We start from the raw sequence: 230686 nt of genomic DNA on the forward strand, positions 1-230686 counted from the left end.
TGTGCCGGGCGTGTCGGACGAGCGTGGGGCGAAAGGACCGGAGCGTACGTGAGTGAGAATCAGAACCTCCTCGCGGAGCAGCGCCGCGCTCTGATCGTGGACGAGGTACGGCGCCGGGGCGGGGTCCGGGTCAACGAACTGACCCGCAAGCTCGGTGTGTCGGACATGACGGTGCGCCGTGATCTGGACGCGCTGGCGCGCCAGGGTGTGCTGGAGAAGGTGCACGGCGGCGCGGTGCCGGTGGTCGAGGCGAGCACGCACGAGCCGGGGTTCGAGGCCAAGTCGGGTCTTGAGCCGACCGCCAAGGAGGAGATAGCGCGGGCCGCGGCGCGGCTGGTCGCGCCGGGTGCGGCGGTGGCGCTGTCCGGCGGTACGACCACCTATGCGCTCGCCCGGCATCTGCTGGAGGTGCCGGACCTGACGGTGGTGACGAACTCGGTGCGGGTCGCGGACGTGTTCCACGCCGCCCAGCGGGTCTCGGGCCAGCGGCAGGGCGCGGCCACGGTGGTGCTGACCGGCGGGGTGCGTACGCCCTCGGACTCGCTGGTGGGTCCGGTGGCCGACCGGGCGATCTCCGCGCTCCACTTCGACCTGCTGTTCCTCGGTGTGCACGGCATATCGGCGGAGGCGGGTCTGTCCACGCCGAATCTGGCGGAAGCTGAGACCAACCGGCGCCTGGTGCGTTCGGCGCGGCGTGTGGTGGTGGTCGCGGACCACACCAAGTGGGGCACGGTGGGCCTGAGTTCGTTCGCCGCGCTGGACGAGGTGGACACGCTTGTCACCGACGCGGGGCTGCCCGCCGACGCCCGCGCGGAGGTCTCCGAGCGGCTGCGGCGCCTGGTGGTGGCGGGCGAGCCGGACCGGGACGAGGACGAGCCGGACGACACCGAGGACGCCTGAGGACGCCTCGCGTCACCCGCCCTGAGCGCCCGCGGAAACGGCGCCCCCGCTCAGCGACGACGCCCCGCTCAGTCCGGCCAGACCCCCGTCGCCAGCAGCGTCTCGATCGCCGCCGTGTACGGCGCGATGTCCAGTCCCTGCTCCGCCAGCCAACTGTCCGAGTAGTACTTGTCCAGGTAGCGGTCGCCGGGGTCGCAGAGCAGGGTGACGACGCTGCCGGTGCGCCCCGCCGCGACCATCTCGGAGACGATCTTCAGCGCGCTCCACAGTCCGGTCCCGGTCGAGCCGCCCGCCTTGCGTCCGATGGCCCGCTCCAGGGCGCGTACGGCGGCCACGCTCGCCGCGTCCGGCACCTTCATCATCCGGTCGATGGCGCCGGGCACGAAGCTGGGCTCCATGCGTGGTCGTCCGATGCCCTCGATGCGTGAGCCGCAGTCGCAGGTGACGTGGGCGTCGCCGGTGGTCCAGCCCTCGAAGAAGCAGGAGTTCTCCGGGTCGGCGACGCAGACGCGGGTGTCGTACTGCATGTAGTGGACGTAGCGGGCGAGGGTCGCGGAGGTGCCGCCGGTTCCGGCGGTGGCGACGATCCAGGCGGGCACCGGGAAGCGTTCCAGGGCCAGTTGACGGAAGGTGGACTCGGCGATGTTGTTGTTGCCGCGCCAGTCGGTGGCGCGCTCGGCATAGGTGAACTGGTCCATGAAGTGGCCGCCGGTCTCGGCCGCGAGGCGCGCCGACTCCTCGTACATGGTGCGCGGGTCGTCCACGAAGTGGCAGCGCCCGCCGTGGAATTCGATGAGCCGGCACTTCTCCGCGCTGGTGGTGCGCGGCATGACGGCGATGAAGGGCACGCCGATCAGGCTCGCGAAGTACGCCTCGGAGACGGCGGTCGAGCCGCTGGACGCCTCGATGACCGGGCGGTCCGGGCGGATCCAGCCGTTGCACAGCCCGTAGAGGAAGAGGGAGCGGGCGAGGCGGTGCTTGAGGCTGCCCGTCGGGTGGGTCGACTCGTCCTTGAGGTACAGGTCGATGCCCCAGCGCTCGGGCAGCGGGAAGCGCAGCAGATGCGTGTCGGCCGAGCGGTTGGCGTCCGCCTGGACCTTGCGGACGGCTTCTTTCAGCCAGTCGCGGTAGGTCGCGTCGCTGCGGTCGACGTCGAGGGTGGCCCCGGCCCGGGCCGGTGGGGTGGTGCTCACGGCGAGGCTCCTTACGCGGTCGCGCCGACGGCGCCCCGCGCGGTCGGCACCCCGATCATAGGCACCTCCCGTCACGCTTCTCACCTGCATCAACGCATCTTTCAGCCACCCAAAGGAAGCCTGGGGCACACCTGTACGGGGGGCGTGGGGGCGCATTGGCGTGAGTACTCCCGGCGCTCGCAGCGCACTTCCTCCACACCCTGGTGCTCCGGTGCTCGCGGGGGCAGACTGCGAACGGCACGCGTCGGCGCGCGACCCGCGGTGGCACACGACACGCGGTGCGGGCACGCGGCGCACGGCACGTACGACACGTACGACACGCGGACGATCGGACGACACGCGCAGGAGGGGACGGCGAGGATGGCGGAGCCCGAGTTCACGGCGAGAGGCGTGCGCATCGGCAAGGGGCTGCGCTCGCTCACCCGGGCCGGAAAGGTCCGGATCAGCGACGGCAGGGTGGAACTGCTCAACAGCTACGACAGCGAGATCGACAGCGCGCCGGTCCAGGCGGTCCGCGCCTCCAAGCCGTGGTTCGCGCCGGACGATCGCGCGCGGGCGGAGCTGAACGGGCAGCGCTACGAACTGACGCTCGGCGACCAGGACCCGGCGCCGGGCGAGTCGGGTCCCCCCGCGGCCCGGCGCTTCATCGACGCGGTGCGCCGGGCGGCCCGACACGGCGACTGACCTGCGTGCCGCCGCGGCGAGTTGCGGGAGGGCGGGCACTGCGTCACGCTGATCTCACGTCACTCTGGGTTTACCTGAGGTAACGCTGAGGTCCAGCCGCCGGCCGCACAGTCGGGCCGCCTCCTGGACGCGGGCGCCCTCCTGGATTTCCGTTGTTCTCCGTGTTCTTCCGGTTCCTTCCGGACCTCACATCGGGGAGTCGCAGCCGTGATCAGTCACCCCAACAGGCACTGCACGGTGGAGCTCCAAGCCCTGCCGTCGCGGATCGGACAGGTCCGCAGAATCGTCTCTGCGCAGTTGCGCTACTGGCATCTGGACCCTCTCATCGACCGCGCCGCGCTCGGCGTGACCGAACTCCTGAGCAACGTCCACCGACATGCGCGGCCCGACAAGTCGTGCACCGTCGAACTGGAGCTGCTCCCCGACCGTCTCACCGTGTCCGTACGGGACCGCGATCCGCGGCTTCCCGTGGTGGCCGACGCGACCGAGACACTCGAACTCGCCCCGCTGGCCACCTGCGGTCGGGGGCTGGCGATGGTCGCGGCCGTCAGCGAGAGCTGGGGAGCGCGCCCGGACGGCGAGAGCGGCAAGGTCGTGTGGTTCACGCTGGCCGCCACCGTGGTGGAACCCGCCCGCCCTGCCCGCGACCCGCTCCGCACGACGAAGCGGCGACCCGCGTCCCGCGCCACCGAACCGCGCCCGGCGCCGGTGGGTCCGGTCACGCCGGTCACCCCCGTCACTCCGGTCACCCCGAACCCGGTCCCGGCGCCCCTCCCGGTCACGCCGGTGACTCCGGCACCCGTGCCGGCAAGCCCCGCGCCGGAGCCCGCCCTGGCGGCAGCGTCCGCCGGTCCCTTGGCGGAGCCTGCCCTGGCAGCCGCGCCCGCCGGTCCTCCCCCGGAACCCGCCCTGGCGTCCGCGCCGACCGTAGCCCAGGTCGCGACGGCAACCGCTCCCGCCCGGTCGGCCGTTCCCGGCTGACCGGGCGGTGACCTTCCCGGTACGGCGGCGGGGCGGCGGGTGTCGATGACCCACCGCCCCGCCGCACGGGCATGTCGCGCGGGCACGTCGCGCGGGCACGTCGCGCGGGCTGCGGCAACTCCGCCTCCGCCCGCGACTCTCAGCCCTTGCCCATGGACCCGAACCGCTCGTCCAGCACGGACAGCCGACGCCAGTACTCGTCCTCGTCGATCTCGCCGGAGGCGAAGCGGCGCCCGAGCACCGCGACCGGCGAATCGCCCAGCGGGCGCCCAGACTCCAGCGGACGCCAGGGGGCACCCCGCCCACGCCAGGCCGTACGGCGCAGCACGGTGACGGCTCCCACCACCACGGCCGCCCAGATCAGCGGGAAGAACAGGATCCAGGGGCCGGGTCCGCCGCCGCCCCAGTTCGCCAGGGTCTCCATCTCGGGTTCATCTCCTCGGTCGAGCACATGCATCGGGTGATGCTCCGAGACTCCCTCCGCACGGGGGTCCGGGTCGTCGTGCGGCGGGCGGCAGTGCGCGTACGACACGGGGAGTACGGCTCCTGAAACCGGGACCGGTCTCGCCTTCTGTACCTATCGGTATGTACAGTGACCGTATGAGCACCTCCGAGCGTCTGATCGAGTCCACCCGCGAGCTGCTGTGGGAGCGCGGCTACGTCGGCACGAGCCCCAAGGCGATCCTGGAGCGGTCGGGCGCCGGGCAGGGCAGCATGTACCACCACTTCCGGGGCAAGCAGGATCTCGCCCTGGCCGCGATCCGCCGGTCCGCCGACGAACTGGGCGCCACGGCCGAGCGGATCTTCGACGGTCCGGGGACGCCGTACGAGCGGATCGAGGCGTATCTGGTGCGCGAGCGCGACGTGTTGCGCGGCTGCCCGGTCGGACGGCTGACCATGGACCCCGAGGTGATCGCCAGCGACGAGCTGCGCGCCCCGGTGGACGAGGTGATCGCACGGATTCGCGGGCGGATCGCGCAACTGGTCGAAGAGGGCAAGCGGCAGGGGCGGTTCGCGCCCTCCCTGAACGGCGAGGAGGTCGGCGCCGCCGTGGTCGCGACCGTGCAGGGCGGCTACGTCCTGGCGCGAGCCTCCGGTTCCCCCGAGGCGTTCGACGCGGGTGTGCGGGGGCTGCTGTCGCTGCTCGCGCCGCCAACTGCCGCCGCCCGCGACTGACGTGCCGCCGACTCATCGAGAGGAACCGCCCCATGCACGCCCTCCAGTACGAGGTCACCCTCCCCGCCGACTACGACATGGCGGTGATCCGGGACCGCGTCGACCGGCTCGGGCATCTGCTGGACGACTGGGACGGCCTCGGCGTCAAGGCATACCTGGTGCGTGAGCGCGGCCGGTACGGCTCGCCGGTCAACCAGTACGCGCCCTTCTACCTCTGGGACACCTTCGACGGCATGAACCGCTTCCTGTGGGGCGGCGGCTTCCAGGGGCTCGCGAACGACTTCGGGCGGCCGTCAGTACAGCAGTGGACGGGTCTCGCCTACGAGTGCGGCACCGCCTCCCCCGCGTCCGCCGCGTTCGCGGTGCGGCACCGGCAACCGGTGCCGGAGGGCGTGGAGTTGGGCGCGTTCATGGAGGAGGCGGTGACGGAGGCGCTGCGGCTCGCGGGCGAGGACGGTGCCGTACTGGCGGCGGCAGCCGTGGACGCCCGCCACTGGGAGTTGGTGCGCTTCTCGGTGTGGGACCACGAATCCCCCAATGCGGAAGGGGACTTGTTCCAGGTACGGCATCTGTCCGCGCCCGGGCTCGACCGGCTCCCGCGCGGCAGGCAGTGGTAGCCGCGCAGGTGACGGCTTGTCAGCCGAGCGTGCCCAGGGGGTCGTCCAGCACCGGCTGCCAGGCGAGTTCGGCCGCGCCGACCAGGCTGTCGTGGTCCAGGGTGCACGGCAGGATGGGCACGCCGCCGCTCTGACCGCCCCACAGGCTGCGCTCGGCGACCACCGCGCAGAGCCGGTCGGGGTCGGCCTCCAGGAGGGTGCGGTGCAGTCCGCCGAGGATGATGCGGTCCGGGTTGAGGATGTTGACCAGTCCGGCGAGTCCCAGACCCAGGCGGTCGATCAGGGTCTCGGCGGCGCGGCGTACGGCCGGTTCGTCGTACCGGGTGCGCAGCAGGTCGGTCGCCTGCTGGAGCAGGGACACCTCGGGACCGGGGTCGAGACCCGCCTCGACCAGCAGGGCCAGCGGGTCGGCCTCGACGTCGAGACAGCCCCGGCTGCCGCAGTGGCAGGGGCGTCCCTCGGGGTTGACGGTGAGGTGGCCGACCTCCAGGGCGAGGCCCGAACTGCCGGTGTGCAGACGGCCGTCGAGGACCAGCGCGCCGCCGACGCCCCGGTGTCCGGTGGCCACGCAGAGCAGATCGCGGGCGCCGCGTCCGGCGCCGTGCCGGTGCTCGGCGAGGGCGGCGAGGTTGACGTCGTTGCCCGCGAACGCCGGGCCGGTGATCCCGGCGGCGCGCACGCACTCCACGAAGATCCGGCGCACCGGTTCGCCCACGGGCCAGGCCAGGTGCAGCGGGTTGAGGGCGAGACCGTCGGGTTCGGCGACGGCGGAGGGCACGGCGAGTCCGGCGCCCACGCAGCGGCGGCCGGTCGCGCGCAGCAGTTCGGCGCCCGCCTCGACGACGGTGCCGAGCACCTTGGCGGGGTCGGCGTCGACGGTCTCGCAGCCGGGCGTGGTCGCCACGATCCGGCCGCCGAGTCCGACCAGCGCGGCCCGGAAGCCGTCGGCGTGGATCTGCGCCGCGAGCGCGACCGGTCCGTCCTCGGCGACCTCAAGGCGGTGCGAGGGGCGCCCCTGGGAACCCGACGCAGCGGCGGGCCGCGCGTCCACCCGGATGAGACCGAGCGCCTCCAGCTCGGCGGCGACGGCGCCCGCCGTGGCGCGGGTGACGCCCAGCTCGGCGGTGAGGACGGCGCGGGTCGGCGCCCGGCCCGTGTGCACCAGTTCCAGCGCGGGGCCGAGGGCGCTGCGCCCGCGGTCGAGGCGCGCTCTCGTGGTGGTCTCTTCCCCCGCCTTCCGGGGGTCCGCCATGCCGGTCATGAGGGCGAGTCTCCCATGATCCGGGCCGCTCGTGGCGGGGTGTGCTCACCCGGCGGAGGACGGCAGTCCACTCACCCGCAGCGTGATGTTCAACCGCCCGGTGAGCCCCAGCGCGGGCGGCGCGGTACCGGGTCGTACGCGCGGCACGCCGTGGTACGCGAGCCGGGCGGGCCCGCCGAAGACGAACAGGTCCCCGCTGCGCAGCTCCACGTCGGTCCAGGGCTTGTTGCGGGTCTCGGTGTTGCCGAAGCGGAACACGCAGGTGTCCCCGAGGCTCAGCGACACCACCGGGGCGTCCGCGCGCTCGTCGGCGTCCCGGTGCATGCCCATGCGGGCGTCCGCGTCGTAGAAGTTGATCAGCGCGATGTCGTACGGCTCGCCGGGCAGCGCGTCCGGACCGAGGGCGCCCGCGACCGCGCGCCGGGCCAGGTCGTCCAGCCAGTCCGGGAAGGGCTTCACCGGGGAGCCGTCGCCGTCGACCGCCGTGGGGGCGTAGCCGTAGGGGTACCAGTGGCGGCCGAGGCAGACCTGGCGGGCGGTCATCGTGCCGCCGCCGGGGGTGTGGACCGTGCGCAGCCCGGCTGGTGGGCGGGCCCACTCGCGGCAGGCGGCGAGGAGCGTGCGCTGCGCGTCCGGGTCCAGCCAGTCCGGGACGTGCACGGCGCCCGGGGCGACCGCGTCCCGCTCGCGGGGGAACAGTTCCGCGTCCATGCGTCCCATCCTGCCCGACGCCTCCCTGCGTCCCCTCCTCCCCGGCAGCCGGGTCGACCCGGTCTGAGCTGGGGCTCGGCTAGCCTGGTGGGCGATGAACGACCGTATGACGACTCCGTGGGGCGAGCTGGACCTGACCCGCTTCCCCGACGACCCCCGCGACCGGCTGCGTGCCTGGGACGCCTCCGACGCCTATCTGCTGCGGCATCTGGCCGAGGAGGGGGTGGACCTGTCGGGCGAGGTCGTCGTGCTCGGCGACCGCTGGGGCGCGCTGGCGACGGCGCTCGCCCCGCACCGCCCCGCGCAGATCACCGACTCCTACCTGGGTCAGGAGGCGACCCGCGCGAACCTGGCGCGGGCGGGTGTCGAGCCCGGCGCGGTACGGCTGCTGACCACGCAGGACCCGGTGCCGGAGCGGGTGGACGTCCTGCTCGTGCGGGTGCCGAAGAGCCTGGCGCTTCTGGAGGACCAGCTCCACCGGCTCGCCCCGGCGGTGCACGCGGGGACGGTGATCGTCGGCACCGGCATGGTGAAGGACATCCACACCTCCACGCTCCAGCTCTTCGAGCGCGTCCTCGGACCGACCCGCACGTCGCTGGCCCGGCAGAAGGCGCGGCTGATCTTCTGCACCCCCGACCCGTCGCTGGTAAGGTCCGCGAACCCGTGGCCGTACGAGTACGCGCTGGAGGACGGCGTCGGCGCGGCGTCGGGGCGCCCTGTCGTCAACCACGCGGGCGTGTTCTGCGCCGACCGGCTGGACATCGGGACCCGGTTCTTCCTGGGGCATCTGCCCGCTCCGCGCGGTCGCCGCGTCGTGGACCTGGGCTGCGGCAACGGCGTGGTGGGTACGGCGATGGCGCTGGCCGACCCGGACGCCGAGGTGCTGTTCGTGGACGAGTCGTTCCAGGCGGTCGCCTCGGCGGAGGCGACGTACAAGGCCAACGGGGTGCCGGGGCACGCCGAGTTCCGGGTCGGGGACGGGCTGGCCGGGGTGGCGCCGGGCAGTGTGGACCTCGTGCTGAACAACCCGCCGTTCCACTCCCACCAGGCGACGACGGACGCGACGGCGTGGCGGATGTTCACCGGCGCCGAGCGCGCGCTGCGGGCGGGCGGTGAGCTGTGGGTGGTCGGCAACCGGCATCTGGGCTATCACGTGAAGCTGAAGCGGCTGTTCGGGAACTGCGAACTGGTCGCGAGCGACCCGAAGTTCGTCGTCCTGAAGGCCGTCAAGAAGGGCTAGCGGGCGTCCTGCCGAGGACGCCGATGATCCGGGCGACCTCGGCGGCCATCGCCTCCCGGCCCGCGCCGAGGTAGCCCCGGGAGTCGACGGCTTCGGGGCGTTCGGTGAGGTGGCGGCGGACGGCGCCGGTCAGGGCGGCGTTGAGCGCGGTGCCGACGTTGACCTTGCCGATGCCGCCCGCGACCGCGCGGGCCAGCGCGTCGTCCGGTACGCCGGAGGAGCCGTGCAGGACGAGCGGGACGGACAGCGTGGCGGAGAGGCGGCGCAGCAGCGTCTGGTCGAGGGTGGCGGTGCGGGTGGTCATGGCGTGCACGCTGCCGATGGCGACGGCGAGGGCGTCCACCCCGGTGTCCGCGACGAACTCGTACGCCTGGTCGGGATCGGTGCGGGCGCCCGGCGCGTGCGCGTCCAGCGGCGGTCTCCCGCCCTTGCCGCCGATCTGCCCCAACTCCGCCTCGATCCAGAGCCCTTGGCCGTGAGCCCAAGTGGCCGTGGCGCGGGTGGCGGCGAGGTTGTCGGCGTAGGGCAGCCCGGAGGCGTCGTACATCACCGAGCTGAACCCCGCCTCCGGCGCCTGGCGCAGCAGGTCGTCGCTCTGTATGTGGTCGAGGTGCAACGCGACGGGTACGGCGGCGTGTTCGGCGGCGGCGCGCGCCGCGCGGGCCAGCGGCAGGAGTCCTCCGGCGCGGAACTTGACGGTGTTCTCGCTGACTTGGAGGACCACGGGTGCCCGTGCGGTCTCGGCACCGGTGACGACGGCCTCGATGTGTTCCAGGGTGACGATGTTGAAGGCGGCGACGGCGGAGCCGGAGCGGGCCGCCCGGGTCACCAGGTCGCCGGTGGTGGCGAGGGGCACGGTGTCTCCCTTCCGGTGCCGGTCAGGGGGTGAGGATCACCGAGCGGGTGAGGTGTCGCGGCTGGTCGGCGTCGAGGTCCCGGACGGCGGCGACGGCGAGGGCGAGCCGCTGGGCGCGGGCCAGTTCGGCGAGCGGGTCGAGGGTGCCCTCGATCCAGCGGGCGCCGGTGGCTCTGACCTGCGCGGCGAGACCCTCGGGAGCCGGGCCGAACATCCAGGTGGCGGTGCCCGAGGTGCTGACGCTGATCGGGCCGTGCCGGTACTCCATCGCCGAGTACGCCTCGGTCCAGGACAGCGACGCCTCGCGCATCTTGAGCGCTGCCTCCTGGGCGAGTCCGATGGTCCAGCCCCGGCCGAGGAAGGTGAACTCCGCGCAGTGGGCGAGCCGTTCGGGCAAGGGGGCGGCGAGCGCGGTGCGCGCGTCCGTGACGACGGCGGGAGTGTGCAGACCGAGGTGGGCGCGCAGCAGGGTGAGCGCGGTGGTGGCGAACCGGGTCTGCACGACGGAGCGTTCGTCGGCGTAGTCGAGGACGATCAGCTCGTCGGCGGTCTCCTTGACGGGGGTGGCGGGGTCGGCGGTGAGCGCGGTGGTCGGTGTGTCCAACTCCGCGAGCAGGTCCAGCACTTCGGTGGTGGTGCCGGAGCGGGTGAGGGCGAGGACGCGGTCGTAGGAGCGTCCGCGCGGGAACTCCGAGGCGGGGAAGGCGTCCGTCTCTCCGTGTCCGGCTGCCTCGCGCAGGGCCGCCGCGGACTGGGCCATGAAGTACGAGGTGCCGCAGCCGGTGATCGCGACGCGCTCCCCCGGCGCGGGCAACGCGTCGGCGTAACGGGCCACTTCGGCGGCGGCGCGGGTCCAGCACTCGGGCTGGCTGTTCAGCTCGTGCTCGGCATGGCTCATGCCACGTCCTCCCCGTTGCTGATCGCTCCCGACGGTACAGCGGGCGTTCGCGCGTCTACAAGGAGCGTGCGCGGTACGGCGGGTACGCGGCGGTCACCCGAGCCAGCCAGGGCGCACGAGCCCGGACTCGTAGGCGAGGACGACGAGTTGAGCCCGGTCCCGGGCGCCGAGCTTCACCATGGCGCGGCTGACATGGGTCTTGGCGGTCAGGGGGCTGACGACCAGGCGGCGGGCGATCTCCTCGTTGGACAGACCGATGCCGACCAGCGCCATCACCTCGCGCTCCCGGTCGGTGAGCCGGGCGAGGGCGTCGGCGGCGGCCGGTTCCTTGGAGCGGGCCGCGAACTCCGCGATCAGCCTGCGGGTGACCCCGGGTGACAGCAGGGCGTCGCCGTCGACCACGGCCCGTACCGCGCGCACGAGTTCGTCCGGCTCGGTGTCCTTGACGAGGAAGCCGGAGGCGCCGGAGCGGATCGCCTCGAAGACGTACTCGTCGAGTTCGAAGGTGGTCAGCATGATCACCTTCACCTCGGCGAGGGCGGGGTCCTCGGTGATGTGGCGGGTCGCGGCGAGACCGTCCAGTACCGGCATCCGGATGTCCATGAGGACGACGTCGGGGCGCAGGGCGCGCACCTGGCGCAGCGCCTGCGCGCCGTCGGCCGCCTCCCCGGCGATCTCGATGTCGGGCTGTGCGCCGAGCAGCGCCCCGAACCCGGCCCGGACCAGCGACTGGTCGTCCGCGAGCAGCACCCGGATCACCGCGCCTCCCTGGTCCGCGCGGGCAGGACGGCGAGCACGCGGAAGCCGCCGTCGCCGCGCGGTCCCGCCTCGATGGTGCCGCCGAGCGCGGCGGCGCGTTCGCGCATCCCGGCGAGCCCGTTGCCGGTTCCGCCCGCGTCGGCGCCGGTGGCGGGTCCGTCGTCGTCCACGGTGAGGCGCAGCTCGTCCGCGCCCTGCTCGAAACGCACGCGCGCGTGCCGGGAGCCCGAGTGGCGTACGACGTTGGTGAGGGCTTCCTGGAGGATGCGGAAGGCGGCCAGGTCGGCGCCGGGCGGCAGGCTCGGGGGCTCGCCCGTGACCTCGACGGTGAGTCCGGCGGCGGCCGCCTGCTCGACCAGTTCGGGCAACCGGTCGAGACCGGGGGCGGGCGCGCGCGGGGCGGCGCCGGGGGCGCGCAGGGTGTCGAGGACCTGGCGCACCTCGCCGAGTGCCTCCTTGCTGGCGACGCGGATGGTGGTGAGCGCGGTGCGGGCCTGCTCGGGGTCCTTGTCGAGGAGCGCGAGTCCCATGCTGGCCTGGACGTTGATGACGGAGATGCTGTGCGCGAGCACGTCGTGCAGTTCGCGGGCGATCCGCAGCCGTTCCTCGTCCGCGCGGCGCTGGGCGGCGCGGGCGCGGTCCGCGCGTTCGCGCGCCCACTGTTCGCGCCGTACCCGGGCCAGTTCGGCGACGGCGACCACGGCGGCGACCCAGGTGGCGGCGACGATCTCCTGTCCGGCGCTCGCGCCGGAGTCCCCGGTCGGCGGGAGGTAGCGGTAGAGCCAGAGCGCGATCAGCAGATGCCCCGCCCAGAGCAGTCCGAGCGCGACCCAGGCGGCGCGCCGGTGCCCGGCGACGACCGCGCTGAAGCAGCCGACCGCGACGGTCAGGAACACGGGACCGTAGGGGTAGCCCGCCGCAAGGTAGGCGAGGGTGACGACGGACGTGGCGAAGGCGACGGCCACCGGATGGCGCCGCCGCCACAGCAGAGCGACCGAGGCGGCGACCAGCAGCACGCGCCCGGCGAGGTCCGGCGCTTCGCGGTGCGGCTGGGCGTGCGCGGCGAAGGACGACCCCGCGAGCACGACGGCGGTGATGAGCGCGGTGGAGAGCCAGGGCCACCGGGCGGCACGGTCACGGGACTCCGGGTCGCCGTCGGTCCGGTGCCACCAGGGCGGTCCGTACCGCCACCACCCGGGTCCGTGCTGCTCTTCCATGCCTGCCACGCTAGACGCCGCCGGGGTGCGGGGGCGTCGGCCGAGCGTGGTGATCACGTGTACTCCCCGGGGAGTACGGCGGACCGACGCGGCGAGTACGGGAGACCGGACCGAGGGACCTCACGCCCCCTTCAGCCCCACGCTCTCCCCCAGCCGCCCCGCCGCGTACCGGAAGAACTCCGCGCGGTCGGTCACCATCCTGTTGAACTGCCCGAACACCTCGAACCCGACCAGTCCGAACAGCTCGGACCAGGCGGCCACCAGCGCGGGCGCCGCCTCGGGGGGCAGGGACGGGGAGATGTCGGCGGCGAGGCGTTCGGCCTCGGGGCGCAGCTCGGCGGGGAGCGGCGGGAGCGCGGAGCCGGTGCCGTCCCGCCGGGCGTCGCCGACGATGCCGACGAGGAGCAGTCCGACGCGGGCGGCGGAGGGGACGGTGGTCGGGGGCGCGGCGTAACCGGGCACGGGCGAGCCGTAGATGAGCGCGTACTCGTGAGGGTGGTCGAGTGCCCAGGCGCGTACCGCCTCGCAGACGGTGGTCCAGCGGCGCAGCGGGGCCGTGCCGTCCGGGAGGGCAGCGTGGGCGGTCTCGGCGGTCTCACCGAGGGAGTCGTAGGCGTCGATGATGAGCGCGGTGAGCAGGTCGTCACGGCTCGGGAAGTAGCGGTAGAGCGCGGACGAGACCATGCCCAGTTCGCGTGCCACCGCCCGCAGGGAGAGCTTGGCGGCGCCGTCTGCCGCGAGCTGTCTGCGGGCGGCGTCCTTGATCGCCGCGGTGACCTCGGTCCTGGCTCGCGCGCGGGCGCCCTGTGTGGTGCTCATGCGACGAGTCTGCCATGGAACGAGAGCGGCGCCCACAAAAGAGAGCACCGCTCTTGCGCGAGAGCACTGATCTCGGCACACTGGAGGAAAGCGAGAGCACCGCTCTCCCACAGCATGGGGGTCGTCATGTCGTCTTCGTCGCCGTACTACGTCCAGGGCAGCCCGATGGCCGTCCGCTTCAACAACGTCATCGGCTGGCTCGCCCGGCACGGGCTCAGCTTCGCGGGCAGCGCCGAGCTGTCGGTGCGGGGTCGCAAGAGCGGCGTGATGCAGCGCGTCCCGGTCAATCCGCACACCTACGAGGGCGGGCAGTACCTGGTCTCCGCGCGCGGTCACTCCCAGTGGGTGCGCAACATGCGGGCGGCGGGCGGCGGGGAGCTGCGGGTCGGCCGCAAGCTGCGCACCTTCACGGCGGTGGAGCTGCCGGACGCCGAGAAGGTCGCGGTCATCCGGACCTATCTGGAGCGCTGGGGCTGGCAGGTGGACGCGTTCTTCGCGGGCGTGACCGCCAAGTCCTCCGACGCGGAGATCCTGGCGGCCGCCCCCGACCACCCGGTGTTCCGGATCACCGTCGCGGACTGACGGCGATCCCGGCGGCCGTCACGCGTCGACGGCCGTCACGAGTCCGCCGCCGTCACTCACCGGTGTTCGTCACGCACCCGCAGCCGTCACGAGTCGACGAGGTCCTCGTCCTCGTCCGTCATGGCCGCCGCCTGCCCCCGGTCGAGCAGGGCGATGGTGCGCTGGGCGAGCGGGCGGGACCTGACCATCTCGCCGAGCGAGGACGCGCCGCTCGTGATGTCCCGGAACGCCTTCCAGGCGGGGCGGAAGCCGGTCAGGGCGGCGTGGAAGAGCCCGGGGCGGCGTTCGAACGCGGCCAGCAGCCGCTTGCCGACGCTCATCTCCACCCCGAGTCCCGCCTTGACGGCGAACGCGTAGTTCAGGGCCTGGCGGCGGGTGTCCACGGCGTCGTGCGCCTCGGCGATCCGCACCGCCCACTCCCCCGCGAGGCGGCCCGAGCGCAGCGCGAAGGAGATGCCCTCACGGGTCCAGGGTTCGAGCAGCCCCGCCGCGTCGCCGCAGACCAGCACCCGTCCCCGGGAGAGCGGGGAGTCCTCGGCGCGGCAGCGGGTCAAGTGCCCGGAGGAGACGCTGGGTTCGAATCCGGCGAGACCGAGCCGGGCGATGAAGTCCTCCAAGTACCGCTTGGTGGCGGCGCCTTCGCCGCGCCGGGAGATCACGCCGACGGTCAGGGTGTCGCCCTTGGGGAAGACCCAGCCGTAACTGCCGGGCAGCGGACCCCAGTCGATGAGCACCCGGCCCTTCCAGTCCTCGGCGACGGTGTCCGGCACCGGGATCTCCGCCTCGAGACCGAGGTCGACCTGGTCCATCTTGACGCCGACGTGCGCCCCTATCCGGCTGGCGCTGCCGTCGGCGCCGACGACCGCGCGGGCCAGCACCGTCTCGCCGCCCTGGAGCACCACGGCGACCGTGCGCCGGTCCGGGACCGCCGAGCCGTGCTGCTCGACGCGCTGCACGGTGGCGCCGGTGCGCAGTTCGGCGCCGGCCTTCTGCGCGTGCTCGACCAACTGCTGGTCGAACTCGGGCCGGTTGATGAGCCCGAAGAGCATCTGCTTCGAGCGCCGGGTGCGGGTGAAGCGGCCGTTGTGCGCGAACGTGACCGCGTGCACCCGGTCCTTGAAAGGCAGTTCGAAGCCGGGCGGCAGCGCGTCGCGGGAGGGGCCGATGATGCCGCCGCCGCAGGTCTTGTAGCGGGGCAGTTCGGCCTTCTCCAGCAGCAGGACCCGCCGTCCCGCGACCGCCGCCGCGTAGGCGGCCGAGGCCCCCGCGGGTCCCGCGCCCACCACGACGACGTCCCAGACCCGCTGCACGCCGTCCGCCGAAGAGTTCTCGCCGCTCACGATGGTCTACCGCTCCGATCCAGCCGATGCCGCTCTCCCGGGCTCCCGGCCGCACCGGAGCGGGGAAACCCATGTCATCCGGCATCCTACGGCGATCACCGCCGGAGCCCACTGTGGGAGGATCGGGGGTATCCCAGCAGTTCAACGTCGCGAAAACAGCGTCGCACCCACGAGGAGCGTGCCCCATGCCGTCGAATTCGGTCGCCGAGACCGTCGTCTCGCTCATGCCCCGCGCCAAGGCGGAGCTGACCGAGCTGGTCGCCTTCAAGTCGGTGGCGGACTTCGAGCAGTTCCCCAAGAGCGAGAGCGAGGGTGCCGCGAACTGGATCGCGGACGCGCTGCGCGCCGAGGGCTTCACCGACGTGGCGCTCCTCGACACCCCGGACGGCACCCAGTCGGTCTACGGCTACCTGCCCGGACCCGAGGGCGCGAAGACCGTCCTGCTCTACGCCCACTACGACGTGCAGCCGCCGCTGGACGAGGCCGCGTGGACGACTCCGCCGTTCGAGCTGACCGAGCGGAACGGCCGCTGGTACGGGCGCGGCAGCGCCGACTGCAAGGGCGGCCTGATCATGCACCTGCTGGCGCTGCGCGCCCTCAAGGCGGACGGCGGCGTCCCGGTCGGCGTCAAGGTGATCGTGGAGGGCTCGGAGGAGCAGGGCACCGGCGGTCTGGAGCGCTACGCCGAGCAGCACCCCGAGCTGCTGACGGCCGACGCGATCGTGATCGGCGACGCGGGCAACTTCCGCGTCGGTCTGCCGACCGTGACCAGCACCCTGCGCGGTATGACGCTGGTGCGCGTCCAGGTCGACACCCTCGCCGGGAACCTGCACTCGGGCCAGTTCGGCGGCGCCGCCCCGGACGCGCTCGCCGCGCTGATCCGGGTCCTGGACTCGCTGCGCGCCGAGGACGGCTCGACCACGGTGGACGGCCTCGCGGCCGCCGAGCACTGGGACGGTCTGGAGTACACCGAGGAGCAGTTCCGCTCGGACGCCAAGGTGCTGGACGGCGTCGGTCTGATCGGCGACGGTTCGGTGGCGGACCGCATCTGGGCCCGTCCCGCCGTCACGGTGCTCGGCATCGACTGCCCGCCGGTCGTCGGCGCGACCCCGTCGGTGCAGTCGAGCGCCCGCGCGCTGATCAGCCTCCGGGTGCCGCCGGGCGCGGACGCCACCGAGGCGTCCAAGCTGCTCCAGGCGCACCTGGAGACGCACGTGCCGTGGGGCGCCCGGGTCAGCACCGAGCAGATCGGCAGCGGCCAGCCCTTCCGCGCCGACACCACCAGCCCCGCCTACCAGGCGATGGCCACCGCCATGGCCGCCGCCTACCCGGGCGAGACCATGCAGTACGCGGGCCAGGGCGGCTCCATCCCGCTCTGCAACACCCTCGCCGCCCTCTACCCCGAGGCGGAGATCCTGCTGATCGGCCTCAGCGAGCCCGAGGCCCAGATCCACGCGGTCGACGAGAGCGTGTCCCCGGAGGAGCTGGAGCGCCTCTCGATCGCCGAGGCCCTGTTCCTCCAGGAGTACGCGGCGAACTGACCCGCCTTCCGTGACGGCCCCCGGCAGGAAACACCGCCGGGGGCCGTTCCGCTACGCCTCGTACACCCGCCCGAGCAGCCGCAGGAGCTGACGGCTCTCCTCGGCGCCGAGCGGTGCCAGGAGTTCGGCGTTTGCTTGCTCGGTCAGCTCCGCGCAGCGCTCCAGGGTCTTCAGCCCCGCCGGGGTCACCCGCACCGCGTTCTTGCGCCGGTCCCCGGGGTCGGGTTCGCGCACCGCGAGTCCGGCGTCCTCCAGGTGGTTGAGCACCAGGACCACGTCCTTGGCGTCGAAGCCGAGGCGCCGGACCAACTCCGCCTGGGCGAGCGGCCCGTACTCGGCGACCGCCGCGAGCACCGCGTGCTGCGGCAGCTTCAGCCCCTCCTCCGCGATCGCGTCCCCCACCAGCTTCCGCCCACGCGCCGCGACCCGGCCCAGCAGCCAGCTCGGCATGGACTGGATGTGCGCGAGAGGGCGCGGAGCCTCACTGCGAGTCATGGCGGCAGCGTAGCCGCAATTCATTGGACTTCCCAACGATGTGCGCTCTAGCCTCCATTCCGTTGGAATGCCCAACGACTTGCTCCCGTGGAGGTGTCCATGCGCCGCGTCCGGTACGAGGTCAACGGCGGCCCGGAGGTCCTGTTCACCGAGGAGGCGCCCGCTCCCGCACCCGGTCCCGGTGAGCTGCTGGTCCGCTCCGAGGCGATCGGGGTCACCCTGCCCGCCGTCCGCAAGGTCCGCGAGGGTACGGAGCCCGGACCGCTGGGCGGAGAGGTGGCGGGGCATGTCGTCGCCGTCGGGGAGGGTGTCACCGGCTTCGCGGCGGGCGACCGGGTCACCGGCCTGTGCTTCTCCCACGCGTACGCCGAACTCGCCCTGCTGCACGAGCGGATGGCGTCCCACGTCCCCCCGGAGGCGACCTCGGCCGAGGCGGTGGCACTCGTCCGCAGCGGTCTTGTGGCACGCGGCGCCTACGAGGCGTCCCGCCCCCGCGCGGGCGAGACGGTCCTCGTCACGGCGGCGGCCGGCACGACCGGCGGACTCGCCCTCCAGTACGCGCGGGCGGGCGGCGCCTCCCGCGTGGTCGCGGCGGTGAGCAGTCGCGAAAAAGCCGACTTCGTACGGTCGTTGGGCGCCGACGAGGTGGTCCTCTACCCGGACGAGAGCTGGGGCGAGCCGGTGGACGTGGTGCTCGACGGAGTGGGCGGGGACGTCCTCCACTCCGCCGTACGCGCCCTGGCTCCCAACGGTCGTCTGATCGCCTACAGTTCGGGCGGCGGCACGGTCGACGCCCATCAACTGCTCTTCAGAAGCGCCTCGGTGACGGGTTTCCAGATGGCCGCCGTCGCCCGCGCCCAGCCCGAGCTGTACACCCGTTGGCTCACCGAAGTCTGGGACCACTACCGCCAAAGGGCCTTGCGCCCCAGCGTGTTCGCGCGCCTCCCGCTCGCTGACGCCTCGGAGGCGCACCGGATCATCGAGTCCCGCCGCAACCTCGGCAAGGTGGTCCTGGTGCCGTAGACCGGGTCAGCCGACCGGTGTCCCCGCCTCCAGGTAGATCGCCGCTCCCCGCTCACGCGCCCGCAGGGCCCAGCGGAGGCGTTCGTAGCGGACCGGGGGGAGCATACCGGCGGCGTCGTGTTCGGAGGCGAAGCGCCAGGCGCGCAGTTCGGGTCCGGGGAGGTGGACGCGGGCGGCTTCGGCGGGGTCGAGGCGGCCGCCGTCGAAGAGGAGGCGCAGACCGCCGTAGCCGGGCGGGTCGGGGCGTTCCCAGTCGACGACGAGCAGCCGGGGCACCTCGCGCAGCCGTATGCCGGTCTCCTCGGCGACCTCGCGCATCCCGGCGCGGGCAGGTGCCTCGCCGGGTTCGACGACGCCGCCGGGGAACTCCCAGCCGGGCTTGTAGGTGGGGTCGACGAGGAGCACCTGGTCGTGTTCGTCGAAGAGGAGCACCCCGGCCGCCAGGGTCTCGGCGGTGGGCTCCGGGGTCTGCACGATGTCGCAGGGGCGGGCCGCGCCGCTGCCGATGGCCTCGGTGACGCACAGGGCGGCTTCGCGCGGTGTGAGGGCGCCGGTGTCGATCGGGTGGGCGTCGACGGCGAGCCAGGAGGCGAACGCGGCGTGGAAGGGCTCGATGTGGTCGTAGGACCACTGGCGCACCCGCATCTCGCCGTCGGGGAGGTCCGGCGGTACCTCCCGGGCGGCTATGCGCTCGCGCAGGATCGTTTCGGCCGGGGCGAGCACCAGGTGGCGCACGGCGATGCGGCGGGCGGCGAGACCGCCGAAGATCTCGTCGCGGTACTCCTGGCGCAGCAGGGTCATCGGCACGACGAGCGTGCCGCCCAGCTCGGCGAGCATCGCCGCCGCCGTGTCGACGACCAGGCGGCGCCAGATCGGCAGGTCCTGGAAGTCACCGACCTCGGCCAGGTGCTTGGCGGGCAGCAGCCGGGACAGCTCCGCGCCGATGATCTCGGGGTCGAAGAGCGTGCTGTTCGGGATCAGTTCGATCAGTTCCCGTGCGGTGGTGGTCTTGCCCGCACCGAACGCGCCGTTGATCCAGACGACGGTCACGGTTCCCCCTCTTCTGTTGGCCCCCTGGGGCTTGCCCGTTCCACCCTGCCACGGAAACCACCTCCAGTTGAGGGCGCACAGCGTGGCGCCGGCACCCCCGCGACAGGGGTACCGGCGCCGTACTCGTCGGTGTCAGGCCGTACCGAGCGTGCCCTCGTCCAGGTCCAGGCTCTCCTGGCTGACGAGGTGATCGACCGTGCCCAGGGTGTCGGTGACCCTGAGGTCCTTCAGCGCGCCGTCCTCGGTCGCGTGGGACGGGGTGATGGCGGCCACGACGAATCCGGTGGCGAGGCTGGCGATGGCGAGCATGCTGCGCTTCTTCATGCCCTGATCAACTGCCACGGCGCCCGGAGGTCACGCGGCCCGCAGGCGGGAATGCGTGCCACCGGCCGAAGACGCCCGAAAGGCGTGCGGCGACTCCCCGTCCTGTCGGTGGGTAAGCCGCCGCACGCCTTTCGGCGCGGAATGCGCCGCGCGTCAGTCCTGCGCGGCGTCCTTCAGCTTCTCCTTGGCCTGGCGGGCGTCGCCCACGACCTGCTCGGCGCGGCCCTCGGCGGTCAGCTTCTCGTTGCCCACCGTGCGGCCCGCGGCCTCCTTGACCTTGCCGCCGGCCTGCTCGGTCGCCGCCTTGGCCTTCTCGCTGGCGCTCATGCCGCTCACCTTTCGCCGTGCCGTTGTTTCCTGATGGGAGGCGAATGGCCGCGACTGCACGACGCAAACCCCTTGAGCGGAAATCGATGTGCCCTGGGTCCCCGCCGTCTCGCGGAGCTGACGACGGCGCAAATCAACGACGACTTCCCGGAAGTCCGGTGATCTAACTCTGTTTTCGTGCGCATGTGTGACGGGGTTGGGGACATTAGGCGGTCAGGAGGTTGATAAACATGGTTCCCCTGATTCTGGTTCTGCTTCTGGCCCTTATTCTTTTCGGTGCGGGTTTCGCGCTGAAGGCCCTCTGGTGGATCGCGGTCGTCGTTCTCGTCCTGTGGCTGCTCGGCTTCATCGTCCGTCCTGCCGGCAGTGGCGGCCGCAAGGGTCGCTGGTACCGCTGGTAGAGCGCCGCGGGCGCGATTCCCCACCGCCCTACGTGAAGTGGCCCCGCCGAGATCGGCCGGGCCACTTCACGTCTCGGTGCTCGTCGGTGGTGCGGTGAGGTGGTCGAGAACGTTGGTGAGCTGCAGCATGCGGTCGAGGTGGGGCGGCCGGTTGTCCAGGTGCAGGGTGGCGCCGAGGGCGCTGGTGCGGCGGTGGATCATCAGCAGGGCCGTCAGTCCGGAGGAGTCGATGTGCGCCAGCTCGCGGAAATCGAGTCGTACGTCCCGTGGGGCGGGACGGGTGGCCCTCAGCTCCTGGCTGACCTCGTCGAGGAGGTCGTCGCTGGTGTCGTGATCGAGTTCACCGCCGATCAGCACGAAGAGCGTGCCGGGCTCGTGGCGGAAGGACAGAGTGAATTCACTGGGCGTCAGGTGTGTCATGCGTGTATGCCGGGGCCGGGGACGGGACAGGTGAGGTGGTCGTTCAGGGCGTTCGCGCCGTGCTCGAGCAGTTTCACGGTGCGCGGGAAGTCACGGAGCCGCTCGGCCAGGGCGTCCAGGGCGGCCGACAGCGAAGGGGCGGGCACGCCCCGGACGGTGAGGATCCCGGCGGTCCAGGTGACGAACGTCGTGAACAGCGCGGGGTCGTCGACGTAGAGGGCGGTGGCCAGGAAGTCGACGACATGGGCGATGTCCTCGGCGGTGCGTTCGTGCTGGGCGCCGCTGTAGGCGCGCAGGGCGGGAAAGCGGTGCTCCAGGTCGGCCAGTGCCTGCCGGACGAGCTGCGGCCGGGACCGGGCGACCAGGGTGTACTCCTGGTCGGCCAGATGCGGCAGGTCGTCCACGGCGTGCCGGATCGCCGAGGCGTCCGGGCGCGGTATGCCGCGCTCCAGGGCGGCGGCCGCGGCACGCGCGTCGGGCGCCCACCGGTCCGCCTTCAGAGCGGTGGCGTAGCGACCGTCGGGACCGAAGGCAGGACCACCGGCCAGGACGGGGACGCCGATGGACTGGCAGGCGGTGATGGCGGCGTGCGCCGTCGGCAGGTGGGTGGGGATCGACGCGGACAGCAGGACCGCGTCGGCGTTGGTGAGGTGCAGATGGGAGATCAGATGCGGGGTGGGGGTCTGGGCGCCGAGGTAGTCCACCCGCCAGCCGCGCAGGGCGAGGACCTCGGCGACCAGGCGGGCGGGCAGCGCGTGCCATTCGCCGTCCACACAGCTCACCGTCACCCGGCCGCGATCGGCGGTCCGCCGGTCGGCGCCGGGGCGGTGGGCGAGGGTGGCGATGACCCGCTCGTTGATGGCGGTGGCGGCGTGCTCCTGGGCCACGCTGATCCGGTCGGCCGCCCATTCGCGCCCGACTCTCTCCTGCACGGGTGCGATGACCTGAAGCAGCAGGGTCTCCTCGTCCACTCCCCCGGCCAGGGCGTCGTGGACGGTCGCGGCGGCCCGGCGCTCGTCGCCGTCGGCGACCGCCTGCCACAACTGCTCCACCGTGGCATCGATTCCGGCGGTCTCGCTCACCGGGTGGTCCCCTCGACCGGTCCGCCGTCCGCCTGCCTGTCGTCCGCCCTGCCGTCGTCCGCCTGCCCGTCGACGACGCTCGGCGCGCCGGTGCGCGGGGCGGTGACGGCCATGACGGCCATGTCGTCGTGGCGGCCGCTGCCGAGCCACTGGGAGACCAGCATCTGTACCCGCTCGACCACCGCCTCCGCCGGAAGACCGGCGCACTCGGCGAGCGCCCGCTTCAGCCGGTCCTCGCCGAAGAGGTCGTCCCCCAGCGGACCGCCGCGAGCCTCGGTGATGCCGTCGGTGTACAGCAGGCAGGTCTCGCCGGGTGCGAGGTCCGTCTCGACGGTGCGCGCGGTCACCGTGGGCAGCGCGCCGACCAGGGTGCCCCGGGTTTCCGCCTCCTCCACGCTGCCGTCGGCGCGGACGATGAGCGGTGGCATGTGTCCGGCGCTGGTCAGCCGCAGTCGTACCCGGCCGTCGCGGCGTCGTACGGACGCCAGTGTGAGGGTGGCGAAGCGGGCGTGGTGAGAGGTGAGCAGCGCGCTGTTGAGCAGGTTGAGGATGTGCTCGTGGTCGTCGGCGAGGGGCAGCAGGGCGTGCAGCGTGTTGCGTATCTTGCCGGTCAGGACCGCCGCGTTCAGACCCTTGCCCGCCACGTCGCCGAGGACGACGAGCGTCTCCTCGTCGGGTCCGGCGCCGGGGTGGACGTCGTAGAAGTCGCCGCCGACGCGCTCGTGGTCGGCGGAGCTGCGGTAGCCGCCTGCGTACTCCACGCCGTGCACCGTGCGCAGCGCCGGTGGCAGGAGGTCCTGCATGAGGGTGGCGGTGATCGTGGCCTGCTCGGTGTAGAGGCGGGCGGCGGACAGGGCCGCCCCGGCGCGTGCGGCGAACAGGCGGGCGAAGATCTCCTCGCCCTCGGTGAACGCCTGCTCGGTGCTGGAGCGCAGCAGGATGAGCGCGCCGGCCGGGACGCCGTGTCCGGGCAGCGGTGTGACGATCACGGAGCCGACCGGTCCGGCGAAACCGTCCGGGACGGCCCAGTCGGGGATGTCGGCGGGGTTGATCCAGCGGGCGGGCACCGGCGGGAAGCCCTGCAGCGCCTCCCGCAGTCCGGGCACACCGGCGAGGTCGACCTGCCGGGTGGTCTGCACGACGGGACCACCCCGGCAGGCGTAGGTGAGGGAGAAGCGCCGGCCCCGGGGCGGCGCGATCAGGACGGCGGCTTCGGCGAGATGTTCCGCGGCCATGGCGGCGGCCACCTCCATGCACCGCGGCACGTTGAGCGTGGACAGCAGGGTGCTGGACGTCTCCGAGAGCACCGCGGAGCGCCGTCGGGCGTCGCTGAGCGCCCTCTCGGCCAGGCGGCGGTCGGTGTCGTCGACCAGCCACCACACCACGTCACCCTCGATGACCGTGGGGTGCGCCTCGAAGAACCGGTCGCCGATGGCTCCGTACGGGACCTTCGTGCCCGTACCCGGGGAGTGTGCGGCGAGGACGCGCCGATGGGCGTCCGCGAGCCAGGCGGGAACCTGCTCGGAGAGCCGGGCGCCGCTCACCGCGTCCGGCAGTACCTGCCGGGCGGCATCGTTCAGGCGCCCCAGCCGTCCGTGCCGGTCGGTGACCAGCACGGGATAGGGGGCATCAGTCCACGCGGGCCCGATGTCCAGGCCCGCCTCGGACGGAAGGGCGGAAAAGCTGTGGGACGCAGTCACAAATACAGGCACGCACGGTGCGCACCACACCACCTTCCTGTCAGTCGGAAACAGTTCTCCTCGCGCAACCGTCCCGCACCGGGCACAGCCTTTGCAACCAGCGCAGCACATACACACGCAACCGCCACAAAAGGTCCCGGGCGCGCACGCCGGGACCGCCCGCGGCGATCGAACCGGGGGCACCGCGGTGAAGAGGATCACCGACCGGACCGGTGCCGCCGACCGTCCCGTGGACGCCTCCCCGGCGAGGTCCCGGCATCCGCACCGCGTCCACCGCACTCCCGGTGGAGCGCACAAGGACCTCAACAGGGCACTATGACTCCCATGATGGACAGCGGTCACAAGCTCGACGACTCCGAAGCCGCGGCTTCGCCCGCGGTGTCCTACTCGCGCCCGGAGGAGGGCCTGTGGATCATTGGCCTGCGCGGGGACGTCGAACTCCACCTGATGAAGGAGGTCGAGGCAGCCACCGGCGTCGCCCTGCGCCAGAGCCGTGGACCCGTGCTGTTCGACCTGCGGGAACTCGGCTTCTGCGACTCGTCGTTGCTCAACCACCTGCTGCGGACCACCCGGCAGCGCCAGGTGGCCCTGTTCGGCGCCGACCGGAACGTACGGCGCCTCCTCGAAGTGACAGGAGCGGAGACCGTGTTGCCGCTGTATCCCGACCTCGACGCGGCGCGCACCGCCCTGTCCCTGCCGCCCTCACCGGACCGCCCATGAGCACCCTCGACCCGTCCCGTCACGTGCCCGAGCCCCGTGGTGACAGCGGAAAGCCGGTCCGGCCGAGCGCCGTGTTCTCCGCGGACTCCGGCACCGCCTCACCCGGCGACGCCCGCCGCCTTGCCGTCGCCTACCTGGAGGATCACTGTCCGGGCGCCGACATTCCGGCCGTCCAGGTCGTGCTCAGCGAGCTGGTCACCAATGCCGCCCGGCACACCCCGGAGGGCACCTGGACCGTCACCCTGCGCCACGCCGACGGAATGCTCACCCTCCAGGTCGAGGACTCCAGCCCGCACCTTCCGCGCGCCCGGCAGGGCGACACCCTCGACGGGCACGGCGGTCTCGGTCTCGGACTGGTGGACAGTCTCAGCGACTTGGTCACCACGATGCGCACTCCGAGGGGCAAGGCGGTCATCGCGCACTGGAAGGTGGAGCGGGACGCGTCCGCCGGGCAGGGCGAAAATCCCGCGTAGCCCGGGACGGCTGCTCGGCGCCGCCTCCGCCACGTGGTGAGCGGTACGGAGTGCGCCGCGCGCGCCCGTCACACCGCTCGACCGCGCCGAAACCCACACAACCGAACGGCTGATACCCGTTCGTCGCGAGGCTTCCAACACAGTCCCACACGTCCTACCGTAATCGCGCACCGCTGACACGAACATGCCGTCACCCGCGCACGCGAGTCGGAGGACCGTGGACGATGCGTCACCCCCACACGTACAGATCCCGCAGAGCCGGTGTCACCGCGGTCGGCGCGCTCGCCGCCGCGCTGCTGGTGAGCGCGGCCGCCCTCACCGTGCCCGCCGCGGCAACTCCCGTACGGAGTACGGCCGTCGCCTCGGACGACGGTCTCGCCCTCACCCCGCCCATGGGCTTCAACAACTGGAACTCCACCCATTGCCGGGCCGAGTTCAACGAGACCATGGTCGAGGGGATAGCGGACCTCTTCGTCGACAAGGGTCTGAAGGACGCCGGTTACCAGTACGTCAATCTGGACGACTGCTGGGCGCTGCCGAACCGGGACGCGAACGGGCAGTTGGTGCCCGACCCGGCCCGATTCCCCCACGGGATCAAGGCTGTTGCCGACTATGTGCACGCCAAGGGGCTCAAGCTCGGCATCTACACCAGCGCGGGCACCAGGACCTGCGACACCACGGGCTTCCCCGGCGCGCTCGGTCACGAGGCGAGTGACGCACGGCAGTTCGCGGAGTGGGGCGTCGACTACCTCAAGTACGACAACTGCAACAACCAGGGCGTGGACGCGCGCCAGCGTTACCGCACGATGCGTGACGCCCTGAAAGCCACCGGGCGCCCCATCGTCTTCAGCATCTGCGAGTGGGGCGAGAACAAGCCCTGGGAGTGGGCCGCCGACGTGGGCCAACTCTGGCGCACCACCGGGGACATCAGCGACAACTGGGGCTCGATGCTGTCGATCCTCAAGCAGAACCTGCCCCTCGCGCCCTACGCCGGTCCGGGCCACTGGAACGACCCCGACATGCTGGAGGTCGGCAACGGCGGCATGACGGACACCGAGTACCGCTCCCACTTCTCCCTCTGGTCGATCATGGCCGCGCCGCTGCTCATCGGCACCGATCTACGCAAGGCGTCCGCCGAGACCCTCGACGTCCTCGGCAACAAGGAGGTCATCGCGGTCGACCAGGACCCGCTGGGCCGCCAGGGCACGGTCGTCTCGTCGGAGGGTGGCCGCTGGGTCGTCGCCAAGGAAATGGCGGACGGCAGCCGGACGGTGGCTCTCTTCAACGAGTCCGCGACCGCCCAGCACATCGCCACCAGCGCCTCGGCCGTGGGTCTGCCGAAGGCCGCCGGTTACACCCAGCGGGACCTCTGGCGGCACCGCAGCCTCAACACGGCGGGCACCATCGCCGCGACCGTCCCGGCCCACGGCACCGTCCTGCTGCGCGTGTCGGCCGACGGACACTGGGCGACGAACCCCCCGGCCACCGAACTCGGCGTGACAGAACAGCCGTTGGTCGAGGCGGGCACCCCGGCGACCCTGACCACCACGCTCACCGACCTGGGCCGTACGACAGCCCACCGGGCGTCCGTGTCCCTGACCGGACCCGAGGGCTGGGACGTACGCGCCCTCTCCCCCACCCGGACCGCGGCACTCGCCCCGGGTAAGTCCCTGCACACCCGTTGGCGCGTCACGGCACCGGAGGGCACCCCCACCGGCTCCTACGCCCTTTCCCTGCAAGCGAGTTACCGCTCGGCAGCCGGAACGCGGGTCACCGACGTCCTCCCGCTGACCGCCGCCGTGGTGGTACGCCCGCCCTCCGGCACCTCCTACCTCAGCGACCTGCCCTGGATGTCGGCCACCGGCGGCTGGGGTCCCGTGGAGCGCGACACCAGCAACGGCGAGAGCGCGGCGGGCGACGGCAACCCCCTCACCATCGGCTCGGTGACCTACCCCAAGGGACTCGGCACCCACGCCCCCAGCGAGATCGCCTACTACACCGGTGGGCGGTGCACGAACTTCACCGCCGAAGTGGGCGTCGACGACGAGAAGGGCACCAAGGGCACGGTCGCCTTCGAGATCTGGGCCGACGACACGAAAACCGCCTCGACCGGCACCCTGACCAACACGGACCCCGCCCACCCCCTGACCGCCGACATCTCCGGCGCCCGGGTGATACGCCTCGTCGTCACGGACGGCGGCGACGGCATCGACTCGGACCACGCGGACTGGGCGGGGGCGCGGGTGAGCTGCTGAAGTCGCGGTAGCCGCGGCTGTCTCTGCGCCCAGGACCTCGGCTCGTCCTGGGCGCAAAGGGGGGAGACACCCGGAGGTTCTGGGCGCGAGGATTCGGTCATGAACAGCAACGCGCCGGATGACTGGTCCCCGGCGGACCATCCGTACTCGATCGCGCTCTCGGAAGCGAACTGGTGGCGTGCCACGGTCGCGTTGACCGTCGACCGCATGCACAGCGACGACGTCCAGGTCGGCTGGTTCAGCTCCCGGCAGATCGACGCGCGCACACTGGTCGTCGCCCTGCGCCAGCTCCTCGCCGCGGTGAAGCTCGAACGGACCGCCCTCACAGACCTCGGCATGGATCCCGCGGTGATCAGCGCGCTCGATGACGCCGAACAGGCATTCCTTGTCGCCCTGCCGAACATCAAGCACGTCCGCGACGGTCTCACCCACTTCGAGGACTGGGCCCGCGGCCAGGGCGGCGGCCCGCAGGCAGCCGCCCGCAAGACCGCCGACCCACGCGCCGTAGCCCGCCGCTTCTGGAGCTTCGGCTACGACCCGGTCACCGACACCGTCACCATGGGACCGTTCACCATCCCCGTCAGCGCGGCACTCCCCGCCGCCAGCGCACTGTGCGAGGCGATCTACGCCGCGACGCGCGCGGTCGACCAGCGCAGCACGGCGCAACTCCGGGACCAAGCCGTCCAGGCGCTGACCGAGGCGGCGATTCCCTGTACTCCCCCACACGACGCGGTCCGTGTCTCTCAGGGCCGAGACACGCGGATCTGGCTCTCCCTCGAACTCACCCGCGTTCCGGACGGACAGCGCGGCGAACTGGCGGAGCGTGTCACCAAAGCGCTGGACGGCGTTGGACTGCGGCTCACATCGCCGGTGTTCCCGCAGGCAGACGACACGGCCGACCGCCTGATCGCCGGGGAGGCGCTGACGGTGGAGAGGAACAGCCCGCCGACCACGTAGGTGAGAAGCGGGACCGGATGCGGGCCTGACGAGGCGGAGAAGAACCTGGAGGTTCCGGGGCGCGTTGCCGCTTCACGTCTTCGCGCGATGGGAAGAGGACTGCCTCCCCCTCAGCACCTAGACCCCGACGCCCCCTCAGACCCCCGCAGCCGCCGCCCCCGGCCTCCGCGCGAGCGCCGCCGCAGCCGCCCCCACCAGCCCCGCGTCCGTGCCCATCTGCGCGGGCGCGACCGTCAGGCGCTGGACGAACGACAGCGTCGCGTAGTGGGCGAGGGCCTTGCGGAGGGGGGCGAAGAGGACGTCGCCCGCCTTGCCGACGCCGCCGCCGATCACCGCGATGTCGATCTCGACGAGGGTCGCGGTGGCGGCGATTCCGGCGGCGAGGGCCTGGGCGGCGCGTTCGAAGGCGGCGACGGCGACCGGGTCGCCCGCGCGGGCGGCGGCGGCCACGGCGACGGCGGAGGTGTCACCGTCGGGACCGGGCAGCCAGCCCTGTTCCAGGGCGCGGCGGGCGATGTTCGGGCCGCTGGACAGTCCCTCGACGCAGCCGCGCGAACCGCAGGGACACAGCTCGCCGTCCAGGTCGACGCTGATGTGGCCGATGTGACCGGCGTTGCCGGTGGGTCCGGGGTGCAGCCGTCCGCCCAGGACCAGGCCGCCGCCGACGCCCGTGGAGACCACCATGCACAGCGCGTTGTCGTGGCCGCGCGCCGCGCCCTGCCAGTGCTCGGCGGCCGTGATGGCGACACCGTCCCCGATCAGCTCCACCGGCAGATCGCCCCCGGTCGCCGCGCGCACCCGCTCCACGAGCGGATAGCCGCGCCAGCCCGGCACGTTGACGGGGCTGACGGTGCCCGCGGAGGCGTCCACCGGTCCGGCGCTGCCGATGCCGAGGGCCTCGGCGCGGGACCACAGCGGCGAGGCGGACAGCTCGGCGAGCACCTCCTCGACCGCGCGCATAACCGTTTCACCGTCCTCGCGGGCAGGCGTGGCGCGCTGCGTCCGCGTGTGGATCCGGCCGTCGCCGTCCACCAGCGCGCCCGCGATCTTGGTGCCGCCGATGTCCAGCGCAGCCACGAGGTCGGTGTGCATCAGTGTCAGGTCTCCCCGTCGAGCCGTGAGATGGAGCGAAGCCGGAAAACGCCCCCGACCGGTCATGACGGACCTGGACCGGGGACGGCGGTGGACAGTCTCTCGCGCACCTGACAACGTTGTCCAGGCTCTATGCTCGACGCCACACGCTCGTACCGGCCCCGACCGGGGCACCGGCCAGTGAAGACCACGGACGACAGGACAGGACTCCGCATCGTGCCCGAGACCACCCGCCGAGCGGACCCCGCCGGCGCCACCGGCCGTTACGGCAACCGGCCCACCATGAAGGACGTGGCCGCGCGGGCCGGGGTGGGGCTCAAGACGGTCTCCCGCGTGGTCAACGGCGAGCCCGGGGTCACCCCCGACACCGAACGGCGCGTCCAGGAAGCCATCGACGCCCTGGGCTTCCGGCGCAACGACAGCGCACGCGTGCTCCGCAAGGGCCGTACGGCCAGCATCGGACTGGTCCTGGAGGACCTCGCGGACCCGTTCTACGGTCCGCTCAGCCGCGCGGTCGAGGAGGTGGCCCGCGCCCACGGCGCCCTGCTGATCAACGGTTCCAGCGCCGAGGACCCGGAGCGGGAGCGGGAGTTGGCGCTCGCGCTGTGCGCACGTCGGGTGGACGGTCTGGTGGTGATCCCGGCCGGGGACGACCACCGCTATCTGGAGCCGGAGATCAGGGCGGGCGTCGCGACGGTGTTCGTGGACCGCCCGGCCGCGCGCATCGAGGCGGACGTGGTGCTCTCCGACAACTTCGGCGGCGCCCGCGACGGCGTGGCCCATCTGATCGCGCACGGGCACCGCCGGATCGGCTTCATCGGCGACATGCCGAACATCCACACGGCGGCGGAGCGGCTGCGCGGCTACCGGGCCGCCATGGAGGACGCCGGAATAGCCGTCGAGGACGACTGGATGTCGCTCGGCGCGACCAACCCGGAGCGGGTGCGCCGGGCGGCCGAGGGGATGCTGACCGGGACCTCACCGGTGACCGCCATATTCACGGGCAACAACCGGGTGACGGTCACCGTGATCCGGGTGCTGGCCGAGCACACGCGCCCGGTCGCCCTGGTCGGGTTCGACGACTTCGAGCTGGCCGATCTGCTCCAGCCGGGGGTGACGGTCGTCGCTCAGGACGCGGCGGCGCTCGGTCGTACCGCCGCCGAGCGGCTGTTCCGGCGGCTGGACGGCGCGCTGGCGGCGGCGGAGCGGATCGAGCTGCCGACCCGGCTGATCGAGCGCGGCTCGGGCGAACTGCCCCCGGCGGACTGAGGCTTCGGCGCCCGCTCAGGCGGGGCGGCCACCGGGAGCCGCGTAGGACTCCAGGTCGCCCCGGCTCAGCCCGGTCAGGGCGGCGACCTCGGCGGTGTCGAGGGCGCCGCAGTCAAGGCCGCGCAGGAGGTAGCCGCTGAGAGCCCGGGCGGTGGCGGGCTCGTCCATGACGTCGCCGCCCGCGCGGACTGCGTAGCGGGCGAGCCGGTCGGCGGCGCGCTCGAACCCCTCGCGGTAGAAGGCGAAGACGGCCGCGTAGCGGGTCGGCAGATGGCCGGGGTGCATGTCCCAGCCCTGGTAGTAGGCGCGGGCGAGGGAGCGGCGGACGAGACCGTGGTGCAGCCGCCAGGCCGCGTGGACCTGCTCGGCGGGACCGACCGGCAGCACGTTGGTGGAGCCGTCGGACAGGCGGACGCCGGTGCCCGCTGCGGCGACCTGCATGACCGCCTTGGCGTGGTCGGCGGCGGGATGGTCGGGCGCCTGGTGGGCGGCGGAGACGCCGAGGGCGGCGCTGTAGTCGAAGGTGCCGTAGTGGAGTCCGGTGACGCGGTCCTCGCCCGCCTGGATCATGCGGGCGACGGTCGCGGTGCCGTCGGCGGCGAGGACGGCCTGGCTGGTCTCGATCTGGATCTCGAAGCCGAGGCGTCCGCGCTCCAGTCCGTGGGTCTCCTCGAAGGCGTCCAGCAGCCGCGCGAAGGCGGTCACTTGCTCGGCGTACGTCACCTTCGGCAGCGTCAGCACCAGCCCCTCGGGCAGCCCGCCCGCCGCGAGCAGCCCGGTGAGGAAGACGTCCAGGGTGCGGATGCCCCGCTCGCGCACCCCGGCTTCCAGGCACTTGACGCGGATGCCGGTGTACGGCGGCGCCGTGCCCTTCTCGTACGCCTCCGCGACGAGCCGGGCGGCGCGGGCGGCGGCCTGGTCCTCCTCCTCGGAGGGGCGGATGCCGTAGCCGTCCTCGAAGTCGACCCGGAGGTCTTCCACCGGCTCGCGCTCCAGCTTGGCGCGGACGCGGGAGTACACCGGGTCGGCGAGTTCGGCGGACAGCCCGAGGACGGCCGCGAAGGACTCGGCGTCGGGGGCGTGCCGGTCGAGGGCGGCGAGGGCGTGGTCGCCCCAGGCGCGGGGGGTGTCGGCGGCGTAGGCATCGGCGGGGACGTAGACGGTGTGGACGGGCTGCCGGGTGCCGGGGTCGCCCGGGTAGCGGCGGGCCAGGTCGGCGTCGACGGGGGCGAGGAGGGCGCCGACGCGTTCCGCGATCGAGTCCGCGAGGCTGGTCCTGATCTTCTCCTGCCCGTCCATCCACACCCTCCCTCTCGCACGGCGCGGAACCGGACGGGTCCGCGCGCCGAAGCTATCCGGGGTGATTCTCGCTGGTCAACACCCTCCGGTCCGGGTCAACACCTTCCGGGCGGGGCGGGAAACGCGGAACCCCCGCGACCGGATGCCGGTCGCGGGGGTCCTGTGCGCACGGGAGCACGCGGGCGTGCTCTGCCTGGATCAGCCCTTGCGGGTCTTGATCTCGTCCGTGAGCTGCGGGACGACCTCGAAGAGGTCGCCGACGACGCCGTAGTCGACCAGGTCGAAGATCGGAGCCTCGGGGTCCTTGTTGACCGCGACGATCGTCTTCGAGGTCTGCATACCGGCGCGGTGCTGGATGGCGCCGGAGATGCCGTTGGCGATGTAGAGCTGCGGCGAGACCGACTTGCCGGTCTGACCGACCTGGTTGGTGTGCGGGTACCAGCCCGCGTCCACCGCGGCACGCGAGGCGCCGACGGCCGCGCCGAGGGAGTCGGCCAGCGCCTCGATGATCGCGAAGTTCTCCGCGCCGTTGACGCCACGGCCGCCGGAGACGACGATCGCGGCCTCGGTCAGGTCCGGACGACCGGTCGACTCGCGCGGGGTGCGACCGGTGACCTTGGTGCCGGTGGCCTGGTCGGAGAAGGTGACCGACAGGGACTCGACCGCACCGGCGGCCGGGGCGGCCTCGACGGCGGCCGAGTTCGGCTTGACCGTGATGACCGGGGTGCCCTTGACGACTCGGGACTTGGTGGTGAAGGACGCGGCGAACACCGACTGGGTGGCCACCGGGCCCTCGTCGCCCGCCTCGATGTCGACGGCGTCGGTGATGACGCCGGAGCCGGTGCGCAGCGCCAGGCGGGCGGCGATCTCCTTGCCCTCGGCGGAGGACGGCACCAGCACGGCGGCCGGGGACACGGCCTCGACGGCGGCCTGGAGGGCGTCGACCTTCGGGACGACGAGGTAGTCGGCGTACTCGGACGCGTCGTGGGTGAGGACGCGGGTCGCGCCGTGCTCGGCCAGCGTGGCGGCGGTGTCGGCGGCGCCGTTGCCCAGCGCGACGGCGACGGGCTCGCCGATGCGGCGGGCCAGCGTCAGCAGCTCCAGGGTGGGCTTGCGGACGGCACCGTCCACGTGGTCGACGTAGACGAGGACTTCAGCCATGGGATTGCTCTCCTGCGTAACGAAGTTGAGGGGCGGTCTGGGCGCGGAGCCTTAGATGAACTTCTGGCCCGCGAGGAACTCGGCGAGCTGCTTGCCGCCCTCGCCCTCGTCCTTGACGATCGTGCCCGCGGTGCGCGCCGGGCGCTCGGCCACGGCCTCGACCTTGGTGTACGCGCCGTCCAGACCGACCTCCTCCGCCTCGATGTCGAGGTCGGACAGGTCCCAGGACTCCACCGGCTTCTTCTTGGCGGCCATGATGCCCTTGAAAGACGGGTAACGCGCCTCGCCCGACTGGTCGGTCACCGACGCGACCGCCGGGAGGGACGCCTCGAGCTGCTCCGAGGCGGTGTCGCCGTCGCGGCGGCCCTTGACGGTGCCGTCCTCGACGGAGACCTCGGACAGCAGCGTCACCTGCGGCACGCCGAGGCGCTCCGCGACCAGGGCGGGTACGACACCCATGGTGCCGTCGGTGGAGGCCATGCCGGAGATCACCAGGTCGTAACCGGCCTTCTCGATCGCCTTGGCCAGCACCAGGGAGGTGCCCAGCGCGTCGGTGCCGTGCAGGTCGTCGTCCTCGATGTGGATCGCCTTGTCGGCGCCCATCGAGAGAGCCTTGCGCAGCGCGTCCTTGGCGTCCTCGGGGCCGACGGTCAGGACGGTGACCTCGGCGTCGTCCGCGTCGTCCGCGATCTGGAGGGCCTGCTCGACCGCGTACTCGTCCAGCTCGGAGAGCAGACCGTCCACGTCGTCACGATCGACGGTCAGGTCATCGGCGAAGTGCCGGTCGCCAGTGGCGTCGGGCACGTACTTCACAGTGACAACGATCCTCAAGCTCACGCCGGCTCTCCTACTGCATCGTCATTTCCGGGCTGCCTCTTGAAGGCAGCATAGGCGCCTCAAGCGGCCGGTCCCGGTCGGGGCGTCGGTGCGCTCCCGGCCGAAATATTACTCGCCAGTACATCCAGTTCGTGCCCGCTGAGCAAGCGCTTTGAACTGTGACCTTCGCAACGCAGCGTAACCGGAACTCGACGGCGACGCAGAAGCGGGCCGCCCCTCCCCGCAGCGGGCCCGGCGCCGGTCAGTCCCGCAGCGCGTTGAAGCGGCCCTGGTGGTAGAGCAGCGGGCGCCCGGCGCCCGAGGGGTCGCCGAGCACGACCTCGGCGAGCACGATCCGGTGGTCCCCGGCCGGGACGCGGCCGACGATCCGGCAGACCAGCCAGGCGAGCACGTCGTCCAGGACGGGCACGCCCTCCGGTCCCTCGCGCCAGGCGGTGGCCGGGCCGAAGCGGTCGGCTCCGCTGCGGGCGAACGTGGCGGCGAGACCGTCCTGGTGCTCGGCGAGCAGATGGACGCCGACGTACTCGGCGCGCGAGACGGCGGGCCAGCTCGACGCGCCGGTGCCTATGCCGAAGGAGACGAGCGGAGGTTCGGCGGAGACGGAGGTGACGGAGGTCGCGGTGAAGCCGACCGGACCGTGGTCGGCGCGGGCGGTGATGACCGCGACACCGGCGGCGTGGCGGCGGAAGGTGGCGCGCAGCAGTTCGGGCGAGGCGGTCTGGTGGGTGCCGAGATCGGGCGTGGCCGTCATGGAGTTGTCCTTCTGCTGAGGAGGGCGAGCGGAGCGGATTCCGTGGCTGCTCAACAGCCCGGACAGCGCGCGCTCGCGGTGCGGGCCAGGTCGACGTGGGCCCGCCCGACGAGAAGGAGTTCGGTCGGCATACGGCCAGGCTGACGATGGTTGGTGCGCACAGTCAAGTACGGTCCGCGATCCGGAAGGGGCCCGGCCGGGCGGTTCCCGCCGCTCACAGGGCTTCCCCGAGCGCGGCGATCACATCGGCTCTGCGCGGCTGTCCGGCGGCGCGGCGCACCACGCGTCCCGCCGCGTCGAGGACCAGGACGGTGGGAGTGCGGACGATGCCGAGGGCGCGGACGAGGCTCAGATGGGCCTCGGCGTCGATGTCGACGTGGGTCACGCCGGGCACCATCGCGGCGACCTCACCGAGGGTGCGGCGGGTGGCCCGGCAGGGGGCGCAGAAGGCGCTGGAGAACTGAACGAGGGTGGCCCGCTCGCCCAGTTCGCCGCTCAGGTCGGCCGGCTCCAGCCGCTGTTCCTCGCCCTGCCCGCGCACGCGTGTCCTCCGCTCCGCCGCTCGCGCGGCACTTGTCCGGCCCGTCTGCCGGTCGGCTCGTTCGGTCCGGTTGCTCAGCCCGGTCATTTTGTCCGGTCGTCCTCAACACCAGCGCGTGAGAGCCCCGCGGGATTCCCGCGACCGCCGGGAGCGCACTCCTGGGGCGGGTGAAACGCCTGCGCCGCTCTCCCCGATGGGCTGTTACAGGGACGTGACGAGGATCTCGCCGCCACGGGGCACCAGGACTGGCTACCCGTCCGTTCTTGGGGCACCATCTGGAGACGCCGTAAACCTACGGCTGCGTAACTTCCCGCCGGGAGCCCCTTTCCCGAGCAGAGCAGAAAGGGTTGACCCCGCCCATGGCAGAACTGGTCTACCGTCCCGTCGTCGGTCTCGCGAAGACGATGTTCAAGGTGTGGGACCTCAAGATCGACTGCAAGGGTGCGGAGAACATCCCGCGCACCGGTGGCGCCGTCCTGGTGAGCAATCACATCAGCTACCTGGACTTCATCTTCAACGGTCTGGCGGCGCTCCCGCAGAAGCGGCTGGTGCGGTTCATGGCCAAGGAGTCGGTCTTCCGGCACAAGGTGTCGGGTCCGCTGATGCGCGGCATGAAGCACATCCCAGTGGACCGGGCCTCGGGCGAGGCAGCGTACGCGCACGCGCTGGACTCGCTGCGCTCCGGCGAGGTCATCGGGGTGTTCCCGGAGGCGACCATCTCGGAGTCCTTCACGCTGAAGAGCTTCAAGTCGGGTGCGGCGCGGCTGGCGCAGGAGGCGGGCGTCCCGCTGGTCCCGATGGCGCTGTGGGGCACCCAGCGGCTGTGGACCAAGGGCCACCCGCGCAACTTCAAGCGCAGCCACACCCCCATCACCGTCCGCGTCGGCGAGGCGCTGGAGGCGCCCCGCGACCAGTACGCGGGCGCCATCACCCGTCGTCTGCGCGAGCGCGTCCAGGACCTCCTGGACGCCGCCCAGCGCGCCTACCCCGCCCGCCCCAAGTCCGCGGAGGACTCCTGGTGGCTCCCGGCCCACCTCGGCGGCACGGCCCCGACGGCGGAGCAGTTGCGAGCGGTTCAGGCCCTCTGACGCGCGGCGCCCCAGCACGCACAAGGATGCGACCGCCCGAAGATCCGTGGATCTTCGGGCGGTCGCATCCTTGTGCGCGGAAAACTAGCGGGCCATCTCCTCCTTGAGCGCCGCCACGAACAGGTCGACGTCGTCCTCCGTGGTGTCGAAGGAGCACATCCAGCGGACGTCGCCCGCCGCCTCGTCCCAGAAGTAGAAGCGGAAGCGCTTCTGGAGGCGTTCGCTCACGTCGTGGGGCAGGCGGGCGAAGACGCCGTTGGCCTGGACGGGGTGGAGGATCTCCACGCCGTCGACCGCGCGGGCGCCCTCCGCCAGGCGCTGGGCCATCTCGTTGGCGTGGCGGGCGTTGCGGAGCCAGAGGTCCTTGGCGTAGAGCGCCTCCAACTGCACCGAGACGAAGCGCATCTTGGAGGCGAGCTGCATGGACAGCTTGCGCAGGTGCTTCATGTGGGAGACGGCGTCCTGGTTGATCACCACGACCGCCTCGCCGAGGAGCGCGCCGTTCTTCGTCCCGCCGAGGGAGAGGATGTCGACGCCGACCGCATTGGTGAAGGTCCGCATGGGGACGTTCAGGGAGGCGGCGGCGTTGGCGATGCGGGAGCCGTCCAGGTGCACCTTCATGCCGTGCGCGTGGGCGTGCTCGCAGATCGCGCGGATCTCGCCGGGCGTGTAGAGGGTGCCCAGCTCGGTGGACTGGGTGATCGAGACGACCTGCGGCTTGGCCCGGTGCTCGTCGTCGAAGCCCCACGCCTGCCGGTCGATCAGCTCGGGCGTGAGCTTGCCGTCCGGCGTGGGCACGGTGAGCAGCTTGAGCCCGCCCATGCGCTCGGGGGCGCCGCCCTCGTCCACGTTGATGTGCGCGCTCTCGGCGCAGATCACCGCGCCCCAGCGGTCGGTGACCGCCTGGAGCGCGACGACGTTCGCGCCCGTGCCGTTGAAGACCGGGAACGCCTCCGCGGTCGCCCCGAAGTGGCCGCGGATGATCCGCTGGAGGTTCTCCGTGTACTCGTCCTCGCCGTACGCCACCTGGTGGCCGCCGTTGGCCAGGGCCACGGCGGCCAGCACCTCGGGGTGCGCACCGGCGTAGTTGTCGCTGGCGAAGCCCCGGACCTTCGGGTCGTGATGACGACGCGCGTCGGTCCTGGGAGGGTTCACGGCTTCTCGGTCAGCCACAGACGGGTTCCGTTCACTTCGGCGGCGGGCTCGCTCCAGACGCCGGCGACGGCGTCGGCCAGGTCCTTGACGTCCGTGAAGCCCGCGAACTTCGCGTTGGGTCGCTCGGCGCGCATCGCGTCGTGCACCAACGCCTTCACCACCAGGATCGCAGCGGCGGCGCGCGGCCCCTCCTCGCCCCCCGCCTTGCGGAAGCCGTCGGCCATGGCGAGCGTCCACGCCTCGGCGGCTGCCTTGGCGGCGGAGTACGCCGCGTTGCCCGCCGTCGGCTTGGACGCGCCCGCGGCGCTGATCAGCAGGTAGCGGCCGTTGCCGCTCTGCTGGAGGGCGTCGTAGAAGGCCAGGGAGGTGTTCTGGACGGTGCGGATCAGCAGCTTCTCCAGCAGGTCCCAGTCGGCCAGGTCGGTGTCGTCGAACTTGGCGCCGCCGCGCCAGCCGCCGACCAGGTGGACCAGGCCGTCGATCCGGCCGTGCTCCTTCTCGATGCCCGCCGCCCAGGCGCGGGTGGAGTCGAGGTCGAGCAGGTCGACCGTCTCACCGGTGACCGTGGCGCCGCCGTTGGCGTAGCGCGCCGCGTCCACGGCTTCCGCCAGACGGGCGGGGTCATTGTCCGCGCCGACGACGGTCGCCCCCGCCTCGGCCAGCCGGACCAGGGCGGCGCGCCCCGCCGGTCCGCCCGCTCCGGCGACCGCGACCACCGCACCCCGAAGAACCCCGTTGCCCATCGTCTTCCTCTCCCGCTCCGCAGTCTCGTGCGCGTCGCTCTCGCGTACGCCGTTCTCGTGGACGCCGTTCTCGTGGGCGCCGTCGCTCACGCGGCAGTCCGCTCGGCACCGTCCGCCGTGATGCCCTTCGTCGAGGCAATCACGTTCTTCAGCTTCTTGGACAGCGCCTCATAGAACATGCTCAGCGGAAACTCGTCCGGGAGCACGTCGTCCACGAGCTTGCGCGGCGGCAGGCTGAGGTCGAGGGCGTCGGGACCCTTGGCCCACTTGGAGCCGGGGTGCGGGGCGAGGTAGGTCGCGACCAGCTCGTACCCGGCGAACCAGTGGACCAGCTTGGGCCGGTCGATGCCGTCGCGGTAGAGCCGCTCGATGTCGGCGCACAGCCGGTTGGTGACCTCGGGGGCGCGCTCCCAGTCGATGGAGAGCTTGTTGTCGGTCCAGCGGACCACGTCGTGCTTGTGCAGGTAGGCGAAGAGGAGCTGACCGCCGAGCCCGTCGTAGTTGCGGACGCGGTCGCCGGTGACCGGGAAGCGGAACATGCGGTCGAAGAGGACCGTGTACTGCACGTCACGCGCCTGCGGGACGCCGTCCGACTCCAGCTTCACCGCCTCCTTGAAGGCGGTGAGGTCGCAGCGCAGCTCCTCCAGGCCGTACATCCAGAACGGCTGGCGCTGCTTGATCATGAACGGGTCGAAGGGCAGGTCACCGTGGCTGTGGGTGCGGTCGTGGACGATGTCCCAGAGCACGAACGCCTCTTCGCAGCGCTTCTGGTCGTGGACCATCTCCGCGATGTCCTCAGGCAGCTCCAGACCCAGGAGGTCGACGGCGGCGTCGGTGACCTTGCGGAAGCGCGCGGCTTCGCGGTCGCAGAAGATGCCACCCCAGGAGAAACGTTCCGGCGCCTCGCGGACGGCGATGGTCTCCGGGAAGAGGACGGCGGAGTTGGTGTCGTAGCCCGAGGTGAAGTCCTCGAAGGTGATGCCGCAGAACAGCGGGTTGTCGTACCGCGTGCGCTCCAGCTCGGCCAGCCAGTCCGGCCAGACCATGCGCAGGACGACCGCCTCCAGATTGCGGTCCGGGTTGCCGTTCTGCGTGTACATCGGGAAGACGACCAGATGCTGGAGACCGTGCTCGCGGCGCGCGGCGGGGTGGAAGGCCAGCAGCGAGTCGAGGAAGTCCGGCACCTCGAAGCCGCCCTCGGCCCAGCGGCGCAGGTCCTTCACGAGGGCCTCGTGGTAGGCGGCGTCGTGCGGGAGCAGCGGGGCCAGCTCCTCGACCGCCTCGGTCACCCGGCGCACGGCGGCCTCGGCGTCGGCCCGCGTGGGCGCGCCCTCGGCATCGAAGTCGATCGATCCGTCCTTGGACTGCCATGGCCGGATCCGCTCCACGGCATCCTTGAGCGTCGGCCAGGCCGGGTGGTCGATCACCCTGGTCAGCGAAGGAAGCCGCTCCTCCGCACCCGCCTGCACAAGAATTTCCGTCATGTTCCATCCTCCACGGGAGAACCTCGCGTATGGACACCGTATGCATACCCGGTTTCACCGAACAAGAGGGGTCTCGGGAAATTATTCTGCGCAGCCGCCGTTCGGCCGCTGTTTTTCCTGCCGCAAACCGTGACGGCGCTCACTTCCATCAGGCGGATACGGCTGGCCGGCGGCTGCGGGTTTCAGCCAGCCCTCCTGCGGGCAGCGGCACACGGTCCGTGACGGGGCGGACGCACATGAAGAGCCATCCCGGGGCGGGGCCATTAGGCTGCGGAACGTGCCGCGCGGTCGACGACGTCCGTCGGGTCCGCGGATCGGGCCGCCGTCGACGGAAGCGAGTTGAACCTTGAACTTCCTTACCATCGGACACCGCGGGGTCATGGGCGTCGAGCCCGAGAACACCCTCCGTTCCTTCGTCGCGGCGCAGCAGGCCGGCCTCGACGTCATCGAACTCGACCTGCACCTCAGCAAGGACGGCGCGCTGGTCGTCATGCACGACGCCGAGGTGGACCGCACCACCGACGGCAGCGGGGCGATCTCCGAGAAGACCCTCGCGGAGCTGCGCGCCCTCGACGCGGGGCTCGGTGAGCGGGTGCCGGTCTTCGAAGAAGTCCTGGACGCGGTGAGCGCGCCCCTTCAGGCGGAGATCAAGGACGTGGCGGCGGCCAAGGCGCTCGCCGAGGTCATGCACCGCCGGGACCTGGTCTCGCGCGTGGAGGTGCTGTCCTTCCACGACGAGGCGCTGGCGGAGATCTCCCGCCTTGTGCCGGGGGTGCGCACCGCGCTCGTCGCGAGCCGGTACGGCACCGATGTGGTGGACCGGGCCGTGGCGGTGGGCGCCACGACCCTCTGTCTCAACATCCGGCGGCTGACCCAGGAGGTCGTGGAGAAGGCGCGCGCGGCGGACCTGCGCATCTTCGCCTGGGTGGTCAACACCCAGGACGACCTGCGGCTGGTGCGCGCGCTCCAGCTCGACGGGGCGACGACGGACTGTCCGGAGATCAAGCGCACCGGTCGCTTCACGGCCTGAGCCGCTCGGGACGCCCGCCGGGTCAGACCAGCGGCTTGACCAGCAGCTCGAAGCGCAGGTCGTCCCGGCGCGGTATGCCGAAGCGCTCGTCGCCGTACGGGAAGGGCGACGTCTTTCCCGTACGGCGGTAGCCGCGCCGCTCGTACCAGGCGATCAGGTCGTCGCGGACGGAGATCACCGTCATGTGCATCTCGGTGACGCCCCAGGTCTCGCGGACCTGCCGCTCCGCCTCCGCCATGACGACCTTGCCCAGACCCTCGCCCTGGAGGGCGGGGCTGACCGCGAACATGCCGAAGTAGGCGTATTCACCGCGGTGTTCGAGCTGGCAGCAGGCGACGGCGCGGCCGTCGCGCTCCACGACGAGCAGCCTGCTGTCCGGCGACTTGACGATCTCCCGCACGCCCTCGGGGTCGGTCCGCTGCCCGTCCAGGATGTCCGCCTCGGTGGTCCAGCCGACCCGGCTCGCCTCGCCCCGGTACGCCGACTCGACCAGCGCGACGAGGGTGTCCACGTCGGCGTCGGTGGCGTCACGGAAGGTCAGTCCGGTGGGGTGGTTCATGGAATGTTCTCCGACTTCTCGGGCGCGGCTCGGCCAGGGTCGAGGGTAACCGGGAGATTAGGCTTCGCCCGCATGGTGCATGTACTCGGCAGTCGTCTGCTCGTCCGCCCGACCGACCCGGACCGTTCCCGCGCTTTCTACGGCGACCAGTTGGGTCTCGCCGTCTACCGCGAGTTCGGTACGGGTCCCGAGCGCGGGACCGTCTACTTCCTGGGCGGCGGTTTCCTGGAGGTCTCGGGGCGCTCCGAGCAGCCGCCGTCGCCGGAGACGCGGCTGTGGCTCCAGGTCGCGGACGTACGGGCCGCGCACGAGGAGCTGCGGGCGAAGGGCGTCGAGATCGTGCGGGCGCCGCAGCGGGAGCCGTGGGGGCTGGACGAGATGTGGATCGCGGACCCGGACGGCATGCCGATCGTGCTGGTGGAGGTTCCGGCGGAGCATCCGCTGCGGTACCGGCCGGGGATCTGACGCCCATGGCCCGGCGGGCTCAGGCGCGCAGAGCGCCGAGGTGTCCCTCCAGTCCGTTCAGGAGCACGGCGAGCAGGTCGGACAGCTCCTCCTGGCCCTCGGGGACGAGGGCGGACAACACCGTCTTCTCGTAGGCGAGTTGCTCGGGGAGGATGCCGTCCACGAGGTCGCGGCCCGCGTCCGTGAGGCGGAGGTGGGCCACCCGGCGGTCGCGGGTGTCGGTGCGCCGTTCGACCAGTCCGGTCTCGGTGAGCCGCTTGAGGCGCTTGGTCACGGCTGCACCGGAGGAGAAGGTCTCCCGGGCCAGCTCGCCGGGGGTGAGTTCGTGCCCGGTACGGCGGAGCGCGCCCAGCAGGTCGAACTCGGCGCGGCTGAGTCCGGCGCGGCGCAGCGGGGCGTCCTCCGCCTGCTGGAGGAGGGCGGAGCAGCGGTTGATCCGGCCGATGACCTCCATGGGACCGGTGTCGAGCCCGGGGTGCACGGCACGCCACTGGCCGACGACCGAGGCGACGGTGTCGGTGCGGGGCGCGGCAGGGGCGCCGGTGCCGGTGCCGCTCGCGCCAGCGGTGCCGTCGGCTGCCGGTCCGGGGGCGTCCGTCCGTTCGTCCCCGGTGTCCGGTCGCCCGTTCCTCGGCGTCATGGCCGTACTGCCTCCGTCGTCCCGCTGTCGTGCGTCCGCGCCTGTGCGGCCCGTCCGTGCCGCGTCGTCTCGGTGAGCGTACGGTGTCCCGCCTGCTCGGCGCGCAGGACCCGCTCCTCGGGCAGCGGGCGCTGCCACCACTCCCCCAGCGCGGTGTCGGCCGTGACGCGCAGGTCGATCAGGGCAGCGGCGAGGGCGCGGCGCGCGGGGTCCAGGGCGGTCGGCCGGGGCTGGGCGAGCAGCCGGTCGGCGTGGGCGCGAGCCTCCTCGACGGCGGTGAGGGCGTGCTCCACGTGGCGTCCGGCGCGGCGGTTGGTGACGAGGACGGCGGCGGCGAAGCCGGTCAGGGCGCCGACCAGGGTGTCCAGGACGCGCTGGGTCATGAGCGCGCCGGGGTCCTGGAGGCGGGTGAACTCGGTGATGAGCAGCGCCATGGGCGTCACGCAGACGGTACCGAGCCAGTAGTTGCGGGCGATCAGCGCCTCGGCGCCGAAGTTGCAGGCGGCGCAGCACAGCACGAGCACCATCGGGTGGAGGTGGGTCAGCGGGGCGAGGGCGGCGAAGACGAGGACGCCGAGCAGGTTGCCGAGGACCCGCTGGAGGGCGCGGCTCCAGGTGCGGGTGACGTTGGCCTGGTAGAGCGCGGCGGCGGTGACCAGGGCCCAGTAGGGGCGGCCGACACCGAGCGCGAGGGCCGCGTATCCGGCGAGCGCGCAGCCGAGGGCGGTGCGGACGGCGAGCGGGGCGAGGTGGGTCAGGGGGATGCGGCGGGGGCGGGGGTACGGCGGTTCCGCCGCCGCGTCGAGGGCGCCGGGTACGGGGCCGTTGCCGCGCAGTGCGCCGGCGTGGGCGCGGAGTACGGCGGGGTCGGCGGCGGTGGTCGCGAGGGCGGTCTCGGCCTCGGTCAGCAGGGCGGCGAGCGCCCGCCGGGTGGGGTCGGGGCGGACGCCGGGGGCGTGCAGGACCGACCGGGCGGTGTGCAGGGCGGCGTACGCGGCCGTGCGGGCGGGTCCCGCGCCGCCGTCGCCCGCGAGCTGGGCGGCGACCGCGCGCAGGGCCGCGGCGACGGCGCGGCGTTCGGGACCGTGCGGGCGCAGGAGGACGGGTGCCATGCCGACCAGCCACGCCCAGGCGCCCGCGCCGAGCGCGAGGGCGACGTGACCGGGGACCTGGCCGGGGGTCTGCGGGACGAAGAGCGCGGCGGACATGACGAAGGCGACGACCACGTTCCCCGGCGGTCCGATCCGGGTCGCCTCGCAGACGGTCTTCTGCACGGCGGCCAGCAGGGCGCCGACGGTCACCAGGACCACGGGGTCGGAGGTGAGCGACGCGGTGAGGAGGGCTGCGGCCAGACCGCCGGTCATGCCGAGGACCACCAGGGCGAGGACGCGGGCCCGGGCGGCGTACGGGCGGTCGTGGGCGTAGAGCGCGCACAGCGCCCCCGCCATCGTGTAGAGGGCGAGGTCGAGGCGGCCGAGGGCCAGCAGGACGAGGTTGGGCGGGAGGGTCGAGGCCACCACGCTGAGCGCGGGTTTGAACCAGATCGCGGAGGGCCGTCCGAGACGGAGCGTCTGAGCGAGCGGGAGCGGGCGGAGGGACAGGCTGCTCATACCAATGAACTTAGCATGTGTTTTACCCGTAAAACATTGAGCCCTCGGGTGTGCGTACTCCGGCGTCCTGGGCGCGCGTGCTCCGGTGAGTGCTCCCCGTGTACTCCCTTGCGCTCGCGTGCGCTCCGCGTGTCGTGGGCATCGCATCCCTCGACCGACGTCGAACGGGGGTGGTGGGCGTGCACGGTCCGGCTTCACCGGCCTGGCTGCTGGTCGCGCTGTGCGCGGCGACCGGGGCCTACTGCCTGCTGCGGATGCGCAGCGGCGTCGAGGAGCAGCGCCGCGCGGCGGGCGGCGAGGCGCTGATGGGCTTCGGGATGGCCGCGATGGCGGTCCCGGCGGCGGTGTTCGCCCCGCCGCGCTGGGTGTGGCCGGTGTACGCGGCCGTGTTCGGCGCGGCGGCGCTGCGCGCGCTGTGGGCGGCGCGGCAGGACGCCCATCATCTGCACCATCTGATGGGCACGGCGGCAATGGTCTACATGTCCGTAGTGATGGCGCTCGCCCCGGCCGGGCACCACCACATGCCGGGCGGCTCGGGCGTGGCCCCGGTGACCGGCGCGCTGCTGCTGTACTTCACCGGCTACGTCCTGCTGACCGGTGCCCGGCTGGTACCGGCGACCGCGAGCGCGGGACCGGGTACGGCGCGCTGGGGCGACCGTCCCGAACTGGCGCGTGCCTGCCGTCTGTCGATGGGGATAGGCACGGTCGCGATGCTGCTGACGATGTGAGGTCCCGGTACCTCAACATCCGCCCCGGTCAACGGCGTTGTCTGCGTCACTTCGGTGGACCGCGTGGCTCCGCGTGTCCCGTCCCGCCCATAGGGTGCTGCCCATGATGGTCCCCGTGGCGCTGCTGCTGCTCGGCATCCTGACCTCCGTGGCCGCTCCCCGGCTGCTCGGGCGGGCGGACTGGCCGGACCGGGAGCCGGTGGTGGCGCTGTGGGCGTGGCAGTGCGTGGTGGCGGCCGTACTGCTGTGCTGCGCGCTGTCGATGACGCTCAGCGCGGCGGCGGCGTGGCAGGCGGTACGCGGGCGGGTGTTCGCCCCGGCGCCGCACGCGGTCGTCGAGGCGTACGCCCTCGGCACGGGTGGGGCGTGGGCGTCCGGTACGGCGGTGGCGCTCGCGTGCGGCGGGCTGTGGAGCGCGGCGATGCTGGTCCGCGAGGTGGTGCGGGTCCGGCGGGGTCGTGAGCGGCACCGGACCGAACTCCTGCTCCGCGCACCACTGTTGCCCGGTGAGCGACCGTCGGAGGGGCGCCTGGTGGTGCTGGAGGGCGAGCGCCCCGACGCCTGGTGGCTGTCCGGCGCTACGCCCCGGCTCGTCGTCACCACGGCAGCGCTGCGCCGCCTGAAGGGGCGTCAGCTCGACGCCCTGCTCGCTCATGAGCAGGGTCACGCGCGCGCCCGGCACGACTGGCTGCTGCACTGTTCGGCAGCGCTGGCGGACGGTTTCCCGCGCGTGCCGGTGTTCGCGGCGTTCCGCGACGAGATGCACCGGCTGGTCGAGTTGGCCGCCGACGACACCGCCTCCCGGCGCTTCGGGCGGGTGACGACGGCGCTCGCCCTGGTCGAACTCAATCAGCACCGGGGCGTGTTCGGACCGTGCCCCACCCCCGAGTCGCATGTGCCGCAGCGGGTGGACCGGCTGCTGACCGCCCCGGAGCGGCTTCCGGCGCCGCGGCGGCTGCGGCTGACGGCGGCGGCCGCGCTGATCCCGGTGATCCCGGTGCTGGTGACGCTCGTCCCGGCGCTGCGGGCGCTGGGGTAGGGGCTGTTCGCCGCCGACGCGCCGAGTCCGGTGGGATGCCCGCTTACCGCCGTATGTACGAGGATCGCCACATGCGTCACCAGCCCGCCCCCACCTCCTCCGTCCGTCACCCTTTCCCCGCCGCCGCCCGGACGGCCGCTCTCGTGGTGGCCGTCCTCGCCGCCTGCTGTGCCGTCCTGATGTCGCTGGTGGCGGTCGAATGGGGGCCACTTGCCGAGGCGGACGGTGCGGTGTCCCGGACCACGCACCGCTGGGCGGTCCACGATCGCGCGGTCACCTCCGGGATACGGGTCGTGTCGGACTGGGTGCTCGACCCGCTGACCATGCGTCTGCTGTGCGCGGTCGTCGCGCTGTGGCTGCTGTGGCGCAGGGCTGCCTGGCGGACGGCGCTGTGGCTGATGGTGACCTGCGGGGTGGCGGTGGTGGTGCAGCAGTCGGTGAAGGCGACCGTCGGCAGACCGCGTCCGGTGTGGCCGGACCCGGTGGACTCCGCGCGCTTCGCGGCTTTTCCCTCCGGTCACGCGATGACGGCCACCGTGGTCTGCGGGCTGCTGTTGTGGCTGCTCCATCGCGGGGGCGTGCGCGGGGCGTTGTGGTGGTCGGCGGTCGCGGTGGGGCTCGTCGCGGTGGTGGGGGTGGGCGTGACCCGGGTGTGGCTCGGGGTGCACTGGCCCTCGGACGTGCTGGGCGGCTGGCTGTTCGGGGCGCTGGTGGTGGCGGTCGCGGTCGTGGTGTACAAGTGGCCGGCGTCCGGCGTACGGGGGCGCCGGCCCGGGTAGATTCGCGCGCATGAACGCCGTCCTGTTCGACTTCTCCGGCACCCTGTTCCGCGTCGAGTCGGCCGAGTCGTGGCTGCGGGCCGGGCTCGCGGCGACCGGCGCCCGGCTCGACGAGACCGAACTTGCCGCCACGGCACAGCGGTTGGAGGAGGTCGGGGCGCTCCCGGGCGGCGCGGAGCCACTGCGTGTGCCGGACGGACTGGCGGAGCTGTGGGCGAACCGCGACCAGAGCGCGGAGTCCCACCGGGCCGCCTACACCGGCCTCTCCCGGCTCGTCCCGCTGCCCGACCCGGGGCTGCACGACGTGCTCTACGACCGGCACATGACACCGGCGGCGTGGACGCCGTACCCGGACGCGGCGGACGTGCTGTGCGAGCTGCGCAAGCGGGGGACGGCGATCGGGGTGGTCAGCAACATCGGCTGGGACCCGCGCCCGGTGTTCCGCGCGCACGGGCTCGACGCGTACGTGGACACCTATGTGCTGTCGTACGAGCACGGGATCAAGAAGCCGGACCCGCGGCTGTTCGCCCTGGCCTGCGCGCGGCTGGGCGTCGACCCGCGCGGGGCGCTGATGGTCGGGGACAGCCGACCGGCGGACGGCGGGGCGGCGGCGCTCGGGTGCCGGGTGCACTTCGTGGACCATCTGCCGGTGGACCGGCGTCCGGACGCGCTGCTGCCGGTGCTGGAGCTGAGTGGCTGAGAGCACCGGAGGCGGGGTCGCGGACGGATACCGCGAAACGGCTCACCGGTGTGCCGACCGCCTGAGACGATCCCCCGCGTCGCCCCAGACGGACGGCACCCCTGAACAGGCCCCGCGCGGAGCGGTGCCTGGTCCGACGAGTATAGTTGGCCGCCAGCCAGTCAACGCAGGAGTTCGACGATGTCCCCGCGCAGCGCCTCGGTCAACGAAGAGCTGCGCCGCCGTTCCCGGGAGCGTCTGCTGCAGGCGGCGGTGGAGCTGGTCGGGGAACGCGGCTACGACGCGACCACCCTCGGAGACATCGCGGACCGCGCCGGTTCGGCGCGCGGACTGGTGTCGTACTACTTCCCCGGAAAGCGCCAGCTCGTCCAGTCCGCCGTGCACCGGCTGATGCACCGCACGCTGGAGGAGGCGCTGGAGCGGGAGCCGCGCACCGAGGACGGGCGCGAGCGACTGGCCCGCGCGGTCGACGCGATCCTCGGTCTGGCCCGGGACCGGCCCGTGCTCATGCGCCAGCACATGGCGGGGCTGCTCCAGGCCGAGGGCTTCGTGCAGTGCCCGGAACAGCGGCGCCTGTCGGAGCTGCTCGGCGACACGGTCGCCCGGTACGGCTCGGCGGACGTCCCCGTCGACTACCCCATGCTGCGGGCGCTGCTGATGGGCGCGGTGTACGCGGCGCTCGTGCCCGGGGTGCCGATGCCGGTGCCGGTGCTGCGCGCGGAGCTGTTCGAGCGGTACGGGCTCGACTGGGAGCTGGGGGTGCCGCCGGAGAGCGCGGCGGGCGAGACGGAGCAGGATCTGTCACGGTTCTTCGCGACCGGGGAGCGACCGGAGCCGCCGGAGGCGTGAGCCGGGACCGCCGGACGCGTGAGCCGGAGCCGCCGGACGCGTGAAACGCGTGGGCGGACACCGCCCCGCCGGCCCGCCAGCCCCTGCCGCCACGGTCGGCCGGTGCCATGCTGGAGCCGTCAGGGCACTCTCCCGATGCCCTCGGGGTGAGGAGGCCGCTGTGCTGCGTGTCGCCGTCGTCGGCTCCGGACCGAGCGGGTGCTACACCGCGCAGAACCTGGTCCAGCAGCACCCGGACGTGCGGGTGGACGTGCTGGACCGGCTACCCGCGCCGTTCGGGCTGGTCAGGTACGGCGTCGCCCCGGACCACGAGAAGATCAAGTCGCTCCAGGACAGTCTGCGGACCGTGCTGGAACACGACCGGGTGCGCTTCCTCGGCGGGGTCGAGGTCGGCGGTCCGCAGGGCGTCGCGCCGGAGCGGCTGCGGGAGATGTACCACGCGGTCGTGTACTGCGTGGGCGCCGCCACCGGACGCCGTCTGGGCATCCCGGGCGAGGATCTGCCGGGAAGCTGGGCGGCGACGGACTTCGTGTCCTGGTACAGCGCCCACCCGGACGCGGCGACCCTCGGGGCGCTGGACGACGTGCGCTCGGCGGTGGTGATCGGCGCGGGCAACGTGGCGCTGGACGTGACCCGGATGCTGGTGCGGGGCGCGCCGGAGCTGCACGGCACGGACATGCCGCAGGCGCCCCTGGACGCGCTGGCCGCGAGCGGCATCCGCGAGGTGCACATGGCGGCGCGGCGCGGACCCACCCAGGCGCGGTTCACCACGAAGGAGCTGCGCGAGCTGGGGCAGGTGCCCGGTACGCAAGTCCACGTGGATCCGGCCGAGTTGGCACTCGACCCGGCGTTCGCGGAGCTGTCCGCGCTGCCCTCCGCGCAGCGGCGCAACGCGGAGGTGCTGCGCGACTGGGCGGCTCTCCCGGGGCCGGGGGCGGAGCGGGACATCTGGATGCGGTTCTTCCTGCGACCCGTCGAACTCCTGGAGGAGCACGGCCGGGTGGGCGGTGTGCGCTTCGAGCGGACGGCGCCGGACGGGCGGGGCGGTGTCGTCGGGACGGGTCAATTCGAGGATGTGCCCGCGCAGTTGGTGCTGCGCTCGGTGGGGTATCGCGGAGTGCCGCCCGGGGGGCTGCCGTTCGACCCGGTGAGCGGGACCGTGCCGCATCTGGAGGGGCGGGTGCTGCGGGACGGGGTGCCGTCGCCCGGTGAGTACGTCGCCGGGTGGATCAAGCGCGGTCCGACCGGGGTGATCGGCAGCAACCGGTCCTGCGCCAAGGAGACGGTGACCTCGCTGCTCGCCGACGCGCCCGTGCTCGCCGCCCGTGAGGTGGCGGACGAACCGCTCGCGGCGCTGCGGGAGTCGGGGATCGAGCCGGTGCCCTGGCCGGGCTGGCTGGCCATCGAGCGGGCCGAGGCGGAGCTGGGGGCGCGCCTCGGGCGGAAGGTGGTCAAACTGGCGGACTGGGACGAGCTGTTGGCTGCCGCGCGGTCCCTGCAGGCGACGGACGCGGGGTAGTCGGCATCCCTGCGGCTCCGGCGGGGCAGGACACACGGCGGCAACACCGCGGACATCAACAATCTGTTCAAGGCGCTTAGCGTCGCCTGCAGTTCGGATGCCGCTCCCCCACCGCCGCTCTGGAGTACCCATGGCAGAGACCGCAGTTGTCCATCCCGTCGACGAGATACCCCCGGTGCGCGCTCTCGCGGCCTTCGGTCTTCAGCATGTGCTCGCGATGTACGCGGGCGCGGTGGCGGTGCCGTTGATCGTGGGCGGCGCGATGCGGCTGTCCGCCGCCGACCTGGCGTATCTGATCACCGCCGATCTGCTGGTGTGCGGGGTGGCGACGCTGATCCAGTGCGTCGGCTTCTGGCGGTTCGGCGTACGGCTGCCGATCATGCAGGGGTGCACGTTCGCGGCGGTCTCGCCGATGGTGCTGATCGGGACGACGGGCGGCGGACTGCCCGCGATCTACGGCGCGGTGATCGTCGCGGGGCTTGCGATCATGCTGCTCGCGCCGGTGTTCGGCAGGCTGCTGCGCTTCTTCCCGCCGCTGGTCACCGGCACGGTGATCCTGATCATCGGGGTCTCGCTGCTGCCGGTCGCGGGCAACTGGGCGGCGGGCGGAGCGGGCGCGAAGGACTTCGGGGCGCCCAGGAATCTGGCGCTCGCGGCGTTCGTGCTGGTGGTGGTGGTCGGGGTGCAGCGGTTCGCCCCGGCGTTCCTCTCCCGGATCGCCGTGCTGACCGGCATCGTGGTGGGACTCGCGGTGGCCGTGCCGTTCGGCTTCACGGACTTCGGCGGGGTCGGGGACGCGGACTGGGTGGGGATCAGCACCCCGTTCCACTTCGGGGCGCCCGAGTTCCGGGTGTCCGCGATCGTCTCCATGCTGGTGGTGGCGCTGGTGACGATGACGGAGACCACGGGCGACCTGATCGCGGTGGGCGAGTTGACGGGTCGTCGGGTCCAGTCGCGCTCGCTGGCCGACGGGCTGCGCGCGGACGGTCTGTCGACCGTGCTCGGCGGGGTGTTCAACACGTTCCCGTACACGGCGTACGCGCAGAACGTCGGTCTGGTCGGGATGACCCGGGTGCGCAGCCGCTGGGTGGTCGCCGCGGCCGGGGCGCTCCTCGTGCTGCTCGGTCTGCTGCCCAAGCTGGGCGCGCTGGTGGCGGCGGTCCCGGCGCCGGTGCTCGGCGGGGCGGGGCTCGTGATGTTCGGGACGGTCGCGGCGAGCGGGCTGCGGACGCTGGCCCGGGTCGGCTTCGAGGACAACCACAATCTGACGGTCGTCGCGGTCTCGGTGGCGGTCGGGATGCTGCCGGTGGGGGTGCCGGGCGTGTACGCGAAGTTCCCGGACTGGTTCCAGACGGTGATGAACAGCGGGATCAGCGCGGGCTGTCTGACCGCGATCGCGCTCAACCTGCTGTTCAACCACCTGCGGTCGCGGCGGAACGGGAGCGGCGAACCCGCCGCACCGGCCGAAGGCTCCGAGGCGCCGGTGCGCGAGGCCACGGCATAGCGGCAGGGCGGGCGGGGCGGCGGGGCTCAGACCGCTGCCTCCTCCTTCGGCAGCAGCCGTACGACCGCCGCCTCCAGGCGCGGCAGGGTCCGCTGGCCCGCCACCGCGAGGAGGATCGCCAGCGCCACGCCGGTCCAGGCGACGGGTCCGAGCGGGGTGCAGCCGACGAGGTTGCTGACGCCGGGGGTCTGGATGACGGCGACGAGGACGGCGGCCGAGCCGAGGGCGGTGAACCGGACGAGGGTGCTGTCGCGGCGGTCGAGGAGGGTCTGCACCAACTGGGTGCCGACCACGCCGCACAGCGCCATGGTGCTGGAGCGGCGGGCGGTGCCGGGGGTGAGGCGGCCGAACAGCCAGGCGGCGGTCGCGCCGAGCGCGGTGGTGAGCGCGCGGTAGCGGATCTGCCGGATCAGGGGCGCGCCGAGGACGCCGCCCGCCGCGTCCTCCGGGGTGGTGGCCCACTCGTCCGCCGCCGCGTCGTCGGCGGTCTTCGGGGTGACGGCGACCGCCATCGCCGGGAACAGGTCGGTGAACAGGTTGACCAGCAGCATCTGGCGGGTGGACAGCGGGGCGGTGCCGGAGACCAGGGTGCCGAGGATGCCGAAGCCGACCTCGCCCGCGTTGCCGCCGATGAGGATGGCGATGGCGTCGGCGACGCTGTGCCACAGCGAGCGTCCCTCGCCGATGGCGTCGATCAGGACGGTCAGGTCGTCGTCGGTGAGCACGATGTCGGCGGCGTTGCGGGCGGCGGCCGAGCCCCGGGCGCTGATGCCGACGCCGATGTCGGCGGCGCGGATCGCGGCGGCGTCGTTGGCGCCGTCCCCGACCATGCCGACCACCCGGCCGGCGTCCCGCAGCGCCTCCACGACCTGGAGTTTCTGCTCGGGCGCCACCCGGGCGACCACTCCGGCGTCGCGGAGCATCCGGGCGCGGGTCCTGCGGTCGGCGGCGGCCAGTTCGTCCCCGGTGACGACCTCGGTGCCCTCGGGCCAGCCCAGGTCGCGCGCGATGGCGCGGGCGGTCTGCGGGTGGTCGCCGGTGAGCATGACCGGGCGTACGCCCTCCTCGTAGAGTCCGCGCACCAAGGCCCGGGAGGTCTCGCGGGGTACGTCGGAGAGGGCGAGGAGACCGTTGAACTCCAGGGCGTGCAGCGGGTCTTCGAGGACCTCGGTCTCGTCCTCGCCGTCGGCGAGGGGGCGGGCGGCCACCGCGAGGACGCGCAGTCCGTCCCCGGCCAGCTCGTGCGCGGTGGCGAAGGCGGGGTCGGGGGTGCCCTCGCAGGCGGGCAGGACGGTCTCGGGGGCGCCCTTGACCACGAGGAGCCGGGGTCCGTCGCCCTCGCGGCCGACGGCGGCGGCGTAGCCCCGGGCTGCCTCGAAGGACAGCCCGCCGAGCTGGGTCCACCCGTGGTCGGGTCCGGCGGCGTCGAGGACCGCCTCGTCGGTGGCGTGGACGGGGCGCCCGGAGCCGCCGTTCACGCGGGGGCAGGCGCGGGCGGCGCGCAGCAGGGTGCGCGCGGGACCGGGGTCGTCCACGGCGCCGACCGTGCCTTCGGCGTCGGAGACCCGGACCAGACGGAGCCGGTTCTCGGTGAGGGTGCCGGTCTTGTCGAAGCAGAAGGTGTCGACGCGGCCGAGCGCCTCCAGGGTGCGCGGCGTGCGCACGAGGACGCCGTCGCGACTGAGCCGCCGGGCGGCGGCGAGCTGGGCGACGGTGGCGACGAGCGGCAGCCCCTCGGGCACGGCGGCCACGGCGACGGCCACGCCTCCGCTGACCGCCTCGCGCACCGGGGTGCCGCGCAGCAGCGCGAGTCCGGTGACGGCGGCGCCGCCCGCGAGCGTCAACGGCAGTGCCTTGCGGGTGAGTTCCTGCAGGCGCCCCTGCACTCCGGCGGCCGGGGGCGTGCGTCCGGCGAGGTGGACGGCGCGGGCTGCCTCGGTGCGCTCCCCGGTGTCGACCACGACGGCGTGCGCGGTGCCCGCCACCACGGTCGTGCCCTCGAAGACCATGCAGCGCCGTTCGGCGACGGGGGCGTGCGGGGTGGGGTCGGGGTCCTTCTGCACGGGCAGGGACTCGCCGGTGAGGGCGGACTCGTCCACCTCCAGGCCGTCCTCCCACAGCAGCCGGGCGTCGGCGGGCACCACGTCGTCGCCCTTCAGCTCGATCACGTCGCCGGGGCGCAGCTTGCCCGCGTCGACGGTGACGGTGCCGCCTGCCGGTGCCTCCTCCGGCGGGGGTGCCACGCGGGCCTTGCGCTGCTGTTCCGCCTGGAGTCCGGACAGGGCCCGTTCGGCGCGCAGCCGCTGGACTCCGCCGACGAGCGCGTTCAGGTCGAGGGCGCCGACGACGAGGAGGGCGTCCACGACCGAGCCGAGGATGGCGGAGGCGGCGGAGCCGACGGCGAGGACCGGGGTGAGCGGGTCGTCCAGTTCGCCGCGTACCGCCTGGCCGAGCTGCCAGCTCCAGCGGGCGGGGACGAGGGCGGGGTGCCGTACCGCGTGCCGGACGGTGCCGCGGACCGCGGCGAAGGCGCGCTCCAGGGCGGTGGGCGGCGCGTCGGCGGTGCGGTCTAGGCGCTCCATGGCCTCGTCGGGGCCGAGTTCGTGCCAGCGGACCCGGGCGCGGGGGCGCGGGGTGCGGGCGGAGGCGACGCCGAGGGCGGCCCAGATTCCGGCGAACAGCGCGGTGAGCGCCCCGGTGTCGACCGGCGCGTGCCGCAGTCCGGGCAGCAGCGAGCGGCGCCTGCCGCCGTCGTGACCGTCCCCGATGGCCACGAGGAGTCCGGAGAGCGCGGCGCCGGAGCGGGCGAGGACCTGTCCGCGTCTGCTGACGTCGCGGGCGGCGGGGATCGCGGTCAGCAGCCGCCACACGTCGGGCAGTCCGTGCGGGGCGAGGATGTCGGCGTCCCAGACCACGGCGCCGCCGTGGTCGGTGAGCACCACCGCGATGTCGCTGCCGCGCAGTCCGGCCAGCACCTCGCGCTCCTCGGCGGTGCGCGGGCGGGCGACGGTGATGACGATGTCCTCCCGGCCGTGGGCCGCTTCGACGTCGTCCTGCGCGCCCGCGTCGGCGCGCAGCGCGTACACCACGTCGTCCAGCGGGCGCCGGGCGTCCACGACCTGGTCGGCGAGTCCGGCGAAGTCCTCCAGGGCGGGGTCGTCGACCAGGACGACGCGGAGTCCGGCGCGGCGGGCGGCGTCGAGGACCGCCTCCGTCCACGGGTCGGCGAGTCCCTCGCCGGTGCGCAGCGCGCTCGGGTGGAGGACGAGGGTGCCCGCGGTCTCTAGCTGTCTGAGCCGCTCGGGGTCGCGGACGAGCACGCCGTCGCGGGCGAGGGAGGTGCCGAACACGGCGTGGAAGGCGGCGGGCGCGTAGCGGGCTGCCTTGGGCGAACCGGCGAGCACGGCCTCGGCGGCGGAGGAGGTGTCGTGCTTGACCAGGAAGGCGGCCACCGCGCCGAGCAGGCTGCCGACCGAGGCGTGGGCGGCGTACGCCTGCGTCGGGGACTCGCGCAGGGACGGGCGCGGGGTGTCGTCGGTGGTGACGCTGACCCGGTCGGGGGCGCAGAGCTGGTCGTGGACCGTGTCGAAGGCGGCGGCGCGGGCCACGGTCTCGGCGAGCTGGCAGCCGCGCAGGGTGCCGTCGAGCACCAGCGAGGTGGGGGTCTGCCCGGCGGCGTGGACGGTGGCGTTCGCGGTGGCCAGCAGGAGGTCCATGCGGGTGGCGCCGATGCGGGCGCGCAGCAGGGCGCGGAAGCGGGGGTTCTCGCGCAGCAGGGTGACCAGGGCGGTGAGCGCGCGGGGCGTGGGGGGCGTGCGCAGCAGGAACGTGGTGACGGCGACGGAGATGCCGAGGAGGTCGATGCCGAGGGTGGTCGCGGCGGCGCGCACTCCGGCGGGGTCGGCGGGGTGGGTGTTCTCCTCGGGGTCGCCGCCCGCCACGAGCAGTCCCTCGCGCTCGGCGAGGTCGGCCGTGTGGTCCACGACCCGGTCGAGCATGTCGTCCTCGGTGACGGTGACGACGAGCCGCGCCAGCCCCTCGTCCCAGTAGGCGAAGACCACGTCTGGCCGCTCCGCCAGGGCGACGGCGATCCGGCGGGCCAGGTGCGCGGTGCCGCCCTCGTGGCGTACGCGCTCCGGGTGGGCGGCGCGCAGCGGGAGGTGGACGCGGGCGCCCGAGCGCCAGTGGGCGGGGGCGCCGGGCAGCGCGGAGCGCACGACCCGGGTCACCCGGGCGGTCGTGTCGGCGGCCCGCACGCCCGCGCGGGCGGTGCCGACCGCCGCGCCCGCCGCCATTCCGACGGCGGGCGCGGCGGCTCCGGCGAGAAGTCCGGGTACGGCGGGCAGCCGTCGGACGGCGGTGAGCGGCGACGTCAGCAGCTTGAGCACCATTGCGGCGCCGTCAGAGGCTGGTGCGTTCGGGGCGGGCGGTGGGCCCGAGGGGACCGGTGGTGCCCTTGGCGTGGGCGCCGGTACGGGCTGGATTCGCCGGGTTCGCCTTGACGGGGCCGGGGGGTTCCTGGTGGTGCGGCTCCGGTTCGGTGCCGGATGCCTCGGTGCCGGAGCGGAGGGCGGCGGTGCCGAGGTCGTGGGGGGCGTCCGGGTCCACGTCGGCGGCGGCGTCTGCCTTCCCCGCCGTCTCCTCCGTCAGGGGGGCGCCGTTCGCGGGGTGCGCCGGGCGGGGCTGGGTCAGCCAGGCGACGGCAGCGCCGGTGAGCGCGACCGGCCACTCCACGACTCCGGTGACCCCCAGCACGCCCGCCCCGGTGTACACGAGCACCCGACGTCCGCGCGGGGAGACCGCACCGACCTTGTCCAGCGTCTCCTGTGCCGCCTTGCCGACCATGGCGGCACCGGGCACTTTGCTCAGGACGGAGGCGGCGCCGCGCAGGGGCGCGGTGAGGACCGACGAGGACTTCCGCTCAGCCATGACTCTCCTCGGGTGCGTTCGCCTGCCGTGCCCCACGAGCACGCACACGCTGTCCACCCCCTCATCCCAGGGAACGCCAGGGCATGGCTCGCCGCCACTCGGCGGGGGCGGGCGGGCTACCCGGCGACCGCCCCCCTCTCCCGGCGGAACCGCTCGGCGGCAGCGCCCGCTCAGCCCGCCCCCGGCAGCCCCACCGATCCCGCAAGCTCCCGCTGGTACTCCGCGTAGCCGCCCCGCAGCCGCTCCCCCGGCCAGTCCGGGGGCAGCAGTGCGGGCGGGAGCACCGGGTCGGTCAGCAGATGGCGGACGACCGCCGCGTACGCGGCAAGGCGGGTGGCCGGGGTCCCGGCTTCCGCCGCCCGGGTCAGCAGGGTGTCGGCGGTCCTCGCCCAGGCGGGCAGCGGCCACAGGCGGGCGACCAGGCGCGACGCGGGTTCGTCGGGGCGCCCCTGGTACGTCAGGGCGACGCGGTGCAGTTCCGTCGGCAGGGACCGCTCCAGGTTGTCCGGGCGGAGCCAGACGCCCTCGCGGAGTTCGGCCAGGCGGAGTTCCCCGAGGCGGGAGCGGAGGTCGGCGCGGGCGGCGGGGTCGCGGCCGGTGGCCGTGATGACCAGCATCTCCCAGTCGCCGTCCCAGGTCCGGGTCAGCGGGTGCAGCGCCTCGTCCTGGCGCCGCTGGCGGGCGAGGAGGCGGTCGCTGAGGCCGTACACCGCGTCCGTGCGGCGCAGATCGCCCGCCGCGACCATCCGGCTCAGCGCGGCGCGCAGGGTGGAACCGCCCACGCCGAACGGTTCGACCAGCCGGAGGAGGTCCTTCACGGGCAGTCGGGGCGGGTGCGCGCCGAGGAGCACGCTCAGGACGACCGACCGCGCGGACAGGGGGCGCGGTGCGGGGGCGGTCCCGTCCGGCGGATCTTTCAGGGGCATGGGCACGTACTGTACGGGCGGATCACTGTTGCACTATTGCTGCGACCGTACGAAGAGTGCAACATGACGGTATGGACCCGATGCCCGCACAGCCGCCGCTCCCGTCGTCCGCCACCCACGACGTCACCAACCAGCCCCCGCCGCTCGCCCCCTACGACGCCTCCGACGACCGTGCCCTCCTGGAGGGACTGCGCCGCGAGGGCGCGCAGTGGGCCGAGGGGGACATCCGGCGCCTCGGCGTGCGCGCGGGCGGCGCTCAGGCGCAGGAGTGGGGCGAGCTGGCCAACCGGCACGAGCCGGAGCTGCGCACCCACGACCGCTACGGCAACCGCGTGGACGAGGTGGACTTCCACCCGAGCTGGCACCGGTTGATGGGCGCCGCCGTCGAGGAGGGCCTGGCCGGTGCCCCGTGGGCGGACGAGCGGGTCGGCGCGCACGTGGCGCGGACGGCGGGCGGTCTGGTCTGGGGGCACACGGAGGCGGGCCACGGCTGCCCCACGTCGATGACGTACGCCGCCGTACCCGCCCTGCGCGCCGAGCCGGACCTCGCCAAGGTCTACGAGCCGCTGCTGACCAGCCGGGTGTACGAGCCCGGGCTGCGCGTGCCCACCGAGAAGGGCGGGCTGCTCGCCGGGATGGGCATGACCGAGAAGCAGGGCGGCTCGGACGTGCGCACCAACACCACCGTGGCCACGCCGACCGGCGAACCCGGGGTGTACACCCTGCGCGGGCACAAGTGGTTCACCTCGGCGCCGATGTGCGACGTCTTCCTGGTGCTGGCGCAGGCGCCGGGCGGGCTGTCCTGCTTCCTGGTGCCCCGCGTGCTGCCGGACGGCACCCGCAACACCTTCCGCATCCAGCGTCTGAAGGACAAGCTCGGCAACCGCTCCAACGCGTCCTCCGAGCCGGAGTTCGACCGTACGGTGGCGTGGCTGGTGGGTCCGGAGGGGCGCGGGGTGAAGACCATCATCGAGATGGTCAACTGCACCCGGCTCGACTGTGTGATGTCCTCGGCGACGCTCATGCGCAAGACGCTCGTCGAGGCGGGTCATCACGCCCGGTACCGCAGTGCGTTCGGCGCCCGGCTGCTCGACCAGCCGCTGATGCGGAACGTCCTGGCGGACCTGGCGCTCGAGTCGGAGGCGGCGACGACGCTCACCCTGCGGCTCGCCGGGGCGGCGGACCGGGCGGTGCGCGGGGACGCCGGGGAGCGCGCCTTCCGCCGGATCGCCACGGCCGTCGGCAAGTACTGGGTGACCAAGCGGGGTCCGGCGTTCACCGCCGAGGCGCTGGAGTGCCTGGGCGGCAACGGGTACGTGGAGGACTCCGGGATGCCCCGGCACTACCGGGAGGCGCCGCTGCTGTCGATCTGGGAGGGCTCGGGGAACGTCAACGCGCTCGACGTGCTGCGGGCGCTGGTCCGTGAGCCGGAGAGCGCCGAGGCGCTGTTCGCCGAACTCGCCCTGGCCCGGGGCGCGGACGCCCGCCTGGACGCGACGGTGACCGACCTCAAGCGGCAGCTCGCCGAAGCCGACCAGGTCACCGCGCGCCGTCTGGTCGAGCGCATGGCCCTCGCCCTCCAGGCAGCCCTGCTGGTCCGCCACGCCCCGCCCGCCGTCGCGGACGCCTTCTGCGCGAGCCGTCTGGCCGGGGACTGGGGGCACGCCTTCGGCACGCTCCCTGCGGGGACGGACCTGGACACGATCCTGGAGCGGGCGCTGCCGGAACGGGGCTGAGGTGGGGCGAGCCCTCCAGGGAGCCGGGGCGGAACTGGCCCTCTACGGCTCTACGACGTCACCCCGTCGTATGCCCCCACCGCGGTCCGAGTCTGGCCCACTCCGCGTCCCAGTGGGCCAGGCGCCGACGCTCCAGTGAGGTGCGGACGACGCGTCCGCAGATGAAGGGGACCGCGCCCGCCGCCGTACCCACGAGGGTGCCGAGGAGACCGGCGCGGAAGGTGGCTTCGGCGGCGGTGGCCGGGCGGGTGACGAGGTGACCCCGCGGGTCGGTCCAGACGCGGACCGGCGTACCGGCCGGGCTGCCGGGCGCGACCCGGACCTGGCCGGTGTGGGCGGAGCCGTCCGCGACGGTCCAGCGGACCTGGGTCCACACCCGCTCCCCGTCGGACTTCGGCTTCTGCCCGGCGGACTCGCCGGGGACGCGGGAGACGACGCGGGCGACGGCCTGATGCCAGGTGGCGCGGTCGCGGGCGAGCCCGCTGTCCACCGACCGGGCCGCCGCGAGTCCGGCCAGCACCCCGGCGAGCACCGTCAGCGCCCAGGCGCCGAGCACCACCCACGCCTCCACCACGTCGACCCGGCGCCTGAGCGGGTTGCGCCGCCAGCGCCAGAACCACACCTGCGGACCACGGAACGCCATCAAGGGCATCCTCCTCACCGAGCGCGCCGACCGGCCGTACCGTCCTCCCATACGGGCGGCTCCGTCCTGTTGCTCAGGACAGTCCGCCTTCCCGACGGTCGCACGACGGACACCTCGCGCGCAGCCACATCCGGCAGACCGCCCGGAGGACCCCGGTCCCCGGTCGGACCAACCCCCGCCGACCTGCGCGGACTTGGACGGGCGGAGAGCCAGGTCACCGACCGACTGGCCGAGATGCGACCCTCATCTCCCCGCGCGCCGGTCGATCAGCTCCAGCAGCCGGAATGGCCGCCGACCGCCTGATCCGGTGGGTCACCGGGTGCGGGGCGGCGGGGACCGTCGAAGTCCCCGGCGCCCCGGGCACCGCTACGGCAGGCGCCAGTCCACCGGCTCCGCGCCCTGCTGGACGAGCAGTTCGTTGGCCCGGCTGAAGGGGCGCGAGCCGAAGAAGCCGCGGTCGGCCGACATGGGCGAGGGGTGCGCGGACTCGACGGCCGGGTAGGCGCCGAGCAGGGGACGGGCGTTGCGGGCGTCGCGACCCCACAGGATGGAGACCAGCGGCTTGCCGCGCGCGGCGAGGGCGCGGATCGCCTGCTCGGTGACCTCTTCCCAGCCCTGGCCGCGGTGGGCGCCGGGCTTGCGCGGGGCGGTGGTCAGCGCCCTGTTCAGCAGGAGGACGCCCTGGCGGGTCCAGGGGGTCAGATCGCCGTTGGACGGGCGGGGCAGGCCCAGGTCCGAGTGCATCTCCCGGTATATGTTCTCCAGGCTGCCCGGCAGTTGCCGTACCTCCGGCGCGACCGCGAAGCTCAGTCCGATCGCCATGCCCGGGGTGGGGTAGGGGTCCTGGCCCACGATCAGGACCCGTACGTCATCGAAGGGCTGCTGGAAGGCGCGCAGGACGTTCGCCCCGGACGGCAGATAGGTCCGCCCCGCCGCCACTTCGGCACGCAGGAAGTCACCCATGGCCGTGATACGGCCCTCCACCGGCTCCAGGGCCTTCGCCCAGCCGGTCTCCACAAGTTCACTCAACGGTCGTCGTGCCACGTCAAGTCACTCTAGTGGCCCCCACCGACAATCCCCTCCGGCGAGTGGAAAGCGCGGAACAGCCGGGACGCCCGACGCGCGCACCGCTACTCTTCCTCCCCGTGAGCCGTGCGCCCGAGCGAGCCGACCGAGTGGAGCGGGGAGCGGTGTCCGCCTTCCTCGCCGTGGACTCCGGCGGCTCTGGGGTCCGGGTGGCGGTGGGCGTCCCCGGTACGGATCGTACGGCCGAGGCGTCGACCCGGGAGCCGGTGCGGACCTCGGAGCACGGCATCGACCCCGCTCACCTCATGACCCAAGTCGCGCCCCTGGCCCGTACGTTGGCGACCGAGGTCGGGGCGGACCGGATCGCCTGGGCCGTCGTCGGCGCCGCCGGGTTCGCGAGTCTCGGGGACGCCCTGCGCGCCGAACTGCCGGGGGCGCTGGCCCGGGAGCTGGGGGTGGGGACCGTGGCTCTCGCCGCCGACGCGGTGACCGCGTACGTGGGCGCCCTCGGTCCGCGTCCCGGTGCGGTGCTCGCCGCGGGCACCGGGCTGATCGCCGTCGGCACGGATCTGACCGACTGGCGGCGGGCGGACGGCTGGGGGCATCTCCTGGGCGACTGCGGCGGCGGCGCCTGGATCGGCCGGGCGGGGCTCGATGCCGCGCTGCGCGCGTACGACGGGCGGGACGGGGGCTCGGCGGCGCTGCTGGAGTGCGCGACCGAGCGGTTCGGGGCGATGGCCGAGCTGCCCGCCCGGATCTATCCGCGCTCCGACCGCGCCGCCGTGCTCGCCTCCTTCGCGCCCGCCGTGGGCGAGTGCGCGGCCCACGACCCCATCGCGGCGGGGATCCTGCGGACGGCGGCCCGGCATCTCGCCGAGTCGGCCGCCGCCGTGTGCCCGGCGGAGGGGGAGCCCGAAGTGGCGCTCACGGGCGGTCTTTTCAGACTCGGCGCACCTCTACTGGCGCCGCTGCGCGAGGAGTTGGCGAAGCGGCTGCCGCACGCCACGTCCGTACCGGCTGAGGGCGATCCGCTGCGCGGTGCCGTGCGGCTCGCGGCGGATCTGGCAGCGGGGCGGTGCGATGTCCCGATTGCGCCGACCATGCTCCATGTGGTCACCATAAGTGCGGATTGAGTCCGCCGAAGCACCAACTGTCCGGTGCTGGACGGGAAGAGCCGTCCCACCTGCGCAACTCATCAGACAAAACCGGACGGATACCGCTCACCTGCACCCTCCCCGAACAGGGGAGCAGAGGAAACCAGTAACATGCGGCGCCATGAGCTCCCCCACTGGACCCGAGTCCGGCCTGCCAGTTCGAATGCCGCGACCCCGCCAGCCCGGACGTCACCGTCGTCCGGAACCGCTGGTGGCTCCCGAGGACGCGCCCGCGTTCGTCCTCGCCGTGCCCGGCGCGCCCAGCGCCGCCACGCGCAGCCTCGCCGAGGAGGTCGTGAGCATCGCCCGCTCCGAGCTGCCCGGTCTGGATGCCCGGATCGGCTACCTGGACGGGGACGACGCGGACTTCCCGACCCTCAAGTCCGTGCTGGCGCGGACCGCCGAGGAGCGCACCGCCCGCTACGAGCAGGCCGTCGCCGCCGGCAGTGACGTGAAGAAGCCCGAGGGTCCCGTCGCCGCGGTCGTCCCGCTGCTGGCCGGTCCCGACGGCGCCCTGCTGCGCCAGATCCGCCAGGCGATGATGGACAGCCGGGTCGCCGTGGAGCTGACCGACGTGCTCGGCCCGCACCCGCTGCTCGCCGAGGCCCTGCACGTGCGGCTCTCCGAGACGGGTCTGGCCCGCGCGGACCGCGCCCGGCTGTTCACCGTGACCACCACGGCCGACGGCATCATCCTGGCCACCGTGGGCGGCGAGGAGGCTGTGCAGGCGGCCGGTATCACCGGCATGCTGCTCGCCGCGCGCCTGGCCGTGCCGGTGATCGCGGCGGCGCTGGACCAGGAGGGCTCGATCGCCTCCGTCGCCGAGCAGCTCCGCGGGTCCGGCTCGCAGCAGCTCGCGCTCGCGCCGTACCTGATCGGTCCGGAGATCGACCCCTCGCTGCTGACCGCCGCCGCCGAGGAGGTCGACTGCGCCACCTCGGAGCCGCTGGGCGCCTACCCGACGATCGGCAAGCTCGCGCTCGCCAAGTACACGACGGCGCTGGGCATCGCCCCGCAGCAGTCGCAGGGAGCGCCGGTCCGCTGACGCGGCACGACACCCGTACGACACGAGGGCCCGCCCCGGGAGACCGGAGCGGGCCCTTTCGCGTGCCTGAGCGGGGCTGGGCGGGGCTGGGCGGGACGGCGCGGGCTGTTCAGCCGAAGATCACACAGGAGGCGGCGGGGACCGCCAGGGAGCCGTCGTAGCGCGGCAGACCGGTCGTGGCGTCCACGGTGAACCAGGTCACGTCGCCGGAGCGTTCGTGGGCGGTGTAGAGGCGGCCGTCGTGCCCGGTCAGGGCGCGCGGCCAGTGGCCGCCGCTGGGGACCGTGCCGAGCAGCCGGAGCCCTTCGCCCTCGACGCGGAAGGCGGACAGGACGTCCTCGCCGCGGGTCGCGGTCCACACGAAGCGGCCGTCGGGCGCGACCACGATGCCGGAGGGGTAGGCGTCCCCGCCGGGGGCGCCGGGCAGGACGGGGACCTCGGTCAGCGGCCGCAGGGCGCCCGTGGCGGCGTCCCAGCGGCAGACGGTGACGGTGGGGGTGAGTTCGTTGACGACGTAGGCGTGCCCGCCGTCGGGATGGAAGACCAGGTGGCGCGGGCCCGAGCCCGGGCGCAGGGCGATCTCGCGGTGCGGCACGGGGACGCCCGCGTCGAGCGTGCACACCCGCACCGAGTCGGTGCCGAGGTCCACGCTGACGATCCAGCGCCCCTCGGGGTCGGAGCGCACCTGCTGGGGGTGCGGACCGCGCTGGCGGCGGTCGTGCGGGCCCGAGCCGGTGTGCTGGAGCTGTCCGGAGGGCGCGGGCGCGAGGGTGCCGTCGGGGCGCAGCGGGACGGCGGTGACCGAGCCGCTGCCGTAGTTGGCGGTGAGCAGGTGCCCGGCGTGCAGACCGAGGTGGGTGGGACCGCTGCCGCCGACCGGCACGGGCGGTCCCGCGGGCTCCAGCTTGTCCCCGCGCACGCGGTAGGCGGCGACCGCGCCCTCGGCCGTCTCGCTGACCGCGTAGAGCATGTCCCCGGCGGGTGAGAGCGCGAGGTACGACGGGTCGGGAACGGCGCCGAGACCGCCGGTGCGGATCAGGGCGCCGTCGTGGGGGCGGACCTCGGCGGTGACCAGACCGGGACCGCCGGCCGCCGTGTACGAGCCGATGAACGCCCGGTGGGGCGCCCGTGCGCGTGCGCCGCTTTCTGCCACGTCTGTCCCCTCTCGGTCGAGACTGTGCCGACGCTAGCAGCAGGTCACCACCGGTCTGGACCAAATGGCGGAGGGGTGCGCGCCGGAACGGTGGGGCGCACTCGCGCACGGACCGGCGGGGGCGTGCGCCGGCAGGGCGCGGGAGTGCGCGTCAGGCGCCGACCAGCCGCGAGGGCGCGGGGGCGTGCAGCGGTTCGGCCAGTTCGGCGAGGGCGCGCTCCAGTCCGTGGAGGTGGGCGAGGGCCGGTTCGGCGGGGGTCTCGGACGGGCGCAGGATGTGCCCGGCGCCGCCCTCGGTGAGCGCCTCGACCGCGGCTTCCACGCGCCAGCAGGCGGCGGCGAGCCGGGCGTCGTGGGAGGCGACGGGGTCGGCGGCGACGGCGACCAGACCGCGCACCTCGCGGGCGCAGTCGTCGAGGAGCGTGAGGACGCGGCGGGCGCGGTGCTTGCGCCACAGCAGCGGGTTGAGCGGGTGGGTCAGCGGAGCCACGGAGAGCCGGACCCGGCCCAGCAACTGCTCCAGCTCGGCCACGCGCGGGGCGGGGTCGGCGTCGGACCCGGCGAGGCGGGCGGCGGCCTCGGCGGTGCAGGCTCGCACACAGCGCAGGGCGCGCTGGATCGAGGCGTCGGTGGTGAGGTGGGTGGTGACCGGCAGCACGAACAGCACGGCGAGCGCGGCGCCGACGACACCGACGGCGGTCTCGGTCACGCGCAGCGCGAGCAGTCCGGGACCGAGGACGCCGAAGAGGCCGTAGAGGAGTTCGGCGAGGAGGGTCACCCAGAGCATCATCCAGGTGTAGGAGACGGCGGCCGTGTAGAAGATCCCGAAGACGGCGACCGCGACGAGCACCGCGCTGGCGACCGGGTCGCCGTGCACGGGCATCGCGACGAGCACGCCGAGGGCGACGCCGAGCACGGTGCCCAGGACGCGCCGGAAGCCGCGTACGAGGGTCTCGCCGCGCGAGGCGGTGTTGACGAAGACCCACCAGGTGGCGCCGACGGCCCAGTACCAGCGCTGTCCGGACACGAGCTGCCCGACGACCAGCGCGAACCCTGCCCCGGCGGCCGCCTGGACCGCCTGGCGGGTGGTCACTCGGGCCAGACCGGTGCCGCCGGGCGGCGCGGGTACGGCGGCGGGGGGCATCCGGCGCTCGTAGCACCACAGACCGAAGCGCACGGTCGCGGCGGCGAGCAGGGAGAGCAGCAGGGCGGCGTACAGCTCGGGCAGCCGGGCGGGGGTGACCCGCAGGAACTGGCCGACGAAGAACATCATGAAGCCGAACACGCCGAGGCTGTGTCCGCGCGCCCCCCAGCGGCGGGCGTACACCCCGGCCCCGACGACGGCGATGAACGCGAAGTCCCGGCCGACGGGGTGGGCGTGCAGCCCGGCGGCCAGCGCGAGCACCGGGATGCCGACGACAGGCAGCAGGGCGGTGCTGACGGCCTGGGCGCGCACGGTGGCGTCGGCGACGGTGAAGAGCGCGAGCAGCGCGGCGAGCCCGCCCGCGACCATCCCCACGAGGGAGTGCCCGGCGAGGCCACACACGACGACCGCGAGCCCGATCCCGAGGACCGCACGCGCGGCGAAGCGCACGCGTATGCGTCCCGGGTCCGGCGCCACGAACACCTTCTTCAGCACTGCTGTCCGCCCCCTTGTGGTCGTCCGCACGAAAAAGGCGCCGCGGTGATCCGCAGCGCCATCGACCTGACTATATGAGCATCACAGGACCACTTGGCTCAACTGGCGTCCGATTCACTGGACCAATGGACCAGCCAAGCACGAGGACGTGAAGTCGGCGGCAGACCAACGGTCCAGGTCGCGCGGGGTACGGCTCAGGTGTCACGCTGGGCCATTGGTACAGTCGCCGGTGACCGGCGCGCCACCCGCGCGGTACGAGGAGGCGGAGCGTCATGGCCGTGGACGAACTCGACACGCGCATCCTGCGGTTGCTCCTTGAGCAGCCGCGCACCAGTGTGCGGGAGTACGCCCGCGTCCTCGGTGTCGCCCGGGGCACGCTCCAGGCGCGCCTGGACCGCATGGAGCGGGACGGCGTGATCACCGGCACGGGACCCTCGCTCTCCCCCGCCGCGCTCGGGCATCCGGTGCTGGCGTTCGTGCACATCGAGGTCACGCAGGGCCATCTGGACGACGTCGGCGAGGCGCTGGCGTCCGTGCCGGAGATCGTGGAGGCGTTCTCGACCACGGGCGGCGGGGATCTGCTGGCCCGGGTGGTGGGGCGGGACAACGCCCATCTGGAGGACGTGATCCAGAAGCTGATCAGCGTGCCGGGCGTGGTGCGCACCCGTACCGAGGTGGTGCTGCGCGAGCGGGTGCCGTACCGGCTGCTGCCGCTCGTGGAGTCGGTGGGGCGGGCGGCGGCGCGCTCCTGACGCTGCCGCACGGGCCCGAGACACCGGTCGTACGGCGCCGGGTGGCGCGGATCTCCGCGCGCGCTCGACGCACGCCCTGCATAGCGTGATCGTATGACTACAGTCCAGACCCGCCCGGTCACCGGCGACCGACGGCGGTGGCAGGCGCTCGCGGTCTGTCTGACGGCGGGCTTCATGACGATGCTCGACAGCTCGATCGTGAACGTGGCGCTGCCCTCGATGGAACGCGGTCTGGGCGCCGACGCGGCCGACGTGTCCTGGGTGGTGTCCGGCTTCGCGCTCACCTTCGGGCTGACGCTGGTCCCGGCGGGCCGGCTCGGGGACGTGCGCGGGCGGCGGGTCGCCTTCCTGTTCGGGCTCGCGCTGTTCACGCTGTCCTCGGTCGCGTGCGCGCTGGCTCCCGGCGCGGGCTGGCTGGTGCTGTACCGGCTGGTGCAGGGCGCGGCCTCGGGTGTCATCGCCTCGCAGACGACGGGGCTGATCCAGCAGATGTTCCAGGGCGCGGAGCGGGCGCGGGCGTTCGGACTGCTGGGCAGCGTGGTGGGTGTGTCCACGGCGGTCGGACCGCCCGCGGGCGGTCTGCTGATCCATGTGTTCGGCGAGGCGGACGGCTGGCGCTGGATCTTCTACATCAACGTGCCGATCGGGGTCGCCGCCTTCTGCGCGGCGCTGCGTCTGCTGCCCCGCGCGCCCGTGAACCCTGGCCGTCCACGCGAGGGCGTCGACCTGCCGGGGGTGGCGCTGCTCGGCGCCGGTGTGCTCGCGCTGATGCTGCCGCTGGTGCAGGAGCAGCAGTGGACGGGGCGCGAGAAGTGGGCGCTGCTGCCGGTGGCGGGGCTGCTCCTTGCCGCGTTCTGGGTCTGGGAGCGGCACCAGGGGCGGCGCGGGCGCGCCCCGCTGGTCGACCTGAACCTCTTCGCCCTGCGGTCCTTCACGCTCGGCGTGCTGCTGAACGTGGTGTACTTCGCGGGCTTCACCACCGTGTTCTTCGTCTACACCCTGTTCCTGCAGAACGGTCTGGGCTACAGCGCGCTCGCGGCCGGGATGGCGTCGCTGCCGTTCGCGGTCGGTTCGGCGGTGGGCGCGGCGCGGGGCGGACGGCTGGTGGTCCGGTACGGGCGCGCGCTGGTGGTCGTCGGGCTGAGCGCGGTGGCGTTCGGGCTGCTCGTGGTCATCGTGACCGTCCAGGCGGTGCCGGGGCGCGACGTGGCCTGGACGGCGGCGCTTCCCCTGCTGATCGCGGGTCTCGGCTCCGGCATCACCATCTCCCCCAACACCGCGCTCACCCTGACCCGGGTGCCGGTCCAGCGGGCGGGTGCGGCGGGGGGCGTCCTGGTCACCGCCCAGCGCGTCGGTTCGGCGGCGGGCATCGCGGTCGTGGGCGCGGTGTACTTCGCCCACCTCGCCAACGACGGCAGCCCCACGACAGCCCTCCAGCTCGGGCTCCTGACGGCGGTGGGCATCATCCTGCTCGCCCTCGCCCTGGCGGTCGCGGACCTGCGCGAACGCCGGATCCACCCGGAACCGACGACACCCGCCGAGGGACCGGCGGCACCGGAGCCGACGAGCGCGGGCCGCTGACCCCGCGAAAGACCGCTCAGGGACCCGTCAGAGAACCCTCAGGACCTGCGGCGGGGCTTGCCCGATCCCTTGCCTGACGTTCCGGTCCGACCGCGGGCGCCCCGACCCGATGACTTGGCTCCGCCCGACGACCTGGCTCCGCCCGACTTCGCGCCACCGGAGGACTTCCCGCTCTTCTGACGGCTCGGCTCCGGGCGCTTGCGCTCCTGCTTCGGCTCGCTCTCCGTGGCGCGACCCCGGGTGCTGTTGACCGTGCGCCCGCGCACGATGCCGATGAAGTCCTCCACCTGGTCGGTCGTGGCGTCCTCGGGCCAGGAGAGGGCGATGCTGGACCGGGGACCGTCGGTCAGGGTGCGGTAGGTGAGGTCCTTGCGGTGGTACAGGCGGGCCAGGGACTGCGGGACGACCAGGAGACCGACGTTCGCCGCGACCAGCTCGATGGCGTCCTCGGTGGTGGCCGGGCGCTCGAAGGCGGGTTCGCCGGGGGGCGCGTCCCAGTCGAAGACGTCGTCCAGGGGATGGAAGAGGACTTCCTCGGCGAGGTCGGCGAGGGTCACCTCCTCGGCCGCCGTGAACAGGTGGTCCTTGGGGACGACGACCACGGTGGTCTCGGTGTAGAGCGGGATCGCGCTGAAGTACGTACGGTCCACCGGCAGCCGTACGAACGCGGCGTCCGCGTCACCCGCGCGCAGCAGCCCGTCGGTCTCGGCCGCGGGGACCTGGAGCAGGGTGAGCGGGATGTCCGGCAGCCGCTCGTTCCAGATCCGCGCCCATTTGGCGGGCGTCACTCCGGGAACGTACGCGAGCCGGAACGACGGTGTTTCCTCCGAGCCTGTCACCAGGCCAAGGCTACCGGCCCCGGTCGGCCCACCCGCACGCGGCCGATACCCTTGACCTCATGAGTTCGCAGCAGAGCACCCAGACGATGAAGCCCGCCACCGCGGCGAAGAAGCTGGGTGTGTACCTCCCCGCCACCCCCGCCGAGTTCCAGGAGGGTGTCGTTTCGCGCGCCGAGCTGAACGAGCTCCAGGCCAACCCGCCCGAGTGGCTGCGCGAGCTGCGCCAGAACGGCCCCCACCCGCGTCCCGTCGTCGCGGCCAAGCTCGGCGTGTCCATCGCCGGTCTGGCGCGCGGCGGTGTCACCGAGGCGCTCACCACCGCGCAGATCGAGGCGCTCAAGCAGGAGCGCCCCGAGTGGCTGGAAAAGGAGCGCGCCACCCAGGTCGAGGTCCGCAAGGAAGCCGTGCGGATCAAGAACCTGAAGCAGGAGAAGGCGGACCGCGAGGACTGACCCCGCCCGCCCCGCACCCGCCCCCTGGCCTCGCCGGGGGGCGTTGTCAGTGGTGCCGCCTACAGTTCCCCTCACTTGATCGTTTGCGGGCGGGGAGGCACGTATGGGGTGGGTGTCGGCCGGTGACTACGAGGTCACCCTCGACGGCGGAAAAGTGGTGTGCCGCAACGCGGCGGGACGGCGGCTGAAGTCGGTGCCGCCGAAGATCGCCGACGATCCGGCGGTCGTGGGGCTCGCGCAGCTCACCGAGTGGCTGGAGCGGCACGAGCGGGAGTGCGTGGACGGCGTGGAGCGGTGGATGGTCCGCTCGCTGCCGGTGCCGCTCGCCGTGCTCACCCGCGTCTGGCCCGACCCCGCCTGGCGGGCGGTGCTGCGCGACCTCGTGGTGACCGGTGACGACGGCCGGATCGCCGGTTTCCTGCGCGACGCCGACGCCGAGCGGGGTCTCGGACTGGTCGACCTGGACGGCGACACCGTGCGCATGTCCCCCGAGCTGGTCCGCGTTCCGCACCCGGTGCTCCTGGAGGACCTGGCGGACCTGCGCGAGTTCGCCGTCGAACTCGGGGTGGAGCAGCGCGCCCAGCAGCTCTTCCGCGAGGTGTGGCACCGCCCGGCCGATCTGGCCGAGGACGCCACGCAGGTCGAGGAGTACGCGGGCGGCGCCTTCAAGGAGCTGCGCTTCCTGCACGGCCGGGCCGCCCAGTTGGGCTACCGGGTGCGCGGCGGCCAGGCGGTCCGCCCCGTCCTGGAGGACGGCCGCGGCGTCGAGGCCCGTGTCTGGATCGGCGACTACGACGGCTACGAGGCGACCGAGACCGGCCCGCTGATGTGGACCGACCCGGCAGGGCGGGTGCTGAGGCTCGGTCAGGTGGGTCCGGTCGCCTGGTCGGAGGGGATGCGCATGGCCGCCGCGCTGCACGCGGGGCGCGACGTGGAGAACGAGGAGCGGGCGGCATGACGACGTACGACGAGACCACCCTGACCGCTCTCCTGGAGGCGGGCGCGGTCCTGCCGACCGGCAGCACCGCGCGCGAGGACGCCGACACGCTCACCGTCCGCACGTACACCCACCCGGTGCTGGAGGACCGGCAGGTCGTCCGGCTGGTGCCCGGCACCCTCGGGGAGGCCGAGGACCTGGCGCTCGAGTTCCTCGGTCTGACCCGGGAGCCGGAGGCGCCGGAGGTCGGCCAGGTGCGCCGCGAGACGCTGGGCTTCCCCGCCTGGGCGCTGGTGCACGACCCGGCGAACGGTCATCACGCGCTCGCCCTGGTCAAGGACGTGGAACGGCTCGCCCGGCAGGCCAAGTCCCGCCCCGGAGCCGCCAAGCAGGGCTTCGAGGAGCTGGGCACCCGGCTCGGGCGGGCGGTGCCGCACTTCCTGCCGACGTTCTACGAGCAGGCGGCGCGGGTCTTCCTCCAGCACGAGAACACGACGTACGCCTCCGCGTTCTTCGGCCGGGCCCGCGAGGCCGAGCGGGTGCACGCGCTCGCGGTCGACGAGGAGCGGCAGCGGGCGGTGTTCCTGGAGTTCGCCTTCGCCGGGGCGCTGACCGTCAAGGCGCTCAAGGAGCATGTGAAGGACCTGGGCAGGCGGCTCGACCCGGTCGCCGCGTGGGCGCAGTTCCGGCAGTTGACGGTGGAGCGCTGCGCCGCCGGAATGCCGCCGTACGCCTCGCTGCCGCAGGACGCGCGCGGGCTGATCAGGGCGGCGGGGCTCGACCGGGACACCGAGGAGCGCGCGCTCGTCGCCGACCTGCTCACCTCGCCCGCCGCCGTCCGGGCGCCCGCGTCCTTCTGGACGGCCTACCGTCCGGTCCTCGGCGCCCTGGCCGAGGAGCGGCCCGGGGTGCGGACGCGGCTCCTTGAGATCATGCCCGCCGGGCTCGGGGGCGGGGTCGAGGACGACGAGTCCTGGCTGGCGCTGCTGGCCGGGACCGGCGCCGACCGGCTGCTGACGGACGAGGCGGCGGCCCGGGAGCACGGTGTGGACACGGCCGACTGGCTGACCCGCTGGGCGCTGCACCGCAAGCACGGCGGCGCGTTCGCCCGCCGCTCCCCGGCCACGCTCGCGCTGGCCGCGCGGATGGCGCCGCTGCTGCGCTCCGCCGGACGTCCGGTGGACCTGTTCACCGGGAACTGGGGGGCGAGCGCGCACCTCGATCTGCTGGACCTGTGCGTCGCCGAGGGCGTACCGCTGTCGGTCCCGGCGTCCGGGGCGCGGAATCAGGTGTCGGTGACCACCTGGCTGTCGGACACCGGGGAGGGCCGCCGGGACCTGGTGGCCGTCGCGTCCGACCCGCGTCTGCGGCCGCTGCTGCGCGCGGCGGTGGAGCAGGCTGGAAGCCGGCACGGCAGCAATGACGAGCAGTTGACGGCTCTCGCCGCCCACCCGGTGCTCTCCGAGCTGCTGCGGGAATGGCTCGACGAGGTGTCCGGGGAGTTCACCCGCGCGACCGGGCTGCCCGCCGCGAGCGCGACGCTCGACCGGCTGCGCCCCTTCCGGACCGTCGCCCGCGGGGCGGGTCCCGAGGCGGTCGCCCGGGTCGCCGGGCACCCGGTCGCTCCCCTGCTCGGCCGCACGCTGCGCGCCGGTGTGCTGGACGAACTGGGCTGGCCCGCCCTCGAAGAGGCGCTGGAGCGGCTCGACGACCAGACCCTGGACCCGAAGACCCACCACCCGGTCACCGTCCACGAGGCATGGCCCGCGCTCATCGTCTCGCGGGGGCACAAGGCGCTCGTCGTCGGCCCGGAGGAGATCCTCCTCGACCACGACCTGCGGCTGCCCCAGGAGCTGGACCGCCATCAGCGCCCCCGGTTCCGTTACGTGGACGGGGAGTTGCTGGTCGTCTGGCGGCAGGACGGCAAGCAGCGCGCCTACTGGTCGAGCCGTCCCGCCGAGGTGTTCGCGCTCGGCGGCGAGCAGGTCCCGACCTGGTGGTACGGGCAGGACGACCTCGCCGCCTCGATCCCGCTGCCCGGCGGTGGCCGCGCCTCCGGGGGTCGCGCCCTGCACGCCGGGGACACGGACCTCCCGCCGAGCCGTCCCGTCCTGGGCGACGGCACCGGCTACTGGCGCGAGGGCAGACAGGGCACGCGCACGGTGTGGCTGGAGTACGACCCGGTGACGGGCGAGCACGGCCGCGCCTCGCTGCCCGCGCCGCTGCGCGCCGGTGTCCGCGAGGGCGCCGAGCTGACGACCGGGATGTGCGAGCTGCTGCCGCTGCGCCCCGGTCTTGAGCACAGCCCGTTCGGCACCGACGGCACGGTCCTGGGGCGCTGGGTGCGCACCGAGGGGGACGGCGGGGAGCGGTACCGCACCGCCGGGACGCCGGACGGCCGTACGGTGTCGATGCCGAAGACGGACGCCATCCCCTTGGGCGCCCTGCGGCTGCCGGGCGCCGAGCCCGTCGTCGCGCGGATGTTCCAGACCGTCGCGCTGTTCGCGGGCGACGACCCCGCCGGGACCGGGCGACTGGGGTACGTGACGCTGAACGGTCCGGGCGGGGAGTTCGCCGCGGGCACCCCGCTGGTGCCCCCGCTGCCGTTCTGGCACGCCCTGCGGGTGCGCGACGAGCAAGGCTCTGCCGTGCTGCGCGCCGTCACCGACGAGCAGGCAGCCGAGCTGATGCGGGCCATGGCGGAGGCGCTGGCCGAGCGTCAGGAGGCGCTGAAGCGCGCCGGGGACGACGCCCGGGCCAAGGAAGCCGTGCCGAGCGCCGCCCGGCTGGCCGTGCGGGTGGTGTGCGCGGGGCTGCCGGACCTCACCGATGCCCGGCTGATCGTCGGCGTGGCCTCGCTGGTCCGCTCGGCGCTGCGCCTGGCCGAGTCCGCGACCGCGTTCGCCGCGCCGCCCAAGGAGCGCCCCGCCCTGCCGCGCAAGCACACCGAGGGCATGTTCTTCGACTACAGCCCCGAGCACGGCGAGGACAGCACGCTGCGCACGGCGCTGGCCGGGATCGTGAGCGTGTACGGCTACTGGCACGGCGAGCAGCGCACCGCGCTGCGCCAGATCCGGGCCGTGAACCACGTGCTGTCCGGCCACCCCGCCGACGGCAAACCGCTGCCCGACCGGGAGCGCACCGCCGTCCTGACCGACGGCTGGCGGAGCGAGCCGCACACCGTCCCCGGGATCGGTCTGATGTGGCCGTCCGCGCTGGGCGCGCTGCGCGCCCTCGCCTTCCGGGCCGCCTCCGCGACCCTGACCGGCGCCGAACGCGAGGCGCTGCTCCTGCTGTTCGAGGCGGTCGGCGAGGGACCGCTCGCGTCGGGGTCCGGGGTGCTCCGCGAGGTCACGCTGACCGAGCCCTCCGACGGGCGGTTGCGGACCGGTCAGGTGCTGCGGCACGGCGAACGCACGGTCGTGATCCTCGGCACCCGGCGCATCGACCGGATGCGGGACCGCGTCGAGTGGCTGGCGCTGGACCACGATCCGTCGGGCGCGTTCGGCCCGGTCGCCCATTTCGTCCTGAGCGACGAGGTCCGGTACGACCCGGGGATCTCCGGCGCGGACCTGGCCGCCGTCACCCGGCTGATCCGCGCCAAGGGCGCCGCCCCCTGGCAGTCCGGGGCGCCGGAGGCGCTGACGGACGCGACCGGCGGCGGACTCGGTCCGGTCCAGGCGACGGTGCTGCTCGCCGCGCTGCCGCCGGACCCCGCCGCCGAGGCGCTGGCCCTCATCGGGCTGAAGGTCCGTCAGTGCGAGTACGGCGTGGCCCGGCTCGCCGCGCTCGCCGCCGGGACGCGGACCGAGCTGCTCGGCGCGCTGCTGCCCGCCGATCCCGAGGCGCTGTGGACCTCGGGTCCGGACACCGGCGCGGCCGGACGCGTCTGGGCGGAGCGGCTCGGCTCGGTGCTCAGGCTGCCGGAGGAGACCGACGCCGAACTGGCCGGGATGAGCGCCGAGTACGCCGAGGACGTCCTCAACCCCTCCCGTACGCCCTGGCTGTCCCGGACGACGCGGCAGCACCTGCGCGAGGACGGCGAACTGGTCCCGGAGGACCCGGCGGCGCTGCCCGGCGGGCGCTCCCTGTCCGGGGCGGTCACCGCACTCGCGGCGCTGGCGTACGTCCTGCCCTACGGCCACCCGCTGCGCGCCGCCCTGCCCGAGGGACTGGCCGCCGTGCGCCGCCGGATGGCCGACCCGGAGCTGCTGCTCGACCCGGGCGTGGCGTGGACGGAGAAGGGCACGCCCACGTCGGTCGAGATCCGCAAGGCGTACGGGCTGCCCGAAACCGGCGGCGCCGACGCACAGGGGCTGACCCACGTGGGCGAGACCCTGGTGCTGCGCCCCTGGTACCACGGCGAGGCGGTCCTGCTCCGCACGGCGGCGCTGAGCGGTCCCGACGACCCGGTGTTCGGACTCCTGGAGGGGCTGGTCGGTCCGGAACGCGGCGACCAGGTGAGCGCGTTGGGCACCGCCCTCGGCGCGGAGCTGGAGCGCGCGGTGGCGGCCGGTGCCGAGGAGCCGCGGGGTTACGCGCAGGACCCGTCGGTCAGCGTGCCCGAGCTGGTCGCGGAGGTCGCCGCCGCGCACGGTCTCGGCGAGGACGCGGCGGTGCTCTACCTCCAGTTGCTGGCGCTGCCCGACCCGACGGACCGCAACCGGGCGCGCTGGACCGACTGGAAGCCCGCCCGGGCGAAGAAGGCGCGGGCCGAACTCACCGCGAGCGGTCTGGTCGTCGAGGCCAAGCGGCCGCGCGCCGGGCGCACCCTCTTCCTGCCGTGCGGCTGGCGGGACCTGAAGTCGCCCGCGCTGCCGGTGGAGACCTGGAAGGAGGGGCTGTACCCGGTGCCGGTGCGCCGTCGTGCCGTACCCCTGCTGCCGGTGCCCGAGCTGTTCGCCCGCGCCTGGGAGCGCGTCCGCGCGGGCGAAGGACCGGCGTACGAGGAGCTGACGACCCGGGCGAACCGGAGGGGACGGCGCAGGTGACCGCCTCCGCCACGACGTTCACGACGTTCACGACGTACACGACGTTCATGGGGAGGGCGGCGCGGACGACCGCCCGCTCTCCCCGCACCACCACGAAGGACTCCCGCTCATGACCACCGACCTCGCCCCCGGCGCGGCACGCCGGGACCCGGCACGCCAGATCGTCCCGCCGGAGGACCGGTACGCGACCGAACTCGCCTTCCTCGCCGCGTACGACACCGGACCGCGCCCGCCCGCGTGGCGGCTGACGCCCCGCGCCGTCGTCACCTTCGTGATGGGCAGCGAAGGGCGCGCCCTCGCACTGCCCGCCGACGCGGTGGTCCCCGCCGGTGTGCCCCAACGCCTGGAGATCACCGGCAAGTTCGTGGGGGAACGCGCGCTGGTGGAGCGGTGTGTCGTCACGCTCGCCGGGGAGCGCGGTCTGCTGCTCGTCGGCGAGCCGGGCACCGCCAAGTCGATGCTCTCCGAGCTGCTGTCCGCCGCCGTGTGCGGCACCAGCGGGCTGACGGTGCAGGGCACGGCGGGCACGACCGAGGACCAGCTCAAGTACGGCTGGAACTACGCCCTGTTGCTCGCCCAGGGACCCAGCAGGCAGGCGCTGGTGCCCTCGCCGGTGCTTACCGCGATGACGCGCGGGGCGATCGCGCGCGTCGAGGAGGTCACCCGCTGTCTGCCGGAGGTGCAGGACGCGCTGGTGTCGCTGCTGTCCGAGCGGCGGATGGCGGTCCCCGAACTGGCGGGCGGCGAGGACGCGTTGGCGCACGCGGCACCCGGTTTCAACCTCATCGCCACCGCCAACCTGCGGGACAAGGGCGTCTCGGAGATGTCCGCCGCGCTCAAGCGCCGGTTCAACTTCGAGACGGTGGGCCCGATCTCGGACCTGGACGCCGAGACCGCGCTGGTGCGCGGGCAGGCGAGGGCGGCGGTCGAGCGCTCGGGCGCCGCCTTCCAGGTGGACGACGCGGTACTGGAGGCGCTGGTCACCGCGTTCCGGGACCTGCGTGAGGGACGGTCGGCGGAGGGCTGGGAGGTGGAGCGGCCCTCCACCGTGATGAGCACGGCGGAGGCGGTGTCGGTCGCGGGCGCGCTGGGGCTCGCCGCCGCCTACTTCCCCGGGGACCGTGACGTGCTCGGGCTGCTGCCGGGTCACCTGCTCGGCGTCGTACGCAAGGACGACCCGGCGGACGCGGCCCGGCTGCGCGGCTACTGGGACGGTCCGGTACGGCGCCGCGCCGAGCAGGGCTCCGCCACCTGGCGCACCCTGTGGGACCTGCGCACGGTACTGGAGGGCTGAACACCGTGTCCCACGCATCCCCCGAGGCGGCGGTGGCCGCCCTGACCGACCCGGCGGCGCCGTATCTCATCGGGGTACGGCACCACGCGCCTTCCCTGGCGGCGGCCGTACCGGCGCTGCTCGACGCGGCGAAGCCGGACGTGCTGCTCGTGGAGCTGCCCGCCGAACTGGAGGAGTGGCTGCCGTGGCTCGCGCACGAGGAGACGCGGGCGCCGGTCGCGCTGGCGGCGGCGCCGGTGGGCGCGGGCGTGGGCGCGGGACTTGCGGGCGGAGGCATCGGGCCCGCCTTCTATCCGTTCGCCGACTTCTCGCCGGAGCTGGCGGCGGTGCGGTGGGCGGCCCGGCACGGGGTGCCGGTCCTCACCTGCGATCTGCCGCTGACCGACCGGGGTGGGGCGCGCGAGGAGCCGGTACGACGGACCACGTCCGGTCCCGGTATCACCGCCGCCCTCCGCTCCCGGCTGACCGGGCGCCCGGACGACGACCTCTGGGACCGGCTGGTCGAGACCGCAGCGCCCGGTTCGCCGCCGGAGGCGCTGCGGCGGGCGGCGCTGCTGACGGGGTGGGCGCTGCGCGAGGAGGCGGCGGCTTCGGGCGGGGTGCCGGAGCTGGATCTGCGCCGGGAGAGCTGGATGCGGTCCCGGCTCGCCGCCGCCACGGCCGACGGGCAGCGGGCCGCCGTGGTCGTGGGCGCCTTCCACGCCCCGGCGCTGCTCGCCGCGGCCGAGGACACTGACGTACAGCCGCCCTCGGGGACGACCTGGACCACCTCCCTCATCCCCTACACCTACGCCCTGCTGGACGAGCGCTCCGGTTACCCCGCCGGTATCCGTGACCCGGAGTGGCAGCACCTGGTGCTCGACGCGGCCGGCGATCCCTCGGCCCTGACGGACGCGCTGACCGGCGCCGCCGTGCGGATCTGCGCCGAGCTGCGAACGCTCGGGCACCCGTCGGGACCCGCCGACGCACGGGAGATCACCCGCCTCGCCGGTGATCTCGCCCGGCTGCGGGGGCTGCCCGCGGCGGGTCGGGGTGAACTGGTCGAGGCGGTGCAGACGGTGCTCGCGCAGGGCGAGCCGTACGGGCGTGGCCGGGCCGTGGCGCGGGCGATGGAGCGGGTGCTCGTCGGTACCCGGGCGGGGCGCCCGGCGCCGGACGCGCCCCGCAGCGGTCTCGCCCCCGCTGTGGAGGCGGAGTTGGCGGAGCTCGGTCTCCCCGGTCCCGCCGACCCGGGCGCCACCCGCGACCTGCGCCTGGACCCGCTCCGATCGGCGCGGGACGCCCGCCGTGAGGTGCTGCTGCGCCGTCTGACGGTGTGCGGGGTGCCGTACGCCGAGCCCAAGGAGGTCGGCGCGGCCGGTGGCGGCGAGGCACTCACCTCCCGCTGGGAGCTGCGCTGGACGCCCGCCACCGCGGCCATGCTCAACGCGGCCGGGGTCCGGGGCGTGACCTCGGCCCAGGCAGCCGAGGGACTGCTGCGCGAGCGGCTGCGCGCGGAGCGGGACGAGGGCGGTCCCACGGCGGCCCAGTCGCTGCGGGGACTGGAGGAGGCGGCGCGCTGCGGGCTGCCGGGGCTCGTCGAGGAGCGCGTGGAGGACATCGCGTCCGCGCTGCCCGACTCCGGCACGCTGCCCGAACTCCTCGCGGGACTGGCCCTGTTGGACCGCCTGCGAGCCGGTCACATCGCCGGGGCGGGCACGCCGGACGAGGGCACGGCGATGCGCCTGACCGCCGTCGCCGAGCTGCTGACCACGGCGGCGGTACGGCAGGTCGACGGTCTCACCGGTTCCGACGACCCTGCCGACGCCCGCGCCCTGCTCGAACTCGCCCACCGCGCCGACGTGTTCGGGGGTATCCGGCTCACGGACGCGCTCGCCCGGCTGGCCCGCGAGGGCTCTCCGCTGATGCGCGGGGCGGCAGGAGCCGTACGGGTGTTGCTCGGACACGAGGAGCCGCGGGCACTCGGCGACCGGGTGGCGTCCTGGGTGGACGGCGCGACCGACACCGCGAGCCGTACGGCGCTGACCGACCGGCTGACCGGGCTGCTCACGGCCGCCGGACCCCTGCTGGAGTCCGCGACTCCCGCGCTGGAGCCGCTCCTGAACCGGGTGTCGGCCCTCTCCGACGAGGACTTCCTCTCCCGCCTGCCTGCCCTGCGCGGCGGCTTCGACACGCTGAGCCCGGCGGCGCGCGAGCGGCTGCTGTCGACGGTGGAGGAGCGGCTGGGAGCGCACCACCTCGCGGACACGGGCGCGGTGGACCCGGTGGCGCTGGCGCGGTGGACGCGGGCGGACCTGGCCGCGCGGGAGGCGCTGGCGGCGGTGGGGTTGCTGCCGGAGGTGGAGCGGGTGGTTCCGGGGACTGATGTGGACGCCCCCTGTCCGTCCGGCGAGTCGATCCCCGGCTTCGCCGGGCACATCGCCCCGGCCGACCGGTGGCGACTGGTGCTGGGTCGCCGTCGCGACCAACTTCCGTCCTCCGCTCGCCGGTTGGCGACCGCACTGGACGAGCTGTACGGCATGGGACGCGGTGAGGGCAGCCGGGGTGATCTCACCGGGCGCGGCTCCGGTGGCGGTCGGGAGGCGCCGTATCCCGGGGTGCGGGAGTGGTCGCAGGAGCTGGCGGCACTGTTCGGACCGGGTGTCCGCGAGGAGGTGCTGGCGGCGGCAGCGGCGACGGGTCGGACGGACGTCTACGCGGAACTCGACGCGGAGAGCGTCCGCCCCTCGGTGGACCTGCTCCGCTCGGTGCTGCGGCACGCGGGCGGGCTGCCCGAGGCGCGGCTGGCGACGCTGCGGCCGTTGGTACGGCGTCTGGTGGAGGCGCTGACGCGGGAGTTGGCGACCCGGTTGCGCCCCGCGCTGCACGGCACCGCGCTTCCCCGGCCGAGCAGGCGTCCTGGTGGCGGTCTCGATCTGCCCCGGACGCTGCGGGCCAACCTGGCCACGGCGCGCCGGGCGCCCGACGGCACGGTGACGGTGATCCCCGAGCGTCCGGTGTTCCGCACCCGTGCCCGCAAGGCGGCAGACTGGCGGCTGATCCTGGTCACGGACGTGTCGGGTTCCATGGAGGCGTCCACGATCTGGGCGGCGCTCACCGCCTCCGTGCTGGCCGGGGTGCCCACCCTGTCCACGCACTTCCTGGCCTTCTCCACCGAGGTGATCGACCTGACCGAGCGGGTCGAGGACCCGCTCTCGCTGCTCCTTGAGGTGAGCGTCGGCGGCGGTACGCACATCGCGGCGGGGCTGCGGCACGCGCGCGAACTGGTCACCGTCCCCTCACGGACACTGGTCGTGCTGATCAGCGACTTCGAGGAGGGCTACCCGGTCGGCGGTCTGCTGAGCGAGGTCCGCGCGCTGATCGGCGCGGGCTGCCATGTCCTGGGCTGCGCGAGCCTGGACGACGCGGGGCGCCCGCGCTACTCGACCGGCGTGGCAGGTCAGTTGGTCACGGCAGGAATGCCGGTGGCCGCGCTCAGTCCCCTCGAACTCGCCCGCTGGATAGGGGAGAAGATCGCATGAGCACCCAACTGCCGCCCGTCGCACCGGAGGTGACCGCCGCGCTGGTCGAGGCGCTCTCTCCCCGGCTGCGCAAGCGCCTGGACGCGGGCATCGCCAAGCTGGCGGGGCGCCCGGTGGACCGCGAGGGCGACACCGTACGCATCGCCGTCGACGACACCACGTACGTCGAACTCCACGCGCCCGACGGGGCGGTGACGACTCCGGACGCCGTTCGCTGCGGGTGCCTGCTGGCGCCGGACTGTCTGCACCGGGCGGCGGCAGCGTCGTCGGCGCCGGTGGCGGAACTGCCGGTCGCGGCCGAGCCGTTGACCGACGCCCCGGCGCAACCGCAGGACTCCGAGGCACCCGACGCCGAGCAGCCCACCCCCGATCAACTCGCCGCCGCACGCGCCGTATGGTCCGCGGCTGCCGCCGTGCTCGACGCGGGCGTCGACGGCTGCGGAGCCGTCCTCCAGGCGGAGTTGCTGCGCGCCGCGCACACCGCGCGCCTGGCCGGTCTGCACCGTGTCGCCGCCGCGTCGTCCTCGGTGGTCACCGCGCTGCGCGCGGCGCGGTCGGCCGATCCGGCGTACCGGCTCGCGGACCTCGTCGCGGCACTGGGCGATGTCCTCGCGGTGTCCCATCGTCTCCCGTCCGCCGAGGGTCCCGAGCTGGCCGCCCTGCGCGGCACCGCCCGCCAGCCGTACCGTCCGGACGGCTCGCTGCGGCTGTACGGGCTGTGCACCGAGCCGGTGCTCACGGCGAACGGGTACGCGGGCGCGGTGACCTGGACGACCGACGCGCACGGCAGGCTCTACCAGGTGCCGGACGTGGCACCCGGCGGCGCGTCCCGCGCGGTGGGCGCCGCCGACCGTGCGGTACGGCTGGGCGACACGGCGCTCACCCACCGCGAGCTGTCCCGGGCGGGGCTCGCCGTCTCCGGCGCGACGGTCTCCCCGACGGGCCGTCTGGGCGCGGGCGCCAAGGTGCGCGCGGTACGCGCCCCCGGCGTCGACTGGCGCGCGGACCCGCTGGACCGGCTCTGGCGCGTCCCTCTGGTGGACCAGCTCGCCCGCGCCCTGACGCCCGACTCCCCCGGGCTGCTCTTCCTGGAGGTGACCTTCACCGGCACGGTCCGCGAGTCGGCGGGCGACTGCCTGCTGGCCACCTCCGACGGCATCACCCTCCGCCTGACTTCGGCCCACGACGACCCCGCCCTCCCCCACCGCGACAACCTCCGCCTCCTGGCCGCCGCCACGGACACGCCCCTGCGCGTGATCGCCCGGCTGACCCCGGCAGCGCACCCCCGGGCCACCCTGCTGGCGACAGAACACCCGACCATCGCGGGCACGCATGTGGACGTGGGTCTGGACCGCCTGCAGAAGGCGGACCTCCCGTCCCACACCCCTGCCCCGCGCCCGGCTCCCCCCGCCGACGAACCCCCGGTCCATCTCCTCGTCCGACGCGTCCACCAGACCGCGGCGGGCGGCCGTCGTGCCCTGACCCACCCCGGCTCCGGCGCTGTCACCGACCCGCGTCATCTCGCCACCCACGGTCTCCCGACGGCAGCGGCTCTCCTGACGGAGCTGCACTCCTCGGCGACGACCCGCTCCCGCGACGCGTTCGGGCGCCTGCTGCCGACCGATCCGACGCGTTTCACCGAGGCGTGGCTGAAGGCGCGGGAGTACACGGTGGCGCTGGAGAGGGCGTTGTGTGTGGCGGGCTGGACCGCGTGAGGGGCGATAAACCGCTCGACAACCCCGGAGTCACCCGGAAAAGTACCTCGCCGTGACGAGCAGCGAACTGTGGAGCCGTGCCACCGCCGAGCGGTACGACGCGGAGGACGCCGAGATGTTCTCCGCCGCCGTACTCGGTCCGACCGTCGACTTCCTGGCCGGACTGGCGGGTGCGGGACCGGCGTTGGAGTTCGCCATCGGGACCGGTCGTGTCGGCGTGCCGCTGCGGGAACGCGGTGTGCCCGTGACCGGCGTCGAGTTCTCCGCGCACATGGCGGCCGTGCTGCGCCGGAAGGTGGACGAGGAGACCCTGCCGGTGGTCCTCGGGGACATGGCGACCACGGTCGTGCCGGGCGAGTTCACCCTGGTCTACCTCGTCTACAACACGATCTCGAACCTGCTCACCCAGGACGAGCAGGTGGAGTGCTTCCGCAACGCCGCGCGCCATCTGGCGCCCGGCGGTCGCTTCGTCGTCGAGCTGAACGTGCCCCCGCTGCGGTTCCTGCCGTCCGGTGCGACCGCCGTGCCGTTCGACGTGTCGGACCACCATCTCGGCTTCGACACGTTCGACCTGGTCGAGCAGATCCTCGTCTCGCACCATCTGACCCGCGACGGCGAGGACGGCCGCTACCGCCGCGACGCCTCCCGGCACCGCTACGCCTGGCCGGCCGAGCTGGACCTGATGGCGCGGCTGGCCGGGCTCGAACGGGAGCGGCGCGTGGCGGACTGGGACGGGACGCCGTTCACCGCTGACTCCTCGAAGCACGTGTCCGTCTGGCGCAAACCGGTCTGACCCGGCGGTCGTCGCTCAGAGCGGCAGCACGGGCCGGGTGGAGAAGTCCTCCCACATGTCCGCGCCGTCCTCGCCGTGGACGAAGTCGGCCATGGAGGGATTGCGGTTGGCGGTGGCGAGCGGCAGCCAGCCCAGGAACATCCCGTATCCGCCGCACACCGACTCGCCCCCGTCCCCGCCGTGCACGGCACCGGGGTCCTGGCTCAGCTCGGCGGAGTACGTGTCGTAGGCGATGCGCAGACCGAAGGCGTTGCGTTCGAGGTGCGGGCCGGTGCTGTCGTCGTACGGGACGCGGTCGAGCGGGCATGCGTCGCCCCACCGGAACAGCGTGCCCGCCCCGGCCCCGCACGCGTGCTCCCACTCGTCGGCGCTGGGCATCCGCAGCCCGCGCGCGGCGAGCGCGTCCGGCAGGTCGGCGGGCGGCTCGGTCAGCGCCTCGGCTTCGACGGCCATCAGGACGGTCGGCACGGTGACGGTCCGCCGGGGGCTGAGCACCCGCGCCAGGTGGGCGCGCAGATCGGGACCGTACGCGAGCCCCTGCGCCAGGCTCTCGGCGTGGTCGGCCTCCTGCTCCGCCGTGGGGTGCCAGGCGACCAGGTCGAAGCCGACCGCGACCCGGCCCCCGGGTATCAGTGCGAACTCCTGCCCGTCCCGCTCGACGAGCACCCGATGCCACGGTCCGCCGAGATGCTCCCCGACTCCGACCTCGCTCACCGATCCCCCGACCCGCCGGGCCGTCTCCTCGGCCAACCGCCGCGCCGTGGACGCGTCGAGGGACCGCCACCCGGCGAAATCAAGATCATCGAGAGTCATGAGGTGGAGTCTCCCACGCGGGTCCTACGCCGCCTTCTTCCCCACCAGCCGGTCGAGATGAGCCAGCACCCCCGCGTTGAACCTGTGCACCGCTTCGTCGATGCTGCGGATGAAGCCCGCCTCCGTGTTGCCCCGCTGGCCGCCCATGCTCTTGAACAGCGAGAGCCGGAAGCCGGTGATCTTCACCCCGCTCCTGGGCAGCATGTCGCCCGGTTCGGGGCGCAGGCGTTCCAGGGTGCCGCGCGGACCGCCGGTCTCGCCCTCGACCAGGGTCTCGATGTGCAGGTCGGCGGGTGCCTCGGCCAGTTCGCGGACGATGCGCTTGGCCCAGGAGAGCGGGTAGCCCTGTTCGGGCGCCGGGATGTCGATGGAGGTACGGATCTTCGTGGTGCGCAGGTCGGCGGTCACCCCGAGCACGCCCGCGACGCCCTCGATACGCAGCTCCGCCCGCAACCTGCCGTCCTGGCAGAGCTGGTCGGCCATGCGGGAGCGCCGGGCCACCGCGTCGGCATCGCGCCGGGCGCGCTGGACGGGGAGCACCTTCAGCCCGAGTTCTCCGCCGAGCCCGAGCGACACCTGGCGCACCAGCCGCTCCCAGCTCTCGACGGTCTCCAGCGCCCGGGGGTCGCCCTGGCAGAGCGTCTCGTCCTGGATGCCGCTGCGCACGGGCACCCAGGCGGGTCCCATGTTCTGGAAGCCGTGGCAGCCGGAGTTCTCGTGCAGGAGGTAGTGCAGCAACTCCTCAAGCAGCCAGGCGTGCGCCGGGTTCACCACGCCCTCGTGCCGGATCAGCATCTGCGCCTGGTGCGCGACCTCCGCCCAGGACAGATGCCACAGGCTCACCTTGTTCTTGCGCCGCCGGTCGATCTTCACCTCGACCAGCGGACTGCCCTCGAGGGCCACGTCGTTGGAGAGCGTGATCACCGCCTCGTACCCGCGCCGCGCCGCGATGTCGGCGTACGCCTGGACCTGCTCGGTCTTGAGCGGGTTGCCGTTCGTCTTGGTCTCCACGAGCGCGGTCCACAGCTTGCCCGCGCGCTCCACCCGGATGACGCCGTCCGGGCGCCGGGGCGTGTCGCCGTGCGGCAGCGACACCTCGGTGAAGGTCTCCATGCGCCCGGCGGGAGCACCGAACCCGGCGGTGAGCCTGCGCCCGAACTCCGGCACCTGCGCCATCACCGCGAGGAGCACGGAAGTGGCCCGCATCTCCCGGTCCCGGTCGCTCTTCAGCGCGGAGACGGGAAAGAGCCGGGCGCCGCGCCACGCGTCGTTCTCCGCGAGGGACTTCTTCAGTGCCTTGGGGAGGGTGACCTTCTTCTTGGCGGTCCGGGGGCGGGTCCTCCTCGGGGCGGGTACGGCGTCGGGGGTGCGCGGGGACGGGACGGCGCCCGTGGCGGACTCGACGGGCGGGGCGGGCTCGTCCGCCGGTCTCGGCTCGGGGACCCGCTCGACCACCGACTCGGCGCCCACCGGCTCCTCGAACGCCTCAAGCCCGGCGCTCCCCGCGTCGTCCACCGTCTCGGCGTCGTCCTCGATGTCGACACCGTGGTCGGAGGCGAGCGCGGCGAACCCTGCCTCGTAGCCCTGTCCCACCGCGCGGAACTTCCACTCCTCCCCGCGCCGGTACAGCTCGCCGAAGATCAGGGCGCTGACGCCGCCCGCGTCCCCGACCTCGTACGTCAGCAGGGGCTCGCCCGAGGCGTCGCTCAACGTCAGCCGCAGGTCCTCGAGTTCGTCGAACCGCGCCGACCCGTACCGGCTGGCCGCGACGAGGATCGTGGCGACGTCGCCCGGGAGCGCCTTGAGGTCGAAGCCGATCCGGTCCTCGCTCCCCTCCCCCACCGGGGTCTTGCCGAGCAACTGCACGCTGCCGTCCGGCGCGCAGGGGTTGTTGTAGAAGTAGAAGTCGGTGTCGCCGCGCACCTTGCCGTTCTCGTCAAGCAGCAGCACGGAGACGTCCGCGTCGCCCTCACCGGTCGGGCTCACCCACCCCAGGCTGACCACCACCGACTCGACGTCCCCGTCGCTCAGGCCGCCCAGCACGACGTTGGCGCCCTTGGTCATCTCGTACACACGGCCTCCCCGACCGATCACCAGGCAGAAGGAACCCCCCGCCCTCACCGCAAACCCCGTGTGGAGATTCGGTGCACCTGATGTGAATGGGATGACTCTATCGATCAATCCGGAAAGTCACCCCAAGGAGGCGCGAACCCGTACGAGCGGGCCCGGCTCGGAGGTCAGGCTCGTTTTCCCTCGCCCTGCGTCGCCTGGAGATCGGCGAGGAGTTCGGCCTGGCCCGCGAGGACGCCGGAGAGGATGGTCCGTGCCACGCGGAGCAGCTCCGCCACGTGGGGGCTGGTCAGGGAGTAGTAGACGTTCGAGCCCTCTTTGCGCGTCCTGACCAGGTTGGCGCGGCGCAGTACGGCCAACTGCTGGGAGAGGCTGGCGGGCTCGATGCCGACCTCGGGCAGCATCTCGGCGACCGCGTGCTCACGCTCGCTGAGCAGCTCCAGGACCCGGATGCGAGCGGGGTGGCCCAGGGTCTTGAAGAACTCCGCCTTCAACTGGTACAGCGGCGTACTCACCGGGTCGTCTCCCCTTCCGCACGACGCCACGCCTCGGCGCCTCGCCCCCGGCCCTTCCTCATCACCATGCGACCCATCCTCGCGCGCGGCATCCGCCCCGGCCGAATCCACGTCGACGACGGGAGCCGCCGGTTCCGGCGGCGATGACCTCGTGAATTGCCGAGATTAGCAAGTCCTCGAACCGCCGGATCGACCCCGTTCCCCACGGCTCCACCGGCGGCACCGCCCCTCACAGCGGGAGCGTGATCCAGATGCTTTTGCCGCCGCCGTCGTCGTCGGCGCGGACCGCCGCGCTGCCGCCCAGGCCGAGCGTCAGCTCCATGACCGTGGCCAGACCGCCCGTGCCGCCGTCCACGCCCGGTCCGTCGAGCCGGGGCCGGTGGGGGTGGCGGTCGTGGACGGCGAAGGCGACGCGGTCGGAGGCCGCCGCGTAGACCACGGTGACCTGCGGGGACAGTACGGCGGCGTGCCGCACGCTGTTGGTCACCAGCTCGCTCACGATCAACAGGGCCGGGTCCACAGCAGGGTGGCGCAGTCCGATGCCCCACTCCGTCAGCGCCTGCTCGGCGGTCTGACGGGCGAGGCGTACGGCGGAGGGTTCCGCGGGGAGCGTGAGGACGTGCCGGTGGGGCAGGGCGTTCAGCTCGGTGAACATCACGCCTCCACCGGGTGCGTCACCGTCGAGGTGCCCGCCGGACGGTCCGGCAGCACTCCGGCGCGCTCCAGATACTCCCGCGCGCCCCGGATCGCCTCCGGCGTCGTGGCGTACTCGCGACCCTCGTGCCGCAGCAGCTCCAGCGCGCCCACGGATGCGAGCACCCGGCGCTGACCTGGCCGTACCCCGGAAGCCAGGACGCGGATGCCGCGCCGCTCCAGCTTCTCCACCGCGTCCTTGAGGACGAGCACGCCAGTGGCGTCCATGGTCGACACCCGCGACATGCGCAGGATGACGACACGTACGTCCGCGACCTCGGTCAGCTCCAGCAGGAAGCGGTGGGCGGCGGCGAAGAACAGCGGACCGTCGATGCGGTACGCCACGATGTGCTCGGCGAGCAGGGCGTGTTCCTCGGCGGTGTGGTCGGCGCGGTCGAGCGGCACCTGTTCGAAGCGAGCCTGCTTGGCGACCGCGCGCAGGGCGAGCGCCCCGGCGACGACGAGTCCGATGACGACCGCGTAGACGAGGTCGAGGGCGACGGTCGCGACGGCGGTCAGGACGAGGACCAGGGCGTCGGAGCGGGTGGACCTGAGCATGGCCCGCAGCGCGCCGACCTCGACCATGCGGACCGCCGTGGCCAGCAGGACTCCGGCGAGCGCCGCCAGCGGGATCTTCGAGACCAGCGGCGCGGCGGCGAAGACGATCACCGCGAGGACGACGGCGTGCGTCAGGGCGGCGAGCCGGGAGCCCGCGCCGGTACGGACGTTGACCGCCGTACGCGCGATGGCGCCGGTCGCCGGGACACCGCCGAACAGCGGGGCGGCGATGTTGGCCAGCCCCTGCCCGAACAGCTCGCGGTCCGGGTCGTGCCGCTGCCCGACCGTCATCCCGTCGGCGACCGAGGCGGACAGCAGCGACTCCAGCGCGGCCAGGGCGGCGACCGCCACGGCGGGCCCGAGCAGACTGCCGAGCGAGCCGAGGTCGAGGAAGGACAGCGAGGGAAGGGGCAGCCCGGCCGGCAGGTCACCGATCGGCTTCGCCCCGTGGAACCCGCCGACCCGCGCCACGATCGTCGCCGCGATCACGGCGACGATCGAGAACGGTACGGTCGGCCGCCACCGGGCGCCCACGAGCATCACGGCGGCTACGGCGACGGCGAAACCGGCCGCCGTCCAGTTCGGCTCCTTCGCGAACTCCTCGACCGCCCGCCAGGTCACGACCAGCACCCGGTCGCCCTCGGGCTTGGCCACGCCCAGGGCGTTCGGGATCTGCTGCAGCCCGATGACACAGGCGATGCCGAGGGTGAAGCCCTCGACGACGGGCGCGGGGATGTACCGCATGTACTTACCCGCCCGCAGCACCGCAAGCCCGACGAGCAGGACGCCCGCCATGAGACCGACGGTGAGCACCCCGGTGGGACCGTACCGGCCGACGATCGGCACGAGGACCACGGTCATCGCGCCGGTCGGCCCGGACACCTGGAGGCTGGACCCCCCGAAGACCGCCGCCACCGCACCGGCGACCACGGCGGTCGCCAGCCCCGCCTCCGCGCCGAGCCCGGAGGAGACCCCGAAGCCCAGCGCTAGCGGCAGCGCGACGATGGCCACGGTGAGCCCGGCGAGCAGGTCGCGACGCGGGTCGCGACGCAGCTCCGCGAGATCGCCCCGGCCGGGCAGGAGCGCGGCGACGGATGCCCACACGCGGCGGAAACCGACCTGGTACGGCGGTACGGACACGGACCCCTCGGCTTCCTGCCTGCGGACACAACGAGCACAGCATCAACGAGCACAGCATCTAAGCAATTGCGAAATTCTGCAATTCCTCAAGTGGCGAGGGCCATGACGCCCCCGCCACCAGGGGGGTACCGGTCTCCGCCCTCAGGGGGTGCCGGTCTTGGGCTTCAGCCCTTCTTGACCACGCTCGACTTGAGCTGCATCGCGCCGAACCCGTCGACCTTGCAGTCGATGTCGTGCCCGTCGACCCCGTCGACCAGCCGGATGTTGCGCACCTTGGTCCCGGCCTTGATCCCGGACGGGCTGCCCTTGACCTTGAGCGCCTTCACGACCACGACACTGTCGCCGTCCCGCAGCACATTGCCGACGGCGTCCTTGACGACACGCTGCCCTTCTTCGGCACCCGCTTCGCCGGGCGCCCATTCATGGGCGCACTCCGGACACACCACCAGGGCGTTCATCTCGTAGGTGTACTCGCAGGAGCACTTCGGACAGGGAGGAGGATTCTCGAGCATCCGACCAGCCTATCCGCCCCCTGCGGGCGCTGACCTCGGCGTCTGCGGGGTCAGCGCGTCTTCGGCGTCAGCCCGTCTTCGGTGGCCTCTGCGCGTCGAAGGCGAAGAGCGTGTTCTTCGCCGCCGCCACGACCAGCGCCCGCCCCGCGACGGTCACGCGCGGGCTCGCCCCCTGCTCCCCCGTGAAGCCGTCGGCCCGCGGACCGGTCGACCACAGGACCGTACCGTCGCGCGGCGACAGGGCGACCACCCGGCCGGTCGCCGAGCTGAAGTACAGGGCACCGGTTCCCGCCACGGGTCCCGAGGCGCCCTCCACCTCCGTCTGCCGCGACCACTTCTCGCGCCCTGTCGCGGGGTCGAGCGCCCTGACACGACCGGTCTGCCCGCTCACGTAGAGGGTGCCGTCCACCATGCCGGGCGTCCCCCGGTACGTCCTGGCCAGCCGGGAGTACGTGACCTTCCGCGTGGTCGGGTCGACCCGCACCACGCCGTCGTACCCCACCGACGGCGCCGCCTCCTCGACCGGCTCGCGAAGGAGGACGAGCTTGCCGTCGGCGACGCCCATCGGCACGGCGGGACCGTCGACCGCGACGGGCGCGCCCAGGGTCCCCGAGGTCCGGTCGAGCGGGTACAGGACGGGGTGAAGCACCTCCGGGGCGTCCGCCTCCGCGTCCGTCGCGCACATCGCGAACAGCCGCGCTCCCGCCGGGACGGGGGCGCACTGCGTGCCCGCGGGGAACGGCGTCGTCCAGCGGACCTCGCCACTGTGCGCGTCCCGGGCCTCGAAGCGGGAGTTGGAACCGTCGACCGACACGACGGCGGAGCCCGTCACGAGGGCGTCCCGGGTCCGACCCGTGACGGCCTGCGACTGGGCGCCCGACGGCGCGGACCACAGCTCCCTGCCGCTGCGCGCGTCCAGGGCCACGACCTCTTCGGGCGGGGACTGCGGGTCGTCCTGTGCGGCGACGCGGTATCCGAGCACGGTGTCGTCGGTGGCGCCGACCATGTACATCCCATGGGCGGGGACGCCCGGGCTCTTCACCGTCCACACCCGCGAGCCGTCCCCGGCCCTGACCCGGGTCGCGACGACACCGCCGCCCCCGCAGTAGAGCGCGTCACCGCGCGCGACGCACCGCAGCTCGTCGGGGAGGTCCTGGCCACCCCGTACGGTCGTACGCCACGGCTTGAAGCCGTTCGGAAGCGGGACTCCGGACGCCGTGACACTGGCGCCCTTGTCGCCGCCGCCGTCGCCGCCCCCGAGGCGACCCCCGCTCAGCGCGGCGACTCCCCCGCCGATCGCCGCCACGGCGATGGCGGCCGCGAGCACGGGGCGCCATCGGCCGCGCGGGCGGCGACCGACGGGGGTGCGGGCGTCTGCCGCGCTTCCCGCGCTTTCCGCGTCGGGAGCGGGCAGGGCGGTGGGCGCCGGGGTGACCGGCGGCGGAGTCGCCGGGGACGGGGTGACCGGAGCCGGATCGGTCTGCGCCGGAGTGACCGGAGCCGGAGTGTCCGGCGTCGCGGAGTGGTGCTGGGTGATCATGTCCCGGGTACGGCCCGCGCCGACCGCGTTCGCCTCCGCCCCGCCCAGGTCGACCGGCAGGTCCCGCAGCAGCACGAGGAGTTCGTCCGCCGAGGGGCGCCCGCCCGGCTCCTTGTCCAGGCACGGCTCGACGACCGCCCGCAGAGCGGCGGGCACCGCGTCGAGCGACGGCTCGTCGTGCACCACCTGGTACGCCGTGATGTACGGGCTGTCCGCGTCGAAGGGTCCACGCCCCGTCGCCGCGTACACCAGCAGCGTGCCCATGGAGAAGACGTCGGAGCGCGGACCCACGGCACGCGGCGCCTGCAACTGCTCCGGCGACATGAAGGGCGGCGTACCGATGACGCGCCCGGTCATCGTCAGCGTCTCCTGGTCCACGGCGCGCGAGATGCCGAAGTCGATGACGCGCGGACCCTCGGGCGAGAGCACGACGTTCGAGGGCTTCAGGTCACGGTGGACGACCCCCACCCGGTGGATGTCGCGCAGCGCCTCCGCCATCCCGATGGCGAGCCTGCGCAGTTCCGCCCCGCTCAACGGACCCTCGGTGGCGCAGTGCTCGGCGAGCGTGCGCCCCTCGATGTAGGTCGTCGCCATCCACGGCTGATCGGCCTCGGGGGCGGCGTCGACCACGGCGGCGGTGAACGCCCCGCTCACCCGCCGCGCCGCCGCCACCTCCTGGCGGAAACGGGTACGGAACTCGTCGTCCTCCGCGAACTGCCGGTGGATCAGCTTGATCGCGACAGGCCGCCCCGAACTCGTACGACCCAGGAAGACCGTCCCCATGCCGCCCGAGCCGAGCCGCGCCTCCAGTGGATAACCACCGATCTCGGCTGGATCACCCTCGCGCAGCGACACCGTCCCCGACCTCCCGCTTCCCCGCACCTGAGCCACCGCGGGCCCGCGTACCCGCCGTGCACAAACTAGTCGCAGGGGGGTACGGCACGGCGACGCGGGTGACGATCAAAGAGCCGTCCGCGGTCCCGCCGAAGCGGGTCTCCGTCGGAGGAACGAGCAACTCCTCGCCCCGGAAGGCGAGTTCATGCCGAGGCACGCACCACGTCCCTGGGCGGGCGAACCGGTGTCACGCCCCCGGCTCCGGCGACCCCCCGGAACGGACTCACCGGAGCCCGGGAGGGCGCCCCTCTCCCCGACGGCGGACAATGAGATCCCGGGGAGCCTTTGTAAGTTGAGGCCGGAGCAGAATCAGGGCAACGGCGGTGGATCACGCCGGACAGAACCTCAGGAGGGGAAAGCGTGACCGAGACCAGCGACACCCGAGCCGCCGCCGGTGAAGCGGAAGAGGCGCCACGGAGCGGACTGCGGCGCGTGATGCGCTACCTCCCCCTGGTCGCCCCCGTCCTGCTGTGGGCGGTGCCCTGCTGGGTCCTCCTGTACGGCGGCCAGCACTGGCCGCTGCCCGTGACACTGACCGGCACCGCGCTGTTCGTCCTCGGTCTGACCGGTATGCCGCTCGCGATGGCGCGCGGCCACGGGCGGCGCCAGCAGGACCGGGCGGCGATCGTCGGGGACACGCTGCTGGGCGGCATCTGGATCCTGTTCACCTGGTCCGTCCTGCTCGGCGTCCTGCTGCGGCTCGCCCTGACCGTGGCAGGCGTCGGTGACGGCGAGGACCGGGCGCGCATCGTCACCTGGGCCGTGCTCGGCGTGGCCGCCGTGCTGCTGGTCTGGGGTTACACCGAGGCGCGCCGCGTGCCCCGCGTGCGCCGGCTCGACGTGCACCTCCCGCGACTGGGCGCCGGTCTTGACGGCACCCGGGTCGCCCTGATCACCGACACCCACTACGGTCCGCTCGACCGCGCCCGCTGGTCGGAACGGGTCTGCGAGACGGTGAACACGCTGGATGCCGACCTGGTCTGCCACACCGGCGACATCGCGGACGGCACGGCTCAGCGCCGTCGCGCCCAGGCCGCCCCGCTCGGCACCGTGCGGGCGACCCGGGCCCGCGTCTACGTCACCGGCAACCACGAGTACTACAGCGAGGCGCAGGGCTGGGTCGACCTGATGGACGAGCTGGGCTGGGAGCCGCTGCGCAACCGTCATCTGCTGCTCGAACGCGGCGGCGACACCCTCGTGGTCGCGGGTGTGGACGACGTCACCGCCGAGTCCTCCGGTCTGCCGGGCCACCGCGCGAACCTCGCCGACGCCCTGGACGGCGCCGACCCCGGTCTCCCCGTCCTCCTCCTCGCCCATCAGCCCAAGTTCATCGACCGCGCCGCCGCCCACGGCATCGACCTCCAGCTCTCCGGCCACACCCACGGCGGCCAGATCTGGCCCTTCCACCACCTGGTCCGCCTCGACCAGCCCGCCCTCGCCGGTCTCACCCGCCACGGCGCCCGCACCCTCCTCTACACCAGCCGGGGCACCGGCTTCTGGGGTCCGCCGTTCCGCGTCTTCGCCCCCAGCGAGATCACCCTGCTCGTCCTCCGCTCCGGGCAACCCGCCGCGTCCTAGAGGTGGGCGCACCGTCCAGCAGCAAGCCGAAGGAGTACCGGTCATGACCGCGTCCCCCACCGCTCCGCACGTCAGGACCACCCCCGAGGGCATCCGGTGGGAACCCTCCGAGCGCTGGGTGCGCGGCCGTACCGGCGACATCACGGTCGTCGACAGCAGGCACCCCGTGCTCGTGTGGGAGCCGGGAACGCCGGTGCCGCTGTACGCCTTCCCGCGCGAGGAGGTCCGGGAGGATCTGCTCCGCCCGGCGAAGAACCCGCCCCTGGGCGCGCACAGCGGATCGCGGGTCTTCTACGACCTCGAAGCCGAAGGGCGTCTGCTGGAGAACGCCGCCTGGACCTTCCCGTCCGAGGATCTGGCCGGGCACATCGCCTTCGAGTGGTTCGCGCGGGTGGGCCGGGGTCTGGACCACTGGTACGAAGAGGAAGAGGAGATCTTCGTCCACCCCCGCGACCCGCACAAACGGGTGGACGCCCTCCCGAGCAGCCGCCACGTCCAGGTCGCGATCGACGGCACGGTCGTCGCCGACACCCGTCGCCCGGTGCTGCTCTTCGAGACCGGTCTGCCGACGCGGTACTACATCCCGCGCGAGGACGTACGCCTGGACCTGTTCGAGCGCACCGACCACAGCACCGGGTGCCCGTACAAGGGCACCGCCGCGTACTGGTCCTGGCGGGGTGAGGGCGACGTACCGCCGAATGTCGTCTGGAGCTACCGCCGCCCGCTGCCCGCCGTCGGCGCCGTCCAGGACCTCCTCGCCTTCTACAACGAGGCGGTCGACATCACCGTGGACGGCGAACGCCTGGAGCGCCCCGTCACGCCGTTCACCAGGCGGTCGCCGGACGCGGATTCCTGACCCGCCACGACTTTGCGAACGCTTTACAACCCACCCCGCCGCTGTCTCGTCTCTCCGCTCGACCATCACGAAGCCCGCCCGGCCACACGCCGGGCGGGCCGACGAAAGAGAGCGATTCATGCGCCGAACAGTCCTCAGCGCCACGGCGGCCGCCTGCGTCGCCGTGCTGGCGAGCACGGTGCCCGCGTTCGCCCACGGAGGGACCCCGACCGCCCGTCCCTCCGCCCCGTCCACCGCCGTTCCGTCGGCGCGGCCGAGCGCCCCGGGCGGCGCGGAGCCGAGCGCGGTCCCCACCCGGGTGCCGAGCGCGGTCCCCAGCCGTAAGCCGGGCGGCGAGGCCACGCCGGTCCCGTCCGTCGCGCCCGGCAAGGGACGCGGCCAGGTCGCCGTCGTGCCCAGCGGCGCTCCCGACACCGGGGAGACCACCGGCTCCGGCGACTCCGCCCCCACCGCGCTGATCGGCGGCAGCGCCGCGGGCGCCCTCGCGGTGGGCGGCGCGGCGGTCTTCCTCGTGCGCCGCCGACGGGCGACCGGGGCATGATCCGTCTCTCCAGGCGCGCGCTCGTCGCAGCCGCGCTGGTCCCCCTGCTCGCGAGCTGCGCCGGTCACGACGGCACCGGAGTCTCCGCCGGTAGCCCCGTGGACACGCCCGCGAGCGCCCCGTCCACCGCGGGCTCGGCGAACTCCCCTTCCGAGCCCGGCCGTTCGGCACCCGCGCGGCTGCGGATTCCCGGGATCGGCGTCGACACCCCGGTCATGCGGCTCGGGCTGGACCGGGACGGCGGGGTGCAGGTGCCTCCGATCACGGCGCACGACCAGGCGGGCTGGTACGAGAACTCCCCGACGCCCGGCCGGACCGGACCGTCGGTGATCCTCGGCCATGTCACGGTCGGTGCCTACGGCGACGGCGTCTTCCGCCGTCTCGACCGGCTGCGCCGGGGCGACGGGATCACGGTGCGCCTGGAGAACGGCACGTCGGTCCGGTTCACGGTCACCTCCGTACGGACCGTCGCCAAGGCCGACTTCCCGACGAAGTCGGTCTACGGCGACGTCGACCGGCCGGAGTTGCGGCTCATCACGTGCGGCGGACCCCGTACCGGCGACGGCTATCGCGACAACGTGATCGTCTTCGCCGCGTCGGACACCGCGCGCCACTGACCGGCCGTCACCCGCACGGTCCCGGGCCGACGGAACGTACGCCGTCGGCCCGGGGTCCTACCCGTGGGTGCCCCGGGCCCGCCCGGCCCGGAAGGGTGCCCGATCCCCCCCATGGAGAACGTTGAAACGGTCCCGAGAGAAGGCGGCGGCAGAGCTGTTCGCCGCCCTCTACCCGCGTCTGGCCGGCTGGTGCCGCCGTCTGGTCGACGACGACGAGACGGCCCACGAGGTCGCCTCGGAGGCGTTCACCCGCCTCTGGGCCCGCTGGACGTCCGTGTCGGAGCCCCGGGGCTTCCTCTACGTCACGGCCGCCAACCTCGTCCGGGACCACTGGCGGCACCTGGAGCGCGAGCGCAGGGCCATGCGCCGCGCCACCGTGGAGGCGTCCGTCCTGCCGCCCACCGAGCAGACCGACCCCTCGGTCCGCCTGCTCGTCCAGGCGCTCCCCGAACGGCTGCGCATACCGACCCTGCTGCACTACTACGCTGACCTGCCGATACGCGAGGTGGCCGTGCTGACGGGGCGCAAGGAAGGGACCGTCAAGGCCGACCTGCACGCGGCCCGCGAACTGCTCCGCGCCCATCTGAGGAGAAGCCTTGACCACATACAGTGACGACGGTCCCGACTTCGAACCGGACGACCCCCTCGCCGTCATCCTGCGCCCGCCCTCCGCGCACCTCGCGCCTCCCCCGGGCCGCTACGAGGAGATCCGCCGGGGCGCGACCCGCCGCCGCGTCCTGCGCGCCGCCGCGGGCGCGGGCGCGACCTGCGCGCTCGCCGCCCTCCTCGCCGTACCCCTCCTCCGCGCGACCCACGAGCCCCCCACGACCCCGACGGTCCCCCTGGCACCCCCGCCCGCGACCAGCCCCCCGACGGTGCCGACCCCAGCCGCATCGGTCCCCCCGACCACTCCCACCCGCCGTACGTCCGCCCCCACCTCCCCGTCCGCCGTCCCGTCGGGCCGCGACTTCTCGGCCCCGGCGGCCCCCGTGGTCCCCACGGCACGCTCACGCGCCGCCGCGCCCTCGACGGACCCCGCACGGTCCGAGGCGGCGGTGCGGGCTTCACCGTCACGCGGGAGCGGCTGAAGTCCCGTACGGCCGCGACGTCTTCGGCGGGTGCGCGATGTCGCTCACCTGCCGCACGTGCGGCAGGCTCCGCTCGGTCGGGGCTGTCTGACGCGGGGGGGGGCACCTCGCTCAGGTCCGCCCGGCACGGGGCGCCGCGCTCACGCTCGGACCTGGACGCCGAGGGTGCCCATCAGGTCCCGGACGCGGTTCTCGATCTCGTCGCGGATGGGACGTACCGCCTCGACTCCCTGCCCGGCAGGGTCGGGGAGTTGCCAGTCGAGGTAGCGCTTGCCGGGGAAGACGGGACAGGTGTCGCCGCAGCCCATGGTGATCACGACGTCCGAAGCCTGTACCGCCTCGACGGTGAGGATCTTCGGGACCTGGGCGGAGAGGTCGACACCGACCTCCTTCATCGCTTCCACGACCGCCGGGTTGACCAAGTCGGCAGGAGCGGAACCGGCCGAGCGGACCTCGACGCGACCCTCGGCGAGGTGAGTGAGGAAGGCGGCGGCCATCTGAGAGCGACCGGCGTTGTGGACGCAGACGAACAGCACGGACGGACGTGGGGCAGCGGGAGCGCTCATCGACGGGGGCTTTCTGGGGAGACGGGACGGTCAGGTGGCGGGGCGGTCAGGTGGCCGCGGGTTCCGGTTCGCCGTGCGGAACGACGAGTTCTGGGGCGGCGGGAGCCGGACGGCCGTAGATCACCACGACGGCAGCCAACCCGAGCCCGGCACCCAGCAGTTGGGCGGCGATGAACGGGGGGACGGAGGCGGGGGCGATCCCGGCGAAGGTGTCGGTGAAGGCGCGGCCGATGGTCACCGCGGGGTTCGCGAACGAGGTGGAGGAGGTGAACCAGTAGGCGGCTCCGATGTACGAGGCGACCGCGGCCGGGGCGAGCGCGGCGCGGCCGATCCGGTCGAGGCCGAGGACGAGCAGGATCAGCCCGGCCGTGGCGACCGACTCGGCGAGCCACAGATGCCCGGCGTAGCGGTCGCGGGTGGAGAAGGTGACCGGAGGCTCGGCGAACATGGCGTTGGCCAGCACCGAGCCGCCGATCGCGCCGACGATCTGGGCGGGCACGTAGGCGGCGACTTCCCGCAGGGTGAGCCGGGCGCTCACCCAAGTGGCCAGGGTGACAACCGGGTTGAAGTGCGCACCGGAGACCGGCCCGAACAGCAGAATGAGCACGCCGAGTCCGAAGACGGTGGCGAGGGAGTTGGCCAGCAGTTGCACGCCCACGTCGTGCGACAGTTCGGCGGCCTGGATGCCGGACCCGACCACCACCGCCACCAGCAGCCCGGTCCCGACCAGTTCGGCGGCGGTGCGCCGGGCGAGCGAAGCCGTCATGCGTCGGTTCCGGCGGTCCGCATGGTGGTCAGGAACGCGGCGAGCGGGTCGAGGGCGCCGGGGAGTACCCAGTAGTACACCCAGGTGCCGCGCCGCTCGCAGTCGATGAGCCCGGCCTGCCGCAGCAGCTTGAGGTGGTGGGAGATGGTCGGCTGGGACAGGTCGAAGGCCGGGGTCAGGTCGCACACGCAGACCTCGCCGCCCGCTCGCGAGGCGATCATCGAGACGAGCCGCAGCCGGACCGGGTCGCCCAGCGCCTTGAACGCCTTCGCCAGATCCACAGCCTGCCCCTCGCCCAAAGGGGTGGTCGGCGACTGGGGGCAGCAGGCAGCCTCGCCGTCGTCCTGACCGAGCACCACGAGCTCTTGTTTCGACATACTTCTATATTGACATCTCTCGATACAGCTCACAAGCTTGCATCGAAAGACATCAATGCAAGCCGATGGGAGCGTAGCCATGTCCCGTGCTCAGCTCGCCCTGCGCGTCAGCGACCTCGAAGCGTCGATCGCCTTCTACTCCAAGCTCTTCGGCACCCAACCGGCCAAGCGCCGCGACGACTACGCCAACTTCGCCCTCACCGAACCCCCGCTCAAGCTCGTCCTGATCAAGGGCGAGCCTGGACAGGACACCCGCCTGGACCACCTCGGTGTCGAAGTGGAGTCCACCGACCAGGTCACCGCCGCCACCACCCGGCTGAAGGACGCCGGACTGGCCACCTTCGAGGAGAGCGACACCTCCTGCTGCTACGCCCTCCAGGACAAGGTCTGGGTCCACGGACCCGGCCGGGAACCCTGGGAGGTCTACGTCGTCAAAGCCGACGCCGACCACCTCGGCAAGAGCGCCAACGGCACGGCGCCGCAGACCTGTTGCGCCTCCGCGCCGTAACCCCCCGGCAGCTCAGCGCGCCGGGTTCCTCGTCGGCTGGTCCGCGAGGGCGATCGGGACGTAGCCGACGGAGCGTCCGTCCTCGTCGAGCAGGTGGCCGACCAACTTGACCGGACCGAAGACCAGTTGGCGCGACAGCAGGCGGATTCCGGGGAAGCGTGCCGCGAGTTCCTGTTCGAAGCGGCGTTGCTCGGAGGGGTGATGGGTCACCACGTAGGCGACCAGGTTGGCGTTCCCCAGCGTCACCGCGCACATCCGGATCTGCGAGAGTTCGGCCAACGTCGGTACCACCTTGGGGAGTTCCGCGGCAGGGACGTCGAGCCAGAGCATGGTGCCCAGTGCGTGACCGTTGAGCTGGGGAGAGACGTCGCAGCGCAGGACGAGCCGACCGTCCGCGCACAGGCGGGACAGGCGGCGGCGCAGGCTGCTGACCGGCAGGCCGGTGCGGGCGGCGAGTTCGGCGAGCGGCATCCGGCCGTCGGCGCCGAGGACCTGGGCGATGGCGAGGTCGGTGTCCCAGTCCGCCGGTGGCACGGCGGACGGGTCCGCGCCCTTGCGGTCACCGACCGTCGCGGCGAGGGCGCGCCGCTGCTGGGGGTCGAGCGCGCCGTCGCGCCAGCGGCTGCCCTCCCGCAGGGTCCGCTCGACCAGCGAGGTCCGGGTGGACCGGACGCCCGGCACGGTGGCGATGTGCCGCAGCACGCACCGGGCCAGCTCCGTAGGACCGAGCGCGGCCACGGTGAGCACCAGATCCGTACCGCCGGAGACGACCTCGACGGAGGCGACCCAGGGCTGGGCGGCCAGGCGGGAGGCGGCGTCCATGACCTGCCCGGCCAGGCAGTCGACCTCGACCAGCGCGGTGAGCCCGTGTCCCAGTCGGTCCACCGACAGATAGCAGGTCACCCAGGCGTCCCCGGACGACGTCAGCCGCGCCCAGCGCCGTGACAGCGTGGCGGCGTCGACGCCCAGCGGTCCCGCCAGCTTCGACCAGGGCGCGCGCGGGGCGACGCGTACGGCGTCGACAAGCGCCAGGTCCAGCTCGTCGATCATGGCAGATCCATGCACAGGGGAGGCCGCTGAGGCCGATTCATGCAGTCCGGTGTCACGGCGCACGAGGTTAGCCATTCTGTCGGCCACCTGTCACGCACTCTTCAGCCGCCGAGCCCCGCCCGGACGTTCACCCAGGAGCCGCCCATGCCCCGGTCCGCCTCACGTGTCGTGGCTCTGCTGGTCCTGCTCGAGTTCGGCAGCGGGATGCTGCAGGGCGGCTTTCCGGTACTGCTGCCCGGTCTGGCCGACGGGCTGCACCTGGGGGCGGGCGACCAGTCGCTCGCCACCGGGGTCGAGTTCCTGGTCTCGGGCATGGTCGTACCGGTGACCTCTCGGCTCGGCGATCTCGTCGGCCACCGCCGCTGGCTGTGGATCACCCTCCTGGTCACGTTCGTCGGCTACGCGCTCACCGCGACCGCCGGATCGCTCGGGATGCTGCTGGCCGGGCGGGCGCTCGCGGGCTTCCTGCCCTGCTGGCTGCCGCTGCAGTTCGCGCTGGTCCGCGACCTCGTCGGTCCCGAGCGGGGCGGGCGCGCGGTGGGACAGTTGGTCGGCTCGCTGACCGTCGGCAGCATCGTCGGGGCAGTACTGGTAGGGGAGTTGGGATCGGAATCCAGCGGACTGCGGCCGCTGCTCTGGGGGTTGGCGGCGGTCCCGCTGCTCGGACTGCTGCTGGTCGGGCTGGGGGTGCCGGAGTCGACCGTCCGCGCCTCGGGCCGGATGGACTGGCGGGGCGCGGTACTGCTCTCGCTCGGACTCAGCCTGCTGTTCGGCTGCTTCAGCGGAGCGGGCGGTCTCGGCGTCGTCGGCGCGGTCGCGCTGCTGCTGGCCGGGGCGGGACTGTTCACGCTGTTCGTCCGGCACGAACGGCGCACCGACACACCGCTGTTGGACCTGCGGGTACTGACCGGACGGGCGACGGCGCCGGTGTTCGGCCTGAGCTTCCTGCTCGGCTGCGTGCTGTACGGCGCACAGGCGCCCACCCGGAGCTTCCAGGCGGCGGACCCGGCGGTGGCGGGGTACGGGCTGCGGGCCGACAGCGATCTGCTCGGCCTGCTCACCGTGCCCTCCGTGCTCGGCGCGCTGATCGGCGCGCTGATCGCGGACCGGCTGGGGCGCCGGTTCGGCGCACGGCAGGTCCTGGTGGGCGGCTTCGCGCTCTCGGCCGCCGGTTACGTGGCGATGGCGGCGTGGCACGGTACGGCGGCGAGTTTCGTCCCGACCGGTCTGGTGATCGGGTTCGGCGGCGGGCTCGGGCTGAGTCTGCTTCCGGCGCTGCTGATGCGGCGGCTTCCGGCGGAGCAGACGGGTGTCGGCACCGGCGTCTACAACACGCTCAAGACGCTCGCGGGCGCGGCGACCGGCGCGGTCGGCACGGCGTTGCTGAACGCGGCGGTGCTCCAGTCCGGGGTGCCGCAGGAGGGCGCGTACGTCGGGGTATGGCTGGGGTGCGCGACGCTCGGCGCGCTGGGAGCGCCGGTGGCGCTGGCGTTGTGGGGCAGCGGCGAGGTCGGCGGGGTGCCCGTCGCCGTCGAGTCCGCGTGACCGATCGTTCTCGACGATCTGATGGTCCGCACGGACCTGACCGCCCGCACGGACCTGATCGTTCCCAAGGATCTGCACGTATCCGAGTCGTTCTCAAGGACCTGAAGGAGATGCTGTGACCAGCCTGACCGATGCCGCGGCCGCGATCCGTTCCGACCTGGTGGCGCTGCGCCGCGCGCTGCACCAGGAACCGGAGATCGGGCTCGATCTGCCGCTGACCCGGGCCAAGGTCCTGGAGGCGCTGGACGGGCTGCCGCTGGAGATCACCCTGGGCCGCAAGCTCAGCTCGGTCGTCGCCGTGCTGCGCGGCGGACACCCGGGACCCGCCGTACTGCTGCGCGCCGACATGGACGCCCTTCCGGTCCAGGAGACCTCGGGCGTGCCGTACGCCTCGCGGATTCCGGGGGCGATGCACGCCTGCGGGCACGATCTGCACACCGCCGCGCTGGTCGGCGCGGCGCGGCTGCTCGCGGAGCGGCGGGACGAGCTGGCGGGGGACGTGGTGTTCATGTTCCAGCCCGGCGAGGAGGGCTGCGGCGGTGCGCAGTTGATGATCGACGAGGGTGTGCTCGACGCGTCGGGTGAACGGGTCGCCGCCGCGTACGCGCTGCACGTCGGCGCGGCGCTGCTGCCGCACGGCTGGGTGGCGACCCGCCCCGGCCCGGTGATGGCGGCGGCGGACGTGCTGGCCGTGACCATGCGCGGACGGGGCGGCCACGGCTCGATGCCCCACACCGCGCTGGACCCGGTGCCCGCGGCGTGCGAGGCGGTCACCGCACTGCAGACGATGGTGACCCGGCGCTTCGACGCGTTCGACCCGGTGGTGGTCACGGTCGGGAGCTTCCACGCGGGGGCGACGGACAACGTCATCCCGGACCAGGCCGAATTCGCCGCCACCGTACGGTCGTTCTCGCGGGAGTCCCGCGAGCGGGTACGGGAGGAGTCCCTGCGTCTCGTCCGCGGCATCGCGGCGGCACACGGTCTGGAGGTGGACGCCGAGTTCCGCGAGGGCTACCCGGTGACGGTGAACGACCCGGCGGAGACGGCGTTCGCGGTGTCGGTGGCCCGGCAACTGGTCGGCGACGAACGCTGCGTGGAGCTGCCGCACGCGATCACGGGGTCCGAGGACTTCGGCATGCTCGGCGAGCACGTCCCGTCCGCGTACCTGATGCTCGGCGCCTGCCCGCCCGACCTGGACCCCTTCACAGCGGCGTACAACCACTCCCCGGTCGCCACCTTCGACGACTCGATCCTGGACGTGGCCGCGGCACTGCTGGCGAGCCTGGCGACGGGGCGCTCGGACATGCGGTGACCGCCTGGGCCGCTGGGGGCGCGGCAAGGGACGTACGACGCTGACGCTGCTGGCCGCCGCGTTCATACGACAACCGCCCGCCCCGCCTCACCCCAGGAAGCTCAAACGGACCTGGCGGTTCGGGTTGTCGACATTCGGGTCCGCCAGACAAGCTGTGGCTTCCAACTTCGGGACTCCTTGTCTGGCACGGGGAGACGAGCCGACGTCTCTGAGTCTTCGGACCTTACGACGGCCCGTCCAACGCATGAACAAGGTAGGACCGCACAGCCTCACAACGAGATCACCGAGTGGCCCTCGATACACCACTCCAGCGGACGTGATCTCCTCAGCTCGCGTCCCCCCATACCGCTTGCAGATCCTCACAACGAACGACGATCGACGCGTCGGTGAGCGTGATCTCATGGAGGCAACCGCCGTCCTCGTCGGGGAGGATCTCGTCGAGGAGCACGGTGTCGACGCTCATCCAGTCGATGGAGTGCTCATAGTCGATGGCGAAGTGCTTCACGCCCGAGTAACTGATACGAAGGCCGGAGTCGTGCTTGAACTTGTTGGGCTCGAAGTCCAGAACAAGGCCGCCGCTCTTGTCGGCGGCAAGGTGGACCCCCGCCAGCTCCAGGTCCTTCACACAGCGGGTGGCGCCCGCGATGTCGTAGTGGCCGGGGTCGGTGGCAAATGACCGGGCGCCCGGGGGCAGGTCGTCGCGCAGACGCGGCAGTTCGGCCAGATAGGCCCTTGGATCCACGTGGAATCCCCCATCGTCCCAGACGGCCGTGACGTACTTCATGCGCAACCTTCCGCAGCGAGAGGCGGTCGCCTCCACTTGTCTCCAGAGATGTCCTCGGTCCCCTTGGGAGCGATACGGCCGACTTTTCGCAGCTCGTAGATCATCCGTCCCTTGATGGCATTCTCCACGGCGGGCGGGACCTCGACTTCCGAGGCTTTGATGCCGTGCTTATTGAACCAGCCGTGGCTGTTGAACAGCCCGACCTCACGCATGGACTTGTCGTAGACGTGGATTTCCACGTCCATCCCCTTGTTGCCAACGGGGAAGACGTCGCGCCGGCCTGTGTACCCCTGCCCGAACTCCAGCGGGTTCTTCGGGCCCGTCGGCCCCTTCCCTGCGAGACCGAGGTGGTCACTCCAGCCCAGTGGGTTCAAAACGTAGGTGTGGTGATCGGGTGCTGGGACGAGACCCAATGGATCCGCGCTGATGTACCGCGCCGTCTCTGGATCGTAGTACCGGTGCAGGTTGTAATGCAGGCCCGATTCGGGATCGGCGTACTGGCCCGGAAAACGCAGGGGACAGTCCATCGGCGACAGAGCCTCGTCCGGGGCCGGGAACCGAGCGCCCCACAGACTGGTACGGCGCTGCCATACCAGATCTCCAGATGCGGCAACCAGTTCTGTGGGCGTGCCCACTGCGTCGGTGACGATGGCGTACAACCGCCCGCGATCAGAATCCGACTCCTCGGCCAACTGCGCCAGGAACGACGGATTGGCGGATGACACCGTCGGCCTGTGGCTCGTCTGAGCGATCGGGCGAGGACTGTCCGGCGCGTAGTCCCAGGTGGTGATCGAGCCGTCCGGCGTGACCCGCTCGGCCAAGGACAGGTCGTCCCAGACGAAATGCGTACGGTCGACCACGGAGCCGTCGTCCGCCACCCGGTGCTTGGAAACGCGTCGTCCGAGCGGATCGTACGCGTACTGCCAATGGCTGCCGTCTTCGACGACCACGTCCGTAAGACGTCCCTCGGCGTTCCACGCATACCTCCAGACACGGGTCTGACCGTTCAGGAGCTTGCGGGTCCTGCGGACCAGGCGGCCTTCAGCATCGTGCTCGTACGAGGTGCGGCCGGCTGTGCGGATGAGCGTGCCGTCGAACCGCCGCTCACCGGCTGCGTCATGATCCGGCGCCGTGGCGTGCACGAGATTGCCGGCCACATCGTAGGCGTAGGTCTCACTCCAGCCGTGGGCGCGGACGCCGCTGACACGCCCCATGCCGTCCAGGTCGAAGCGGCGGGTGCCCGACGTCAGCTCGCGAATCTCGGTCACATAGCCGTCAGCCCGATGAGCGTACGTCCGGTGCTGCAGGACTCTGTCCCGGGTGGCTGTCAGGCTCTGAGCGGTCAGCAGCCCGCTCCCGCTCCAGCTCTGCGAAAGCTTCACCTCCGTACCGAGACTCCGCCCGGTCTCGCGACCGACAGCGTCGTACGCGAACTCAAGTATGCCCGCGAACGACCGCATGGTGAGAGGGCGCCCTGCAGGATCGAAGCTCCATTCCGAAGCCAGCCCGGAAGGTGTCACCCGCCGGGTACATTGACCGGCGGCGTCGTGGACATAGGTGGTCGTGCGACCGTTCACCGTCTCCGAAAGAACCCTGCCGAGCGCGTCCCGCTCGTAGACAAGCTCGGCGTCCCCGTTGGCCGCACGGCTCAACCCGCCGTCGGGGCCATAGGCGAACGTTGTCACATCGCCCGCATCCGAGCACTGCTCCACAACCCGCCCCAGGGGGTCTCTCGTGAAGCGCAGAGTCTCCCCGGCACCGTTGGTACGGGCGGACAGCCGTCCGTCGGCGCGGTACGCGTAAATGAGGGTACGGCCGTTGAAGTCCGTCTCCCCGGTCAACCGGCCCGCTTCGTCGTAGGTGTATGACCAGGACACACCCTGGGGGTTCGTGACAGTCGTCAGACGCAGCTCGGTGTCGTAGACGAACTCGTACCGCGCTCCGTCCGGGTCGGTGCGCGTGGCCGGCACATTGAAGTGACTCAGTGTGTGGTGCGTTGTGTTCCCGGCAGGGTCCGTGTAGGTGAGGAGGTTGCCCTGGGCGTCCCAGATCCAGGACTCCTTTGTGCCATCGGACAGTTGGCGCCATGACGGCCTGCCCTCCGTGGTCCAGCCCAGGCAGGCGGTGTGGCCGAGGGGGTCGGTCACCTCGACGACGCGGCCGAAGGCGTCGCGACGGATCATCGTAGTGTGGCCCAGTTCGTCCGTCAGGGCGGTCGGCAGGCCCGCAGTGTCGTACGCCACCATGCGGGTGTGGCCGAGGGCGTTCGTGATCGCAGTAGGGCGGCCCGCTTCGTCAAGTGTGTACCGGGTTTCGGCGCTGGTCGGGTCCACGGTGCTGAGCAGGTTGCCCCGCTCGTCGTACGTGTACCGCCAGACCCTTCGGCCCGGCTCGACCACTTCGGTCGGCAGACCGAGCGCGTTGTACTCAGCCCGGGCCACCGCCCCGTCGGGCAGCGTGAGCTCATTGGGGTTGCCGGCATCGTCATAGGCGTACCGGACGGTGTGGCCCATGGCGTCGGTGATCGTCAGCGGCTTCGCGCCGTATTCATCCCACTCCGTGCGCGTGATATTGCCCAGCGGGTCCGTCTCCTCCACCACCAGACCCTCGTCGTTGTACCGGTGAACCGAGGTCTGGCCCTGGGAGTCGGTGTATGTCGTTGTGCGGGTGGTGACGTCGTAGGTCAGCGACCCGGAGAGGATGCCGTCGACGCCTTCGGTGCGGACAACCCGGCCGCGGTCGTCGTAGACGTAGGAGAACCAGGTGCCGTTGCGGTCGGTCCAGCGGGTGACGCGGCCCTTCGCGTCGTAGGTGAAGCGCAGGGGGTTGCCGCTGGAGTTGATGACCTCGGTGAGGTTGCCGACGGTGTCGTAGCCGTAGCGCATGACGACGGTGCCCTCGCCTGGCCTGATGTCCGGGCGGTAGCGGGAGGGCGCCTCGTCCAGCAGGCGCAGGGCGGTGATGCGAGGGCCCTGGGTGTCGACCGCGACGTAGTAGCCGCCGGAGTGGCGGATCCCGAAGGGGGTGCCCTTGTCGTCGCGTTCGATGTCGATGCGGTTGCCGTTGCGGTCGGTCCAGGAGTCGAGGGCCAGATGGAAGACGCCGAAGGTGGGTGACGGGACGGGGGCGGCGAACGTGCGGACCACGCCCGTGGCCGGATCGGTGACCGTCATCGCACCGTCCGGCCTGCCGTCCCACTCCAGTGGCCAGCGGGCACCCTTGGCCGGCATCGCAGGCACGCCGGGTTCCGGCACCGGGTAGACCAACCGCATGCCGTCCGCGGCCGCGAAGACGACGCCGTCGCCGTCGATCTGGAGGCACTCGTCCAGGGTGGACGTCCAGGTCGGGCCGAAGCAGACACCGCCCTGGTACGAGGAGAGGTGGGCGCGCGTGAACTGGAGCGGCAGACTTCCCGGCAACATCAGGTCCGTCTGTGTCATCAGCATCGCGCCGGTCGCCACGTCGATCGGCTCGCCCACGCACGGGGTGCGCTCGGCGTTGCGGGCCGCCGGGCCGATCTCGACCAGGTCGGGGCGGAGCGACGGCGGGCGCAGCAGCAGTGGGGTGGTGTCGGTGAGGCCGCCTTCCATGCTGGCCTTCAGCAGCCCGCCACCGGCTCCGAGTGCGCCACCGAGGATCATGCCGTCCTTGGCGGCCTGGTTGACCTCGTCAAGGCTGAGGCCGTGCTGCAGACCGGTCGCCATCTTCAGCGGCTGAGCCACGGCGAGGTCGACGGTGACCGACTCGACCCCGCCGAAGGCGGCGGCTATGAGGGCGCCCCCGGTGATCTCGGCCACGGTGGCGGAGACCGCGACGCCCATCGTGGCGCCGAACTCGATCACCGCGTCCGCTGCCGCGACAGCCGCTCCGGAGGCAAGGCCCGCGGTGAAGAAGGCCAGCGTCACTCCGCCCGCGATGACGGCCGCGTCGATGCCGATCTGCGTCCAGAGCTTGTTGATCGCGTCGTCGATGGCATCGGCGAACTTGTCCAGCGCCTTGGCCATCTCCCGCGAGGACTTCGCCAGATCGCTGAGCCAGCCACCGTCCTTGCCCTGCGCGTAGCGCCCCCAGAACTTACTGAACGCCTCGATCGATTCACCGGTGTTGTGGTGGATGATCGAGGACGCGCTGCGGTGCACGGGCGCTCGGACGTCGTCCACGGCTTCAGCGAAGGTCCGCCAGGCCTTCGCCGCGTCCCGCAGTTTGCCGGGGTCGGCCTCCGGCCACCACAGGCCAAGGTCAAGAAGTATGTGGCGGGCCTTGTCCTCAACCTCGACGACGTGTTCCGCAAGCGAGCACCCGACCCGGACTGGCACGAAGTCCTGCTCCTGATCGTGGCACAGACCGGCGAACACGTCGCCGGACAGGCCGTAGACACCATCCTCGACCTCGAGAACAGCAAGGCGACGACCGCAGCGGCGCCACCAGCCATCCTCGCCCTGCGCGCACTGTCCGAGGTCCGCAGAATCGGCCGACTCAACGAGCAGAGCATCCGAACAGCCAAAGCCCTCACACGCCAACTGGAACAGAAGCCGCTCTGAAGGCCGTCGCCCGGGCCGCACCCGCGCAGAACGTGCGTATGACGGTTCTCAGGCACCTCGCAGCGCACTGGGCGGAGTTCGGCTCCGTGCGGGCTTTCGTCAATAGCCGAGCCGCCGAGGACCCCGATCCGCACGTCCGCTCAGATGTTCTGCGCCAGGTTGTCATGACATGGCCGGATGACCCCGGACTGCCGGACTTGCTGCGCCACCAAGCACTCCAGGACACCGAGCCGTGGGTCCGTCAGGCAGCTTTCTCTCTCCTGCCCGTCTGTGTCGACGCTCAGGAGGTCCAGAACTTCGCCGTATCCGCCCTGATCGATGAATCTCGGGACGAGGGCGTGCGTCAAAGCGCGGCAGAGAGCCTCGCGACCAAGCCCTCCGGGGTCGGCAACGAGGAGTTGTGCGAGCTCCTTACTCGCCTTGCCGCCAGCGAATCCTCCAGCAAGGTCCGAGGCGCGGTGCAGGAGGCTCTCGCGGTCCGCTTCGGAGACAGACCCACCGTGCGGAAGTACCTCCTCGACCTCGTCACAACGGACCCGGACGTAACGGTCCGCGGCATGGTCCTGAACAGCTTGGCAAAGCAGTGTGGCGCAGCCCCCGAGGTGCGCACGGTAGTTCTGGCTCACGCCAGCGACAGCGAAAGCCCCCTGCGCCTTGAAGCCATCCGTGCCTTCATCAGCACCCGCTGGAAAGATGGCCCAGAAGAGCGTGCACTGATCCTCCGCTGGGCAACAGAAGGCTCCCGTACAGACGTGCGAGCCGCCGTACTGAGAGCACTGAGCAACCGCCGACCCAACGACAGCGACATCCAAACGTTCTTGGTCGGCAGGCTGTCCTCTGAGCCCAAGGCTGCTCTCCGCCAAGAGCTGCTGAGCCGCCTCGTGATGCTCAACCCCGACGACCGCTCGACGCTCGACGCAGTCCAGCGCAGCGCGGTCGACGATCCGGACGAGAAGTGCCGAACAACTGCTCTGGTCAGCCTATGCGTGGCCTGGATCGGCCGCGATAGTGAACGGCGCGATCAAACGCGGTCCTTCGTAGCGGCACGCGCCGCAGACGACCCGCACCCCAAAGTGCGGGAATCCGCGCAGGACTTCCTGGACCAGTTCTGGCCCTCCCCGTCGGCCGTCCTCACACCTGAAGATGCCCTACGCCGCCGCGCCTTGGAGGACGCAACGGACAGTTGCTTCGAGCACCTGCAGGAGCAGCTTCACCAGTCGCCGCACGAGGTAGTACGGGTCACAGCGGCTCAGCTAATGGCCACATGCTGGGCACCGGAGCCCCGCACCGTGCCCGCCCTCACCGAGCAAGCCGAAGCAGAGGAAAACCCCGGCATCCGCGCAGAAATCGAAGCAGCGGTAACCACCGCAACGGTCTACGCACCCGTCCACGACCTGCTGTTCTGAAAGGGGTCACTGGGCCGGCGGCCCGCAGCGGAGGGAAGGTTCACGGCCTTGGGCAGCCAGCCGCTGCCAAAAAGCACGGTGAGGTCGGCCACCGCGCGTGCGGCCACCTCGTGACCTGCGAGAGAGAGTCGCCCGCCTCACCCCAGGAAACTCAACCGCACCTGGCGGTCGGGATTGTCCTTGTTGGTGTCCACCAGGCACACCGACTGCCACGTCCCGAGCGCCAGGAGGCCGTCGATCACCGGGAGGGTCGCGTGGGGCGGGACGATCGCGGGGAGGACGTGGTCGCGGCCGTGGCCGGGGCTGCCGTGGCGGTGCTGCCAGCGGTCGTCGGCGGGGAGCAGGGTGTGCAGGGTGGCGAGGAGGTCGTCGTCGCTCCCGGCTCCGGTTTCGAGGACGGCGATTCCGCAGGTCGCGTGCGGGACGAAGACGTTGAGGAGTCCGTCGCGGCCGTGCGCCGCCTCACGCAGGAAGTCCTCGCACTCGCCGGTGAGGTCGACGACCCGCTCGTGGGAACCGGTGGCGATGTTGAGCACGCGCGTGGTGAAGGCATCTGACATGCCCCCATCCTCACCCGGACACGGGACTTCACGCGCCTCGACGCGACGTATTCCGCCGAGGGCGCCACGTGCCCGCTCTCCGATACGTACGGTCCATCAGGCGAGACACCGTTGACCCGCGACCGGCCATCTGGCTACTTTCACCGGCATGTTGCGTTCAGCCCTGCTCACCACGCGCGGTCACATCGACCTGCTGCGGGTGGCCTCCGCCGCGTGTCGTCGCGGCCGCTGACGCCCTTCCCGCTCGTTCCCCCACCGCCCTCGCCCAGGGCGGCATCCCCGTGGCACCCGTACGCCGTCCGCGCGTATCCCTCGTGACCACGTCCCCGGCGTCGCCGTACGGTCCGCTGATCCCTGATCCCTGATCCCTGATCCGGACCGGCTCAGCACCGCGTCCCGCGCCCCACCTCACCCCCGTGGAGCAGCCATGAGCATCAGCCATGCCCCACCCAGCACCCACGATCCGGACACATCCGGCATATCCTCTCCCCCCGCGCCCGCCGCCCTCCAACGCCTCGTCCCCGACTCCTCCCGCCGCGCCCGCGTCCCGCGCTGGCTGCGCCGCATCACCGGACCCCTTCTGCTGCTCCTCCTGTGGCAACTCCTCAGCGCCACCGGGGTACTGACCCCCGACGTACTCGCCTCGCCGGGACGCATCGCACGGGTCGGCGCCGACCTCCTCGGGGACGGTTCGCTGCCCTCCGCCGTGGCCACCTCGCTGGGCCGGGTCGCGGCGGGGCTGGCGGTCGGCACCGTGACCGGCATCGGACTCGCCCTGGTCTCGGGGCTGTTCCGGATCGGCGAGGACCTGGTGGACGCGCCGGTGCAGATGCTGCGGACGGTGCCGTTCGTCGGTCTCATCCCGCTGTTCATCATCTGGTTCGGCATCGGCGAGACCCCGAAGATCGCCATCATCACGCTCGGGGTGACCTTCCCGCTCTACCTCAACGTCTACGCCGGGATACGCGGCGTCGACTCCCAGCTCATCGAGGCGGGCGAGTCGCTGGGGCTGTCCCGCTGGGGACTGGTACGGCACGTGGTCCTGCCGGGCGCGCTGCCCGGCGCCCTCACCGGGCTGCGCTACGCGCTCGGCGTCGCCTGGCTCGCCCTGGTCTTCGCCGAACAGGTCAACGCCGACTCCGGCATCGGCTTCCTCATGGTCCAGGCGCGGGACTTCCTGCGGACCGACGTGATCGTGGTCTGCCTCATCGTCTACGCGTTCCTCGGTCTGCTCACCGACTTCATCGTCCGCTCCCTCGAAAGGCTGCTGCTGCAATGGCGACCGACGTTCACGGGCCGGTGAGCCCCGCGAAGACCGGGCTCCCCCAGGTCGTACGCGTCGAGGGGCTGACCCGCTCCTTCGACGGCCGCGCCGTCATCGACGACCTCACGCTGGACATCGCGCCCGGCGAGTTCGTCGCGCTGCTCGGCCGCAGCGGCTGCGGCAAGTCGACACTGCTGCGCGTCCTGGCGGGCCTCGACCGGGAAATCGAGGGGACCGTCCTCGTGCCGCGCCGCCGGGCCGTCGCCTTCCAGGCGCCCCGGCTCATGCCGTGGAAGAAGGTGTGGCGCAACGTCGTCCTCGGTCTGCCGGGCAGGCCCGAACGCGCCCTCGCGGAACGCGTGTTGGAGGAGGTGGGGCTCGGGCACCGCGCCGACGCGTGGCCGAAGACGCTCTCCGGCGGCGAGGCACAACGCGCCTCCCTCGCCCGCGCCCTGGTCCGCGAGCCCGACCTCCTGCTCCTCGACGAACCCTTCGGCGCGCTCGACGCGCTCACCCGGATCAAGGCCCAGCGCCTGGTCGGCGAAGTGTGGCGGCGCCGGGGGTGCGCGGTACTGCTCGTCACTCACGACGTCGAGGAGGCGGTTCTGCTCGCGGACCGGGTGCTGGTGATGGACGGCGGGCGCATCGCCCACGAGCAGCGGGTCGCGCTCGACCGGCCGCGCGACATCACCGACCCCCGGTTCGCGGAGATCCGCGCCGGTCTGCTGGAACGGCTCGGCGTCGACACGGCGGCGGAAGCCGCCTGACTTCCGCTGTCCCGAGCGAGCTAGCCGGAGCTGAGCTGCACTCCCCTGCACGCCCTTGCGACGCCCTTGCGCTGCCTCGACCTGTGCCCGAGCTGCCTCGGCGTGAAGACGCGCCCCGGGCACAGCCTGCCCCTCCCCATCCCCACACCCCCGTATCCGCCTCCGTACACGAACGGAACCGCCATGCGACGACGCCTGCTCCCCGCCGCGCTGCTCCTCCCCCTCTCCCTCCTGGTCACCTCCTGCGGTGGCGACGCGACCGCGGGGACCGGGACCGACACCGACGGTTCGGGGTCCGTCACCCTCGCCGTCGGTGACCAGAAGGGCGGCTCCGAGGCCGTTCTGCGGGCCGCCGGAGAGCTGAAGAACCTGAAGTACCGCATCAAGTGGTCGACCTTCACCTCCGGTCCACCACTGCTGGAGGCCGTCAACGCCCGGGCCGTCGACATCGGCGGCGTCGGCAACACCCCGCCCGTCTTCGCTGCCGGTGCCGGTTCGAAGATCGCGGTGGTGGCCGCTCAGCACGGAACCTCGCTCGGCGACGCCATCCTCGTGCCGAAGGGGTCGAAGCTCACCTCCCCGAAGCAGCTCAAGGGCCGTTCGGTGGCCGTCGCACAGGGCTCGTCCGCCCACTACCAACTGGTCGCCTCCCTCAAGGCGGCCGGGCTGACCTTCAAGGACGTCAAGGTCAAGTACCTCCAGCCCGCCGACGCGCTCGCCGCGTTCAACTCCGGCAAGGTCGACGCCTGGGCGGTCTGGGACCCGTACACCTCCCAGGTGCTCCAGGCCAAGCAGGGCCGCGTGCTCACCACCGGCGAGGGCGTCACCAACGGGCTGGCCTTCCAGGTGGCCGCGCCCGGCGCGCTGCGCGATCCGAAGAAAGCCGCCGCGATCAAGGACTACCTGGCCCGGCTGCGGCGCGCACAGGTCTGGGTCCACGACCACCAGCAGGAGTGGGCCAAGGTGTGGGCGAAGGACACCGGACTGCCCTACGAGGTGGCGCTCGCCTCCGTACGGCGCACCAACTCCACCCGCGTCTCGGTCGCCGTCGACAAACCCCTCGTCGCCTCCGAGCAGCAGATCGCCGACACCTTCACCGCGCTGGGGCTCATCCCGAAGAAGGTCGACTTCGGTGACTTCGTGGATCCCCGTTTCAACGGCGATCTGCCCCCGTCGACCACCGCCCCGGCCCGGAACTGACACAGGAGGAAAACCGAGATGACCGTACGACTGCACTGGTTCCTGCCCACCGGCGGCGACGGCCGGACCCTGGTGGACCGCCACGCCTACGGCCCGAACGGCCAAGCCGGACGCAAGACCCCCGGACTGCGCCCGCCCGACATCGAGTACCTGGCACAGATCGCCAAGGCCGCCGAACGGCTCGGCTTCGAGGCGGTACTGACGCCGACCGGCACCTGGTGCGAGGACGCGTGGCTGATCACGGCCGCCCTCTCCCAGCACACCGAACGGCTCAAGTTCCTCGTGGCCTTCCGCCCCGGACTGCTCTCCCCCACCCTGGCCGCCCAGATGGCCGCCACCTACCAGCGGGTGACGCGCGGACGGCTGCTCCTTAACGTGGTGACCGGCGGCGACTCCTCCGAACAGCGCCGCTTCGGCGACCACCTCGACCACGACCGCCGCTACGAGCGCACGGACGAGTTCCTCTCGATCGTGCGCGGCGCCTGGCGCGGTGAGCCGTACGACTTCCAGGGCACCCACTACCAGGTGGACGGCGGCTTGACCGCGCTGCCGCCCGACCCGGTGCCGGAAGTGTTCTTCGGCGGCTCCTCGCAGGCCGCCGGGCCCGTGGCAGCCCGGCACGCCGACGTGTATCTGACCTGGGGCGAACCTCCCGCCCAGGTGAAAGAGAAGATCGACTGGATTCGCTCCCTGGCCGAGCGCGAGGGGCGCACGGTCCGCTTCGGTGTCCGGCTGCACACCATCTCCCGGGACTCCTCCGCCGAGGCGTGGGCCACGGCGAACCGGCTGCTCGACGACCTCGACGCCGACACCATCGCCGCCGCGCAGACCGCGCTCGGACGCAGCGAGTCGGTGGGGCAGCGCCGGATGCTGGAGCTGCACGGCGGCTCCCGCAACCAGTTGGAGATCCACCCGAACCTGTGGGCCGGTGTCGGTCTGGTGCGCGGCGGCGCGGGGACCGCACTGGTCGGCAGTCACGCGGAGGTGGCCGACCTCATCGAGGAGTACCACGCCCTCGGCGTCGAGCACTTCGTCCTCTCCGGCTATCCGCACCTGGAGGAGGCGTACTGGTTCGGCGAGGGCGTCATCCCCGAACTCGCCGCGCGCGGTCTGCTGAACGGTACGGCGGCCGAGAGCTCCGGGGGCGGCGCGCCGCTGCTGGTGGCGGGCGGGCGCTGACGCCGGATGCCTGCGGCGGGCGGGTCCGGGGGTGCAGTGCCCTGCCGGACTCGCCCGCCCCGCCGTACCGTCCGCTCCCGCCCTCAGTCCTCAGGAGTCCTCAGTTCTCAGGCTCAGCGGGGTGTCTGGGTCGCCGGTGTCCGGTGCTCGGCGTGCGGGCTGCCGTTCGGCGTTGCCGGGTGCGCGGTGGCGGCGGTGGCGGTCCGCTGTTCGTTGAACTCGGTCACATTGCGCATGTGCTGGATGTAGTCCGAGGTGAAGCGGGTGTCCCCGGGCTTGACCGTGACGAAGTACAGCCAGTCGCCCGTCGGCGGGCTGAGCACGGCCTTCATCGCGTCCTCGCCGGGGTTGCCGATCGGGGTGGGCGGGAGCCCCATGCGCTGGTAGGAGTTGTACGGGCTGTCGATGCGGGTGTCGTCGGTGCTGGTGCGCAGGATGTGGCGGTTGAGCGCGTAGTTGAGGGTGGCGTCCATCTGGAGCGGCATCCCGCGCTCCAGCCGGTTGAACACGACCCGGGCCACCTTGCCCATGTCGGCCTTGTTCGCCGCCTCGGCCTGGACGATGCTCGCGATGGTGACGGCCTGGTAGACATTCAGCGAGTTGCGCTGCGCCCCGGCGGCGACGGGCGCGGCGTTGAACTTCTCGTTGGCGGTGTCGACCATCAGCCGCAGCAGCGACTCCGCCGTGGTGCCCTCCCGGAGCGGGTAGGTGGCCGGGAAGAGATAGCCCTCGGGGTTGCCCTCGGCGTCCTTCGACAGCTTGAGCCCGGCGGTGGGGGCGGCCTTGCGCGCGGTGCCCGGTTTCAGTGCGAGGGCCTTGTCGACGGCGTCGTAGACCTGGCTCGCGCGCCAGCCCTCGGGGATGACCAGGGTCGCCGTTTTCGACTCGCCGCTGAAGAGGCCGATCAGCGACGCCGCCACGGCGGTGCCGGCCAGTACGGTGCCGACCCCGGCGAGGACGAGTCTGCCCCGGCGCGTCAGTCGCATCGTGCTCCGTGACGGAGTGTTGATGTTCATGCGGGCAAGGTAATACGCATATCACCTCATTCCCTGCATATCGCCTGGTCGCGTACTCCCGTCGCGCGTCAGGCAGCGGGGGCCAGTTGGGCGTCCCGGCGCACGAGGGCGGCGTAGCGACCGTCCTGGTCGAGCAGTTCCTCGTGCGTGCCGCACTCGGCTATGCGGCCGGAGTCGAGGACGACGATCTGTTCGGCGTCGCGGACCGTGGACAGCCGGTGGGCGATCGTGATGGTCGTCCGGTCGGCCGACAGGACGTCGATGGCCTCCTGGACGGCGGCCTCGGTACGGGTGTCCAGGGCGCTGGTCGCCTCGTCCAGGATGAGGACGGGCGGGTTGCGCAGGATGGTGCGGGCGATCGCCAACCGCTGCTTCTCGCCACCGGAGAAGCGGTGTCCGCGCTCTCCGACGACCGTGTCGTACCCGTCGGGCAGCGCCGCGATGTGGTCGTGGATCTGGGCGGCCCGGGCGGCTTCGTGCAGCTCCTCGTCGGTGGCGTCCGGCTTGGCGAAGCGGAGGTTGTCGGCGACCGAGGCGTGGAAGAGGTACGTCTCCTGGGAGACGACGCCGACCGCGCGGGCGAGGGTGTCGAAGTCGAGGTCGCGGACATCCACCCCGTCCAGGGTGACGCGACCGCCGGTCACGTCGTACAGCCGGGGCACCAGATAGCCGAGCGTGGACTTTCCGGCACCGGTGGGTCCGACCACGGCGAGGCCGCTTCCGGCGGGCACGGTGAGGTCGATGCCGTCGAGGACGGCGCCACCCTTGTCGTCATAGCGGAACTCGACGTTCTCGAAGCGGACCTCGCCCTTGATCTCGTCGAGATGGACGGGACGGGCGCGTTCGGTGATGTCGATCGGCAGGTCCAGGTATTCGAAGATGCGCTGGAAGAGAGCCAGCGAGGTCTGGATCTGGACGCCGGTCGCCAGCAGGCTCACGGCCGGGCGGAACAGTCCCTGCTGGAGGGAGACGAAGGCGACGAGCGTGCCGAGCGAGACCTCGGGTCCGCCGAACCGGAGCGCCAGACCGGCGGCCCAGTAGATGACGGCGGGCATCGCGGCCATCACGATCGTGATGACGGCCATGCGCCAGCGTCCGGCCATGCTCGATCGGACCTCCAGGTCCACCAGGCTCTCGGACTCCGCCGCGAAACCGGCCGTGAGGGACTCCGAGCGCCCCATGGTGCGGCCGAGCAGGATGCCGCTGACGGACAGCGATTCGGTGACGGTGGCGGCCATGGCGGCCATCTGTTTCTGGCGCCGGGTGGTGATTCTCTTGCGTTCCTCACCGACGCGGCGGCTGATCCAGACGAAGACCGGCAGCAGGACCAGGGAGACGATCGTGAGCCGCCAGTCGAGCGCGACCATGGCGACGACGGTGGCGATGACGCTGGTGGCGTTGGAGACCAGGGAGGTCGCGGTGGAGGTGACCGTGGCCTGCATTCCGCCGATGTCGTTGGCGATGCGGGACTGCACCTCGCCGGTGCGGGTGCGGGTGAAGAAGGCGAGCGACATCCGCTGAAGACGGCCATAGACGGCGGTGCGCAGGTCGTGCATGACGCGCTGGCCGACAGTGGTCGAGATCAGCGTCTGCAGGACGCCGAAGACGCTGGACAGGACCGCGCTGAGGATCATGCCGAGCGCGAGGAGGCTCAGCAGACCGGTGCGGCGCTGCGGGATGGCGACGTCGAGGATCTCCCGGAGGAGGAACGGCGTGGCCACGGAGACCAGCGAGGCCGCCCCGACGAGCAGGGCGACGATCGCCAGCCGCCCGCGATAGGGGCGGAAGAGCTTCAGGATGCGGCGCACCTGCCGGGGCTGCTGCCCTGCGTCGGCAGGTGGGTTCCAGGTGATTTCACGTTCGGGCTTCATGGGCTCCTACGAAGAGGGGAAGGGGCCGCCACGTGGGTCGGCCGACGGTGACTCGAAGAGCATAGCTCATTGTTACCTATACTCACAATGAACGGGGTCCTGATATTGTTCCCGGCATGAGCACCCCCGACTCCGAAAGCGCTCTCGCGGAGCAGTTGCTGCGGCTCACCCGCCGGGTGCACCGCATCCAGAAACGCCACCTCCAGCAGCGCGACCTGGGCGTCACCCCGGCCCAGTCCCGCCTCCTGCGCGTCCTCACCCACTACGACTCGCCCCCGCGCATGGCCGATCTGGCCGAGCACCTGGAGGTGGTTCCCCGCGCGGTGACGACCCTGGTCGACGGGCTGGAGGCGAGCGGCAAGGTACGCCGGATGCCGGACCCGGCGAACCGCAGGGTGACCCGCATCGAGCTGACGGACGAGGGCCGCGCGACCCTGCGCGAACTGCGCGGCGCGCGCCGCTCGGCGGCCGAGGAGATCCTCGCCCCGCTCACCGACAAGGAGCGGCAACTGCTCGGTCTGCTGCTGGACACCCTGATGGACGGGGATCTGCCCAAGCCCTGCTGAGCGGCGGGCGTCCCTGAAGGCATCGGAACGGCGGACGGCGCGGCTCCGTGGAATCTCACGGAGGACCGGGAAAACCGGTTGAAATTCACCACCGCGCGAGGCGACCCTTTCACGGCTTGCCGCCGTCTGTTGCCCTCCTCCGGACACGAGCCACTGGGACGCCATGCAGATCCAAGACCTTCCGTACTCCGATCCGGGCGTGGCCGACGCACGCTCGGGTCCGCACCTGCTGTGGTGGCTCTTCCGCAACCAACGGGGCGGGCAGCTCAAGGCGTTGCTCTGGGGGCTGCTCCATTTCTCCGCCGTCTGCGCGCTGCCCTTCTGTGTCGGACTGGCCGTCGAGGCGGCCGTGAAGGGCTCGGCCGCCGGGCTCCTCCGGACAGGTGGTCTGCTGCTCCTGTGCGGCATCTGCGTCGCCGTCGGCGACACCTTCCTGCACCGGGCCGCCGTCACCAACTGGATCACGGCTGCGGCCAGGCTGCAGCAACTGCTGGCGCGCAAGGCCGCGCATCTGGGCTCCGCGCTGACCCGGCGCGTGGCGGCGGGCGAGGTGGTCGCGGTCTCCACCGGTGACGTCGAGAAGATCGGCTGGTTCGTGGAGGCCGTCTCCCGCTTCACCGCCGCCGCGCTGACGGTGGTCCTCGTCTGCGTAGCCCTCATCGTCTACCAACCCGCTCTCGGTGTGGTCGTCGCCATCGGTCTTCCGCTCGTGGCCCTCGCGGTGCTGCCACTGCTCCCCCGGGCCACCCGCCGCGCCGACGTACAGCGCGAGAAGGCGGGCCGGGCCACCGAACTGGCCTCGGACACCGTCGCCGGGCTGCGCGTACTGCGCGGCATCGGCGGCGAGGAACTGTTCCTCACCCGCTACCGCAGCGCCTCGCAGGAGGTACGGCACGCCGCCGTGCGCAGCGCCCGCATGTGGTCGCTCATCTCCGCGATCCAGGTGGTGGTGCCGGGTCTGCTGCTGATCGCGGTGGTCTGGCACGGCGTCCAGTTGGCCCGCGAGGGCCGGGTGACGGTCGGTGAACTGGTCACCGTCTACAGCGCGGTCATGGTTCTCAACTACCCGATGCGGCACTTCGAGGAGATCGCCATGGCCTTCTCCTTCTCGCGCCCCTCCGCGACACGTGCGGCGCGCGTGCTGTCTCTCCAGCGCCCGACGGACACCGAGGGCACGGGCTCCGAGCGTACGGCTTCCGACGGCGCAGGCACCGGCGGCACGGGCACCGGCGAGGTGCCGGGAGGCGACCTGCACGACCCCCTCACCGGACTCCGCGTCCCCGCCCGCCGGTTCACCGCCGTGGTGTGCGGCGACCCGGACGCGGCGGGCGAACTGGCGGCCCGGCTGGGCGGCCATCCCGCCGAACCGGGACCGTCCGTGCTGCTCGGCGACGTGGCACTGAACGACCTCCCCCTGGACCGGGCCCGCACCGCGGTCCTCGTCCAGGACAAGGACCCGGTACTGCTGTCCGGCTCCCTGCGCGAACTGCTCGACGTACCCGCCTCCGGCGCCGTCCGTGCCGAGGACGCCCTCGCCGCCGCCCAGTGCGGCGACGTCCTGGACGCCCTCGCCCAGGCTTCGCTCGACGCCTCGGACCCCATGGACACCCGCGTCACCGAACGCGGGCGCTCCCTGTCCGGCGGCCAGCGCCAGCGGCTGGCCCTGGCCAGGTCGCTCGTCACCGACCCGGAGGTCCTGGTCCTGGACGAGCCGACCTCGGCGGTGGACTCGCACACCGAGGCACGGATCGCCGAGGGCCTGCGCGGACTCCGCTCCGGCCGCACCACCGTGGTGCTCACCTCCTCGCCCCTCCTGCTGGACCGCGCGGACAGCGTGGTCTTCCTCCACAAGGGCACGGTCGCCGCGACCGGTCCGCACCGCGAGCTGATCGCCACCGACCCGCGATACCGGGCCGTGGTGACCCGGGAGACGGAGGACGAACAGGACGACAGCGCCCGCGACGCCACCACCGACCTGACCGACCGGCGGGAACGGGCCGACGACGCCCTGCTGGGCGAACTCGACCGAATCGAAGAGAACCGGCTCGAAGAGATCGAGGAGAGCGCATGATCGGCGTCGCGCCACCGGCGTACAACCCGGCGGCCCCGAAGACCGCGACCACCCTCCCCGTAGGCGCGGCCTCGACGGTCCGCGCCTACGTCGCCGAGCTGTTCCGCCGGCACCGCCGGGCCTTCCTGCTTCTCATCGGCGTCAACACGGTCGCCGTCATCGCCTCCATGGTCGGCCCGTACCTGCTCGGCGACCTCGTGGAGCGGGTGTCGGACCACGCCCGCGACCTGCACCTGGGGCTGACGATCGGCCTGTTCGTGATCGCGCTGGCCGTGCAGGCCCTGTTCGTCCGCGAGGTCCGGCTGCGGGGCGCAATGCTCGGCGAGCGGATGCTGGCCGACCTGCGCGAGGACTTCCTCGTCCGCTCGGTCGGGCTGCCGCCGGGCGTGCTGGAGCGGGCGGGCACGGGCGACCTGCTCTCCCGGATCACCACCGACATCGACCGCCTGGCCAACGCCATGCGGGAGGCGGTGCCCCAGTTGGCCATCGGTGTCGTCTGGGCGCTGCTGCTGCTCGGCGGACTCGTCGTGACAGCTCCCCCGCTGGCGGCCGCCGTCCTGCTCGCGGTGCCGGTGCTGGTCGTCGGATGCCGCTGGTACTTCAAGCGGGCACCCTCGGGCTACCGCTCGGAGTCGGCCGGGTACGCCGCCGTCGCCGCCGTCCTCGCGGAGAGCGTGGACGCGGGCCACACCATCGAGGCACACCGCCTGGGCGCCCGCCGGGTCGCCCTGTCGGACCGGCGGATCAAGGAATGGACCGCGTGGGAGCGGTACACCCTCTGGCTGCGTTCGGTGCTCTTCCCCGTGATCAACGCCGTGCACATCATCGTGCTCGGTTCGGCGCTCCTGGTCGGCGGCTTCTTCGTCCTGCACGGCTGGATCAGCGTGGGGCAGCTCACGACGGGTGCCCTGATCGCCCAGATGCTGGTCGACCCGGTCAACCTGATCCTGCGCTGGTACGACGAGGTGCAGGTCGCCCAGGTGTCGCTGGCCCGCCTGGTCGGCGTGCGGGACATCGAACCGGACGCGGGCGAGGCCGCTCTGGTCCCCGAGGGCCGGGACGTGCACGCGGACCGCGTCCACTTCGGCTACCGCGAGGGCGTCGACGTGCTGCGCCAGGTGTCCCTGGAGGTCGCGCCGGGCACCCGGCTCGCCCTGGTCGGCCCCTCCGGCGCCGGCAAGTCCACCCTGGGCAGGCTGCTCGCCGGCATCTACGCGCCCCGCGACGGATACATCACCCTGGGCGGGGCCGAACTGTCCCGGATGCCCGCCGAGCGGGTCCGCTCGCACGTCGCCCTCGTCAACCAGGAGCACCACGTCTTCGTCGGTTCCCTGCGCGACAACCTCCTGCTGGCCCGTGCCGGTGCGGAGGACGCCGCGCTGTGGGCGGCGCTCGGCGCGGTGGACGCGGACAACTGGGCCCGCGCGCTGGACGACGGCCTCGACACCGAGGTGGGCTCGGGCGGACTGGCGCTGACCCCGGCGCAGGCCCAGCAGATCGCGCTGGCCCGGCTGGTGCTGGCCGACCCGCACACGCTGGTCCTGGACGAGGCGACCTCGCTGCTGGACCCGCGCGCCGCACGCCATCTGGAACGCTCCCTGGCGCGTGTCCTCGACGGCCGCACCGTGGTCGCCATCGCGCACCGGCTGCACACCGCCCATGACGCCGATGTGATCGCCGTCGTGGAGAGCGGCCGCATCAGCGAGCTGGGCAGCCATGACGAGCTGGTCGCGGCGGACGGTGCCTACGCGGCGTTGTGGCGGTCCTGGCACGGCTGATGCCGCGACCGCGCGGCTTGGTACGCCCTGGTGACCGGGCTGCCGACCGCGCCGGGTCGCACCCGCGACGGCACACCGCCCGGCCCCGCGCCGGGCGGTGTGCCGTTGCGCGGTCCCGATCCGGGATGGAAGGCTGGACGGGGAGACCGGTTCGCAGGACACCGGGGGACGGTCCGGTCCTCGCCGTGTGACACCCGCGCCGACGGGCCACCGCGCCACGCGATGACGCCCGGCCGCGCCCAGGACCTGGAGGTTCCCGTGAACAGCGCCGACGGCTGGGGGGACGACGTCTACCAGCCCGACCCTTCCGACATCCCGGAGGACGCCGGGCCGCTCGACGCCGACGACACCCTGATTTCCGACGGCGTCGCCGACCCGCTCGACCGGGGCTGGTCCCCGCCGGAGCGGCCGTGGGCGGTGGAGCACGACGGCGTGACGGCGGCGGAGCGCCAGGCCGGGGAGACCCTCGACCAGCGGCTCGCGGAGGAGCTGCCGGATTCCGCGGCGCCCGACGGTGACGGCCTCGGCGACTACGACGGCGGTGACGGCGAACTGTTGGACAACGAGGTCGGTCGCCTCCGCTCCGGCCGACTGGTCGCCCCCGACGAGGGGACCCACGAGGACGACGAGAGCGCGCTCGTGGCCACCGACGTCGGCATCGACGGCGCCGCCGCCAGCGCCGAGGAGGCCGCGGTGCACATCGTCGACGAGGACTCCTTCCCCGGCTGATCCGCCCGCACCCCGCCCCACCGCCCCGCGTGAGGAGCCGCCATGCAGCAGGACAAGCACCCCGAGTACCGCCCCGTGGTCTTCCGCGACCGGGCCGCCGGGTACGCCTTCCTCACCCGGTCCACCGCGGTCAGCGAGCAGACCATCGAGTGGGACGACGGCGAGACCTACCCCGTGGTCGACGTGGAGATCTCCTCGGAGAGTCACCCCTTCTACACGGGGAAGGCCCGCACCGTGGACACCGAGGGCCGCGTCGCCCGCTTCGAGCGCCGGTACGGCGGGGGCGACTCCGGCGAGGCGACCTGAGAGCGAGCCGCGCGTCAGATCACGTTGAGGGCCGCCGCGCAGCCCACGCCGCCGAGCACCATGAAGACGGGCATCAGCACCTTGATCTCGACCCAGCTCCCGGCCCGGAACCGCATGACCTTCGGCGGACCCACCGGGTACCAGCGCTTGCGTCCGACCGGGATGGGCCACAGGATCGGGCAGCCGGAGACGGTCAGCGCGTCCCCGATGTCGTGAATCAGCGCGCCCAGGATGATCGGCAGGCCCAGCCACATGTACTCCTGGCCGTGCGCGTCGAACAGCCAGCGGGAGCCGTTGCCGTCCTTGTCCAGCATTCCCGCCAGGATCCAGGCGCTGGTCGCGGCGAGCAGCCAGACCAGGACATCGCTGCTGGAGCCACGGGCCGCGCGCCACAGCAGACCCTCGATGGCCAGCACCATGTGCACGAAGAGGATCGCCAGCACCGCCCAGCGGCCCCAGAGGACCGCCATCCCCGAGCAGGCGGCTCCGAGCATGACCGCCCACAGCCAGGTGTGGGTGAGCGTGCGGTGCCCGCCCGAGCGGCGCGCGTCGCCCGGCTTGCGGGTCGCCTTGTAGACGGCGTACGACAGCTTGTCGACGACTTCGCAGACTCTGCGCGACACCGGGCCGAACGAGCGCGAGATGGTGGCCGCCTTGTGGTCGAGGTCCGGGGCGAGCGCGGCACCCGCGCAGATCAGGGCGCCCACCAGCAGGACCGGCCAGGGCATCGGGTGGCAGAAGGCCGCCGTGGCGGCTCCGACGCCGAGCCAGGCAGCGGCTCCCGACAGTGAGTGTGCTGGTCCCATCATGGCCGCTTTCCGCCCCATTCCTCGTGTACCACTGTGCAGTTGACCGGGAGCGTTGACGCTCCGTCGGCGACACAGCGTAGCTGCCATGATCATGGAGGCGACAGCCGATTCCCCGGTTGGCGCTCGGGCCAGGCAAGATGGGGGCGTGACCCTCATCGATCAGTTGCCGCCGACGGCCGACCCCGACGCCCTGTACGAAGCCTTCGAGTCGTGGGCCGACGAGCGCGGTCTCACGCTCTACCCCCACCAGGAGGAGGCGCTGATCGAGGTAGTCTCCGGGGCGAACGTGATCGTCTCGACGCCCACCGGCTCGGGCAAGAGCATGATCGCCGCGGGCGCCCACTTCGCCGCGCTGGCCCGTGACGAGGTCACCTTCTACACCGCTCCGATCAAGGCCCTGGTCTCGGAGAAGTTCTTCGAGCTGTGCAAGCTCTTCGGCACCGATAACGTCGGCATGCTCACCGGCGACGCCTCGGTGAACGCCGACGCGCCCGTGATCTGCTGCACCGCCGAGATCCTGGCGTCTATCGCCCTGCGCGACGGCAAGAACGCGGACGTCGGCCAGGTCGTGATGGACGAGTTCCACTACTACTCGGAGGGCGACCGCGGCTGGGCCTGGCAGATCCCGCTGCTCGAACTGCCCCAGGCGCAGTTCATCCTGATGTCGGCGACCCTCGGTGACGTCTCCTTCTTCGAGAAGGACCTCACCCGCCGCACCGGTCGGCCCACCTCGGTGGTCCGCTCGGCCACACGCCCCGTGCCGCTCTCCTACGAGTACCGGCTCACCCCGCTCACCGAGACCCTGACCGACCTGCTGGAGACCAAGCAGGCCCCGGTGTACATCGTGCACTTCACGCAGGCACAGGCCGTGGAGCGGGCGCAGGCGCTGATGAGCATCAACATGTGCACGCGCGAGGAGAAGGAGCGGATCGCCGAGCTGATCGGCAACTTCCGCTTCACCACCAAGTTCGGCCGCAACCTGTCCCGTTACGTACGGCACGGCATCGGTGTGCACCACGCCGGCATGCTGCCCAAGTACCGGCGCCTGGTGGAGAAGCTGGCCCAGGCAGGTCTGCTGAAGGTCATCTGCGGCACGGACACCCTCGGCGTGGGCGTCAACGTGCCCATCCGCACGGTGCTGTTCACCGCACTGACCAAGTACGACGGCAACCGGGTGCGCACGCTGCGGGCGCGCGAGTTCCACCAGATCGCGGGCCGGGCGGGCCGGGCGGGCTTCGACACCGCCGGTCTCGTCGTCGCGCAGGCGCCCGAGCACGTCATCGAGAACGAGAAGGCTCTCGCGAAGGCGGGCGACGACCCGAAGAAGCGCCGCAAGGTGGTGCGCAAGAAGGCTCCCGAGGGCTTCGTCGGCTGGACGGAGAACACCTTCGAGAAGCTCATCGCCTCCGAACCCGAGCCGCTGACCTCGCGGTTCCGCGTAACGCACACCATGCTGCTGTCGGTGATCGCCCGGCCCGGCAACGCCTTCGAGGCGATGCGCCACCTCCTCGAGGACAACCACGAGCCGCGCAAGCAGCAGCTCCGGCACATCCGCCGGGCCATCGCGATCTACCGCTCGCTGCTGGACGGCGGGATCGTCGAGAAGCTCGACAGGCCGGACGCCGAGGGCCGCATCGTGCGTCTCACGGTCGACCTCCAGCAGGACTTCGCGCTCAACCAGCCGCTGTCCACGTTCGCGCTCGCCGCGTTCGAGCTGCTCGACCCCGAGTCGCCGTCCTACGCCCTCGACATGCTGTCCGTGGTCGAGTCCACGCTGGACGACCCGCGCCAGATCCTGGTCGCCCAGCAGAACAAGGCGCGCGGCGAGGCCGTGGCCGCCATGAAGGCGGACGGCGTCGAGTACGAGGAGCGCATGGAGCGCCTCCAGGACATCACGTACCCGAAGCCCCTGGAAGAGCTGCTCTTCCACGCGTACAACACCTACCGCAAGAGCCACCCGTGGGTCGGCGACCACCCGCTGTCGCCCAAGTCGGTTGTCCGTGACATGTACGAACGGGCGATGTCGTTCACGGAGTTGGTGTCCTTCTACGAACTCGCCCGCACCGAGGGCATCGTGCTGCGCTACCTCGCCGGCGCCTACAAGACCCTCGACCACACCATCCCGGACGATCTGAAGTCCGAGGACCTCCAGGACCTCATCGAGTGGCTCGGCGAGATGGTGCGCCAGGTGGACTCCAGCCTGCTGGACGAGTGGGAGCAGTTGGCCAACCCGGCGGAGATGACCGCCGAGGAGGCCCAGGAGAAGGCCGACCAGGTGAAGCCGGTCACCGCCAACGCGCGGGCCTTCCGCGTCCTGGTCCGCAACGCCCTCTTCCGCCGGGTGGAGCTGGCCGCCCTCGACCAGGTCGAGGAACTGGGCGAGATGGACGCCGAGGCCGGCTGGGACGCCGATGCCTGGGGCGAGGCCATGGACAAGTACTGGGACGAGTACGACGACCTCGGCACCGGACCCGACGCCCGTGGCCCCAAGCTGCTGGTGATCGAGGAGGAGCCGCAGAACAAGCTGTGGCGCGTCCGCCAGATCTTCGACGACCCCAATGGTGACCACGACTGGGGCATCAGCGCGGAAGTCGACCTCGCCGCCTCCGACGCGGAGGGCCGTGCGGTCATCCGTGTCACCGATGTCGGCCAGTTGTGAACAACAGGAGAACCCACCGATGACGAACCCGGCCGAGAGCCTGGTAGACCTGCTCGACCTGGAGCAGATCGAGGTCAACATCTTCCGTGGCCGCAGCCCGCAGGAATCCCTCCAGCGGGTCTTCGGCGGCCAGGTGGCCGGCCAGGCGCTGGTCGCCGCCGGGCGCACCACCGAAGGCGACCGCCCCGTGCACTCGCTGCACGCGTACTTCCTGCGGCCGGGTCGCCCCGGCGTGCCGATCGTGTACCAGGTGGAGCGCGTCCGCGACGGACGCTCGTTCACCACCCGGCGGGTCACGGCCGTGCAGCAGGGCCGCACGATCTTCAATCTGACCGCCTCCTTTCACAAGCCCGAGGAAGGACCGTTCGAGCATCAACTCCCGCCGGCCCGTGAGCTGCCGGACCCGGAATCGCTGCCGCCGGTCGCCGAGGAGATCCGCAAGCATCTGGGCGCGCTGCCGGAAGCCCTGGAGCGGATGGCGCGCCGCCAGCCCTTCGACATCCGCTATGCCGACCGGCTGCGCTGGAACCCGGAGGAGATCAACGGCGCCGAGCCCCGCAGCGCGGTCTGGATGCGCGCGGTCGGACCGCTGGGCGACGATCCGCTGGTGCACACCTGCGCGCTGACCTACGCGAGCGACATGACCCTCCTGGACGCGGTTCGCATCCCGGTCGAACCCCTGTGGGGACAGCGGAGCTTCGACATGGCGTCGCTGGACCACGCCATGTGGTTCCACCGGCCGTTCCGCGCCGACGAGTGGTTCCTGTACGACCAGGAGTCCCCGATCGCGATCGGCGGCCGGGGTCTGGCACGCGGCCGTATCTACGACCAGCAGGGGAATCTGCTGGTGTCGGTCGTCCAGGAAGGTCTCTTCAGGTCCCTCTGAGGCAGGTGCGAGTCCCGTCGGAACGCCTGGTGCTCGCTGCCCCGGCGTTCCGGGAACGTCGGCCGCGCAGCCATGCCAGCAGCCTCCGGCGTTCCCGCGCCGCTTCCGGAGTCTGCGGGCGGACGAGGGATCCGGGCCGTCGGGGCATCGAGGCGGGGCTCGGGCGGGGCGAGCGCCTTCGCGTCTCCTGCTTCCGTGAACCGCCCCGGGTTTCCGTCAGGGCCTGCTCCAGGTCCGCGCGCAGCCACCTGATCTCGTCGGGGTCCTGCGCTGTCATGAGCTCCTCGGCGAGGTCAGCGGACGGGGTGCCCGGGGCGCCGTGGCGGGGCGGCACGGGGCGGAGCCGGTCCAGACGTGCCCGCTCGGCGGGACTCTCGGTGACGGCCGCGACCTCGTCGGGCGGAAGCAGGGCCGCCAGGGCTCCGGCTCGTGCCCACGGGTCGCCTTCCGCGTCCCGCAGCAGGAAGCCGAGATGGCGGCCGCGCCAGTTGCGGGCGCGCAGGTCGACACCCGCCGCCACCTGGCTTCTCAGCGTCTCGGGTGTCCGGCCCTCCAGGAGATGGGCGTTCACCTCGCGTGCCGCGAACTCCTCGACTTCTTCGGCGAGATACTGCCAGACGACGACCCGGTAGCGGTTCAGATAGAAACGCACCGGCACCAGCAGCCCCAGTCGGGCGAGCCGGGCGAAGCGGCCCGGGGAGATGCCCATGAGCGCTGCGGCTCCGGTCGTGGTAACGAGCCGTACGCGCGCTCGGAGCGTTTCTGGGAAGCCGTCCTCTGCACGGATGCGTTCGATCTCCGCGCGCTCGACGCGGCGGCCACTGCCGCTCTCGTCACGCACGGTCCGGATGCGGCCAAGCTGGGCGGCGAGTTCGAACTCGGCGCGGTTGAGGCACAGTTCCCGTGCGGCGCGACTCGGCGTGCAGGTGGTCGGGGTCTGTGAGCTGGTCAGGCTCGGTGAGGTCAGGGTGGTTCCCGGCATGGTCGTACTCCCCCGTGGAGTGTGTGGCTCACGCCCTGTGCGTTCGCCGTGCACACACCGTAGCCGGTTCCTCGCGATGCGTGGCAGCCCTGTGGATAACTCCAGTTGACGCAGTAAAGCCGCAGGTCAGAGGTCTGCCACTGGAGTGTGCTCGGGTCGGCGGGCGTCCACCTGGAGGTGTTCTCCGACCCGGTTGACGAGCACCGTCATCTCGTAGGCGATCTGTCCGATGTCCGCCTCGGCCCCGCTGAGGACGCACAGGCAACTGCCCGAGCCCGCAGCGGTGACGAACAGTACGGCGTCGTCGAATTCGATCATCGTCTGGCGGACCCTGCCGGCCCCGAAGTGCCGGCCCGATCCCTTGGCAAGGCTGTGCAGGCCGGAGGCCACGGCGGCGAGGTGCTCCGCGTCCTCCCGCCGAAGTCCCGTGCTGGCTCCGGTGACCAGGCCGTCGTTCGACAGGACCAGTGCATGACGAACGTGGTCCACGCGCTCGGTCAGATCGTCAAGAAGCCAGCCAAGTCCTTGGTTATGCCCCATGTTCCGTCTCCCCGTGCGACCTCTCCCCCTGGCCGGAGGATCTATCCGCCAGCCTTCCCCACCTCCGGCGTCCGGGCAAGCAGGATGGGCGTATGGCACAGAAGATGACCGACGAGGAATGGCGGGCGTTCGTCTCGTACGGCACCCGAACCGGCAAGCTGGCGACGGTCAGGGCGGATGGGAGCCCCCATATCGCCCCGATCTGGTTCCTGCTGGACGGTGACGAGCTGGTCTTCAACACCGGCAAGGAGACCGTGAAGGGGCGAAATCTCGCCCGTGACAGCCGCGTCGCCCTGTGCGTGGACGACGACCGGCCGCCCTACTCCTTCGTGGTGCTCAACGGTGACGCCCGTCTGACGGAGGATCTGGACCAAGTGCGCCACTGGGCCACCCGGATCGCCGCTCGGTACGTGGGCGAGGAGCGGGCCGAGGAGTTCGGCGCCCGCAACGGCGTTCCGGGCGAGCTGCTGGTCCGGGTCTCCATCGGCCATGTGGCCGCGATGAAGGACATGACGGACTGAGGATCCCTCAGCCCGTCACCGCCCGAGGCGTCGGCGCGTCAACACACCGACGCCTCGACTCACCGCGCCTCGGACCACCGCGCCTCAGCTCACCGAGTCGAGCAGCCGGGCGGTGTGCATCCGCCCGGCGTACTCGACAAGGCGGATCAGCACCTCCTTGCCGGAGTCCCGGTCCCGCGCGTCGCACAGCACCACGGGCGTGCCCGAGTCCAGGTCGAGGGCGCGGGAGACGTCGTGGGCGCCGTAGGAACGGGCGCCGGGGAAGCAGTTGACGGCCACCACGAACGGGATGCGCCGGTGCTCGAAGTAGTCGACCGCCGGGAAGCAGTCCTCGAGGCGGCGGGTGTCGGCGAGGACCACAGCACCGAGGGCACCCTGCGACAGCTCGTCCCACAGGAACCAGAACCGGTCCTGCCCCGGCGTCCCGAAGAGGTAGAGGGCGAGGCCGGAGCGGATGGTGATGCGGCCGAAATCCATGGCGACGGTCGTCGTGGTCTTCTGGTCCACGCCGCCGGTGTCGTCCACCAGCCGCCCCGCCTCGCTGAGCATCTCCTCGGTGCGCAGCGGCCGGATCTCGCTGACGGAGCCGACCAGGGTGGTCTTGCCGACGCCGAATCCGCCCGCGACAAGTATCTTCAGCGCCAGGGCGGAGCTGTCGTCAGCGGCGTCGGAGTGCTCAGAGGACATGATCACTTCTCTCAGGAGGGCCGGCTGCGGTCGACGTGCTCGGAGCGTGGGGTCAGCATCATGACAACTCCGGTACCACTGCGGGCGTTCGGACTGAAAAGCACTCGAAGTGACTGATTCCCCTCCGAATGGTTGCCGAATGCGTACGGAACGGCGTAGGGACGAGCCCCGGGCTGGTCGTGAACGTTCATCTACAGCGCCCGCAATCCCTCGATGACCTCGCGCAGAATCCGTTCGTCCGGCAGTCGGGCAGGCGGAACCGGGCGGCTGACGGTGACGCAGCCCAGCTCCAGGAGGTCCCCGAGGAGCACCCGGACCACGCCGACCGGGAGGTCCGCGTCCGCCGCGAGTTCGGCGACCGACTGCGTCTCCGTGCGGCACAGCTCGATCAGGGTCCGGTGCTCGGGGCCGAGCGCGGTCCCGTCGTCCGTCCCGGGTGCGGCGGGGTCGAGGGTGACGAGCGCGATCAGGTCGAAGGCCACTCCCGTCGGGCCGGGCTGCGTGCGCCCGCCGGTCATGGCGTAGGGGCGGACCAGGGGCCCGGCCTCGCCGTCGTACCACTGGCTGCCCTGCTCCCCCAGGGCGCCTGGCGGGTTCTCGGTCATCCGTGCCGACCCTTCCGGTTCATCCTGCGGCGGGCGGCCGCGCCATGATGCGCGGAGCCGAGGAGAGGTGTTCGCCCACCCGCTTGACCAGGCGCGCCATCTCGTAGGCGACCAGGCCGATGTCGGCGGTGACGGCTGTGAGGACCGCCAGACAGGAGCCGTCGCCCGCGGCCGCCACGAAGAGGAAGGCGTCGTCCATCTCCACCATGGTCTGGCGCACGCCGCCCGCGCCGAAGTGCCGTCCCGCGCCCTTGGCGAGGCTGTTGAATCCGGAGGCCACGGCGGCCAGATGCTCCGCGTCGTCCCGGCCGAGGCCGCTGGAGGCGCCGACCGCCAGGCCGTCGTTGGAGAGGACGACCGCGTGGCGCACTTCGTGCACCCGCGTCACCAGGTCGTCCAGCAGCCAGTCGAGTTCGCCGGAGCGCTGCGCGCCCGTTCTGTTCGAGTTCTGGATCATGCCGGGTCTCCTTCGGTGCTGTCGCTGCCCGTACGGGGCTCCTGGGCGGCGCGGCCGGGCCGTCTGCCGCCGCCGCGCGTCCATCCGTCGCGGTAGGCCGCCATCCGCTGCCGTACGAGTTCGGGGGTGCGTGAGTCGTCCGCCTCGGGTTCGGGTTCCGGCGCCGCCTCTTCGGGGCGCTGGTGGCGGAGCTGGGGGACGAGGTTCGCCTGGCGCACGCGGCGCGGGAGGTCGTCCGTGGGCTCGGAGTCGGTCGGTGGGTGGTGCGGCCTCAAGGTGCTGACTCCGGTAAGCGGTGGTTCGGGCGCCGGAGTGGGCGCGGGCGGGGCGGTGACGGCCAGAGCGGGGCGGTCGGCCAGGGCGGAGCGGTCGGCCAGGGCGGAGCGGTCGGCCAGGGCGGGGCGGTCGGCGGGGGCGGCCACCGCGGGCGGGGGCGTCGGCGCCTCGGGCACGCGCGCGTACTCGGGGCGCGGTTCCTGGAGCGCCGGGGGTTCCTCGGTGGCCGGTTCCTCGGGGCCGTTGTGCACGAGGGCGGTGGGCAGCAGGACGACGGCGGTGGTGCCGCCGTACGGTGAGGTGCGCAGGTGCACCTTGATGCCGTGCCGGGAGGCGAGCCTGCTGACCACGAAGAGTCCGAGGCGGTCGGTGTCGAAGAGGTCGAGTGCCTCAGACTGCTCGATGCGCCGGTTGGCGTCGGCGAGGACGTCGGGACCCATGCCGAGCCCGCGGTCCTCGACCTCCAGGACGTAGCCGTTGCCGACGGGTTCGCCGGAGACGCGCACACGGGTGTGCGGCGGCGAGAACTGCGCGGCGTTCTCCACCAGTTCGGCGAGCAGGTGGGTGAGGTCGGCGACGGCCGCGCCGACGACGGAGGCGGCGGGGAGCTGGCGCACCTCCACGCGCGCGTAGTCCTCGACCTCGGACACGGCGGCGCGGACCACGTTGGTGAGGGAGACCGGCATACGCCAGGCGCGACCGGGTGCCGCTCCGGAGAGGATGATCAGACTTTCGGCGTGGCGCCGCATTCGCGTGGTGAGGTGGTCCAGGCGGAAGAGGTCGCTCAGCTCGTCCGGGTCGTCGGAGCGCCGCTCCATGCTGTCCAGCAGGCTGAGCTGGCGGTGCACCAGGACCTGGCTGCGCCGGGCGAGGTTGACGAAGACGCCCGAGATGCCGCTGGCGAGTTCGGCGCGCTCCATGGCGGCGCGCAGGGCCGCGCGGTGCACGGTCGTGAGAGCCTCGGCGACCTGGCCGGTCTCGTCCTCGGCCGGGGGCCCGGCGGGTGCCTCCGCCCGGATGTCGATCTCCTCACCGGCGCGCAGCTTTCGCATGGCGGCGGGGAGTTTGCGGCGGGCGATCTCCAGAGCGTCGTTGCGCAGGCTCACCAGCTCGACCACCAGGCCGCGGCCGATGCGGACGGAGATCACCAGCGAGGCGATGACCGCCGCGAGTCCGAAGAGCACGGCGGCGCCCGCGGGGCTGAGCAGTCCGCCGGTGAACGGGTCGGTGCGGCCCGCGACTTCCCGGCTCGTGTCGGCCGCGACGGAGGACATGCCCTCCTGCACGCGCGCGTACGCGACGGTCCAGGCCGACCCGGAGGACGAGTCGACCGTCCTGGCGTCGGCGCCCGCGGCGAGAACGTCGTCCTCGCTCGCCGTGAGCGACGTGTAGGCGCTGTCGCTCACGACACGGTTCCAGGCGGCGCGTTGGGCGGCGGGCAGGTCCGCCACGGCCGTGTCGGTCAGAGCGCGGCGGGTGGTCACGGCGGCGTCGAACAGCCGAAGCCGTTCGCCGCGCAGCGCCGTGGTCGGGCGGGTACCGGCGACGAGGGCGTTCTCCTGAGCCAACGATTCGGCGGCGCGCGAGAACTCCAGGAGCACGCGCGCGTCGGAGCCGGTGTCGGACTGCTGGATGCCGGTGAGGGCGCCGTCCACGGCGAAGGCGCCGCCGATGGTCTTCGTGTACTGCTCGTACGCCTGGTTCCAGCCGGTCGTGCGGTCGAGTACGGACGACCGCAGCGTGCGCAGTTGTTCGGCGCCCTCCACGAAGGCCGTCAGGCGGCTGCCCACCACGGAGGGCAGTTCCTGACCGGCGGCGACGGTGCTGTCGTCGCCGAGGCGCAGCGCGGCCACCGCCCGGTCGGTGCGGGACACCAGGGTGCGCAGGTCGTCGGCGTGGGCCGCGCTCGGATCGTTCGCGTACCGGACGGCGGCGGTCCGTTCGTTCTGGAGGGCGGTGACGGCGGTCGCGACCGGGCTGCGCAGTTCGTCGTCCACGCGCTGCGACTGGCGCAGCCGGGTGACGTCCTGGGCGGTGGTGACGGTGGCGTACGCCCACAGGGCGAGCAGGGAGACGACGGGCACCATCAGCAGGCAGACCACCTTGGCGCGCACCGTGCGCGGGCGCATGTGCCAGCGGCCCGAGCGCGGGGGCATGTGGTCCGGCGGGAAGTCGAGGAGCGCGTCCAGGGGCTCGTCGGCGGGCGGTCCGGCGTGCGCGCGGCGACCGCGTCGCGGGGGCGGCGCCTGCGTCGACTCAGCGGCCTGTGGGGTGCTTCGGGGTGGGCGCATGGCCTCCTCGCTCGGGACGTGGTTCGGTGCTGTCGGGGCGGGGCTGCCGCTAGCGGGCGGCGCTCTCGACGGGCCGTTGTTGGGCGGTGGCGGACGCCGCGCGCTCGTCGGCCGTGGGTGAGAGGGCCACGAAGGCCGAGGTGATGAACAGGTAGGAGCCGAGGCCGACGGCGAGCGGGAAGATGAACTGCATCGCCGTCGCTCCGGGCAGCGGCGCGCCCGAGGGGTCGACCCGCACGCTCACGGCGAACATCCCGCTGTAGTGCATGCTGCTGACGGCGGCTCCCATGACCAGGGAGGCGAGGGTCACCGCGAGGGGTGACTTGATGTTGAGACCCGCCCACAGCGCCGCGGTCGCGGCCACGACGGCGATCACCACCGAGAGTCCGACCAGGGCGGGGTCGTAGGTCACGTGCCCGTGCAGCCTCACCGCCGCCATGCCGAGGTAGTGCATGGCGGCGACGCCGAGACCGGTGGTGAGACCGCCGATCAGGAGCGCCCGGTTGCGGTCCTTGCTGTAGCCGACGGCGAAGACACCGGCACACACGACGACCATGGCGACGACGAGGCTGAGAATGGTCAGGGGCACGTCGTATCGGATGTCGGTGCCGCTCACTCGGAAGCCGAGCATGGCCACGAAGTGCATGGTCCAGATGCCGGTGCCGATCGCGGAGGCGGCCGTGACGAGCCAGTTGCGGCGCGCGCGTCCGGTGGTGGCGAGCGCGCGCACGGTGCAGCGCAGGCCGAGCGCGGCACCTGTGCAGGCCATCGCGTACGACAGTGCGGGTGTCAGCCAGCCGAAGGCGGCGTGGTCCATATGTCCCATGGCCCACGGACGCTAGCCGTAGCGGGGGCGTGCGCAGGGGGCGCGTTTCGAAAGGTGTCACAACATGACGCAAACGCTGTCGCACCATGACACAGAGTTGCGACGAACGGGTCCTATCGTGCTCGATCAGGTGCGCGGCGGCGTCATCGGTTCCGGTGAGAGATCATGCGGAACATGAGTGACGACCACACACACGTCCAGGAGTTCTTCGGCGCCCGGGCGGCCGGCTGGGACAGCAAGTTCCCCGACGACGGACCCGCCTACGAGGCGGCGGTGGCCGACCTCGGGCTGCGCGAGGGCGACCGCGTGCTGGACGCGGGCTGCGGTACGGGACGCGCGCTGCCGTTCCTGCGGTCCGCCGTCGGGTCGAAAGGGGCGGTGATCGGCGCCGATCTGACCCCGGCGATGCTCCGGGCCGCGGTGGACGCGGGCCGGGACCGCGACGCGGCACTAGTGCTCGCCGATGTCGTCGCGCTGCCGCTGCGCTCGGAGTCGCTGGACGCCGTCTTCGCCGCGGGGCTGATCGCGCACTTGCCGGAGCCCGCCGAGAACCTGCGGGAGCTGGCCCGTGTGGTGCGGCCCGGCGGGCTGCTCGCGCTGTTCCACCCCATCGGCCGGGCGGCGCTGGCGGCACGCCAAGGGCGGGAACTCACCCCGGCCGATCTGCGCGCCGAGGCCAATCTGGGGCCGCTGCTCGCGGGTTCGGGCTGGCGCATGACGTCGTACGTCGACCAGGACGACCACTTCCTGGCCCTGGCGGTACGCGAGCCCTGAGGCGCCGCGGGACACACGTGGGGGTGACGCGGCGACAACCGGTGCCCGCGCGAACTCCGCTCACTCCGACGCGTCGGCCGCCGGAGCCTTCGTGTGCCGTACCGGGCAGCCGCCCAGCCCCGGCACGGGCCAGGTTCCCAGCTCGGCAGGGCGATAGCCGCCCGGGTAGCTTCTGACCTCCCAGTTCTGGCGGGCGAAGTGCGGGGCGCGGCGCGGTGGCAACAGCCGGACCAGGCGGCCGCGCGTGCGCACGACGCGGCGTACGAGCGCGATTGTCGACTCACCGGGCGCTTCGTACCGGAAGGCGCGCAGCAGCGGCTCGTCCAGCAGCGCGAGCGTGGCCGTGCGCAGCAGGGGTGCGAGAGGGCCGGGGTACCAGGACGCCATCAGGTCGAGGGTGGCGTCGGAGACCTGCCGGGAACGCTCGTCCCAGCCGAAGTGGGCCGCTTCGTAGGAGTCGAGCAGGTCCTCGAACTCCTCGTAGGTCTCCGGGATGCCGGAGATTCCCAGGTGTCGGCCGAAGGTGCGGTAGTACTCGGTGGTGGCGACGACCTCGTGCCGGGACAGGCGCCGCCAGCCGTAGGCGTCGATCCAGCGCCGGGGCATCACGACGAAGGTGGACAGGACGTAGCGCACGTCCTCGTCGCTGATGTCGTAGGCGCGGTGCATCTGGTTGATCCGGCGGATCGCGGTGCGGGCCTGGTCGGCGGCGAAGCCGTGTTCCATGACGGTGTCGAGGAGCAGCGCGGTGTCGTCGTAGCGCTTCTGCGTGCGGTCGGTCAGCTCCGCCGTCTCCGCCAGCAGGCGTCCGATGCTCGGGACGGCGTAGGTGCGGAACAGGGCGAGTTCCAGCGCTCGGGTGTAGTCCCAGGGGAATTCGAACGCAGCACTGAGCCGGTAGATCTCGTGGGCGTCGGCGACGGGGTCCAGCCGCCGGATCTCCTGGAGCCGCGCGAACCGTTTCACTGACATGTCCCCTTCTGCCGTTGAATCTCCAACTCTACGGTGAACAGCGGCAGATGCTCGATCGGCGACTACCCCGGTCAGGGGAAAGGCGGTCCGCGTGTTCGACACGATCCGCAGGTACGCGGCCAAGTTCCACAGCACCTCCTCACAGGTGAAGCCCGTGGGGAGCCCCGCACGGCGCACCCCCAACTTGTTCGAGGCGGCGGCCGCCTATGTGGTGGCGCGCGCCGAGGACGATCAGGACGGGATGGACGAGGCGTCGGCCTGGGTGTCGCCGGAGGCTCTGTCCTTCGGGGTCAACGAGCTGGCGTGTCGTGCCGTCGTCAGTCTCGCCCGGGAGCGGTCCATGTCTCCCCGTGCGGTCGCCCGTGACCTCCTCGGCCTGCCCGCGGTGTGAAAGACGGCGGTGACGGACAGGGGATGATTCGCCCCTGTCCGGGCGGAAAACCGCAGCTCCGGGTGGTGCGCGCACTCGTGACAACCCTCTCCTGCTCCCACTAGGGTGCGCGCCACGGACGAACCACTGGGGAGGCTGAGATGGCCGGGACGGACGAGGAAACCGTCGCCTCCAGCGACGCGCTGTTCGTACTCACGGCGGTGCTGCTGACACCGGCACAGTTCCCCAGCGTGCTGGGTGACGACTATCCGGAGGCGTGCGCGGCACTGGGACTGGCGCCGTGCGCCGACGGGTACGGACTGGTCCTCGGCCAGGACGGCGAGGGAGCCCGCTGGACGGCGGTGATCGACGACGTGTCGCTGGTCGCCGTGGCCATCGCGTCCTGGGACTGCGGTATGGAGTACGACCTCTCGCCGGACGAGCGGACGATCGTGGCGGCGCTGCCCGGCTGGCCCCTCGCCGTCGCCGTCGCGGCACCCGATGTGCCCGCACCGCACGACCCGTCCCCCGAGGACGGTGGCATGGAACCGCTCGTCCCGCCCGACGCCACGGTCTGGGGACCGGCGCAGCGGCGTCTCGGAGCCGACGAGATCGCGCTCCAGTGGGCGACATGGCGGAACAAGTTGACCGGCGGCGTCTTCGCCACGTCGAACGATTCGGCGGCAGAGGCCGAGTCCGCGCCCCCGGCCGAGGAGCGCAAGCCGAAGAGCGGGCATCCGGGAGTCCGGCGGGTGCTGGCGGAGGCGCGTGCGTACCTCGATTCACCGCCGCCGCTCGGCCGGGTCCGCTCGGCGTTCGCCCCCGGTGACGCCCGGACGCTGCGCGCGGACGGTCCGGGCTGGTCGATCGTGGCCCGCACCGACGACATCGCCTTCGTCCTCCTAGACGAGAAGCCCGGCGAGGTACTTCCGGTGGGCCGTGGTCCGGAGCTTCCCGGCCTGCTGGAGGCGCTGGACAAGATGGCCGTCCGGCCCAACTGATCCGACGGCGGACACTCCCGACGGCACCGGAGGTACCGCGCCACCCGCGCCAGCGCGGCCTCCAGTGCCCGGTCCGCCCACGGCCGGCTCGGCGAGAGGATGGACGCGGCTCGCGTCAGCGGCCCAGCTCCTTTCGCGTGACCCGGCGCAGCCTCCGCCGCTGCGAGGGGTCCAGTGCCAGATAGGCCGCTGCCGGGACTCCCACGATGATCAGAAGCGCCACCCACCAGGGCAGCCATATGAGTAAGATCAGCCCGACGGCCAGACCACCCACCGCGATCTTCGCGTTCCTGGACATGAGCGTCGCCTCCTTCGTCGCAGCCACTGCCGCTCTCTGCATGGGAAACGGCTCCGCGAGCGCCGCGGTTCCGGCCCCCGCCCCTGAGACATCCCTGAGAAGCCCCTGAGACGCAATCTCGGGGGCCCATCAGGGACTACGAGGACGGTGAGCCGGGTACACACCCGCGTTTCGAACCCGGCGCGGGTATTTCAGCCCCGCGCGCCGAGCAGGTGGTCCATCGCCAACTGGTCCAGCCGCTCGAAGGCCATGCCGCGCGCACCGGCGGACTCGACGTCGAAGTCCTCGAACGCGGTGCGGTCGGCGAGCAGCGCGTCCAGGCCGTCCGCCGCCGTCGGCTGGGCGAGCTGGTCGAGACGCGAGGCGCGCAGGGCCTCCTGGACCTCCGGATCGGCCCGGAAGGCGGCGGCACGGTCCTTCAGGATCAGGTAGTTGCGCATGCAGCCGGCCGCCGACGCCCACACCCCGTCGAGGTCCTCGGTCCGCGGCGGCTTGAAGTCGAAGTGGCGGGGACCGTCGTAACCGGCGCTCTCCAGCAGGTCGACGAGCCAGAAGGCGGACCGGAGGTCTCCGGCGCCGAAGCGCAGGTCCTGGTCGTACTTGATGCCCGACTGGCCGTTGAGGTCGATGTGGAAGAGCTTGCCCGCCCACAGCGCCTGGGCGATGCCGTGCGGGAAGTTGAGCCCGGCCATCTGCTCGTGGCCCACCTCGGGGTTGACGCCGTACAGCTCGGGCCGCTCCAGGCGCTCGATGAAGGCGAGGGCGTGGCCGACGGTCGGGAGCAGGATGTCGCCGCGCGGCTCGTTCGGCTTGGGCTCGATGGCGAAGCGGATGTCGTAGCCCTGGGCGGTGACGTACTCACCGAGGAGGTCGAACGCCTCCTTCATCCGGTCCAGCGCGTTCCGCACGTCCTTGGCCCCACCGGACTCGGCACCCTCGCGGCCGCCCCAGGCGACATAGGTCCGGGCGCCGAGTTCCACGGCGAGGTCGATGTTGCGGATGGTCTTGCGCAGGGCATAGCGGCGCACGTCGCGGTCGTTGGCGGTGAAACCGCCGTCCTTGAAGACCGGGTGCGTGAAGAGGTTGGTGGTGGCCATCGGCACGGACATGCCGGTGGCGTCGAGTGCCTGCCGGAAGCGCTTGACGTGCGACTCGCGTTCGGTCTCCGAGGCTCCGAACGGGATGAGGTCGTCGTCGTGGAACGTGACCCCGTGGGCGCCCAGCTCGGCCAGGCGCTGGACCGTCTCGACCGGGTCGAGGGCACGGCGGGTGGCGTCGCCGAAGGGGTCCTTGCCCTGCCAGCCGACGGTCCACAGACCGAAGGTGAACCTGTCCTCGGGGGTGGGCTGGTAACTCATGTCGCGGCTCCTTCGCTGCGCACGGCTATTTCGTCATGGCCGTTTACAAATTAGTATGCGAACACATCTCTGGGAAGAGACAAGGTGTCTCGGACAGTGAGGCGGGCTTCGACAGGTGCCGTGCGGCTTCGACGTAAGTGCGAACCATGCCGGTGCCGGGACCGCTCGCCGTCCGTCCCGCAGAGCCGCGGAAGAGGAGAGCCCGATGTCAGCAGCCGAGGGTCCGCTCGTCGTCGGCGTGGACACGTCCACGCAGTCCACGAAGGCGCTGGTCGTCGACGCGGCGACCGGGGAGGTGGTGGCGAGCGGTCAGGCGCCCCACACGGTGTCCTCCGGCGAGGGACGGGAGAGCGATCCGCGCCAGTGGTGGGCGGCCCTGTGCGAGGCGCTTCACCAGTGCGGCGACGCGGCGCGCGAGGCGGCGGCCGTGTCCATCGGCGGCCAGCAGCACGGCCTGGTCACGCTGGACGGACAGGGTGAACCGGTGCGGCCCGCCCTGCTGTGGAACGACGTCCGTTCGGCACCGCAGGCCCGCCGTCTCGTGGACGAGCTGGGCGGTCCGAAAGCCTGGGCGGAGCGCACGGGAAGCGTGCCGGGCCCCTCGTTCACGGTGACGAAGTGGGCATGGCTGGCCGAGCACGAGCCCGAGGCGGTCCGCGCCACCAAGGCGGTGCGGCTCCCCCACGACTACCTCACCGAACGCCTCACCGGTCAGGGCACCACCGACCGGGGCGACGCCTCCGGCACCGGCTGGTGGGCGTCCGGGACGGAGACGTACGACGCGGAGACCCTGGCTCACGTGGGGCTCGACCCGGCGCTGCTGCCGCGCGTCGTGCGTCCCGGCGAGGTGGCCGGCACCGTTCGCGACAGCCATGATCTGCCGTTCTCCAAGGGCACGCTGGTCGCGCCGGGCACGGGCGACAACGCGGCCGCCGCACTTGGTCTGGGACTGCGTCCGGGCACCCCCGTGCTGAGCCTCGGCACCTCCGGCACGGTGTACGCCGTCTCCCGGCACCGGCCCGCCGATCCGACCGGTACGGTCGCCGGTTTCGCCGACGCGCACGGGGACTGGCTGCCGCTGGCCTGCACCCTCAATTGCACGCTCGCGGTGGATCGGATTGCCGCCCTGCTGGGCCTGGACCGTGAGGCCGTGGAGCCGGGCACCTCGGTCACCCTGCTCCCGTATCTGGACGGCGAGCGCACACCGAACCTGCCGCACGCCTCCGGCCTGCTGCACGGGCTGCGCCACGACACGACCGCCGGTCAACTGCTCCAGGCCGCCTACGACGGCGCCGTCCACTCCCTGCTCGGCGCCCTCGACCTGGTGCTCGACCAGGACGCCGACCGCACCACTCCCCTGCTGCTGATCGGCGGCGGCGCGCGCGGCACGGCCTGGCGGCAGACGGTACGCAGGCTGTCGGGCCGTCCGGTCCAGATCCCCGAGGCCAGGGAGTTGGTCGCGCTCGGCGCCGCCGCCCAGGCGGCGGGCCTGCTGACCGGTGAGGACCCCGCGTCGGTTGCACGGCGCTGGAACACGGCGGCCGGACCGGTGCTGGACCCCGTCGAGCGGGACGAGGCCGCCCTCGCCCGGATCTCCGGGGTACTCTCCGACGCGGCCCCGCTGCTGGAGCGGGGTACGGAACGCGGCTGAGCGGAACGGGTCGGCCGCGAACCCGCTTATCAGCGGCACACCATGGACGCCGTGAACCGACGGACCACCATGGCGGCACAAAGGAACACCGAGGAAACGACGGAGGCATGACCGCACCGCTGCCCGACGCGCGCCCGCCGAGGACGGGGCGCGCGCTGCCGGACACCCAGCACGGCATACGCCGACGCAACCTGGGGCGCGTCATGCACGCCGTCAGCGCGGATGGCCCGCTGTCCCGGGCCGCGGTCGCCTCCCGCATCGGCCTGACCCGGGCGGCCGTCTCGACCATGGTCGACGACCTGATCCGCTGGGAACTCCTGGAAGAACTGGGCCCGGAGCGACCCGGTCGCGTGGGGCGACCGGGATCGGCGCTCGCGGTGAGCGGGCGCGGCCCGGCCGGCATCGGTGCCGAGGTCGGCGTGGACCACCTCGCCGTCTGCGCCGTCGACCTGCGCGGCAGGGTGCGTGCCCGGGCGGTGCGCCACGGCTCCAACCGGGGGCGTGCTCCCGAACCGGTGACAGAGGAACTCACCGAGCTGATCCGCCGGGTCGTGGCGGAGGCGGAACGGGACGGTCTGTGGGCCGCGGGGCTCGCGGTGGCCGTGCCCGGTCTGATCGCCCGCGACGGCCGCACGGTCGTGCGCGCGCCGAACCTCGGCTGGCAGGGCACGGACCTCGGCGCGCTGCTGCCCGCCGAGCTGTCCCCCACCGTCGACAACGAGGCGAACTTCGGCGCTCTCGCCGAGCTGTGGCTCGGCGTCGGCACTCCCCCCGACTTCCTGCATGTGTCGGCGGAGATCGGCATCGGCGCGGCGGTCGTCGTGGACGGAGACCTGCTGCGCGGTACGCGGGGATTCGCGGGCGAACTGGGCCATGTGCCGGTGCGGCCCGACGGACCCGACTGCCCCTGCGGCGGCCGTGGCTGCCTGGAGCAGTACGCGGGCGAGGAGGCGGTACGGCGGGCGGCCGGGATCGAACCGCACGAGGAACTGGTCGGGCTGCTCGCGGAGCGCGCCGAATCGGGCGACCAGGCCGTACGCGGCGCGCTGAGCGACGCCGGAACGGCGCTGGGGATCGCCCTGACCGGAGCGGTCAACCTCCTCGACCCCGAGACGGTCGTCCTCGGCGGAGCCCTGGCCGGTCTCTCGCCCTGGCTGCTGCCCTCGCTGGAGGCGGAGTTGCGCGGTCGCACAGCCGGTCCGGCATGCCCGGTGACCGTGTCCGCGCTCGGTCCGGAGGGGCCGCTGCTCGGCGCGGCCCATGCCGTGGTGCGAGCGGTGCTGGACGATCCGGCGGTCGTGGCGGAACGGTTCTGACGGGGCGTTTCCCAGGGCCGGCGTTGCGACGCGGTGGCCGATGCCGCTTGGTCCTGCAGTGACTTGGTGCGCGGCTTGATGCCCCTTGTGGGTCTGCCGAAACTCACTCGTTCAGGCGGCCGAGTTGTCCACAGCACCGGCGCCGTCCACGGAAACGTCGCACGCTCTTCTGCGCAACTCGCCCTCGCCGTACCGTGATTAACACGAGGCGCGACCGCCGGACCAGCCCGGCGTGCCCCACTTCGCACGAGGAACGCACACGCACGGCATCGAGGAACGACACGCGTCGGGCAGCACAGCCACTCCGGTGAGCCGGACGCATGCCGGTGGGCAACCCGGGAGGCCCAATCCCCTCGACCGTCGCGCGTGGCACTGAACTGCTCGCACACAGCGGGGATACACACGTGAGAGCCGTTCGCGTGTGCGGCGTCGTCGGCGGCGGTCGGCCATGGCCTCGGAACGCGATCCGGTACCGGTCCGACGACCGGTTTCCGATCGGCTGTGCCCAACTTCCCACCTTCAGAAAGGCATCGGACGATGGACAAGAAGCGGCACCTTCACCACCTCAGCCGACGCGGCATCCTGAAGGGTGCGGCACTCGCCGCCGTTCCCTACGCCCTGCTGTCCGGTCCCCCAGCGAGCGCGCAGCCCTCCCAGGACTATCCGGACGGGGAGTGGTATCCGGCGAACAGCGCCAACTACACCGTTTCCAGCCGCCCTTCCGCCTACAAGATCGATCGTGTGATCATCCACGTCACTCAGGAGACCTACATCGGCGCGTTGAACGTCTTCAGCAACCCCGCGAAGCAGGTGTCCGCGCACTATGTCGTCCGCTCCGCGGACGGTCACGTCGCCCAGTGCGTCCGGGAGTCCGACATCGCCTGGCACGCGGGCAACTGGGACTACAACACCCGCAGCATCGGCATCGAGCACGAGGGCTGGGTGGATCAGCCCTCCTACTTCACCAACGCGCTCTACGAGCAGTCCGCGCGGCTGACGGCGACGATCTGCGCCAAGTACGGCATCCCGAGAGACAGAGAGCACATCATCGGCCACTACGAGGTTCCCGGCACCGATCACACCGACCCGGGGGTGAACTGGGACTGGGTCCGCTACATCAGACTGGTCAATTTCGCCTAGTCCCACGTCATGCCGGTTGTCCGAGTCGGCACCGCGCGTGACGATGATCCCAGCCGTTCCATCGTCCCGGGGAGGACGAGTTGACCGATCAGTGGGTGGCCCTGGAGTCCGGAGCCGACCCGGCCGAGCGGGTCAGGTCGCTGCGCCAGGCGCACGAGAAGTTCACCACGGCGGGCACGGTGCCACAACGGGTGCGGTCGGTGGTCGCGGAGTCCTGGCGGCGCAGCGCGCGGGCGGGTGTGCGGGTCGACGGCACGGCGAACGTGGAGCTGACCGACGGTGACCTGGGCGTCTATCGTGCCGAGCATCCACTGGCCCGGGTGATGCCGTTGTTCAGAGAGCTGCTGGGCACGTTCGCCGCCGACGGCGAGCATCTGCTGGCGGTGTGCGACGCGCACGGCAGACTCCTGTGGGTCGAGGGGCATCCGGCGACCCGGCGTCAGGCGGACCGGATGAACTTCGTACCGGGTGCGCTCTGGTCGGAGACCGCCGTCGGGACCAACGCGCCCGGCACCGCCGTGGCCGTGGACCGGGCGGTCCAGGTCTTCTCCGCCGAGCACTTCATAAGGCGTGTGCAGCCGTGGACGTGCGCGGCCGCGCCGGTGCACGATCCGCGCACAGGGCGGGTCCTCGGCGCCGTGGACATCACCGGCGGCGATCGGCTGGCGCATCCGCACAGCCTGGGCTTCGTGCAGGCGGTGGCACGGGCGGCCGAATCGCACCTGGCCCTCCTCGGCCCGCCGGGCAACGCCGAAGACGCTCCGTTCCTGAGCGCGCTGGGGCGTGACGAGGCGCAGCTCCGCCTGGGCGACGGGCCTCGGATCGGGCTCAGCCGACGGCACAGCGAGATCCTCGTGCTGCTGGCCCGCCACCCCGAGGGCATGACCGGCGACGAGCTGCTGTGCGCCCTCTACGCGGACGAGTCGGTGACGCCGGTGACACTGCGCGCCGAACTGGCCCGGCTGCGTCGGCTGCTGAAACCGGGGCTCCTGGCCTCACGTCCGTACCGGCTGACGGCTCCGGTGGAGTCCGATGTCGCCGTGGTGGAACGCAGGCTGGAGGCGGGTGCGCTCACCGCGGCGTGCCGCGCCTACGGCGGTCCGCTCCTGCCGGGCTCGCAGGCGCCCGCGGTCGTGCGGCTCCGGCGACGGCTCGCCGCCGCTCTGCGGACGGCGCTGATCACGCACGGCGATCCGGATCTGCTCGCCGACTGGGCGCACGCTCCGTGGGGCGAGGTCGATCTGCCGGTGTGGCGAGCGCTGGCGGCGGTTCGGCCGACGGCTCCGGTACGAGCGCGGCTCGCGGCCCTGGAGGCCGAACTGGCCGCACCCGCGACGATGGTCCGGCGGCCACCCCGGGCCCGCACACCCGCGCTGACCAGCAACGCAACATATGTGCAACGTCCGCCCGTCTAGTTTTCTCAGCGAGAGCCGTCCAACGGCGGGCGGCACTTCACCGGGAGGCAGAGCAGCATGACCCGATACGCGACGCCCGGCTCCGAGGGCTCGATCGTCTCCTACCAGCCGCGCTACGACCACTTCATCGGCGGTGAGTACGTCCCGCCTGCGCGCGGCCAGTACTTCGACAACCCCTCGCCGGTCAACGGGCAGCCGTTCACCGAGATCGCGCGCGGTACGGCGGAGGACGTCGAGCGGGCGCTGGACGCGGCGCACGCGGCGGCGCCCGGCTGGGCCCGTACGTCGGTGACGGAGCGTTCGGACATCCTGCTGAAGATCGCCGACCGCATGGAGGCCAACCTGGAGGCCCTGGCGGTGGCCGAGACCTGGGAGAACGGCAAGCCGGTCCGCGAGACGCTGGCCGCCGACATCCCGCTCGCCATCGACCACTTCCGGTACTTCGCGGGTGCCATCCGCGCGCAGGAGGGCTCGCTCGGCGAGATCGACGACGACACCGTGGCGTACCACTTCCACGAGCCGCTCGGCGTGGTCGCGCAGATCATCCCGTGGAACTTCCCGCTCCTGATGGCGTCCTGGAAGCTGGCCCCGGCGCTCGCCGCGGGCAACGCGGTCATCCTCAAGCCCGCCGAGCAGACCCCGGCGTCCATCCACTACTGGATCAGCCTCGTCGCCGACCTGCTGCCGCCGGGCGTGCTGAACATCGTCAACGGCTTCGGGGTGGAGGCGGGCAAGCCACTGGCCTCCAGCCCCCGCGTGGCGAAGGTGGCGTTCACCGGCGAGACCACGACCGGGCGGCTGATCATGCAGTACGCCTCGGAGAACATCAAGCCGGTCACCCTGGAGCTCGGCGGCAAGTCGCCCAACATCTTCTTCGACGACGTGTGGCTGCACGACGACGACTTCCGCGACAAGGCGCTCGAGGGTTTCACGATGTTCGCCCTCAACCAGGGCGAGGTCTGCACGTGTCCGTCCCGCGCGCTCGTCCAGCGCGGTCACTACGCCGAGTTCATCGAGGCCGCCGTCGCCCGCACCAACCTCATCAAGCCGGGGCACCCCCTCGACACCGACACGATGATCGGCGCCCAGGCGTCGAACGACCAGTTGGAGAAGATCCTCTCCTACCTGGACATCGGCCGCCAGGAAGGCGCCAAGGTGCTCACCGGCGGCGAACGCGTCGAGTACGAAGGCGAGCTGAAGGGCGGTTACTACGTCCAGCCGACCATCTTCGAGGGCGACAACCGTATGCGGATCTTCCAGGAGGAGATCTTCGGCCCGGTCGTCTCGGTCACGTCGTTCGGCGACTTCGACGACGCCATGAAGCTGGCCAACGACACCCTCTACGGCCTCGGCGCCGGCGTCTGGACCCGCGACATCAACACCGCCTACCGCGCCGGCCGCACCATCCAGGCAGGCCGAGTCTGGACCAACTGCTACCACGCCTACCCGGCCCACGCCGCCTTCGGCGGCTACAAGCAGTCCGGCATCGGCCGCGAGACACACAAGATGATGCTGGAGCACTACCAGCAGACGAAGAACATGCTGGTGTCGTATTCGCCGAAGAAGCTGGGCTTCTTCTAGGCGCAGAAGAAGGGCGCCTGACCAGGGCAGATGCCCGGCAGTTGCCCTTCTCAGCACGCATCTAAGCAGCGAGTCGAATTACGCTCTTACTCCCGATATCTCCCACCCGTATCCCGGGTCTGACCAGCAGTTCCGGGGCATTTCCGGGCCAAGATCCCGCTAAGGCGCTCTCCGCATCGTCATCGTCCGCCGCCGCCTCCCATCGCCGCATGGAGTCTTCGATCAGGGTGTTGGCGTGGTTCCGTGCATCAGCCAGGAACTTGGCGTAGCAGCGGAAGAGGACCTGGATGCTTTGACCAGCCCGACGGGCACACTCCGCGGGGTCGACGCCGGAGGCCAGCCAGAACGAGATGCCGGCGTGGCGCAGGTCGTAGGGACGTTTCGCGAGGTCAAGGGCGTGCTCGTCGATCGTGAGAGCAGCCTCACGCGCTCACCCCCAGGTGATGCCGTACGCCGAGGCGTCGATGTAGTTCCCTGCTGCGTTCCGGAACAGGCGCCCGTCGGGTGCAACACCGAAGCTCCGTATGTGTTCGCGCAGCATACGGACGAGCACCGGAGGTATCGGCACCGAGCGTGTCGCCTTGGCTGCGCGCCGTTTCAGGGAGTGGATCTCATGGACAGCGCCGTCATCCGTCCACTCCTTGCCGGCAGTCACGACGCCGCCCTTCAGGTTCAGTAGGCCCCAGCCACTCACTGGCAGCCGGCACTGGGATTTCTGCAGATGGATCACCTCGGCTGGGCGCATGGCGGCGTAGTGCATACAGCCGAAGAAGGCATACAGGTGAGGGCCACGGCCGGGTAGGGCTCTCACTGCCGAAAGCGATCGGGCAACCTGGGCTGGGTTCGGCACGCAGTCGGGATCGACTTCATCGGCGACTTCCGGCGCCGTCCAGCGAAGACCGTTCAACGGGTTCTGCGCGAGATATCCGCGTTCAACGGCTACACCAAACACCTCGTTGACCGCAGCCTTCTTTCGCTTCACGGTCTTCGCGGCAGCGGCCGTTCCATCGACCTTCCGACACAGTGCGTCGAGGCCACGCCGCAGCACATCAGGATCATCCAACTCACCTACAGGCAGGGAGTGTCGCTGCAGCCAGTCCAGTGCCGTCTGCCCATCCGCCAGCGTGCGTCGCGTGTTACCTGGTGTTCGGTCCCACCGTTGCTCGATGTACTCCCGGGCCAGGACGTACCAAGTGGTCCGCTGCTTCAGGGCACGAAGTTCGGAGGCTGGCAGCCCTGTCCGGGTATCAAAGGGTTCACCGTCGCGAGCGGCGGTCATCAGCTTGGCACGACGGCTCTCCGCCAGCCCCTTGGTGAGGAAGGACTCGGACTTCTCGCGCCCGTTGACCGTCCAGCGGACCTCAAATCCCTTGCGGCGGTCGGACCGCTCGCGAATGTCCCAGAACCGGACCTTGTAACTCATCGCCATTCAGGCGTATCCCTTTCGCACGCCTCCCACCACGCATCCAAGTCGGCGCGGCGACAGCGCAGTTCACCATTGGGCAGCTTGATCATTCGGGGTGCCTGACCGCGAGCGCGTAGGCGGTAGAAGGCCGATGGGCTCATCCGGATTTCCGCTAGAACCTCGGCGAGCTTGAGCGCAGGTGGACGAGCCATTGATGTTTCCTCGGCGATTTCGGATTTGTCGATTACCCAGCGGCAGCACTTGCCCTCACTCCGTAACGGCTGATGGGCGGGCACTGTCAATCGCGTGGCGCGGGGCGCCGACACGAAGGGTCGTAGTGTTCGAAGAGCTCCAGCGCCAGCACGGTCGCTACGAACATCCTCAATGGTCGTCACGATCGCCGGTTTAGCTCACCGGCGCTTATGGTCTATGTTGCGCGCCGCGTCACGGCACCGGCCTCACTCTGCCCTCGTCGCATTCGAGGGCAGAGTGACCATCTGAAGAAATTGGATCGCGGATTCAGGCAGACACACATCTCAAGTGCGGACCAGGCAAACGTCGCAGTCTCAGGCCGTTTGCCAGCCCTCGGCCATAGCGTCTGACCTGTCATTTTCCGATGGGTTATGTACATTGACATGGATCTAGCGCCGGTATCCAGTCTTCGAGAGTTCTTTCTCGTCTGCCGTGAGCGAATTCCTACTCTCAGCCGTCGATGATGGCTGCCGCAAATTCACGGCTATGACCGGGTGCGTCCGGAGACGAACTTGGGCATAAAAAAGCCTGCCTAACGGATAAGGGGCCCGGTCGGGAAGGCCCTCCTCCTCAACCCGGCGAACCATAGCGGTCACAGCACTAGGGAACGTAGTAGCCGAAACGGTGCGAAGGCAGGAATTCGCGAGATATCTACGCTTCCCAGTCGTGCGGATTGGCGCCACGCCATTCCATCCAGCCGGCATCGTCCAGAATCCCTTCGGGGTTATCAATGCCAGCGGATTCAAGGAAAACTATCAGATCATGATCTGAATAGGCTGTCCCGAGGAACTCTTCGTACCCGCGAGTGCGCGCTGTGACACGGCGGCCGCCGGCCGTCGAAGGCCGGTGCACGACAATCGGAGCCGCACTTCCACCTGCCACCTCTTCAGGGTGCCCCCGGCAGCACACCGAAGCCATCCGAGGGGCGGACGGGCGGGCCGAGTATGTGCACCGCCCCCCGACTGCCCAGACCCGCCGAGCGTGATCGCCGCATGAGATCACCAATCGGCCGCACGCAGGACGGAGAGATCGGCGCTCTCGACGACCACAGCCCGACACCAGATCCGCACGGCGAGATCGTCGTGCAGCGATCAGGCCGCCGCGTAGCTGGCCCGGAACAGATCCTGCGCACGCTCCACGTCCCGTGGCGTACGAAGCTGCACCTCCAGGTCGCCGGTTCCGTGGTGTCCGAGCCCAGACACGTCCCGGGTGAGCCCAGGTATGAGGTCGACCTGTCGCGGGTCGACCTTTAGATACACCAGGAGCTTGGCCTTCTGGGGCGGACACACGCAGGCGAAGTTCCGCAGCCGCTGGAAGGCCGTGTACTGCTTGCGCTGCACACGGGTCACACCGTCTCCGAGACCGAGCAGGGCCTCGTCGACCGCGCTCGCCAACTCCACCATCGACACGCCCCGGATACCGGCCGCCACCCTTGCAGCGCCCTGGCGACGCGCCCGGCGAACTACCTGCATGCCGCCGCTCACAGAGGCGACAGTCTCAAGACCCAGTAGGTCGCTGCCGAAGAGTCGATAGCGGACCAGGTCGATCAGATCAGACGTGGCCCGCTCCACCGCACCTGAGACACGGCCGTCGCCCCGAGCCGATCGCGCACCAGATACTCGAACTCAGCCCGATGGTCCACAAGCCAACTTAGGTAAAACAACCCCTGGTTGATAACACCGGAATCGACGCCCCGCTTGTATTCGACGATGACCGGCGATCCATTCTCGTCCAGCCCGAGCGAGTCAATCCGGCCCCCGCGGACCGGCCCGGTGCCGTACTCGCTCGCCAGGAACCGGACGCCCAGCAACGTCTCCATGTGCGCCTCGATAAGTGCCTGTACGTCGGCCTCGACGTCAGCAAGTCGCGGCATGACCTCAATCATGTCGCTACTCATCGTGTTCGCGCGGAACAGCTTCAGGCCCGACACCTCCCTCTTCTCGATACGGAGATCCACAACGCCGGGACCTGCAGGGTTTTTTCCGCGAAGCCCTCCTGACCGGTCGAGACGGCAGATCCAACAGGCGGAACACCGGGTGAATCCGATGCACCGTTCGAACAAAGAGGACTCAGGCGATGGCAGCGGTACCGGTACGAGCGGACAGGCGTCCCACACGACAAGTAGACCCACCGATCACCGTCCGGAACCGTCTCCCGGGTCCCGACCCTGAGCCATCGCCGCCGTTCACACCGAGTGCCCGGAAGAAAGGGACACCGGTCCGGCTCCGCCCGGAATGGGTCCGCCGACCGACGGTTCGTCGCTCCCCTGCCGGGAACCAGCGCTGAGCACCGTTCGTGCGACGTCCTCCAGTGATGCGAGCAGCGGGTTGGGATCGTCGGCGCGCGTGACGAGCACGACCTCGCAGGGATCGATGTCGACGACGGGCACCAGGGCGATGTCCTCGCGTGCGGTAGCGCGTCGGTCGCCGGCGGGGAAGATCGCGACACAGTGACCGGTCGCGACGAGTTCCAGCTTGTCCTCGTAGCTGTCGTCGGGTGCGGGTGCGGGTGGCGGCGGGTGGTCGCCGACCGGTTTGGGCGTGCTCCAGACCACCGGAGTGCTGACGCAGGCCACCAGTTCCTCGTCCGACAGAGCCCGCAGGCTGACGTGTCTCTCGTTCGCCAGATGATGGTTCACCGACGTGACGAGCACCCGCGACTCGTCATGGAGCCTGGTCACCCGGAAGCCGTCCGTGAAAAAGGGGAGGGGCCTGTACGCAATGAGGGCGTCGATCCGTCCCTCGGCGAGGGCGTGGGTGTCCCGCCAGCCGAGGTGCCGGGTGCGCACCTGGCCGTCGGGGTGCCGAAGGCGCAACTCCTGCACGCACGCAGTGATGACCAGGCCTTCGGTATAGCCGACTGTGACGCTGCGAGGCCGGACTGCAACTCTGGCCGTCCGGACAGCCTGCTCGGCCTCCTGAAGGAGTCTCCGGGCCCGGGGGAGGAAGGCCTGCCCGGCTTCGGTGAGGCTGCTGCCCTGCGGCGAGCGGTCGAAGAGCCGGACACCGACCTGAGCTTCCAGACGCTGGATCTGGCGGCTCAGCGACGGCTGCGCCAGATGCAGCTTCGTGGCGGCCCGGCCGAAGTTGCCGTGCTCCGCCACCACCGTGAAATAGCGCACGAGCCGAAGATCGACGTCCATGCGCCCAGACTACGTCGCACGCCGCCATACGCCTGGGACATGACGGCATACGAAACAGGTCTTGGACACGATGCTCGGGCAGTCATTTGACTGGAGGGCATGACCACTTATGACGGCAAGAAAATCGTGATCACGGGCGGAAGCAGCGGGATCGGCCTGGCCACGGCCCAGTTGTTCGCGGACGGTGGAGCGCACGTACTGATCACCGGCCGCACCGGCTCCGCCCTCGACACCGCGTTGGAACAGTTGGGGAGCAAAGCGATCGCCGTCCGCAGCGACGCCGCGTCCCTTAAGGACATCGGAGTGCTGGCCGACATCGTCCGGGAGCGGTTCGGCGCGGTGGACGCGCTGTTCGTCAACGCCGGCATCACCGCGTCAGCGCCGTTCGACTCGACGACCGAGGAGATCTACGACGAGGTGTTCGGCATCAACGCCAAGGGCCCCTACTTCATGGTGCAGGCGTTGGCGCCGCTGCTGCGCGAGGGCAGCGGCGTGGTCCTGACCACGTCGGTGGTGAACGTTCTGGGCCTCGACGCGCTCAGCGTCTACTCGGCGAGCAAGGCGGCACTGCGGTCGATGACGCGCACCCTGGCCCGCGAACTGCTTCCGCGCAAGGTGCGCGTCAACGCCGTGAGTCCCGGCCCGATCGACTCGGGCATCCTGGAGCGCTCCTCACTGCCCGCCGACGTCGTCGAGGCGACGAAGGACACCTACCGGAGCACCATTCCGATGCAGCGGCTCGGGACGCCCGAGGAAGTGGCCGCCGCGGTGGCGTACTTGGCCTTCCATGCGACCTTCTCGACAGGAACGGAGTTCCCTGTCGACGGAGGGGCCTCGCAACTCTAGCGCTGCGGCAGGCGACGTCCGCCCGCCGAGGAGCGGCGTCGGTGCATGCTGTCGGGGTCCGCCGGACGCGGGCCGGGATAGTGCTGGACGGGAGGCCCTCGTAGAGGATGTGCTCGGGCCGCCAGGCTGGCCTTTACGGGTCCGCCCGGTCTGCCGTCTCAGGAGTGACAGAGCAGACCGAGGAACTGCCTCTGCCTCGAGGACATCGAGATATCGGTTGACTTGTTCCCAGTGGCCGTCTGTGCCCGTGTCCGTCCGCACGCCATCGAGGGCTGACCAGGGCGAAGCCCGGCACGGCGCACAGGACACCTAAGAGCCGCGCTTCCTCGTGTTCCCGCACGAAGTACGCGACCGGGTCGTTGAGCAGGGATCAACGTGTCGAAGTGCGGGTCTCCCGCGACGGCTATCAGGAGCAGGACCGAGGGGACACTGAGCGGTGCACTGGCGGAGGCGGCGTCGCGTGTAGCGGCCGTCACCGGGGCGGCGTGAAGCCCGGCGGGCCGCTGCGCACATGAGGCTGCAGAAATTCTTCACGGATCGCGACAGCCTCGGAGGGGGCCGCACGTCCGGTGGGGTGAAGAGCGGTTCCCGGAAGGGGCTTTGCTCGCGCCAGCGCTGCCCGACCTTCAGCGTTGTCTCTACTCTTTGGAGTCGTTTCCTATGCGGGACGTCCGCGCCAAGAAGTCGAACCGTTCCCGGCGCACCTGGGTGCTCGTGTCGGCTGCCGGTCTCGCCCAGGTGGTGGGCGGCAGTTTCGCCGTTGAGGCGGTCACCGCCGCCCACGCGAACCCAGCCAAGTCGGGCGCGTTCGCCGCCGCCGGCCCGAACGCCGTGGCCTCCGCCTCAGGGACCAGACGTCCACCGACCCGACTTCGGTCCCGGATGGTGGGAACGACAAACCCTGGTTGGGCATCACCGGCCGCTGAGCCGCCGACCATCGGTGTGGCGAGGCCGGTCCGGAGCCGGCCCCGCCGTACTGCTGATGTGACCGAGGACTATGCAGCGCACCCTCGTCCTGCCCTGATGGGCCCGGCGCCTTTGCGTACGGCGACGCCGCGCTGTCTACATAAGTGACCTTCCTTTGTGTTTCTGCTGACATTGTTTGGATCTCACGTGTTCAATCTCCCTGGCTTTGATCTGGCGCCGTACGCCGACATTGATGAGACGCAGTACGTGCAACGCAGTTACTGCAGTTGGAGCGACGCGGGTTGGCGGTCGTTACTTGTGCAGAGTTTCATGCATGCTCGCCAGGTCGAAAACCTCCTGCTGCCTGGAACGTCCGACCTGCATCTCGTGCTCTGTTCTCAGGGAGAGGCGATGATGCGAGTCAGCTCCGGAGGTACAGCTACCAGGCATCGTTGGAGGCCCGGCCGACTCGAGCTGATGGTGCCTGGACAGTCGACACTGCGCAGTTACACGGCGACGTCGGTCCTCTCAACCATTCAGGTGCATATCCGACGGACTGATGTCGAACAGGCTGCCCGTAGGCTGAGAAAGAGCGACCCCGATTTCGAGGCGTTGTCCGCGCGACTGGGCGCGGGCGACCCGCTTGTTGAACACATCGTCCGGTCGCTGCCGGCCAACCGAGAGGCGGGAGATCTGTACGCCGAGTCGGCCGCAGCTTTCCTCGCGACGCATCTCATGTCTGGGGGCAGGATTCCTCGCGTGCCGGGACGTGAGCACGCCGCAGTGCGCAAAGCCATCAGCGTCATGCAGGATCGCCTGGCCGAACCGCTTACCCTCGCCGAGATCGCGGTCGAAGTGCATCTCAGCGTGTATCACTTTGTCCGTGTCTTCCGGGACGCCACCGGTGAAACACCTTATCGATATCTCACACGCCTTCGTATCGAGTCAGCCCAGCGAATGCTGGCGGAGACCAGTCTCACTCTTGAACAGATCACCCAGCGGTGCGGCTTTGCCGGGTCCAGCGCTTTATCATCGGCATTCCTGCGTCAGGTCGGCGTCCGACCCTCCGCCTACCGTAAGGCGACTACTGGATAGCCCTCTAACCGCAGTTCTGGACGACCTTCGTCGAGATCGCATCACCGGTACGGGCGCCATCTCCCGACGCAAGGGCGAACACCAGATTCCGGAATACGATCCGAGGAGAAAATATCCTCTCAGGTTGAGGGAGGCTTGGGACTTCTGGAAGACTCTGCGAGAAGGAGCGCTGCCTGTTTGGTGTTTTCGGTGACCTGCTTCTGGTAGGCGGACAAGGTGGCCGAGTTAGCGGAAATCAGCTGCCGTTGGTACCCGGCGAGAACGGCGAAGTAGACCGCGGCCAGACGCGAGGAGTCGGTGCAGGATTCGGCCGCCGTTGCCGCGGCGATCTCATTGGCAGTCGGCTGAGCCGTGCTCCAGGGTCCTGCGGCCAGTTCCTCGGGATCCTGGGAGGGATGCCCTGCCGCGGTCATACAAGTGGACCAGCGCTTGCGAGCGGCGGCCACTCTCTGGTCGTCATCCGCCTGCTGGAATGATTGATCGAAAAGGGCCCGGGTGAGCTTCCAGCCGTCGGTGTTTGCCAGACTCGGCAGTTGCTTATCCGCCTCGGCGGAGCAAACGCCGAAATCCTTCTGCGAATACCCGGTTGCAGCTCCCGTTTCTCCCGGAGGTGCAACCCCTATGTGGAATCCCTTGCTTTTGGCTGTTGCGCGGCCGATGTAACCCCAGGCGCCAGCCGGGCGGACCGCCTCGTTCTCTCCGATGCTCTTCGCGGCGACGCGGGACATGTTCTGGCCCGAGTAGGTCTGATTTCCCCTGCCTTTCATGCAGCGGACCACCAAGGATTTTCGCGTCCTGAACAGCAGATCGTCGTCCTGATCGGAAGTGCCGTACGCGGACAGCGGGAGCCGTGTCAGCCCGTCGTAGCCGCTGGCCGGCGTAGTTGGCGAGGCCGAGATGGCTGGCGGCGTCGCGTCCGCAGCACTACCCGCGGGACTCGGGGAACAGGCAGTGGCGGGCAGGCCGGAGACAACAAGCGACACGGCCACTCCGGTAAAGCGAATTACTCGTCGCCATACGGCGAGTGGGACCATGCTGAATGCCATGCGGGAAGTACCTCTAAGGAAATGAGACGACGTGACCGGTATCGCATTTGCTAACAAACGGCCGCGACGTCCTACTCGCAGCCTGTGTTGACGGCGGGTAGACCTATACGGCGCTTCGGGGGTACGGAAACGCTTTCTGTAGAAGAGCTTCACCGTGTGCCCAAATCAGACCAATCGCCTCAGCCGGTGACGCTGAGGGGTCGATCAAGACGTCGTTTCTGGCCTACCCGCCGACCGGGAATCCGGTTTTTCCGTGAACTGGTCCGGCGAACGCCGGACGAGGAGGCTGCCGTGACCGCTCGGCTTCACGTACCGGCGGCCAGGTCAACCGAGCGCAGCCGGAACTACTGCTCTAGTCGACGTCAGTAAATATACACGTAGTGAATGTGGGGCGGACGGTTCGGGAATACAGTCCAGGTCCACTTCGCGAAATCGGTATAGGTGCCATTTATGTCTTCAATCTGAACGACGTTGTTACCCGTAGAGATTTCGTCGAGCCACCCCTCCACTCTTCCGGCCGTCTTCGGGCCCGCGAAGCAGCGTGTGCCATTCCAGTTATCAGACGCGGCACCGTGAACCACGATCTTCAGGTAGTCGGTGTGGCCGTCGCAGGGAAGTTCGCCAGCGGAAGCATTGGTCACCGGACCGAGCAGGGTCATGATGACGGCCCCCACAAACGCGGCAGCTCCGCCCACTTTCGATCTCTTCTTCGCCGAGTGCACATTCTCTCCTGAAGGTCGTCCAACCCCGCGCGTCTCACTGATGGCGGGCATTGGAATGTAATCTTCAAATTAGGTGCGCGCGGTTGCGTACGGCCATGCTTCAGCTTGCTGTATGAGCTGCGCGATCTTGCGGCAGGCTGGCAACCGCTCTCCGAGCTGAAGGACCTCGATCCGGCCGACGAGCGGTTCGTCGCCGACGATGACCGTCCTCATCGAGAACGTGCGCCACCACGTCGCAGAGGAGGAGAAAGAGTGGTTCCCCCAGGTCCGCAAGGCCATGGGACGCAACATCCGTCAACTCACCTCGACCCGCCCCAAGAGCAACTATCAGAGTGCCCGTGCTCGGACTCCCGAGCGGGGTCCGTCACAAAACGGCTCAGCCGGAAGGTGGTCGGCAGCGCCAGGCGCCCGCACAGCGTGTCGACCAGGGTCACGTCCGCTGGAGTGGTGTATCGACGGCCACTCGGTGATCTCGTTTTGGGGCTATGCGGTGAGTTCGGTGGGCAGGACGGTCTCGTCGATTTCTGACTCGATCGGGTGGAGGCGGGCCTTGGCCAGGAGGTCGAGTCCCATGTAGCGGCGAGGCTCGGTCCACTCGTCGTTCTGCTCCGCCAGGACCGCGCCGACCAGCCGGAGCACGGCGGTGCGGTCGGGGAAGATACCGACCACGTCGGTGCGGCGGCGGATCTCCTTGTTGAGCCATTCCTGCGGATTGTTCGACCAGATCTGCCACCAGATCTCACGCGGGAACGCGGTGAACGCCAGAAGATCGTGCTGGGCGGTGTCCCAGTGGGCCGCTGCCTTGGGGAGCTTGGCCTCCAACGCGTCCAGCACGTGCCGCATCTGAGCTTTCACGGCATCGGTGTCGGGCTGTTCGAAGACAGTCCGCAGCAGGGTCGCCACCCACGGCTGAGCAGACTTCGGAACCTGGCTCAGCAAATGTCGGGCGTAATGGGTGCGGCATCGCTGCCGCGAGGCACCCGGCAGGACCGCGCCGATCGCGGTCACCAGGCCGGTGTGCGCGTCGGAGACGACCAGCTGGACACCGGGCAGGCCGCGGCCGGTCGACCGCGATCAGGGCGTGGACGTTGATGATGCGGCCGCCCTCGCGGACCTTCTGGGTCAGGGCGTCGACCCAGATGAACGCGTAGGGGCCGGCGTCCAGGGGCCGGTTACGGAAGGCGGTGACCTGCTCGTCCAGGTGCTTGGCCATCGCGCTGACCTGGGACTTCGACAGCTGGGTGACCCCGAGGGACTCGGCGAGTTTCTCGACCCTGCGTGTGCTGACGCCCAGTAGGTAGGCGGTGGCCACCACCGAGACGAGGGCCTGCTCGGCCCGCCGGCGTCGTTCGAGGAGCCAGTGCGGGAAGTAGCTGCCCTGCCTCAGTTTGGGGACGGCGAGTTCGACCGTGCCGACCCGGGTGTCCCACTCGCGTGGGCGGTAGCCGTTGCGGTGGTTGACGCGTTCGTCGCTGACCTGGCCGTATTCGGCGTTGCAGAGAGCGTGGGCCTCCGCGGACATGAGGGCATCGGCGAACGTCCTGACCATCGCGCGCAGCGGATCGGGACTCGCCGCGGCGAGGTTGTCCTCGGCGAGGGCGTGCAGGGGCAGACTGTCGGGTGCGGTCATCGTGCTGATCTCCTTCGAGCTTCGACACCTCGGAGATCAGCCGGTGGCCGTTCATCTATTGCGGGCCTCATCCCAAGACCGGAGTAACCCCCGGATCAGGTCGAACCCATACACCACTTCCCTGGACGCAACCTCGTCATCAGCCCAAGAGGCTTCGCAACGCGGCCCGGGGAACCGCACCACCGAGCCGCGCGACAGTCGTCATCAGCCCTGGGCCGTGTCCGCAAAGTCGGTTGCTCGTTGGTCGGTTCGTGGTGCGTCGTCATGAGTTGACCGATGAGTCGTGGGCCGTACCCGAGCCGTTGCTCGCTCCTCCCCGGATGGGCCGGCCGGTGCGGGACCGCCGCCAGGTGGTGAACGGCATTCTGTGGAAGCTGTCCACGGGTGCGGCCTGGCGGGACCTGCCCGAGCGCTACGGCCCGTGGAAGACGGTCTACGAACGCTTCCGCCGCTGGTCGGCAGACGGAACCTGGGACCGCCTGCTCGCTCACATCCAGCAGCACTCCGATGCCGTGGGAGGCGTGGACTGGTCGGTGGTGTGCGTGGACTCCACCACCATACGGGCCCACCAGCATGCCGCCGGGGCCCGAAAAGGGGGACCTGGCCTGGCGAGGCGATCGGCCGGTCCCGCGGCGGACTGACCACGAAGCTCCATCTCGCGTGCGACGGACAGGGCAGGCCCCTGGCCTTCACCCTCACCGCCGGCAACGTCAACGACTGCACCCAGTTCGAGCAGGTCATGGCCCGCATCCGCATCGAGCGGTGCGGACCAGGCCGCCCTCGCACCCGGCCGGAACTGGTGGCCGCGGACAAGGGCTACTCATCCAAGAAGATCCGCGCCTATCTTCGCGGCCGAGGCATCAAAGCAGCGATCCCTGAACGGATCGACCAGATCAACGGCCGCATCCGGCGCGGCGAGAGCCTGTGCCGACTCAGCCGCGCGGCCTACCGCCGCCGCAACGTCGTCGAACGCTGCTTCAACCGGCTCAAGCACAACAAAGCCCTGGCCACCCGCTACGACAAACGCGCCCGCCACTACCAAGCCCTGGTCACCCTCGCCTGCCTACGACTCTGGCTGCCCTGACTTTGCGGACACGGCCCAGGACTCCCCCGGGCGTCGTCCCCGCGCTCGCGGTGGTCGCTCCTCTCCCTCCGGTTGCTTGAGCAACTCGGCCGAGAGCAAGATCCGGACCATACGCGGGCCAACCTTCCACCAATCGCTGCCGCAGCCTTCGTTTCCCCAGGTCACAGGACCGTGCAAGCTGTACCACCAGCAGACCAAGAACGTTCTGGTTTCCTACAGCCCGAAGAAACTGGGGTTCTTCTAAAGCCTCAAGTGCGGTGCCTGGAGGGGGCTTTTCCCTCCAGGCAGCGGACGGCGTCGGGTGACGGACGTGGTCACACGGCAGTGGGCTCCCGGGTTGTCTCAAGGTCGTTGAGCACAGCGAGCACTGGCCCCCAGCACATGCCGACGGTGTCGCGGTCCGGGACGACGCCACGCTCTCGTTGTTTGCGGAGGTGTACGAAGTTTCGGTACTCGCGGACGATCGCCATGAAGTCGTGGGCGTCCATCTGGATCCATCCTCGGATGCGCGCGGTGTCCAGTAGCAGGGCGAAGCTGGCTCGTTCAGGGGCGACGCGCCTATCGCCCTGAGGGATGCCCCGTTGCAGGCTGGGATCTCTGTGCGTAAGGACGTCGAGGAGGAGAGCTTCAGTGAAGCTGCCGATACCGATGAGCGCCATGCCGTATGCGCCGTGTTGCTCACAGATCCGTGTCTCAGTGACCCTCTCCATGAGTTGTTGCAGGAATTCCCCACTGCTCACGAGGGGGCGGATGCGCTCTTCCAAGTCCTCGGGGGCGGAGAACATCGTGCTGTGGCCGTCGGTGCCGACCTCTCCCAGGACAGGGCGGGCGGCGACGTAGGTGATGGCCACTCCTTCGGCTGCGAGGAGGCTGTTCAGCTCTTGGCGGATGAGATCGGCGGAAGCCCGGCCGTCGTCGTATTCGAGTGGGTCACAGATCCGGCACAGCAGCCGACTGACAGCGGCGTGATCGCCTGTTCCCGCCATGATGTCCGTGAGCCACACGATGCGCGGTGAGCCGTCATACTCGGGAGTTGATGGCCACGCTGCGCGTTGCAGGAGTTGTTCGAGCTGATACCCGCGGCGCTCAAAGGGGCCGTCGATGTCGACGATGAGACGGGCAACGCGCTCCAGGGTCAGGACGTCGAGCGTTTTCATCAGGGCTGTTCCTTGTCTGTCGGGTGCTGAGCGTGTGCGAAGGCGTGCAGAAGACGTTCGGTGATGACGCGACCGCGGCGCTTGAAGCCGAGTTCGGCGAGTGCCTGGTCCACGCGGGTCTCGCGATCGAGCTGGTATCCGTCGCTCAGAAGCCAGTTGGCCAGCGCGAGCAGGTCGGTGTCGCTGTAGTCGCCGGTGCGTGCTCCTTGCGGCAACGCCGGACGAGCGCCACGGCCGATCACGGGAGGTGTGGCCGGCACGCGGTGGACCGGATCGGAGACAGGTGCGCGATCGGTCCTCTCCGCGGCATCTCGCCAGGCGTCGAGGAGCCGTTCGAGTTCGGAACTTGGATTGGTGAACCAACTGGACGCCCAGATGCGGTGGAAACGCCATCCGAGTCGTTCAAGGTGTTCTTGGCGGAGTCGGTCGCGGTCGCGGGCGCTGGGAGCGCGGTGGTAGCGATCGCCGTCCGTTTCGACGGCGAGGACCATCTGCCCGGGCCGTTCGGGGTGGCCGAGCGCGAAATCGATGCGATAGCCGGATACGCCCCATTGAGGTGTGACGGGAACGTCAGATGCTTCGAGAGCGGCGAGGATCTGCTGTTCGAAGCCGTTGAGGTTCCAGTCGGTGCGTGCGCTTCCTGTGCGCTGGAGGTCTCCTCCGTGGGAGGCGTACTCCAGAAAGGCCCGCAACATTTCGGGACCGCGGTGTCGGGTGGCCAGGAGTTTCGAGGGGTCGAAATCGTGGTGGGTGAAAGAGGTGACGACGGTCATCGCCTGGCGGGCACGTGTGATGGCCACGTTGAGGCGCCGTTCCCCGCCGTCATTGTTGAGCGGGCCGAAGTTCATGGCCAGGCGTCCGTTGGCGGCCTTCCCGTAGCCGATGCTGAGGATGATGGCGTCACGTTCATCGCCTTGGACTTGTTCGAGGCTCTTGGCGAAGAAGCGACGGCGTGGGCCTGCTTCGCGGCTGAAGTAGTCCTGCAGGTCCGGGTGTTCCTGGAGGGCTTGTCTCAGAGCGAGGTCGATGCGGTCCGCGTGGATCTGTCCCATGGTGATGACGCCGAGGCTCTGGTGCGGTGCGTGGGCGGCATGTGCCAGGGCGAGGTCAACCACGCGTCGCACCTCCTCGTCGGAGGAACCGGACCGACCGGGGCGGGGCTGGGCGTCGACGACGTCCAGGCGTAGCGGGCTGGTCTGGGTGGTGCCCGGGAACGTGACGAGTGTGTCGTTGTAGATGGTGTGGTTGGCGAAAGCGATGAGGCGTTCGTCTTGGCTGCGGTAGTGCCACTTGAGGGTGTGGACGGGCAGCCGACTGCACAGCATGTCGAGGAGGGACTCGAAGGCATCGGGTGCGGCGTCGCCGGAGTCCCCGTTCTCGGGGTTCTCGTCTGCGCCGCTGAGAAGTTTCTGGAAGAAGGTCGTCGGGGGAAGCTGGTGCGGGTCGCCGGCGACGATCACCTGGCGGGCGCGCATGATGGATGTGATGGCGTCGTGCGGGAGGACCTGGCTGGCTTCGTCGAAGATCACAACATCGAAGAGGCGGGCGGCGGGAAGAACGCGGCTGACGACGAGTGGGGACATCGCCCAGCACGGCTTGGCGGCCATGAGGACATCCGGCGCCTTCTCCACGAGTCTGCGCAGGGCCAGGTGCCGGGATTTGCGGTGTGCCTGGGTACGCACGAGGGTGTTTTGGTCGGGGTGGGCGTCACGGGCTTTTCGCAGGCGGGTGGCCACTTGGTAGCGGATGCGGGCAGGGTTGAGGTCCCGGTGGGTGCGGTCGAGGCGTTGGAACTGTTCGATCGTGTGGTCGTGCTCGGTTCCGGTGAAGGAGCGAAGGTAAGGGTGTTGCATGCGGGCCTCGTCGAGGACGGAGGCCCACCAGACGTGGGCCAAGGTTCCTACAGCGGTGTCCGGGGTGGCATCGGCTTCGGCGAGCTCGTCCAGGAGGTGACCGAGCCCTGCCGACTCCAGGCGGTCGGTGAGCTGGTTCAGCTCGGGCATCCGCAGCAAGGTCGCCCGGTCCTGGTCAAGACGCTGGATGACCCGGTCTACTTCGCCGGTGGAGGTGTTCTCCCATCCCTGCCAGCGCACGCACAGGGCTATCGCGGCCAGCCGATCGCGCACCTCGGTGAAGGAGGCGACGGCGGAGGACAAGCCGGGAACGGCCCACGGGTTGCTGTCGGCGGTCGCGGCCTGTTCCTGCCAGCGGCTTTTCTGATCGGCAGCGTCCACAAACGCCGCGTGCAGCAAGGAACGGGTACGGCAGCCGTCCTTGGCCAGCCCTCGCGCTCTTGCTGTCAGTTTTCGACGCTGCCACCAGCCGACCTTGAGCGAGCGCTCCTTGCGCCAGGCTCGGTCGGCAGTCGCAGCGATCATGTCGTTCAGGTCGGAGTCGAAGACGGCTGCCTCGAAGCGGCTGAGAGTGATGGTGACGTCGTGCAGCAGTGTGAGGAGGGATTGCCACCCCTCGACGTCGTCGGCCCGTCGCAGCCCCGCCCTGTCCACCAGTGCCTCGACGGTGCGTCGGGCATCTGTCAGCGCACGGCCGGTGAGCTGATCGAGGCTGGCCACCACGGAATGCAGTTCGCTGTCGGAGCGAACCGACAGGTGAGACCAGGGGGATGAGCCACGCCGCACCGAGAGGCCGTTCTTGGCGACAAGCGCACGTAGGTCTTTTTCGGTCTGGTGAAACTGCTCGCCATGGAGGCGGTACAGGTCTCTGCCGCGCAATCGCAGTCGGCTGTGCTGGTCGCGGGGGCTGGCCATGAGGTGCGTGAGCAGTTGGTGCGGGCTGATCTCCCAGGGCTCCAGGGGCTGGTGAAACTCCTGGACGTGTTGCAGGGCCTGGTCGCGGTGGCCTTCGAGGCTCCTGTGGAGCTCGTCAGGGCGAGGTGGGGGTTCTTGTCCGGCGCGTTCCAGGGCCTCGTACAGTTGCTGGGCGGTCTGGCGGCGGCTGAGTTTGTTGCCGTGCAGGTCGAAGACCAGTCCATCGAGGTCGACTTCGGCGAGGTTGTCGGTCACCGCATCGATCGCGGCGCGCTTCTCGGCGACGAAGAGCGTGCGTTTGCCCAACGCCGCGAAGGCGGCGATCAGGTTGGCGATGGTCTGGCTCTTACCCGTGCCGGGTGGTCCCTCGATGACCAGGTGGGCGCCGGCCAGCGCGGCGCTGATGGCCCTGTGCTGAGAGCCGTCAGCGTCCCGGACCAGGTACTCCGACCGAGGCGCGATGGCGTCCGCGGTGGACGGCACGCGGGGAACCGCGTCTGCGCGCAAGGCGCGATCGGCTTCCTTGTCGTTGGCGAGGGCCGCTACCACCGGGTGGCTCGCCAAGAGGTCGACCGACTGGGCGAGGTCATTGACCATGGGAAGCCGGTCGAAGCTGAAGACGCCGGCGACCACGCGCTCTTCCAGTTCGACGGTGAGATTGCTACGCGTGCAGGCCGTCTGCAGCACCTCATAGGCGCAACGCATACGGTCATCGAGATCCGCGCACTCGTCGACCGCGTTCGTGATCTTGTCGGTGAGTTCCTCGAGATCACCATCCAGGCCGTATTGGCGGCTCAGGGCATAGAGCAGAACCGGGTTGATCTCGGCTTCGCCCACTCCTTCCAGGACGAAGTCGTTCTCCGTCGCGGTGCGCGGCTCAATGGTCAGCGGCTGCAGGAGAAGAGGAGCACGCAGAGCCGCGAGTGGACGACTGCCACGCGTTGTCGGGGGCTCGACACGCACCAGGCCAAGCGCCAGGCGCCCGGCGTCGATGCCTTGTTCCTCCGCCAGTTCGACCATTTTGCGGCGGAGACCGCGTGCTCGCGCCCACGCCGCCTTGTGATCCTCAGCGGACGGGAAAAGACTGGCCAGACGGATTGCGCGGCCGTTCAACAGCGCGGTCAGTGCCTGCGGTGCCGCATCGGTGACGTCCAGCGTCGCCCGCTTCGTGTCCTTGAAGTGCAGCAGCGTGTTGTAGGGACCGAAGTCGATCAGCGCGTCGGACCATTGCTGCGCGCAGATCTCCACCGCCCGGCGCCGTACAGGTCCCACGTGTTCGTCCATGTCTCCCCCTTGACTGAACTGGGCTGCTAGCTCCGACCGTGTGAGGGTCGTGGTCCGCTCTCGGGCCGAGAGGAACTGATCAGCGTACGAGTGGAGGGGGACATGCCACAGGCAGAATCTGGACACGAGGGGGCGCATGGGAAGCACGCACGGCGCAGATGTGGCGCGCGCCGAATTCCGGCCTGCGAGAGGGGAGTTGTCCGGTCGGATGCCACAAGGTGACAGATCAAACGCCTACGGATAGACGATCAAGCGAAGGTCCGGGTAAGTCCCGGTGCGTCAACACCTCGGTCCTCTGCCGCCGGCGGCACAGCGCCCCGATCGCCCAGCCTCCGATCGATCCGGCACCGTCCGTCAAGCGGAGCCCCGCAGCGCTGCGGACTCCTCGAGCGCGGCGGTGAGGTACTTCGCCGACGCCCCGACGCCTCCCTCGGCGACCTGTGCCGGGGTGCCGCTGGCGACGACCGTGCCCCCGTCCTCCCCCGCGCCGGGTCCGAGGTCGATGACGTGGTCCGACGCGGCGACGACGCGCATGTCCAGCTCGACCATCACGACGGTGTTGCCCGCGTCGACGAGGGTCTGCAGATGGGTGACGAGACGGTCGGCGTCGGCGCAGTGCAGTCCCGAGGTCGGCTCGTCGAGCACGTAGAAGGTGTCTCCGCGCTGGGCGCGCTGCAACTCGCTGGCGAGCTTGACGCGTTGGGCCTCCCCGCCGGAGAGCTCGGTGGCGGGCTGCCCGAGCCGCAGGTAGCCGAGCCCCACGTCGATCAGCGCGGACAGGGACCGCATGATCTCTTCCTCGCCGTCGAAGAACGCGTGTGCCTCCTCGACGTTCATCGAGAGGATCTCGGCGATGTTCCGGTCACGCCAGGTGATCTCCAGGGTGCTGGCCTTGTAGCGGGTGCCGTGGCAGTCCGGGCACTCGGTGTAGACCGAGGGAAGGAAGAGGAGTTCGACCATCACCGAGCCCTCGCCCTCGCAGGTCGGGCAGCGGCCGCCGGTGACGTTGAAGGAGAACCGGCCGGGCTTGTAGCCACGGGAGCGAGCCTCGGGTGTCTGCGCGAAGCGGCTGCGTACACGGTCGAACAGACCCGTGTAGGTGGCGACGTTGGAGCGGGGCGTGCGGCCGATGGGCTTCTGGTCGATGCTGACCACGCGGCGTATGCCGGTCAGTTCTCCCTCGATCGCGCCCTCCAGCCTGCCGGGGGAATCGTCCAGGAGCAGCTCGTCGTCCTCGGGAGCCTCGTCGACGGGCACGGCACCCCCCAGGTACTCGGTGAGCAGCGCGGGCAGTGCCTGGCTGACCAGGCTCGACTTGCCTGATCCGGATACGCCGGTCACGGCGGTGAGGGCGCCCATGGGGATCGACACGGACACGCCCCGCAGGTTGTTGAGGGTGACATCGCTCAGCTCGATCCATCCGCTCGGGCGACGAGGCGTGCGCGGGGCGAGACCGCTGCCGCCGAAGAGATACCCGCGCGTCACCGATTCGTCGGCACCGGCGAGGCCCTCGGTCGGTCCGCTGTAGATGATCCGGCCGCCGCGCTCGCCCGCGCCGGGGCCGATGTCGACGAGCCAGTCGGCGTGCCGCATCACGTCGACGGAGTGCTCGACGACGAACAGGCTGTTGCCCCGGCGCTTGAGCCCGTCGAGGATCCCGAGCAGCGCGGTCACGTCCTGCGGGTGCAGCCCCGCCGAGGGCTCGTCGAGCACGTAGACGACGCCGAAGAGCTCCGAGGTCAACTGGGTGGCCAGCCGCAGGCGCTGCAGCTCGCCGCCCGAGAGCGTGGGCGTGGTGCGGTCCAGGGAGAGGTAGCCGAGCCCCAGGTCGATGACGGGGCGCAGACGGTCGAGCAGTTCCGCGCCCAGGCGTGCCGTCGTGGCCAGCTTCTCGACCGACCGGTTCGGGGTGCGGCGTACGTCGGGCGCGGCCGTGTGGGCGGATCCCCCGGCGGCGACGCGCTGCTGGACGGCATGACGACGCGCGTCGGCGTCGAGGGCCTCGCCGGGGGACTCCGTATGGTCGGCGTTCACCTGATCCGAGGCGTCCGCGACGGCACGGTCCAGCAGCGAGGCGAGCTCCCGCAGCGGCAGACCCGAGAACTCGGCGATGTCGAGTCCCTCGAAGGTCACGGTCAGGGCTTCGGGCTTCAGCCGCTTGCCGTGGCAGGACGGGCAGGGGGCGGCGTCGAGGAACTGGGCGACGCGGCGCTTCATCGAGGCGCTCTTGGTGTTGGCGAAGGTGTCGAGCACGTAGCGGCGCGCGCCGACGAACGCGCCCTGGTAGCTCGGCTCTTCGCCCGCCTCGATCGCGGCGCGCGCCTCGGAGAGCGTGAGCCGGGAATGGACGGGGACGGAAGGGGTCTCGTCGGTGTAGAGGATCCACTCCCGGTCCTTCTTCGGCAGCTCCTTCCAAGGAACGTCGACGTCGTAGCCGAGCGCCACGAGGACGTCGCGCAGTTGGTGGCCGTGCCAGGCCGTCGGCCAGGAGGCGATCGCGCGCTCGCGGATCGTGAGGGAGGGGTCCGGCACCATCTTCCGCTCGGTCACCTCGTACACGCGGCCGATGCCGTGGCACCGCGGGCAGGCTCCCTGGACGGTGTTGGCGGAGAAGTCCTCGGCGTAGAGCATCGGTTGATCGTCCGGGTAGTCACCGGCGCGCGAGTAGAGCATGCGCACGAGGGACGAGAGCGTGGTGAGGCTGCCCACCGACGAGCGGGCGCTGCGTCCTCCGCGCTGCTGCTGCAGGGCGACGGCAGGAGGCATCCCGGTGATCGAGTCGACGTCGGGGACGCCGGCCTGGTCGATCAGACGCCGGGCGTACGGGGCGACCGACTCCAGGTAGCGCCGCTGCGACTCCGCGTAGAGGGTGCCGAAGGCGAGGGAGGACTTGCCCGACCCCGAGACGCCGGTGAAGACCACCGTCGCGTCGCGCGGGACCGTCAGGTCCACGTCCTTGAGGTTGTGCTCGCGGGCGCCCCTGACCCGGACGTCGGCCTGGACGGGCGAGGGCGCCTGGGAAGCGGGCGCTGCTGCGTCGGTCATACCTCAAAGCTAACAACGCGCGGACCTGGCCGGCTGGAGAAGACGTGCCTGGTCAGGGAGCGTGGCACGCATCGTCAGTGCGATGGCGCGCAGGGCATAGAGGCTGCGGTTCCGGCGTGCATACGTTGGGTGTCGACCCTACGTTGAGAAGGTCGCCGAGGTCGCAGAGCCCCCGAAATGACCGCTGGCACTCCCCCGGCCACGTCCCCCTGGATCAGCCTGAATCAGCCTGGATCAGCAGAGGAGATCGTCATGGCAAGCAGCAACGGCAACCGCGCCGTCACCTTCCAGAGCGTGAAGGACATGCGCGTCGAGTCGCTGGACTACCCGAAGCTTGAGATGCCGAACGGGAAGAAGGCTCCGCACGGGGTCATCCTCAAGATCGTCGCCACCAACATCTGCGGCAGCGACCTGCACATCTACCGCGGGTCCTTCCCCGTGCCGAAGGGCATGGTGATGGGCCACGAGATGACCGGTGAGGTCGTCGAGGTCGGTCCGGACGTCGAGTTCCTCAGCGAGGGCGACCTCGTCTCCGTCCCGTTCAACGTCGCCTGCGGCCGATGCCGCAACTGTAGGGCGCGCCGCACCGACGTCTGCGAGACCACGAACCCCAAACTGGCGTGCGGGGCGTACGGCTTCAACCTGGGCGACTGGGTCGGCGGGCAGGCCGAGTACCTGTTCGTCCCGTACGCCGACTTCCAGCTCCTGCGTTTCCCGGACAAGGACCAGGCCATGGAGAAGATCCGTGACCTGGCGCTGCTCTCGGACATCCTGCCCACCGCGTTCCACGGTCTCATGGAGGCGGGCGCCAAGCCGGGCTCGACCGTGTACCTCGCGGGCGCCGGTCCGGTCGGCCGCTGCGGCGCGGCGGCGGCGCGCCTCCTCGGGGCGTCCTGCATCATCGTCGGCGACTACCACAAGGGCCGCCTGGAGCTGATGAAGCAGAACGGCTGCGAGACCATCGACCTGAACGAGGACGCGACACTCCACGACCAGATCGAAGCCATCCTGGGCGAACCCATGGTCGACTGCGCGGTCGACTACGTCGGCTCCGAGGCACACGGCATCGGCCGCGAGGCCGAGGACATGAACCCGGCCTACGCCATCAACCAGGTCATCGACGCCACCCGCGCGGGCGGCGCCACCGGAGTCATCGGCGTCTACGGCCCCGACCCGCTCGCGAAGTCGAAGGCCGAGCAGCAGGGCACGTACCCGATCGACTTCGGCACGGCATGGATCAAGTCGCCGCGGATCACCGCCGGGCAGGCACCGATCATGCACTACAACCGCGAGCTGATGATGGCGATCCTGTGGGACCGCATGCCCTACCTGAGCGCCATGCTCAACACCAAGGTCATCAGCCTCGACGACGCCCCCGAGGCGTACGCGACCTTCGACACCGGCGTGAACGACAAGTTCATCATCGACCCCCACGGCCTCATCCCCGCCTGAGGCCCGCCCTCCCCGGCCCGCAGTCCCTTGGAAGGGGGCTGCGGGCCGGACCCCTGCCACTGCCGACACATCCGATCGGCAAAAAAGCCCGGGAAGATCCCTGCGGCGTACGCTGGGACGGGGACGCCGTGAGCCTCGTGCAGAGCGGCGCGGAGCAGTCAAGAGGAGCGAATGCCATGGCTCAGGACGGCTCGGCGCTGCCGCGCCTGACGTCCTTCTCCACCCGTCACGCCCCACGGGGCGACGAGGTCGACTACTGGCGTCAGGCCAGGCGGGAAGCCTATGTGTCGGTCAGGACGGACCCGGTCGGCAGCACGTTCGGAGGCGAGATCAAGCTGGGCTGGTACGCGGATTTCCGGCTGTCCACCAAACGGGCCCGACCGGAGGAGGTCCGGCGCTCGGTCGGCGACATCGCGCAGGGTCGCGAGGACGACGAATATCTGTACCTCGTGTTCCAGCAGAGCGGGAACCTGCTCGTCGAACAGGCGGGACGCCGGACGCTCGCCACTCCCGGCTCGCTGGTGATCTACGACAGTGCCGTGCCGTTCTCCCTGTGCGCGAAGGAGTACTACGAGCAGGTCGTCCTCGAACTGCCCGCCGACAAGGCGTTCTCGCTGGCCGGCGTGAGCCGCAGCGACGACCTGCTCGCCAGGACGTTCGACTGCGGCGGGGCGATGGGTGCGGTGGCGGCGTTCTTCGTGAACCTCGCACAGCGCCAGGACGGGGACCGTCTCGGCGCGCACTGTCTCGCGCCCCAGGCGACCACGCTGGGAGCATCACTCATCAGCCTGCTCGCCCTCGGTCGGTGCGGGATGCCCGAGTCGCTGCGTCGCGGCGAGGCGCTGGCCTACGTGCGCGCGCATCTGGCGGACCCCGAGCTGGACGCCGAGGGCATCGCCGCGGGCCTGCACATCTCCCGCCGCACCCTGTTCCGCCTCTTCGAGGGCTCGGGCGAGTCCGCCATGGCGTGCCTGCGCTCCCTGCGGCTCGAGCGCGCCCGGCTGATGCTGCGCACACAGCCGGGCAAGCAGATCTCCACGATCGCGCTGGAGACGGGTTTCTCCAGCGCGGTGCAGTTCTACCGCGCCTTCCGGGCGGTGACCGGCATGACCCCCAGCGAGTACCGGGAGGCCGGTGTCGCGGGAGGAACGACCGCCCCGGATGTCATGTCGCTGGAGACATGACGTCCCTGGGCGCGCCGGAAGACACCGGGAGCCTGGATGAATTCACGGCTCCGAATGGCCGTATCAGCCAGCGCCTGTTGCTCGGCGGCCGGAGGCTGGCGGCATGTCTCATCACCTCAGTGGGCCCAATCTGCGGCCCCCCTTGGACGACGGCCGTCTCGACATGACCGACCTGTTCGCGTTCACGACCGACGGTGACCGCACCGTTCTGATCATGAACGCGAATCCGGTGGCCCCGACGATGGGTGACTCCTTCCATCCCGATGCCGTCTACCGTGTCAACATCGACACCGACGGCGACCATCGGGCGGACGTGGCCTTCAGCTTCGTCTTCTCCCCGCTCCAGGACGGGCGTCAGACGTTCACGCTCCACCGGGCGGACGGCGAACAGGCGCGGTCGCACGAGGCGGGTGGGCGCGAGATCGTCACCGATGAGCCGGTCGCCTTCGGTCCGGAGCCGGTGATCGTTCACTCGGGTCCCTACCGGGTATCGGTCGGACTGCGCAGCGATCCGTTCTTCGCCGACCTCGAAGGCATCGGCAACGACTTCCAGTGGACCGGCAAGGACTGGGGTGTCGACAAGAACGTCTTCGGCATCGTCCTCGACATGCCCTCCTCCGAGCTGAGCCCGGACCCTGTCATCCGCGTCTGGGGCCGGATCAGCGTGCGCCGGGACGGGCGGCTCACCTCGGTCGACCGCGGTGCCCACCCCTCCGTGACGGCGTACTTCAACCAGGAGGACGCCAAGGAGGCGTACAACGCCGGCGAACCGGCCGAGGACTGGGACACCTACCTCGAACCGTGGAGTGCGGTCCTCGCCCACACCGGCGGCTACGACGCCCACGGCGCCGAGCAGACTCTGCGCACGATCCTGCCGGACGTGCTGCGCTACGACCGTTCCCAGCCCGCCGCCTACCCCAACGGCCGGACCCCGACCGACGACGTCGAGACGGCGCGCATCGACATGGTCTCGCGCGGCAAGGTCCCCCACGCGAACATCCCCCCGCACACCGACCTGCTGTCGGAGTTCCCCTACCTCGGCACGCCCCATCCGACTCCGTCCGCCTGACCCCGGGGTCCGCGCGCGACGGCGCCCTACCGCAGACCCGCCTCGGTGGCGAGGGCGGCTGCGGCGGCTCGGGAGGTGACGCCCAGCTTGTTGTAGATCTGGCTGGTGTGGAACTTGACGGTGTTTTCGCTGATGCCCAGTTGGGTGGCGATCTGCCGGTTGCGTCGTCCGGCGGTGAGCAGGCGGAGTACTTCCGCCTCCCGGGGAGCCAGACCCCACGATTCGACGGGTTCCTCGGCGGTGTCCGGGGGGTCGAGCGGGATGCGGACCTCCAGGCGGGACCCCCAGTTCTCCACTGATTCCAGGTCGAGGTCGCCGCCGAGGGCGGTGGCGCGGGCGGTGAGCTGGCGCAGCGCCGGCAGGCCGCTGTCCATGCGTCCGGGGCCGTCGTCGCGTACGGAGACGAGCAGGTTGGTGCCGTCGCAGTTCCACTGGACCCGGACGCGGGTCACGTCCTCCTGGTCGCGCATGAGGAGGACGGCGCTGCGCACGATGGCCCGGGCGGCGTGCGCGACCTCTCCGGGCAGCGCCCGACCGTCGGCCGGGGGTTCGATGAACTGTATCTGCAGTGCTTCGTAGCGGCTCAGCGGACGAAGGTCGCTCTTGAGGCGTTCGAAGGCGCGGGAGACCGGCTCCTCGGCGATGAAGGCGACCAGGTCCGCTCCGCTCCGGGCCCGGATCAGCGCGTCCGCGGCGAGATCGATCGCCTGGGCGCGAGCCCGGGCGTCGTCGAGGTCTCTGGTCCGCAGCGTGGCCAGCAGCGACTCCAGATCGGTGATGTGACGGTCCGTCAACTCAGCGGTCACCCTGAGCCTTTCGCTCGTGACCGCACGCGATTCCTGCAGATAGTCCGGCGCCGCCTCGGCCACCTGGCGCGCGATGGAGGCGACTGCCACGCTCCACGCGGCCCGCGCGAAAGCCGCACGGTCCTCGTCCGTGGGGACTTCCGGAGCGGAGAGTACGAGGACGGCCCCCGTGTCGGATCCCAGGACCGCCACCTCCCGGAGCATGCCGCCGAACTCCGCCCGCCCTTCCCAGTGACCACCGGCTGCCCGGTCGCGCAGGGCGGTCAGCTCGGACACGAAGGGGTACTCGCGTGCCCGGGTGGACGGCCAGATCGTCCAGCTCTCGAACCCGCCGAATCTCAGGAAACAGCACAAGCACACCATCGAGGTGGTCGTCGACCGCCTCACGGTGAAGGACTCCGCAAAGCGCCGCCTCACCGACTCCGTCGAGTCCGCTCTCAACCTGTCCGGCGGCATGGTCGTACTCGACTTCGTCGACCTTCCCGAGGACGACCCCGAGCGCGAGCGGATGCTGTCGGAGCATCTGTACTGCGCGTACGACGATCTGTACTTCGAGGAGCTGGAGCCGCGTTCCTTCTCCTTCAACTCGCCTTACGGCGCCTGCCCGGAGTGCGGCGGCATCGGCACCCGGATGGAGATCGACCCGGAGCTGATCGTCCCGGACGAGGAGAAGTCCCTCGACGAGGGCGCCATCCACCCCTGGTCGCACGGCCCGACCAGGGCCCACTTCGCGCGACTGGTCGATGCCCTCGCCGATGCGCTCGGCTTCCGTACCGACGTGCCCTTCGCCAAGTTGCCGCAGCGGGCGAAGAAGGCCCTGCTCCACGGGTACAAGACCCCCATCGAGGTGCGCTACCGCAACCGGTACGACCGGGAACGTCACTACACCACCCCCTTCGAGGGCGCGGTGCAGTTCGTGAAGCGGCGGCATCAGACGGCCGAGAGCGACGCCGGCCGGGAGCGCTTCGAGGGGTACATGCGGGAGATCCCGTGTCCTGCCTGCCACGGTGCCCGTCTCAAGCCGATGAGCCTCGCGGTGACGGTGGCGGGGAAGTCCATCTCCGAGGTCTCCTCCATGCAGATCGGCCACTGCGCGGACTTCCTGGGCGCACTGGATCTCGACCCCCGTGAGACGAGGATCGCCGAACGCATCCTCAAAGAGGTCAACGAGCGCCAGCGGTTCCTGGTCGACGTCGGCCTGGACTACCTCTCCCTCAACCGCTCCGCGGACACCCTTTCCGGCGGCGAGGCACAGCGCATCCGCCTGGCCACCCAGATCGGCTCCGGTCTGGTCGGCGTGCTCTACGTCCTGGACGAGCCGTCCATCGGTCTGCACCAGCGGGACAACCACCGGCTGATCGAGACCCTGGTCCGGCTGCGCGACATGGGCAACACCCTCATCGTGGTCGAGCACGACGCGGACACCGTCGGGATCGCGGACTGGATCGTGGACGTCGGTCCCGGTGCGGGCGACCACGGCGGCGAGGTCGTCTACAGCGGGCATCTGGAGGGACTCCTCGAAGACCCCGCCTCCGTCACCGGCCAGTACCTCTCGGGCCGCAGGTCGATCCCGATCCCCGCGACGCACCGACGCCCCGACACCTCTCGGCAGCTCACCGTGCACGGCGCCCGTGCCAACAACCTCCAGGACATCGACGTCTCCTTCCCGCTGGGCCTGTTCACCGCCGTCACGGGCGTGTCCGGCTCCGGAAAGTCCACGCTGGTCAACGACATCCTCTACACCCACCTGGCCCGCGAACTGCAGGGTGCGCGCACCGTCCCCGGACGGCACACGCGCGTCGAGGGCGACGACCTGGTGGACAAGGTCGTGCACGTCGACCAGTCCCCCATCGGCCGCACCCCGCGCTCCAACCCCGCGACGTACACCGGCGTTTTCGACCACATCCGCGGGCTGTTCGCCGAGACGATCGAGGCGAAGGTGCGCGGTTACCAGCCCGGGCGCTTCTCCTTCAACGTCAAGGGAGGGCGTTGCGAGAACTGCCTGGGCGACGGCACGATCAAGATCGAGATGAACTTCCTCCCGGACGTCTACGTCCCGTGCGAGGTCTGCCACGGCGCCCGGTACAACCGGGAGACGCTGGAGGTCCGTTACCGGGGCAAGTCCATCGCGGACGTGCTGAGCATGACGATCGAGGAGGCCACCGACTTCTTCGCAGCCCAGCCCGCCATCTCCCGCCACCTGGGCACCCTCAAAGAGGTCGGACTCGGCTACGTCCGGCTCGGCCAGCCCGCGACCACTCTGTCCGGCGGCGAGGCGCAACGCCTCAAGCTCGCCAGCGAACTCCAGAAGCGCGCCACTGGACACACGGTCTACGTCCTGGACGAGCCGACCACCGGTCTGCACTTCGAGGACATCGGCAAACTCCTGAAAGTCCTGAACGGCCTGGTCGACAAGGGCAACACCGTCATCGTCATCGAGCACAACCTCGACGTGATCAAAACCGCCGACTGGCTCATCGACCTCGGCCCGGAGGGCGGCGCCGACGGCGGTTTCCTGGTCGCCGAGGGCACGCCCGCGGAGGTCGCGGCGGTCCCAGGCAGCCACACCGGCACGTACCTGCACGAGATCCTGGGCGGCGACCGGGACAGGGGCGCGTGAGCGAGGCCGATCCGCTGCGGGCAGAGTGCGATCAACGAGAGTCGGTGCGGTAGTGGGCGGCGGTTCCCGTGGCGTGCGGGCTGAGTTCGGGACGCAGGACCAGGTCCTCGTCGTAGTCGCCGCCGTTCCCGCCCACGAAGACGCGGTCGAACCAGCCCTTGAGGATGGCCGGCATCCCGTACCACCACAACGGGAACTGCACGACGAGCGTGTCCGCCCAGGACAGTTTGTCGTGTTCGGCCGAGATGTCAGGGGACAACGTGCCCTGTTCGAAGGCATGTTGGGCCGCGCTGCCCACGACGAGCCGCTCGCCGTCGGGGTGGGAGAAGTCACTGGCCCTGACGACCGGGTCGAACTTCATCGCGTACAGGTCGCTGGTGCGCACCTCGTGCCCCTGGTCCAGGAGGTGTTGGACACCGTCGCGGTACAAGGAGCCGTTCAGGGAACGAGGTTCGGGGTGGGCGGTGAGCCACAGGAGTTTCACTGCAGGTTCCCTTCCGACAGATCCATGATCGTGCGCACCTACCGGGCCCCTCCTGGGGCAACCCGCCTCCAGGGCGGTCCCGGACGCTGACGCCGAGTGGACCCCGGGCCCCCCGCCAGCAGCCCTCCGTCAGCGGAGTGCGTGCACCGCCGCCGCGAACACCGGCGGCACCCGGGACGCCACCGGCACGACCAGCCGGGCGCCAGCCGGACGGCTGCTCGCGGCCAGCAGCGCTCTGGTCAGCAGGCGGTGGCGGCGGGTGGCACGGGACCACTCGTGCTCGTAGCGGTCCGGGCGCCCGGCCGCGATGCAGCGCACGGCGGCTTCGGCTGTCGTCAGGGCGAGGGCGATGCCCTCGCCGGTGAGGGCGTCGACGTAGCCCGCCGCGTCTCCGACGAGCAGGACCCGGCCCTGGACCCGGCGTCGGACCCGCTGGAGCAGCGGTCCGGCGCCGCGTACCGCCGTGGCGGGGGCGCCGTGCAGCGCGGCGGTGAGGGCGGGGAAGGCGGCCAGGTGTTCGTCGTAGGCGCGGCGGACGCGGCTCAGTACGGCGACTCCGACCAGACCGTCGGCGACCGGGGTGACGTATGCCTCGCCGTGGCTGGACCAGTGGATCTCCACGAAGTCCGTCCAGGGGGCGACGTGGTAGTGGCGGCGCAGTCCGTACCGGCCCCGCGCGCCGGCGGGCAGTTCCAGGCCGAGGCGGCGGCGGACGGGAGAGTGCAGGCCGTCGGCGGCGATCAGCCAGCGTGCCGTGATTCCGGCGGCGGTGACGCTGTCCCGGGTCTGGCGCACTGCGCCGACCTTGCCGGGGACGATCTGTACGCCGAGGTCGAGGGCGCGCTCGTGGAGGGCGTGGTGCAGGGTCGTACGGCGGACGCCCAGACCCGGGCGGTCGCGGAAGGGTGCTTCGGCGCGGTGGTGGCCGTCCAGGTAGCGGATGCCGCGCAGTTCGCGGCCCGTCGGCTCCACGCCCAGCGCGCGGAGGGCGGCGACTCCGCCGGGCATGACGCCCTCGCCGCACGCCTTGTCCACGGGCGCCGTGCGCGGCTCGACCACCACCGCGGTCAGTCCGGCCAGCGTGGCGTGCACGGCCGCCGCGAGCCCGGCCGGGCCGCCACCGGCCACGAGGACGTCGATCATGCCGGAGCCGGTGTGCGGGCGGCGGTCAGCGCCTGGTTCTCGCAGCGGATGCGTACGGTGAGCACGGCGGCGTTCAGGATGGTGAAGACGACGGCGGTCACCCAGGCGGTGTGCACCAGGGGCAGTGCCACCCCCTCGGCGACCACGGCCACGTAGTTCGGGTGGCGCAGCAGCCGGTAAGGACCCCGGGCCACCAGCGGCAGACCGGGTACGACGATCACGCGGGTGTTCCAGCGCGGTCCAAGTGTCCCGATGCACCACCACCGCAACGCCTGCGCGCACACCAGTAGGGCCAGCATCGGCCAGCCCAGCGCGGGCACGAACGGCCGCCCGCCGAGCCAGACTTCGAGCGGACAGCCCGCCAGGAGACCCACGTGCAGGGCGACCATCGCCGGATAGTGCCCGTCGCCCGCCACGATCGCCCCGCGTGACCTGCTCCAGCGCTCGTTACGGCGGGCCACGACCAGTTCGGCGACCCGCTCACCCGCGACGGCGGCCACCAGCAGCGCGTACCAGATCATGTGTCCTCCTGTCGGGCTCACCAGCTCAGCAGCACCCATTCGCAGGCCAGCCCCGGTCCGACGGCCAGCAGCAGTCCCGGAGTGCCGGGCGGTGGGCGGCGCTCGGTGAGGGTGTCGCGCAGGACGTGGAGCACGGAGGACGAGGAGAGGTTGCCGACCTCGGCCAAGTGGCGCCAGCTCAGGGCGAGTTCCTCGGCGGGGAGGTCGAGCGCGTCGGTGACGGACTCCAGGATGCGGGGGCCGCCGGGGTGGCACACCCAGGCCGTCACGTCCTGCGGCTTCAGACCGTGGTCGCCGAGGAACTCCCTTACGTCGTCGGCCAGATGGTGACGGAGCGCCTGGGGGATGCCCGGGTCGAGGACGACCTTGAAGCCGGAGTCCCCGATGTCCCAGCCCAGCAGACCGCCCGCGTCCGGGTAGAGACGGCTGCGGGAGTCCACGACCGTGGGACCCGTGAACGCGTCCGCGCGGTCCGCCCCGCAGGCCACCACGGCGGCGGCGCCGTCGCCGAAGAGGCCGGTGGCGACGAGGTTGGCCGTGGAGGCGTCTCCGCGTTGGAAAGTGAGCGAACACAGCTCGACCGACAGCAGCACCGCCACCTGCTCGGGGCGCCCCAGCAGGAAGTCGTGCACGCGCGCCAGCCCCGCCGCGCCCCCGGCACAGCCCAGACCGAACAGCGGTACCCGTCGCACGTCCGGGCGCAGCCCGAGCCGGACCGCCACCCGTGCGTCGACGGACGGGACGGCGACGCCGGTGACCGAGGTGAAGACCAGCAGGTCCACGTCGGACGCCGACAGCCCGGCGGCGCGCAGCGCGTCCCGGACCGCGCGGGCGCCCAGGTCGGTGGCGGTGGTGATGTAGAGGTCGTTGGCGGCGCCGAAGCCGTCCAGCGTCCCGTACCGGTCGAGCGGCAGCGTCATGTGGCGGGAGCGGACCCCGGCGTTGCGGTGCAGGCGGTCCAGCACCCGGCGGTCGGCGCCCCGGGGCAGACAGGCGGCGGCCACCATGTCGGTGATGTCTGCCTGGGCGAAGCGGTACGGCGCGAGGGCACCGTGCACGGCGGCGATCCGCGTCATGACGCTCCCGTAGTCGACGGGCCCGGGGGTGGACCCAGCAGATCTTCCCGCGACCATCACTCCGGCACCAGAGATCGCCCGTCCGGCCGTTTCCGGATCGTGGCGCGCCCGGCGCGGCTCCTAGGATCGCCGGGTGGTGACTCCCGAGCGGTCGGTGATCCCGGTTCGCAACAAGACCTCCGCCCTGGCCGGGGCGTGCCACCCCGGTCCGTTGGCGGCGGTCACCGCGCTGACGGCGGCGCTCGCCGTGACGGCGGGTCAGGCGCCGGGCCGATGCCTGCTCACCACCGGTGCCGTGCTCACCGGGCAGCTCTCCATCGGCTGGTGCAACGACGCCGTCGACGCCTGCCGGGACAGCGCCACGGGTCGCCGGGGCAAGCCCGTCGCGGACGGCGCGATCGGGGCGCGGGAAGTGTGGACGGCCGCCGGTGCCGCGCTGGCCGTGTGCGTGCCGCTCTCGTTCGCCTGCGGGTGGGCGGCGGGCGCCGTGCATCTGACCGCCGTCGCGTCCGCGTGGGCGTACGACCTGCGGCTCAAGGCGACCCGCTGGTCCTGGGCGCCGTACGCGGTGTCCTTCGCCGCGCTCCCTGCCTTCGTCACGCTGGGTCTGGCCGGGCGCCCGTGGCCCGCCTGGTGGGTCCTCGCCGCCGGTGCGCTGCTGGGCGTCGGCGCCCACCTCGGGAACGTGCTGCCGGACATCCGGGGCGACCTGGCGACCGGCGTACGGGGCTGGCCCCAGCGGCTGGGCGCCCGCCGGGTACGGCTGCTGCTGCCGGTGCCGCTGGTCACCGCGTCCGCCCTGCTGGCGCTCGGACCCGCCGGACCGCCCGGCGCCCGGCAGGTCGCCGCGCTGGTCGGGGCCGGGCTGATCGCGGTGGCCGGGACAGTCCTGGGGCGCCGCCGGGAGCAGACCGCGTTCGCGGCGGCGGTCGCTGTGGCGGCGCTGGACGTGGCGCTGCTGCTGAGCGGCGGCGGGCTCGGGACCGGGACATCCTGAGCGCGGGGAAACCGCGTTCGAGGGGCGGGGTCCGTCACCGGCCACCACGAAGCCCGCCCCCTACGGCTCTCCGGCACTCTCGGGGTCGGTCGTCCTCGGACTCAGCGCGCCCGCGCGGCGGCCACCTCGGCGAGGGAGTCCAGGGTCGCCTCCATGCCGGCCGTGTTGTGGGCTTTCAGGTCGAGGAGTTCTTCCCGGCTCTCCCCCATGACCGGAAAGAGGTGTTCGACCTGCCAGCTTTCGGTGACGAGGGTGCCTTGGTCCCGGGGCTGGAGGCGGTAGTGCCACAACGTGGCGTCCACGCCGTGGACCACGACGTACCAGGCGAACTCGCGTCCCGGCTCAGCCGCGTGGATGCGCGACCGCGTCACCCATTCATGGTCGTGCCGCACATCGGCGTTGACGGCGGTGAACCATGAACCCACCCGTGGCACGCCCTCGGTCTCGTACGTGGCGGAGACCAGATCGGGTGTCCACGCGACGGATGCCTCCACGTCGCTGATCAGGTCGTACACGGTCTGCGGGGGCGCGTCGATCCACCGCTCGCGCCGCACCCGCAACTCGGACAGGTCCATCAGGTCTGACATGGTGAGCCCTTCGGAAGGGTGTCGAGCCTAGAGCCTGTCCGGCGGATCTTCGTGGGCCCGCGACGCCTGGCACGCACTCTCGCCGCACGCCCGAATCACCCGAGTACGTCCAGTACGAGGGAGATCCGGGCGCACGCCGAGAGCACGCACCAGACGCCGCGGGCTGCTCCACGAAGATCCGCCGGACAGGCTCTAGGTGAAGGACGCCTGCGGCAACCCCTGTTGCATCGAAAGACGCAGGCGCCGAGGTTCGGCGGAACGGCGCTCGAAGCCGGAGTGGCGCGGTCCCTACCGTCGGATGGTCACTCACCACCGCCCGGGAGGAACGCACATGTCCTCGCTCATCCGATCACATCCACTGGCCGCCTTCTTCACGCTCGCCTGCGCGCTGAGCTGGCTCGGCTGGGTGAACTACATCCTGTCCCAGCAGGGTCTGGGGATCACCGACGTCGACTACCCGACCGTCCTCGGGACCACTCAGCTCCTCGGTGTGCTGCCCGGCGCGTACCTCGGTCCGATCGGCTCGGCCCTCGTCGTCACCGCCGTCGTCGACGGTCGCGCCGGGCTGCGCGCGTGGGCGGGACGGCTGTTCCGGTGGCGGGTCGGCGCGCGGTGGTACGCCGTCGCGCTGCTGGGCGTTCCGGCGGGGTTGTTGGTCGTCGGAACCGTCTTCTCCGGCGGTCGGATCGCCGCTCCGTCCCTGCTCGCCGCGTACATACCGGTGCTCGTGCTCCAGTTGGTCACGACGGGACTCGCGGAGGAGCCCGGCTGGCGCGACTTCGCCCTGAGCAGGCTGCAGCGGCGGTACTCGCCGCTGGTGTCCGCCGCGATCCTCGGACCGGTGTGGGCCGTCTGGCACTACCCCCTCTTCCTCACGGACTGGGCGGAGGGCAACCGCGGGTGGGCCGGGCTGCTCGCCTTCACCGTGTTCTGCGTGTCGTTCAACGTCGTGATGTCGTGGATGTTCAACCGCACGAACGAGTCGCTGCCCCTGTCGATGCTCATGCACGTCAGCGTCAACACCTTCGTCTCCGTGCTCTGGGCGGACCTCTTCCCGAGCCTCGCCTCGGTCGCCGTCCCCGTCATGTCCGTGGGTTCCGTGGTGGCGGCGCTCGCGATCATCGCGCTGACCCGGGGTCGGCTCGGTCGCCCGGTGCCGGGGGAACCGTCGGTCGCGGTCGAGCGGCGCGGCGCTCCCCTACACTCCCGATGATGACGACTTCGCGGGGCGCGTCCGGGCGGGAAGCGCGGGGCGGTGCCGTGGCGGTGGGGGTCTGCTGCCTCGTCCTCGGTCTCGCGATCCTCCTGGCGGTGCCGCCCGTCGCCCACGTGCCGGGCAGCTCCGCCGCCGTTCCCGCCGTCGGCTCGGCGGCGTGGTGCGCGATCCTCGCCACCGTGGCGGCGCAGTCGGCGGCGGTCGCGGTGAGCACGCGAAAGCCTCGTACCGCCGCGGCGGTGGTCGTCCTCGCCGCGCTGCTGCTCGCCGGTGTCGCGCCGGGCGATCTCGTCAGCGTGACCGCGGTGCCCGAGATCGCCGCGGTCGGTCTGGTCGCCCTGACGACCGGTCACCGGCTCCGAAGCGGGACGGCAGCGGCACTGTTCGCCGGAGTCGTCGTCGCCACAGCCGTGAACGCCGTACGCTCCGGCGCGGCGGGTCCACTCGTCGCACTGGCTCTGGGCGTCGGTCAGGGTCTGATCGTCGTCGGGGTTCCGCTGCTCATCGCCCTTGTCGTCGTCGGCAGACGTGAGGTGGACGCGGCTCACCGGCGGGAGATCGCCGCGCTGACGGGCGAGCGGGAGGCACTGGTCGCTTCGGCGATCGCCGCCGAGCGCGTCGCCCTCGCGCGCGATCTGCACGACATCGCCGCCCACCACCTCTCCGGCATCGCCGTGCTCGCGGCGGCCATGGAACGGCAGATCGAGGACCGGCCCGCCGCCGCGCGCGAGTCGGCGCACGACATCCGCGCACAGAGCATGGCCGTCCTCGGCGACCTGCGGAAAATGGTGGGGCTGCTGCGCGACGACGACATGGCACCGCTCGCCGAGCGCTCCCTCCGGGCGATCCCCGACCTGTTCGGACCACGGCAGAGGGACGGTCACCGCATCGATCTCACAGTGCAGCCGGACGGTGCCGACCCGGGCGTCGGCGTCTCCGCCCTTGCCCAGGTGGTCGGCTACCACATGGTCCAGGAAGCTCTTGCGAACGCGTCCCTGCACGCACCCGGCGCCCGATGCTCCGTCACGCTCGACGGCACCGGTGACGACCGCGTCGCCATCACCGTCCGCAACGACCGCGCTCCGGGTCCTGTCCCCGCGTCGGGACGAGCGGGCTTCGGGCTGATCGGCATGCGCGAGCGAGCCGCCCTCGTGGGAGCGAGCGTCGACTACGGGCCCACGCCCGGCGGCGGATGGCAGGTCACGCTGGAGCTGCCGCGTGAACGGCCGTCGGGGCACCGGCGGTTGAGGGAAGGAGTGAAGCCGTGACCACGGAAATCCGCGTGGTGATCGCCGATGACCAACCACTCGTACGGAAAGGGCTCGCCGCGCTCCTCGCCGCCGAGGACGGCATCGAGGTCGTCGGCGTCGCCGAGGACGGCGCGGAAGCCCTGCGGTTGATCCGGGAACGGCGCCCGGACGTGGCGTGCCTCGACATCCGCATGCCGCGGATGAACGGCGTGGACGTCGCGCGCGCCGTGCGGCACGACCAGGTCGAGGTGCTCATGCTCACCACCTTCGACCTGGACGAGTACATCTTCGGCGCACTGGCGGCCGGAGCCGCGGGATTCCTGCTCAAGGACTCCGATCCGGACGTCATCGCCCACGCCATCCGGCAGGTCGCACTCGGTCGCGGCATGATCGATCAGGAGCTGACACGGCGTGTCCTGCGCGCTTTCGTCGCACTCCGCCCGGCGCGACCCGTCACCGTACGGCAGGACGCGGTGGCCGGCGGCATCCTCACCCCGCGCGAACTCGACATCCTGCGGCTGCTCGCGCAGGGCATGAGCAACAGCGACATCGCGTCCGAGCTGTGTATCGAGCCGTCCACGGTGAAGTCCCATCTGGCCCGGATGCTGCCCAAGTTGGGCGCGGCTTCCCGCCTTCAGGCGGTCGTCTGGGCCTACCAGAACCGCGTGGTCGCCCTGCCCGAGTAGGGGACGACCGCCCGCTCCCGAACGGGTCCGCACCCCGGTCAGCCGCTCTGCCGTAGATGTTATGGTACTGAGTACCATCTGGTACTCGATACCGAGGAGCCCGCCATGGACAGCCGGACCATCGTGTTGACCGGAGTGACCCGCGGTTTCGGCCGCGACGCCGTCGAGCTGCTGATCCGGGAACGACCGCAGGACCACTACGTCGTGCTGGCGCGCCGGGACGGTGCACGCCTCGCCGCGGAACTCACCGAGGTCACCGGCGCTTCCGGGATCACGGACGCTTCCGGGGTCACGGTCCTGGACTGCGACCTCGCTTCGCTCGCCGAGGTCGGGCGGGCGGCGGCGGAGATTCTGCGGGGGCTCGACACCGGGTCCCTCCCGCCGCTCGGCGGCTGTCTCGGCAACGCCGGCCTGACGCTCACGACCACCGACCAACGCACCACGGACGGCTACGAGACGACCTTCGGGGTCAACGTGCTGTCCCACTACCTGCTCGTCAGGGAGCTGCTCCCCCGCTTCACCGCTCCGGGCTGGATCGTGCTCACGTCGAGCGACTGCCACTTCGGGCAGTTCCGCTACACGCTCGGCGCCACGGCGGCACCGCGCTGGGAGACACCGGAGCACCTGGCCACGCCGCGTGCCGGTGGGGCGCGGGAAGCCGGACGGGCGTACGCGACCAGCAAACTCGGCGTCATCTACCTGACCCACGCGCTGGCCCGCCGTCTGCCCGACGGCGTCGGCGTCCACTCCTACAACCCGGCGCTCGTCGCGGGCACCGACTTCTTCCGCCACGCCCCGGGACCCGTACGGGGTGTGCTCGACGGGTTCTTCCGGCTCCAGCGGGTCCTGGGCCGGGGCATGACGCCACGGCAGGCGGGCGCCCGGCTGGCTGAGACGATCCTGACGGCGCCGAGTGCACCGAGCGGGTCCTACCTCGATCGCGGCCGTGACGTCCCGTCGTCGCCGGAGTCGTACGACGAGGCGCGCGAGGAGGAGCTGTGGCGCGAGGCCGGGCGCCTCGTCGAGGCCGGTCGCCGGGCGGAAGGGGCGGATATCCTGGCCGAATGAGCGTGGACAAGTCTCCGGTGGAGTCCCTGCGGGACCGCAAGCGCCGCCAGACCCGGGAACGGATCATCGAGACGGCGTTCGCGCTCTTCATGGAGCGGGGGTTCGACGTCGTCACCGTGGACGAGATCGCCCAGCGGGCCGAGATCGGTCGCACCACCTTCTTCCGCTACTTCGGCGACAAGCAGGAAGTCGTCTTCTCCACCGAGGACGACTTCCTGCGCGCGCTCATCGCGGCCATGCGCGAGGCGCCCGCCGAGCCGCTCCCGGATCTCGGGCGGGCACTGGCCACATCCCGGCGGCTGCTGCTGGCGCTCTGCACCGAAGCCGCCCGCAACGCCGACCATTACGCGGTGTACCACCGTCTGGTCACACGGCACCCCGAGCTGGAGGACCGCCACACCCGCAAGACCCGGCACTACGCCGACCTCCTCGAGAAGCATCTGATCGACCATGGCACCCCGCCGCCGACCGCCGTCCTCGCCGCCCAGTTGACCCTCGGCTGCTACCAGACGGCGTGGCGCCTCGGCGGCACCGACGCGACGGCGGTGCTCCGCGAGGCGGAGGGCGCCTTCGACCTACTGCTGGGCGCCACCGCCGTATGACCGGCGGACCAGTGCTCGACTCACCTGGCGTTTTGCCCGGCTGTCCCCCATAGGTCCGGGTAGCGTCAGCCGCACGAAGGGCGCGAGGAGTTCCCTCCGCCACACGCTGCGGGTGCGGCCGGATCGATCGGAGGTGTGGTCGTGTCGGTCGACATGAGCACCGTGGACGAAGCGAAGCTCAACGAACTGCTCGGAAAGGTCGTGACCGATCTGGGCGCGGTCGCGGCGGCGCCCCTGGTTCTCCTCGGGGAGCGGCTGGGGCTCTTCCGGGCGCTGGCGGACGGCGAGGACGTCATCCCCGGGCAGCTCGCGGAGCGCACCGGGACCACCGAGCGCAACGTCCGCGAATGGCTGTCCGCGATGGCCGCCGGTGGATTCCTGACCTACGAGGGCGACGACCGCTTCCGCATGTCACCGGAGCAGAGCGCGGTCTTCGCCGACGAGAACAGCCCGGCGTTCGCGCTGGGCGGGTACCAGGCGTTCCTGTCCTGCGGCTCGGCGGAGGAACGGGACAGGCTGGAGCGCGCCTTCCGGGACGGCCACGGTGTGGGCTGGCAGGAACACCACCCGGACCTGTTCGCGGGGACGGCCCGTTTCTTCCGTCCGGGCTACGCCGCGCATCTGGTGGACGAGTGGCTGCCCGCGCTGACCGGCGTGGTGGAGAAACTGCGCACCGGTGGCAGGGCGGCCGACGTGGGTTGTGGACTGGGCCACTCCACCATGATGATCGGCAAGGCGTTCCCGAACGCGCTGGTGACCGGCTTCGACAGTCACCGCCCGTCCGTCGACGCCGCCCGGGAGCTGGCCGCCGAGAGCGGTGTCGAGAGCCGGGTCTCGTTCGAGGTGGCCGGTGCCAAGGACTTCACCGGCGGGCCGTACGAACTGATCACGTTCTTCGACTGCCTGCACGATATGGGCGACCCGGTCGGCGCCCTGGCGCACAGCAGGGAGCAACTGGCCGAGGGCGGCAGCATCATGCTCGTGGAGCCGATGGCGGGCGACCGCCTGGAGGAGAACCTGAACCCGCTCGGCCGTACGTTCTACGGCGCCTCGGCGCTGATCTGCACACCTGCCTCGCAGTCCCAGGAGGTCGGTCGCGCCCTGGGCGCCCAGGCGGGCGAGGAGCGCACCCGCCAGGTCGCGTCGGAGGCGGGTCTGACCCGATTCCGCCGGGCGGCGCAGACCCCGTTCAACATCGTGTACGAGGTCCGCGCCTGACGGCGGAACTCCGGTGATCCGCTTGCGAGTTGCCCGGGGACGGACCTAGTGCGTCACCGCGTCGGCGTTCAGGTCCTCGGACGTGTCCGGGGTCGCGGGCCTGCTCGCCAGGGTGAAGACGATGCGGGTGCCCTCGGTGTGTTCGAGGTCGACGGAGATGGTTCCGCCGTGGAACTCGACGATCTTCTTGCACATCGCGAGACCGATGCCGCTGCCCTGGTAGCGGTCCTTGGTGTGCAGCCGCTGGAAGATGATGAAGACCTGCTCGGCGTACTCGGCGGCGATGCCGATGCCGTTGTCGGTGACGGCGAACCGCCAGAAGTCACCGTCCTGTTCGGCGGAGATGTGGACGGCCGGGGTCTCGCCGGGGCGGCGGAACTTGATGGCGTTGCCGATCAGGTTCTGCCACAGCATGCCCATCTGGGTGGAGTCGGCGACCAGGGTCGGCAGCTCGTCCCGGGTGATCACCGCTCCGGATTCCTCGATGCTGACGCTGATGGCGGTCAGCGTCCGCTTGATCACCGTGTTGAGGTCGACGCTCTGGTGGGCGTGATGGACGCGACCCACGCGGGAGAACTCGAGCAGGTCGTTGATGAGGGTCTGCATACGGTTCGCGCCGTCGACCGCGAAGTCGATGTACTGGTCCGCCCGTTCGTCGAGCTGTCCGCCGTAGCGCCGCTGGAGGAGCTGGGTGAAGCTGGACACCTTGCGCAGGGGTTCCTGGAGGTCGTGCGAGGCGACGTACGCGAACTGCTCCAGCTCCGCGTTGGACCGCTTGAGGTCGGCGGACTGCGCGTCCAGGCGCAGCCGGGCGTCCTCGCTGAACTCCAGCTCCCGCACGAGCCGTCGGCGCATGGACTCGATCTCGCCGCTGAGCCGGCGCAGGTCGGCGGGGCCGGTCGGGGTGATCGGATGACCGAAGTCGCCCTCGGCGATGCTGCGGGCGTCCGACCCGATCTGTTCCAGGGGCGTGGTGACACCCCGGCGCAGCGCCTCGAAGACGATCACGGCGAGGGTCACGATGACGGCCGCGATGGCGGCGAAGATCCAGTTCCGCAGGCGCATCGTGGAGGCCAGCTCCGCCCTGGAGGACACCCGGTCGGCGCGCAGCCGGTCCTGCTGGGTGGCCATGACTTTCCGCATGGCGTCGAAGTCCGCCTTGCCCGCGGCAGCGCTCTCGGCGGCGAGCGGCGAGGGCTTGCCCGCCGGTGAGGCGGCGACCGGTCGCGCGATCCGCGCCTGCCACTTCTCGATGTGGTCCTCGACGTCCTTCAGGTCGCGCAGGCGTGCGGTGTTGCCCCGGAGGAGGACCGACAGGCTCTTCAGGGAGGTCTTCTGCTGGCTGAGCCCCTGCCGGTAGGGGGCGAGGAAGTCGGCGCGGCCCGTGAGTCCGTAGCCGCGAATGCCCGTCTCCTGGTTGAGCAGCGCCGATTCCAGCCGGATCGAGGTCGTCAGCGCGGGGGACTTCACGTCCACCAGGTCGTCGCTGATCGACGCGGTCCGGTCCAGGACCCAGCCTCCGGTCGCTCCCAGGAGCAGCAGGACGGACATCGCGACGGTGACTCCGAGGCGAAGCCAGCGCCGGGTCGTCCACCGGGACAACTCCCGCCCGTGTGGCGGCTTCTCGTCGACGGTCATCCTCTGTCTCCTCCGCGGTGACGGCCGCGCTCACGGCGGCGCAGCCACACCTTAAGGGACGACGACAACTGTTGTTGTCGCGGGTGACGCCGAGGACTTACTCTGCTCGTCATGCCTGGCAAGAACTTCGTTGTACCAACCACCCCGCAGGAGACGGCCGCGCGCGCGGACGCTGCGGTCGACGAACTCTCGCGGCGCATCGCCCATCAGCTCACGGAAGGCGTTCCCCGTTCCCTGCTGCCGGACGATCCCTCGCAGGCGCTGACCCGGCTGCACGTGCTGACCCACATCCAGCGGGCCGCCGAGCGCCTCCAGCGTGCGGCGGCCGTGGACGCCGCCCGCGCGGGCGCCGGTTACCCCCAGATCGGCGAAGCCAGCGACATGACACGCCAGGGCGCCCGGCGCCGTTGGCCGGGACTCTTCACCCACTCCAATGAAGCACCCACGGAGCATCCGATGATGACCACCCCCGCCCGCCCCTACGACGTCCTGCTCGTCGAGGACGACGTCGCCGACGCCCTCCTCATCGAGGAGGCTCTCTCCGAGCGCGGCGCGCGCAACCTGGTCCAGGTCACCGACGGAGTCGCCGCGCTGGAGCACCTGCGCACCCCGGGCAGCGCGCGTCCCGACCTCATCGTGCTCGACCTCAACATGCCGCGCATGAACGGCCGGGAGCTGCTCCAGATCCTCAAGGCGGACGAGGATTTCCAGACCATTCCGGTCGTCGTCCTCACCACCTCCTCCGCCCCGGACGACGTCACCGGCGCCTACCACAGTCACGCCAACGCCTATGTGACCAAGCCCGTGAACCTCTCGGAGTTCGAGCAGGCCGTCCAGAGCATCGACGCGTTCTACCTGGAGACCGCCACCCGTCCGCCGCGCGACTGAGGCGGGCGCCCGGGGCGGGGCAGCCAGGGCGATGCGGCCGGGTGAAATATCGCCCGCTCCGGACCCGTCGCGGTGGTGGCCGCCCGGTCCGCACCGCCTCCTCCGCCACACTTCGCCCGTGAACGGTCGTCCGACAGCTCGCGGGACGGAGAACAACGCATGACCACGCAGGGTGCTTCGACCGACCTCTTCGATCTGTCCGGGCGCGTGGCGGTCGTGACCGGGGCGGCTCGGGGTATCGGCCGCTCCGCCGCGGTCGCGCTCGCGGCTGCCGGTGCGGATGTCGCCGGGCTCGACATCGTGGCCGAGGTGAGTCCGCGGATGGAATTCCCGGCGGCCGAGCCGGAGGACCTGGAGGAGACCGGGCGCGCCGTACGGGCGCACGGGAGGAACTGGCTGTCGCTCCGGGCGGATGTCCGCGACATCGCCGCTCTGCGGGAGGCGGCGGAGCGGGTCGTCGCGGAGTGGGGCGGTATCGACGTGGTGCTGGCCAACGCCGGAATCCAGGCGTTCAAGCCGCTCCTCGAAATGGACGACGGCGACTGGTCCGACCAGATCGACAACAACCTCACCGGCACGGCGAACACGCTGCGGGCGTTCGGTCCGCACCTGGTCGCGCGCGGCGGAGGGCGGCTGATCGTCACCTCGTCCACCCAGGGGCAGCACGGCACGAAGTGGGGAGCCGCCTACTCGGCGTCCAAGTGGGGGATCATCGGGCTGATGAAGTCGGCGGCGCTCGATCTGGGCGAGTACGGCATCACCGTCAACGCCGTCGTGCCGGGTCTGATCGACACGGCGCTGACCCGCCACGAGGAGCGCTACGCCCAGGCCATCGCCGACGGGGGCGGCACGCCCAGCGGCGAGGTCGCGAAGGACGAGAGGACGGCAGCGTCGGCGCTGGCGGGCAGGCTCCCGCTCGGCGTGCCGTGGATCGAGCCGGACGACGTCGCACCGGCGGTCGTCTACCTCGCCTCCGACGCCGCGCGCATGGTGTCCGGAACGGCGCTTTCGGTCACCGGGGGCGACAGCGCGCGCGTCACCGCGTGACGGTTTCCCGGTGACCTGACCCGACCTGTCCGGTGGTGTCACACCTCGCGCCAGCGGGCGTTGCACCAGGAGAACGCGCCGAACGCGGCCAGCCCCAGCGCGATCAGCGCCAGCAGCCACGGTCCGGCGGGCAGGTCCCGGAACGACCGCAGGGTGTCGTCCATGCCCTTGGCCTTGCCCGGCTCGTGCTGTACGGCGGCGATCAGGGCGAACACCCCGGCGACGCCGAAGACGATGCCGCGAGCGGCGCCGCCGCCCACGCCCAGGATCTCGACGATCCGCCGCACCATGGGGGACATCTCGCCGGTGCGCAGGTGCTTGCAGAACTTCCGCATGACGGCCCGTACCGCGATGTAGACGCCCGCGCCGACCACCACGAGTCCGGCGGCACCGACGATCCACTGACCGCCGGGCCACTTCAGCACCATCGCGGTCACGTCGTCGCTCTGCTTGTCCGAGGAGCCGCTGCCGCTGCCCTTGTCCCCCGCCGCGTAGGACAGCACCGAGTAACAGACGAAGGCGTAGAAGACGGCGCGCGCGGCGGACAGCGCCCGTTTGGACGCCTTGTGGCCATCGCCCCCGGCGGCGCCGAACACCGCTTCGGACAGCCGCCACAGGGCCATTCCGGCCACCGCGATGCCGAGGGTCCACAGCATGGCGGCGCCGAACGGCTTCTCCGCCAGCTCGGCGAGAGCACCGCCGCGGTCCGCCTGCTTCCCGCCGCTGCCGCCGCCCAGGGCCATCTGGAGGGCTATGACGCCGACGAGCAGGTAGATCAGTCCACGAGCCGCGAACCCGGCCTTCGCCGCCGCGGCCATCACCGGGCCGTCGGCGGCTCGCCGGGCCTTCCCCCAGCCGCGCTCGGCCAGCACACTTGAGTCCATGACAGACCCGATGCCCCGGCGCGTCCGCGTCACGCCTGAGCGGGGCGCGCGGGGCTGAGGTAGGGCCGGGAACGCCTATTCCCGCGCCTGGTCCGGGTCGATCGGAATCTCCCGTGCCGTGTTCTCGGCGCGCTTCTCGGCAGTCAGCCCCTGCGCCGCGGTGCCGCAGCAGCGGTCGTACTGGTTCTGCCAGTCCGTCATGAACGTGGCGTAGTCGGACTGTCCGGTCAGCCTCAGGTCCGTCTCGTCGTTGTGCCAGATGCCGTTGCTCGTCCAGTTCGAGGAACCGACGAAGACGATCTTGGAGTTGGGCGTACCCGCGTAAGTGCCGCTGACCGTCATGTACTTGTCGTGCGTGTAGTGCAGGGCGTTGCCGTTCGCGTCGGTGCCGCGAGTGGTGTCGTGCACGTCGATGTTCGGGCGGTCCTTCAGATAGCTCTGCACGCTGTCGTCGACCTGACCGGCGGTGAGGAGAATGTGGACCTTGACGCCGGTGCCGGCCAGGCTCACCAGTTTCTTCGGCAGCTCCAGGTAGTTGCGGTCGCCCGGCTCGCCGTGCGAAGTCCACTGGAACATGGCGATGTTGATCGTGGCGGGCGCCTTGACGTTGTTCAGGAAGTCGACCCAGGTGTCGCTCCCGGAGCGGGCCTTGGGCCACTGGTAGGAGTGCGGGGTCAGGTTCCTGGCGGCCTTGCCGTCGGTGGAGTTGTAGTAGTCGGGCACCAGCGGGCCCGGACCGTTGAGCGCACCCTTGGCCATGGCGGTGAAGTAGTGCACGTAGGAGTTGTACAGGTCGACGTTGCCCTTGACGGTGGCGCTGCTGTTCCACGCGGTGCCGGTCTGGGCGGAGGTGGGGTTGGCGCTGCTGACGGTCACGGTCCTGTTCGCGTCCTGCCCGCCGCTGAGCATGTAGTACTTCGCGTGCAGCGCGGAGCCGCTGAAGTGGGTCAGGCACCCGCCCGGACACAGCGCGGCGAAGCTGGAGGCTCGCGGGTCGTTGCCCAACTCGCCGACCATCGACTGCCAGACCGCGTTGTCGCTGTGGGAGTCCATCAGCGCCTTGACGATGACGCCGCGCTGGTGGGCGGCGATCAGGGCGTTGGCGAAGTCCGGGCCGGGCTGCGCGTTGCCGATCGAGTACATGGCGACGCGGACGGTCTGCCCGCAACTGGCGCTGTTGATCGAGTCGATGATCGGACCCATGATCTTCATCTGGGCGGCGGGGTCCTCGGGGTCGTTGAAGCGCGCGCCCGGGGTGGAGGTGAACGTCCGCTGTTCGCAACTGAGCGGTGCTTTCGCCTTCTTGACCGCGGCGTGCGCCGGTGTCAGCGACAGGACGGTGACGACCAGTGCGGTGATCAACGTGAACGTTCTCTTCATGAACGGCCTTTCGCCGGGCTGTCGATGACGAGTCGGTTGCCACGAGAAGCCCGCAGGAACCATGCCGCCGTGAGCGGAATCTACTGCTGTCCCACCGATTGTTCCGGAATCAGTGTGCAGCCCCCGCCTCGCGCGTCGCAAGATCCCTCGAGCGAGTGAGCGACCTCGGGGTTGCTCCGTCGGCGCCTCGATTTCGTGTAACGGGCTGTTCTACGGCGGGCTCTGACGCCAGGGCGGATCAGGCGCGTGGTCTGCGGCGGCCGCGCAGTGCCAGCAGCAGGCAGAGCGCGGTCGCGGCGACGGCGAGTGAGGCGGGCAGGCGTGCCCATGGGGTGTTCGCGACCGGTGCCTCGGCGGCGAGCAGGACCAGGGCGGTCGCGGCGGCGGCCGTGAGGGCGGGTGTCGCCGGGCGGTCGGGTGTCGCCGGGCGGTCGGGCGGGGCGGTGGAACCGGCGGTCCAGGGGTCGGTCGCGAGCAGGTAGGCGAGCAGCAGGGTGGCGACGCAGACGACCAGCCAGAGCGCGGGGTCGGTGGCGGCGGCGACCGCGATCGCCGCGGCGGGGAGCACGGTCGTTCCGCGGCGGGCCGCGAGGCTCCGCAGGCGGAGTGAGGTCGGGGCGGGGCGGGCGTCGACCATCGGGGCGGACCACCACGCGGCCGCTGCCGCCGCCAGGACCAACACCTGGACAAACAGGGATGCGTGGAGCGCGGCCGGTGGGTCGCAGGCGGCGACGGCGAGGGCTGTTCCGAGCAGGCGGTCGGTGAGGCGGGAGGTGAGACGGGTGCGGAGCAGGGCGGCTCGGGTGCCGGACGTGGGGGCCGGGATCATCGGGTTCCCCCGTGGACGCGGGTGCGCAGCAGGGGTGCGAGGGCGAGGTCGAGGGTCTCGCCGGGTCGGTGGGTGACGACCGCGATGCCGCGTTCCTTCAGGGCGAAGCGCATGGCGTCGCGGTCGGCGCGCCACAGCCGCAGCGCGAGTGCGGCTTCGGTGTCGCCGGGTTCGGGGACCGGCTCGCCGACGGGGATCTCGACGACGACCATGGGGTTGGCGCGTCCGCGCACGTGGTGCAGGATGTCGAAGATCCGCTGGTCGGTCAGTGGCGTGAGGACGTACACCAGCGCCCCTGCGGGCAGCGCGGGCGGTGGGAGCAGCCCGAGTCCCTCGGTGCGGTACGCGCGGTCCTTGCGGACCTCCAGCACGCTCTCGACGATGCGGTAGAAGTACCCCTGCCCGCTGCCCGGTTGGAGCCAGCGGGTGGTGCCGCCGACCGATACGACGCCGACCCGGTCGTGGGTGCGCAGGTAGGCGCGGACCAGTCCGGCGGCGGCGCGGAAGGTCTCGTCCAGCGAGGACGTGCCGGTGACCGGGTCGACCACGTCGGTGAGCCCGTCCAGCAGCACCACGGTGTCGGCGGTGCGCTCCGCGGCGAACTGGTGGACCTGCAGGGTGCCGCGCCGGGTGGTGGTGGGCCAGTGGATCCGCCGCTGCCGTTCGCCGCGTACGTACGGGTGTACGCCGGTGACCTCGACGCCCTCGCCGCGCTGCGTGGCGGTGTGCTCGCCGAGCCGTTGCGGCAGCCGGACCGGGATCGGCGTGAGGCTCGCGTGTCCGGGGAGCGGGAAGACGGCGATCTCACCGAGGTCGACGCGCACGGTGCGCCGGGCCAGCCCGCCGCGGTCGTAGAGGTCGACGTCGACCGTGCCGAGCGTCCAGCGACCCCAGCGCCGCGCGGTCAGGACGAGGTCGACGCGGTGCGGTCCGACCGCGAGGTGGTCGAGCCGGACTCCGTGTCCGAGGGTGACGCCGGGGTCGAGGCGCCCGGTCTCACCGTCGTAGGACACCGTGATCCGCACCGTCACTCGCTCGCCCTCGAAGCAGCGCCGCGGCTCGACCTCGGCCTCGGCGGTCACCGTCCGCGAGCGTGGTCCGCCCGGCAGGGCGAGGGCGAGCAGCGCCAGGGGCGCGGTGGCGAGGGCAAGTACCCATGACCGCCCGGTGATCAGCGCGGCGGACAGCGCGACGACGGCCAACGTGCCGAGGCGCAGGGCGCGTTCACTGGCGCGCCAGTTGGGTGGGGGTGGTGGCGGGGGCTGGGCGGTCACGTCGTGGCGCCCGTCCAGGGCGCGTTGGACGGCAGCCGCTCCGCGGTCCGGCACGCCCTCCGTCATGACGCGACCGGCGTACGCGGCACGGTCTGCGGGGCGGGCACCGACTGCACGATCTCGCGCAACACGTCGTCGGCGTCGATCTGCCGGACCCACAGCTCCGGCTTGAGGGTGACGCGGTGCGCGAGGGCGGGCACGGCGACGGACTTGACGTCCTCCGGGGTCACGTAGTCCCGCCGGTCCAGGACGGCACGGGCACGGGCGAGCTGTACCAGGGCCAGTCCGCCGCGCGGGGAGGCGCCGACCTGGACGTGCGGGTGGGCGCGGGTGGCGCGGACCAGCGCGACGGCGTACTCGAGCAGGTCGTCGTCCACCTCGACGCGTTCGACGGCGGCTCGCATGGCCAGCACCTCGCCCGGGTCGCTGAGCGTGCGCAGTACGGCCTCGGGCGCCGCCCGGTCGACCCGCGCGCGCAGCATGCCCGCCTCCTCGGACGCCTCCAGGTAGCCCATCCGGACGCGCAGCAGGAATCGGTCCAGTTGGGCCTCGGGCAGGGTGTACGTGCCCTCGTACTCGATGGGGTTGGCGGTGGCGACGACCACGAAGGGCTCCGGCAGCCGCCGGGTGCTTCCGTCGATGGACACCTGAGCCTCGGCCATCGCCTCAAGGAGCGCCGCCTGGGTCTTGGGCGGGGTGCGGTTGATCTCGTCGGCGAGCAGCAGGTGGGTGAAGACGGGTCCGGGGCGGAAGACCATGTCGGCGGTCCGCTGGTCGTAGAACGGGGCTCCGGTGACGTCGGAGGGCAGCAGGTCGGGGGTGAACTGGATACGGCGGAAGTCCAGGCCGAGCGCGGTGGCGAAGGAGCGTGCCAGCAGGGTCTTCCCCAGCCCCGGCAGGTCCTCGATGAGGACGTGGCCACCAGCGAGGACGCCGAGCATCACCAGCTCCAGCGGTTCCGCCTTGCCGACCACGGCTGTACGGATCTCGTCGAGCACGGCCGCTGCCCGCTCGCCCGCCTGGCGGGGGGTGAGGGTGGCGTGGTGCGGGGTGGGGCGTGGGCTGGTCACGGTCGGTTCCTCACGGGGCGGGTCGGGGTGCGCGGGCTTCGGGGCGAGCCGGGAGGCGGGGGCTGCGGGGGCTGCGGAGCCATCGGCCAGGGGGCTCCAGGCGTCACAGGGCTTCCAGCCGGTCGAGCAGGGAGCGCAGTACGGGCTCGGGGAGAGCGGCTTGTGGGGCGATCGCCCCGGGGTCGATCCAGGGCCACAGCTCGGCTCCGACCAGTGCCCGGGCCCGCTGCGGGGTCCGGTACATCGCCACGCCGTGCCGTTCGGCCAGCCGGGCGGCGAACAGCCGCTGCAACTGCGGTCGCATGACGGTGTCGAAGGGCGCTTCGCCGTCGTCCGCGAGGGTCTTGGCCACGATGCGCTGCCAGCCGCCGAGCGCCGGGGCGCGGCTGTCCAGCAGGCGTACCGGTTTGCGGTAGCCGCTGTCCTGGGCGGCGGCGCCCGCGACATGGCGCCCGAGGACCAGCGCGCCCGCGGTGACGAGGGCGAGACCGGCAACTGCAGCGGTGACGCCGTCGGTGAGGGCGAGCAGTACTTCGGTCCCGACCGCCGCGGTGCCCAGGACGGCCAGCGAGTGGCGCACCGAACCGGGCTTGTCCAGAACGGAGTTGACGGCATCCCGTATCCGGGCTGGCGCCTTCACGAGGCACCCCTCACGGCGTCGGGCGTCCGCGAGCGCAGACCGTCGGCGATCTCGGCGAGCGCGGTGGCGGCCAGGGCGCGGTGGCTGCCGTCCATCGGGTGGGTTGAGTAACGGGCTTCGCGGAACAGGTCGGTGAGCGTGGCGGCGGCAGCTCCCGTGGGCAGACCCCCGGCGACGGCACGCTCCAGCAGATCCTGCGGGCTGTCCGCGGCGTGCCGGGTGACGCCGGACTCGGTCAGCGACTGCTCCATGGCGGCGTAGCACGCGATGACGGCCGCACGGGCGTCGGACGCGTCCAGCAGGGCACGGCGACCGGAGTCGACCGCCTCGGCCAGGCGGTCCTGCTCGTCGTCGAGCGGCGCATACGTCGCCGGGGTTTCCGGCGCGAGCGGGCGGGTGAGATACCGCCACAGGCGCAGCCCGGCGATCACGACGGCCACGACGAGCAGGGCGATGACGAGACCGAGCAGGACGCGCGTCAGCCCGAAGTGGGCGTGCTGGTCGGCGTGCCCCTCGTGGTGGGCGAGTGGTGGCACGCTGGATGTCACGTGCTTCCGCGGGCGGGGAGGCGGTATCGGCTCGCCGCCGGTCCCGTGGCCACTGCCTGACGTACCGAACCGGTGCAGGACCAGGACGAGCAGCGGGACGACCAGCGACGCGGCCAGCAGGACGCCGCTCACGGCGTCGGCCAGCCGGTCCTCCACCGGGTCGCGTTCCCGGGCGCCGCCGACCCGCTCCCGGTACCTCCCGCGCAGCGCCAGGGCGCCGAAGGGCGCGAGCAGAGCCAGGGCGACCACGAGGACGGGGTTGCCGCCGAGCGGGCCACGTCCCTTGGCCAGCAGACCCGTATCGGGGTGGAGCAGCAGGGCGGTCAGGGCCAGTCCGCCTACGACCAGCACCGTCAACGCCGCCTGTGCGGCGCCGATCCTGCCGTACCGCCGTCGCCCGGCCGTCGTGCGCAACGCCCCCAACGCCACACCCCTCCCCGTGTGATCGGCAGCTTCGCACATCGGTCGACGGCGTGTCAGCAGTCGTTCACGCGGAGGTCGCCGCACGGGGAAACGCGACGCCCCGCGACCAGAACGGCGCGGGGCGGTCGGGGTGGGGCGGGATCAGGTCGCCGGGGTGACTTCCTTCAGGTTTCCGGCGTTCACGAGGTTCGGGATCGACGTGTTCGTCACGTACTGCGTGCCGAGTCCGGGCTGGCCGAACCACGGGCGGATCGGACCGGCTTCCACCGTGAACGGCTTGACCACCTTGTACAGGTGGTAGTTGTACGCCGGGTCCGACGCGTTGTACTCGTCGAGGTTGGTCGGCGGGATCGCGCGCCGGATGTACGGGGTGCCCTGCGGGGCGAGGAAGTTGCCCCGCCCGCTGCCGAACAGGTCGACCATCTGACCCGCCGCGAGCGTCCTGGTCTCGTGCACGGGGCGTCCGTCACGCAGGACGAAGCCGTCGTTGTCCGGGTACCACCAGCCGGACTTGTTCTGCTGGTCGGTCTGCCAGTAGCAGCCCAGGAACCAGTACGGCGAGGTGCTGTCCTGCGGCTTCCAGCCGCGCAGCATCCGGGCGACGGGACCGGTGCGGGGCAGATGGCTGGGACCCAGCCGCCAGTCCTCGCGGTAGTACGTCTCCAGCCCGGTGGGCGGTGCCGTCGTCGTGCTGGGCGACCGGTGGGCGGTCGGGCAGTCCTGCCCGGCGACACCGGCGACGCCCGCGACCCCGGCACGGGCACCGGCGGCTTCGACGGGGCCCGGGGCGAGGCCGATCAGCAGGAGCGGCGAGGTGAGCGCGCCCACCATGAGGCGACGCAGTAGCTTCATCCGAGTCTCTTCCCTGTCCCTTCCCGGCCGGTGCCACCCGGCACCGGACACACGGGCGTTGCCCGTGACGAGCCATTAGTGGCGGGCGGGGGAAGGCGAATCCGGTTTGGTGCGGCCGGAAGACCTCCGAACGGCGCAGCAAGGGAACCCGACAGGCGCAATCGTGTGAGCGGAGTCACGTGCGGAACCGTGTTGCTCCTGGGGAGCCGGGGTAGCAGGGTTCCGGATGTGCTGCGGGGACGGCCGATCACTGGGGAGTGTCATGGCCGTCCCCGCGGTGTCTCCGGGAGAGGCGCGCCACGGGGGTCCGGATCGGACCGTCCGTGTCCGTGGCACGTCGGCAGACGCCCTCGCCGCCGGTGACGGCGCGCGGACGTCGGTTTCGGACAGCGCACCCGCACCGGGTGCCGTGAGCGAGGGGGCAGCAGGGGCATGACGAGCGTCCCGGAACGAGAGCCCGCTCAGCACACCGGACCCGGCGAGGTCGGGCCGTCCGCCTCTTCGGGGCACGATCTCCGGGCGCTGTTCGGCACGTCCACCGCTGTCTTCGCCTCCCTCGCGGGTCCCGCCCACATGGTCGAGACCGCCAACGAGGCGTTCTTCGAGGCTGTCGGAGGGGGCGGGCGGGCCCGCACCGGGGTACCGCTGGGGCAGTTGCTGCCGGAGCCGGCCGAGCAGGGTTTCCTGTCCCCGCTGGACCGGGTCTACCGCACCGGGACGCCGTACACCGGGTATGACGTACGGGTTCTGGTGGGCACCGGGCCGGGTGCGCGCGAGGCGTTCTTCGACTTCACCTACGAACCGCGCCTCGACGTGGGCGGCAACTGCGTCGGGGTGCGGGTCGTCGGGGTGGAGACCACGCACGTCAAGCAGGCGCAGCGGCTGACGGCCGAACACCGTGTGCTGCTGGAGCAGATCGCCCGGCAGGCGCCGCTGGAGCAGGTGCTGGACGGCATGGCACGGGCGATCGAGGAGCTGATGCCGGAGGAGGTGCTGGTCTCGGTGCTGCTCGCCGACGCCGACGGTCTGCGGCTGCGGCACGGTGCCGCGCCCAGCCTGCCGGACTTCTACAACCGGGCCATCGACGGCATCGCCACCGGGGACGGCGTGGGTTCCTGCGGCACCGCGGCGCACCGGCGCCGACCGGTCGTCGTCAGCGACATCGCCACCGACCCGTTCTGGGACGACTTCCGCGACCTGGCCACCGCCGCGGGGCTCGCGGCCTGCTGGTCCACCCCGATCCTCGCCCGGGACGGCTCGCTGCTGGGCACCTTCGCGATGTATCACCGCGTGCCCCGCGAGCCGCAGGATTCCGACCTCGCCCTGGCCAGGGTGTTCGCCGAGACCGCCGCCCTGGCCATCGAGCGCCGTCAGGCGGAGCGTGCCCGCGCGGAGGCGGAGGCGAGGGAGAAGGCGGCGCGCGAGGACCTGGCGTTCCTGCTCAAGGCCAGCACGGCGCTGACCTCGGACCTGGACTATCTGCCGACCCTGCGGGAGCTGGCGGCGTTCTGCGTGCCCGCACTGGCACCGCTGTGCGCGGTGGACCTCGCCGAGGCGGGACGGCTGCGCCGGGTGGCCACCGCGGCACCCAGCGACGCGGAGGACCAGCTCCTCGCCTCCCACCTCCCTGTCTACGACGCCGACGACGACGTGGTCGCCCGGGTGCTGGCGACCGGCGTGAGCGAGGTCGCCCGGCGCGCCCCCACGGGCCCGGGACCCTGGCGGGATCTCGGCGTCACCGGCTATCTCTGCATTCCGCTGACCGACCGCGGCCGTACGTTCGGCACGCTGACCCTGCTCTCCACCGGCGGGCACGTCTTCGACGGTCACACCGTCGCCCTGGCGGAGGAACTCGCCCGGCGCGCGGCGTCCGCCGCCCACAACGCCCGCCAGTACACCCAGCGTGCCGCCCTCGCGCGGGACCTGCAGGCCGGTCTGCTGATGCCCCGGGTTCCCGACGTGCCCGGCGCGCGGATCGCCACCTACTACCACCCCGCCGGTGAGGGACTGGACATCGGCGGCGACTTCTACGACGTCTTCCCGCTCGCCGACGGCAGATGGGCGTTCCTGCTGGGCGACGTCTGCGGTCGCGGCGCCACCGCCGCCGCGACGACTGCCCTCGTGCGCCACACCGCCCGCGCCGTGGCCCGCCTGCTGCCCGACCCGCCGTCCGTCGTCCAGGCGATCAACCAGGCGCTCCTCGACCACCCCTGCGACCACGACGGGGGCTTCGTCACCCTGGTCTACGGCCACTTCGTCCCCGTGGACGGCGGCGGTCTCGACCTGTCCTTCGTCCGCGCCGGGCACGAGTACCCCGTCCACATCGACGCCGACGGAGACGCCCGGCCGGTGGAGGTCCCCGGTCCCCTCATCGGCATCGCCACCGACCCCGACCTGCCCGCCCACCCCATGCGCCTGTCCCCCGGCGAGAGCCTCCTGCTCCACACCGACGGCATCACCGAAGCCTGCGACGGAACGCGCAGCCAGTTCGGCGAGGAACGCCTGCTCCAGGCACTCGGCACCCTCCCGGCCAACCACACCGCCCAGGACGCCGTCACCGCCCTCACCGACGCGGTCCGTTCCTTCACCGGGTCCGACGGCATCGACGACGACCAGGCGGTACTCGTTCTGACGGCGCTCTAGGGCGGGGCGCCCGGGTCGGTCCCGGGTCCTCACCGTGTGCCCCTTCGGGCGGCGGGAAGGAGAATGGTCGGCTCAGGGAGGCTGATGTGGCGGGTGACGGGATCGGACTGACCGAGGTGCTGGAGGCGGCGGAGGCCGCCGCGCCGGTGGCCTCGCTCGACGTGGTCGCGCGCAATCTGCGCGACCGGTTCGGCGCGGAGTACGTGTCGTTCCTGTTCGTCGACCTCGTCAGCAGCGGCGTGGTCCGGGTGACCGAGGAGACGGCCACCCAGCAGGGGCGCCACGCCGAGCAGATCCCGCTGACCGACAGCGTCTACGAGGAGGTGCTGCGTACCCAGAAGGTGATGCGGGCGGCGGGCGGCGGGACGGGGCAGCGGGTCCTCGCCCCGGTCACCAACCGCGGCGACACCATCGGGGTGCTGGAGCTGTGGCTGCCCGAGGTGACGGAGGAGGTGCTGGAGCAGGTCGCGGAGGCCGCGCACGCGCTGGCGTACATCGTCGTCACCGACCGCCGCTTCACCGACCTCTACCACTGGGGTCAGCGCACCACCCCGGTGAGCCTCGCGGCGGAGATCCAGCGGCAACTGCTGCCCTCCGCGCCCTCGTGCGAAGCCGCCGAGTTCGCGCTGGCCTGCGCGCTCGTCCCGGCCGACAGCATCGCCGGTGACACCTACGACTACACCCTCGACCACGACACCCTGCACCTGTCGGTGACCGACGCGATGGGTCACGACGTCCACGCCGCCCTGATGGCAACCCTGCTGGTCAACGCCTCACGGGGCGCCCGCCGTGCCGGGGCGGACCTCGTCGAGCAGGCCCGCCGCACGCACCAGGCACTCCTCGATCACGGTCGGCGGACCTTCGCCACCGGCCTGCTGCTGCGGGTCGCCCTCGACGGGAGCGGAGCCCGGCTCGTCAACGCCGGACACCTCTGGCCGCTCCGGCTGCGCGACGGCGTGGTCGAGACCGTACCGCTGGACGTCAATCTGCCGTTCGGCGTGGAGGGGGTGCGGGGCCCGTACGAGACGCAGGATCTCGACCTGCGTCCCGGCGACCGGCTGATCCTTTACACGGACGGCATGCAGGAGCGGCAGGCGGCGTCCGTCGACCTGGCCGGGCTCGTCGGTGACACGGCCATGGAGCATCCGCGCGAGGTCGTACGCGCCCTGGTCGGCGCGGTCGTCACCGCCTGCGACGGCGACCTCCGGGACGACGCGACCGTGCTGTGCCTGGACTGGCACGGCCCCGGCGCGGAGGAACGCCCCGCCGATGCCGGAGCGGACGTCTGACAGGCGGTCTCCTGACGGGTACCGGTACGACGGAACGACCGCAGGGGGCGGACAAGGTGTCGGCATGAGCACCCGCCGACCGCCCCTAGAGTCACGGGATATGACGCAGCGCATCCGGATCGCAAGCAGGGCCTCGGCGATGGCCACCGCGCAGGTGACGTGGTTGACGGGCGAGCTGGGGCGGATCGCCCCGGACGTGGTGGCGGAGTTCGTTCCCGTCAGCACCTTGGGGGATCGCTGGGGCGGACCTCTCGCGGAGGTGGGCGGCAAGGCGGTCTTCACCAGCGCAGTGACGCGCGCTGTGCTCGACGGCCAGGCTGACCTCGCGTTGCACTGTGCGAAGGACATGCCCGGGGACAGCCCGGAGCCCGAGGGTCTGGTGTGCCGGTATCCCCGGCGGGACGACGTGCGGGACGTCCTGGTCGACCCCGGCGGGCGCCGGTTGGACGAGCTGCCGACCGGCACCCGGGTGGGCACCTCCGCCCCACGCCGGATCGCTCAACTCGCCGCCTCACACCCGCACTTGGAGCTGATCCCCGTACGCGGCAACGCTGACACCCGGCTCGCCCTGGCCCGTGCGGGCGAAACCGTCGACGCCGTCGTTCTCGCCGGAGCGGGGCTGCGGCGGATCGGCCGGGAGGTCGAAGCGACGGAGGTGCTCGACGCGTACCGGATGATGCCCGCCCTGGGCGCGGGCCAGTTGGTCATGCAGGTCCGGGAGACCGACGAGGCGCTCCTCGCGCTCCTGGACCCGCTCGTCGACGCCGACGCGACCCGTGCGGCGGTCGCGGAGCGGACGCTGTTGCGCGCGCTCACCGGACACTGCCACGCGCCGATCGCCGGGCATGCCGTCGTCGACGCCTCGGGTCAAGTCCGCCTCGCGGCCCGGGTGTACGCCCCGGACGGCTCGGTCGTGCTCGGCGCCGAGGGGGTGGGAGGTGTGCCGGAGGAGGTGAGCCGCGCGGTGGCGGAGGACCTCGTCGGCCAGGGCGCGGACGAGGTGCTCGCAAGCTCCCGGCGCACCTGAAACCGGCACGCGCTGACGGACCACTCCCCCGGCACCGGTCCGCACGGCGCCCTCAGTCGATGCAGAACTCGTTGCCCTCGACATCCTGCATCACGATGCACGAGTCGTTGCCGTCGTACAGCAGCCGTTCCCGGACCGCCCCGAGCGGCAGCAGCCGTGCGCACTCCGCTTCGAGCGCGGCCAGGCGCTCCTCGCCCACGAGTCCGGTGCCGACCCGCACGCAGAGATGCACCCGGTTCTTGACGACCTTGCCTTCGGGAACGCGCTGGAAATACAGGCGCGGACCCACCCCCGAGGGGTCACCGCAGGCGAACCAGGAGCCCCGGTCCTCCGGGGACTGGGAGCGGTCGTACGCGTCCCAGGTGGCGAACCCCGCCGGTGGTGGCGGTACGACGTAGCCCAGCACCTCGCACCAGAAGCGGGCGACGCGCTCGGGTTCGGCGCAGTCGAAGGTGACCTGGAACTGTTTGATCGACGACATTCACACTCCACAAAAGGGGATCTGTCAACGGACCCGTGCCGCACGGGAGTCCGAGGTCACTCGGAGACGCGCAGCAGCAGCTTGCCCACGGACGTGCGTCCGCCGATGAGCCGGTGTGCGTCGGCCGCGTTCGACAGGGGGAACTCGGCGGTGACCGGGAGGACGACTGTTCCGTCGCGGACGGTGCGCAGGGCGCGTTCGGTCAGGGCGCGCAGGGCGGCGGGGGCGGACTGGGCGAGACCGAGCACGGAGAAGCCCGCGACGGAGAGACCCCGCGGGTACAGCTCGCCCTGCCCGGCGCGCCAGGGCTCGGCGCCGCTCGCGTTGCCGAAGGACACCAGGCGCCCGAAATCGGCCAGCGTCTCCAGGCCACGGCGCAGCGTGTCGCCGCCCACCGGGTCCAGGATCAGGTCGACGCCCCTGCCGCCGGTCGCGCGGCGGGCGTCCGCCTCGAAGGTGCCGGGCAGGAACACCTGGTCGTAGCCGTGCTTGAGGGCGTAGTCCGCCTTGGTGTCGCTGGAGGCGACCCCGTAGACCACGGCGGCGCCCGCCGCTCGGGCCAACTGTCCGACCGCCGTGCCGACGCCGCCCGCCGCGCCGTGCACCAGGACGCTCTCCCCGGCACGCAGCCGTCCCACCTCGTGGATGAGGGCGTGGGCGGTCGGCAGTACGGTCGGCAGCGTGGCCGCGGTGCGCGGGTCCAGCCCGGCGGGCAGCGGGAAGACCCTCGCGGCATCGGCGAGCACGACCTCGGCGTAGCCGCCGCCGTCGACCAGCGCGGCGACCTCCTGTCCCACCCGCAGATCCTCGACGCCCTCCCCGACCGCCCGGACGCGACCGGAGACCTCCAGACCCGGACGGTAGGGCAGCGACGGCACCCGGTATCCCTCGGCCCGCGCCTTGACGTCCGCGAAGTTGACCCCGGCCCAGACGGCGTCGATGGTCACCTGGCCGGTGCCCGGCTCGGGCGCCGTCGTCTCGACGACCCGCAGCACCTCGGGACCGCCGTGCTCCTGGAATTCGACCGCACGCATACGCAAGATCCCCCACCCATGAGTGTTCAACCGGAAGCGAACACTAACACTGTACGATGACCGTCGAACAGTGCGTGGAGGAGGACTTCGGAATGCCGGACCGGACCCAGGGCGCGAGTCACCGTCAGCCGCCCGTGCACACGCACCCCGACGACGTGCCGCTGCTCACCGCCCTGTCCGCGCTCGCGGACCCCGTGCGCATCCAGCTCGTCCGCGACCTGGCCGGACACCCCGACTGGACGCTCAGTTGCAGCAACTTCGACGTGCCGGTCGGGCGCGCCGCGAAGAGCCATCACTTCTCGGTCCTGCGCGACGCGGGGCTGGTCGAACAGCGCGACCAGGGTCCCCGGCGGCTCAACCGGCTGCGCCGCGAGGAGTTCGACGCCCGCTTCCCCGGACTTCTCGACCTGACCCTGCGCGCCGACGCGAACGAGTAACAGGCTCCGGGCACCGGCAAGTTGGCGGCACGGCCCGAAGTAGCCCCACCTGTCACGCGCAGCATTGACGTGCTCACGCCTCACCGCTACGTTGCGACAGCGTTTCGGCGCCCACCCGCGCTCCCCGCACGAGCCGCCTTGTCCTCCGCCGCGACAAGTCGTCACCCCGCGCACCTCGAACGACCCCAACGCCCTTGGTCAGCAAACACTGTTCACCACCGAGACAACGTTGTCACCCCCACCCAGGAACCGCGTCGAGTCCGCTCCTCCCCCACTCCCCCAGGAGGCACATCGCGATGTTCGGGAACTCGTTGTTCAGCAGACGCCGGGGCGCCGCCCCGCTCGCGCTGCGCTCGTCCCGGTCGCGCCGGGGGTACGCAGCCCTCGGCGCCGTGGCCGGAGCCGCGCTGTTCGGCGCCTACGCGCTGCCCGCGCCCGCGGCGGCGGCAGCGGCAGCGCGCCCCGCCGACCTCGTCGCTCATCCGGCCGACCTGGTCAACCCGTTCATCGGCACGTCCAACGACGCCAACGACTTCCCCGGCGCGGACGTGCCCTTCGGCATGGTGCAGTGGAGCCCCGACACCAACTCCCGTCCACCGGGGGGCGGGTACGAGTACAAGGACTCCTCGATCACCGGGTTCAGCCTCACTCACATCGCCGGTCCCGGCTGCGGCGCGGCGGGGGACGTGCCGGTGCTGCCGACGGTCGGCGCGGTCAGCAACTCCGCCACCGACTCCTTCTCGCACGACAACGAGTCGGCCACGGCGGGCTCGTACAAGGTCGCGCTCGACAATAAGGTGACCACCGAGCTGGCCACCACCACGCGGAGCGGGATGGCGCGGTTCACCTTCCCGGCGACCACTCAGGCGAACCTGCTCTTCAAGCTGAACAGCAGCCAGAACGGCGGCAGTTCGACCCAGTTCAACGTGGTGTCCAACACCGAGGTCAGCGGTCAGGTCACGAGCGGTAGGTTCTGCGGAGCCGGGAACAGCTACACCGTCTACTTCGACATGGTCTTCGACCGGCCCTTCGCCACCAGCGGCAGCTCGCTCGCGGCGGCGAAGCCGGCGCCGAGCACCAAGCGGGCGGGGAAGAACGCGGCGGACAAGCCCAACCACCCGCGTCTGCACGGCACCGGGGCGAAGGCGGCCGTCAAGGACGACGCCACTCCCAAAGCCGCCGCGTCCAACGCCCATGTCACCTTCGACACCAGCGCGAACCAGGTCGTCCAGGCCAAGGTGGGCGTCTCCTATGTCTCCGTCGCCAACGCGACCGCCAACCGCACGGCGGAGAACCCCAATTGGAACTTCGACGCCGTGCGCACCTCGGCGCACGACGCCTGGGACTCGGCGCTCGGCAAGGTGCTGATCGGCGGCGGGACCTCGGACCAGCAGAAGATCTTCTACACCGCGCTCTACCACTCCCTGCTGCACCCGAACGTCATCAGCGACACAAACGGCCAGTACTTCGGCTTCGACGGCAAGACGCACCAGGTCGACTCCGGGCACCGGGCCGCGTACGCCAACTACTCCGGCTGGGACATCTACCGCTCCCAGGCGCAGTTGGAGGCGCTGGTCAGTCCCCAAATCGCCTCCGACACCGCCCAGTCGATGGTCGACGACTACCAGCAGACCGGGATCTTCCCCAAGTGGTCGGAGAACAACGGAGAGTCCTATGTCATGGTCGGTGACCCGGCCGCGGCGATCATCGCCGACTACTACGCCTTCGGCGCCCGGGACTTCGACACCTCTGCGGCGCTCAAGGGGCTGCTGAAGCAGGCGAGCACCGCGAACAACGACCGGCCGGGGCTCAATTACCTCGACAACCCGGGCTACGAGCCGCACGACGGCAGCTACGGCTGCTGCAACTTCTACGGTCCCGTCGCCACCACGCTGGAGTACGACACCGCCGACTTCGCCCTCTCCGCCCTCGCCGGTTCCCTCGGCGACACCCAGAGCCAGAAGACGTACGCCCACCGGGCACAGGACTGGCGCAACGTCCTCAACCCCGCCTCCGGTTTCGTCCAGCCGCGCAACGCCAACGGCAGTTGGACCGGCGGGTTCGACCCCACCAGCGGGACGGACATGGTGGAGGCCGACTCCTGGATCTACACCGGCATGGTGCCGTTCAACGTGGGCGGACTGGCCACCGCCAAGGGCGGCAACAAGGTGATGGGCGACTACCTCGACACCGTGCTGCGCAGCTACACCGGCGCGAACGGCTACGCCTGGGTCGGCAACGAGCCGAGCATCGAACTGCCCTGGGAGTACGACTACATCGGCATGCCGTACAAGACCCAGGCGACGGTTCGGGCGGTCCAGGACCAGATCTGGTCCAACTCCCCCGCCGGTCTGGCGGACGGCAACGACGACCTCGGCGCGATGAGCGCCTGGTACGTCTGGTCGGCGCTCGGCATGTTCCCCATGACGCCGGGCACGTCCGATCTCGCCCTCGGTTCCCCGCTGTTCCCGCAGGCGCAGGTCACGCTGCCGTCGGGCAACACGCTCACGATCAACGGCTCGGGTGCGGCGGACAACGCGCCCTACGTCCAGTCCGCGACCTTCAACGGCTCGGCGTGGAACAACGCCTACGCCCCGACGTCCGCGATCACCTCGGGCGGCACCCTCGGCTTCACGCTGGGGACCACCGCCAACACCTCGTGGGCGAGCGGGACTTCCGCCGCTCCCCCGTCGTACCCCGGCGACACCTCCGCCCCGGCCAAGCCCCGGGTCGGTCCGGTGAAGGCGGGTGTCAGTTCCTCGCTCTGCGTGGACGACGCCAATTCCGGTACGGCGGACCACACGGCGATCCAGCTCTGGACCTGCAACGGGACGTACGCCCAGGACTGGACGGTCGCCTCGGACGGCACCCTGCGCACGCTCGGCAAGTGCCTCGACGTGTCGAACAGCGGGACGACCAACGGCACCCTCGTCCAGCTCTACGCCTGCAACGGCACCGGCGCGCAGGCGTGGACGATCGGCTCGGACGGCTCGCTGAAGAACACCAACTCCGGTCTGTGCCTGGACGATCCGAACTCCGCCACGGCGGAGGGCACCCGGTTGCAGATCTACGCCTGCAACGGCTCGGCGGCGCAGAAGTGGACGCTTCCGGCGGCGTAGCCACCCGCAGTGGTCCACACGGCAGATCTCCTTCGCCCTGTCCTCTCCGTGAGGGCAGGGCGAAGGCGTCCCCGGATGTGCAAGATCTGTAAGGGCTCTACGGTGAGGGGGAGTTGACGCATACCCTGATCGCTCCGCACCCCTGGAACGACAGTCGCTGTGCCGACGCCCTCTGGAGAGTCACCGTGACCATCAGCGACCCCGTCGACCGTGTCGTCATCGACCCTTTCGGCGCCGACGTCCCCGCCGAGACGGCGAAGCTGCGCTCCCTCGGCCCGGTGGTCCCCGTCGAGCTGCCCGGCGGCATACCCGCCTGGGCTCCGACCGGGTACGACGTCCTCAAGGACCTGATCCTGGACCCCCGGGTCAGCAAGGACCCCCGGCGGCACTGGCGGCTGTGGCCCGAGATCGGCCAACACCCCTCCTGGGGCTGGATTCTGGGCTGGGTGGGTGTCGTCAACATGTTCACCACCTACGGCGCCGAACACGCGCGGCTGCGCAAGCTGGTGGCGCCGAGCTTCACACACAGGCGCACCGAGGCGATGCGCCCGCGCGTGGAGTCGATCACGACCGAACTGCTCGACGCCCTGGCCGAAGCGGGCGCCGACGGCGCGACGGTGGACGTCAAGCGGATGTACGCGCACGAGCTGCCGATGCGGATGATCTGTGAACTGTTCGGCGTCCCACCGAAGTTGCGGGCGGAAACCGCCGGTCTCATCGCGGCCATCATGGACACCTCCAACCCGGGCCCGGAGCACACGGCGTTCGTGCAGGAGCGGATCGGGACCGTCCTGGGCGGGCTGATCGCGTACAAGACCGAGCACCCCGGCGACGACATGACCACGGAGCTGATCCGGGTCCGCGACGAGGACGGCGACCGGCTCAGCGACGAGGAACTGCTGTACACGCTGCTGCTCGTGATCGGCGCCGGGTTCGAGACGACGGTCAACCTCATCGGCAACGCGATCGTCGCCCTGCTGGACGACCCCGCCCAACTGGCCGCGGTCCGCGCCGGGGAGATCTCCTGGGACGCGGTGATCGACGAGACGCTCCGCGTCCAACCCTCCATCGCCGCACTGCCGTTGCGCTACGCGGTCGAGGACCTGACCGTCGGCGACATCACCATCCCGGCAGGCGACGCCATCATCACGACGTACGCCGCCGCCGGCCTCGACCCCGCCCACTACGGCACCGAAGCCCATCTCTTCGACGCGGCACGCGGAGCCGACGACCACCTGGCCTTCGGTCTCGGCGTCCACCGCTGCATCGGCGCCCCCCTGGCCCGCCTGGAAGCCCGCACCGCCCTCCCGTCCCTGTTCCACCGCTTCCCCGACCTGGCGCCCGCCTTACGCCGAGAGGATCTACGCCAGGTCCCGTCCTTCATCGCCCTCGGCTGGCAGGAAATCCCGGTCCGACTGCACGGCTGATCACCGCGCCGGGGGTACGACCGGCTCCCGCGTCCACGACCGCCCGGCGCTGACGAAGTCGCCGTACTTGTCCTGCACGACCCCCTCGTTGACCCAGCGGGCCCGCTCGGCTCCCGTTTGCCGCTCGGCGATCTCCAGCGCGGACAGCGGGTCCTCCGCCGTGCCCAGGAGCAGGCCGAACTCGCTCGCCTCGTCGTCCGGATCGAACGGCGGGAACTCGCCCAGGTCCCGGAAGCGCTCGCTACCGATGTCCTCGACCGTGTGGAGACGGACCTCGAACCGCCCCTTCGTCGGGCGAACCTCAACATGGCGCACGCCGGGGCGCTCCGCCGAGCCGCACGCCCCAAGAAGCTGCTCGACCGAGCGACCCCGCCTCAGAGCCCCGAGGATGAACGACTCCACCAAGTACCGCATGCGGCAACGATATGGCCGGAGGGAAGCCGGTGTCGTTCGCGGGCGATGTCAGCTCAGCGGCTTGGACAGCACCGCCTTGCGGTGGCTGAAGGTGTCCAGGGAGTAGCGGCCGTGGTAGTTGCCCATGCCGCTCTCCCCGACGCCGCCGAAGGGAAGGTCGGAGACGGTGAGGTGGGCGAGGGGCAGGCCGTGGCCGAGGCCGCCGGAGGAGGTTTCGGCGGCGATGCGGGCGCGGGTGGTGGCGGAGTCGCTGAAGACGTACAACGCCAGCGGTTTGTCACGGTCGTTGATGAAGTCCACCGCCGCGTCAAGGTCCGGCACGGTGACGATCGGGAGGATGGGTCCGAAGATCTCCTCCCGCATCACGGGTGCCTCGGGCGCGAGGTCGGCCAGGACGGTCGGCGCGATGTACTTGTCCTTACGGTCGCTCGCCCCGCCGACCACCACCCGCCCGGAGTCGAGCAGACCGGAAAGCCGGTCGAAGTGGCGTTCGTTGACGATCCGGCCGTACTCGGGCGATGCCGCCGGGTCGGTGCCGTAGACGCCCTCGACCGCGCGGACGAGCGCCGCCTCCAGGGCGGGGGCGGTCTCCGGGTCGGTGAGGACGTAGTCCGGGGCGACGCAGGTCTGCCCGGCGTTGAGGAACTTGCCCCGGACCAGCCGGTCCGCGACCACGTCGAGGTCGGTGTCGCGGTCGACGAACGCCGGTGACTTGCCGCCGAGTTCGAGGGTGACCGGGGTGAGGTGCTCGGCGGCGGCGCGCATGACGACCCGGCCGACCGTGCCGTTGCCGGTGTAGAAGATGTGGTCGAAGCGCTCGGCCAGCAGGGCGGTGGTCTCCGGGATGCCGCCCTCGACCACGGCGACCGCGTCGGTGTCGAGGTAGGCGGGGATCAGCTCGGCCAGCGCGGCGGAGGTCGCCGGGGCGAGCTCGCTCGGCTTCGCCACCACCGCGTTGCCGGAGGCGAGCGCGCCGACCATCGGGGCGAGCAGGAGCTGCGCCGGGTAGTTCCAGGGGGCGATGACAAGGACGACGCCGAGCGGGTCGTACTGCGTCCAGGCCGTCGCGTCGGCACCGAGGTACGCGGGCACCGGCGCCGGCTCGGGGCGCAGCCACTCCTCCAGGTGCTCCAGGGTGTGGTCGATCTCGCGGACGGTGAAGTCGATCTCCGTGCGGTACGCCTCGGTGGCACTCTTGCCCAGGTCGGCGTGGAGGGCGGCGGCGAGGTCGTCGCCGTGCTCGGTGAGCATCGCGCGCAGTCGGCGCAGTTGCCCGGTGCGCCACTCGACGGACTTGGTCCGTCCGGTACGGAACGTGTCGCGCAGCCGGGCGACGGTGTCGGCGGGCTGCTCGGTGGGGGCGTGGTTCACGGGTGCCTCGCGATCTCGGCTAACAGATGTAAACACCAACCTTTCAGACGGTCGAGAAAATTCCACGGATTGCCCGGAATGACGTGGATCACGGAGAGCGGGTGCCCGGCGCGCCGCGTCAGGTGCCCGACCCGGACCCCAGGCGTACGTCCAGCCCGTCGTTCTCCGTCCAGAAGCGGTCGTCCGCGTCCTGGAGGCGGGAGGCGGCGTGGCGGAGGTGGAGGCGGGCGGCTGCCTGGGCGGCTTCGGGGTCGTGGGCTTCGACGGCGGCGAGGATGGCGTGGTGCTCCTGGCGGACCGCCTCGATGAAGTCGGTGCGGCGCGCCTCGTTGGCGCGGGTGACGCGGATGCCGTCGCGGGCGACCTCGCCGAGGTAGCGGACCGTCTGGACGAGGACCGGGTTGCCGGTGGACTCCGCGATGGTGCGGTGGAAGGCGAGGTCCTCGTCCACGCCGTCGCCGTCGGCGGCGACCGCCGTGTCCAGCGCGTCGAGCGCCCCGCGCATCCGGGCGATGTCGTCCGGCGTGGCCCGGGTCGCCGCCAGCGCCGCCGCCTCACCCTCCAGGGCGGCGCGGACCTCGACGATCTGGAGCACCTTGGACTTGGTGCCCGGGGACTCCGCCTCAAGGTCGAGCGGTCGGGTGCGCCGGGGCAGGACGAAGACGCCGAGTCCCTGGCGCGGCTCGACCAGACCCGCGTTGCGCAGCCGGGACACCGCCTCGCGGATGACCGTGCGGCTCACGCCGAGCTGCTTGACCAGCGCGACCTCGGTCGGCAGTTTGTCGCCCTCGGCGAGCCGTCCGGACTCGATCTCCTCCGCGAGGATCGCGGCGACCTGGTCCGCGAGCCGTATCGGACCGCTCACCTTGGAAAACATGCTTTTCAGTCTATCGATCCGCGCTCTGGCGCCCGGCTCCGAGCCCGGTGACGGCGGTCACCGCGTCGGCGTGGCCGGCGAGGTACTCCCGGACGACCGACTCGAAGTCCGGGTCGGCCGCCAGACCGAGGGTGGCGGCGCGGGCGTTGTCGAAGGCGGCGGGCCAGGAGCCCACGATCGCCTCGACGGCGGGCTCGGGCGCGACGGTCACCAGGTCCGCGACCGCGTCCCCGGCCACCCGGCGAAGGGTCCGGAGCATCTCCTCGACCGAGACCGTCAGCGCGGGCAGGTTGACCGGCAGCCGCCCGTCGAGCTGACCGGGTCCCTCGCCGCGCTCCAGTTCCGCGACCCGGAGGATGCCCGCGACCGTGCGCCGGGGTGACGCCAGCGCCACCCGCAGGGCGGGGTCGACGGGGCAGACGGCGGGCAGCCCGGCCAGGGGCTCGCGGACGATGCCGGACAGGAACCCGGACGCGGCGGCGTTCGGCTTGCCCGGCCGCACCGAGACGGTCATCAGCCGGGCCACGCGCCCGTCCACGAAGCCACGGCGCGTGTACTCCGCGACGAGCTGCTCGCAGACGAACTTCTGCACGCCGTAGCTGGAGCGCGGGGTCGGCAGCGTGGCTTCGCTGACCACCTCGGGCAGCGGCAGCGCCGGGTCCGGACCGTACACCGCGACGCTGCTGGAGAACAGCAGCCGTACGACCGGTCCCCCGGCGGCGGACTGCGTGCGGGCGGCTTCGAGCAGGGCGCGCGTGGTGTCGACGTTGGCGGCCATGCCGAGGTCGAAGTCCGCCTCGCACGCGGCGGACACGGCGGAGGCGAGGTGGATCACCGCGTCCACCGGCTCGGCGAACAACTCGCCCAGCCGCGCGGTCAGATCGCCCTGGACGACCTCCACGAGCGGGTCGGCGGCGAGCGGTGACGCGTCCGGTACGAACAGGTCGGCCAGCACCAGCCGGTCCACGGGTGCGCCGTTGAACCTCCGTGTCTCCAGCAGCCGTTCAGCCACCTGACGACCCAGGAAGCCGAAGCCACCGGTGATGACGATCCTCATGCGTGTGCTCCTCGGTAGTCGTGCAGCCAGCCGAGCCCCTCGCTCGTCCCGGCGCGGGGGCGGTACTCGCAGCCGATCCACCCCTCGAAGGCCAACTCGTCGATGACGGCGAAGAGATGGCCGATGTTCAGTTCGCCCGCGTCGGGCTCGTGCCGGTCGGGCACCCCGGCGATCTGGAGATGCCCGACCCGGCCGGTCGGCAGGTCCCGGCGCAGGACCGTGGTGAGGTCGCCCTCGGTGATCTGGCAGTGGTAGAGGTCCAGTTGGACCTTGACGTTGTCGGCGCCCAACTCCCGCACGACAGCGTGTGCTTCGGTCTGCCGGTTCAGGAAGTAGCCCGGCATGTCCCGGTGGTTGATCGGCTCGATCAGGAGGTCCACCCCCGCCGCACCGGCACGTTCGGCGGCCCAGGCGAGGTTGGCCAGGTAGGTGTCGCGGTGCCGGGCCGTCTCGGCGGGCGCGAGTCCGGTCGGCGGCAGCCCGGCCATCACATGCACGCGCGGGCAGTCCAGGGCGGCGGCGTACTCCAGCGCCCGGTCGATCCCGACCCGCGTCTCCGCCTCGCGTCCGGGCAGTGCTGCGGTCCCGCGCTCGCCCGAACTCCATTCGCCGGGTGGGGCGTTGAACAGCACTTGGCGCAGACCGTGGTCGTCCAGCAGACGGCGCAGCTCGGCAGCGTCGTAGTCGTACGGGAAGAGGTACTCGACGGCTTCGAAGCCGTCCGCCGAGGCTGCGGCGAAGCGGGTCGGGAACGGGTGCTCGGTGTACATCATGGACAGGTTCGCTGCGAACCTCGGCATGGTCACTCCCATGACGCCGGTGGGCGCCGGTCAGCGGTTGACGACGTCCTTCTTGGTGGTCAGTACGGCGGCGGCGCCCACGACGAGGCTGAACGCCAGCACGTACATCGGTATCGCCGCCGAGCCAGTGCTGTCCTTGAGCGCGCCGATCATGTACGGGCTGGCGAAACCGGCAAGGTTTCCTACGGAGTTGATGAGGGCGAGCCCGGCGGCAGCCGCCGTGCCGCCGAGGAAGGCGGTGGGCAGCGACCAGAACAGCGGGGCGCAGGTCAGGACTCCGGCTGCCGCGAAGGAGAGGGCGATCAGGGAGAGCGCGGTCGAGCCGGACCAGGAGGCTGCCAGGGTGAAGCCGACGGCGCCCATGAGGCTCGGGATCACCAGGTGCCAGCGGCGTTCCCGGCGCCGGTCCGCCGAGCGTCCGAAGAGGTTCATGGCGACCAGCGCGGCCAGGAACGGTACCGAACTGAGCACGCCGATGGCCAGGTTGCCCTTGATTCCGGTGGACTCCACGAAGGTCGGCATCCAGAAGGTCAGCGCGTACTGGCCCATCACGAAGCAGAAGTAGATGAGGCTCATCAGCCACACCTTGGGGTCGCGGAAGCCGTCCCAGACCTTGCCGTGCACGGTCCGGTGCGCGGCGTCCTCCGCGAGCGCGCGCTCCACGACGTCCTTCTCCTCGTCGCTGAGCCACTGCGCGTCCCGCACCCCGTTGTCCAGGTAGAACAGCGTGGCGACACCCACGGCGAGAGCGGGCAGCGCCTCCAGCGCGAACATCCACTGCCAGCCCTGCCAGCCGCCCGTGCCGTGGAAGGCGTCCAGGATCCAGCCGGAGAGCGGGTTGCCGAAGATGCCCGCCACGGGGATCGCCGACATGAACATCGCGATGACGCGGGCCCGGCGGTGCGAGGGGAACCAGTAGGTGCAGTAGAGGATGACGCCGGGGTAGAACCCCGCCTCCGCCGCGCCCAGCAGGAAGCGGAGCACGTAGAACGTCGTCTCGTTGGTGACGAACACGAACGCCGCCGAGACCACACCCCAACTGATCATGATCCGGGCGATCCAGGTGCGGGCGCCGACCCGCTGGAGCAGCAGGTTCGAGGGGACCTCGAAGAGGAAGTACCCGATGAAGAACAGCCCGGCGCCCAGACCGTACGACGCCTCGCTGAACCCCAGGTCACCGGACATCTGGAGCTTGGCGAAGCCGACGTTCACACGGTCGAGGTAGGAGACGATGTAGCACAGGACGAGGAAGGGGACGATCCGCCGGACGACCTTGCGGAAGACGGCGTTCTCGCGGGCGAGGTCGACTTCGGTGGCGACCGTGGGGAGAGACATGACGCATCCTTGGAGCGGCTCAGGGGGATTCCGGGGACGAGGGAGCGGGTGCGGGCGGGTTCACCAGCGGGCGCCGAACACGGAGCGGAGTTCGGCGAGTTCGAGGTCGGACAGCGGTGCGGGGCGGCGGTCGGTGAGCAGCCACAGGCGTGCCGTCTCCTCGAGTTCTTCGAGGACGGCGAGTGCGGAAGCCGCGTCGGGCCCCCAGACGACCGGTCCGAGCCGGTCGAGCAGCACGACCCTGATCGGCGTACCGCTCGCGGCGCGTTCGGCGATGCGGGCGGTCACCAGGTCGGCCACACGCGGGTCGCCGGGCCGGTGGTAGGGGACGAGCGGGACATGCCCGACCTTCATCACGTAGTACGGCGTGATCGGCGGGAGCACGTCGTCCTGGCTCCACACTCCGGCCAGGGTCAGTCCGACCAGGTGCGTGGAGTGGGTGTGGACGACGAAGCGGGCGGTGGGGTCGGCGGCGTAGATCCGCCGGTGCAGGGTGAGGGTCTTGCTGGCGCGGTCGCCCGCGAGCTGCTCGCCCCCCGCGTCGACGAGGGCCAGCCGGTCGGGGTCGAGGAACCCCAGGGCGGCGTCGGTCGGGGTGATCAGGTGGGAGTCACCGACCTGGGCGCTGATGTTGCCCGCGCTGGCGTGGACGTAGCCGCGCGCGAACAGGCTCGCGCCCACGCGGACGATCTCGCGCCGTGCCTCTTCGACCGGGTCGGTCACGGTCCCGGTCATGGCGTCTCCAGCAGGGCGAACGCGGCGGAGAAGAAGTCCGGTCCCCCGAAGTTGCCTGATTTCAGGGTGAGATGGAGCGTCTCCCCGTCGGGCAGGACCGCCGCGCACCACGGCACACCGGGGTCGATCTGCGCGCCGATACGGAGCCCGGTGATGCCGAGCGCCTGCACGACGGCGCCCGAGGTCTCGCCCCCGGCGACGACGAGCTGCCCTACCCCGCGCGCCACGAGCCCCCGCGCCACCTCGGCAAGGGTCCGCTCCACCAGCTCACCTGCCTCGGCGGCGCCGAGCCTGCTCTGCACTCCGCGTACGGCGTCGGGCGCCTCGGTGGAGTAGACGAGGACGGGTCCCTCGGCCAGGTGGGCGTCCGCAAAGGCGAGCGCCTCACCTGCCACGTCCTCACCAGCCGCGATGCGCAGCGGGTCCACGCTGAAGGCGGGGCGTCCGCTGTCCAGGAACGCGCGGACCTGACCGTTCGTGGCCACGGAGACCGAACCGGAGACGATGGCCCGATGTCCACCGGCGAGCGGCAACTCGGCTGCCGCAGAGGAGGGTTCGAGCCCCCAGTTGGCCGGGAGCCCGATGGCCAGTCCCGAACCGGCGGTCACCAGCGGCAGTTCACTCACCGCCTCACCCAGCCGCACGAGGTCGTCGTTGGAGACGGCGTCCACGACGGCGAACGCGACACCCTGGGAACGGAGTTCGGCGATCCGGGTCCGCACGGCGTCCGCACCGGCGGCGAGAGACGTGTGGTCGATGAGCCCGACGGGGCGCGTCGTCTGCGCACCGAGCACGTGGACGAGGTTCGAGTCGGTCATCGGCGTCAGCGGGTGGTCCCGCATCCCGCTCTCGCTCAACAGCACGTCGCCCACGAAGAGATGACCCTTGAAGACGGTGCGCCCGTTGTCGGGGAACGCCGGGGTGGCGACCGTGAAGTCGGTGCCCAGCGCGTCCATCAGCGCCTCGGTGACCGGACCGATGTTCCCGGCGGGGGTGGAGTCGAAGGTCGAGCAGTACTTGAAGTAGATCTGCTCGGCGCCCGCGCCCCGCAGCCACGCCAGGGCGCGCAGCGAGGCGTCGACCGCCTCCGCGACGGGCACGGTACGGGACTTGAGCGCGATCACGACGGCGTCCGCGTCCCCGGCGATGCCGTACCCGCCGTCCTCGGGTACGTCGATGAGCTGGACCACGCGCATGCCCGCGCGCACCAGGTTGTTCGCCAGGTCGGTGGCGCCGGTGAAGTCGTCGGCGATGGCGCCGAGTCGGATTCCCATGTCAGCCATCCTCCGGCTTCGGCAGGTCGATCCCCGGGAAGATCTTGATCACCGCGCTGTCGTCCTCGCCGCCGAGTCCGGACGCCGCCGCCTGGAGGAACATCTGGTGGGCGGTGGCGGCCAGCGGCAGCGGGAAGCGCTCGGGCCGCGCGGAGTCGAGCACGATCCCGAGGTCCTTGACGAAGATGTCGACGGCGGACAGGGGTGTGTAGTCACCGGCGAGCACATGAGGCATGCGGTTCTCGAACATCCACGAGTTGCCCGCGCTGTGCGTGATGACCTCGTACAGCGTCTCCGCCGGGATGCCTGCCTTGATGCCCAGCGCCATCGCCTCGGCTGCCGCGGCGATGTGGACGCCCGCGAGCAGTTGGTTGACGACCTTGACCTTGGAACCGAGCCCCGCGCTCGCGCCCAGCCGGTGCACGGTCGCGCTCATGGCGTCAAGGACCGGACCGGCGACGGCGTACGCCTCCGGAGCGCCGGACGTCATCATGGTCAGCTCCCCGGACGCGGCGCGCGCGGCGCCTCCGGAGACGGGGGCGTCCAGGTAGAGCACGCCCGACTCGGCCAGTCTGCCTTCCAGTTCGACCGACGTGGCGGGGTCGATGGTGGAGCACATCACGAACACGGTCCCCGGGCGCAACCGCTCGGCGGCGCCGCCCATGCCGAACAACACCTGCTCGATCTGGGCCGAGTTGACGACCACGCCGACCAGGACATCGACGGTGGCGGCGAGTTCACCGGGCGTCGGGAACGCGGTGCCGCCCTCCCGGGCGAACTCGGCGGCCACGTCGGACCGCAGATCGTGGACCCCGACCTCGTACCCCGCGCTCCGCAGGTTCCGTGCCATGCCGAGCCCCATGGCTCCGAGTCCCACCACGCCCACCCGTGGCCGGGCGGACCTTTGCTGGTCGTTCACGCGCAACATCCTTGTCTCGCAGTGGCCGCCGGACGCCCATCCCTGCCGGGCCCCTTCGCCAACGGTCAGGTCATATGATGACCTGACGACGAGAGTTGACGCACTGTGATGCCGGTCACATGGGGACGCGGAAGGGGCCGACGCCGAGTGTTCCGGCGCCGGCCCCGACCGAGTTGCGTGACGTCACTGGTCGTCGGCGTCTCCCGCCGACGGGGTGGACTGGTTGGACATGTTGGGGCCCGTCGGTACGAGTTCGTCCGCGAGGGCTTCGAACAGGGAGATCTTCTGCGTCTCGGGCTGCTGCTGCTCGTCCATGGTCACGACCTCTCTCGGGATGTTCCGTGTCGCGGACCGGGGCTGCCACGCGGAGGCGATCCCCGCGCGGGAACCGTCAGTCCGCCTCTGCTGTCCGTGCCAGTTCCGCGGCCAGCGCGTCGGCCACGGGGATACCCAGTTTCTCCTCCAGCCAGTTGTGCTGGCCGTTCGGATTGCATTCCAGGAAGACGACCTGGCCGTCCGGCTGCTCGACCAGGTCGAACGCTCCGTACCTCAGGGAGAAGCGCCGCAGATAGGCGCGGCACAGGTCCGCCACCCCGTCCGGCAGGGGCTCCACGCGGAACTCCACCGACGGGGTGTTCTGCATCCGCCTCCAGTCGTCCCGCGCGTCGGCGTCCGTGTGGACGGCCACCGGGAACACCTCGTCCCCGACGACGGTGACCCGCCATTCCCTGGCCTTCTTCAGGAACGGCTGGAACATCCCGGGGAAGGGAATGGTGCTCCCCTTCAGAGCCTCGATCGCGGAACGGTCGAGCGGCGTGGTGTACAGCCCCTTCAGCCGGTTCTGGTCCGCCAGCACCCCGCGCATCATCTTGACGATGATGTCCGACCCGTCGGGAGCCGTCTCGGCTTCGATGTCGTCCCAGTCGTTCCCCACGACCGTACGCGGGATCGTGAACCCCACGTCCCGCGCCGTGACGAGCTGCAGCAGCTTCTGGTTGGCCACGGCGACGGCGCTGGGCGAACTGAGCCAGAGGCGCTCCGGGTACAGCCCCCACAGGCTGCTGTTCCACTGCGCGATCTCGTTCACCATGGAGAGCTGTTTCGCGACGTTCCGCTCGGCGTCGGCGACGCGGAAGCCCGCCACCTTCCAGTACCACGCGGCGGCGATCGCGTCCGGGGCGATGTCCTGACCGTCGCAGGTGACGGCCAGTCGCCCGGTGGAGTCGACGCACAGCCCGAACCGCTGCCGCCCCGCCATGATCTCGTCCGTCTGGTAGACGACGACGGGAAATCCGCGCCGGACAAGCCTCTCCTGTACCGGGCGGTGCGTGTGCGCGTCGAAACTCGAGGAAGCGATGAGGATCGTCCGTTTCCCACCGGCCACTGCCACCACCTCCGCGGCGGTCGAAGTCGTCGCGGCTCAGGCGCTGGCCACGGTGAACAGGGCGATCAGGTCCGCCTCCGTGGGACCGAACCGTCGTCCGCCGTAGGAGCCGATGATCTCCCGGGCGCCCTCGGCTGCCGAGACGACGTTGTTCCGCTGCAGCGCCCGCAGCCATCCGCCGAGCCGCTGGAAGGTGCCCGGACCGTGCGGTCCGTCGAAGAGCAGGTCGAAATAGAGGGTGGGCAGGGAGGTCTCGTAGACGGCGGCGGACATCTTCTGCTCGTACGCGAGCGCGCAGAAGTACTTGCCGATGACCACCTGCCGGTTGGCGGCGTTCGCCCACTGGACCGGTCCCACGAGGTCGGGCACGTCGATGGCGAGCCCGCTGGAGATCTGCACCGACCAGTTGTCCGCGGGCCGGTCGGTGATGTCGGCCCAGACCAGGGTCAGGGCGCCCTGGTCGTGGATTCCGAATCCCCACTGGGTATCGATCAGGTCGAACACCGTCATGTCGACGACGCCCGACGGATAGTCGTTCTCCGCCCACTGGCGCAGGACTCCCACGGCGCGTTCCACGGAACGGCTCACAGCACCCCCCGGTGTCGGGACCGATAGTCCGGGGACAGACCGTACAGGCAGCGCGCAAAGGTGCAATAGGCGCGGAACGCGACTGGCATATGCCGGATCACGCCGCTGCACCGTCCCTCCTGCGGTGTCATGCGCCCGCGTCCAACTCCCTTAAGGCGGCAAGGTTGTTCTCCGCGTCGCGCGGGCTCTGGGCATCCCGCACCCCCGCCGTGTAGAAGCGGCGGGCGGCTTCGGTACGACCGAGGTCGCGCAGGCAGTCACCGATCACCCGGTACGTCCCCGACCGGTCCCGCACCTCGTCCGTGCGGGCGTACAGGGCGAGGGCGGTCCGGGCGAGGGAGAGACCGTCGGCGGGTCTGTCGCGCAGCCGGGTGAGCCGGGCGAGGATGGTGAGGCACTGCGCCTGTCCGACGACGCGTCCCAGCTCGGTGTTGAGCCTCAGGGACGTGCGGATGTGCTCCTCCGCGATCTCCATGGCGCCCATGCGCTCCGAGCAGATCCCGAGGTGCTGGTGGGAGCGGGCCATCTCCTCCGGTGCGTCGCGGGCGACGGCCGAGCGCAGGGCAGCGTCGAACTCCCGGTGTGCTTCGGTGAGTTCGCCCGCCAGTACGTGCAAGGTGCCGATCTGGTTGCGCAGTTCCTCCGCCTGCGCGAGGTCCTCGCTCTCCTCGCACAACGCCACCGCGGCACGGCAGTGGTCCATCGCCTTCGCCAAGTCCTGCTCGTCCTCCGCGAGATAGGACAGGCTGCGGTGGCAGGCGATGACGGCGCCCACGTCGCCCTCGCGCCGGAAGACCTCCATCGCCTCCGCGAAACCCGCCGCCGCCCGCTCCGGCTGTCCGTCGTACTGGTTCAGCATGGACAACTGGTAGAGCGTCGCCGCCGCGTCCCGCTCCCTGCCCAGCTCACGGAAGGCGCCCCGCGCCCTCAGATAGCGCGACTCGGCTGCCCTGTGGTCTCCCTGCTCGTGCTCGATGGACCCGAGCTGGTGCTCGGCGTAGGCGACGCCCAGGACGTCGTCCGCGCCGGTGCTCACCGCCAGCGCCCGCTCCAGGTGGGTCCGTGCGGCGTGCATCTCGCCCCGGTCCCGCGCGATGAGCCCGAGCTGGCGGTGCACCACAGCCTCCGACTCGGTGCCGGGCTCGCTCCACTCCAGCATCCGCAGACACAGCGCCCGCTCCGTGCTCCAGCGTCCCTTGGCGTGCAGGATCCGGCACAGGCTGCGCCCCAGCACCCCCGCCTGCTCGTCGCGTCCGGCCGCGCCGAGGTGGTGCAACGCCTCGAACGCCGCCTCGACGCGTGCGGCGTCGGACAGGGCGGGAGGTGCGGCATCGGGCTTCGGGTCCTTCCGGTCGCCTGTCGTCCCGTCGCCTGTCGTCGCGTCGCCTGTCGTCACGTCGCCGTGGAAGCGCGCCTCGTGATGGGCCGCCGCGCGGCGATGGGCGTCCTGCGCGGCCGACGGATCGAGGCGCTCCAGCTCGGCGGCGATCCAGCGGTGGACGCTCCAGACGGGAGTGCCCGCCTCGTCGACCCCGTCCTCGGCGAGCAGCCCGGCTTCCGCGAGGGTGGCGAGGGCTGCGGGCGTGCCGTGCCCTCGGTCGTCGCGCGCGCGGGCCGTGTCCTCCACGCCCTCCACGTCCTCCACGACGCCGAACGCCTGTGCTGGGACGGGGACTCGGTACACCGCCGCGCGGTGCAGGACGGTCCGGCTCTCCGGGTCCAGCGTCGCGAGCAGCTCCTGGAGCAGGGTGTCGGCGGCGGTGAGGCTGAGCGCCTCGCGCAGGGCGGGACGCAATTGTCCCCGTACCCGGGAGCGCGCCACATCCAGACCGCCGCCGAGCCGCCCGATCCGCTCGGCGAGGTCGTCGGCCGGGCGGCCGGTGCCGAGGAGCGCTTCGAGGTAGGCGTACGTACGGGGGTGGCCCCCGGCGGCGTGCCGGATCCGCTGCCAGTACTTCGGGGGCAGCAGCCGGGTCAGGGGCAGCCGCAGCCGCATGAGGTCGGTCTCGTCCCGGCTGAGAGGAGGCAGCGGCATCTGACGCACCCGCCCCGCCGCCGTCCCGTTCGGCAGCGGGAGGGGATGGCGCGAGGCGACCAGCAGGCTCGCGCCCGTCGACCGGGTGACCCAGGCGGCGAGGAACTCGCCCAGTTCGGGGTCGGTGAACCGGGTACGTCCTCGTGCGTCGCGGCTCAGGTTGGTCTCGAAGTCGTCCAGTACGAGGGTGAGTTGGGCGGCGGCGAGGTCGTCCAGCCTTGCGGACCAGTGCTGTTGCGGGTCGCGGACCGCTCGCGCGTGTTCGGCGTCCGCTCCGGGAGCGAGCGCGGCGGCGGTCTCCCGCAGGATGGAGTCCGGGCTGACCAGTCCGCCCAGCAGCACCGTCGGCGTCGGTAGTGCCCGCAACCGCAGCAACTCCCCTACGAACGCGCTCTTTCCGACTCCGCCCACACCGTGGACCACGAGCGCGGCGTCCTCGGCGAGCGCCTTCAGCGCGGTGCGCAGATGCGTACGGCGGCCGACGAACGCGCCGAGCGGCAGGGCGAGCGGCGGTACGGCAGCGGCAACGGGCTCCTCTTCGTGTAGCTCGCCGGGGTCCGGCGTCGCCCGCGTCGGGCGGGTTCCGGCGAACAGCAGGGGTACGTGCCATTCCGGCAGCCACCGCTCGTTCGTGGAGCGTCTCACCCGCTCCTGCTCGGTCCGGGCGGCGTGCAACGCCTCCCACAGGGGACGACCGGCGGCCAGCTCGGCGTACATGTCCGCCATCAGAGCACCGGCGTAGACGTCCCGTACCGGTGCGGACATGGCCACCACGGCGGGTGAGCCGAACTCGGCGAGGCTCTGGGCCAGTCCGGGCAGATACCTGGTGTCGTGCGCCGGTTCCGGACCCGCGTGCGGACGATTCCGGCGCACCGACGATGCGGTCGAGCAGCCCGCCAGGACCACGGCGGGAACGCCGTGACCGTCGCGCAGTGCCTCGCACAGGGCGTGCGCGGTCACCGGTGCCGGGCCGCCGTTGTCGTCCTCCAGCAGGAGTTCCCCGGGTCCGGCGTGGCAGACGATGTGCACGATGTCGGCGGGCTTCTCTGCCAGAGCCGTCCGGAGCGCGGTGAGGCTGCCGGAGCTGAGGACGCGCAGCTCGGCCGTGCCCGGGATCCGGGACAGCGCGGTGGCCAGCCGGGCGGTCTCGGCGTCCAGGTCCAGCAGGGCTTCGCGGCGGCCCGGGGCGGTGCGCGGGCCCGCGAGCAGCACGAGCAGGCGCAGCGGGCGTCCGTCGGCGCCTCCGGTGTGCACGGGTCCCGCCGTATCCGTCCCCGTCCCCGTATCCGCCCCCGCCCCCGCCCTCGTCTCCGTCTCCGTCTCGGCGAAGGCGCGGTACGGGCGGATCGTCGGGTGGAGTGCCAATGGCACCGTCTGGCCGGGCAGGGTGAGGGCTTCCCACGGCAGGTCGGCGAGTTCGCCCGGTTCCGCCTCGATGGCGAGCGGCAGACCGTGCTCCCCGGTCGTCTCACGCTCGGCTGCGGCGAGGGCGAGCGTCACCGCGGAGCCCGCCGCCTCGGCGAGCAGGTGTCCGAGGCGCCGGGTGAGTACCGACGGTGGCACGCCGGTGGCCCGTCGCCGCGCGCCCCTGCCCGCGGTCTCGTACGCCCGGTTCAGCGCCCGGACGGTCTCCGCCAGGGGGTAGGACACCTGGGCACCCGGTCCCTGGGCGACGGTCTTCGTACCGGCGTTGAGCGTCACGGCGGTACGCCGTATTTCCAGCCGCCAGTGGGAGCCCTTCACGGGGTCATCGGGCACAGGGATTCTCCTCCGCGTGGGAGCCGTGCGGCAGGGGCGGCGTGCCCGCCTGGCAGACGTACACCACGGTCGGCTCGTCCTTGGCGTCGAGCGGTGCCGTGACGTAGAGCGCGGCACCGGCGAGTACGAGCAGCGCGGCCAGGAGCGTGTCCCTGCGGGCCCGCCGCAGTGCCAGTCCCACCTGCCAGGCGTGGATCCAGGCGAGCAACCGGCGTTCCAGGCGCTGCGACAGGAGCGCGTTGCGCCGCGCGACGGCTGCCTCGTGGGTCAGGACCCTGATGCGTGCGGGGTCGTTCTCGCGCGCCAGCATGGCGTCGAGGCGCGCGGCGACGGTCAGGCGCAGGCGGTGTTCCTGCCGCAGGGCGGCCGGGTCGGTGGCGCGGGGTCCGTAGAAGTCCGCGGGGCTGCGGTCGATGAGTTCTCTCAAGCCTTTGAGGCGGGGCGAGTTGAGGTCGTCGAGCACGGCGGTGCGTGGACCGAGCACGTCGCTGGTGCGCCATACCGCCCAGACCACGCCCACGAGCGCGAGCAGGATGCCGCCGACCGCCGCGATCACGTCACCGGTGTCGTCCAGGTCCTTCACGATGACGAGGGGTCCGCCCGCCAGCACCAGCGCGCCGACTCCCGCCGCCGCGCCGATGATCCATCGTGCGGTGGACCGCATGTCGCTCACGGACGCCTGGAGGTCGGCGAGGACGGGATCGGGTCCGGGGTCCGGGACCTGACCCTCGGCGGGGCTGCTCACTCCGGGAACGGGAGGTCGTCGGGACCTTCGTCGTCCTCGTCGTCGGTGTGGCCCCGCAGTTGGGGCGGCAACTGGTCGTCGGGGAGTTCCTCGTGCTCGACCCAGTCGCTTCCGTCGAAGTACTCCACGGTCGTGCCGGTGAACCTGACGTCACCGGCTTCGGGGGGCGGAGGTTGCGTGGTCATGGCCGGATTATCAGGCCAAGTCACCTTTCCCGCAGGGCATTCGGGGAAGCGGAGGGAGCCAGGTCCGGTCGCCCTCAGCCGGTGGACGCGAAGTGGTTCCGGAGAACTGTCCGGACCGGTAGCCTTTCGCCCTCGTATCAACCCTCCTGCACACGATGGCCGTTGAGCACTGCCCCACTACGGTTCTCCCCGCGTCCGATCCAGTGGGCGCCCCGTCGAAGGGACCTCCTCGTGCACGACTTGACGCTCGGCCCGGACGGACGCGGGACGCTGGTGGAGCTGCTCCACCAACTGGTCACCTCCGCAGGGCTCGTCACCACGGTGCAGACCTCGACCGGCATCCCGGAGACGGTCGGGCAGATCGTCGAGGCGGCACCGCGCCTGTCCGAGGACCACGAGATCACCTCCGGCGGTCTGATCGTGAGCCGGGTCGGCATGTACCGGATCGTCTGGGGCGTCGTCAGCCACCCCGGCGGCAGCCTGGCCGTCCTCACCCCGCTGCCCGGCTACGAGGGCCAGACCTCCGACTGGACCCGCCACTACATGCACGAGGTACTCGACCCCGTACTCGCCCTCTCGAAGCGCGGGCATCGCACGGGCGGCGGGGGCAACGGGGCGGTGACGGACGAGGAGTTCGCGCGGGCGTTCCGCGAGGCGTACGTCTGACCGCGCCGTCACCGATCGCCACGGTCCGCGTACCGCACGGATACGATCAGCGCCTCGCGCAGACCGCTGCCGAGCAGGAAGAGGGGGGCACTGATCCATGGGGAAGTCGGCACGGGTGCTGGGCCAGGAGTTCGGCCGGACGGCTCGCGAAATGAACGAACTCCTCAAGGATCACGGGTACTTGTACGGAACCCCCGGCGCCTACGGGCTCACCGAGAAGGGGCAGCAGTACGCGGAGGAGCAGTACCACTCACGCGGCACGGGCGGGTACGCCCAGTACAACAAGAGCTGGGAAACCCGCACTTGGAGCGACGAGACGGCGGCGGCGCTCAGGGCCGACATGGAAGCCAACCCCGGAGGCATCGGCGCGGAAGACGCCCTCGCCCAGGAAGAGGACGCCCCCGGGAACGAGCCCTACGTGGACCCCGACGACAGCGGCGACGACGACTCTCCGCCCAGTTGGCAGGCGCTGGCGGTCGCCGGGGTCGTCGTGGGGGCTCTTCTCGTCGCGCCTCACGTGAAGCCCTTCTGGAACAACAAGGTCAAACCTGCGGCGAAGAAGTTCCGGGACGGGTGGGCGAAGCAGGAGTCGGCGCAGGAATCGGCGGAGTCTGCCGACTCGTGAGCTGACGTTGGTGTTCCGCCGCGCGGCGCCCCCAGGTGGTTCCGGCGAGGACGAGCACGGCACCCAAGTACCCCAGCACGCCCGGCCGTTCGCCGCCGAGCGCGACACCGATGACCGCAGCCCACAGAGGTTCCGTGCCCTGGAGGAGGCTGACGCGGGAGGGGGTGCTGCGGCGTACGGCCCAGAGCTGGACGAAGAAGGCGAACAAGGTGCACATGAGGGACAGGTAGAGCAGGTTGATCCACTGAGCACCGGTGAAGGACGCCGCCAGCGCCCAGGGCGGCGTCCCGCCCATCGGGGACAGGATCGCGAACGCGACCACGGCGGTGGCGAGTTGGACGAACGTGAGAGCCGCGTCGTCGGTGCCCCGTACGGCGGGGAGGCGGTGCATGAGCAGAACGGTGGCGGTCCGGGCGACGGCGGCCAGCAGCATCAGCAGATCGCCGAGAGAGGGCGCCGTGAAGCCGGTGCCCTGGGTGAGCAGGGCGACCCCGACCAGGGAGAGCCCTGCCGCGGCCAGGAAGGACCGGCTGGGCGGCGTCCGGTTGAGGGCGGCTTCGGCGAGAGGCGTGAACACCATGGTGAGACTGATGATCAGCCCCGCGTTGGTCGCCGAGGTGTGCACGACGCCGTAGGTCTCCAGCAGAAAGACAGCGGCGAGGAACAGCCCCAGAACCCCTCCCCCACGTAGCTCACGCACCGTCATCCGCCCCACCGCCCGCCACGCCACCAGACCGAGAAGCGGCAGGGCTATGACGAAGCGCAGCAGAAGCAGGGTGACGACGGTGTCTTCATGCGTGATGTTCTTGGTCGCCAGATAGCTGGAGCCCCAGACGACGGCGACCAGAAGAACGGGACCGTCGGTCAGCCAGGCTCCACGGGAGCGGGGAGTGGCGGGCGCGGTGGGCACAGGCTTCTCCAGGGTATGAGGCGGCCCCGATCCGAGCCGGTGGGACCGGGTCGGCGCACGGGCCGTCGCCAGGACGTGAAACGGAACTCGTCACACGCCCCAGCAACCCCGTTGTCGCTGAAGCGCCCGAAGATCGACTTCGGACGGCTGACGCTACAAGCAGTCGCCGACGCGCGCACCCCTCAATATCGCGCAGGTCAAGGTGACCGCGAACCAGGGCCCGCGCTCAGCGGGACTTCCGTGCCCGTGCCGCCCTCCGCGCCTCCGCGAGCTTTCGTGCCTCCGTTGCCTTTCGGGTTTCCTTCGCCGGGCGGCCCGGGCGGGTGCCCATGCCGCGGAAGGGGGCGTTGGTGTTCTTGGCGGGGGCTGCGGAGGGGGCGCGGCGGGCGCCGGTGAGGGTGGTGAGTTTCGCTTCGCCGGAGCGGACGGGGGTGACCGTGGGGCGGATGCCGGCGTCGGACATCATGCGGTGGACGTCGCCGCGTTCGCCGGGGGTGACGAGGGTGACCACGCTGCCGGACTCTCCGGCGCGGGCGGTGCGGCCGCCGCGGTGGAGGTAGTCCTTGGGGTCGGTGGGCGGGTCGACGTTGACGACGAGGTCGAGGTCGTCGATGTGGATGCCACGGGCGGCGACGTTGGTGGCGACCAGCACCGTGAGGTCGCCGTCCTTGAACCGGCCGAGCGTGTGGGTGCGTTGGGGCTGCGACTTACCGCTGTGCAGGGCGGCTGCCTGGATGCCGCTGTCGCGCAGATGGCGGGTGAACCGGTCGACGGCCACCTTGGTGTCCAGGAACATCAGGACCCGGCCGTCGCGGGCGGCGATCTCGGTGGCGGTGGCGAGCTTGTCGGCCGGGTGGACGAGGAGCACGTGGTGCTCCATCGTCGTGACCGATCCCGAGGACCGGTCGACCGAGGCGGAGACCGGGTCGTGCAGATGGTGCTCGACCAGGCGCTCGACGTCGCGGTCGAGCGTGGCGGAGAACAGCATCCGCTGACCGCCGGGGCGCACCTGGTCCAGGAGTTCCGAGACCTGGGGCAGGAACCCCATGTCGCACATCTGGTCCGCCTCGTCCAGGACCGTGATCTCCACGCGGTCCAGACGGCAGTCCCGGCGCGAGACCAGGTCGGTCAGCCGTCCCGGCGTGGCGACGACGACCTCGGCTCCGGTCTTCAGCGACGCCGCCTGCCGCCCGATCGACAGACCGCCGACCACGGTCGCCAGCCGTACGCCGAGGACCTCCGCGTACGGCGTCAGGGCGTCGGTCACCTGCTGCGCGAGTTCCCTGGTCGGTACGAGGACCAGGGCAAGGGGGCGCTTCGCGTCGGCGCGGCGCCCCGCCGTACGAACCAGCAGCGGGAGACCGAAGGCGAGCGTCTTGCCCGAGCCGGTGCGCGCCCGGCCGAGGATGTCGCGGCCCGCGAGGGCGTTCGGCAGGGTGGCCGCCTGGATCGGGAAGGGCTCCCGCACCGCCAGCTCGGTCATCGTGCGGACCAGCTCCGACGGCAGGTCCAGCTCGGCGAACGCCTCGATCGGCGGCAGACCCGGCGTCGTCGCGCCGGGTGCCGCGTCCTCGCGCTCCGGCGTCTCGGCGCGGTCGTGGTCGCGGTCGTTGCCGTTGCCGTTGCCGTCGGCACCGGGGTGTCCGGGGTTCGGCGTCTTCGCGTTCATGGGGACCTTCCTTCGCTGGTGACCCCGAACGGAACAGGGCCCGCGCCTTGGTCGGCACGGGCCCTGTGTGTTTCGAAGCGTACGGTCATTTTACCAGCGCGCGGCCGACAGCGACCGGCACCCGGCACAGGACACAGGACACAGCGCACCCGGCTCCCCGCACCCCGTCATACACCCGCCCCGCACACCGCCCCCAGGTATCCCGCCACCACCGAGGCATCCCCCGCGTCCGAGACGACCCCCACATACCCGTCCGGACGGATGAGAACGAGCGTACGTTCCCCCGCCCCGTACGCCCGCCGCAGATGACCGGCGGTATCGGCGACGTCGTCACCATCAACCACTTCGTCCACGACCCGGAGCACCCTGACGCCGACCCGCGGGAACCCAACCTCCGCCGCACCCCCGAAGCACAGCAACGTGAAGCGCCCGCCGTGCATCAGGTCGTACAGCCTGCGCTCACCGCCCGTTGTCGCCAGCTCCGTCGCGTCCGGAGCCCGATCGCCCGCGCGCAGAACGGCGTTGTCGTCGCGGTCGTCGTGAGCGAGCGCCAACCCCCGGTATCCGATGTCCAGTTGGATCGTGCTGGCGTCGCGGCGGGTCGGGATGTCCTTCGCCCTCATCATCTGTTCGAGCCGCGCGGTCGAGAAGCCGAGCACATGCGCCGCGACCGGTCGCCGCTCGGACGCGTAGGTGTCGAGGAGGGACGAGGGGGCACCCTGCGCGACGGCGGCGAGCTTCCAGCCCAGGTTCACCGCGTCCTGGATGCCCGTGTTCATGCCCTGGCCGCCCGCCGGTGAGTGGATGTGCGCGGCGTCTCCGGCGAGGAACACGCGCCCCTCGCGGTAGCGGTCGGCGAGGCGGATGTTGGCCCGCCACAGCGAGGACCACTCCGGCTCGTGGAGACGGATGCCGGTGCCGCCGGTGCGCCGGTCCAGCACGGCCTGGAGGTTCGCGAGGGTGAGCTGCGCATCCTGGCCCGGCGCGATACTCGCCTGGTACTGGAACGCGTCGGTGGAGGGCAGCGGGCAGAGCGCGACGATGCCTTCCGCGTGCCGCCAGACGCGCCAGGCGTCGCGGTCGACGCCGTCGGCCCGGACGTCGGCGACGATCATCCGCACCTCTTCGCGGGTCTCCCCCTCGAAGGCGATACCGGCCCGCTTGCGGACGACGCTGTGCCCGCCGTCGCAGCCGACCAGCCACCGCGCGGCGACGGTCGCGACCTCTCCGTCCCCGACCGCGACCCGCGCGGACACCCCGCCCTTCCCCACCGCGACCCGCGCAGACACCCCGTCGTCGGACTGCTCGAACCCGACCAGTGACGTGCCGAACTCGACCGCGCCGCCGAGTTCGGCCAGCCGCAGCCGCAGCGCCTCCTCGGTGCGCCACTCGGGCGTGATCAGGCTCGTGGCGTACGGGATGTCGGGGCGGTTCGCCAGCGACTCGGGCACCGCGCCGCCGACCGTCACCCTGCCGTCCGGGGAGATGGAGTGCATCGGCATCGCCAGGCGGCCGTGCGCGAGGACGCGGTCGATGACGCCGAGGTTCTCGAAGACTTCGAGGGTGCGCGGCTGGACGCCCTTGCCGCGCGAGCCGGGCTGGGGTCCCGGAGCGGCTTCGATGAGCCGGAACGACACGTCACGGCGCGCGAGTTCGCAGGCGAGCGTGAGCCCGGTCGGACCGGCGCCGACGATGAGCACGGTGGGGGCGTTGAGCGGCCGCTCGGACTTCGTCATGGTCCCGTCCTCGCAATAAGAGTGGTTGGCATCTCTTATACGGGGTCGTTGATAAGAGATGCAAGCCTCTCTTACGATGGCGGCATGAGCACATCGGGCACCAAGCCCTCTCAGCGCCGCCGCGGAGCCGACCTGGAGGCGGCGCTGCTGGACGCCACGTGGAGCGAGCTGGTGGACACCGGCTTCGCGAAGCTGACCATGGAGTCCGTCGCCGCCCGCGCGAAGACGGGGATCGCCGTGCTGTACCGCCGCTGGGCGAACAAGGACGAGCTGGTCCTCGCGGCGCTCCAGCACTACCGCGACAGCCACCCGGTCGACCTCCCGGACACCGGCAGCCTGCGCGGCGACCTGCTGGCGGCGCTCACCGGCATGGGCCAGGAGCGCGCCTCGTTCTTCACCACCGCCGTGACCGCGGGACTGTCGGGACTGCTGGCCGGGAGCGGACTCAGCCCCGCCGAGGTGCGCGAGCGGATTTTCGGCCAACACGTGGCGGACCGCGTCAGGACGCTCTACGAGCGCGCGGAATCCCGGGGCGAGATCGATCTGAAGCGCACCCCGCCCGCCGTGCTCGACATGCCCTACGACCTGGTCAGACACGATCTGTTCATGCGGCTCGCACCCGTGCCGACCGCACGTATCCGGTCGATCGTCGACGACCTGTTCCTGCCGCTCGTCGAGCGATGACCGGTCGCCGCGAGCACCCCGCACCCGCCCGCGAACCCCATGAAACCAGGCCAAAAACCACCGGTTGAAAAATCCGCGCACGCTCATTGACGCCCGTCCGCCCGACTGCAATCGTTCTCTGACAACGGTTTCAGCGACGAAACGGGAGATCCTCTGTGAGCACCATTCATGATGTGGCTGCCCGCGCCGGGGTCTCCGCGGCCACCGTCTCCCGGCATCTGCGCGGTCAGCGTGTGCGCAGCGCGGAGGTGATCCAGGATGCCATCGACGCGCTGGGGTACCGCCCCAGTGTCGTCGCGCAGTCGCTGAAGTCCGGGCGGACACGGACGATCGGTGTCGTCGTTCCCGACATCAACAACCCGTACTTCGCCGCCGTCGTGAAGGGCATGGAGTCGGTCTCCCGGGACCGCGGGTACCGCATCCTGCTCGCCAACAGCGACGAGAGCAGTGAGCGCGAGGACGACGTGCTCTCCGACATGATCCATCAGGTCGACGGCGTGATCCTGGCGCCCGCGACCGAGCAGGACGAGACACCGCTGCATGTCCGGGACGCGGGCGTGCCGCTGGTGTTCGTGGACCGCGATCTGGCGGGCGGCGAGCACTTCGACGCCGTGCTGGTGAACAACCACGAGGGCGGACGCCAGGCGGCAGGACATCTGCTCGCACTCGGACACACCCGGATCGCCGCCGTCAGCGGCCAGCAGGAGACGACACCCGGACGGCATCGCCGCGAGGGGTTCGTGGCAGCGCTGGCCGAAGCGGGGGTGGAACTCCTGCCGGAGTTCGACCTGATCGGCGACTTCCGGGAGGAGAGCGGCTACCAGCTCACCCTGCGCCTGCTGTCCGCGGCGGAGCCGCCCACGGCTCTGTTCACCGCCAACAACCTCATGACCCTGGGGGCGTTGAAGGCGCTGCACGACATGCGCGTCGGCGTCCCCGACCAGATCAGCGTCATCGGCTTCGACGACCTCGACACCGGTCCGCTGCTGAATCCGCCGCTCACCGTCGTCGACCGCCCCATGGTCGAACAGGGCGTCCTCGCCATGCGCCTGCTGCTCCAACGCCTTGGCCAGGAGGACGGTCAGGGCGGCGGCTCCCGCCGGATCACGCTCGACACCAAGCTCGTCCAGCGCGGCTCCACGGCACCACCGCGCCGTTAGCCGACGGCGCCGGGCCACCGCGCCGCGCCGCACACAAGGACTCCAACACCCCTCAGGGCACCGGCACTTCGCCGTGCCCCTCCCCCACCCATGCCAAAAACACCCATACCAAAAACGCTCACGCCAGAACCGCTCATGCCCACCTCAGGAGGAAGACCGCGATGACACGGACCGGTGTTCTCGTCGTCGGCAGCATCACCGCGGACGTCACCGCGTTCACGCGACGGCTGCCCCGCCCCGGCGAAACCGTGCTCGGGGACGACTTCACCCTCGTCCTCGGCGGCAAGGGGGCGAACCAGGCTGTCGCCGCCGCCCGGGCGGGCGCGCCCACCTGGATGGCCGGCTGCGTCGGGGAGGACCTGTTCCGGGACCTCGCGCTGGACGGTCTGCGCGGTCACGGCGTGGAGACCTCCGAGGTGCGTACGGTCCCCGGGCGCACCGGTGTCGCCCACATCCGGGTCGACGCCTCCGGTGAGAACGACATCGTGATCACGCCGCTGGCCAATGCCTCGCTCACGCCCGAGATGGTGGACGAGAGCATCGCCGCGACCCGGGACCGTACCCGCGTCCTGCTGCTGCAGTTGGAGGTCCGCGCCGAGGTCACCCGCCATGCCGCGCGGGCGGGCGCCGAGGCGGGGTTCACCGTGGTGCTCGATCCGGCGCCCGCGCAGCGACTGCCGGACGACATCTGGCAGTACGTGGACGTCGTCACGCCGAACGAGAGCGAAGCCGCCGCGCTGACCGGTGTCGAGGTGGACGGTCCCGAGTCCGCCGAGCGGGCGGCCCGCTGGTTCCTCGACCGGGGTGTGCGGCACGCGCTGATCACGCTCGGCGGCGCGGGGGCGGTCTCGGTCACCGCGGACGCGGTCCGGCACTTCCCCGCCTTTCCGGTCACCCCCGTCGACACCACGGCGGCAGGGGACGCCTTCACCGGCGCGTTCGGCGCGGCGCTCGCCGCGGGTCTGGACGCCGACACCGCCGTACGACGCGGCATGGCGGCGGGTGCCCTGGCCACCACCCGCCCCGGGGCGAGCCCCTCGCTGCCCGACCTGACCGCGGTCGACGCCCTGCTCGCCGCCCACCCCACCCCCGGCTCGGTCACCGCCGAAGCCGGTACCACCACCGAATCGGCCGCCGCCGAAACCGATTTCACCCCCGTCCCGGCCACCGCCGCGACCGACCTGGAAGGAGCCGCCTCGTGAGGCGCAACAACGGAACGCTCAACGGGCAGCTCGCCCGGGTCATCTCCGAGCTGGGCCACACCGATCAGCTCGTCGTCACCGACGCGGGGCTGCCGGTTCCGCCCGGTGTGGAGCGGGTGGACCTGGCCGTCGCCGAGAACCTGCCGCGCTTCCTGGAGCTGCTGGACGTGGTCCTGGCCGAGGTCGCGGTGGAGGACGTGCTCCTGTCGGAGGAGATCAAGGAGGCGAGCCCGGAGATGCTCGCCGAGATCGAGAAGCGGTTCGCCGCGCTGGGGGTGGCCCTGCGCTTCGTCCCCCACACCAC

General features: G+C 71.6%; 200 protein-coding genes and 7 pseudogenes (1 of these 207 only partly in view). 98 read left to right on the plus strand and 109 right to left on the minus strand.

The window, feature by feature from the left end:
* The first annotated feature begins 48 nt into the window (after positions 1-48).
* Positions 49-900 (plus strand): DeoR/GlpR family DNA-binding transcription regulator, encoded by an 852-nt coding sequence (locus IF655_RS03065; RefSeq protein ID WP_199581921.1) that lies wholly within the window; start codon positions 49-51, stop codon positions 898-900.
* A 68-nt stretch (positions 901-968) separates the two neighbouring features.
* On the opposite strand, the gene IF655_RS03070 is transcribed toward IF655_RS03065, so the two are convergent.
* On the minus strand, positions 969-2093 hold the full coding sequence (locus tag IF655_RS03070; RefSeq protein WP_199581922.1) for a PLP-dependent cysteine synthase family protein: 1125 nt from the start codon (positions 2091-2093) through the stop codon (positions 969-971).
* A gap of 360 nt (positions 2094-2453) precedes the next feature.
* Here IF655_RS03070 and IF655_RS03075 point away from each other — a divergent pair, with 360 nt between their 5' ends.
* The gene (locus IF655_RS03075; protein WP_199581923.1) at positions 2454-2777 is read left to right on the plus strand and encodes a hypothetical protein; all 324 of its coding nucleotides are present in this window, start codon (positions 2454-2456) and stop codon (positions 2775-2777) included.
* Positions 2778-2984: 207 nt separating this feature from the next.
* Positions 2985-3533: pseudogene (locus IF655_RS30960) on the plus strand (ATP-binding protein); the annotation flags it as partial.
* A gap of 364 nt (positions 3534-3897) precedes the next feature.
* Here the strand turns inward: IF655_RS30960 and IF655_RS03085 are convergent.
* Positions 3898-4182: an SHOCT domain-containing protein gene (locus tag IF655_RS03085; RefSeq protein WP_199581925.1), complete on the minus strand. Its 285-nt coding sequence runs from the start codon at positions 4180-4182 to the stop codon at positions 3898-3900.
* A gap of 161 nt (positions 4183-4343) precedes the next feature.
* Between IF655_RS03085 and IF655_RS03090 the strand changes: the two genes are divergently transcribed.
* Positions 4344-4934 carry a TetR/AcrR family transcriptional regulator gene (locus IF655_RS03090; RefSeq protein WP_199581926.1) on the plus strand — a complete coding sequence of 197 codons (591 nt, stop codon included), beginning with the start codon at positions 4344-4346 and terminating at the stop codon, positions 4932-4934.
* Between the two features lie 32 nt (positions 4935-4966).
* Entirely contained in the window at positions 4967-5551 is a 585-nt protein-coding gene (locus IF655_RS03095) for a DUF4865 family protein (protein WP_199581927.1), read from the plus strand.
* 19 nt (positions 5552-5570) lie between these two features.
* Here IF655_RS03095 and IF655_RS03100 read toward each other — a convergent pair whose 3' ends face one another.
* Positions 5571-6812 (minus strand): ROK family protein, encoded by a 1242-nt coding sequence (locus tag IF655_RS03100; RefSeq protein ID WP_199581928.1) that lies wholly within the window; start codon positions 6810-6812, stop codon positions 5571-5573.
* A 45-nt stretch (positions 6813-6857) separates the two neighbouring features.
* Positions 6858-7523 carry an alpha-ketoglutarate-dependent dioxygenase AlkB gene (locus tag IF655_RS03105; protein ID WP_199581929.1) on the minus strand — a complete coding sequence of 222 codons (666 nt, stop codon included), beginning with the start codon at positions 7521-7523 and terminating at the stop codon, positions 6858-6860.
* Positions 7524-7629: 106 nt separating this feature from the next.
* On the opposite strand from IF655_RS03105, the gene IF655_RS03110 reads away from it, so the two are divergent.
* Positions 7630-8763 carry a methyltransferase gene (locus tag IF655_RS03110; protein WP_199582342.1) on the plus strand — a complete coding sequence of 378 codons (1134 nt, stop codon included), beginning with the start codon at positions 7630-7632 and terminating at the stop codon, positions 8761-8763.
* Here the strand turns inward: IF655_RS03110 and IF655_RS03115 are convergent.
* The 5 genes from IF655_RS03115 to IF655_RS03135 form a co-directional block, all read right to left on the minus strand.
* Positions 8750-9619, minus strand: a complete 870-nt coding sequence (locus tag IF655_RS03115; RefSeq protein ID WP_199581930.1) for a class II fructose-bisphosphate aldolase — start codon at positions 9617-9619, stop codon at positions 8750-8752. The genes IF655_RS03110 and IF655_RS03115 overlap by 14 nt on opposite strands.
* A gap of 22 nt (positions 9620-9641) precedes the next feature.
* Positions 9642-10517: an SIS domain-containing protein gene (locus tag IF655_RS03120; RefSeq protein WP_199581931.1), complete on the minus strand. Its 876-nt coding sequence runs from the start codon at positions 10515-10517 to the stop codon at positions 9642-9644.
* A 93-nt stretch (positions 10518-10610) separates the two neighbouring features.
* Positions 10611-11276, minus strand: a complete 666-nt coding sequence (locus IF655_RS03125) for a response regulator transcription factor (RefSeq protein WP_199581932.1) — start codon at positions 11274-11276, stop codon at positions 10611-10613.
* The gene (locus IF655_RS03130; RefSeq protein WP_199581933.1) at positions 11273-12493 is read right to left on the minus strand and encodes a sensor histidine kinase; all 1221 of its coding nucleotides are present in this window, start codon (positions 12491-12493) and stop codon (positions 11273-11275) included. The genes IF655_RS03125 and IF655_RS03130 overlap by 4 nt, the downstream gene beginning before the upstream one ends.
* Before the next feature lie 120 nt (positions 12494-12613).
* Entirely contained in the window at positions 12614-13312 is a 699-nt protein-coding gene (locus IF655_RS03135) for a TetR/AcrR family transcriptional regulator (protein WP_199581934.1), read from the minus strand.
* A gap of 126 nt (positions 13313-13438) precedes the next feature.
* Here IF655_RS03135 and IF655_RS03140 point away from each other — a divergent pair, with 126 nt between their 5' ends.
* A complete protein-coding gene (locus IF655_RS03140) occupies positions 13439-13894 on the plus strand; it encodes a nitroreductase family deazaflavin-dependent oxidoreductase (RefSeq protein WP_242488519.1) in 456 nt (151 codons plus the stop codon).
* A gap of 86 nt (positions 13895-13980) precedes the next feature.
* Here the strand turns inward: IF655_RS03140 and IF655_RS03145 are convergent, their stop codons facing one another.
* Positions 13981-15234: a geranylgeranyl reductase family protein gene (locus IF655_RS03145; RefSeq protein WP_199581936.1), complete on the minus strand. Its 1254-nt coding sequence runs from the start codon at positions 15232-15234 to the stop codon at positions 13981-13983.
* A 185-nt stretch (positions 15235-15419) separates the two neighbouring features.
* Here IF655_RS03145 and IF655_RS03150 point away from each other — a divergent pair, with 185 nt between their 5' ends.
* Positions 15420-16775 (plus strand): dipeptidase, encoded by a 1356-nt coding sequence (locus tag IF655_RS03150; protein ID WP_199581937.1) that lies wholly within the window; start codon positions 15420-15422, stop codon positions 16773-16775.
* A 51-nt stretch (positions 16776-16826) separates the two neighbouring features.
* Here IF655_RS03150 and IF655_RS03155 read toward each other — a convergent pair whose 3' ends face one another.
* Positions 16827-17270 (minus strand): MarR family winged helix-turn-helix transcriptional regulator, encoded by a 444-nt coding sequence (locus IF655_RS03155; RefSeq protein ID WP_199581938.1) that lies wholly within the window; start codon positions 17268-17270, stop codon positions 16827-16829.
* A gap of 99 nt (positions 17271-17369) precedes the next feature.
* Here IF655_RS03155 and IF655_RS03160 point away from each other — a divergent pair, with 99 nt between their 5' ends.
* On the plus strand, positions 17370-18293 hold the full coding sequence (locus tag IF655_RS03160) for a zinc-binding dehydrogenase (protein ID WP_199581939.1): 924 nt from the start codon (positions 17370-17372) through the stop codon (positions 18291-18293).
* A 6-nt stretch (positions 18294-18299) separates the two neighbouring features.
* Here the strand turns inward: IF655_RS03160 and IF655_RS03165 are convergent, their stop codons facing one another.
* From IF655_RS03165 to IF655_RS03175, 3 genes are all read right to left on the minus strand, one after another.
* Positions 18300-19343 (minus strand): NUDIX hydrolase, encoded by a 1044-nt coding sequence (locus tag IF655_RS03165; RefSeq protein ID WP_199581940.1) that lies wholly within the window; start codon positions 19341-19343, stop codon positions 18300-18302.
* A gap of 132 nt (positions 19344-19475) precedes the next feature.
* Positions 19476-19667 (minus strand): hypothetical protein, encoded by a 192-nt coding sequence (locus IF655_RS03170; RefSeq protein ID WP_199581941.1) that lies wholly within the window; start codon positions 19665-19667, stop codon positions 19476-19478.
* Between the two features lie 153 nt (positions 19668-19820).
* Positions 19821-19994, minus strand: a complete 174-nt coding sequence (locus tag IF655_RS03175; RefSeq protein WP_199581942.1) for a CsbD family protein — start codon at positions 19992-19994, stop codon at positions 19821-19823.
* Between the two features lie 230 nt (positions 19995-20224).
* Here IF655_RS03175 and IF655_RS03180 point away from each other — a divergent pair, with 230 nt between their 5' ends.
* Complete coding sequence (locus IF655_RS03180) at positions 20225-20395, plus strand: hydrophobic protein (protein WP_199581943.1); 171 nt, start codon at positions 20225-20227, stop codon at positions 20393-20395.
* Between the two features lie 66 nt (positions 20396-20461).
* Here the strand turns inward: IF655_RS03180 and IF655_RS03185 are convergent, their stop codons facing one another.
* From IF655_RS03185 to IF655_RS03195, 3 genes are read right to left on the minus strand one after another with little or no spacing between them, the layout of a single operon-like run.
* Positions 20462-20815 carry an STAS domain-containing protein gene (locus IF655_RS03185; protein WP_199581944.1) on the minus strand — a complete coding sequence of 118 codons (354 nt, stop codon included), beginning with the start codon at positions 20813-20815 and terminating at the stop codon, positions 20462-20464.
* Positions 20812-21897 (minus strand): B12-binding domain-containing protein, encoded by a 1086-nt coding sequence (locus IF655_RS03190; RefSeq protein ID WP_199581945.1) that lies wholly within the window; start codon positions 21895-21897, stop codon positions 20812-20814. The genes IF655_RS03185 and IF655_RS03190 overlap by 4 nt, the downstream gene beginning before the upstream one ends.
* On the minus strand, positions 21894-23597 hold the full coding sequence (locus tag IF655_RS03195; RefSeq protein WP_374100161.1) for a SpoIIE family protein phosphatase: 1704 nt from the start codon (positions 23595-23597) through the stop codon (positions 21894-21896). The genes IF655_RS03190 and IF655_RS03195 overlap by 4 nt, the downstream gene beginning before the upstream one ends.
* Positions 23598-23921: 324 nt before the next feature.
* Between IF655_RS03195 and IF655_RS03200 the strand changes: the two genes are divergently transcribed.
* The 4 genes from IF655_RS03200 (at position 23922) to IF655_RS03215 (ending at position 28002) form a co-directional block, all read left to right on the plus strand.
* Positions 23922-24317, plus strand: a complete 396-nt coding sequence (locus IF655_RS03200; RefSeq protein WP_199581947.1) for an STAS domain-containing protein — start codon at positions 23922-23924, stop codon at positions 24315-24317.
* Positions 24314-24790, plus strand: a complete 477-nt coding sequence (locus tag IF655_RS03205) for an ATP-binding protein (RefSeq protein ID WP_199581948.1) — start codon at positions 24314-24316, stop codon at positions 24788-24790. The genes IF655_RS03200 and IF655_RS03205 overlap by 4 nt, the downstream gene beginning before the upstream one ends.
* A 224-nt stretch (positions 24791-25014) precedes the next feature.
* The gene (locus tag IF655_RS03210; RefSeq protein ID WP_199581949.1) at positions 25015-27045 is read left to right on the plus strand and encodes an NPCBM/NEW2 domain-containing protein; all 2031 of its coding nucleotides are present in this window, start codon (positions 25015-25017) and stop codon (positions 27043-27045) included.
* 99 nt (positions 27046-27144) lie between these two features.
* A complete protein-coding gene (locus tag IF655_RS03215; protein WP_242488520.1) occupies positions 27145-28002 on the plus strand; it encodes a hypothetical protein in 858 nt (285 codons plus the stop codon).
* A 135-nt stretch (positions 28003-28137) separates the two neighbouring features.
* Here the strand turns inward: IF655_RS03215 and IF655_RS03220 are convergent, their stop codons facing one another.
* Positions 28138-29094 carry an ROK family protein gene (locus tag IF655_RS03220; protein ID WP_199581950.1) on the minus strand — a complete coding sequence of 319 codons (957 nt, stop codon included), beginning with the start codon at positions 29092-29094 and terminating at the stop codon, positions 28138-28140.
* A gap of 216 nt (positions 29095-29310) precedes the next feature.
* On the opposite strand from IF655_RS03220, the gene IF655_RS03225 reads away from it, so the two are divergent.
* A complete protein-coding gene (locus IF655_RS03225; RefSeq protein ID WP_199581951.1) occupies positions 29311-30363 on the plus strand; it encodes a LacI family DNA-binding transcriptional regulator in 1053 nt (350 codons plus the stop codon).
* Positions 30364-30378: 15 nt separating this feature from the next.
* Here IF655_RS03225 and IF655_RS03230 read toward each other — a convergent pair whose 3' ends face one another.
* From IF655_RS03230 to IF655_RS03250, 5 genes are all read right to left on the minus strand, one after another.
* Positions 30379-31662: an aldolase/citrate lyase family protein gene (locus tag IF655_RS03230; protein WP_199581952.1), complete on the minus strand. Its 1284-nt coding sequence runs from the start codon at positions 31660-31662 to the stop codon at positions 30379-30381.
* Between the two features lie 198 nt (positions 31663-31860).
* A complete protein-coding gene (locus tag IF655_RS03235; protein ID WP_199581953.1) occupies positions 31861-32823 on the minus strand; it encodes an electron transfer flavoprotein subunit alpha/FixB family protein in 963 nt (320 codons plus the stop codon).
* Positions 32824-32874: 51 nt separating this feature from the next.
* Complete coding sequence (locus IF655_RS03240; protein ID WP_199581954.1) at positions 32875-33660, minus strand: electron transfer flavoprotein subunit beta/FixA family protein; 786 nt, start codon at positions 33658-33660, stop codon at positions 32875-32877.
* Positions 33661-33901: 241 nt separating this feature from the next.
* Positions 33902-34411 carry a flavin reductase family protein gene (locus IF655_RS03245; protein ID WP_199581955.1) on the minus strand — a complete coding sequence of 170 codons (510 nt, stop codon included), beginning with the start codon at positions 34409-34411 and terminating at the stop codon, positions 33902-33904.
* Between the two features lie 214 nt (positions 34412-34625).
* The gene (locus IF655_RS03250) at positions 34626-35039 is read right to left on the minus strand and encodes a thioredoxin family protein (RefSeq protein WP_242488521.1); all 414 of its coding nucleotides are present in this window, start codon (positions 35037-35039) and stop codon (positions 34626-34628) included.
* A gap of 272 nt (positions 35040-35311) precedes the next feature.
* Here IF655_RS03250 and IF655_RS03255 point away from each other — a divergent pair, with 272 nt between their 5' ends.
* The gene (locus IF655_RS03255) at positions 35312-36040 is read left to right on the plus strand and encodes a 1-acyl-sn-glycerol-3-phosphate acyltransferase (RefSeq protein WP_199581956.1); all 729 of its coding nucleotides are present in this window, start codon (positions 35312-35314) and stop codon (positions 36038-36040) included.
* A gap of 84 nt (positions 36041-36124) precedes the next feature.
* Here IF655_RS03255 and IF655_RS03260 read toward each other — a convergent pair whose 3' ends face one another.
* The 3 genes from IF655_RS03260 to IF655_RS03270 all read right to left on the minus strand — a co-directional run bounded on the left by IF655_RS03260 (position 36125) and on the right by IF655_RS03270 (position 39422).
* Complete coding sequence (locus tag IF655_RS03260) at positions 36125-37195, minus strand: low specificity L-threonine aldolase (protein ID WP_199581957.1); 1071 nt, start codon at positions 37193-37195, stop codon at positions 36125-36127.
* Entirely contained in the window at positions 37192-37938 is a 747-nt protein-coding gene (locus IF655_RS03265; RefSeq protein WP_199582345.1) for an SDR family NAD(P)-dependent oxidoreductase, read from the minus strand. Before IF655_RS03265 ends, IF655_RS03260 begins: the two co-directional genes overlap by 4 nt.
* Positions 37939-38024: 86 nt before the next feature.
* Positions 38025-39422 (minus strand): DUF6421 family protein, encoded by a 1398-nt coding sequence (locus tag IF655_RS03270; protein WP_199581958.1) that lies wholly within the window; start codon positions 39420-39422, stop codon positions 38025-38027.
* 346 nt (positions 39423-39768) lie between these two features.
* Here IF655_RS03270 and IF655_RS03275 point away from each other — a divergent pair, with 346 nt between their 5' ends.
* Complete coding sequence (locus IF655_RS03275; RefSeq protein ID WP_199581959.1) at positions 39769-40452, plus strand: glycerophosphodiester phosphodiesterase family protein; 684 nt, start codon at positions 39769-39771, stop codon at positions 40450-40452.
* A gap of 22 nt (positions 40453-40474) precedes the next feature.
* On the opposite strand, the gene IF655_RS03280 is transcribed toward IF655_RS03275, so the two are convergent.
* Positions 40475-41011 (minus strand): GNAT family N-acetyltransferase, encoded by a 537-nt coding sequence (locus tag IF655_RS03280; RefSeq protein WP_199581960.1) that lies wholly within the window; start codon positions 41009-41011, stop codon positions 40475-40477.
* A 72-nt stretch (positions 41012-41083) separates the two neighbouring features.
* On the opposite strand from IF655_RS03280, the gene IF655_RS03285 reads away from it, so the two are divergent.
* Complete coding sequence (locus IF655_RS03285) at positions 41084-41476, plus strand: VOC family protein (RefSeq protein ID WP_199581961.1); 393 nt, start codon at positions 41084-41086, stop codon at positions 41474-41476.
* Between the two features lie 19 nt (positions 41477-41495).
* Here IF655_RS03285 and IF655_RS03290 read toward each other — a convergent pair whose 3' ends face one another.
* Together IF655_RS03290 and IF655_RS03295 are read right to left on the minus strand one after the other, a co-directional pair.
* Entirely contained in the window at positions 41496-42116 is a 621-nt protein-coding gene (locus tag IF655_RS03290; RefSeq protein WP_199581962.1) for a MarR family winged helix-turn-helix transcriptional regulator, read from the minus strand.
* Positions 42113-43726, minus strand: a complete 1614-nt coding sequence (locus tag IF655_RS03295; RefSeq protein ID WP_199581963.1) for an FUSC family protein — start codon at positions 43724-43726, stop codon at positions 42113-42115. Before IF655_RS03295 ends, IF655_RS03290 begins: the two co-directional genes overlap by 4 nt.
* Before the next feature lie 179 nt (positions 43727-43905).
* Here IF655_RS03295 and IF655_RS03300 point away from each other — a divergent pair, with 179 nt between their 5' ends.
* The 7 genes from IF655_RS03300 to IF655_RS03330 all read left to right on the plus strand — a co-directional run bounded on the left by IF655_RS03300 (position 43906) and on the right by IF655_RS03330 (position 50844).
* Positions 43906-44454 carry a DUF5134 domain-containing protein gene (locus IF655_RS03300; RefSeq protein WP_199582346.1) on the plus strand — a complete coding sequence of 183 codons (549 nt, stop codon included), beginning with the start codon at positions 43906-43908 and terminating at the stop codon, positions 44452-44454.
* A 103-nt stretch (positions 44455-44557) separates the two neighbouring features.
* Positions 44558-45493, plus strand: a complete 936-nt coding sequence (locus IF655_RS03305; protein ID WP_199581964.1) for a M56 family metallopeptidase — start codon at positions 44558-44560, stop codon at positions 45491-45493.
* A gap of 71 nt (positions 45494-45564) precedes the next feature.
* Positions 45565-46272, plus strand: coding sequence for a phosphatase PAP2 family protein (locus IF655_RS03310; protein WP_374100162.1), 708 nt, complete (start codon positions 45565-45567; stop codon positions 46270-46272).
* A gap of 10 nt (positions 46273-46282) precedes the next feature.
* A complete protein-coding gene (locus IF655_RS03315; RefSeq protein ID WP_199581966.1) occupies positions 46283-46972 on the plus strand; it encodes an HAD family hydrolase in 690 nt (229 codons plus the stop codon).
* 180 nt (positions 46973-47152) lie between these two features.
* Positions 47153-47821, plus strand: coding sequence for a TetR/AcrR family transcriptional regulator (locus tag IF655_RS03320; protein ID WP_199581967.1), 669 nt, complete (start codon positions 47153-47155; stop codon positions 47819-47821).
* Positions 47822-47981: 160 nt separating this feature from the next.
* A complete protein-coding gene (locus IF655_RS03325) occupies positions 47982-49340 on the plus strand; it encodes an FAD-dependent oxidoreductase (protein WP_199581968.1) in 1359 nt (452 codons plus the stop codon).
* A gap of 130 nt (positions 49341-49470) precedes the next feature.
* A complete protein-coding gene (locus IF655_RS03330) occupies positions 49471-50844 on the plus strand; it encodes a nucleobase:cation symporter-2 family protein (RefSeq protein ID WP_199581969.1) in 1374 nt (457 codons plus the stop codon).
* Positions 50845-50870: 26 nt separating this feature from the next.
* Here IF655_RS03330 and IF655_RS03335 read toward each other — a convergent pair whose 3' ends face one another.
* The 3 genes from IF655_RS03335 to IF655_RS03345 form a co-directional block, all read right to left on the minus strand.
* Entirely contained in the window at positions 50871-55235 is a 4365-nt protein-coding gene (locus IF655_RS03335; RefSeq protein WP_199581970.1) for a cation-translocating P-type ATPase, read from the minus strand.
* A gap of 10 nt (positions 55236-55245) precedes the next feature.
* Positions 55246-55773 (minus strand): hypothetical protein, encoded by a 528-nt coding sequence (locus tag IF655_RS03340; protein ID WP_199581971.1) that lies wholly within the window; start codon positions 55771-55773, stop codon positions 55246-55248.
* A gap of 170 nt (positions 55774-55943) precedes the next feature.
* Positions 55944-56699: a PaaX family transcriptional regulator C-terminal domain-containing protein gene (locus IF655_RS03345; RefSeq protein WP_199581972.1), complete on the minus strand. Its 756-nt coding sequence runs from the start codon at positions 56697-56699 to the stop codon at positions 55944-55946.
* 71 nt (positions 56700-56770) lie between these two features.
* Between IF655_RS03345 and IF655_RS03350 the strand changes: the two genes are divergently transcribed.
* A complete protein-coding gene (locus IF655_RS03350) occupies positions 56771-58435 on the plus strand; it encodes an acyl-CoA dehydrogenase family protein (protein WP_199581973.1) in 1665 nt (554 codons plus the stop codon).
* Positions 58436-58493: 58 nt separating this feature from the next.
* On the opposite strand, the gene IF655_RS03355 is transcribed toward IF655_RS03350, so the two are convergent.
* Both IF655_RS03355 and IF655_RS03360 read right to left on the minus strand, forming a co-directional pair.
* Positions 58494-59078: a hypothetical protein gene (locus IF655_RS03355; protein ID WP_199581974.1), complete on the minus strand. Its 585-nt coding sequence runs from the start codon at positions 59076-59078 to the stop codon at positions 58494-58496.
* Positions 59079-59444: 366 nt separating this feature from the next.
* The gene (locus tag IF655_RS03360) at positions 59445-60122 is read right to left on the minus strand and encodes a uracil-DNA glycosylase (RefSeq protein ID WP_199581975.1); all 678 of its coding nucleotides are present in this window, start codon (positions 60120-60122) and stop codon (positions 59445-59447) included.
* Positions 60123-60223: 101 nt separating this feature from the next.
* Between IF655_RS03360 and IF655_RS03365 the strand changes: the two genes are divergently transcribed.
* Positions 60224-61237: a BadF/BadG/BcrA/BcrD ATPase family protein gene (locus tag IF655_RS03365; protein ID WP_307814845.1), complete on the plus strand. Its 1014-nt coding sequence runs from the start codon at positions 60224-60226 to the stop codon at positions 61235-61237.
* Between the two features lie 142 nt (positions 61238-61379).
* Complete coding sequence (locus IF655_RS03370; RefSeq protein ID WP_199581976.1) at positions 61380-62303, plus strand: sirohydrochlorin chelatase; 924 nt, start codon at positions 61380-61382, stop codon at positions 62301-62303.
* A 109-nt stretch (positions 62304-62412) separates the two neighbouring features.
* On the opposite strand, the gene IF655_RS03375 is transcribed toward IF655_RS03370, so the two are convergent.
* Together IF655_RS03375 and IF655_RS03380 are read right to left on the minus strand one after the other, a co-directional pair.
* Entirely contained in the window at positions 62413-63456 is a 1044-nt protein-coding gene (locus tag IF655_RS03375; protein ID WP_199581977.1) for a lactonase family protein, read from the minus strand.
* Positions 63457-63607: 151 nt separating this feature from the next.
* Positions 63608-65095, minus strand: coding sequence for an FUSC family protein (locus tag IF655_RS03380; protein ID WP_199581978.1), 1488 nt, complete (start codon positions 65093-65095; stop codon positions 63608-63610).
* A gap of 272 nt (positions 65096-65367) precedes the next feature.
* Between IF655_RS03380 and IF655_RS03385 the strand changes: the two genes are divergently transcribed.
* Together IF655_RS03385 and IF655_RS03390 are read left to right on the plus strand one after the other, a co-directional pair.
* On the plus strand, positions 65368-65847 hold the full coding sequence (locus tag IF655_RS03385) for an Lrp/AsnC family transcriptional regulator (RefSeq protein ID WP_161180392.1): 480 nt from the start codon (positions 65368-65370) through the stop codon (positions 65845-65847).
* Positions 65848-65940: 93 nt separating this feature from the next.
* The gene (locus tag IF655_RS03390) at positions 65941-67428 is read left to right on the plus strand and encodes an MFS transporter (protein ID WP_199581979.1); all 1488 of its coding nucleotides are present in this window, start codon (positions 65941-65943) and stop codon (positions 67426-67428) included.
* A gap of 38 nt (positions 67429-67466) precedes the next feature.
* On the opposite strand, the gene IF655_RS03395 is transcribed toward IF655_RS03390, so the two are convergent.
* Positions 67467-68267, minus strand: coding sequence for a LysR family transcriptional regulator substrate-binding protein (locus tag IF655_RS03395; protein WP_199581980.1), 801 nt, complete (start codon positions 68265-68267; stop codon positions 67467-67469).
* 59 nt (positions 68268-68326) lie between these two features.
* On the opposite strand from IF655_RS03395, the gene IF655_RS03400 reads away from it, so the two are divergent.
* From IF655_RS03400 to IF655_RS03430, 7 genes are all read left to right on the plus strand, one after another.
* Positions 68327-68719 carry a DUF5997 family protein gene (locus IF655_RS03400; protein ID WP_199581981.1) on the plus strand — a complete coding sequence of 131 codons (393 nt, stop codon included), beginning with the start codon at positions 68327-68329 and terminating at the stop codon, positions 68717-68719.
* 103 nt (positions 68720-68822) lie between these two features.
* A complete protein-coding gene (locus tag IF655_RS03405) occupies positions 68823-69677 on the plus strand; it encodes a DUF4132 domain-containing protein (protein WP_199581982.1) in 855 nt (284 codons plus the stop codon).
* Entirely contained in the window at positions 69674-74647 is a 4974-nt protein-coding gene (locus IF655_RS03410; protein WP_199581983.1) for a hypothetical protein, read from the plus strand. Before IF655_RS03405 ends, IF655_RS03410 begins: the two co-directional genes overlap by 4 nt.
* Positions 74648-74756: 109 nt before the next feature.
* A complete protein-coding gene (locus IF655_RS03415; protein ID WP_199581984.1) occupies positions 74757-75941 on the plus strand; it encodes an AAA family ATPase in 1185 nt (394 codons plus the stop codon).
* Positions 75942-75946: 5 nt separating this feature from the next.
* A complete protein-coding gene (locus tag IF655_RS03420) occupies positions 75947-79462 on the plus strand; it encodes a DUF5682 family protein (protein ID WP_199581985.1) in 3516 nt (1171 codons plus the stop codon).
* The gene (locus IF655_RS03425; protein ID WP_199581986.1) at positions 79459-81177 is read left to right on the plus strand and encodes a hypothetical protein; all 1719 of its coding nucleotides are present in this window, start codon (positions 79459-79461) and stop codon (positions 81175-81177) included. The genes IF655_RS03420 and IF655_RS03425 overlap by 4 nt, the downstream gene beginning before the upstream one ends.
* A gap of 52 nt (positions 81178-81229) precedes the next feature.
* Positions 81230-81970, plus strand: coding sequence for a class I SAM-dependent methyltransferase (locus IF655_RS03430; protein WP_199581987.1), 741 nt, complete (start codon positions 81230-81232; stop codon positions 81968-81970).
* A 15-nt stretch (positions 81971-81985) separates the two neighbouring features.
* On the opposite strand, the gene IF655_RS03435 is transcribed toward IF655_RS03430, so the two are convergent.
* The 7 genes from IF655_RS03435 to IF655_RS03465 all read right to left on the minus strand — a co-directional run bounded on the left by IF655_RS03435 (position 81986) and on the right by IF655_RS03465 (position 90666).
* On the minus strand, positions 81986-82783 hold the full coding sequence (locus IF655_RS03435; RefSeq protein ID WP_199581988.1) for a hypothetical protein: 798 nt from the start codon (positions 82781-82783) through the stop codon (positions 81986-81988).
* Between the two features lie 24 nt (positions 82784-82807).
* A complete protein-coding gene (locus IF655_RS03440; RefSeq protein ID WP_206775437.1) occupies positions 82808-84847 on the minus strand; it encodes a TerD family protein in 2040 nt (679 codons plus the stop codon).
* Positions 84848-85020: 173 nt separating this feature from the next.
* On the minus strand, positions 85021-85368 hold the full coding sequence (locus tag IF655_RS03445; RefSeq protein WP_199581990.1) for a helix-turn-helix transcriptional regulator: 348 nt from the start codon (positions 85366-85368) through the stop codon (positions 85021-85023).
* Positions 85369-85597: 229 nt separating this feature from the next.
* Positions 85598-86023, minus strand: a complete 426-nt coding sequence (locus IF655_RS03450) for an anti-sigma regulatory factor (RefSeq protein WP_199581991.1) — start codon at positions 86021-86023, stop codon at positions 85598-85600.
* A complete protein-coding gene (locus IF655_RS03455; protein ID WP_199581992.1) occupies positions 86023-87759 on the minus strand; it encodes a SulP family inorganic anion transporter in 1737 nt (578 codons plus the stop codon). The genes IF655_RS03450 and IF655_RS03455 overlap by 1 nt, the downstream gene beginning before the upstream one ends.
* 164 nt (positions 87760-87923) lie before the next feature.
* The gene (locus IF655_RS03460) at positions 87924-88271 is read right to left on the minus strand and encodes a zinc ribbon domain-containing protein YjdM (protein ID WP_199581993.1); all 348 of its coding nucleotides are present in this window, start codon (positions 88269-88271) and stop codon (positions 87924-87926) included.
* Positions 88272-88338: 67 nt separating this feature from the next.
* A complete protein-coding gene (locus IF655_RS03465; RefSeq protein ID WP_199581994.1) occupies positions 88339-90666 on the minus strand; it encodes a serine/threonine-protein kinase in 2328 nt (775 codons plus the stop codon).
* A gap of 399 nt (positions 90667-91065) precedes the next feature.
* Between IF655_RS03465 and IF655_RS03470 the strand changes: the two genes are divergently transcribed.
* From IF655_RS03470 to IF655_RS03495, 6 genes are all read left to right on the plus strand, one after another.
* Positions 91066-92283 (plus strand): metallophosphoesterase, encoded by a 1218-nt coding sequence (locus tag IF655_RS03470; protein WP_199581995.1) that lies wholly within the window; start codon positions 91066-91068, stop codon positions 92281-92283.
* Positions 92284-92326: 43 nt separating this feature from the next.
* Entirely contained in the window at positions 92327-93139 is an 813-nt protein-coding gene (locus tag IF655_RS03475; protein ID WP_199581996.1) for a DUF427 domain-containing protein, read from the plus strand.
* 118 nt (positions 93140-93257) lie between these two features.
* Positions 93258-93680: a Tat pathway signal sequence domain protein gene (locus IF655_RS03480; RefSeq protein WP_199581997.1), complete on the plus strand. Its 423-nt coding sequence runs from the start codon at positions 93258-93260 to the stop codon at positions 93678-93680.
* Entirely contained in the window at positions 93677-94297 is a 621-nt protein-coding gene (locus IF655_RS03485) for a class F sortase (RefSeq protein ID WP_199581998.1), read from the plus strand. Before IF655_RS03480 ends, IF655_RS03485 begins: the two co-directional genes overlap by 4 nt.
* Positions 94298-94418: 121 nt before the next feature.
* Positions 94419-94910 carry an RNA polymerase sigma factor gene (locus tag IF655_RS03490; protein ID WP_199581999.1) on the plus strand — a complete coding sequence of 164 codons (492 nt, stop codon included), beginning with the start codon at positions 94419-94421 and terminating at the stop codon, positions 94908-94910.
* The gene (locus tag IF655_RS03495) at positions 94894-95385 is read left to right on the plus strand and encodes a hypothetical protein (protein WP_199582000.1); all 492 of its coding nucleotides are present in this window, start codon (positions 94894-94896) and stop codon (positions 95383-95385) included. The genes IF655_RS03490 and IF655_RS03495 overlap by 17 nt, the downstream gene beginning before the upstream one ends.
* Before the next feature lie 140 nt (positions 95386-95525).
* Here the strand turns inward: IF655_RS03495 and IF655_RS03500 are convergent, their stop codons facing one another.
* Genes IF655_RS03500 through IF655_RS03510 form a run of 3 tightly spaced genes read right to left on the minus strand, consistent with a single transcriptional unit; the run spans position 95526 to position 97094 of the window.
* Positions 95526-95951: an arsenate reductase ArsC gene (locus tag IF655_RS03500; RefSeq protein ID WP_199582001.1), complete on the minus strand. Its 426-nt coding sequence runs from the start codon at positions 95949-95951 to the stop codon at positions 95526-95528.
* 46 nt (positions 95952-95997) lie between these two features.
* Complete coding sequence (locus IF655_RS03505) at positions 95998-96717, minus strand: MIP/aquaporin family protein (protein WP_199582002.1); 720 nt, start codon at positions 96715-96717, stop codon at positions 95998-96000.
* Positions 96714-97094 (minus strand): helix-turn-helix transcriptional regulator, encoded by a 381-nt coding sequence (locus IF655_RS03510; RefSeq protein ID WP_199582003.1) that lies wholly within the window; start codon positions 97092-97094, stop codon positions 96714-96716. The genes IF655_RS03505 and IF655_RS03510 overlap by 4 nt, the downstream gene beginning before the upstream one ends.
* A gap of 79 nt (positions 97095-97173) precedes the next feature.
* Between IF655_RS03510 and IF655_RS03515 the strand changes: the two genes are divergently transcribed.
* Positions 97174-97602 (plus strand): ArsI/CadI family heavy metal resistance metalloenzyme, encoded by a 429-nt coding sequence (locus tag IF655_RS03515; protein WP_199582004.1) that lies wholly within the window; start codon positions 97174-97176, stop codon positions 97600-97602.
* 12 nt (positions 97603-97614) lie between these two features.
* On the opposite strand, the gene IF655_RS03520 is transcribed toward IF655_RS03515, so the two are convergent.
* The gene (locus tag IF655_RS03520) at positions 97615-98652 is read right to left on the minus strand and encodes an Lrp/AsnC family transcriptional regulator (protein WP_199582005.1); all 1038 of its coding nucleotides are present in this window, start codon (positions 98650-98652) and stop codon (positions 97615-97617) included.
* Between the two features lie 144 nt (positions 98653-98796).
* On the opposite strand from IF655_RS03520, the gene IF655_RS03525 reads away from it, so the two are divergent.
* Together IF655_RS03525 and IF655_RS03530 are read left to right on the plus strand one after the other, a co-directional pair.
* On the plus strand, positions 98797-100197 hold the full coding sequence (locus IF655_RS03525) for an MFS transporter (RefSeq protein WP_199582006.1): 1401 nt from the start codon (positions 98797-98799) through the stop codon (positions 100195-100197).
* A 115-nt stretch (positions 100198-100312) separates the two neighbouring features.
* Complete coding sequence (locus IF655_RS03530; RefSeq protein ID WP_199582007.1) at positions 100313-101509, plus strand: M20 family metallopeptidase; 1197 nt, start codon at positions 100313-100315, stop codon at positions 101507-101509.
* Between the two features lie 325 nt (positions 101510-101834).
* On the opposite strand, the gene IF655_RS03535 is transcribed toward IF655_RS03530, so the two are convergent.
* Both IF655_RS03535 and IF655_RS03540 read right to left on the minus strand, forming a co-directional pair.
* Positions 101835-102293 (minus strand): hypothetical protein, encoded by a 459-nt coding sequence (locus tag IF655_RS03535; RefSeq protein WP_199582008.1) that lies wholly within the window; start codon positions 102291-102293, stop codon positions 101835-101837.
* Positions 102290-106453, minus strand: a complete 4164-nt coding sequence (locus tag IF655_RS03540) for a DUF6531 domain-containing protein (RefSeq protein WP_307814846.1) — start codon at positions 106451-106453, stop codon at positions 102290-102292. The genes IF655_RS03535 and IF655_RS03540 overlap by 4 nt, the downstream gene beginning before the upstream one ends.
* On the opposite strand from IF655_RS03540, the gene IF655_RS30965 reads away from it, so the two are divergent.
* Both IF655_RS30965 and IF655_RS03550 read left to right on the plus strand, forming a co-directional pair.
* The gene (locus IF655_RS30965) at positions 106427-106834 is read left to right on the plus strand and encodes a hypothetical protein (RefSeq protein WP_242488522.1); all 408 of its coding nucleotides are present in this window, start codon (positions 106427-106429) and stop codon (positions 106832-106834) included. The genes IF655_RS03540 and IF655_RS30965 overlap by 27 nt on opposite strands.
* Positions 106835-106872: 38 nt before the next feature.
* The gene (locus IF655_RS03550) at positions 106873-108240 is read left to right on the plus strand and encodes a HEAT repeat domain-containing protein (RefSeq protein WP_199582011.1); all 1368 of its coding nucleotides are present in this window, start codon (positions 106873-106875) and stop codon (positions 108238-108240) included.
* 137 nt (positions 108241-108377) lie between these two features.
* Here the strand turns inward: IF655_RS03550 and IF655_RS03555 are convergent, their stop codons facing one another.
* Entirely contained in the window at positions 108378-108800 is a 423-nt protein-coding gene (locus IF655_RS03555) for a YjbQ family protein (RefSeq protein WP_199582012.1), read from the minus strand.
* Between the two features lie 148 nt (positions 108801-108948).
* On the opposite strand from IF655_RS03555, the gene IF655_RS31730 reads away from it, so the two are divergent.
* The 5 genes from IF655_RS31730 (at position 108949) to IF655_RS03575 (ending at position 113210) form a co-directional block, all read left to right on the plus strand.
* Positions 108949-109032 (plus strand): putative leader peptide, encoded by an 84-nt coding sequence (locus IF655_RS31730; RefSeq protein ID WP_313884353.1) that lies wholly within the window; start codon positions 108949-108951, stop codon positions 109030-109032.
* Between the two features lie 195 nt (positions 109033-109227).
* Positions 109228-110103, plus strand: a complete 876-nt coding sequence (locus IF655_RS03560) for an ABC transporter permease (RefSeq protein WP_199582013.1) — start codon at positions 109228-109230, stop codon at positions 110101-110103.
* Positions 110076-110831 (plus strand): ABC transporter ATP-binding protein, encoded by a 756-nt coding sequence (locus IF655_RS03565; protein ID WP_199582014.1) that lies wholly within the window; start codon positions 110076-110078, stop codon positions 110829-110831. Before IF655_RS03560 ends, IF655_RS03565 begins: the two co-directional genes overlap by 28 nt.
* A 183-nt stretch (positions 110832-111014) precedes the next feature.
* Positions 111015-112031, plus strand: a complete 1017-nt coding sequence (locus tag IF655_RS03570) for an ABC transporter substrate-binding protein (protein WP_199582015.1) — start codon at positions 111015-111017, stop codon at positions 112029-112031.
* 18 nt (positions 112032-112049) lie between these two features.
* On the plus strand, positions 112050-113210 hold the full coding sequence (locus tag IF655_RS03575) for an LLM class flavin-dependent oxidoreductase (RefSeq protein WP_199582016.1): 1161 nt from the start codon (positions 112050-112052) through the stop codon (positions 113208-113210).
* 113 nt (positions 113211-113323) lie between these two features.
* On the opposite strand, the gene mltG is transcribed toward IF655_RS03575, so the two are convergent.
* Together mltG and IF655_RS03585 are read right to left on the minus strand one after the other, a co-directional pair.
* On the minus strand, positions 113324-114226 hold the full coding sequence (gene mltG, locus IF655_RS03580; protein ID WP_242488523.1) for an endolytic transglycosylase MltG: 903 nt from the start codon (positions 114224-114226) through the stop codon (positions 113324-113326).
* A gap of 68 nt (positions 114227-114294) precedes the next feature.
* The gene (locus tag IF655_RS03585; protein WP_199582017.1) at positions 114295-116097 is read right to left on the minus strand and encodes an ABC transporter ATP-binding protein; all 1803 of its coding nucleotides are present in this window, start codon (positions 116095-116097) and stop codon (positions 114295-114297) included.
* A 116-nt stretch (positions 116098-116213) separates the two neighbouring features.
* Here IF655_RS03585 and IF655_RS03590 point away from each other — a divergent pair, with 116 nt between their 5' ends.
* From IF655_RS03590 to IF655_RS03610, 5 genes are all read left to right on the plus strand, one after another.
* Positions 116214-116663: a MarR family winged helix-turn-helix transcriptional regulator gene (locus IF655_RS03590; protein WP_199582018.1), complete on the plus strand. Its 450-nt coding sequence runs from the start codon at positions 116214-116216 to the stop codon at positions 116661-116663.
* A 163-nt stretch (positions 116664-116826) separates the two neighbouring features.
* On the plus strand, positions 116827-118734 hold the full coding sequence (locus tag IF655_RS03595; RefSeq protein ID WP_199582019.1) for an ABC transporter ATP-binding protein: 1908 nt from the start codon (positions 116827-116829) through the stop codon (positions 118732-118734).
* Positions 118731-120512: an ABC transporter ATP-binding protein gene (locus IF655_RS03600; protein WP_199582020.1), complete on the plus strand. Its 1782-nt coding sequence runs from the start codon at positions 118731-118733 to the stop codon at positions 120510-120512. The genes IF655_RS03595 and IF655_RS03600 overlap by 4 nt, the downstream gene beginning before the upstream one ends.
* 258 nt (positions 120513-120770) lie before the next feature.
* Positions 120771-121241, plus strand: coding sequence for a DUF5709 domain-containing protein (locus tag IF655_RS03605; RefSeq protein WP_199582021.1), 471 nt, complete (start codon positions 120771-120773; stop codon positions 121239-121241).
* Positions 121242-121283: 42 nt separating this feature from the next.
* Entirely contained in the window at positions 121284-121547 is a 264-nt protein-coding gene (locus IF655_RS03610; protein ID WP_199582022.1) for a type B 50S ribosomal protein L31, read from the plus strand.
* 14 nt (positions 121548-121561) lie between these two features.
* On the opposite strand, the gene IF655_RS03615 is transcribed toward IF655_RS03610, so the two are convergent.
* Positions 121562-122356 (minus strand): metal-dependent hydrolase, encoded by a 795-nt coding sequence (locus IF655_RS03615; protein ID WP_199582023.1) that lies wholly within the window; start codon positions 122354-122356, stop codon positions 121562-121564.
* Positions 122357-122501: 145 nt separating this feature from the next.
* Here IF655_RS03615 and IF655_RS03620 point away from each other — a divergent pair, with 145 nt between their 5' ends.
* Together IF655_RS03620 and IF655_RS03625 are read left to right on the plus strand one after the other, a co-directional pair.
* Positions 122502-125015, plus strand: a complete 2514-nt coding sequence (locus IF655_RS03620) for an RNA helicase (RefSeq protein WP_199582024.1) — start codon at positions 122502-122504, stop codon at positions 125013-125015.
* Between the two features lie 19 nt (positions 125016-125034).
* Entirely contained in the window at positions 125035-125901 is an 867-nt protein-coding gene (locus IF655_RS03625; RefSeq protein ID WP_199582025.1) for an acyl-CoA thioesterase II, read from the plus strand.
* Here the strand turns inward: IF655_RS03625 and IF655_RS03630 are convergent.
* A complete protein-coding gene (locus IF655_RS03630; protein WP_199582026.1) occupies positions 125888-126883 on the minus strand; it encodes a DUF6397 family protein in 996 nt (331 codons plus the stop codon). The genes IF655_RS03625 and IF655_RS03630 overlap by 14 nt on opposite strands.
* Before the next feature lie 126 nt (positions 126884-127009).
* Complete coding sequence (locus IF655_RS03635; RefSeq protein WP_199582027.1) at positions 127010-127423, minus strand: roadblock/LC7 domain-containing protein; 414 nt, start codon at positions 127421-127423, stop codon at positions 127010-127012.
* Positions 127424-127515: 92 nt separating this feature from the next.
* On the opposite strand from IF655_RS03635, the gene IF655_RS03640 reads away from it, so the two are divergent.
* Positions 127516-127944, plus strand: a complete 429-nt coding sequence (locus IF655_RS03640) for a PPOX class F420-dependent oxidoreductase (RefSeq protein ID WP_199582028.1) — start codon at positions 127516-127518, stop codon at positions 127942-127944.
* 84 nt (positions 127945-128028) lie between these two features.
* On the opposite strand, the gene IF655_RS03645 is transcribed toward IF655_RS03640, so the two are convergent.
* The 5 genes from IF655_RS03645 to IF655_RS03665 all read right to left on the minus strand — a co-directional run bounded on the left by IF655_RS03645 (position 128029) and on the right by IF655_RS03665 (position 133086).
* Positions 128029-128631: an ATP/GTP-binding protein gene (locus IF655_RS03645; RefSeq protein ID WP_199582029.1), complete on the minus strand. Its 603-nt coding sequence runs from the start codon at positions 128629-128631 to the stop codon at positions 128029-128031.
* Between the two features lie 191 nt (positions 128632-128822).
* Positions 128823-129236 carry a DUF742 domain-containing protein gene (locus IF655_RS03650; protein ID WP_199582030.1) on the minus strand — a complete coding sequence of 138 codons (414 nt, stop codon included), beginning with the start codon at positions 129234-129236 and terminating at the stop codon, positions 128823-128825.
* Positions 129237-129255: 19 nt separating this feature from the next.
* The gene (locus tag IF655_RS03655) at positions 129256-129693 is read right to left on the minus strand and encodes a roadblock/LC7 domain-containing protein (protein WP_199582031.1); all 438 of its coding nucleotides are present in this window, start codon (positions 129691-129693) and stop codon (positions 129256-129258) included.
* A complete protein-coding gene (locus IF655_RS03660; protein WP_199582032.1) occupies positions 129690-132260 on the minus strand; it encodes a nitrate- and nitrite sensing domain-containing protein in 2571 nt (856 codons plus the stop codon). Before IF655_RS03660 ends, IF655_RS03655 begins: the two co-directional genes overlap by 4 nt.
* 49 nt (positions 132261-132309) lie before the next feature.
* The gene (locus IF655_RS03665) at positions 132310-133086 is read right to left on the minus strand and encodes an MHYT domain-containing protein (RefSeq protein ID WP_199582033.1); all 777 of its coding nucleotides are present in this window, start codon (positions 133084-133086) and stop codon (positions 132310-132312) included.
* Between the two features lie 174 nt (positions 133087-133260).
* On the opposite strand from IF655_RS03665, the gene IF655_RS03670 reads away from it, so the two are divergent.
* Positions 133261-133860 (plus strand): class I SAM-dependent methyltransferase, encoded by a 600-nt coding sequence (locus IF655_RS03670; RefSeq protein ID WP_199582034.1) that lies wholly within the window; start codon positions 133261-133263, stop codon positions 133858-133860.
* Between the two features lie 60 nt (positions 133861-133920).
* Here the strand turns inward: IF655_RS03670 and IF655_RS03675 are convergent, their stop codons facing one another.
* Positions 133921-134826 carry an oxygenase MpaB family protein gene (locus IF655_RS03675; protein ID WP_199582349.1) on the minus strand — a complete coding sequence of 302 codons (906 nt, stop codon included), beginning with the start codon at positions 134824-134826 and terminating at the stop codon, positions 133921-133923.
* A 151-nt stretch (positions 134827-134977) separates the two neighbouring features.
* Here IF655_RS03675 and IF655_RS03680 point away from each other — a divergent pair, with 151 nt between their 5' ends.
* Positions 134978-135223: a hypothetical protein gene (locus tag IF655_RS03680; RefSeq protein ID WP_374100169.1), complete on the plus strand. Its 246-nt coding sequence runs from the start codon at positions 134978-134980 to the stop codon at positions 135221-135223.
* A 140-nt stretch (positions 135224-135363) separates the two neighbouring features.
* Positions 135364-136203 (plus strand): hypothetical protein, encoded by an 840-nt coding sequence (locus tag IF655_RS03685; protein ID WP_199582036.1) that lies wholly within the window; start codon positions 135364-135366, stop codon positions 136201-136203.
* A gap of 115 nt (positions 136204-136318) precedes the next feature.
* Here the strand turns inward: IF655_RS03685 and IF655_RS03690 are convergent, their stop codons facing one another.
* Positions 136319-136501, minus strand: coding sequence for a hypothetical protein (locus IF655_RS03690; protein ID WP_199582037.1), 183 nt, complete (start codon positions 136499-136501; stop codon positions 136319-136321).
* Positions 136502-136692: 191 nt separating this feature from the next.
* Positions 136693-137859, minus strand: coding sequence for a xylose isomerase (xylA, locus tag IF655_RS03695; RefSeq protein ID WP_199582038.1), 1167 nt, complete (start codon positions 137857-137859; stop codon positions 136693-136695).
* 205 nt (positions 137860-138064) lie between these two features.
* Between xylA and xylB the strand changes: the two genes are divergently transcribed.
* From xylB to adh, 5 genes are all read left to right on the plus strand, one after another.
* Positions 138065-139510, plus strand: a complete 1446-nt coding sequence (gene xylB, locus IF655_RS03700; protein WP_199582039.1) for a xylulokinase — start codon at positions 138065-138067, stop codon at positions 139508-139510.
* 107 nt (positions 139511-139617) lie between these two features.
* The gene (locus IF655_RS03705) at positions 139618-140826 is read left to right on the plus strand and encodes an ROK family transcriptional regulator (protein ID WP_199582040.1); all 1209 of its coding nucleotides are present in this window, start codon (positions 139618-139620) and stop codon (positions 140824-140826) included.
* 537 nt (positions 140827-141363) lie between these two features.
* Positions 141364-141966, plus strand: coding sequence for an N-acetylmuramoyl-L-alanine amidase (locus IF655_RS03710; protein WP_199582041.1), 603 nt, complete (start codon positions 141364-141366; stop codon positions 141964-141966).
* Between the two features lie 80 nt (positions 141967-142046).
* Positions 142047-143381, plus strand: coding sequence for a GAF domain-containing protein (locus tag IF655_RS03715; protein ID WP_199582042.1), 1335 nt, complete (start codon positions 142047-142049; stop codon positions 143379-143381).
* Between the two features lie 57 nt (positions 143382-143438).
* Positions 143439-144962, plus strand: a complete 1524-nt coding sequence (gene adh / locus IF655_RS03720) for an aldehyde dehydrogenase (protein WP_199582043.1) — start codon at positions 143439-143441, stop codon at positions 144960-144962.
* Between the two features lie 61 nt (positions 144963-145023).
* Here adh and IF655_RS03725 read toward each other — a convergent pair.
* The 4 genes and pseudogenes from IF655_RS03725 to IF655_RS03735 form a co-directional block, all read right to left on the minus strand.
* Positions 145024-146391 (minus strand): annotated as a pseudogene (locus tag IF655_RS03725) (tyrosine-type recombinase/integrase).
* A complete protein-coding gene (locus tag IF655_RS30970; RefSeq protein WP_242488543.1) occupies positions 146382-146579 on the minus strand; it encodes an AlpA family transcriptional regulator in 198 nt (65 codons plus the stop codon). Before IF655_RS30970 ends, IF655_RS03725 begins: the two are co-directional and overlap by 10 nt.
* Before the next feature lie 1131 nt (positions 146580-147710).
* Positions 147711-148549, minus strand: a pseudogene (locus IF655_RS03730) (DUF5655 domain-containing protein).
* A gap of 255 nt (positions 148550-148804) precedes the next feature.
* Complete coding sequence (locus IF655_RS03735) at positions 148805-149761, minus strand: LysR family transcriptional regulator (protein ID WP_199582044.1); 957 nt, start codon at positions 149759-149761, stop codon at positions 148805-148807.
* Between the two features lie 99 nt (positions 149762-149860).
* On the opposite strand from IF655_RS03735, the gene IF655_RS03740 reads away from it, so the two are divergent.
* Both IF655_RS03740 and IF655_RS03745 read left to right on the plus strand, forming a co-directional pair.
* Entirely contained in the window at positions 149861-150607 is a 747-nt protein-coding gene (locus tag IF655_RS03740) for an SDR family oxidoreductase (protein WP_199582045.1), read from the plus strand.
* 1083 nt (positions 150608-151690) lie between these two features.
* Positions 151691-152608 (plus strand): helix-turn-helix domain-containing protein, encoded by a 918-nt coding sequence (locus tag IF655_RS03745; protein WP_307814848.1) that lies wholly within the window; start codon positions 151691-151693, stop codon positions 152606-152608.
* Positions 152609-152727: 119 nt separating this feature from the next.
* On the opposite strand, the gene IF655_RS03750 is transcribed toward IF655_RS03745, so the two are convergent.
* Both IF655_RS03750 and IF655_RS03755 read right to left on the minus strand, forming a co-directional pair.
* Positions 152728-153654, minus strand: a complete 927-nt coding sequence (locus IF655_RS03750) for a hypothetical protein (RefSeq protein WP_199582046.1) — start codon at positions 153652-153654, stop codon at positions 152728-152730.
* Between the two features lie 362 nt (positions 153655-154016).
* Positions 154017-154376, minus strand: a complete 360-nt coding sequence (locus tag IF655_RS03755) for a beta/gamma crystallin domain-containing protein (RefSeq protein WP_199582047.1) — start codon at positions 154374-154376, stop codon at positions 154017-154019.
* A 147-nt stretch (positions 154377-154523) separates the two neighbouring features.
* Here IF655_RS03755 and IF655_RS31605 point away from each other — a divergent pair.
* Positions 154524-154665, plus strand: a pseudogene (locus tag IF655_RS31605) (hemerythrin domain-containing protein); the annotation flags it as partial.
* A 194-nt stretch (positions 154666-154859) separates the two neighbouring features.
* On the opposite strand, the pseudogene IF655_RS03760 reads toward IF655_RS31605, so the two are convergent.
* Positions 154860-156006, minus strand: a pseudogene (locus tag IF655_RS03760) (transposase).
* A 254-nt stretch (positions 156007-156260) separates the two neighbouring features.
* Here IF655_RS03760 and IF655_RS03765 point away from each other — a divergent pair.
* Positions 156261-157090, plus strand: a pseudogene (locus IF655_RS03765) (IS5 family transposase).
* 314 nt (positions 157091-157404) lie between these two features.
* On the opposite strand, the gene IF655_RS03770 reads toward IF655_RS03765, so the two are convergent.
* From IF655_RS03770 to IF655_RS30995, 3 genes are all read right to left on the minus strand, one after another.
* The gene (locus IF655_RS03770) at positions 157405-158247 is read right to left on the minus strand and encodes a hypothetical protein (protein WP_199582048.1); all 843 of its coding nucleotides are present in this window, start codon (positions 158245-158247) and stop codon (positions 157405-157407) included.
* The gene (locus IF655_RS31405) at positions 158247-162299 is read right to left on the minus strand and encodes an AAA domain-containing protein (RefSeq protein WP_199582049.1); all 4053 of its coding nucleotides are present in this window, start codon (positions 162297-162299) and stop codon (positions 158247-158249) included. Before IF655_RS31405 ends, IF655_RS03770 begins: the two co-directional genes overlap by 1 nt.
* 354 nt (positions 162300-162653) lie before the next feature.
* Entirely contained in the window at positions 162654-165344 is a 2691-nt protein-coding gene (locus IF655_RS30995; protein ID WP_199582050.1) for an excinuclease ABC subunit UvrA, read from the minus strand.
* A 252-nt stretch (positions 165345-165596) separates the two neighbouring features.
* On the opposite strand from IF655_RS30995, the gene IF655_RS03785 reads away from it, so the two are divergent.
* The 3 genes from IF655_RS03785 (at position 165597) to IF655_RS03795 (ending at position 169049) form a co-directional block, all read left to right on the plus strand.
* Positions 165597-166796 carry an alcohol dehydrogenase catalytic domain-containing protein gene (locus IF655_RS03785; protein WP_199582051.1) on the plus strand — a complete coding sequence of 400 codons (1200 nt, stop codon included), beginning with the start codon at positions 165597-165599 and terminating at the stop codon, positions 166794-166796.
* Positions 166797-166972: 176 nt separating this feature from the next.
* Positions 166973-167980, plus strand: coding sequence for a helix-turn-helix domain-containing protein (locus IF655_RS03790; RefSeq protein ID WP_199582052.1), 1008 nt, complete (start codon positions 166973-166975; stop codon positions 167978-167980).
* 142 nt (positions 167981-168122) lie between these two features.
* Complete coding sequence (locus tag IF655_RS03795; protein ID WP_242488525.1) at positions 168123-169049, plus strand: DUF4331 family protein; 927 nt, start codon at positions 168123-168125, stop codon at positions 169047-169049.
* Positions 169050-169075: 26 nt separating this feature from the next.
* Here the strand turns inward: IF655_RS03795 and IF655_RS03800 are convergent, their stop codons facing one another.
* Positions 169076-170131, minus strand: a complete 1056-nt coding sequence (locus tag IF655_RS03800; RefSeq protein ID WP_307814849.1) for a LuxR C-terminal-related transcriptional regulator — start codon at positions 170129-170131, stop codon at positions 169076-169078.
* Between IF655_RS03800 and uvrA the strand changes: the two are divergent.
* Positions 170127-172460 (plus strand): annotated as a pseudogene (uvrA, locus tag IF655_RS03805) (excinuclease ABC subunit UvrA); the annotation flags it as partial. The gene IF655_RS03800 and the pseudogene uvrA overlap by 5 nt on opposite strands.
* 46 nt (positions 172461-172506) lie before the next feature.
* Here the strand turns inward: uvrA and IF655_RS03810 are convergent.
* The 4 genes from IF655_RS03810 to IF655_RS03825 form a co-directional block, all read right to left on the minus strand.
* Positions 172507-172959 carry an NAD(P)H-dependent oxidoreductase gene (locus IF655_RS03810; RefSeq protein ID WP_199582054.1) on the minus strand — a complete coding sequence of 151 codons (453 nt, stop codon included), beginning with the start codon at positions 172957-172959 and terminating at the stop codon, positions 172507-172509.
* 129 nt (positions 172960-173088) lie between these two features.
* A complete protein-coding gene (locus IF655_RS03815; RefSeq protein WP_199582055.1) occupies positions 173089-174102 on the minus strand; it encodes an NAD(P)/FAD-dependent oxidoreductase in 1014 nt (337 codons plus the stop codon).
* On the minus strand, positions 174099-174623 hold the full coding sequence (locus IF655_RS03820; protein WP_199582056.1) for an isoprenylcysteine carboxyl methyltransferase family protein: 525 nt from the start codon (positions 174621-174623) through the stop codon (positions 174099-174101). The genes IF655_RS03815 and IF655_RS03820 overlap by 4 nt, the downstream gene beginning before the upstream one ends.
* Positions 174624-174640: 17 nt before the next feature.
* Positions 174641-175699 (minus strand): type III polyketide synthase, encoded by a 1059-nt coding sequence (locus IF655_RS03825; RefSeq protein ID WP_199582057.1) that lies wholly within the window; start codon positions 175697-175699, stop codon positions 174641-174643.
* A gap of 133 nt (positions 175700-175832) precedes the next feature.
* On the opposite strand from IF655_RS03825, the gene IF655_RS03830 reads away from it, so the two are divergent.
* Positions 175833-176696: a UbiA family prenyltransferase gene (locus tag IF655_RS03830; protein ID WP_199582058.1), complete on the plus strand. Its 864-nt coding sequence runs from the start codon at positions 175833-175835 to the stop codon at positions 176694-176696.
* Positions 176697-176797: 101 nt separating this feature from the next.
* Here IF655_RS03830 and IF655_RS03835 read toward each other — a convergent pair whose 3' ends face one another.
* Complete coding sequence (locus IF655_RS03835) at positions 176798-177283, minus strand: SRPBCC domain-containing protein (RefSeq protein WP_199582059.1); 486 nt, start codon at positions 177281-177283, stop codon at positions 176798-176800.
* Positions 177284-177614: 331 nt separating this feature from the next.
* Between IF655_RS03835 and IF655_RS03840 the strand changes: the two genes are divergently transcribed.
* From IF655_RS03840 to IF655_RS03865, 6 genes are all read left to right on the plus strand, one after another.
* Positions 177615-178496 carry a CPBP family intramembrane glutamic endopeptidase gene (locus IF655_RS03840; RefSeq protein WP_199582060.1) on the plus strand — a complete coding sequence of 294 codons (882 nt, stop codon included), beginning with the start codon at positions 177615-177617 and terminating at the stop codon, positions 178494-178496.
* A complete protein-coding gene (locus tag IF655_RS03845) occupies positions 178496-179767 on the plus strand; it encodes a sensor histidine kinase (protein WP_199582061.1) in 1272 nt (423 codons plus the stop codon). Before IF655_RS03840 ends, IF655_RS03845 begins: the two co-directional genes overlap by 1 nt.
* Positions 179764-180435, plus strand: coding sequence for a response regulator transcription factor (locus IF655_RS03850; RefSeq protein ID WP_199582062.1), 672 nt, complete (start codon positions 179764-179766; stop codon positions 180433-180435). Before IF655_RS03845 ends, IF655_RS03850 begins: the two co-directional genes overlap by 4 nt.
* 105 nt (positions 180436-180540) lie before the next feature.
* Positions 180541-181503 (plus strand): SDR family NAD(P)-dependent oxidoreductase, encoded by a 963-nt coding sequence (locus IF655_RS03855; RefSeq protein ID WP_199582063.1) that lies wholly within the window; start codon positions 180541-180543, stop codon positions 181501-181503.
* Complete coding sequence (locus tag IF655_RS03860) at positions 181500-182105, plus strand: TetR/AcrR family transcriptional regulator (protein ID WP_199582064.1); 606 nt, start codon at positions 181500-181502, stop codon at positions 182103-182105. Before IF655_RS03855 ends, IF655_RS03860 begins: the two co-directional genes overlap by 4 nt.
* A 141-nt stretch (positions 182106-182246) precedes the next feature.
* A complete protein-coding gene (locus IF655_RS03865; protein WP_307814851.1) occupies positions 182247-183323 on the plus strand; it encodes a methyltransferase in 1077 nt (358 codons plus the stop codon).
* A gap of 45 nt (positions 183324-183368) precedes the next feature.
* Here the strand turns inward: IF655_RS03865 and IF655_RS03870 are convergent, their stop codons facing one another.
* The gene (locus IF655_RS03870; protein WP_199582065.1) at positions 183369-184961 is read right to left on the minus strand and encodes an ATP-binding protein; all 1593 of its coding nucleotides are present in this window, start codon (positions 184959-184961) and stop codon (positions 183369-183371) included.
* A 111-nt stretch (positions 184962-185072) separates the two neighbouring features.
* On the opposite strand from IF655_RS03870, the gene IF655_RS03875 reads away from it, so the two are divergent.
* Together IF655_RS03875 and IF655_RS03880 are read left to right on the plus strand one after the other, a co-directional pair.
* Entirely contained in the window at positions 185073-185849 is a 777-nt protein-coding gene (locus tag IF655_RS03875; protein ID WP_199582066.1) for a response regulator, read from the plus strand.
* A gap of 159 nt (positions 185850-186008) precedes the next feature.
* Positions 186009-186896 (plus strand): SDR family NAD(P)-dependent oxidoreductase, encoded by an 888-nt coding sequence (locus tag IF655_RS03880; RefSeq protein WP_199582067.1) that lies wholly within the window; start codon positions 186009-186011, stop codon positions 186894-186896.
* A gap of 38 nt (positions 186897-186934) precedes the next feature.
* Here the strand turns inward: IF655_RS03880 and IF655_RS03885 are convergent, their stop codons facing one another.
* From IF655_RS03885 to IF655_RS03920, 8 genes are all read right to left on the minus strand, one after another.
* Positions 186935-187780, minus strand: a complete 846-nt coding sequence (locus tag IF655_RS03885; protein WP_199582068.1) for a DUF1206 domain-containing protein — start codon at positions 187778-187780, stop codon at positions 186935-186937.
* 75 nt (positions 187781-187855) lie between these two features.
* Positions 187856-189160, minus strand: coding sequence for a phosphatidylserine/phosphatidylglycerophosphate/cardiolipin synthase family protein (locus IF655_RS03890; protein WP_199582069.1), 1305 nt, complete (start codon positions 189158-189160; stop codon positions 187856-187858).
* Positions 189161-189398: 238 nt separating this feature from the next.
* Complete coding sequence (locus IF655_RS03895; protein WP_199582070.1) at positions 189399-189989, minus strand: hypothetical protein; 591 nt, start codon at positions 189987-189989, stop codon at positions 189399-189401.
* Positions 189986-191329, minus strand: coding sequence for a DUF58 domain-containing protein (locus tag IF655_RS03900; RefSeq protein ID WP_199582071.1), 1344 nt, complete (start codon positions 191327-191329; stop codon positions 189986-189988). The genes IF655_RS03895 and IF655_RS03900 overlap by 4 nt, the downstream gene beginning before the upstream one ends.
* Entirely contained in the window at positions 191326-192333 is a 1008-nt protein-coding gene (locus IF655_RS03905; protein ID WP_199582072.1) for a MoxR family ATPase, read from the minus strand. Before IF655_RS03905 ends, IF655_RS03900 begins: the two co-directional genes overlap by 4 nt.
* A gap of 103 nt (positions 192334-192436) precedes the next feature.
* Positions 192437-192973 carry a hypothetical protein gene (locus IF655_RS03910; RefSeq protein WP_199582073.1) on the minus strand — a complete coding sequence of 179 codons (537 nt, stop codon included), beginning with the start codon at positions 192971-192973 and terminating at the stop codon, positions 192437-192439.
* Positions 192970-193950 (minus strand): DUF4129 domain-containing protein, encoded by a 981-nt coding sequence (locus IF655_RS03915; RefSeq protein WP_307814852.1) that lies wholly within the window; start codon positions 193948-193950, stop codon positions 192970-192972. The genes IF655_RS03910 and IF655_RS03915 overlap by 4 nt, the downstream gene beginning before the upstream one ends.
* Before the next feature lie 135 nt (positions 193951-194085).
* Positions 194086-194796: a TNT domain-containing protein gene (locus tag IF655_RS03920; protein ID WP_199582075.1), complete on the minus strand. Its 711-nt coding sequence runs from the start codon at positions 194794-194796 to the stop codon at positions 194086-194088.
* Positions 194797-195228: 432 nt separating this feature from the next.
* Here IF655_RS03920 and IF655_RS03925 point away from each other — a divergent pair, with 432 nt between their 5' ends.
* The 3 genes from IF655_RS03925 to hemC all read left to right on the plus strand — a co-directional run bounded on the left by IF655_RS03925 (position 195229) and on the right by hemC (position 199755).
* Positions 195229-197439: a SpoIIE family protein phosphatase gene (locus IF655_RS03925; protein WP_199582076.1), complete on the plus strand. Its 2211-nt coding sequence runs from the start codon at positions 195229-195231 to the stop codon at positions 197437-197439.
* 86 nt (positions 197440-197525) lie between these two features.
* On the plus strand, positions 197526-198728 hold the full coding sequence (locus IF655_RS03930) for a PP2C family protein-serine/threonine phosphatase (RefSeq protein WP_199582077.1): 1203 nt from the start codon (positions 197526-197528) through the stop codon (positions 198726-198728).
* Positions 198729-198828: 100 nt separating this feature from the next.
* Entirely contained in the window at positions 198829-199755 is a 927-nt protein-coding gene (gene hemC / locus IF655_RS03935) for a hydroxymethylbilane synthase (RefSeq protein ID WP_199582078.1), read from the plus strand.
* A gap of 52 nt (positions 199756-199807) precedes the next feature.
* Here hemC and IF655_RS03940 read toward each other — a convergent pair whose 3' ends face one another.
* Together IF655_RS03940 and IF655_RS03945 are read right to left on the minus strand one after the other, a co-directional pair.
* Positions 199808-200236, minus strand: a complete 429-nt coding sequence (locus IF655_RS03940; protein ID WP_199582079.1) for a VOC family protein — start codon at positions 200234-200236, stop codon at positions 199808-199810.
* Positions 200237-200292: 56 nt separating this feature from the next.
* Positions 200293-201270, minus strand: coding sequence for a zinc-binding dehydrogenase (locus tag IF655_RS03945; RefSeq protein WP_199582080.1), 978 nt, complete (start codon positions 201268-201270; stop codon positions 200293-200295).
* Positions 201271-201362: 92 nt separating this feature from the next.
* On the opposite strand from IF655_RS03945, the gene IF655_RS03950 reads away from it, so the two are divergent.
* From IF655_RS03950 to IF655_RS03960, 3 genes are all read left to right on the plus strand, one after another.
* On the plus strand, positions 201363-201707 hold the full coding sequence (locus IF655_RS03950) for a helix-turn-helix transcriptional regulator (protein WP_199582353.1): 345 nt from the start codon (positions 201363-201365) through the stop codon (positions 201705-201707).
* 296 nt (positions 201708-202003) lie between these two features.
* The gene (locus IF655_RS03955) at positions 202004-204826 is read left to right on the plus strand and encodes a lectin (RefSeq protein WP_242488527.1); all 2823 of its coding nucleotides are present in this window, start codon (positions 202004-202006) and stop codon (positions 204824-204826) included.
* Between the two features lie 185 nt (positions 204827-205011).
* Positions 205012-206253: a cytochrome P450 gene (locus IF655_RS03960; RefSeq protein WP_199582081.1), complete on the plus strand. Its 1242-nt coding sequence runs from the start codon at positions 205012-205014 to the stop codon at positions 206251-206253.
* On the opposite strand, the gene IF655_RS03965 is transcribed toward IF655_RS03960, so the two are convergent.
* The 15 genes from IF655_RS03965 to IF655_RS04030 form a co-directional block, all read right to left on the minus strand.
* Positions 206254-206667 carry a hypothetical protein gene (locus IF655_RS03965; RefSeq protein WP_242488528.1) on the minus strand — a complete coding sequence of 138 codons (414 nt, stop codon included), beginning with the start codon at positions 206665-206667 and terminating at the stop codon, positions 206254-206256.
* Positions 206668-206715: 48 nt separating this feature from the next.
* Complete coding sequence (locus IF655_RS03970; RefSeq protein WP_199582082.1) at positions 206716-208038, minus strand: aldehyde dehydrogenase family protein; 1323 nt, start codon at positions 208036-208038, stop codon at positions 206716-206718.
* Between the two features lie 118 nt (positions 208039-208156).
* A complete protein-coding gene (locus tag IF655_RS03975) occupies positions 208157-208915 on the minus strand; it encodes a FadR/GntR family transcriptional regulator (RefSeq protein ID WP_199582083.1) in 759 nt (252 codons plus the stop codon).
* Positions 208916-208925: 10 nt separating this feature from the next.
* Complete coding sequence (gene denD / locus IF655_RS03980; protein ID WP_199582084.1) at positions 208926-209972, minus strand: D-erythronate dehydrogenase; 1047 nt, start codon at positions 209970-209972, stop codon at positions 208926-208928.
* Positions 209969-210772 (minus strand): 2-oxo-tetronate isomerase, encoded by an 804-nt coding sequence (gene otnI, locus IF655_RS03985; RefSeq protein WP_199582085.1) that lies wholly within the window; start codon positions 210770-210772, stop codon positions 209969-209971. Before otnI ends, denD begins: the two co-directional genes overlap by 4 nt.
* Before the next feature lie 30 nt (positions 210773-210802).
* Positions 210803-212107, minus strand: coding sequence for an MFS transporter (locus tag IF655_RS03990; RefSeq protein ID WP_199582086.1), 1305 nt, complete (start codon positions 212105-212107; stop codon positions 210803-210805).
* Positions 212108-212167: 60 nt separating this feature from the next.
* Positions 212168-212842: an aldolase gene (locus tag IF655_RS03995; protein WP_199582087.1), complete on the minus strand. Its 675-nt coding sequence runs from the start codon at positions 212840-212842 to the stop codon at positions 212168-212170.
* Positions 212839-214116 carry a 3-oxo-tetronate kinase gene (otnK, locus tag IF655_RS04000; protein ID WP_199582088.1) on the minus strand — a complete coding sequence of 426 codons (1278 nt, stop codon included), beginning with the start codon at positions 214114-214116 and terminating at the stop codon, positions 212839-212841. The genes IF655_RS03995 and otnK overlap by 4 nt, the downstream gene beginning before the upstream one ends.
* Position 214117: 1 nt before the next feature.
* Entirely contained in the window at positions 214118-215035 is a 918-nt protein-coding gene (gene ltnD / locus IF655_RS04005; RefSeq protein ID WP_374100163.1) for an L-threonate dehydrogenase, read from the minus strand.
* Positions 215036-215218: 183 nt separating this feature from the next.
* Positions 215219-215350 carry a hypothetical protein gene (locus IF655_RS31410; protein WP_277952645.1) on the minus strand — a complete coding sequence of 44 codons (132 nt, stop codon included), beginning with the start codon at positions 215348-215350 and terminating at the stop codon, positions 215219-215221.
* Positions 215351-215426: 76 nt separating this feature from the next.
* Positions 215427-216293, minus strand: coding sequence for a hypothetical protein (locus tag IF655_RS04010; protein WP_199582090.1), 867 nt, complete (start codon positions 216291-216293; stop codon positions 215427-215429).
* Between the two features lie 162 nt (positions 216294-216455).
* Positions 216456-217007 (minus strand): hypothetical protein, encoded by a 552-nt coding sequence (locus IF655_RS04015; protein ID WP_199582091.1) that lies wholly within the window; start codon positions 217005-217007, stop codon positions 216456-216458.
* A 127-nt stretch (positions 217008-217134) separates the two neighbouring features.
* Complete coding sequence (locus IF655_RS04020; RefSeq protein ID WP_199582092.1) at positions 217135-220800, minus strand: CHAT domain-containing protein; 3666 nt, start codon at positions 220798-220800, stop codon at positions 217135-217137.
* The gene (locus IF655_RS04025) at positions 220790-221545 is read right to left on the minus strand and encodes a hypothetical protein (protein WP_199582093.1); all 756 of its coding nucleotides are present in this window, start codon (positions 221543-221545) and stop codon (positions 220790-220792) included. The genes IF655_RS04020 and IF655_RS04025 overlap by 11 nt, the downstream gene beginning before the upstream one ends.
* Complete coding sequence (locus IF655_RS04030; protein ID WP_199582094.1) at positions 221542-221730, minus strand: hypothetical protein; 189 nt, start codon at positions 221728-221730, stop codon at positions 221542-221544. The genes IF655_RS04025 and IF655_RS04030 overlap by 4 nt, the downstream gene beginning before the upstream one ends.
* Positions 221731-221961: 231 nt before the next feature.
* On the opposite strand from IF655_RS04030, the gene IF655_RS04035 reads away from it, so the two are divergent.
* Both IF655_RS04035 and IF655_RS04040 read left to right on the plus strand, forming a co-directional pair.
* On the plus strand, positions 221962-222396 hold the full coding sequence (locus IF655_RS04035) for a hypothetical protein (RefSeq protein WP_199582095.1): 435 nt from the start codon (positions 221962-221964) through the stop codon (positions 222394-222396).
* A 97-nt stretch (positions 222397-222493) separates the two neighbouring features.
* A complete protein-coding gene (locus IF655_RS04040; RefSeq protein ID WP_199582096.1) occupies positions 222494-223021 on the plus strand; it encodes a hypothetical protein in 528 nt (175 codons plus the stop codon).
* Here IF655_RS04040 and IF655_RS04045 read toward each other — a convergent pair.
* The 3 genes from IF655_RS04045 to IF655_RS04055 all read right to left on the minus strand — a co-directional run bounded on the left by IF655_RS04045 (position 222939) and on the right by IF655_RS04055 (position 227336).
* Positions 222939-223931: a DMT family transporter gene (locus IF655_RS04045; RefSeq protein ID WP_199582097.1), complete on the minus strand. Its 993-nt coding sequence runs from the start codon at positions 223929-223931 to the stop codon at positions 222939-222941. The two genes, IF655_RS04040 and IF655_RS04045, sit on opposite strands and share 83 nt — an antisense overlap.
* A 226-nt stretch (positions 223932-224157) precedes the next feature.
* Entirely contained in the window at positions 224158-225600 is a 1443-nt protein-coding gene (locus tag IF655_RS04050; RefSeq protein ID WP_199582098.1) for a DEAD/DEAH box helicase, read from the minus strand.
* A 167-nt stretch (positions 225601-225767) separates the two neighbouring features.
* Positions 225768-227336, minus strand: a complete 1569-nt coding sequence (locus IF655_RS04055) for an FAD-dependent oxidoreductase (RefSeq protein ID WP_206775397.1) — start codon at positions 227334-227336, stop codon at positions 225768-225770.
* Positions 227337-227420: 84 nt separating this feature from the next.
* On the opposite strand from IF655_RS04055, the gene IF655_RS04060 reads away from it, so the two are divergent.
* The 4 genes from IF655_RS04060 to rbsD form a co-directional block, all read left to right on the plus strand.
* On the plus strand, positions 227421-228020 hold the full coding sequence (locus IF655_RS04060; protein WP_199582099.1) for a TetR/AcrR family transcriptional regulator: 600 nt from the start codon (positions 227421-227423) through the stop codon (positions 228018-228020).
* A gap of 155 nt (positions 228021-228175) precedes the next feature.
* Positions 228176-229180 carry a LacI family DNA-binding transcriptional regulator gene (locus IF655_RS04065; RefSeq protein ID WP_199582100.1) on the plus strand — a complete coding sequence of 335 codons (1005 nt, stop codon included), beginning with the start codon at positions 228176-228178 and terminating at the stop codon, positions 229178-229180.
* A 161-nt stretch (positions 229181-229341) separates the two neighbouring features.
* Positions 229342-230382, plus strand: coding sequence for a ribokinase (gene rbsK, locus IF655_RS04070; protein WP_242488529.1), 1041 nt, complete (start codon positions 229342-229344; stop codon positions 230380-230382).
* Positions 230379-230686, plus strand: the 5' portion of a protein-coding gene (rbsD, locus tag IF655_RS04075; RefSeq protein ID WP_199582101.1) for a D-ribose pyranase. It continues 97 nt past the right edge of the window; 308 of the gene's 405 nt are visible here — the first part of the coding sequence; it begins with the start codon at positions 230379-230381; its stop codon lies beyond the right edge, outside the window. Before rbsK ends, rbsD begins: the two co-directional genes overlap by 4 nt.

The sequence above is a fragment of the Streptomyces sp. DSM 110735 genome (genome assembly GCF_016482685.1).
Lineage (GTDB): Bacteria > Actinomycetota > Actinomycetes > Streptomycetales > Streptomycetaceae > Streptomyces.

Bases quoted from the DNA above. Each gene is read 5' to 3' on its own strand.
- IF655_RS03075 (WP_199581923.1), top strand. From the start codon at position 2,454: ATGGCGGAGCCCGAGTTCACGGCGAGAGGCGTGCGCATCGGCAAGGGG.
- IF655_RS03085 (WP_199581925.1), bottom strand. From the start codon at position 4,182: ATGGAGACCCTGGCGAACTGGGGCGGCGGCGGACCCGGCCCCTGGATC.
- IF655_RS03090 (WP_199581926.1), top strand. From the start codon at position 4,344: ATGTACAGTGACCGTATGAGCACCTCCGAGCGTCTGATCGAGTCCACC.
- IF655_RS03095 (WP_199581927.1), top strand. From the start codon at position 4,967: ATGCACGCCCTCCAGTACGAGGTCACCCTCCCCGCCGACTACGACATG.
- IF655_RS03100 (WP_199581928.1), bottom strand. From the start codon at position 6,812: ATGACCGGCATGGCGGACCCCCGGAAGGCGGGGGAAGAGACCACCACG.
- IF655_RS03105 (WP_199581929.1), bottom strand. From the start codon at position 7,523: ATGGACGCGGAACTGTTCCCCCGCGAGCGGGACGCGGTCGCCCCGGGC.
- IF655_RS03110 (WP_199582342.1), top strand. From the start codon at position 7,630: ATGACGACTCCGTGGGGCGAGCTGGACCTGACCCGCTTCCCCGACGAC.
- IF655_RS03120 (WP_199581931.1), bottom strand. From the start codon at position 10,517: ATGAGCCATGCCGAGCACGAGCTGAACAGCCAGCCCGAGTGCTGGACC.
- IF655_RS03130 (WP_199581933.1), bottom strand. From the start codon at position 12,493: ATGGAAGAGCAGCACGGACCCGGGTGGTGGCGGTACGGACCGCCCTGG.
- IF655_RS03135 (WP_199581934.1), bottom strand. From the start codon at position 13,312: ATGAGCACCACACAGGGCGCCCGCGCGCGAGCCAGGACCGAGGTCACC.
- IF655_RS03140 (WP_242488519.1), top strand. From the start codon at position 13,439: ATGTCGTCTTCGTCGCCGTACTACGTCCAGGGCAGCCCGATGGCCGTC.
- IF655_RS03150 (WP_199581937.1), top strand. From the start codon at position 15,420: ATGCCGTCGAATTCGGTCGCCGAGACCGTCGTCTCGCTCATGCCCCGC.
- IF655_RS03155 (WP_199581938.1), bottom strand. From the start codon at position 17,270: ATGACTCGCAGTGAGGCTCCGCGCCCTCTCGCGCACATCCAGTCCATG.
- IF655_RS03160 (WP_199581939.1), top strand. From the start codon at position 17,370: ATGCGCCGCGTCCGGTACGAGGTCAACGGCGGCCCGGAGGTCCTGTTC.
- IF655_RS03170 (WP_199581941.1), bottom strand. From the start codon at position 19,667: ATGAAGAAGCGCAGCATGCTCGCCATCGCCAGCCTCGCCACCGGATTC.
- IF655_RS03175 (WP_199581942.1), bottom strand. From the start codon at position 19,994: ATGAGCGCCAGCGAGAAGGCCAAGGCGGCGACCGAGCAGGCCGGCGGC.
- IF655_RS03180 (WP_199581943.1), top strand. From the start codon at position 20,225: ATGGTTCCCCTGATTCTGGTTCTGCTTCTGGCCCTTATTCTTTTCGGT.
- IF655_RS03185 (WP_199581944.1), bottom strand. From the start codon at position 20,815: ATGACACACCTGACGCCCAGTGAATTCACTCTGTCCTTCCGCCACGAG.
- IF655_RS03200 (WP_199581947.1), top strand. From the start codon at position 23,922: ATGATGGACAGCGGTCACAAGCTCGACGACTCCGAAGCCGCGGCTTCG.
- IF655_RS03205 (WP_199581948.1), top strand. From the start codon at position 24,314: ATGAGCACCCTCGACCCGTCCCGTCACGTGCCCGAGCCCCGTGGTGAC.
- IF655_RS03210 (WP_199581949.1), top strand. From the start codon at position 25,015: ATGCGTCACCCCCACACGTACAGATCCCGCAGAGCCGGTGTCACCGCG.
- IF655_RS03215 (WP_242488520.1), top strand. From the start codon at position 27,145: ATGAACAGCAACGCGCCGGATGACTGGTCCCCGGCGGACCATCCGTAC.
- IF655_RS03220 (WP_199581950.1), bottom strand. From the start codon at position 29,094: ATGCACACCGACCTCGTGGCTGCGCTGGACATCGGCGGCACCAAGATC.
- IF655_RS03230 (WP_199581952.1), bottom strand. From the start codon at position 31,662: ATGGACGGGCAGGAGAAGATCAGGACCAGCCTCGCGGACTCGATCGCG.
- IF655_RS03235 (WP_199581953.1), bottom strand. From the start codon at position 32,823: ATGGCTGAAGTCCTCGTCTACGTCGACCACGTGGACGGTGCCGTCCGC.
- IF655_RS03245 (WP_199581955.1), bottom strand. From the start codon at position 34,411: ATGACGGCCACGCCCGATCTCGGCACCCACCAGACCGCCTCGCCCGAA.
- IF655_RS03250 (WP_242488521.1), bottom strand. From the start codon at position 35,039: ATGACCGGGCTGAGCAACCGGACCGAACGAGCCGACCGGCAGACGGGC.
- IF655_RS03255 (WP_199581956.1), top strand. From the start codon at position 35,312: ATGGCAGAACTGGTCTACCGTCCCGTCGTCGGTCTCGCGAAGACGATG.
- IF655_RS03265 (WP_199582345.1), bottom strand. From the start codon at position 37,938: ATGGGCAACGGGGTTCTTCGGGGTGCGGTGGTCGCGGTCGCCGGAGCG.
- IF655_RS03270 (WP_199581958.1), bottom strand. From the start codon at position 39,422: ATGACGGAAATTCTTGTGCAGGCGGGTGCGGAGGAGCGGCTTCCTTCG.
- IF655_RS03280 (WP_199581960.1), bottom strand. From the start codon at position 41,011: ATGAACCACCCCACCGGACTGACCTTCCGTGACGCCACCGACGCCGAC.
- IF655_RS03285 (WP_199581961.1), top strand. From the start codon at position 41,084: ATGGTGCATGTACTCGGCAGTCGTCTGCTCGTCCGCCCGACCGACCCG.
- IF655_RS03290 (WP_199581962.1), bottom strand. From the start codon at position 42,116: ATGACGCCGAGGAACGGGCGACCGGACACCGGGGACGAACGGACGGAC.
- IF655_RS03295 (WP_199581963.1), bottom strand. From the start codon at position 43,726: ATGAGCAGCCTGTCCCTCCGCCCGCTCCCGCTCGCTCAGACGCTCCGT.
- IF655_RS03305 (WP_199581964.1), top strand. From the start codon at position 44,558: ATGATGGTCCCCGTGGCGCTGCTGCTGCTCGGCATCCTGACCTCCGTG.
- IF655_RS03310 (WP_374100162.1), top strand. From the start codon at position 45,565: ATGCGTCACCAGCCCGCCCCCACCTCCTCCGTCCGTCACCCTTTCCCC.
- IF655_RS03315 (WP_199581966.1), top strand. From the start codon at position 46,283: ATGAACGCCGTCCTGTTCGACTTCTCCGGCACCCTGTTCCGCGTCGAG.
- IF655_RS03320 (WP_199581967.1), top strand. From the start codon at position 47,153: ATGTCCCCGCGCAGCGCCTCGGTCAACGAAGAGCTGCGCCGCCGTTCC.
- IF655_RS03330 (WP_199581969.1), top strand. From the start codon at position 49,471: ATGGCAGAGACCGCAGTTGTCCATCCCGTCGACGAGATACCCCCGGTG.
- IF655_RS03335 (WP_199581970.1), bottom strand. From the start codon at position 55,235: ATGGTGCTCAAGCTGCTGACGTCGCCGCTCACCGCCGTCCGACGGCTG.
- IF655_RS03340 (WP_199581971.1), bottom strand. From the start codon at position 55,773: ATGGCTGAGCGGAAGTCCTCGTCGGTCCTCACCGCGCCCCTGCGCGGC.
- IF655_RS03345 (WP_199581972.1), bottom strand. From the start codon at position 56,699: ATGCCCCTGAAAGATCCGCCGGACGGGACCGCCCCCGCACCGCGCCCC.
- IF655_RS03350 (WP_199581973.1), top strand. From the start codon at position 56,771: ATGGACCCGATGCCCGCACAGCCGCCGCTCCCGTCGTCCGCCACCCAC.
- IF655_RS03355 (WP_199581974.1), bottom strand. From the start codon at position 59,078: ATGGCGTTCCGTGGTCCGCAGGTGTGGTTCTGGCGCTGGCGGCGCAAC.
- IF655_RS03370 (WP_199581976.1), top strand. From the start codon at position 61,380: ATGAGCTCCCCCACTGGACCCGAGTCCGGCCTGCCAGTTCGAATGCCG.
- IF655_RS03385 (WP_161180392.1), top strand. From the start codon at position 65,368: ATGGCCGTGGACGAACTCGACACGCGCATCCTGCGGTTGCTCCTTGAG.
- IF655_RS03390 (WP_199581979.1), top strand. From the start codon at position 65,941: ATGACTACAGTCCAGACCCGCCCGGTCACCGGCGACCGACGGCGGTGG.
- IF655_RS03400 (WP_199581981.1), top strand. From the start codon at position 68,327: ATGAGTTCGCAGCAGAGCACCCAGACGATGAAGCCCGCCACCGCGGCG.
- IF655_RS03405 (WP_199581982.1), top strand. From the start codon at position 68,823: ATGGGGTGGGTGTCGGCCGGTGACTACGAGGTCACCCTCGACGGCGGA.
- IF655_RS03410 (WP_199581983.1), top strand. From the start codon at position 69,674: ATGACGACGTACGACGAGACCACCCTGACCGCTCTCCTGGAGGCGGGC.
- IF655_RS03415 (WP_199581984.1), top strand. From the start codon at position 74,757: ATGACCACCGACCTCGCCCCCGGCGCGGCACGCCGGGACCCGGCACGC.
- IF655_RS03425 (WP_199581986.1), top strand. From the start codon at position 79,459: ATGAGCACCCAACTGCCGCCCGTCGCACCGGAGGTGACCGCCGCGCTG.
- IF655_RS03435 (WP_199581988.1), bottom strand. From the start codon at position 82,783: ATGACTCTCGATGATCTTGATTTCGCCGGGTGGCGGTCCCTCGACGCG.
- IF655_RS03440 (WP_206775437.1), bottom strand. From the start codon at position 84,847: ATGACCAAGGGCGCCAACGTCGTGCTGGGCGGCCTGAGCGACGGGGAC.
- IF655_RS03450 (WP_199581991.1), bottom strand. From the start codon at position 86,023: ATGTTCACCGAGCTGAACGCCCTGCCCCACCGGCACGTCCTCACGCTC.
- IF655_RS03460 (WP_199581993.1), bottom strand. From the start codon at position 88,271: ATGCTCGAGAATCCTCCTCCCTGTCCGAAGTGCTCCTGCGAGTACACC.
- IF655_RS03475 (WP_199581996.1), top strand. From the start codon at position 92,327: ATGACCGCGTCCCCCACCGCTCCGCACGTCAGGACCACCCCCGAGGGC.
- IF655_RS03480 (WP_199581997.1), top strand. From the start codon at position 93,258: ATGCGCCGAACAGTCCTCAGCGCCACGGCGGCCGCCTGCGTCGCCGTG.
- IF655_RS03485 (WP_199581998.1), top strand. From the start codon at position 93,677: ATGATCCGTCTCTCCAGGCGCGCGCTCGTCGCAGCCGCGCTGGTCCCC.
- IF655_RS03500 (WP_199582001.1), bottom strand. From the start codon at position 95,951: ATGAGCGCTCCCGCTGCCCCACGTCCGTCCGTGCTGTTCGTCTGCGTC.
- IF655_RS03505 (WP_199582002.1), bottom strand. From the start codon at position 96,717: ATGACGGCTTCGCTCGCCCGGCGCACCGCCGCCGAACTGGTCGGGACC.
- IF655_RS03510 (WP_199582003.1), bottom strand. From the start codon at position 97,094: ATGTCGAAACAAGAGCTCGTGGTGCTCGGTCAGGACGACGGCGAGGCT.
- IF655_RS03515 (WP_199582004.1), top strand. From the start codon at position 97,174: ATGTCCCGTGCTCAGCTCGCCCTGCGCGTCAGCGACCTCGAAGCGTCG.
- IF655_RS03520 (WP_199582005.1), bottom strand. From the start codon at position 98,652: ATGATCGACGAGCTGGACCTGGCGCTTGTCGACGCCGTACGCGTCGCC.
- IF655_RS03525 (WP_199582006.1), top strand. From the start codon at position 98,797: ATGCCCCGGTCCGCCTCACGTGTCGTGGCTCTGCTGGTCCTGCTCGAG.
- IF655_RS03535 (WP_199582008.1), bottom strand. From the start codon at position 102,293: ATGAAGTACGTCACGGCCGTCTGGGACGATGGGGGATTCCACGTGGAT.
- IF655_RS03550 (WP_199582011.1), top strand. From the start codon at position 106,873: ATGACGGTTCTCAGGCACCTCGCAGCGCACTGGGCGGAGTTCGGCTCC.
- IF655_RS03555 (WP_199582012.1), bottom strand. From the start codon at position 108,800: ATGTCAGATGCCTTCACCACGCGCGTGCTCAACATCGCCACCGGTTCC.
- IF655_RS31730 (WP_313884353.1), top strand. From the start codon at position 108,949: ATGTTGCGTTCAGCCCTGCTCACCACGCGCGGTCACATCGACCTGCTG.
- IF655_RS03560 (WP_199582013.1), top strand. From the start codon at position 109,228: ATGAGCATCAGCCATGCCCCACCCAGCACCCACGATCCGGACACATCC.
- IF655_RS03565 (WP_199582014.1), top strand. From the start codon at position 110,076: ATGGCGACCGACGTTCACGGGCCGGTGAGCCCCGCGAAGACCGGGCTC.
- IF655_RS03570 (WP_199582015.1), top strand. From the start codon at position 111,015: ATGCGACGACGCCTGCTCCCCGCCGCGCTGCTCCTCCCCCTCTCCCTC.
- IF655_RS03575 (WP_199582016.1), top strand. From the start codon at position 112,050: ATGACCGTACGACTGCACTGGTTCCTGCCCACCGGCGGCGACGGCCGG.
- mltG (WP_242488523.1), bottom strand. From the start codon at position 114,226: ATGAACATCAACACTCCGTCACGGAGCACGATGCGACTGACGCGCCGG.
- IF655_RS03585 (WP_199582017.1), bottom strand. From the start codon at position 116,097: ATGAAGCCCGAACGTGAAATCACCTGGAACCCACCTGCCGACGCAGGG.
- IF655_RS03590 (WP_199582018.1), top strand. From the start codon at position 116,214: ATGAGCACCCCCGACTCCGAAAGCGCTCTCGCGGAGCAGTTGCTGCGG.
- IF655_RS03595 (WP_199582019.1), top strand. From the start codon at position 116,827: ATGCAGATCCAAGACCTTCCGTACTCCGATCCGGGCGTGGCCGACGCA.
- IF655_RS03600 (WP_199582020.1), top strand. From the start codon at position 118,731: ATGATCGGCGTCGCGCCACCGGCGTACAACCCGGCGGCCCCGAAGACC.
- IF655_RS03610 (WP_199582022.1), top strand. From the start codon at position 121,284: ATGCAGCAGGACAAGCACCCCGAGTACCGCCCCGTGGTCTTCCGCGAC.
- IF655_RS03615 (WP_199582023.1), bottom strand. From the start codon at position 122,356: ATGATGGGACCAGCACACTCACTGTCGGGAGCCGCTGCCTGGCTCGGC.
- IF655_RS03625 (WP_199582025.1), top strand. From the start codon at position 125,035: ATGACGAACCCGGCCGAGAGCCTGGTAGACCTGCTCGACCTGGAGCAG.
- IF655_RS03630 (WP_199582026.1), bottom strand. From the start codon at position 126,883: ATGCCGGGAACCACCCTGACCTCACCGAGCCTGACCAGCTCACAGACC.
- IF655_RS03635 (WP_199582027.1), bottom strand. From the start codon at position 127,423: ATGGGGCATAACCAAGGACTTGGCTGGCTTCTTGACGATCTGACCGAG.
- IF655_RS03640 (WP_199582028.1), top strand. From the start codon at position 127,516: ATGGCACAGAAGATGACCGACGAGGAATGGCGGGCGTTCGTCTCGTAC.
- IF655_RS03645 (WP_199582029.1), bottom strand. From the start codon at position 128,631: ATGTCCTCTGAGCACTCCGACGCCGCTGACGACAGCTCCGCCCTGGCG.
- IF655_RS03650 (WP_199582030.1), bottom strand. From the start codon at position 129,236: ATGACCGAGAACCCGCCAGGCGCCCTGGGGGAGCAGGGCAGCCAGTGG.
- IF655_RS03655 (WP_199582031.1), bottom strand. From the start codon at position 129,693: ATGATCCAGAACTCGAACAGAACGGGCGCGCAGCGCTCCGGCGAACTC.
- IF655_RS03660 (WP_199582032.1), bottom strand. From the start codon at position 132,260: ATGCGCCCACCCCGAAGCACCCCACAGGCCGCTGAGTCGACGCAGGCG.
- IF655_RS03665 (WP_199582033.1), bottom strand. From the start codon at position 133,086: ATGGGACATATGGACCACGCCGCCTTCGGCTGGCTGACACCCGCACTG.
- IF655_RS03670 (WP_199582034.1), top strand. From the start codon at position 133,261: ATGAGTGACGACCACACACACGTCCAGGAGTTCTTCGGCGCCCGGGCG.
- IF655_RS03685 (WP_199582036.1), top strand. From the start codon at position 135,364: ATGGCCGGGACGGACGAGGAAACCGTCGCCTCCAGCGACGCGCTGTTC.
- IF655_RS03690 (WP_199582037.1), bottom strand. From the start codon at position 136,501: ATGTCCAGGAACGCGAAGATCGCGGTGGGTGGTCTGGCCGTCGGGCTG.
- xylA (WP_199582038.1), bottom strand. From the start codon at position 137,859: ATGAGTTACCAGCCCACCCCCGAGGACAGGTTCACCTTCGGTCTGTGG.
- xylB (WP_199582039.1), top strand. From the start codon at position 138,065: ATGTCAGCAGCCGAGGGTCCGCTCGTCGTCGGCGTGGACACGTCCACG.
- IF655_RS03705 (WP_199582040.1), top strand. From the start codon at position 139,618: ATGACCGCACCGCTGCCCGACGCGCGCCCGCCGAGGACGGGGCGCGCG.
- IF655_RS03710 (WP_199582041.1), top strand. From the start codon at position 141,364: ATGGACAAGAAGCGGCACCTTCACCACCTCAGCCGACGCGGCATCCTG.
- adh (WP_199582043.1), top strand. From the start codon at position 143,439: ATGACCCGATACGCGACGCCCGGCTCCGAGGGCTCGATCGTCTCCTAC.
- IF655_RS30970 (WP_242488543.1), bottom strand. From the start codon at position 146,579: ATGGCTCGTCCACCTGCGCTCAAGCTCGCCGAGGTTCTAGCGGAAATC.
- IF655_RS03735 (WP_199582044.1), bottom strand. From the start codon at position 149,761: ATGGACGTCGATCTTCGGCTCGTGCGCTATTTCACGGTGGTGGCGGAG.
- IF655_RS03740 (WP_199582045.1), top strand. From the start codon at position 149,861: ATGACCACTTATGACGGCAAGAAAATCGTGATCACGGGCGGAAGCAGC.
- IF655_RS03750 (WP_199582046.1), bottom strand. From the start codon at position 153,654: ATGGCATTCAGCATGGTCCCACTCGCCGTATGGCGACGAGTAATTCGC.
- IF655_RS03770 (WP_199582048.1), bottom strand. From the start codon at position 158,247: ATGAAAACGCTCGACGTCCTGACCCTGGAGCGCGTTGCCCGTCTCATC.
- IF655_RS31405 (WP_199582049.1), bottom strand. From the start codon at position 162,299: ATGGACGAACACGTGGGACCTGTACGGCGCCGGGCGGTGGAGATCTGC.
- IF655_RS30995 (WP_199582050.1), bottom strand. From the start codon at position 165,344: ATGACCGACGCAGCAGCGCCCGCTTCCCAGGCGCCCTCGCCCGTCCAG.
- IF655_RS03785 (WP_199582051.1), top strand. From the start codon at position 165,597: ATGGCAAGCAGCAACGGCAACCGCGCCGTCACCTTCCAGAGCGTGAAG.
- IF655_RS03790 (WP_199582052.1), top strand. From the start codon at position 166,973: ATGGCTCAGGACGGCTCGGCGCTGCCGCGCCTGACGTCCTTCTCCACC.
- IF655_RS03815 (WP_199582055.1), bottom strand. From the start codon at position 174,102: ATGATCGACGTCCTCGTGGCCGGTGGCGGCCCGGCCGGGCTCGCGGCG.
- IF655_RS03820 (WP_199582056.1), bottom strand. From the start codon at position 174,623: ATGATCTGGTACGCGCTGCTGGTGGCCGCCGTCGCGGGTGAGCGGGTC.
- IF655_RS03825 (WP_199582057.1), bottom strand. From the start codon at position 175,699: ATGACGCGGATCGCCGCCGTGCACGGTGCCCTCGCGCCGTACCGCTTC.
- IF655_RS03835 (WP_199582059.1), bottom strand. From the start codon at position 177,283: ATGTCAGACCTGATGGACCTGTCCGAGTTGCGGGTGCGGCGCGAGCGG.
- IF655_RS03840 (WP_199582060.1), top strand. From the start codon at position 177,615: ATGTCCTCGCTCATCCGATCACATCCACTGGCCGCCTTCTTCACGCTC.
- IF655_RS03845 (WP_199582061.1), top strand. From the start codon at position 178,496: ATGACGACTTCGCGGGGCGCGTCCGGGCGGGAAGCGCGGGGCGGTGCC.
- IF655_RS03855 (WP_199582063.1), top strand. From the start codon at position 180,541: ATGGACAGCCGGACCATCGTGTTGACCGGAGTGACCCGCGGTTTCGGC.
- IF655_RS03860 (WP_199582064.1), top strand. From the start codon at position 181,500: ATGAGCGTGGACAAGTCTCCGGTGGAGTCCCTGCGGGACCGCAAGCGC.
- IF655_RS03870 (WP_199582065.1), bottom strand. From the start codon at position 184,961: ATGACCGTCGACGAGAAGCCGCCACACGGGCGGGAGTTGTCCCGGTGG.
- IF655_RS03875 (WP_199582066.1), top strand. From the start codon at position 185,073: ATGCCTGGCAAGAACTTCGTTGTACCAACCACCCCGCAGGAGACGGCC.
- IF655_RS03880 (WP_199582067.1), top strand. From the start codon at position 186,009: ATGACCACGCAGGGTGCTTCGACCGACCTCTTCGATCTGTCCGGGCGC.
- IF655_RS03885 (WP_199582068.1), bottom strand. From the start codon at position 187,780: ATGGACTCAAGTGTGCTGGCCGAGCGCGGCTGGGGGAAGGCCCGGCGA.
- IF655_RS03890 (WP_199582069.1), bottom strand. From the start codon at position 189,160: ATGAAGAGAACGTTCACGTTGATCACCGCACTGGTCGTCACCGTCCTG.
- IF655_RS03895 (WP_199582070.1), bottom strand. From the start codon at position 189,989: ATGATCCCGGCCCCCACGTCCGGCACCCGAGCCGCCCTGCTCCGCACC.
- IF655_RS03900 (WP_199582071.1), bottom strand. From the start codon at position 191,329: ATGACGGAGGGCGTGCCGGACCGCGGAGCGGCTGCCGTCCAACGCGCC.
- IF655_RS03920 (WP_199582075.1), bottom strand. From the start codon at position 194,796: ATGAAGCTACTGCGTCGCCTCATGGTGGGCGCGCTCACCTCGCCGCTC.
- IF655_RS03925 (WP_199582076.1), top strand. From the start codon at position 195,229: ATGACGAGCGTCCCGGAACGAGAGCCCGCTCAGCACACCGGACCCGGC.
- hemC (WP_199582078.1), top strand. From the start codon at position 198,829: ATGACGCAGCGCATCCGGATCGCAAGCAGGGCCTCGGCGATGGCCACC.
- IF655_RS03940 (WP_199582079.1), bottom strand. From the start codon at position 200,236: ATGTCGTCGATCAAACAGTTCCAGGTCACCTTCGACTGCGCCGAACCC.
- IF655_RS03945 (WP_199582080.1), bottom strand. From the start codon at position 201,270: ATGCGTGCGGTCGAATTCCAGGAGCACGGCGGTCCCGAGGTGCTGCGG.
- IF655_RS03950 (WP_199582353.1), top strand. From the start codon at position 201,363: ATGCCGGACCGGACCCAGGGCGCGAGTCACCGTCAGCCGCCCGTGCAC.
- IF655_RS03955 (WP_242488527.1), top strand. From the start codon at position 202,004: ATGTTCGGGAACTCGTTGTTCAGCAGACGCCGGGGCGCCGCCCCGCTC.
- IF655_RS03965 (WP_242488528.1), bottom strand. From the start codon at position 206,667: ATGCGGTACTTGGTGGAGTCGTTCATCCTCGGGGCTCTGAGGCGGGGT.
- IF655_RS03975 (WP_199582083.1), bottom strand. From the start codon at position 208,915: ATGTTTTCCAAGGTGAGCGGTCCGATACGGCTCGCGGACCAGGTCGCC.
- denD (WP_199582084.1), bottom strand. From the start codon at position 209,972: ATGAGGATCGTCATCACCGGTGGCTTCGGCTTCCTGGGTCGTCAGGTG.
- otnI (WP_199582085.1), bottom strand. From the start codon at position 210,772: ATGCCGAGGTTCGCAGCGAACCTGTCCATGATGTACACCGAGCACCCG.
- IF655_RS03990 (WP_199582086.1), bottom strand. From the start codon at position 212,107: ATGTCTCTCCCCACGGTCGCCACCGAAGTCGACCTCGCCCGCGAGAAC.
- IF655_RS03995 (WP_199582087.1), bottom strand. From the start codon at position 212,842: ATGACCGGGACCGTGACCGACCCGGTCGAAGAGGCACGGCGCGAGATC.
- otnK (WP_199582088.1), bottom strand. From the start codon at position 214,116: ATGGGAATCCGACTCGGCGCCATCGCCGACGACTTCACCGGCGCCACC.
- IF655_RS31410 (WP_277952645.1), bottom strand. From the start codon at position 215,350: ATGGACGAGCAGCAGCAGCCCGAGACGCAGAAGATCTCCCTGTTCGAA.
- IF655_RS04010 (WP_199582090.1), bottom strand. From the start codon at position 216,293: ATGGCGGGGCGGCAGCGGTTCGGGCTGTGCGTCGACTCCACCGGGCGA.
- IF655_RS04030 (WP_199582094.1), bottom strand. From the start codon at position 221,730: ATGACCACGCAACCTCCGCCCCCCGAAGCCGGTGACGTCAGGTTCACC.
- IF655_RS04040 (WP_199582096.1), top strand. From the start codon at position 222,494: ATGGGGAAGTCGGCACGGGTGCTGGGCCAGGAGTTCGGCCGGACGGCT.
- IF655_RS04050 (WP_199582098.1), bottom strand. From the start codon at position 225,600: ATGAACGCGAAGACGCCGAACCCCGGACACCCCGGTGCCGACGGCAAC.
- IF655_RS04055 (WP_206775397.1), bottom strand. From the start codon at position 227,336: ATGACGAAGTCCGAGCGGCCGCTCAACGCCCCCACCGTGCTCATCGTC.
- IF655_RS04060 (WP_199582099.1), top strand. From the start codon at position 227,421: ATGAGCACATCGGGCACCAAGCCCTCTCAGCGCCGCCGCGGAGCCGAC.
- rbsK (WP_242488529.1), top strand. From the start codon at position 229,342: ATGACACGGACCGGTGTTCTCGTCGTCGGCAGCATCACCGCGGACGTC.